Source organism: Nocardioides seonyuensis, assembly GCF_004683965.1.
In the GTDB taxonomy this organism is placed as follows: Bacteria; Actinomycetota; Actinomycetes; order Propionibacteriales; family Nocardioidaceae; genus Nocardioides; species Nocardioides seonyuensis.
In genome coordinates this window covers 340,889-566,458 of record NZ_CP038436.1, presented here as the reverse complement: position 1 = coordinate 566,458, position 225,570 = coordinate 340,889, and the positions used below count along the sequence as shown (strand labels likewise).

Genomic DNA, 225,570 nt, shown 5'->3' with positions numbered 1-225,570 from the left:
CAGCGGCCGTCATGACCCGACCCGTGACCACGCCGGGTCGAGGGTCGTCGTCAGCGCGGTCCGGGTCTCCAGCGAGTAGGCCGAGAAGCCGGAGGCCGCCGACAGGACGTGCAGCGACGTGACCCCGCCGTCGTCGCGCTGGACCAGGGCCAGGTCGTCGCGGCCGTCGCCGTCGTGGTCCCCGGTGACGGTGTCCCACCCGATGGGGTCGAGCGGCGGCGAGGCAGTCGTCGTACGCACGAGGAACGAGGAGAACCCGCTGACGGCGTCGAGGACGTGGAGCGCGGTGGTGCCGCCGGCGTCGCGGTCGACCACGTAGAGGTCGTCACGGCCGTTGCCGTCGACGTCGCCCGTGGTGACGTCCCAGTCGTCGGGGTCGAGGAGCGGCGCGGCGGTCTGGCCGACGAACAGCTCGGTCTGGAACCCGGTCGTCGCGTCGAGGATCCGGGCGGCGGTGGAGGCCAGCCCGTCCGAGCCCACCAGGTAGAGGTCGTCGCGACCGTTGGCGTCGAAGTCGCCGGTGAGCACCTCGACGGCGTCGAGGTCGAGGCCGCCTCCGACGATCGTGTCGTGGCTGAGGAAGCGCTGGAAGTCGGAGGAGCCGTCGAGCACCCTCACCGAGGCCACGCCGTCGCCTGCCTCGGTCACCGCGTAGAGGTCGGTGACGAGGTCGCCGTCGAAGTCACCGCTGGCGTAGTGCCACTCGCCAGGGGGCAGCGGGAGCGGGACCTGGGAGCGCAAGGACGCGTAGCCGGTCTCGGGGTCCGGAGCCTGGAGCTCGACGGTGCCGTCGGGGTTGCTCCGCGGGGACAGCAGCTCGGCGGGCCCGCCCGTGGGCTGGCGCCCGATCGCCTCGACCCGGACCCAGTCGACCAGCATGTCCGGCGCGGGAGCAGTGGTGCCGCAGGAGGGCTGCTGCTCCGGGGGGCAGTTGCGCTTGTGCTGGAGGCGCAGCAGCTCCGCCGCCACGGGGGAGTGGTCGGTGGACCAGGTCTGGCGGCCGTCGACGAAGAACCTGGTCGGCGCGGCCATGTGGGCGCCGGGGTCGCGCCCGGGCGCCATGTAGGTGAACTCCGCGGCGTACTCGCGCCAGCGGTCCATGCGGTGGGGGTACTTGTCCTCGCGGCACACCCGCTCACCCCGGGCCGGCTCGTAGCGCCAGTAGAACGCCAGCTGGACGCCGCACTCGCGGTGGTGGCCCCAGCTCTCGACGACGTCGATCTCGCCGATCCGGTCGTCGTCCACGCTGCGCATCCAGAACGCCGGGTGGGTCCCGGGGCGCCCGGGCATCCGGATGGACGCCGAGACGCGGTAGGTCATCCCGACCTCGTAGGGGATCGCCTGGAGCGACTCCAGGTTGCCCTCGGGAGCGAGCGCCACGACCGACCTCGAGCCGACGGTCCGCTGCGTGACCCGCTCCGGCGTCGAGGACGACACGTGCCGCCAGCGCTCGGTCACGGGGGTGTCGAAGTCGTCGTGGAAGACGTCGTACGGCATCGCGGTGCCGGGCGTCGTCGGGATCGGGGGGACCGGGACGGTCATCGACGCCGGGACCGAGACGCCCAGCTGCAACAGGACGCTCACCGAGATCGCGGTGACCAGCTCGCGGAGCGGGATCAGCGTCATCAGCAGCATGGCGTCCTTCCGGCGGTCGTCGGTCGGTGTCGGCTCGGGTGGAGCCTCGATTGAACTAGGACCGCACAAGTGTCGGCCAATCGCCGGCGGCCTCGTGCGCTGTTCCACTGATTCGGGTGGAGTCGCCGTGTCTCCCTAGACTCCACCCGTGGCTCTCACCATCGGCATCGTCGGTCTCCCCAACGCGGGCAAGTCGACCCTCTTCAACGCCCTGACCAAGAACGACGTGCTGGCGGCGAACTACCCGTTCGCCACGATCGAGCCCAACGTCGGCGTCGTGGGCGTGCCCGACGAGCGGCTGCCACGCCTCGCCGAGGTCTTCGGCTCGGCCAAGATCCTCCCCGCGACCGTCGAGTTCGTCGACATCGCCGGCATCGTCGCCGGGGCCTCGCAGGGCGAGGGCCTGGGCAACAAGTTCCTCAGCCACATCCGCGAGTCCGCGGCGATCTGCCAGGTCACGCGCGTCTTCCGTGACGAGGACGTCACCCACGTCGACGGCAAGGTCGACCCCGCCTCCGACATCGGCACCATCCAGACCGAGCTGGTCCTCGCCGACCTGCAGACGGTCGAGAAGGCCATCCCGCGGCTGGAGAAGGAGGCGCGGACCACCAAGTCCCTCGCCGCCAACCTCGACGCCGCGCGCGAGGCGCTGGCCGCCCTCGAGGCCGGCACCTCGATCATCGACACCAGCATCGACCGCTCACTGATCCGAGACCTGTCGCTGCTCACGGCCAAGCCGTTCATCTTCGTCTTCAACTGCGACGCCGACGAGCTCGCCGACGAGGCGCTCAAGGACAGGATGCGCGAGATCGTCGCCCCTGCCGAGGCGATCTTCCTCGATGCCAAGTTCGAGGCCGAGCTGGCCGAGATGGACGACGACGACATGGCCCACGAGATGCTCGCCGAGATGGGCATCACCGAGTCCGGCCTCGACCAGCTGGCCCGCGTCGGCTTCGACACCCTCGGCCTGCAGACCTACCTGACCGCCGGTCCCAAGGAGACGCGGGCCTGGACGATCAGGAAGGGCGCCACGGCTCCCGAGGCCGCCGGTGTCATCCACACCGACTTCCAGAAGGGCTTCATCAAGGCCGAGATCGTCTCTTTCGACGACCTGATGGCCGCCGGCTCCATGCTCAAGGCCAAGGAGGCCGGCAAGGTGCGCATGGAGGGCAAGGACTACGTCATGGCCGACGGCGACGTGGTGGAGTTCCGCTTCAACGTGTGAGGTGTGGAGCGGCGGCGCGTCCCGGCTGACCGCTACTGTCGCCGGATGACGACCGAGATCCCGGCGCCCCGACAGCGTCGGCTGCGGCTGTTCAACCTCGCGGCCGGCCTGCTCCACGCCGTCCAGGCGGTCGCGGTGGTCGTGCTGGCCACCGACTTCGCGCTCCCAGTCACGGCGAGCTACCTCGCGGGCCCGCCCGGCACGGCACCCCAGGAGCCGACGGTCGTCTTCGACCTGCCCACCGGAGCCGCCGTGGCGGCCTTCCTGGTGCTGTCCTCGCTGGCGCACCTCGTGGTGATCACCGTCTGGTGGCGGGGCTACGTCGGGGACCTGTCCCGGCGGATCAACCGGGCGCGCTGGGTGGAGTACTCCCTGTCCTCGTCGCTGATGATGGTGGTGATCGCCCAGCTCGTCGGGATCGCCGACATCACCGCGTTGCTGGCGATCGTGGGCGTGAACGCGTCGATGATCCTGTTCGGCTGGCTGCAGGAGAAGTACGAGGAGCCCGGCGGTGGCGGGTGGCTGCCGTTCTGGTTCGGGTGCATCGCGGGTGCCGTGCCCTGGATCGCCGTGGTCGTCTACGTGATCGCACCGCAGTCCCCGTCCGACGCCAGCCCGCCCGGGTTCGTCTACGCGATCGTCGTCTCGCTCTTCGTCTTCTTCAACATCTTCGCCCTCAACCAGTGGCTGCAGTACCGCGCGAAGGGCCGGTGGGCCGACTACCTGTTCGGCGAGACGATCTACATCGTGCTGAGCCTGGTGGCCAAGTCGTTGCTGGCCTGGCAGGTGTTCGGCGGCACACTCGCGGGTTAGCCGCTGGAGGGCCTTGAGACGCTACCGTGGGGGCATCAGGTCCGACCATCGACAGGAGGACCGTCATGGTTCGCATGGACCCCTGCACGACCGTGCTCCACGGGCACGAGCTCTCCTACCTCGACAGCGGCGAGGGTCCCGCTGTCCTCTTCATCCACGGCATCCTCGGCTCCCAGCGTCAGTGGGCCCATCTCGTGGACAAGATGGACGACGACCACCGCGTGGTGGTCCCCGACCTCTTCGGCCACGGTGACTCGGCCAAGCCCACGGGGGACTACTCGCTCAGCGCGCACGCGGCGACGATGCGGGACCTGCTCGACCACCTCGGCATCGAGCGCGTCACCCTCGTGGGGCACTCACTCGGCGGCGGCATCGCCATGCAGTTCTACTACCTCTTCCCCGAGCGGGTGGACCGTCTCGTGCTCGTCTCCAGCGGAGGCCTGGGACGCGAGGTCAGTCCCCTCCTGCGCTCCGCCACCCTGCCGGGGGCCGAGCAGGTGCTGAGCCTGGTGGCCTCCGGGCCGGTGCTCAGCCGTGTGGAGGCCCTGGGTCGCGGGTTGACCAAGGTGGGCTGGCGCCCCGGTGCCGACATCAGCGCCATCTGGCGAGGCTTCACCTCCCTGGGCGACCACGAGAGCCGGCGTGCCTTCCTGTCCACCACGCGGGCCGTCATCGACATCGGCGGCCAGAGCATCAGCGCCCACGACCACCTCGAGTCGGTCCTGCCCATCCCCGTCCTGATCGTGTGGGGATCGAAGGACCGGATGATCCCGGCCTGGCACGCACTCAAGGCGCAGCACTCGGTGCCCGAGTGCCAGGTCGAGCTCTTCGAGGGGGCTGGCCACTTCCCCCACCTCGAGGACCCCGACCGGTTCGCCACGGTGGTGCGGGACTTCATCTCCCACGGCCCGCGAGTGGACGAGGGGCCACCGCCGGCTGCCGCCGGCGCGTAACGCTCAGGCCCTGCGCAGCCGGGTCGCCACCTCCCGGCGCAGCACCTTGCCCATCGGGTTGGTCGGCAGCTCGTCCACGAAGACGACGCGGCGCGGCACCTTGTAGGGCGTGAGCCCCTGCCGGGTGTGATCCCGGAGCTCGTCAGGGTGCACAGGAACGCCCTCGACGAGGACGACCGCGGCGACCACCTCCTCGCCGCCGTCGGTGTGGGGAAGGCCGACCACCGCCACGTCCACGACGCCGGCATGTGTGCGCAGCACGGCCTCGACCTCGGACGGGTAGACGTTGAACCCGCCGGTGATGATGATCTCCTTGATCCGGTCCACGATCGTCAGGAAGCCGTCGGGCGACATGGTCACCACGTCCCCCGTGCGGAACCACCCGTCGTGGAAGGCGGCCGCGGTCTCCTCCGGCAGGCCGCGATAGCCGGAGAACACCTGGGGGCCGCGCACCAGCAGCTCGCCACGCTCCCCGAGGGGCACCTCGCGGTCGAGGTCCTCCGGGTCGGCGATGCGGATCTCCACGTCGGGGAAGGGCACGCCGATCGCGCCGGGGCGGCGCGCCTTGGTCATCGGGTTCCCGACGATCACCGGTGACGTCTCGGTCAGGCCGTAGCCCTCGACGAGAAGGCCACCCGTGGCGGCCTCCCAGCGCTCCACGAGTGGAGCAGGCAACGGCATCGCGCCCGACAGGGAGTAGCGGATGCCCTTGATCGAGACCTTGCGGCGCTCGGCCTCGTCGACGATGCGCTGGTACAACGGTGGCACCGCAGGCACGAAGCTCGGCACCTCCCGCCCGAGGGCGTCCATGATCAGCCCGATCTCGGGCTTGGGGAGCAGCACCAGCTTGGCGGCCAGGGCGACGCCCAGGAGGACGCTGACCGTGACGCCGTACGCGTGGAACAGGGGCAGTGCCACGAGGAAGGACTCCTCGCCCTCCCGCAGGCCCGGCACCCAGGCACGCCCCTGGACGACGTTGGCGACGAGGTTGCGGTGCAGCAGCGGCACGCCCTTGGGCACGCCGGTCGTGCCGGAGGTGTAGAGCAGCAGCGCGACATCGTCCTTGTCGGGACGGGGATGCGACTCGTCCACTGGGGCTGCGGCGGCCAGCTCGGACCACTGCAACACCTGGGGGGCGGGGGAGGTCAGCTGCTCCCGGGCGGCGCGCGCCTTCGGGATCGGCAGGCGCAGGGCGAGGCGCTTGCTCCAGGGCAGCCGGGTGGTCATGTCGACGGCGACCACGTGCTCGAGGGCCGAGCCGGCCTTCAGGCCCTCGATGACGGGCACGACCTTGTCCCACACGATCGCGACCCGGGCTCCGTGGTCGACGAAGGGGTGGCGCAGCTCCGCTGCGGTGTAGAGGGGGTTGTGCTCGACCACCGCCGCACCCAGGCGCAGCACCGCGAAGAAGGCGATCAGGTTCTGCGGGCAGTTCGGCATGACCAGGGCGACGTTGTCGCCGGGACCCACGCCCAGGGCCTGCAGGCCGCCTGCCACACGGCGGATCTCCTCGTCGACCTCGGCGTAGGTGGAGACGCGGCCCAGGAAGTCCAGCGCCGGCCGCTCGGAGTGGTGTTGCGCTGTGCCCTCCCACAGATCGAGAACTGTTGTGTCACCGTAGTGCAGGTGCAGCGGCACGTCGGGACCGTAGGAATCTGCCCACAGCGGCGGCTCGGTCGACACGGCGTCCTCATGCTCCTCGCCGCGTGAAGGGGATCGCGGCTGCTTCGATCGTATCGGGCACGCTAGGTTCGTGACCGAGGGCAGGAGGCCGTCGATGATCGAGCAGGTCAGGTTGCCTGACGGCACCGAAGCGTTCGTCCTGCCCCTGCAGCGCACGGACAAGGCGACGCTGGCCGCCGAGTTCGAGACGCTGGCGCCGGAGTCGCGCCGCCGCAGGTTCCTCGCCCCGGTGCTGCACCTGAGCGACTCGATGCTGGAGCACCTCGTCGACGACGTCGACGGCATCAACCACGTCGCGCTGGTCCTCAGCGTGGAGACGAGCCCGGGCGTCTACGAGCCGGTGGCCCTGGCGCGAATGGTGCGCTACGCCGACGACCCCCGTTCCGCGGACCTCGCCGTCACCGTCAAGGACGCGTGGCAGGGCCGTGGTGTCGCCACCACCCTGCTCGACGTGCTCATGCGCGAGCGGCCCCCCGGCGTCGAACGGATCGTCACCGAGGTCTTCCACGACAACCAGGCCTCCCTCAGGATGCTCCTGCGCCTGGGCGACGCGACCGTGGAGGACCAGGGCTCGGGAGTGAGCGAGATCGTCGTCGACCTGCCGCCCCCCGAGACCTCGAGACCACCGGTCCGCGAGGCTGAGGCCCGTCCCGCCGCGATGGCTGGTGCGTTGGCTCCCGCTGACGTGACGAGCCCGACCGGACCGTTGCACCACCACACACGCCGGCACGCCCTGCACACGCGCGACCAGGTCTGCGACTGGTTCCGCTGAGCCCACCGTGTGGCAGCATCACCAGATGCTTCGACTCACCGATTTCATCATCGACTGCCCCGAGCCGATGGAGCTGGCGGAGTTCTACTCAGCGGTGACCGGTCGCCCGGTCAAGGAGGGCAGCGACGACAGCTGGGCCGGCATCCAGTGCGGCGAGGTCGAGCTGGCATTCATCCGGGTGGACGACTACCGGGCGCCGCAGTGGCCCGGCAGCGAGCACCCCAAGCAGTTCCACCTCGACTTCGAGGTCGACGACGTCGAGGCCGAGCAGGACCGCGTCCTGGCACTGGGCGCGACCCTGCTGCAGGACTCCATCAGCTCCGACGGCTACGGCTGGCGGGTGTACGCCGACCCCATCGGCCACCCGTTCTGCCTCTGCCGGAACAAGGGTGTCACCTGGACCGACGACGGACCGGTCTGGCCCACGCGCGGGTAGGGCGCCCGGCCGGGGGCCAGTTCACCCTGCGGCCGCCCACGCCTCCGCGAGCCAACCGCGGACCTCCTCGTCGACCCCGCGGGGCCCACGCAGCTCGAGGTGGTGCATCCACGCACCCGGTGATGGGTGCACGACCTCCTTGAAGCGCTCGGAGTGGATCTCGTGGGGCAGCGCGAGCGAGAGCACGAGCGGCACGTCGCTGGCGACGTACTGTCCCGGACGCCAGACGTAGGCGAAGCCGCGGCGTCGTCGGAATGCCACCTGGCTCTTCGCGGTCCGGACCGACGCCTCTCCGATCTCGTCGACAGCCTGCTTCACCTCGCGGTAGATGGCGAGGGAGTCGGGGAATCCCCTCAGGAGGTCCTCGGGACCGGCAGGCTCCTGCATCCTCGGAGCGTAGGGCCTGGCGGCTCACGAAGGCCGCTACACATCCTGTCGCCCGACGGCTGGCGGGTAGTGCCCGGTGGGCAACGGGTGCTCGTGGCCGAGTGCGGCGAGGACGCTCGGCAGCATCGCCTTTGCCGTACGCCGGTAGCCCGCGCCAGAGGGGTGGAACCGGTCGACGGCGAACATGTCGTCGGGCTGGGTGATGAAGAACGGCCCCACCACCTCGGCGAGGGAGACCGCGTGCCCGCCGAGCCCGGTGACCAGGTCGAGCTGCGCGGCGGCCAGCTGACGGGAGCTCCTGCTCGCGAGGGCGCGAAGCGGTTGGGGCAGCGCGGGGAGCGCGCCCAGGTCCGGGCAGGTCCCGACGACGACCTCCGTGCCTGCGGCCAGCAGCGGCTCGAGCACCTCGCGCAGGTGCTGCACCGAGTCGGCCGTCCGCACCCGGTGCGTGACGTCGTTCCCGCCGACGACGACGACCGCGACGTCGGCCCGGTAGCCCGCAGGGAGCGACGCCAGCTGGGCGCGCACCATCGAGGTCTCCGAGCCGACGTGCGCGGCGCTGCGCAGCCGCACCGTCCGTCGGGTCTTCTTCGCCAGCCGCTTGGCGAGCTGGGCGCCCAGCGTCTCGTCCGGTGTGGCGGCGCCGAGGCCGGCGGCAATCGAGTCACCCAGCAGCAGCAGGTCGACCGGGTCGCCGTACTTCCTCTTGTAGACCTCGGCGGCCAAAGGTGCCCGCTCGCCCAACGGCTTGCCGATCACACCACGCACGGCGTGTGCCTGGCGGTGCAGCAGTCCGCCGAGCACGGCGACGAGGGCGGCCGTGGTGCCGACGAGCGCTGCGGAAGCGAGGAGGACCCGGGCGGCCGACCGTCTCAGGCTGTCGCTCACGCCGCGAGCGCGGTCCGGTTCCCGGGGAGCACCGCCGGGTAGTGCACGTCGATGAGCTCGTCCACGACCGTGGCCCAGGTGCGGTTCCGTACGGCGGCCGGGCCGGCCGCTCCCAGGGTGCGGCGCAGCTCGTGGTCACCGACCAGCCGGGCGACCGTGTCACGCAGCGAGCCCGGGGCTGCTGGGTCGTAGAGGAGGCCGGTGCGCCCGTGGTCGACCAGGTCCAGCGGCCCGCCTGCGGCGGGCGCCACGACAGGGACGCCGCTGGCCTGTGCCTCCTGGATCGTCTGGCAGAACGTCTCTGCCTGACCGGTGTGGACGAAGACGTCGAGGCTCGCGAAGACCTGGGCCAGGTCCTGTCCTCGCAGCATCCCGGTGAACTTCGCGGCGGGCAGCTGGCGCTCGAGCGAGGCGCGCGAGGGCCCGTCTCCCACCACGACGAGGCGGATCCCGCCCAGCGAGGCCAGCTCGGGGAGCCGGGCGACCTGCTTCTCGGGTGCCAACCGGCCGACGTACCCGACGGCCAGTGACCCCGGTTCGTGCCGCGTCCACCTCGCGTTGAGCTCGGGCACGCGTCGCTGCGGCCCGAAGAGGCCGAGCGCGACCCCGCGCCTCCACAGGTGGAGGTCTGTCACGCCGAGCCCCGCCAGCTGGTCCCGCGAGGCCGTCGAGGGCACCAGGGTGCGGTCCGCCCTGCGGTGGATGCGCCCGACCCACCGACCGACAGCGGCCTCCGCACGGACGCCGTACTGGCGCGCGAAGCCACCGATGTCGGTCTGGTAGACGGCCACCGCAGGGACTCCGAGCCTGCGTGAGGCGCGGAGTCCCACCGCGCCGAGCGCGATGGGCGAGGCGAGGTGGACGACGTCCGGACGGAAGTCCGCCAGCGCGCGCTCCACCGCCCGGTCCGGCAGCCCGACCGGGAAGGTGCGGTAGCCGGGCATGGCGACCGAGCGCACACGGACCACCGGCACGGACCGGTAGACGGCCAGCCCCGGCGCGGGTGCCACCAGCAGCACCTCGTGCCCGCGTTCGAGAAGTCGGTCCACGACGTGGCGCACCGAGTTCGTGACGCCGTTGACCTGCGGGAAGAACGACTCGGTCACGATCGCAACGCGCATGCCTCCACGCTCGCGGCGCCTCGTGAACGCCGGGTGACCGGTGCGCGCGTGTTCGCTGAACCGACGCGGTCGATCAGGATCCGCCCACGGGAGGCCTCGTCACGGGAGGGGACACCACGGGCACGGACGAGCCGCACGTCACATCGAAGTCGGGACGAAGGTCCCTAGGTTGCCTCTGCGCCCTGCACGAGATTGGCCGTGACCCGTGAAAAATGCTGCAGGGAAGGCGCGCGCATGGATGTCCTCGACATCGCTCGGTGGCAGTTCGGCATCATCACCGTCTACCACTTCCTCTTCGTCCCGCTGACGATCGGCCTGTCGGCGGTCATCGCGGGGTTCGAGACGGCATGGGTGCGCACCCGCAAGGAGGAGTACCTCCGCCTGACGAAGTTCTTCGGCAAGCTCTTCCTGATCAACTTCGCCCTCGGCGTGGTCACCGGGATCGTGCAGGAGTTCCAGTTCGGCATGAACTGGTCCGACTACTCCCGCTTCGTCGGTGACATCTTCGGTGCACCACTGGCGGTCGAGGGACTGCTCGCGTTCTTCCTGGAGTCGACGTTCCTGGGCCTGTGGATCTTCGGCTGGGACAAGCTTCCTCGCGGGCTGCACGCCGCCTGCATGTGGATCGTGCACCTCGGCACTCTCGCGTCGTCGTACTTCATCCTGGCGGCCAACTCGTGGATGCAGAACCCCGTCGGCTACGTCTTCAACCCCGAGACCGGGCGCGCCGAGCTGGTGGACTTCTGGGCGGTGATGTTCAACAAGGTCCAGCTGATCACCTTCCCGCACGTCATCGCCGCCGCCTACATGACCGCCGGCGCCTTCGTGCTCGGTGTCTCGGCCTACCTCTACATGAAGGACAAGCACGCCGACGACCGCCCGCTCTACCACCGGGCCATCCGCGTGGGCGCCGTCGTGACCTTGCTGGCCGGCCTCGCGGTCGCGTTCACCGGAGACATCCAGGGCAAGATCATGACCGAGGTCCAACCCATGAAGATGGCGGCCGCGGAAGGGCTGTACGAGTCCAGCGACGGCTGTGCCCCCTTCTCGGTCCTCACCGTCGGCACCCCCGACGGCAAGGAGGAGAAGTTCTCCGTCACGGTTCCCTGCTTGCTCTCGTTCCTCGCCACCGGCTCCACCGACGGCGCGGTCCAGGGGATCGACGAGCTGAAGGAGGAGTACGCCGAGAAGTACGGCTCCGACACTGTCACCAAGGCCGCCCGCGAGGGCGACTACGTCCCGGTCATCCCGGTGACCTACTGGTCCTTCCGCTTCATGATGGGGCTGGGCTTCTTCACCGCGGCCGGCGCCGCCCTGATCCTGTGGCTGACCCGGAAGAAGCGCGTCCCGAGCGTCAAGTGGGTCGGCATCCTCGGCATCAGCCTGCCCCTGGCCGCGACCTTCGCTAGCTCGTGGGGATGGATCTTCACGGAGATGGGTCGCCAGCCGTGGGTGGTGTTCGGCCTGATGACGACCGAGTCCGGAGTCTCTCCCGGCGTCAGCACCTTCGAGGCTGCGACCTCGTTGATCGTGCTCACGCTGCTCTACGCAGTGCTGGCGGTCATCGAGGTCGGGCTGCTCGTGAAGTACGTCAAGCGCGGTGCCGAGCCGTTCGAGGAGCCGCCGGACGTGCCGATCGGCGGCGCCGACGACGACGCCCCGCTCACCTTCGCCTACTGACCTGCCCACTGACCTGATCCCACTGATCCGACCCGGGACACGAGGAAACCGCCATGGAGCTCACCACCGTCTGGTTCGCGCTGATCGCCGTCCTGTGGATCGGCTACTTCTGCCTCGAGGGGTTCGACTTCGGCGTCGGCATGCTCCTGCCGGTGCTCGCCAAGAACGACACCGAGCGCCGCGTCATGTACAACACCGTCGGGCCGGTCTGGGACGGCAACGAGGTGTGGGTCCTGGTTGCCGGCGGTGCGACGTTCGCCGCCTTCCCCGAGTGGTACGCCACCTTGTTCAGCGGGTTCTACCTGCCGCTGCTGGCGATCCTGGTCGCTCTGATCGTCCGCAACCTCGCCTTCGAGTACCGCCACAAGCACGACGACGACACCTGGCGCAGGCGGTGGGACCTCGCCCTCATCGTGGGATCCGCCCTGCCGGCCCTGCTCTGGGGCGTCGCCTTCGCCAACATCGTCGCGGGGGTGCCCATCGACGCCGACAAGGAGTTCACGGGCAACCTCTTCACGCTCCTCAACCCGCTGGGCCTGCTGGGCGGGCTCGTCACCCTGACGCTGTTCGCGACGCACGGGGCGATGTTCGTCGCGTTGAAGACCGACGGCGACATCAGGCACCGTGCCCGGGACCTGGCGGTCAAGCTGGGCCTGGTCGCGGCAGTGCTCGCCGTGCTTTTCCTCGTGTCGATCCAGCTCAAGACCGGGTCCGTGGCCTCGGCGGTCGCCTTCGTCCTCGCGGCAGTCGCCCTCCTCGCCGGCGTTGCTGCCGCGCGTGCCGGTCACGAGGGGTGGGCCTTCGTCGGCACATTCCTCACCATCGCGCTCGCCGTGGCGGGGCTGTTCCTCGCCCTGTTCCCGGACGTGATGCCCTCGACCACGGACGCGGCGTACTCGCTCACCACGACCAACGCCGCCGCCACCGCCTACACGCTGAAGGTGATGACGTGGGTGGCGGTGGTCTTCACCCCGATCGTGCTCGGCTACCAGGCCTGGACCTACTGGGTCTTCCGCAAGCGCCTCGCTGTGCACCACATCCCCGCGCCGGCCACGGTGACGAGCACCGACGGCCCTTGAGCGCCACCAGAGCCGGACGCTGGAGATGAGACCACTCGACAGGAGCGTGCTGGGCCACCTGCTGCCGGCCCGGAGGTCCTTGGCGTGCGTCGTCGGCGCCGGCATCGGGACCGGGCTCCTGACCGTGGCGCAGGCCTTCGCCCTGGGCGCCCTCGTCGTCGCTGCAGTGAGCGAGCCCGACGGGCCAGCCTGGCACCGGCCCGCTGCCTGGCTCGTGCTGCTCGTGACCCTGCGGGTCGTGACGGCGTACGCCGGCCAGCTCGCCGCCGCCCGAGCCGCCTCGGTGGTCTCCAGCACCCTCCGCGACCGGCTGCTCGCGTCCGCGCGCACGCGGCACGACGTCGGTTCGCGCAGGGGCCTGACCTTGCTGGCCACCCGCGGCGTGACGAGCGTCGAGCCCTACGTGACGCGCTACCTGCCCGCCCTCGTCCCGGCAGTCGTCCTGCCCGTGGCGACGCTCGCTGCGATCTGGTGGCTGGACTGGCTCTCCGGACTGATCGTGCTGCTCACGATCCCCCTGGTCCCCGTGTTCGCAGCGCTGGTGGGCATGACCACCCGGGACCGTGCCGATCGTCAGTGGCGGACCATGGGGGCGCTGTCCGGCCACTTCCTCGACGTCGTGCGCGGCCTGCCCACCCTGGTCGCCCACCGTCGCGCTCTCGCCCAGGTCGAGACCATCCGGAGCGTCACCGACCGCTACCGGCGCGCGACCGTGGACACGCTCAAGCTGGCCTTCGCCTCGGCGACGGTCCTCGAGCTCATCGCGACGTTGTCGGTCGCCCTCGTCGCGGTGTGCGTCGGCCTGCGGCTCGCGGCCGGCACGGTCGACTTCCGGGACGCCCTCACCGTGCTGCTCCTGGCTCCCGAGGCCTACTGGCCACTGCGCCGGGTCGGCGCGGAGTTCCACTCCGCCGCGGAGGGGGCAGCCGCCCTGGCCGAGGCCGACGGCCTGCTGGACGGAGCCCGCCCGGAGGACCGCGACGGCGCGCGGCCGGCGGTCCGGGAAGTGCGCCTCGAGACGCTCGAGGTCGGCTTCGGCGGCACGCCGCTGATGGCTCCGCTCACGCTCGAGCTCCCCGAGCGGGGCCTGCTGGCCGTCACCGGTCCGTCGGGGTGCGGCAAGTCGACCCTCCTGGCAACCCTGCGCGGGGAGCTCCCGCCGGTGGCGGGATCGGTGACCGTGGGCGGCGTGCTGCTCGACGAGGTCGACGCCGACTGGTGGCGCAGCCACGTGGCATGGGCCCCGCAGCGACCGTGGCTCTTGGCGGGCACGGTTGCGGACAACGTCCGGCTGGGACGCCCGGGGGCCAGCGACGAGGAGGTGTGGGCCGCCCTCGACGAGGTCGGGCTCGAGAGTGTCGTGCGCGGCCTGCCCGGGGGCCTGGCCGCCGAGCTGGGCGACGACGGCGCGGGGCTCTCTGCCGGGCAGCGAGCGCGCGTCTCGCTCGCCAGGATCGTGGTCGCGCGACGTCCGGTGGTTCTCCTCGACGAGCCGAGCGCACACCTCGACGACGAGACCGAGGAGGTCATCCTCGACACGATGGCCCGCCTGGCTCGCACGAGCCTCGTCGTGGTCGTCGCCCACCGCCCCGCGGTCGTGCGCGCCGCCGACCGGGAGATCGCACTGAGCCCGCTGCCCGCCCCGGAGGCGGCTCCCGTCGCGACGGCCGCCGAGGTCGTCGTACCGCCGCGGGCGCTGGCGCCGGACGACGACGTGGAGGACCGCCTGCGCTGGGGGATGCGCACCGCCACGGTGCTGGGGGCGCTGTCGACGGCATCGGGGGTCGCGCTGACCGCCACCGCCGGGTGGCTCATCACCAGGGCCTCCGAGCAGCCGCCGGTGCTCTACCTCATGGTCGCGATCGTCGGGGTGCGGCTCTTCGGCCTGGCGCGTCCGGTGCTGCGCCACGCCGAGCGCGTCATCAGCCACGACGTGGTCCTCAGGGAGCTGGCCGAGCGGCGTACCCGGGTCTTCGCCGACCTGGTGCCGCTCGTGCCCGGCCGCCTGGGACCGCGACGCGGTGACCTCCTCACCCAGGTGGTCGACGACGTCGACGCCGTGCTGGACGACCGGCTGCGCGTGCGCCAGCCGCTGGTCACCTCCGTCCTGGTCGGACTCGGAGCCGTCGCGCTGGCCGCCTCCCTCGACGCCGGCGCGGGGGTGGTCGTCCTGCTCGTGGTGCTGACCGGCCCCCTGGCCTTCGTGCAGGTGCGTCGGCGGGGTGCTCGCAGCGAGCCCGAGCTGCTCGACCGCCGCGCCGCTCTCGGCACCCGCGTCGAGGACGTCGTCGCGGGGCTGCGCGAGCTCGAGCAGTGGCAGGCCGCCGATCGCGAGCTCGAGGTGGTGCGCGCCGAGTCCGACGGCCTGGCGCGCGCGGCCCTCCGGTCGGCCAGCGCGGTCGCGGCGGGTCACGCGCTGACCGGCTTGGCCGCGGGCCTGGGCGTGGTCGGGATCGCCGCCGCCGTCACGCCCGGCAGCACCTCGCCGGCGACCCTGTCGCTGCTCCTGCTGCTGCCGCTGGCACTCGACGACGTGCTGTCGCCGCTGGGCGACGCCGGAGCCCTCTCGGTCCGCAGCCGCGCCGCCCGGGATCGCCTCGCGCGCCTCGCCCGACTGACACCTGCTGTCGCCGACCCGGCCGCGCCCAGCCCCCGCCCGGCGTCGTACGACGTCGTCCTCGACGCAGTCACGGTGGGTTGGGACGAGCGGCCGGCGCTGCAGGCCCAGGACCTGCGGGTGCGCCCCGGCGAGCACGTGGGGATCGTCGGCCCGTCCGGGTCGGGGAAGTCCACACTGGCCGCGACGCTGATGCGCTTCCTCGACCCGTCCGCGGGTGCCTACGTCCTGGGCGGGACGGACGCGCGAGACCTCCTCCTCGACGACACGCGCACGATCGTCGGCCTGGTCGACGACGACCCCTACGTCTTCGCCTCCTCGGTGGTCGAGAACGTCCGCCTTGCCCGCCCTGCCGCCACCGACGCCGAGGTGGCGCGGGCATTGGCCGGAGCAGGGCTCGCCCGCTGGGTCGGCTCGCTCCCTCGTGGCCTCCACACCCATGTCGGCGCCGGCTCCCGGGAGGTGTCCGGCGGGGAGCGCGCACGCATCGGGCTGGCCCGGTCGCTCCTGGCCGAGAGCACCGTCCTGGTGCTCGACGAGCCGACCGCGCACCTCGATGCGAGCACGGCGCGACACGTCACCGGCGACCTCCTGGCTGCTGCCGCCGGGGCCGGGCGGTCGATCGTGTGGATCACCCACGGCACCATCGGCCTCGACGAGATGGACAGGGTCGTCCGGCTGTCGGCACCGGGCGCGACGAGCAGCACGACGGCGGAGCGGGTCCCGACGCCGGCCTGAGCGTGGCGAGTCTCGCGGGGCGACTACACCTCGTGGCGGGGGTGCGCCCAGATGGGAGTCTTGCGCCCGTGACCTCGCCCAAGCCCCTTCCGTCGCGCTCGCGTCGCGGCGACCCGCGGCACCGGGGACGCAGCGAGGCCCTGCTGCTGCGGCTCGGCCGCAGCGCCGCCCGCCGCAAGGGGCGCTACATCGCGGCGTGGCTCGTGCTGGTCACGCTCTGCCTCGGCACCAGCCTGGGCCTGTTCGGCAACGAGTCCCTCTTCGACCGGTTGGAATCGGGCGACCTCGAGGCGCCCGGCCAGGCGCAGACAGGTCGGGAGCTGTTGCGGGCCTCCGACGAGCGGGGCCTCACGGTGATGCTCCGGGTCGACGGCGCCGACGTCCTGGACCCCGCACTCGCCGACGCGGTCGGAGAAGTCGTCGAGCGGGTCGAGGGTGTCGAGGGCGTGGGCCGCGTCGACGCCCCGATGACGACGGAGGGGTGGCCGAGCGAGCCGAGCGCCCTGACGTTCGTCGCCGACAACGACCCTGCGAGCGGATCGTTCCTGATCGTCGCCAACACCGGCGGTGAGGTGGGCGGGCCCGTCCAGGACGCGGCGGTGGAGGAGCTGGAGCGCGCCGGCGAGGAGCTGCTGGCGCCGTACGCCGACGAGCTCAGCATCGGCGGCACCGGCCTGCTCATCGACGACATCATCGAGCAGATCGAGCACGACCTCACCAGGGGTGAGGGCATCGCGCTGCCCCTGTCGATGCTGTTGATGGTGGTCGTCTTCGGCGGGTTCGTGGCCGCAGGGATGCCCGTGCTCGGTGCCATCGCCGCCATCGCGGGCGGTCTGGCCATCCTGCTCGGCTTCTCCCACGTCATGTCGCTCGACGCGTCAGTGGTCAACATCGTGACCGTGATGGGGCTGGCCCTGTCCATCGACTACGGCCTCCTGCTGGTGAGCAGGTTCCGTGAGGAGCTCGCCCGGGTGGCGCCCGGCGTGCCTTCGCGCGACCTGGGTCGACGGCAGGTGGAGGAGGCCGTCGCAGGAGCGGTGGCGACAGCCGGGCGCACCGTGCTCTTCTCGGGGCTCATCGTCGGCATCTCGCTGTCCGGGCTGATGCTCTTCGAGTCGTCGGTAATGCGGGCGATCGGTGCAGCGGGCGTCTCGGTCGTGGTGGTGGCGATGGTCGTCGCGCTCACCCTGGTGCCCGCACTGTGCTCGCAGGGAGCCAAGCGGCTGGGTCGACGCCGCGGAGCCGAGGCCGCACCCGACGACGGCGTCTTCAGCAAGCTGGCCGCCGCCGGCCAGCGGCGACCGGGACTCACCACGCTGGCCAGCGTGGCGGTGCTGCTGTTCCTCGCCGTGCCGGTCCTCGACCTGCGTCTCAACACCTCGGGCGTCGAGCTGCTCCCCGTGGGGGCCGAGCAACGGGAGTTCTTCGAGGCCCTCGACGAGGACTTCCCGGCGCTGGCCACCCCCACAGTGACCGCCGTCGCCCAGGCCACGCCCGACCAGGTCGCCGGGTGGGTGGGCGAGATCGAGGAGCTCGACGGCGTCGTCCGGGTGGACCCGCCGCGTGACCTCGGCCCCCTTCCGAGCGGGGTCGAGGCGCCGGGAAGCGAGCCTGACGGGTCGACCCTCGTGTCGATCGCCATCCACACCGAGGACGGAGCGATGGCCGACGCCGCTCGGGAGGTGTCCACCACCCTGATGGAGGCCGACGCGGGCTTTCCCACCTGGGTCACCGGGCAGGCGGCATCCCTGCAGGACTTCACGGCAGCGGCGGCGGACCGGGCCCCGTGGGCCGTGCTGTGGATCGGCGGAGCGACGTTCGTGCTGCTCTTCCTGCTCACCGGCAGCGTGGTGATCCCGGTGAAGGCGCTGGTGCTCAACGCCGTCTCGCTCGGGGCCAGCCTCGGTGTCCTGGTGTGGGTGTTCCAGTACGGCAACCTCGAGTCGGTGCTGCGCTTCGAGTCCGCGGGCGGCATCGAGTCGGTGATCCCGCTGCTGGTGCTCGCGTTCGGCTTCGGGCTGTCCATGGACTACGAGGTGTTCCTGCTGGCGCGCATCATCGACCTGCACGAGCAGGGCTACGACGACAACACCGCCGTCCGGCTCGGGCTGCAGCGCTCGGGCCGCATCATCACCTCGGCGGCGCTGATCATGGTGATCGTGTTCGCGGGGTTCGCGGCCGGCGAGATGCTGGTGATCAAGCAGACCGGCCTGGCGCTGTCGGTCGCCGTGCTGATCGACGCGACCCTGGTGCGGATGGTGCTCGTCCCGGCCACGATGACGATGCTCGGCCACTGGAACTGGTGGGCGCCGCGATGGATGAAGCGAATCCACGCGAGGTACGGCGTGAGCGAGCACGCCTCGCCACTGGCCGTCGCCGACGGCAGCTGAGCGCCCAGGTCTCGCCTGTGCGGGCCGGTCCTGGGGTCCTGTGGTGAGGGGCGAGCGCAGGAATGGAGGTGAGTCGGCCTTCATGTCGAATTGGTTGTCCAGATCCTGGCGGTGGCCGGGTTTTCGGGGGTCCGATGTCGGTGGTCTCCGGTTGTATTGAGACATGACCTCCTCCACCACCCTCGCCGCCCCGGTGCCCGGGCGTCCGGTGCTGGACGGGCTCAGCAGCACCCAGCTGATGGCTCACGCGGGCGAGGTCGAGCAGCTCTCCCGCCAGGTCGAGGTGGCTCGCCTCGAGGTCGCGCTGGAGTGGGCGATCACCCATCCAGTGGTCGAGGCGTCGTCCTCGGTGCTCGAGACACCTGACCAACCGGGCGGTGCCGGCACGCCGGAGGTGGCCGCGTTCGCGACCGACACTCTCGCCGTGGCGATGGGGATCGCGCCCCTCGTCTCCTCCCGGCTGGTCGCGGACGCGCTCGACCTGTCGTTCCGGCTGCCCCTGTTGTGGGATCTCACTCGTGCGCTGAGGATCCCCGCCGCCCGGGCCCGCAGGGTTGCCGGCGCCACCCGCGACCTGTCCGCGGAGGGTGCCCGCTGGGTCGACCGTCAGGTCGCTGCGGCGTCCGGGCGAGTGTCCTCGGCTCAGCTCGACCGGATCGTCGCCCACGCCACCGCCCAGTTCGACCCCGATGCCCTCAAGACCCGTCAGGACCGGGCACGCGAGACCTGGGGAGTCGACCTGCACCACCCGACACCGGGTGACTTCGCCGGCACCTCCACGCTGACCGCCCGCGGCGACTCAATCGACCTGGCCCGGTTCCACGACGTCGTCAACGCCGAGGCCGACACCCTCGCCGCGCTCGGCGACACCGACACCCTCGGCCAGCGACAGGCCAAGGCCCTCGGCGTGATCGCCGCCCAGCAGGCCGCACTCGACCTCACCGACCTGATTGCCGGTCAGCAGTGTGACGACGTGCAGTCCGACGACCGTGTAGCAGTCCGGGCGAGGGCACTCGCCCGCTCCCAGGTGAAGGTCAAGCTGTTCCTCCACGCCTCACTGCCCGACCTGCTGACCCGCGGACACGACGACCTGGTCGGCACCGCCGACACCCTCGGCCCCGTCACCCTCGCCAAGGTCAAGGAGTGGGTCGGGCACTCCCGCGTCACGATCGTGCCCGTCCTGCACGTCGCCGCCGACGACACCTGGACCGTCGACCGGCACGACCCGCCACCCCGGATGGCCGAGACGGTCCGGCTGCGCGACGAGACGTGCGTCTTCCCGCGCTGTGGCCGCCACGCCAGGGGCTGCGACCTCGACCACATCACCCCCTACGACACCGGACCACCAGACACCGGACCGCCCACCGAGTCAGGCGGCACGACCGCCGCCAACCTCGCTCCACTGTGCCGACGCCACCACCGGGCCAAGACCTCCGGCGCCTGGACCTACCAACGCCTCGCACCCGGCACCTACTTGTGGACCGGCCCCGCCGACATCGCCACCCTCGTTACCCCCGACGACGTCATCGACCTCTGACCGCGTGGGTCCCCGCTGCGCGACTGGGCCTCTCGTCACCGTGCGGGAACGTCGTGTCCAAGCGATCTGACCGGATGCATGGGGAACTGCTCGTCCTTCATCGGAGCCAGATGAGTCACTCGCTCATCAGGTTCGAAAGTGGCGACGGGAGTACGCTCACCGCATGAGCCGGTTGGGTGGTGCTGCCGTGAGAGATTCCCGGCAGGCACTGTCCGTCATCGTTGGCGGGACCGGTGTGTTGGTGCTCCTCTCCCTGCTGACAACGTCGACGAGCGCAAGCGCACCGTCATCCGTAGCGCTGGCTGCCGTCGCAGTGACGATCGCTGCCCTTGCCCTGCCGAACCGGCTGCCGATGACACCGGTGAGTAGTCCACTTCGTTTGCTCCCCGACAGTTCGGATGAGGTGCCGGCGCTCCGGGCCGGGCACGTGACCGACTCACCCCGCCACCCTCTGCGCCCGCGCGCTCCTGGACTGGTCTGACCGTCGCGCTTGTTCGCGACCCGCGCTCAGACCACTCTCACCAACCCAGGAGTTCCGCATGTCGCTTCTCGATCCGTTCTCGCACGCGCTCGCCGCCGTTGTCGCCGCAGCCCAGGTCGGCTTGACCTCTCTCGGCGCCGACCCCACCGCCGGTATCACCTGGCTGCTCGCAATCGCCGCCGTCGTTGCCGCGGTCCGCGTCCTACTTCTCCCGCTCGTCATCCACGCCGTCCGCCTCGCGCACAGCTCCGCAGCGGCCCGTCCACAGCTGCAAGACTGACCAAGCGGTACCAGAACCGCAAGGACCCCGAGAGCGTGCGCCAGTTCATGGAGGAGCGGCGTCGCATCAGCGCTGAACATGGGGTGTCACGACTCGGCTGTCTGCCCACGCTCATCCAGTTGCCGATCTGGTTGTCGCTCTACCACCTGCTCGCGGACGTCGCTGGGGGCGCGTCCATAGGGGCGATGACTCCCGAGCTCGTCGCCTCACTGGGCGCGGCCACCCTTCTCGGCGTCCCTCTGGCCGAGCGCGGATATCTGGGTGGCGGAGCCACGCACCTCGCTGTGGTGGCTGGCATGGCGGCGACCGCGGCCGCACTCTCGTACGTCACGCAGAAGTACCTCGTCGCACCCAACACCTCGATCGAGGGGCTGCCGGAAGCCATGGCACGCGTCCAGCACCTCATGCCCGCACTCTCGGCGCTCGGACTGATCGTGGCGGGCGGCGTCGTACCCCTCGCTCTGCTTACCTACTGGGTCTGCAACTCCGCGTGGACGATGGGACAGTCAGCGGTCATCTCGCACTGGTTCCCCACGCCCGGCACCCCAGCGGCCAATCGAAACCACTGAAGCGATCGACACCGTCCTTGGTGGTGCGTTCGGCGCGGTAACCGGGGTCGCAGGAAACACCCAGTCAGAGCGTGAAGTGCCCCTCGGCCAGGCTGCGCAGCACACAGAACTCGTTGCCCTCGGGGTCGGCCAGGACCTGCCACGTCTCCTCGCCGGTCTGACCGACGTCGGCCCGGCTCGCGCCGAGGGCCAGCAGCCGGGCGACCTCCTCGTCCTGCGAGCGGTCAATGGGGGAGAGGTCGAGGTGCATCCTGTTCTTGACCGCCTTGTCCTCCTCGACCGACGCCAGGAACATCGTGGGCGGCACGGGTCCCGACCGCACGGCGTCGAGCAGCTCCTGGTCCTCGCGGCGCTCCGGGCCGAGCTCGACCAGTCCCGGCTCCCGGTGCAGGACGACCCAATCGAGGGCAGCGGTCCAGAAGTCGGCCAGGAGGTCGACGTCGTGGCAGTCCAGGGAGATCTCGGTCAGTCGTGAGGCCATGACCCGATCCAAGCCCACAACGTCATACGAATCGAGGGCCAGGGGCTCTCATTCGTATGACGTCCCGGGCCGGGTCAGGCCTCGGCGGCGTTCTTGATCGCCTCGAGCGTCCCGGCCATCCCGGCCAGCAGCGTCTCGGTGTAGACGTCCTGGCCGCCCATGAAACCGTCGGTGAGCTGGTGGGACAGCTCGGAGATCCCCTCGGGCGTCTCGCGGCGCTGCGTCAGCCTGGTCCCGGGACCGACCGGCTCGAGGGTGAAGGACCAGATGGCCCAGTTCTCCTCGATGCGGAAGGCGAGCACCTGCTCGGGCTCGAAGGCCACGACCTTGCCGTGGGTGGTCCACTCCAGCTCGCCGAGCACGTTGCGGTTGGTGAACTCGGTGCCTAGGGCGACCTCGTCGAAGCCGGCGCGCAGCCGCACCGAGGCGACTCCGTCGCTCCACTCGGGCATCCGGGTCACGTCGGAGACCAGCTCCCAGACCTTCGAGGGGGCGGCGGCGATCTCGACGGACTGCTCGAGCAGCGGGCGTACGGCGTTGAGGGGAGCGGCGTTGTCTTCCACGTCGCGCACCCTAGCGACACCTGCGCGGACCTACCGAACAGTCCGGGGGTCGATCGGCGGCACGGGCCCCCCGACTGTTCGGTAACCCGAAATGGCAGGCGTCACGCGTGCCGCCGCGCACGTCGTACGAAGAGCCGCGGCAGCACCAGCAGCGCCCCGAGCACGAGGGTGGCGACCACGACGAACGGCGCTGCGGTGCCCTGGTCGCTCGCGAGGCGCAGCAGCATGCCCCCGACCAGGGTGACCAGCCAGACGAGGGCTCCGGCACGTGGCGTGTCGACGGGGCGGCGGGCCACCAGCAGCGTCACCCAGCCGAGGAGCGTCCCGAGCAGGAACGGCCACGCCGTCTGCCACCAGCCGCCCAGGGAGAGCGAGTCGTAGTGGCTGAGCCGGCCGAGGACGGCGAAGAGCCCGACCAGGACGAGGTCGAGGAGGAGCCATGCGGGCCGTGCCATGGCAGCGAGCCTAGGCAGCCAGCTCGTCGTCGACCCACACCGGCCGGGCGGCGTACACCCCGGCCCAGGTGAACGGGATCGCCGTGAGCGCGAGCAGGGCCAGGATCAGCCGCCACCCGTCGGTGGCCTGGTGGATCAGGCCGACCACGACCGGGCCGACGGCGGCGAGGGCGTAGCCGACCGGTTGCACGAACCCGGACAGCCGGGCGGTCACCGACGCCTCTCGGGTGCGTGCGGTGAGGAGCGCGATCGAGGTCGGGAACGCCCACCCAGCGACCCCGAGGAGCAGCGCCCACAGCCACGGCATCGTCGCGGGCGCCACCAGCAGGCCGACGTAGCCGGCGAGCAGCAGTGCCCCGAACCCCAGCATCCACGCGGTGATCGCCTCCGAACGAGCGATCACCGTCGGCATCAGCAGGGCGCCCACGATCCCGGTGGCCGCGAGCACCGACAGGAGGAGACCGGCCGCGGACGGCGAGATCCCTGCGTCCCGGTAGATCTGCGGCAGCCAGCCGAACTGCACGTAGGCGTGCATGGACTGCACGCCGAAGAGCGCCGCCATGGCGACCGCGGTGGGGGAGGTGGTCATCCGGGCGCCGGGGACGGATGGCGTACGACGACCGCTCGGCGCGAGCGATCGCTCCCGGGACGCGAGCCACAGCCAGACCGGGAGGGCCGAGCAGGCCACCAGCCCCCACATGCCGAGCGACCATCGCCACCCCGCTCCGGTCGCCGCGACCGGTGCGGTGAAGGCGGAGCCGAGGGCGCCGCCGACGATGAGGCCGGTGCCGTAGAGGGTGGGCAGGAGCACGGTGTCCCTGGACGCGTGTGCCTTGATCCAGGCGGGCACCAGGACGTTCCCCAGCGCCATGCCCGCCAGTGCGACGACGCTCAGTGCCAGGAAGAGCCACGTCGAGCTCGTCACGGCACGGAGGCTGAGGCCGGCCACGGCCAGCACCAGGCCGAGCGCGATGCCGCCGGTGATGCCGGTCCGCTTCGCCAGGCCCACCGCCGAGAGCCCGACGACGCCGAAGGCGAGACCGGGCAGGCCGGTCAGGACGCCGGCCACGCCGGCGGTGGTGTCGAGCCCGGTGCGGATCTCCTCGAGCACCGTGCCGACGGAGGAGGCGCCGGGTCTCAGGTTGACCGAGACCAGGGCGACCGCGGCGATCGCGACGGCCCCACTGATCCTGCGCACCGACGAACCCTACGCGCGCAGGTAGGGTCACCGCCGTGTCCGGGTGGGGAAGAGCGATCGTGGTGGCGCTGGTGGCGACGCTGCTCGCCCTGCCGACACCCGCGCCGGCGCGGACGACGGACGACGTCCCGCACCCCGTCCTCAACGCCGACTTCCCCGACCCCTCGGTGGTCGCGACCGGCCACGGGCTCGTGGGCTACTCGACCGGCGACCGCGTGCCCCACGCGTGGTCGCCGGGCATGCGCTCCTGGACCCGCGGCGGAGCCGTGCTCACGCGACGTCCCGGCTGGGCGGTCGAGGGTGGCATCTGGGCGGTGGACGTCGCCCGCGCGGGCCGGCAGTGGCTCCTCTACTACGCAGTCCCGGTGGCAGGCATCGTCAAGCACGGACGCTGCATCGGGGTGGCGCGCAGCAGCTCGGCGCGAGGGCCGTTCCGCCCGGTCGGCAGGCGCCCCCTCGTCTGCCCCTCCTACGCCGACGCGCCGACGGCGCTCGACCCGTTGCTGCCTCGCGACCGCACCCTGCCCCGAGCCGGGGTCATCGACCCGAGCCTGTTCGTCGACGACGACGGATCGCGCTACCTGCTCTACAAGACAGACCGCATCCCGAGCTCCATCCGGGTGCTCCCCCTCTCGCAGGGCGGCACGCGGGCGGCCGGTCCGAGCCAGGAGATCATGCGCTCGGACGGCGTGATCGAGAACCCGGTCGTGGCGAGGCGGCCGGAGGGCTACGTGCTGCTGCTGTCCGAGGGCGACTGGACCAGGTGCAGCTACCGCACGGTCTGGTTCCGGTCCGGCAGCCTGCTCGACTGGAGCGTCCGCGTGGGCGGGGTGCTGCTGGACCGTCGTACGACCGGCCTGTGCGGTGCCGGGGGCGCCGACCTGGTGACCGGGGCAGACGGGGCGACCCAGGTCTTCCTGCACGGCTGGACCTGCTACGGCACCGACCGCCCCTGCCGCGGCGCGGCCAAGTGGGACCACCGGCGACGCGCCCGGGGGATGCGGGCGCTGTACGCCGCCCGGCTGGGCTGGCTGAGCGGCGTCCCGGTGGTCCAGAAGTGGTACCTACCGTAGGTACGTGAAAATCTATAGTCTGGCGCGATGAAGCTCGCGACCCGCGTCGGTGAAGAGTTCCGGTCGACCGTCAACTGGACGGTGGGCCACGGCCTGCCCGTCAAGCTCCTGGGCCGCGCGGCTGCGCACGGCGACCTCCAGGCCCAGATGATCCTCTCCGGCCGACAGGGCACCGACGTCCTCGACATCATCGAGCAGCTGCGCGCCTCCGGCCCGCTCTACCACTCCAGGATCGGCTACGTCGCGACCAGCCACGCCGCCGTGAAGGAGGTGCTCGTCAGCGAGGCGTTCCGCACCGGCTTCCCCACCAACGAAGGGCCCCTCGGTGGCATCGCGCGGTGGTCGGGGCCGCGTCACCTGCACCCGGTCGAGCCCCCCTCGCTGCTCGTCGTCGACCCCCCGGAGCACACCCGCTACCGCAAGCTCGTCACCAAGGTCTTCACCCGTCGCGCCGTCGAGAAGCTGCGTGAGCGCACCGAGATCGTCGCCTCCGACCTGCTCGACGCCATGGCTGCGCGGAGCGACTCGCCGGTCGATCTCGTCGAGGCCTACTGCAGCCGCCTCCCCGTCACGATCATCGCCGAGATCCTCGGCGTCCCCGAGAGCGAGCGCGGACGCGTCCTCGACTTCGGTGGCGCCGCCGCGCCCAGCCTCGACATGGGGCTGGGACTGCGCCAGTACCGCGAGGTCAACGCGGCCCTGAAGTCCTTCGACGCCTGGCTCGGCGACCACCTCGACGAGCTGCGCCGCAACCCGGGGGACAACCTCCTCAGCGAGCTGGTCCTGGCCAGCGACGAAGGCCAGGTCCTCAACAAGGAGGAGCTGCGCGCCACGGCCGGGCTCGTCCTGGCCGCCGGCTTCGAGACGACCGTCAACCTCCTCAGCAACGGCATCGCGCTCCTCCACGACCACCCCGACCAGCGAGCGCTCCTCGACGAGGACCCCAGCAGGTGGGCCACGGCCGTCGAGGAGGTCCTGCGGGTCGACCCGCCCGTCCTCCTGACGGGGCGCACCAGCCGCGAGGACACCACCATCGCCGGTGAGTCGATCGCGGCCGGGACGATGGTCACGACGGTGCTGGCTGGTGCCAACCGCGACCCCGAGGTCTTCACCGACCCGACGCGCTTCGACGTCACCCGCGCCAACGCGCGCGAGCACCTCTCCTTCTCCGCCGGGCGCCACCACTGCCTCGGCGCCGCGCTTGCGCGGATGGAGGGCGAGGTCGGCCTGCGCATGCTGTGGGAGCGGTTCCCCGACCTCCAGCTCCTGCCGGGCTCCAAGCGCCGCTCGACCCGCATCCTGCGTGGGTTCGAGGTGCAGCCCGCCCTCCTGAAGGCCTGAACCCCACCCCGACCTAGGCTCTGCACATGGGTTTCGAGTGGGACGACCACATCGCTCTGAGCCGTCGTGACGAGGGCAGCTTCGACGCCGACCTCGAGCAGGGGTGGACCGTCGGGGGCGGCGTCAACGGCGGCTACCTCCTGTCGGTGATCGGCAACGCCATCAGCCAGACGCTGCCGGGCAAGCCCGACCCGGTCTCGGTCAGCGCCCACTACCTGTCGGCGACGACGCCAGGGCCCGCCACGGTGTCCACGCGGGTGCTGCGCGAGGGAGGCCGGTTCGCGACGGTGGCTGCAGACCTCGCCCAAGGAGCAGGCACGCGCATCACCGCGCTGGCGACGTACGCCGACCTGTCGGCGCTGCCGGACGAGGTGTCCACCACGGCCGTTGAGCCAGACATCGCGCCGCGCGACCAGTGCGTCTCCAACGAGTTCGCACCGGCCGAGCTGCGCAAGGTCGCGCCGCTCATGGACCGCTTCGACCTCCTCTTCGACCCCACGTGCATCGGGTGGGCGGTCGGCGAACCCAGCCGACGTGGACTGCTCCAGGGATGGTTCCGCCTCAAGGACGGCCGCGACCCCGACCCGATCGAGCTGCTCATGGTCTGCGACGCGCTGCCGCCGGTGAGCATGGACTTCGGGGTGATGGGCTGGGCGCCGACCCTCGAGCTGACGGTGCACGTGCGCGCGGTGCCGGCCCCCGGCTGGGTGAAGGTCTCCCACCGCACGCGCAACATCGCCGGCGGCATGTTCGAGGAGGACTGCGAGGTCTGGGACTCCGCCGGGCGGCTCGTGGCGCAGAGCCGCCAGCTCGCCATGTGGCCCCGCGCCTGACCCCGTCGCGCCTGAGACCTCAGTCGAACCACGCGCGGTCCATCGCCACGATCCAGCGGCGACGAGGGTGCTCGGTCAGCGACCAGAGCCGGTCGGTGGACGGCCAGTAGGTGAGGTCCTCCGGGCCCATCGGCAGTGCCCAGCGTCGTACTCGCATGGACCCGGGCTGTCCCGAGCAGACCGTCCCCGGCATCCAGCGGCCGTGCGAGACGGTCACGTGGTGGCGCCCGCGCGCGACCGCCACGCCCTGCATCTGTCGTACGCCACCCTCGTCGAGGGCGAGCGGCCGGGAGAAGCCGTCGTCCCCGTGGTGGAGCTGCCACGTCGCGGGGTCGAGCTCGTAGCGCGCCAGTCGGGTGGTCGCCGTCGCGCCGAAGGCGTACTCACCGGCGACGAGTGCAGGCGGGTCGGTGCTGCGGTCCAGGGACATGAACGAGTAGCGCAGCTTCTGGTGCCCCTCGTCGGCGTAGGCCTGGTAGGTGAACCGCACGGGCAGGACGTAGTGGTGGCCGAAGGACGCGACCCGGTTGCCGTCGATGCCGATCTCGTCGGGCCGCTTGTCGTCGCCCGGGACCCGCATGATGTCGTCGACCTTGGCGGTGACGAAGCCGCGGGACGTGGCCGCGATGTGGAGCCACGGACCCGCCCACACGATGCCGCCGGCGTGGATGCTCATCGGCTTGAGGCGCAGCGTGCCTGTCTTGTCGAAGACCGGGACCACGAGCAGGACGTGGCGGTAGCGCAGCGTCTCCAGGTCGAGGAAGCTCACCCGCGAGCCGCGCTTCACGCCGTCCCTGCCGGTGGAGTACCACGTCGTGACGAGCACCCGGCGCCCGCCGACGACCTCGCTGTCGGAGGCGTCCGCGCTGGTGGAGATGCCCTGCGGGTACCACAGCTCGTCGCGCTGGTCGTAGGAGTCCCAGGTGTACGCCTCGCGCACCGCGCGCCCCAGCAGGCGCGGGACGACCCGGGCCCGACGAGCCGGGTACTTCAGGTCGCCTAGCAGCCCCTCGAGCCCCACGGTGTTGCCGAGCACCGCGGCCAGCGCCTCGATCTCGCGCACGTTCTCGTCGGTGCGCTGCAGGTGGACGCCCTCGACGTACGACATGCCTGCCACCCTAGGCACCCCTCCCCACCTTCACCCCCCTCGGCGACCTTCACCCCCCTCGCTCCCGATACTCCGTATCAAGACGCTCGTCGGACCGGGCGCGTCACGAGCCGTTTGATGGGGAGTACGCCGGCGCAGGAGGAGCGACAGCGGCAAAGCGCGCCGACTTCCGTCCACAGCGGGGTGCGGAGGCCGATGTCCACAGGCCACGGACGAGTACGACGCCGATGGGCGGTCGTAGGCGCTGGTCTCACGCCATGGACGAGCACAGATGGGCCTCATGGCAACCACGACCCCACGGACTCATCGCGCCGGTCGGCCTGGACCCGGCCGGGCGCCTCGGGCCCACCCGGAACCAGGCTCGTGGGCCGCGCTGGCGACAGACGTCGAGCGGGAGGTACGTCCCGGCGACCGCCGATGCCACAGCGGTCCACCAGCGCATCCTCGAGCAAGGAACGCGCATCCGGGACTGGGGAGCGGTGACGGGGTGGGCGGGGCTGCGATGGCGAGGTGCGCGGTTCTTCGAGGGAAGCACGTTCCCGGACGGGGAGGAGCTGCCCGTGCCGCTCGTGATCGGGTCTGCCTGCTTGCGTCCGGACGCAAGGGTGAGCATCAGCTCCGAGCAGCTGGCGCCCCGGGAACGAGAGCTGGTCGACGGCATCTGGGTCGCGACCGCCGAACGAGCGCTGTTCGACGAGGTACGACGGCATGGTCAGCACCGCCAGGCCGTGGTCGACATCGAGATGGCTGTCGCGGCCGGACTCCTCACGATGGTGCAGTTCCGGGACTACATCGCTGGTCGCCAGGCCTGGACAGGCGTCGGTCTGGCGCGCGAGGCGGCAGCCGTGGCCGGCCTCGGGTGTCGTACGCCGCAGGAGGTGCGGATGGCCCTGGTCTGGATCCTCGATGCCGGCCTCCCGCGTCCGATGTGCAATGCGCCGGTCTTCGACCTCGAGGGGCACCTGCTCGCCATCGTGGACCTGCTCGACGTGGAGGCGGAATGCGTCGGCGAGTACCAGGGTGCCGACCACAAGGACGGCGCTCACCACAGGCGCGACGTGGCGCGCGAACAGCGGCTCAGGGATGCCGGCCTCGAATGCTTCGAGGTCGTCGGCGGTGATCTCGCGGATCGGGACCTGGTCGTCGAGCGCATGCTCGCTGCGCGGCAGCGATCGGCCTTCCGGCCTCTCGCCGAGCGGCGGTGGACGCTCGAGCAGCCGAGCTGGTGGGCTGCCTGGGCTGCCGAGCGCGGACTCTGACACCACGCCCCCCCGATAGTCCATATCGAAAAGCTCGTCCGGGCGAGCCCTCCACGAGCCGTTTGATACGGAGTATCGGGAGAGGGGGCGGGGGAGAGGGGGCGGGGCGTCGGGGGTGGGCGGGGCGAGGGTGGGGCGGTGGACAATGGCCCCATGCGCGCGATCTTCTTCGACGAGGACGACGCCCTTGAAGTGGTGGCGCAGCTGCGTGCCCGCGGCTTCGGGGCCACCGTGATCCGTGAGCGCCTCTCGGGCGAGGACGACGACGAGGACCACCCGTGGGCCGTCGTGAGCGACGCGCCCGCCTTCATGCTCGAGCTGGTGGTCGACGAGCACGACGGCTGGCTCGACGAGGATGCCGAGCCTCGCCAGCCGTCGGCTCCGCTGGACCTCCCGGCCGGTCCCCGGCAGGTGAAGCGGCCCGAGACGCTCGGCGACTAGCCTTGCGCCCATGTCAGACCGCCGCCTGCTTCTCGTGCACGCCCACCCCGACGACGAGTCGATCAACAACGGCGCGACCATGGCGCGCTACGTCGACGAGGGCGCGAGCGTCACGCTGGTGACGTGCACCGCCGGGGAGATGGGCGAGGTGCTCGTGCCCGACCTGGCCCACCTGGCGTTCGAGGACAAGGGTGGCCTGGGGGAGCACCGTCGCGAGGAGCTGACCCGGGCGATGCGGGTCCTCGGTGTCACCGACCACCGTTTCCTGGGCGGCTTCGGCCGCTTCCACGATTCGGGGATGGCCTGGCACGAGGAGGGCCACGCCGTCGCTGCGGAGGAGATCCCCGACAACGCCTTCTGGAACGCCGACCTCACCGAGGCTGCCGACGAGCTGGTCAAGGTCATCCGCGAGGTCCGGCCGCAGGTCCTCGTCACCTACGACGAGTTCGGCGGCTACGGCCACCCCGACCACATCCAGGCGCACCGTGTCGCGATGTACGGCGCCCTCCTCGCCGCCGTGCCCTCCTACAAGCGTGACCTGGGCGAGCCCCACGACATCGCGAAGATCTACTGGACGGCGATGAGCGAGAGCCGGATGCGCGCCAGCCTCCGGGCCCTGCGCGAGGCCGGCGACACCGAGACGTTCGCCGGGATGGAGCCCGACGGAAAGCTGCCCCACTTCGTCACGCCCGACGAGCTCATCAGCGCCCGGGTCGACGGCAGAGACACGGTGCAGCGCAAGATGGACGCGCTGGCCGAGCACCGCACCCAGGTGCAGACCGACGGGCCGTTCTTCGCCGGCGCCGAGAGCGGCCACGCGTGGTGGGCCGAGGAGTTCTACCGCCTGGTCAGGGGCACGCCCGGGCCGGTCGACGACGAGGGGTTCGAGAGCGACCTGTTCGCCGGCCTGTGAGCATCCGGGTCGCTGCGTTCCTCGGCGCAGCCGTGGTTGGCTTCGGTTCGGGGGTCGCCGTGGTCGTCCTGCACCAGTCCTGGGTGTGGCTCGTCCTTGCCCTGGTCGCGGCCGTCGCAGCCATGGCCGCGCTCGGCCCCGGCTCAGCCCGGGTGGGCTTCGCGCTCGCCTGGGCGCTCGTCGTCCTCCGCGGGGCGCTCACGCGGCCGGAGGGTGACTACCTGGTGCCTGCCAACACCCGCGGATGGACGCTGCTGGCCGCCTCGCTCGCGCTCGTGCTGGCGGCGTTCGCCACGGCGCGACAGGGCGGCGGGGCGGACGGTGTCCAGGGGGAGCAACCCACCCCCACCTAGACTCGCGAGCGTGCCGAAGGACCCCTCCCGCCCCCGCCCGAGCGTCGACACGACCCCCGAGAAGGCCGGCGGGCGAGTCGTCGGCTGGCTGCTGCTGCTCCTGCTCGTCGTCTTCGGCGGCGCCTACGTGGCCGCCCACTACGCCGCCGGCGACAAGGTCCCGCGCGGCACGACCGTCTCCGGGGTGAAGATCGGCGGTCACCCCCAGGCCAGGGCCGCCCGGGCGCTGCAGGCCGGGCTCGCCGACCGCGTCAGCCGTCCCATCGAGACCACCGTCGACGGCAAGGCCACGACGGTCGATCCCGCGACGGCCGGCCTGTCGGTCGACTACGACGCCTCCGTGGCGGAGGCCGGTGGCGAGCGCAGCTGGGATCCGGTGCGCCTGTGGAACTACTTCACCGGCGGCGAGGAGCTGCAGGCGGAGGTCGAGGTCGACGAGGCCGCGTTCAACGCGCAGGTGGACGCGCTCGAGAAGCAGTACGGCACTCCCGCCCGCGACGGCGCCATCGGTTTCCAGGGCGCGCGGATCGTCCGGACCGAGGCGGTCGAGGGGCGTGCGCTCGACCCCGCCGACACCCTCGACGAGCTGCGGGACTCCTTCGTCGCCGAGGAGCCCGAGCCGGCCGAGCTCGAGCTCGTCAGCGAGGTGCCCGAGATCGATGCCGGTGACGTGCAGGAGGCCCTCGACGCGTTCGCGAGCCCGGCCATCGCCGCGCCCGTGGAGCTGCGCTTCAACAAGTCGAGCGTCAAGATCCCGCCGGCCGACTACACCTCGGCGCTCGCCCTGGAGCCGGTCGACGGCGAGCTCGTCCCCCAGCTGGACGCCAAGGCCCTGTCCGACGTCGTGGCGAGCAAGGTCACCAGCGGCGCCCCCGTCGATGCCACCGTGGCACTGGTCGACGGCAAGCCTCAGGTCGTCCCGGCCAAGCCGGGTGTCACCTTCGACCCGGCGCAGCTCGAGGCCGGCTTCCTCGAGGTGGTGGCCAGGCCGCAGGGCCAGCGCACCCTCGAGCTCGACGCCCGGGTCGCCAAGCCCGAGTTCACGACCAAGGACGCCAAAGACCTCAGGATCACCGAGCAGGTCTCGTCCTTCACGACCTACTACCCCCACGCCGACTACCGCAACGTCAACCTCGGGCGCGCGGCCGAGCTGATCGACGGCACCGTGCTCAAGCCGGGCGAGACCTTCTCGCTCAACGACACCGTCGGGGAGCGCACCGTCGCCAACGGCTTCACCAAGGGCTACATCATCAGCGACGGGATCCTCGTCCAGGACCTCGGCGGAGGTGTCTCGCAGATGGCGACCACCACCTTCAACGCGATGTTCTTCGCCGGCCTCGAGGACGTGGAGCACAAGCCCCACTCGTTCTACATCGACCGCTACCCGATCGGCCGCGAGGCCACGGTCGCCTGGGGGGCGGTCGACCTGAGGTTCAAGAACGACACCCCCTACGGCGTGCTGATCGACGCCAGCGTCACCCCCTCGACACCGTCGTCCTCCGGGGTGGTGACCGTGACGATGTACTCCACGAAGTGGTGGAACATCACCACCACGACCGGCAAGCGGCACAACTTCACCGAGGCCGAGGTGCGCCGGATCGACGGCCTGAAGTGCCACGCCAACGAGGGCTACGGCGGCTTCGACATCGACGTCAAGCGCTACTTCGAGCCGGTCGGCGAGAACACCGAGAACCGCGCTCCCGAGACCTTCAGCACCACCTACACGCCGTCCGACACCGTCATCTGCACCAACCCGAACGCCGTCGACGAGTAGGCGCCGAGGCCCTGACCGGTCAGCGGGGCACGAGGTAGCGGTTGGTGTGGTGGGTGACGAAGCCGTGACGCTCGTAGAGCGCGATGGCCGCCTCGTTGTCGGTCTCGACGTGCAGCAGCGCCGTGGTCGCGCCCAGGGACGCGCCCCAGTCGAGCAGCTCCGAGAGGACGGCGGTCGCCAGGCCGCGACGACGACGACCCGCGTCCACCACGACGGACTCGACCAGCAACCAGTCGCCGGAGAGCACGCCGCGACCGGTGGCGGCGCCGGCGTCGACGGACACGCTGAGGCTGCCGGACGCCTCGTCGGCCTCGGCCCGGACCTCCGGAGCCACGGCGCGCACCGACCGCAGGGCACGCGCGACCGACGCCAGCTGGGCGTGCGCGTCGCCGTCGCCCATCGGCTCGAAGCCCAGCGTCGCGAGCGTCCTCTCCACCTGCGACCCGCGCTCGACCTGGACGATCGGCGTCTGGTCGATCGCGTCGTAGAAGCGTCGTACGCCCCACGCGGCGTCGGCCCAGCCGATGCCGGGGTCGTGCATGGCGAGCGCGGAGTTGCCGCGGCGCCGGAGCCGGCCGCCGTGCGGGGGAGAGGCACGCAGCAGCCAGCGCCCGAGCGGCTCGGTGGTGATCGACCCCCACAGGGCCGCGACGTGCTGCTCGACCTCCTGCGCGGAGACCCGGGCGCGCACCGACGCGCGCGGTGGCACCGGCTTGCCGGTCACGATCTCGGCGAGAGGAATGGTCACCGGACCGTGGCCCTCGCGGTCGAGGGTGAGGGAGTCCTGGTCCCACGACGTGCACGTCCCGAGGACGTCGGTGGCGCGCCCGTCGGGGAGCAGGTGTCGTACGACGACCCGCTCGCCGACGACGTGCGGGCCGAGCCGATGCCTGCCCACAGTGTGGGGTTCTGGGGAATCGGACATGCCGGGATACTAGAGTGGCGGGGAAGCAATCATCCGCGTCCTCAGGAGGATCTGGTGACCTACGTCATCGCCCAGCCGTGCGTCGACCTCAAGGACCGCGCGTGCGTCGACGAGTGTCCGGTCGACTGCATCTACGAGGGCAAGCGGATGCTCTACATCCACCCCGACGAGTGCGTCGACTGTGGTGCCTGCGAGCCGGTCTGCCCCGTCGAGGCGATCTTCTACGAGGACGACACCCCTGAGGAGTGGAAGGGCTTCTACGACGCCAACGTCCACTTCTTCGACGACCTGGGCTCGCCCGGCGGCGCGGCCAAGATGGGTGTCATCGACAAGGACCACGAGCTCGTGGCGGCCCTGCCCCCGCAGGAGCACGACGAGTGACTCCGCCGGCGGTCTCCGACCGCCTGCCGGACTTCCCCTGGGACAAGCTCACGGCCTACGCCGCGACCGCGCGGGCCCACCCCGACGGCATCGTCGACCTGTCGGTGGGCACGCCGGTGGACCCGACGCCCGAGGTCGTCCAGGCCGCGCTGCGCGCGGCCGCCGACGCCCCCGGCTATCCCACGACGATCGGCCTGCCGGAGACGCGTCAGGCCGCGATCGACTGGCTGGAGCGGCGTTTCGGCGTCACGGGGCTCGACCTGGACGCGGTGCTGCCAGTGATCGGCTCCAAGGAGCTGATCGGCGCGATGCCCATGCACCTCGGCATCGGCGCCGGCGACCTGATCACCTACCCCGCGCTGGCCTACCCGACCTACGAGGTCGGCGCCGCCCTGTCGGGCGCCGAGGCGATGGCGACCGACTCGCTGACCAGCATCGGACCGCGCACCCCGCGGCTGATGTGGCTCAACAGCCCGTCCAACCCGACGGGCAGGGTGCTGCCGCTCGACCACCTCAAGAAGGTCGTCGACTGGTGCCGTGAGCGCGGCACGCTCCTGGTCTCCGACGAGTGCTACATCGAGATGGCGTGGGAGGGCGAGCAGCCGCTCAGCATCCTCCATCCCGATGTGTGCGGCGGCTCCCATGAAGGCCTGCTCGCGGTCCACTCCCTCTCCAAGCGCTCCAACCTCGCGGGCTACCGCTGCGCCTTCGTGGCCGGCGACCCGGCCCTGGTGGGCGAGCTGTTGGCCGTGCGCAAGAACCTCGGCCTGCAGATGCCGATGCCCCAGCAGCGGGCCATGGTGGCGGCCCTCGACGACGACGCGCACGTCGTCGCTCAGCACGCCCGCTACGCCGCTCGTCGCGCCAAGCTCAAGGAGGCGCTCGTCGGCGCCGGCTTCCGGATCGAGCACTCCGAGGCCTCGCTCTACCTGTGGAGCAGTCGGGACGAGGACTGCTGGAGGACCGTCGCAGATCTGTCCGAGCTCGGCATCCTGGTGGCGCCGGGCGCCTTCTACGGCCGGGCCGGCCACCAGCACGTCCGGGTGGCCTTCACGGCCACCGACGAGCGCGTCGACGCCGCTGTCGCGCGGCTCGCCACTCTCCGCTGAGCCGAGCTCACTGGTCTGGCTCGAAGACCTCCTCGAGGGTGGTCTCGAAGAGCTCTGCGATCCGGAAGGCGAGCGACAACCTGGGGTCGAAGTGACCCTTCTCGATCGAGATGATCGTCTGTCGAGAGACGCCGAGCCGCTCAGCGCACTCTCCTTGGGAGAGGCCGACCTCCTCGCGCAGCTCCTTGAGCCGGTTGTCCACCGCTCAGGCTTCCCTGCGCCGGATCAACGTCATCCGCAGCGCGGCGTCAGCCATTCCGAACAGCAGGGCCCACTCCATCCCGGGCGCCGGCAGGCCGAGGAGGCTGCAGACGGCGACGGTGATGCCGGTGAAGATGAAGAGGTCGAGCAACGTGGCGGCGTGGGCCCGCTGCATCCACTCGTGCTCCACCGAGTCCTCCGGGCGCTCAGGCCCTGCGGGTGCGACCAGCCAGGACTGGACCATCAGGGCGACCGGGATGCCGGTGGCCAGTGCGAAGGCGAGGAAGTCCGGCCACGCGAACCCCGCGGTGCGGCCGAACGAAGCGGCGACTCCGATCGCGGAACCCACGCCAGCACCTGCGGCGAGAGCGATGATCCAGCTGGTGGTGCGTCGCACGAGGGCCCCCTGTCGAAGAACTTTGACATGTCAAGGTAATCAGACAGTCGGGTGAGTGTCAAGCAACCTTGACAAGAGGGTCAGTCGGCCACGTCCACGTGCACGTGGTCGCGGTGCTCGAGGATCTTGCGGTCTCCGCGTGAGGACGAGGGGACGCGGTAGTCCGTCCACCCGTCGTCAGAGCGCGACCCGGCGTGCCAGATGCGGTCGTCGAAGATCACGGTGTTGATGGCCAGTCGGTCGGCCTGCGCGACGAGGTAGGACGCGATCGCCCACCCTCGCTGCTTGTTGACGTCGTTGATCGGGCGGAAGAACACGTCGATCGCGCGGCCCTCGTAGTGCGCCGACCCGGCCATGTGTCCCGAGGACACCCCACCCGGCTGGAAGCCGCCCAGGGACAGCGAGCCGAAGCGCGCCTCGAGGTCGGAGCGTACGACGCTGGCTCGTCGTACGAGTCCGGCCTCGTCGAGGCGGTCGGACGCCTCGTCGGCGTCACCGTCGGTCGTGCACCAGAAGGCTGCGCGGTGGTTGCCGGTGAGGGCGCTGGCGAGGACGCGCGCATCCTCCTCGTGCTCGGCGTAGGCGTCGGGGTAGGCGGAGCGCTGCACCTCCTGCGCGGCCTCTGTGATCTCGAGCTCTCGATAGTTCGGCACCTTGACCAGTGCGTCGTAGAAGGCGTTGGTCGAGTAGACCGGGTCGAGGATCTCCTCCTCCGTGCCCCAGCCCTGGGAGGGGCGCTGTTGGAAGAGTCCGAGCGAGTCGCGGTCGCCGTGCCCGATGTTGAGGACCTTGGACTCCTGGTAGGCAGTCGCCAGGGCGATCGTCGCTGCACGGGCGGGCAGGCCGCGCTGGATCGAGACGGCCGTGATGAGCGAGGCGTTCTCGGCCTGCTCGAGGCTTAGCTCGACGACGCGGCCGTCCACCTCGGCGGTGCAGCCGGTGGGGTCGAGCCACGAGGGACCGGCGCCGCGGTCGACGAGCAGGCCGGCGATCGCCACCGTCGCGAGGACGGCGAGCGCGACGACGACCGCCTTGCCGAGACGGGTCAGGCGGGTGTCGCGCGCCCCGCGAGGTGGTCCGGCCACGTGCTAGTTGGCGTGCAGGTCGGTGTTGAGGGCGATGCCCTCGCCCTTGCGGGCCACCGCCTCGATGGCGCCGCTGACCGAGTTGCGGCGGAAGAGGACGTTGCTGGCGCCGGACAGCTCGAGGGCCTTGACGACGGAGCCGTCCTCGAGGGTGACCTTGGTGCCGGCGGTGACGTAGCACCCGGCCTCGACGACGCAGTCGTCGCCGAGCGCGATCCCGATGCCGGCGTTGGCGCCGAGCAGGCACCGCTGGCCGATCGAGATGACCTCCTTGCCACCACCTGACAGCGTGCCCATGATCGAGGCGCCGCCGCCTATGTCGGAGCCGTCTCCGACGACGACGCCGGCGGAGATGCGCCCCTCGACCATGGAGGTTCCGAGGGTGCCGGCGTTGAAGTTGACGAAGCCCTCGTGCATCACGGTCGTGCCCTCCGCCAGGTGGGCCCCGAGCCGGACCCGGTCGGCGTCGGCGATCCGCACGCCGCTGGGCAGCACGTAGTCGACCATGCGGGGGAACTTGTCGACCCCGAACACGGTCACCTGCCGGCCGGTCGCGCGCAGCCGGGCCCGCGTCTCCTCGAAGCCCTCGACGGCACACGGACCCGCGTCGGTCCACACCACGTTGGTGAGGAGTCCGAAGACGCCGTCCATGTTGAGGGCGTGGGGCTGCACGAGGCGGCTGGAGAGGAGGTGCAGTCTCAGCCACATGTCGGGGGTGTCGGCCGGGGCGTCCTGCAGGTCGGCGATCTCGACCAGCCGCACCTCGCGACGCACGCCGCGCGCCTCGTCCTCGCCCTCCAGGGCGGTCAGCGACGCGGGTGCCTCGCCACTGGGGGTCCCCAGTGCGGGGGAGGGGAACCAGACGTCGAGGACGGTCCCGTCAGCGGTCAGGGTGGCGAGGCCATGGCCCCAGGCAGAGGTGCGCGCGTCGTCGGAGGTCACGTGGGTGGAGTCTACGGAGGTGGCGCCAAGCCCCGCGGGACCGACTGGTCAGCGGACCACGGAGTCCACCAGGCGCGGGCGACCCTTGCCGAGGAAGAAGATGCCCGGCCAGTTCTCGAATCCGAGGCTGGGGTTGCGGCGCAGCACCGAGGACTCGATGGAGAGCGTGCCGGTGCGGTCGTTGCTGACGAAGAAGATCGCTCCACCGCCCTCGCGCGCCCGGTTGTCCTCCATCCGGACGCGGTCGAGCTCGATCGTGAAGTCGTTGCCGTCGGCGTAGATCGCTCCACCGCTGCCGCCTCCGGGGCTGCCGGGGCGTGCCGGGTTGGCGCCCCGCCCGATCGCGCGGTTGCCGGTGAAGGTGGTGTCGACCACCCGCCACGAGACCCCGATGGACGACAGGGCGCCGCCGTTGCTGCAGACGCCGTCGACGAACTCGCTGCGCCGGACCACCACCGGGCGATCGCGGTGCTGGTCGAGGACTCGCACTGCGGCGCCGCCTGTGTCGGGTCCGGTGCGGGTGCAGCGGTTGTCGACGAACCGGGTGCCGACGATGCGCAACCGCCCGCCCCGCGCGTAGATCGCGCCGCCGCTGCCGTCCTCGAGGTCGCCCGAGGAGACCTTCCCGTCGCGCAGGGTGAGGTTCTTGACGACCAGCCTGGGTGTGGCCTGGTCGTTGCAGTGGCTGGTGGTCCACACGAGCGACCTGTCGCAGGTGTCCTGGCGCAGGATGCGGCGCTTGCCGGCACCGGACAGGGTGACCAGCCCGCCCCCGTCGATCACGACCCGGGTGCTGGTGTTGCGCACCTCGGCGGTGCGCCTCATCACGATCGTCACCGGGGCTGGCCCGCACGCGAAGCGGATCCTGCCCCCGCGTCGTACGGCACGCACGACGGCCGCGGACGTGCAGCTCGCGGCTGTCCCGTCGCCCACCACGACCGAGTCGTCGTCACGAGCCGGCGGCGGCCGCCAGTCCGGCGCCGAGGCCTCGACGGGGACGACGGCGGTGAGAAGGGCGAGCGACGCGCCGGTCGCCATCGCGATCGGGGATCGGCGCCACGGGAGGAGGGTCACCCGGCCAAGACAACCGCGTCGAGGCGTGTCGTACAAGGACGGGTCGGCCGTCCCAGCCGGGCGGCCAGCCGGGACGGCACACGTCTCAGCCCTGGCCCGCGCCGTCGGCGAGCGGCGAGTTGAAGCGGACCATGTTGCCCATCGGGTCTCGGAAGGCGCAGTCGCGGACGCCGTAGAACTGGTCGGCCGGCTCCTGCATGACCTCGGCACCGGACGCGCGGACGTGCTCGAAGAGCGCGTCGACGTCATCGACCTGGAAGACCAGGCTGTTCAGCAGGCCCTTGGCGAGAAGGTCCTTCATCGACTCGACGTCGTCGTCGCTCATCCAGTCGGCGCCCTGGCCGATCTGCTCGAGGCAGACCTCGAGCTCGGGCTGCGTCGGCGTGCTCAGCGTGACCCAGCGGAAGTCACCGTTGCGCACGTCCTTGTTGACGGTCATCCCGAGCACGTCGCGGTAGAAGGCCAACGAGGCGTCGGGGTCGGTGGTGCGGACGAAGGAGTTGATGAGGGTGAGTGACTTGGTTGCGTTCATGACGACCACGCTAGGAGTGCACGGGGTGGTCGTGCTTCTCCGATCCTGACCAGCTGTGGCCCCTCATCGGCGGCGGGGGCGGGTGGCCTGCTTGACGACGCAACCCGGGACGCCGGCCACCTCGTCGTGCGGGCGCGCCCGGTAGGCACTCGGTGTCTCGCCCACCAGCTCGGTGAAGCGCGAGCTGAATGAGCCGAGGGACGTGCACCCCACCTCCATGCACACGTCGGTGACCGACAGGTCGGTGTTGCGGAACAGCGCCATCGCCCGCTCGATCCGCCGCGTCATCAGGTGGTTGTACGGCGTCTCGCCGTAGGCCTGCTTGAACGAGCGCTGGAAGTGCCCGACCGACATGTGCGCCTCCCGGGCCAGCAGCGGTACGTCGAGCGGCTCGGCGTAGTCACGGTCCATCCGGTCGCGGGCCCGCCTGAGCCGGACGAGGTCGTCGCGGTCCACGTCACCCGCCTGTCTCGGTCACCAGCACGTCCCGGTCACTGGCCCGTCCGGCCGTCGAGCACCTCGCGCACCAGGTCGGCATGCCCGCAGTGGCGGGCGTACTCCTCGATCATGTGGACGACGAGGTCGCGCACCTCGGTGGGAGAGCCGTGCACCTCCACGAGCGTGTCGAGGTCGGTGCGGTCGAGCACCTCGCGGGCGTGAGCGACCTCGGCCTCCCACAGTCCCCACGCATCCGCGACGAGCGCCTCGTCGGGCTCGCCGGACCAGTTGAAGCCGGCGTCCTCGTCGTCGCCCTGGAAGAGCCTCGGCAGGTCGAGGTCGCCCACGATGACCCGGCGGAACCAGTGGTGCTCGACGCGCGCCATGTGGCGCACCAGGCCGAGCAGGGAGATGTTGGAGGGCGGGACGGAGCGGGTCCCGAGCTGCTCGGGGCCAAGACCGTCGCACTTGAGCCGGAGCGTCGTCCGGTAGTGCTCGAGGTAGTCCACCAGGCACTCGCGCTCGCCCCTGGTGGGGCCGCCCGACATCCGCGGGTCCTGGTCGGTGGGCAGCCACATGCCGTGATGGTTCATGCGCCCACCCTGTCGCAACGTCATGCATTCGGTCGACCCGTGACATCCATCCGTATGACGTCCCGGGGCGGGTCCGCGCTGGTACCTTCCCGCCATGCGCATGCGGGGAATCGTGATGTCGTTGGTGGCTGCTGCGGCGCTGGTCCCGGTCGGGGGCGCCCATGCCGAGCCGGTGGTCGTGGGTGCGGAGGGCGTCGCGTCGACGCACGACGTGGGCATGCCCGCCGTCGCCGTGCCGTGGCGCACCCTCGTCAAGGGGACCTTGACCACGAACACCCTGGACAACGTCTGGCGTGCGACGGCCACGCTCGGCGGGGCTGTGCCTCCCGGCGAGACCGTGGGGATCACGTGGACCCCGGGTCGCCAGTGGCCCGCCGGCTGCGAGCCGCTGCTGACCATCACCGAGCAGGCGGCCACGGTGGCGGCCGACAACACCGTTTCAATCGAGCGCTACATCGAGCCGGGCTACTTCCCGGAGACACCCGCCCCCGAGCCCACCTGCCTCAAGGTCCACATCTGGACCGGCAATACCGTCAGTGACCAGCTGGTCGGGTCGATGGCGCCCTACTCCCACCTCGCAGGTGCGGAGGCGCGGCCTGCGCACGTCGTCCGGGTCGCCGCGGGCCGCACCACCCCGGTGCTGGTGCGGGTCACCTCCCACGTGCGCGGGACGAGCGCGGTCTCCATCGCCGGGAGTGGGCCCGGGGTGCGGATGAAGGACCTCGCCGTGGGTCCGCTCGGTGCCAACCAGAGTCGTCCGGTGGTGGCCAGGATCTCCGCCCGCGGGGTCGCCGACACCGAGCTGGCCGTCACGGCCCGCGACGATCTCGGGAGCGACTCCTTCGACACGTCCTGGGAGGTCTTCGCCCGTCAGGTCGAGGCACAGCGTCCGCTGCCGGGCCGCTACGCCAACCGCGAGGGCACCCTCCGCTTCCGCGTGAGCGAGGACAACAACGTGGTGCGACTGAGGACGACCTCCGTGCTGTGCGAGGGCTCCAACGTCACGAAGGCGACCTACCCGGTGGAGATCCACCTGCCCAGGAACGGCGCGACCGCCCGGGTGGCCCAGCTCGGAGTGAAGTGGCTCGGTGCCGAGCTGATGACGGTCCGGAGCAACGTCGTGCGCGGGTCTTTCTTCTACGGCACCCCCTCGTGCTCCAGCTGGGAGACCTTCGTCGCCCGCCGCAAGGGCTGACCACCTCGGTCGAGGAGTCCGAACTGATTGGCACCGCGGCGAGCCGACGCCGTACGATCGTCACAGGCGTCCGAGCCGTCATCAGCGGCGAGCCTTCGGAAGAACGGGTACGGCGATCCGGCCGGCACCTCACTAGAACCGGACGGGTACGGCCCGACACAGCCGAGTTGAGTGGCTCCTGACCAGCGGACCAGGGGCAAGCGAGGTGGTACCGCGGTCTCCCGATCGTCCTCGTGGTTTCGAGACAGGACTTCGTCCTTCCTCAACCAACGAGAGAAGCGAGAGCCCCATGACTTACCCCAAGGTCACCCACACCGACGCCACGACCGTGCCGAGCGCGCCGAAGTTCCCCGCGCTCGAGGAGGCCGTGCTGGCCTACTGGGAGGACGACGACACCTTCCGCGCCAGCGTCGAGCAGCGCGACGCCGACCGTGACGGCGAGTTCGTCTTCTACGACGGCCCGCCCTTCGCCAACGGGCTGCCGCACTACGGCCACCTGCTGACCGGCTACGTCAAGGACCTGGTGCCGCGCTACCAGACGATGCGCGGCAAGCGCGTCGAGCGGCGCTTCGGCTGGGACACCCACGGCCTGCCGGCCGAGCTCGAGGCCATGCGCCAGCTCGGCCTCAAGACGACCGACGAGATCCACGACCTGGGCATCGAGAAGTTCAACGCCGCCTGCCGCGAGTCGGTGCTGAAGTACACCGGCGAGTGGCGTGACTACGTGACCCGCCAGGCGCGCTGGGTCGACTTCGACCACGACTACAAGACCATGAACCCCGAGTTCATGGAGTCGGTCATGTGGGCGTTCAAGCAGCTCCACGAGAAGGGCCTCGTCTACGAGGGCTTCCGGGTGCTGCCCTACTGCTGGAACGACGAGACCCCGCTCTCCAACCACGAGCTCCGCATGGACGACGACGTCTACAAGGTGCGCCAGGACCCCGCGGTCACCGTCGGCGTCCGCCTCGAGGACCGCGGCGACGACCTCGACGGCGCGCTCGCCCTGGTGTGGACGACCACGCCCTGGACGCTGCCCTCCAACCTCGCGGTCATGGTGGGGGAGGAGATCCCGTACGTCGTCGTGGAGGCCGCGGTGCCCGGCACCGACGCGACCGCCCGCTACCTGCTCGCCGAGCCGCGCGTGGCGTCGTACAAGAAGGAGCTCTACCCCGACAGCGACGAGCCGACGATCGTGGGTCGCTACACGGGTGCCGATCTGGTCGGGCGCGGCTACACCCCGCCGTTCTCCTACTACCTCGGCCACGACAACGCCTTCCGCCTGGTGCCCGCCGAGTTCGTCACCACCACCGACGGCACCGGGCTCGTGCACACCGCCGGCGCCTTCGGTGAGGACGACAAGGTCGTCACCGACCGCGAGGGCATCGAGCCGGTCATGCCGGTCGGCAAGGACGGCCGCTTCACCCACCCGGTCGGGGAGTACGAGGGGATGCTCGTCTTCGACGCCAACCTCCACATCATCGACCACCTCAAGGCCGCCACGCGTGGCGAGGCGGGTGGCTCGGTGACGCCGGGCACCGTCCTCCTGCGTCGCGAGACCTACGACCACTCCTACCCACACTGCTGGCGCTGCCGCGAGCCCCTGATCTACAAGGGCGTCTCGTCCTGGTTCGTCGAGGTGACGGCGGTCAAGGAGCGGCTGCTGGCCCTCAACGAGGACATCCGCTGGGTGCCCGACCACATCCAGCACGGCTCGTTCGGCAAGTGGCTGGAGAACGCTCGCGACTGGTCGATCACCCGCAACCGCTTCTGGGGCTCCCCGGTGCCGGTGTGGAAGTCCGACGACCCGGCGTACCCCCGGATCGACGTCTACGGGTCCTTCGAAGAGCTCGAGCGCGACTTCGGCCGGATCCCCGTCGACCCGTCCGACCCGACGGGCGCCCCCGACCTGCACCGGCCGTTCGTCGACGAGCTGACCCGGCCCAACCCTGACGACCCGACCGGGAAGTCCACGATGCGCCGGGTCACCGACGTGCTCGACGTGTGGTTCGACTCGGGCTCGATGAGCTTCGCCCAGGTGCACTACCCGTTCGAGAACGCCGACTGGTTCGACGGGCACTTCCCCGGCGACTTCATCGTCGAGTACATCGGCCAGACGCGCGGCTGGTTCTACACGATGCACGTGCTGGCGGGCGCGATCTTCGACAAGCCGGCCTTCTCCACCTGCGTGAGCCACGGGATCGTGCTGGGCAGCGACGGCCAGAAGATGTCGAAGTCGCTGCGCAACTACCCCGACGTGCGCGAGGTCTTCGACCGCGACGGTGCCGACGCGATGCGCTGGTTCCTCATGTCGAGCCCCATCCTGCGCGGCGGCAACCTGATCGTCACCGAGCAGGGCATCCGCGACTCGGTGCGCCAGGTCCTGATCCCGCTGTGGAACAGCTGGTACTTCTTCAGCCTCTACGCCAACGCCGCCGGCGACGGCGGGGGCCACGACGCCACGAGCGTCCTCGACCGCAGCGACGCGGTGTCGAACCCGATGGACCGCTACGTCCTGGCCAAGCTGCGCGACTACGTCTCGACGATGACCCACCAGCTCGACAACTACGAGGTCGCGAACGCCTGCGACTCGACACGGTCGTTCCTCGACGTGCTGACCAACTGGTACATCCGTCGCTCCCGCGACCGCTTCTGGAGCGAGGACACCGACGCCTTCGACACGCTCTACACCGTGCTCGAGTTGGTCTGCCGGGTCACCGCCCCGCTGATGCCGCTGACCACCGAGGAGGTCTGGCGCGGCCTGACCGGCGGCCGTTCGGTGCACCTGACCGACTGGCCCGACGCCGAGGCGCTTCCCGCCGACGACGCACTGGTGGCTGCGATGGACACCGTGCGCGAGGTCTGCTCGGCCGGCTCGGCGCTGCGCAAGGCCGCCAGCCTCCGGACCCGACTCCCGCTGGCCCGGCTGACCGTCGTCTCCGACACCGACCTCACCGGCTTCGAGTCGCTCGTCGCCGACGAGCTCAACGTCAAGGCCGTCGACCTGCTCGCCACCGACGCGCCCGAGGCGGCGTCGTACGGCGTCTCGCAGCGGTTGACCGTCAACGCGCGCGCCGCCGGCCCCCGCCTCGGCAAGGACGTCCAGACCGCCATCAAGGGCTCGAAGTCCGGCGACTGGTCCGTGGCCGACGACGGCACGGTCGTCGCCGGAGGCCTGGCCCTGGTCGAGGGCGAGTACACGCTGGAGACGGTGGCCGCGGGCAGCGACAGCGGCACCGCGACCGGGGTCCTGCCCGGCGGCGGTTTCGTCGTGCTCGACACCGTGGTCACGCCCGAGCTCGAGGCCGAGGGCACGGCCCGCGACCTCGTCCGCGCGGTGCAGCAGGCCCGCAAGGACGCCGGGCTCCAGGTCTCGGACCGGATCGCCCTCACGGTGACGGGGCCCGCCGACGTCCTGGCAGCCGCCCGCACGCACGAGCCGCTGGTCGTCGAGGAGACCTTGGCGACCACGGTGTCGTACGCCGACGGTGCCGAGGTGTCCGTGGAGGTCGCCCGCGCCTGACGCCGGCGTGACCTACCGGCGGACGCGGAGCGTCACGCTGCGCCTGTCCTGACCGGCCTTGTTGGTGGCCTTGACCGTGAGCTTGTAGCGGCCGGGCTTGAAGTGGCGCTTGCCGAGCTTGCGCTTGAGCTGCTTGCTGGTGAGCCGGAGCTTGCTCTGGCCGGCCTTCAGGCTCTTGCGCAGGACGACCTTCTGCCGGGCCTTCTTCCCCTTGGCGCCCTTGCGCTTGAGGGTGATCGTGACCTTGGCGGACTCGGTGAGTCTCACAATGACCTTGGTGCGGGTCCTGCCCTTCGATCCGTGGATCTCGATCTGCTTGGGCTTGAGCCGGAGGCCGGTGATCTCCGGCGCCACGGGCTCAGCTGGAGGAACGAAGATGACCGGCAGCCCGGTCACGATGACCTCACGCGAGGCGGTGGTGGTGTTCCCGGCGGCGTCGCTGAGCGTCACCGTCACCGTGTAGGTCCCGGCGGCCATCCAGGCATGGGTGACGGCGCTTCCGCTGGCGGTTGTCCCGTCGCCGAAGGACCAGGCCGTGCTGTCCACGGGCGACCACACGTCGTACGACGACACCGAGAGGTTCTCGACGTGGCTGGTCTTCGCGTTCGTCGGCGTCGTGAAGCTGGTGAGCACCGGCCCGGCCACGTCGAGCCCTCGTGCCTGGATGACGCTGTGGGTGCCGTCGCTGCGGTACCAGACCGTGGTGGCGTTGCCGGCCGAGTCGATGACGACCTGTGGGTCCCGGGCGTCCTGGCCGGGGGCCGACAGGTCGGTCGGGGCGGACCAGGCGCCACCGGCCGGGCGGCTGGCCGACTGGACGACCGTGTGGGTGCCGTCGCTGCGGTACCACACCGCGGTGGCGTTGCCGGCTGAGTCGACGACGACCCGTGGCTCCCGGGCGTCCTCGCCGGGGGCCGACAGGTTCGTCGGGACGGACCAGGTGCCACCGGCGGGACGGCTGGCGGCCTGCATGATGTAGTCGGTGCCGTCGCTGCGGTACCAGACCGCGGTGGCGTTGCCGGCCGTGTCGACGGCGACCTCAGGGTCCCAGGCACTTCCCCCGAGGGCGGTGAGGTCGGTGGGGGAGGACCACGTGCCGCCGGCGGGTCGGCTGACTGCCTGGACGAGGTAGTGCGAGCCGTTCCAGCGGTACCAGACCACGGTGACGCCGCCCTGGCCGTCGACAGCCAGGCGGGGGGTGTTGGCGGACTGGCCCGCGGCGGAGAGGTCAGCGGGTGCCGACCAGGAGCCGCCGGCGGGACGTACAGCCGACTGGATGACGTTGTGCACGCCGTTGTTGCGTCGCCACACGGCGGTGACGGTTCCTGCGGAGTCGATCACCAGGCGTGGACCGTAGGCGTTCTGGCCGGCGACGGACACGTCGGTGGGTGCCGGCCACACGCCGCCGACAGGTCGGGTGGCGGCCTGGATGACGGTGTGGGCGCCGTTGCTCCGGTACCACATCACGGTGGCGTTGCCCGCTGGGTCGACCGCGACCTGGGGCAGGTAGGCGTTCTGCCCGGCGGTGGAGACGTCGGTGCTGCCCGACCACGCGCCCGCGGTGCGGGTGGCGGTCTGGATGATGGTGTGGGTGCCGTTCGAGCGCTCCCACACGGCGACGGCGTTTCCGGACCCGTCGACTGCGACGTCGGCCGTGCGGGCGTCCTGCCCGGGGCTCGAGAGGGCGACGGGGTCGGACCAGGTGCCGCCGGCTGGTCGGTGGGCCGACCAGATGATGCTCTCGGCGCCGTCATCCTGCTGCCACACGGCAGTCGAGCTGCCCGACGCGTCGACGGCCACCTGCGGCAGGTAGGCCGCCTGCCCGGCGGCGGAGAGGTCGTCGACCACGCGCCATGTCGGCGCCGCCTGCGCGGGTGGCTGGGCGAGCAGGGCGGCCGCGAAGACCAGTGAGACGAGCACTGCGAGACTGCGGCGTGACCGGGCCATGACGACTCCCCCGTGAAGACGGCTGACCTGTCATTGGGTCAGACGCCGACCCCTCCGGCAAGACCGGTCCAGACCGGTGCGGCAGATCGGACCTCGGTCAGCGGCGCACGCGGAGCGTGGTGCTGCGACTGTCCTTGCCCGCATCGTTGACCGCTGTCACGGTGAGCGTGTAGCGGCCGGGCACGAAGCTGCGCTTGCCCAGCTTGCGCTTGAGCTGCTTGCTGGTGAGGCGGAGCTTGGAGCTGCCGGAGTCGAGGCTCTTGCGCAGGACGACCGCCGACCTGACCTTCTTGCCAGTGACGCCCTTGCGCTGGATGGTGAGGGTGACCCTGGCGTCCTCGGTGAGACGGAGGACGACCGCGGTGCGGGTCCTGCGCTTGGGCCCGTGGATCTCGATCTGCTTGGGCTTGAGCCGCAGGCCCGTGATCTCGGGCGCGGTCGCCGGTGGGTCGACCTGCGGCGGGGCGACCGGTGCCGGTGCCACGTCGATCGTGCGGGTGCGGGTGGTGGCGTTGCCCACCGCGTCGGTCAGGGTGACCGTCACCGTGCGCGTCCCGGGGTTGGCGTACGTGTGCGTCACCGAGGCACCCGAAGCGGTCTGACCGTCACCGAAGTCCCAGGCGACGTCGGTGATGCTGGACCACACGTCGCTGGCGGTGACCTCGAAGCCCAGCGGCTTTCCGGTGGTCCCGGAGGGGGGCGAGGTGAGAGCGGCGACCACCGGCCCGGCGGCGTCGAGACCACGGGCCTGGACGATCCAGCTGTTGCCGTCGAAGCGCGACCACACGGCTGTGACGTTGCCGGCAGGGTCGACTGCGATCTCCGGGTTGTGGGCCTCCCCGTTCTCGAGGAAGGGGATGCTGCTGGGTCCGTCTCCGGGTGCGGAGAGGTCGAGGGGTTCGGTCCAGGTGCCGCCGGCCGCCTGCGTGGCGGCCTGGATGCGCTCGGCGGTGCCGTCGGAGCGGGTCCAGATTGCCGTGGTGTTGCCGGCGCTGTCGCCGACCGCCTGGGGGTTGATCGCGTCCTGCCCGGGAGCCGAGAGGTCGACCCCGTCGGACCATGCCCCTCCGGCGGCGCGCCTGGCCCCCTTGACGATCCAGTTGTCGCCGTCGTGCTCCTGCCAGACGGCAGTGGTCGTGCCCTGTCCGTCGACGGCGACATCCGGGTTCGAGGTGTCCGCGCCCGGAGCCGACAGGGTCTCAGGGGCCGTCCACGGTCCCTGGGCGGGGCGGGTGGCGGACTGGACCACGTAGGCGCCGGAGAGCGCCAGCCAGATCGCAGTCACCTCGCCGGTACGGCCGACGACGACGCGGGGCTCGTAGACGTAGGACGAGGGGCCGGCGTCGGTGACGTCGACGGCCGAGGACCACGTACCCCCCGCAGGGCGGGTCGCGGCCTGGATCTTGGCTCCGCTGCCCGGGGCGTATCCACCACCGGAACCCTCACTGGTCGTCCAGACGACCGTGGCGTTGCCCGCCGGATCGAGCGCGAGCGAGGAGTTCGCGGAGGTGTTGCTGGGGGCAGACAGGTCGACCGGTGTCGTCCAGGCCCCGCCTGCTGGACGAGAGGCGGCCTGCACGACGAACCGGAAGGCGTCGTAACGCGACCAGGTCGCGGTGACGTTGCCCGCGGCGTCGACGGCGATCTGTGGGACGTCGATGCGGGAGTGGTCGAGGGTGAGGTCGGTGGCGAGATCGACCGGGGCGCTCCACACGCCGCCCGCGGGGCGGCCAGCAGCCTGTACGACGGTGCCCTCGCCTGCACGCGCGCGCCAGATGGCGGTGGCGTTGCCGGCCGCATCGACCACGACCTGGGGGTCGTAGCCGTTGGACGCGGTCGTCAGGTCCACCGGGGCGCTCCACGCCCCGCCGGCTTCACGGGTGGCTGCCTGCACGACGAACCCAGACCCGGTCGAGCGCGACCACACGGCGGTCGCGTTGCCCTCGGCGTCGACCGCGACGTCGGGCGCCTGCGCCGAACCGCCCACTGCGGACAGGTCGGCATACATGTTGGTCACCGGCTGCCAGGTCGGCTTGGCCCCGGCCGGGCCCACGACCAGCGCGACGCTCGTCAGACCCAGGACGACCAGCACCGCCAGGTGCCTGATGACTCGCTCCATGACAGATCCCCCGTCTGCACGGGCCCCCTGCCCGATGCGGACACATGGTGGCACAGGTCCCGGTCGACCGTTCGGAGCTGTCCGCGGGGGCGGACTGGTTGGATGGGGGCATGCAGCTCGACCTGGCAGCCGACGTCGTCACGCTCACCGAGCAGCTGGTCAACATCGAGTCGGTCAGTCACCACGAGCAGGTGCTCGCCGACGCCGTGGAGGCTGCCCTGCGCGAGCTGCCCCACCTCAGTGTCGTACGACGCGGGCACACCGTCGTCGCTCGCACCGACCTGGGCCGCGGCGAGCGGGTAGTCATCGCCGGCCACCTCGACACGGTGCCGGTCAACGACAACCTGCCCGCCCGGCGCGACGATTCGGCCGGGATCCTGCACGGCCTCGGCACCTGCGACATGAAGGGCGGTGACGCGGTCATCCTCAAGCTCGCCGCCGACCTGCCCGAGCCGAGCCGCGACCTGACCTTCGTGCTCTACGAGGCCGAGGAGGTCGAGTCGACCTTCAACGGCCTGCGCAAGCTCACCGAGTCCGACCCCGACCTCCTGCAGGCCGACTTCGCGATCCTGATGGAGCCGAGCAACGCCGGCGTGGAGGCGGGTTGCCAGGGCACCCTGCGCGCCGAGGTCCGCACGTCCGGCGAGCGCGCCCACAGCGCGCGCAGCTGGCAGGGCGTCAACGCGATCCATGCCGCGGCCGAGGTGCTCAACCGCCTCGCCGGCTACGAGCCTCGCCGCCCAGAGCTGGACGGCCTCACCTACCACGAGGGGCTCAACGCGGTGGGCATCCGCGGCGGCGTCGCCGGCAACGTGGTCCCCGACGAGTGCGTGGTCGAGGTCAACTTCCGCTTCGCGCCGGACCGCTCGACCGCCGAGGCCGAGGCGTTCGTCAGGGACTTCTTCGACGGGTTCGACGTGACGATCACCGACCTGGCGCCGGGCGCGATGCCAGGCCTGGACCGCCCGGCCGCCAAGGCGTTCGTGGAGTCGGTCGGCGGCGAGGTCAACCCGAAGTTCGGCTGGACCGACGTCGCCCAGTTCACCCAGCTGGGCATCCCGGCGGTCAACTACGGTCCGGGCGACCCGTTGTTCGCCCACAAGCAGGACGAGCACGTCCCGGTCGAGCACCTCACACGGTGCGAGCAGACCTTGAAGGAGTGGCTGGCGTGAAGGACAGGTTCAAGGGGCCGATCATTGAACGTCGCGGACAGGTCCACGACGGCAGCACCACCGACCAGCGCCTGCTCGACTCGCGCGGCGCGACCGACTGGGTCCACACCGATCCATGGCGGGTGATGCGGATCCAGGCGGAGTTCGTCGAGGGATTCGGCGCCCTCGCCGAGCTCGGGCCCGCCATCGCGGTCTTCGGCTCGGCCCGCACTGCCGTGGACAACCCGTTCTACGCGTTGGCGGAGGAGGTGGGCGCCAAGCTCGCGCGTGCCGGCTTCGCGGTCATCACCGGCGGCGGCCCCGGCGCGATGGAGGCCGCCAACAAGGGAGCGAGCGAGGCAGGGGGGGCCTCCATCGGGCTCGGGATCGAGCTGCCGTTCGAGGCCGGCCTCAACGCGTGGGTCGACAAGGGGATCAACTTCCGCTACTTCTTCGCCCGCAAGACCATGTTCGTGAAGTACTCGCAGGGGTTCGTCGTCCTGCCGGGTGGCGTCGGCACGCTCGACGAGCTCTTCGAGGCGCTCACCCTGGTGCAGACCCAGAAGGTCACCTCCTTCCCGATCGTGCTGCTCGGCAGCGCCTACTGGTCGGGCCTGATCGACTGGCTCCGCGACACCGTGCTCGCGCAGGGCAAGATCAGCCAGGACGACGTCGAGATGCTCCAGGTGACCGACGACGTCGACGAGGCCGTGGCGATCATGGTCGCGGCACGAGAGAACCGCTGGCCCACGCCGGCGCCCGAGCGACCGGAGTGATGCGCCCATGATGTGGTTCTTCGCGGTGCTCGTGGTGCTCGCCATGGGGGGAGTGGCAGTCATCGCCTCGGGACGCACCGGCGACCTGCCGCCGGTCTCGCACGACCGCCCGGACCTCGACCTCCCCCAGGGGACCCTCGTCGGCGCAGACCTGCGACGGGTGCGGTTCTCCCTGGCGGTCCGGGGCTACCGGGCCAGCGAGGTCGACGCCCTCCTCGACCGCCTGGCGTCCCAGCTGGACGCCCAGGCCGAGGAGAAGACTGATCCCGACGCCCGTGGCAAGGACGAGCTCCCCTAGGGCAGACTGCCCCGCGTGTCGAGCACAACAGTCGTCTGGATCGGCGTGGCCCTGGCCGCGCTGATCATCGTCCTCACCAGGCTGCGGCTGCGTGGCGACGCCGTCGCCGGACGCTTCCCCGTGAGCCCTGCCCTCGCCCTGGCCCATTTCGTCTCCGGCATCCTCGCGCTCGCGCTGTGGGCGGTGTACGTGGTCTCGTCCGAGGACTCCTTCCTCGGCGGAGCCCTCATGGGCATCGTCGCCATCGCGGCGTGGTGGGTCACGACCCTCTGCGGCCTGCTCATCCTGATGCGATGGCTGCCGGCGCGCGGCCGTCACGTGACGCGGGCTGTCACCGACTCCTGGAGCGACGGGGCCGGTCTCTCGATCCTGGCCCACGGCGGGATGCTGGTTCTCGTGCTGGGCTTCACCTGGGCCTACCTCACCGCGGCGGTCTGATGCGTCAGTCCGCCTGGCTCCTCGTCCTCCTCGTCTGCTGCTCGATGGGCGCGGCCGCCCTGGTCGGGCCGGTCTCGGCGGCGCCGGGCGGTCCGGCCACCTCGGCGACGCGCACGTCGTACGCCACCGAGCGCCCGGCGGTCGTGGAGAAGCGCATCCTCGGCCGCTCGGTCAAGGGTCGCCCCATCCACGCCTGGCGGCTCGGGGAGCCCGGCAAGCGCCGGGTGGTCCTGATCTCGACGATGCACGGCAACGAGCCCGCCACCCGCCTCATCCTGCAGTCACTGCGCGACGGCAGGCCGATTCGAGGCATCGACCTGTGGGTCGTGCCGCGCTACAACCCCGACGGCCTGGTGCGGCGCACCCGCCGCAACGCCCATGGGGTCGACCTCAACCGCAACTACCCCCACGACTGGGCCGACCTCGACGGCAGCTACGAGTCCGGCCCGCGGCCGGCCAGCGAGCCCGAGACGCGCGCGATGATGAAATTCCTGCGCCAGGTCCGCCCCCGACGGGTCGTCAGCTTCCACCAGCCGCTGTTCGGCGTCGACACCGACACCAAGGACCCGCACTTCGCACGCCGCCTGGCACGCGGCCTGCGACTCCCGACCACCACGCTCGATTGCGGCGGTCTGTGCCACGGCACGATGACCAGCTGGTTCAACGCCAACTTCCGTGGTTCGGCCCTGACCGTGGAGTACGGCGCCCGGCCGTCGCGTCACCGCATGTCGGTCGCCGCGCCCCGCCAGCTGCTCCGGGTGCTGGGCGCGCGCGTCGTACGACGCTGACCCTGACGCTGCGCCGTCGTACACCACCCTGGATGGCGGCATGTTGTCTGCCGCCACCCTCAGCGGCCCTCGAAGACCGGCTTCTCCTTCGCCACGAACGCGTCGACTGCTGCGCGGTGGTCGGCGCTGCCACCGGTGAGCGCCATCATGTCGGCCTCGAAGGCCAGCGCGTCCTCCAGCGAGCTCGCGGCCGAGTTGGTGACGGCCCGCCGGATCGCGCCGAACGCCACGGTCGGGCCCGCCGCCAGCCGGGTGGCGAGCTCGCCGACCGTCGCCTCGAAGTCAGCGGCCGGCACCACCTGGGTGGCGAGCCCCAGCTCGAGCGCCTCGGCCGCGGAGATCGTGCGCGGGAAGTAGAGCAGCTCCATGGCCTTGGCGCGGCCGACCAGGCGCGGGAGCGACCAGCTGGCGCCGGTGTCGCAGGAGAGCGCGACCCCGGCGAACGCGGTGTTGAAGCCCGCGGAGTCGACCAGGACGCGGAAGTCGGCGGCGAAGGCCAGGCTGGCCCCGGCGCCGGCGGCCACGCCGTTGACCGCCGCGACCACCGGCTTGGGCATGGTCGCGAGCGCGTGCACGATCGGGTTGTAGTGCCGGCCGACGGTGTCGGAGAGCGGGATGCTGGTGTCGCCCTTCAGTCCCTGGAGGTGCTCCTTGAGGTCCTGGCCCACGCAGAAGGCGCGCCCACTGCCGGTGAGCACCACGCACCTGGCCGAGTCGTCCTCGCCGACCTGCTGCACGGCCGCGAGCAGGGCCTCCTTGGTGCGCAGGTCGAGCCCGTTCATCGCGTCGGGGCGGTTGAGGGTGATCGTGGCGATGCCGTCGAGGACGCGCACCAGCACCGGGGCGTCGTCGGCGGTGTCATGCGTGGCTGTCGAGGTCATGGGAGCAGTCTGCCCGACCATCTCCGCAGGGCGAACCAGACCTGTGGTGCGGGTCACTCCCGGGATGGGGGATAATAAGGTCAGTACGACGCCGATCGAGGCGGCAGTGTCCACCGGGCCGCCTCGTTTGCATGCGAGAAGCCCCGGCCAGTCCCGGCCAGCCAAGTCAGGAAGAGGTGCGCCGATGGCCGCCATGAAGCCCCGCACGGGCGACGGACCGCTCGAAGTCACCAAGGAGGGTCGCGGCATCGTGATGCGCGTTCCGCTCGAGGGTGGTGGGCGACTGGTCGTGGAGCTCAACGCCGAGGAGGCCTCGGGGCTGGCTGACGCCCTCACGGGCGTCGTCGGGTGACCGTGGTCGACCCCGACCTCCTGCCCGCCCAGGTCTCGCCACCTGAGTTCGCCCTCACCGCCTCGCTCCCGCACCAGGTGGGCGGTGCTGCGGTGTGGGCCTTCCCGGTCCTGCCCGGCGACGACGGGTCCGTGCTGCTGGGTCCCGGCGCCGACGAGGCCGCGCAGGCCCTCGGGGTCGATCTCCTCGCCACGCTGGACGCCACCCGCGCGACCGGTGCCACGGCCGAGGTGACCGCGGTCCCGGTGGTGTCCGACCGCGTGTCACTCGTCCTCCTCGTCGGCGTCGGCGAGCAGCGGCCGGTCGACTTCCGGCGCGCCGGAGCAGCAGTCGCGCGTGCGACCAAGGACCGCCCCAGCGTCGTCTCGAGCATCCCGGCGATCGCGCCGGAGGGCGGTCTCACGGCCTTCGTCGTGGGGACCATGCTCGGGTCGTTCTCGTTCCACTGGCGCTCGACCGGACCCGAGGAGCGCCCCGTCGGGCGCGTCGTCCTCGCGGCCCTGGGCGACGACGAGGGCGTCGTCGACGACGAGCTCCGCCGGGCCATCGCCCTCGGTGGTGCCGGGTGGAGGGCACGTACGCTCGCGACCGTTCCCGCCAACGTGAAGAACCCGCCGTGGCTGGCCCAGCAGGCCGTCGAGATGGGTGAGGCCGCCGGCCTCGAGGTCACCGTCTGGGACGAGGAGCGCCTTGCTGCCGAGGGCTTCGGCGGCATCCTCGCGGTGGGATCCGGCTCCGCGACGCCTCCGCGCCTGATCCGAATGGACTACACCCCTCGGGGAGCCGATCGGCGCACGCCCACGGTCGTGCTCGTCGGCAAGGGCATCACCTTCGACACCGGCGGCCTCGACATCAAGCCCAGCGAGGGCATGCTCACCATGAAGCGCGACATGAGTGGCGGCGCTGCCGTGATCGCCGCGATGACCGCCCTGCGCGACGTCGACTGCCCGGTCCGGGTGGTCGGCCTGGTGCCGGCAGCGGAGAACTCGATCAGCGGTTCGGCCATGCGCCCCGGTGACGTGATCCGCCACTGGGGCGGGCGCACCTCCGAGGTCAACAACACCGACGCCGAGGGCCGCCTCGTCATGGCCGACGCGATGGCCTACGGCGTGTCCGAGCTCGCTCCTGCCGTGCTCGTGGACGTCGCGACTCTGACCGGGGCGATGAAGGTCGCCCTGGGCCAGTGGACGGGCGGCTACTTCGCCAACCACGAGGGTGTCGCGCAGCGCCTCGCCGACGCCTCCGCCGACTCCGGTGAGCTGCTGTGGCGGATGCCGCTCAGCGCCGACTACGAGGAGAAGCTCTCCTCCAAGGTCGCCGACGCCGACAACGCCGCAGGCGGCCCGGGCGCCATCACGGCGGCGCTCTTCCTCCGTCCCTTCGCCGGTGACGTCCCGTGGGGACACGTCGACTTCGCCTCCGCCGCCGAGGCTCCCGTCGATCGTCATGAGTGGACAGCGGGCCCGACCGGGTTCGGCGCACGACTGCTGCTGAGCTGGCTCGGCTCCGAGGACCCCCTGGAGGGAATCGCATGAACGGCCTGACCGTCCGCTGGTCGCTGGCAGAGGCTCCCGAGGGCGTCGACGAGGCACTGGCCAGCTACGTGGCCGAGACCAGCCATGCCCGCTTCACCGGCATGACCGGGCTGCGCTTCAAGACCTGGCGCTCGGTGCCGGGCGAGTGGTTCGAGGGCTGCTACGTCTTCGCCTCCGACGAGGCGCGCGCCGAGTTCGAGGAGGCCTTCCGCGAGACCGCGGCCGAGTCACCGGGGTCGCAGATCATCGGGTCGTCCCCGATCCTCATCGAACCGTGCGAGATCGTCGCGGTGGCCGAGGGATGGGACGGCTTCGAGGCCACACCCCGAGCCTGAGGCCCGGCCTCAGCCTTCGGGAGCCCACTCCTTCTTCGCTGCCAGCAGGCCGTCGCCGACCGGCAGCAGCACCGGCACGAGCGACTCGTGCGAGGAGACCTCGCGCCCGAGCTCGCGGATCGCGACCGTCTGCTCGTCGCGCTGCGAGGGGTCGGCGACCCGGTCGTGCCACAGCGCGTTGTCGAAGGCCACCACGCCGCCGGGACGCAGCAGGCGCATGGCCTCCTTCAGGTAGGCGGAGTACTCGCGCTTGTCCCCGTCGCAGAAGACCAGGTCGTAGTGGCCGTCGGTGAGGCGCGGCAGGACGTCCAGCCCGGCGCCGGCGATCGTACGGGCACGGTTGGCGGAGATCCCGGCCTCGGTGAAGGTCTCCTTGGCGAGGCGCTGGTGCTCGGCTTCGATGTCGACGGTGGTCAGCACGCCGTCGGAGCGCATGCCGCGCAGCAGCCAGAGGCCGGAGACGCCGGTGCCGGTGCCGATCTCGACCACGGCACGCGCGTCGAGGACGGAGGCGAGGAAGCGGAGGGCAGCGCCCACCCCTGAGCCGATCGGGACGACACCGACCTCCTCGGCGCGAGCGCGCGCGGCCTCGAGGATCTCGTCCTCGGCGACGAACTGCTCAGCGTGGGCCCAGCTCGCGGGCTTGATCGGAGCGGTGTGCTGTGGAGCGGGAATGGTGGCCTCCTGGGTCGGGCTCCCGCTGCGCGGGGCGGTGCGACTCTATCGCGGGAACACCGGTGAACCTTCGCACGTTGGGCACTGCGTACGACGCTCTCATCCCGCTCACAGCCTCCTCTCAGGAGGCTTCCCTAGCCTCGGAGGTCCCCTTGGGTGTCAGGTTCGGCCCTCAGGCGTCGAGGCAGGAGAAGCATGTGAGTGAAGTCGAGTCCTCGGTGCTGCCGACGTGGGACGAGATCGTCGAACGACACTCGGACCGCGTGTTCAGGCTCGCCTACCGCCTGACCGGCAACCGTGCCGACGCCGAGGACCTCACCCAGGAGGTCTTCGTGCGGGTGTTCCGGTCGCTCCACACCTACACCCCCGGCACCTTCGAGGGGTGGCTGCACCGGATCACGACCAACCTGTTCCTCGACGGCGCTCGGCGCAAGCAGCGCATCCGCTTCGACGCCCTCTCGGACGAGCGTGCCGCCCGCCTGACGAGTGCGACGCCGCCGCCCGACGCGGCCTACGTCGACCAGCGCTTCGACGACGACATCGAGCGTGCACTCGCCACCCTGCCTCCCGACTTCCGCGCCGCGGTCGTGCTGTGCGACGTGGAGGGACTGACCTACGAGGAGATCGCAGAGATCCTCGACGCCAAGCTCGGCACCGTCCGCTCGCGGATCCACCGCGGCCGCACGATGCTGCGCAAGGCGCTGGCCCACCGCGAGCCGAGCGAGGGACGCGCCCGCTACTCGGGTCCGTCGTACTCCCGCCGGGCGGAGGCCTGATGTCCCACCTCGGGTCTCGCGTCAGCGCGCTCCTCGACGGTCATCTGACTCCCGCCGAGGAGGAGCGCTGCTGGAGCCACGTGCACAGCTGTCACGCCTGCCGCGACCTCGTCGAGCGCGAGGGTTGGGTGAAGACCCGTCTGGCGCAGCTCTCCCTGGGCTCCTCCTGCGCCCCCGATCGGCTCAAGGACTCGCTGCTGGGGCACCAGGGGGCTCTCGCGGCACAGCCGTTCGCCACCGCGTCGAACGCTGCGGCCGCCTACCCCGCACGGTCTCGCCACCGAGGTCTCGTGGCGATCGGTGGCGGCGCCGCCGGAGCGTGCGTCGTCGGTGTGCTGGCGCTGGGCCTTGCCGGCTCGCCGCGAGTCGATCCGCGCCCGCCCGTGACCGACATCCCCGGACCGTCCGCGGTCACCCCGACGCCCCTGACCGAGCGTTTCTTGCTCGCTCGGGAGAAGATGGCCCGGTGAGCGAGGACCAGCGCCAACAGGACGAGCACTCCGGCGAGCCGCACGACCAGCCGGCTGACCGACCCGGCGACGAGCCGACCCAGCCGCTGAGCGGCCTGCCGTCGGGCGGCGGCTACTACGCACGCCCCCCGACCCGTCCGATTCCGACGCCGCCCCACCAGCCGGCCTACCCCGCCCCGGTTCCCTACGCGGGCTACGGCAGCTACCGGCCGCTCGGCCCGAGCGCCGCCCCCGACCAGCGCGGACTGCCCGGCGCCACGTGGGTGGCCCTGGCCGGGATCGCCCTGCTCGTCGGGCTGGTCGGCGGGTTGGTCGGTGCCGGTCTCGTCGACCTGGCCGACGGAACCGGTCGGGTGTCGCGTGGCCTCGAGGGGATCAGCACCCAGGAGGCGGCGCCGCTCGAGGTCGACAACGGCTCGGTCCCCGCGGTCGCCCAGGCGCTGCTGCCCAGCACCGTGCAGATCATCGCCGAGTACGACGGCAAGGCCGGCGGTGCGACCGGCTCCGGCTTCGTGCTCGACCGCGAGGGACACGTGGTCACCAACAACCACGTCGTCGCCTCGGCTGCCGACGAGGAGGGTCCGATCCTCGTCATCGACCACGCCGGCGTGCGCCACGAGGCCTCCGTGGTCGGCCGGAGCCCCGTCTACGACCTCGCGGTGCTGCTGGTCGACGGCATCGGCGATGCCGAGCCTGCCGCGCTCGGAGGGTCCCGGTCGCTCCGCGTCGGGGAGTCCGTGGTCGCCTTCGGCGCGCCGCTCGGTCTGAGCCAGACCGTGACCTCCGGCATCGTGAGCGCCCTGGACCGTCCCGTGACGACCTCGGGAGAGGCCGGTGACGAGTCGTCCTTCATCAACGCCGTGCAGACCGATGCAGCGATCAACCCCGGCAACTCGGGCGGTCCGCTGGTCAACCTCAGCGGTGAGGTCGTCGGGGTGAACTCCGCGATCGCCACCACGGGTGGGTTCGCGGCGAAGTCCGGCAACATCGGTGTCGGCTTCGCGATCCCGATCGAGCAGGTGCGCACCACCGTCGACCAGATCCTGCGCACCGGCAAGGCGGAGTACCCCGTGATCGGCGCCAAGGTCCGTACGGGTGGCGAGGGGGTCGAGGTGGGTGCCGAGATCACCGAGGTCATGCCTGACACCCCTGCGGCGCGTGCGGGCCTGAAGAAGGACGACATCGTGACCGCGGTCGACGACCAGCCGGTCACCGACGGCATCGCCCTGATCGTCGCCATCCGGACCCACCTCCCGGGCGAGGAGGTCGAGTTCACCGTCAGGCGCGGCGACGACGAGGAGACGTTCACCCTCACCCTGGACGGCGAGGTGGGCTGAGGCCCCGTCTCAGCTCGGGTCGGCGTCGGCGTCGACGAAGGGGTGCTGGTCGACGAACTGGCGTGTCTCGGCATACATCCGCTGGATGAACTCCTCGAGCTGCGGGCGCTCGACCCTCCACTGGCCGCGACCGCCGATCTTGATCGCGGGCAGGTCGCCTCGTCGCACGAGCGCGTAGACCTGGGCGCTCGACGTGTTGAGCACCTCGGCGACGTCGCTGAGGGTGAGGAACCTGGGTTCGACCATGCGCCCCATCGTGCCATCGCGCGACGTCGTCGACGGCACCGACGTCGCAGCCTGTGGACAAGCAGGTGTGGCAGGACCGCTTCGCCGCCATGATTGCCCCCGTGTCTCGGAACTCGCTCTCCACCGACGTGCCCTCCGCCACCCGCTCGAGGTCACCGGGCTGGCGAGATCCGCGGCTCTGGGCGGGTGTCGCCCTGGTGGCGGGCTCGGTCGTCGCAGGGTCGGCAGTCGTCGGCTCGGCCGACGAGTCCACCGCCGTGTGGGCCGCGGCGCGCGACCTGAGCCCGGGAGAGGTGCTCCACGCCGACGACCTGCGCGCGACGAGGGTCCGCTTCGGCGAGGACGACGACTCCGAGCGCTACCTCCCCGTCTCCGAGACCCTTCCCGCCGAGCTGACCCTGCTTCGCGGCGTCGGCGCCGGCGAGCTCGTGGCCGGTGCGGCCCTCGGCGACGCCTCCTCCGACACCGTGGCGGTCCCGGTGGCCGTCGGCCCCGAGCACGTCCCGCCGGGCGTGGGGGCCGGGTCGCGTGTGGACATCTGGGTGGTGGGCGAGGGTGCGCGCGGCGAGCCACGGGCCAAGGCGGTGCTGCACGACGTGGCGGTCCTCGCGGCTCCCAGCGCCGCCGAGTCGTTCGCAGCCTCGACGAGCCGCCAGGTCGTGCTCAGCGTCCCCCAGGACGACGAGGGCTCCTTGGCCACACTGCTCGCCGCCAGCGGCGAGGGGCTCGTGCGTGTGGTCGGGCGGCGCTGAGGTGATCTGCACACTTCTGCTCGCCGCGGGCGAGGGGTGGGAGTCCACGGCGCTCGCGATCCTCGAGCGGGCCCCCCAGGTGGCGGTCCTCAAGCGCTGCGTCGACGTCGACGACCTGATGGCCGCGGCGACCAGCGGCCAGGCAGACGTCGCGGTCGTCGCGCTCGATGCCCCCGGCCTGGATCCTTCGGTGGTCACCCACCTGCGCCGCCACGCGCTGCGTCCGGTAGCCGTCACGAACGGTCCTCCCGAGGACCTCGACGTGCGTGAGCGGGCCTCCCGGCTCGGCATCAGCACGGTCGTCGGCGCGGCCGACATGGCCGAGCTCGCGGAGCTGATCTCCAGGGCGGAGGGAGTCGACGACACCCGGGCAGGGGGGACGTCCGAGGCCGACCACGTCGTCGCCTCCGCTGACGAGGCGCACCGCGTGATCACGGTCTGGGGCCCCACCGGCGCTCCGGGGCGCACCACGGTGGCGGTCAACGTGGCCGCCGAGCTGGCCCATCGCGGAGCGCCCGTGCTCCTGGTGGACGCCGATCCCTACGGTGGCAGCGTCGCCCAGCAGCTGGGTGTCCTCGACGAGGTGTCCGGCCTGCTGTCAGCCGCGCGGCTCGCCGGATCAGGCCAGCTCGCCCAGCGGTGGGGCACGGTGTGCCGGGGGATCGATGAGCACCTGGCCGTCGTGACGGGCCTGCCTCGAGCGGACCGCTGGCGGGAGGTGCGCGGCCCGCACGTCGAGCAGCTGCTGGAGTCCGGCCGTGCACGTGGCCACGTCGTCGTGGACACGGGCTTCTCCCTGGAGGACGACCCCGGGTCCGAGTTCGGTGGTCGGCCCGCCCGCAACGCGATGACCCACGCCGCCCTCGACCTCGCCGACGAGGTCGTCGTGGTCGGGTCAGCCGACCCGGTCGGCCTGTCCAGGCTCGCCCGCGGGCTGGTGGACCTGCGGGAGCGCTCGCTGGCCGCTCCCACGAGGGTGGTCGTCAACCGGATGCGACCGAGCATCGGCTGGTCCGAGCGGGAGATCGCCGGGATGGTCGAGGGCTTCGCCCGGATCTCGGGGCTTCACTTCCTGGCCGAGGACCGGGCGGCGCTGGACCGCGCGCTGGTGACCGGTCGTGCGCTGGTCGACGGGGGTCGTAGCCCGGTTGCCGAGGCGATCGCAGGGCTGGTCGATGCCGTGTTCCCGGGGACGGTCCTCTCCCCACCGAAGCGGGCACCTGGACGATTCCTACGGTCCCGCTGAAGGTTCTTGTGCCAATCTTCTGAAAATTCAACGTTCTATCAGATCCCCTTTAGAATTGGTCAAGCACCCCTTCATAGGAGATCTCGTTGAGAAACCGTCGTACCCCCCTGACGCTGCTGACCGTCCTGCTGTTCGTCCTCGCCTCCACGGGCGTGGCCTCCGCCGCCAACATGAAGCGCGGCACCACCCAGGACGACGTGCTGCGCGGCAACAGCAAGGCCAACCGCATCCTGGCCATCGGCGGCAACGACGTCGTGAAGGGTCGCGGCGGGAATGACTACATCCTCGCGGGCCTCGGGGACGACCAGGCCTACGGTGACTCCGGCGACGACCGGATCGCCATGGCGTCTGGCCTCGACTGGGTCTCGGGCGGCAGTGGCAACGACACCATCGACGGCGGCCGCGACAACGACGTCCTCTACGGCGGCACCGACAACGACCACATCACCGGCGCCGACGGCGACGACCTCATCTACGGCGAGGACGGCAACGACTTCACCCTCAACGGCGGCGAGGGCAACGACCGGCTCTACGGCGGCGAGGGCACCGACAAGCTGCTCGGCCACGACGGTGACGACATCCTCGACGGTGGCAACGGCAGCGACTTTGCTCTCTCGGGCGGTCCGAGCAACGACCTCCTGATCGACGGTGCTGGCGACGAGCTCAAGATCAAGGGCGACGAGGGGGACGACACCGTCTTCCTCGGTCCCGGCCGCGACCGGGTCTTCACCGAGCAGGGCAACGACACCATCTACGTCTTCCCCGACGGCGAGCTCGACAAGATCCACTGCGACGACCCGACCCTGGGTGACGAGGGAACCGCTGACCGGGTGGTCTTCGTGGGCTACCGCGACGCCCACGACGTCGTGGACTACCGCGGGTCGTGCGAGATCGTCGAGATCAGCCCGGTCGCGCCGGCCGGCTGGCCCTACTGAGGCCCTGACCGCCTCGGTCAGGCGGCGAAGAGCAGGTAGAGCCCCCCGACGGTGAACCCCACCATCGCGAACAGCAGCGGGAGCTGCCCGGTGAGCTGGTGTCGCTGGGGGAGGAGCCTGACCGCGCGGTCATGGGCCGCAACGACGCCCAGCACGTGGCCGGTGACCACGGCGAGCACCTTGGTGACCGCCAGGAACGTCGGGTGCAGGGCGAGCCAGTAGCTCACCTGCATGTCGGCCGTGCCGAGGTAGTCGGCGCCCTCCTGCAGCGGGTCGCTCAGCTGGATCAGCGTCAGCTGACCCTGCTGGACGAAGTAGGTCAGGTAGTGGGCGACCATGTAGCCCACGATGATCGGCACCACCGAGTGTGCGAAGAGGTCGGGCAGCAGTCGCCGCTCGACCTCGGCCGAGACGCCGGTGGCCATCGTCGCAGCAGCGAGGACCACCGCGACGCCGCCGGTGAAGACCAGGAGCGCGAGGGTGTCCGGGAGGACCCGCCCGATGTCAGTGGACTGCACGAGCTGCAGCCACCAGGTCGACTCGCGGAACGAGTCGAAGGCGGTGCTGCCGAACAGGACACCGACCACGGCCACGAGCCCGGGGCGTACGGCGACCGTGTCGAGGTTGGCGAGCGGCGAGCGGATGACCAGCGTGTCGCCGCGGTGGCCCCACACCGAGAGCTTGCCGACGAGCGTGGAGTAGACCTCGAACGGGTCTGCATGGGCCAGGAAGGTGCCTCCGAACAGCGCGGAGCCGATGAGCATGATGCCGAGGTAGGCCGCGCACCACAGGCGCACCGGTCCGAGCTCGGTGGCGTGCGGATAGACCAGCTCGAACCAGACGAAGGCCAGCAGGGCGAGCGCCGCAGGCCAGTAGCCGAGGCGCTCGGGGTAGCGGAAGAGGCCCTGCTCGCCCTCGACACCCGACACCCGCGCGAAGAGCTTGCTGAGGGTCCTGGCCGGGCTCACGGCCTTGAAGAACGGTCCGAACAGGAGCGATGCGGGCACGATGCCGACCCACAGCAGCACGTAGAAGCTGCCGAAGAACGGGTTGATCAAGGTGTCCTGCCCGAACACCGCGGCCATGCCGACGTAGAGGAAGAACGCCATGCCGAGCGCTCGCAGCACGGCCTCGAAGGCGCGGCTCGACACCAGGGTGTCGAGCCATGCCGGCGCGGGACGACCGCTGGTCGCGGCGTCGTAGCGCGGGTTGCGCCAGGCCATGGCCAGCACGGTGAACGACACGACGAGGGCCGCGACGGCTCCCGCAATGGCCAGCTCCGAGGGGATCGGGAGGTCCTTGGCCCCTCCGAAGCCGTGCGCGAGGGCGGTGTCGGCGGGGGAGCGCCGCACTCAGCTCACCTGGAGCTGGAGGACGACCACGTCAGGCTCGTGCGACTCGACCTCGACGACCCCGGGCTGCTTGAAGGTGAGCTGGTGGGCGGAGATGCCCTTCTTGTAGGAGATCTCCTGCTCGGGCGTCGAGTGGACGTGGAGCTCACCGGCCTCGTCGGCCTCGATGGCGAGGGTGATCTCCTCGCCCAGCGGAACCTTGACGCGCTCACCGTTGGGGGTGATCTTGCCGCCCTGGCGGGTGATGGTGATGACGTTGCTGGGCAGCTCCTCCTCCGGCTCGGCGCTCTCCGTCTCGGTCGGCGTCTCGGACGGCTCGGGGGTGCTGGTCCGCTCGGTCGCCTCGCCGCTCGGCGTGTTGGGGTCGCTGCCGTCGTCGGTGCCGCACCCGGTCAGGGCCAGGGCGAGCACGAGGCCGAGCGGTGCGGTGCGGGCGAGCAGGCGACGGTGCATCAGGGTTCTCTCCTCGTTGTCCGGTGGGCACCCGGCCGTGCCGGCTGGGTACCTCTGCCAGAATCCCATGTTGAACAACCGTCTCGGCACCCGGGCCAGTCCTCGGGCACGGGCCTCACGCACACCGACGAAGGGCACACCACATGAGCGAGCGGCTGCGGCCGCGGGACCTGGCCATCCTCGCCACCGAGTCCCCCACGACGCCCATGCACAACGCCACCGTCGAGATCTTCGACCCCGGCGCCTCGGGGTTCGACTACGAGCGCCTCGTCGAGCTGATCGACGACCGGATCGCGTTCGTCCCCCGCTACCGCCAGAAGCTCCAGTGGGTGCCGGGCAAGCTCGCCAACCCCTCCTGGGTGGACGACCCGTCCTTCGACCTCGGCTACCACGTGCGTCGTTCGGCGCTACCGCGACCGGGCAGCATGGACCAGCTGCGCGACCTGGTCGCCCGCATCGCCTCACGGCCGCTCGACCGCAGCCGCCCGCTGTGGGAGTGCTACTTCGTCGAAGGTCTGGCCGAGGGCCGGGTGGCGCTGCTCACCAAGAGCCACCAGATCCTGGTCGACGGCCGCGAGACCGTGGACATCGGGCAGGTCCTGCTCGACACCACGCCCGACCGCGAGCTGCTCGGCCACGACGAGTGGCGGCCGACTCCGAGCCCGGGCCCGCTGGCCGTGGCCGCGCGTGCCCTGACCGAGACGCTCGCCAACCCGGCGACCCTCATCACGACGGCCCAGGCGACCGCCCAGTCCCTGGCGCGGCAGGCCGAGTCCGCCAGCGACCGGGTGTCCGAGGTTGCGGGCGCCCTCGCCGGTCGCGGGCCCGTCCACTCCACGCCGGTGCACCGGCGCCTCTCCCAGCAGCGCCGCTTCGTCGCCGTGCGCACCGACCTCGCCGACTACAACAAGATCCGCCAGGTCCACGGAGGCACCGTCAACGACGTCATCCTGGCCACCCTCACCGGAGCGCTGCGCGGCTGGCTGATGACGCGTTCGGAGTCCATGGCCGGGCTGCGCACCGTCAAGGCGATCGTGCCGATGTCGGTGATCGACGACGAGCTGGAGGCCACCTCCCTGGGCACCCAGATCACCGGCCACATGGTCCACCTGCCGATCCTCGAGCCGAGCCCGGTCGTGCGCCTCCACCAGGTCAGCTACGACCTCAAGGCTCACCGAGAGACCGGCCGCGCCGTCTCGGCTCGGCGCCTCTCGGGGATCGCCGGGTTCGCCCCGACGACCTTCCACGCCCTGGGCTCGCGGCTCGCCGTCGCGGAGCTGCGGCGCGGCTTCCACGTCTCGGTCACCAACGTGCCCGGCCCGCAGTTCCCGCTCTACGCCGGCTCGGCCCAGATGCTCGAGTCCTACCCCGTCCACCCGCTGCTGCCCGACCACCCGCTGGCCTTCGGGGTGACGTCCTACGACGGCGGCGTCTTCTGGGGCATCACGGCCGACCGCGACGCCGTACCCGACGCCGACGTGCTCGCGCAGACACTGCTCGAGGCCCTCGACGAGCTCAAGGACTCCGCCAGCGAGAGCCGTCCGCGCGCGCCGCGGGGTCGCAAGAAGGCGACCGCACCGAAGGACGTGAAGAAGCCGTGAGCATCCGCGTCTACAAGCCGGGCTCATGGATGAATCTCCGCGAGGTCGTCAGCGTCCAGCAGCAGGCAGGCGACGTGCTGGCTCCCGACTGGAACACCGACCGGCACCTCGTCTACACCGTCACCGAGGCACTGCGGTCGGCGCTTCCGGACCTCGACGACGAAGGCCTCGAGCACTACGCCATGACGGAGGCCGCACAGGCCTCGTTGCGGCTCTTCTACGACGAGGGCGAGCCCATGCGCAGGATCGTGATGGCGGTGGACGTCGACTCGGTGGAGCCGGTGCAGGACGGACTCTGCGAGGTCCACGCCGAGTTCTCCGTGCCCAACGACGTGGTGGCATGGCTGGTCGACACCGATGGCGCCGCGCCGGCAGTGAGCGACGTCGCCGGGTCACTCCCGCTGACCGGCACCGAGTCGACCGAGGACGTGGCCCGGATCGAGCGGGCCGTCGCGGCGTGTCTCGAGCACGACCTGGCCTACTACGCAGCCTCGGAGACCGACCTGGTGATGGAGCTGTCCTGAACGCTCCACCTGCCGCCTTTGAGAGCCAGATCACTCTCTGACACGATCGGCCCATGGACGCGATCACCTTCCCCCCGGCTCCCACCAACGAGCCCAACCTGACCTATGCGCCGGGCACCCCCGAGCGCGAGGCACTCGTGAGCGAGATCAACCGGCTCGAGCGCAAGCAGCACACCCTGCGCGCCCACATCAACGGTCGCAGGCGCAACGGCGGTGGCGCCGAGATGAAGGTCGTCCAGCCCCACGACCACCAGCACGTGCTCGGCACCTTCAAGAACTCCACGACCAAGGACGCCGAGGCGGCCATCAAGGCCGCCAAGGACGCTGCGCTCCCGTGGCAGCGGATGCCCTTCGACGAGAAGTGCGCGATCCTGCTCAAGGCCGCCGACCTGCTCGCCGGACCGTGGCGCCAGCGCCTCAACGCCGCCACCGTGCTCGGCCAGTCCAAGACCGCGTTCCAGGCCGAGATCGACGCGGCGTGCGAGCTCATCGACTTCTGGCGCTTCAACGTCCACTACGCCAAGCAGATCCACACCGAGCAGCCGATCGCCAACAGCCCGGGCATCTGGAACCGCACCGACCACCGCCCGCTCGAGGGGTTCGTCTACGCGATCACGCCGTTCAACTTCACCGCGATCGCCGGCAACCTGCCCACGGCGCCGGCGCTGATGGGCAACACCGTCATCTGGAAGCCCTCGCCCACCCAGCAGCTCGCCGCCTCGATGACGATGGAGCTGCTCGAGGAAGCCGGCATGCCCCCCGGCGTCATCAACATGCTCCCCGGCGACGGCCTCGACGTCTCCAGGGTGGCACTGGCCCACCCCGACCTCGCCGGGATCCACTTCACCGGCTCCACGCCGACCTTCCAGCACCTCTGGCGCACGGTCGGCGAGAACATCTCGACCTACCGCGCCTACCCGCGGATCGTGGGGGAGACCGGGGGCAAGGACTTCATCGTCGCTCACCCCTCCGCCGACCCCGACGTGCTGCGGGTGGCGATGATCCGCGGCGCGTTCGAGTTCCAGGGCCAGAAGTGCAGCGCAGCCTCCCGCGCCTACGTCGCCCGTTCCGTGTGGAACAAGATCAAGGACCAGCTGATCGCCGACACCGAGGCGCTCTCGATGGGCGACCCGACCGACCTGTCCCACTTCATGGGTGCGGTCATCGACGACCGCGCCTTCGCCAAGCACAAGAAGGCGATCGCTCGTGTGCGAGCCAACCGCCACCTCACCCTGCTCGCCGGGGGCCAGACCGACGACTCGGTCGGGTGGTTCGTGCGGCCCACGATCATCGAGTCCACCGACCCCACCGACCAGATGTTCTCCGACGAGTACTTCGGCCCCATCCTGGCGGTCCACGTCTACGACGACGACAGGTTCGAGAAGGTCGTCGCCCAGATGGAGTCGTTCGCGCCCTACGCCCTGACCGGCGCCATCATCGCCCAGGACCGCGAGGCGATCGCATGGGCGCGGCGCGAGCTGCGCTTCGCCGCGGGCAACTTCTACGTCAACGACAAGCCCACCGGCGCCGTCGTCGGCCAGCAACCCTTCGGCGGCGGTCGCGCCTCCGGCACCAACGACAAGGCCGGGGCCGCCTCCAACCTCCTGCGCTGGACCTCCCCACGTTCGATCAAGGAGACGTTCGTGCCGCCCACCGACCACCGCTACCCGCACATGGGCTGAGGCCCGGCCGGGACGTCATACGTCGGTGCACCCACCGGTCGACCGGCGTATGACGTCCTGCGTGGCGGTGGGAGGATGGCGGCATGATCCCGCTCCACATGGGAGCCCTGCACCCCGTCGAGCAGGCGCTGACCCTGTTCCTGGCGTTCGGGCCGTTCGTCCTGCTGGCCCTGGTCGTGTGGTGGCGTCGGTCCCATGACGACGCCGGGTCCTGACCCGTCCTAGGACAGCCAGGCCCTTCCGGTGGCCTGCTCCTTGTCGAGCGCCTTCTCCAGCATCCCGGCGATCAGGGCCTCGAGCTTGCCGCCGACGAGCGGGATCCGGACGGACACCTCGAGGTCGATGCGCTCGATGGTCGCACCGTCACGCTCGAGGAGCGTGGCCGTGCCGGTGATCTCACCGGGCTTGCCCGGGATGGTGACCTCGACGTCGGCGTGGTCGTCGGTGGTCCACGTCTCACGCTGGACGATCGAGATCTCGTCGCCCACGATCTTTGTCGCGACCGACGGCAGACCGTCGGCCGACTGGACCTGCTCGACGGTCACCACCCCGCCGTCGACACGGGCCGAGCCGCGCAGGACCCTCTGGTCCGCGAGCACTCGCTCGCGGAACGCCGGGTCGAACAGCATCGCCCTGACCTCGTCCGGCGAGGCGTCGTACACCAGCTCCTTGACCACACGCTTGCTCATGCCGGTCATCATGTCGGAGGGGCCTCCCGGCCGCCATGACCAGAGGTGACCGGCGAGTAGCCACCCGTGTTGGCTTCGTCACACGAGGGGTCCTAGGGTCGGGATCGTGGCAACGACGCTCGAGGACGACAAGGCTGAACACCTGGCCCAGACGATCCAGCTGGCCCACGAGCGAGGCGAGGGCGACGGTCCGCCACTCGAGACCGTCGAGTCGCTCCTCGGCGCCTACTTCCGCCACGTCGCCGCCGACGACGTCACCCTCCAGGCGCCAGAGGACCTCCTCGGCGCCCTGCAGTCCCACTACGCGCTGGCCGTCTCCCGTCCGCAGGGCACCGCGGCGGTGCGCGTGTCGACGCCCACCACCGGGACCGCCGGCTGGTCGGTCGGGGGCCGCTCCGTGGTGGAGGTCGTGACCGACGACATGCCGTTCCTCGTCGACTCGGTGACGATGGAGCTGCGCCGGCTGGGCCACACCGTGCACCACGTCGTCCACCCCCAGCTGCGGGTGGAGCGCGACGTGACCGGGGCGCTCAAGCACGTCACCGCCCTCGACGAGGGGGATCACGGTCGCGGCTCGAGCAGCGAAGGCCTCCAGACCCTGGCCGAGTCGTGGATGCACGTCGAGGTCGACCGGGTCGACGAGGACGAGGTCGCCGACGTCACCGACGCGATCCAGCGCATCCTGCGCGACGTGCGCGAGTCCGTCGAGGACTGGGAGAAGATGCACGCCCAGGTGCTCAGGGTCGTGGAGCAGATCACCGACGACCCGCCGCCGCTCGACGACGAGGAGCTCCGCCAGGGGCGCGAGTTCCTCGAGTGGCTGGCGGATGACCACTTCACCTTCCTCGGCTACCGGGAGTACCAGCTCGAGAGCGCCTCCGACGACCCCGACGACTGCGGCCTGCGCGCCGTTCCCGGTACCGGTCTCGGAATCCTGCGCTTCGACCAGGACCTGTCCGCCTCGTTCGGCAAGCTGCCACCTGTGGTGCGCCAGAAGGCGCGCGAGAAGACCCTGCTGGTCCTCGCCAAGGCCAACTCGCGGGCGACGGTCCACCGCCCGGCCTACCTCGACTACGTCGGGGTCAAGGTGTTCGAGGGCGGCGAGGTCGTGGGGGAGCGGCGCTTCCTCGGTCTCTTCTCCAGCGGTGCCTACACCGAGTCGATCAACCGGGTGCCGCTGCTGCGCGAGAAGGCCGCCGACGTGATGCGCCGCGCGGGCTTCGACCGGCGCAGCCACGCCGGCAAGGCGCTGATGGACACCCTGGAGAACTACCCGCGCGACGAGCTGTTCCACACCCCCACCGACGAGCTCGCCCCGGTGGTCCAGGGGGTGATGCACGCACGCGAGCGCCGCCAGCTGCGGATCTTCACGCGCCGCGACACCTACGGCCGCTACGTCTCGGTGCTCGTCTACCTGCCCAACGACCGATACTCCACCACCGTGCGCGAGCGGTTCACCGCGATCCTCAAGGAGCGCCTCCAGGGCGAGAGCATCGAGTACACCGCGCGCGTCAACGAGTCCTCGACAGCCAGCGTCCACTTCGTGGTGCACCCGCCCAAGGGCGAGCACGTCCCCGACGTCGACGTCGCGGCGCTCGAGCGCGCCTTCGCCGACGCCTCGCGCTCGTGGCGCGACGACCTGGTCAGCGCCGTCGTGGCGGACTACGGCGAGGAGGACGGGTCCCGGCTCGCGCGCGCCTGGGCCAACGCCTTCCCCGAGGCCTACAAGGAGGACTACGACGCCGCGAGGGCGTCCGCCGACCTCGGGCGGATCGAGGCGATCGAGGGCGCGGAGGGCATCGACCTGGCGCTCTTCGACCAGGACGAGCCCGGCCGTGGCGAGTCGCGCCTGAAGGTCTTCCGTGTCGGGTCGCCGCTCTCGTTGAGCGCGGTGCTGCCGATGCTCACCTCGATGGGCGTCGAGGTCATCGACGAGAGGCCCTACGAGCTCGAGGGGCTGTCCCGCGAGTCCTACATCTACGAGTTCGGCCTCCACCACACCGGTGACCTGGCCCAGGAGTCGAAGACCCTCTTCGCCGAGGCGCTGCGCGCGGTGTGGGACGGCTACAACGAGAGCGACGGCTTCAACCGGCTCGTCCTCGCCGCCGGGCTCAGCTGGCGTCAGGCCACGGTGCTGCGCGCCTACGCCAAGTACATGCGCCAGGGCAACTCACCCTTCGCGCTCGACTACATCCAGGGCGCCCTCCTCGAGAACGTCGAGCTGACCCGCCTCCTCGTCGGCCTCTTCGAGGCGTGCTTCGACCCCGGCCGCGACAACCTCCCCGCCGACGCGGAGGCACGGGTGGCGAGGATCGAGGCGATCGAGGAGAAGCTCACGAAGGCTCTCGACGACGTCGTCAGCCTCGACCACGACCGCATCCTGCGGTCCTACCTCACGCTCATCAATGCGACGCTGCGCACCAACTTCTTCCAGCGCGACCGCCAAGGCGAGCTCCACCCCTACATCTCGTTCAAGCTGGAGCCCTCGGCGATCCCGGACCTGCCCCAGCCGCGGCCGCGCTACGAGATCTTCGTCTACAGCCCCCGCGTCGAGGGGTCGCACCTGCGGTTCGGCGCGGTGGCCCGTGGTGGGCTGCGCTGGTCGGACCGTCGCGACGACTTCCGCACCGAGGTGCTGGGCCTGGTCAAGGCCCAGATGGTCAAGAACACCGTCATCGTGCCCGTCGGCGCGAAGGGCGCCTTCTTCGCCAAGCAGCTGCCCGACGCCAGCGACCGCGACGCGTGGCTCGCCGAGGGCATCGAGTGCTACAAGACGTTCATCTCGGGGCTGCTCGACGTCACCGACAACCTCGTCGAGGGTGAGACCGTGCCGCCCGAGGGTGTCGTACGCCACGACGGGGACGACAGCTATCTCGTCGTCGCCGCCGACAAGGGCACGGCCGCCTTCTCCGACATCGCCAACGGCGTTGCCAAGGACTACGGGTTCTGGCTGGGCGACGCGTTCGCCTCGGGCGGATCGGTCGGCTACGACCACAAGGGGATGGGCATCACCGCGCGAGGCGCGTGGGTCTCGGTGCAGCGCCACTTCCGCGAGATGGGCATCGACTGCCAGTCCGAGGAGTTCACCGCGGTCGGCATCGGCGACATGTCCGGTGACGTGTTCGGCAACGGCATGCTCTGCTCGGAGCACACCCGCCTGGTCGCGGCGTTCGACCACCGCGACATCTTCCTCGACCCCGACCCCGACGCCGCCACGTCCTACGCCGAGCGCAAGCGGCTCTTCGAGAAGCCGCGCTCTAGCTGGCAGGACTACGACACCTCGCTGATCTCCGAGGGTGGCGGCGTGTGGCCGCGGTCGGCGAAGTCGATCCCGGTCTCCGCCCAGGTGCGCAAGGTGCTCGGGCTCGGCGACGACGTCACCAAGCTGACGCCGGCCGAGCTGATGCGGGCCATCCTGCTCGCCCCCGTCGACCTGCTGTGGAACGGCGGCATCGGCACCTACGTGAAGTCCGCGGACGAGTCCCACGCAGACGCCGGCGACAAGGCCAACGACGCCATCCGGGTCGACGGCGAGGACCTCCGGGTCCGCTGCGTCGGAGAGGGCGGCAACCTCGGCTTCACCCAGCTCGGCCGCGTCGCCTACGCCCGCCAGGGGCGCGGCGGCGAGGGAGGGCGCATCAACACCGACTTCATCGACAACTCGGCCGGCGTCGACACCTCCGACCACGAGGTCAACATCAAGATCCTGCTCGACCGCGTCGTCGCCGCCGGCGACATGACGGGGGAGGAGCGCAACTCGCTGCTGGCCGAGATGACCGACGAGGTCGGCTCGCTCGTCCTGCGCGACAACTACGAGCAGAACCTCGCGCTGGCCAACGCGCTCGCCCACGCCCCCCAGCTGCTCCACGTCCACGAGGACTGGATGCGCGAGCTGGAGCGGCGTGGGGTCCTCAACCGAGAGCTCGAGGCACTGCCCACCTCCCGCGAGGTACGACGACGCCTCGACAACGGCCAGGGGCTCTCCGCACCGGAGCTCTCGGTGCTCCTCGCGTGGACCAAGATCGTGCTGGCCGACGAGCTGGTCACCTCCGACCTCCCCGACGACCCCTACCTGCGTGAGGACCTGCTGGCCTACTTCCCCTCGCGGATGAAGCCCGACCTCGAGGACGCCATGGCCGACCACCCGCTGCGTCGCGAGATCATCGTGACCCAGGTGGTCAACGACCTGGTCAACGGCGCCGGGATGACCTTCTGGACCCGACTGGCGGGCGAGACCGGCGCCACTGCCGCCGACCTGACGCGAGCCAACTTCGTGGCCCGGGAGATCTTCGGCTCCCTCCAGCTCCGTGAGCAGATCAAGGCGCTCGACAACCAGGTCCCGGCCGAGCGGCAGACACGGATGCGCATCGAGATGCGCACCCTGGTCGAGCGGGCCTCGCGCTGGCTGGTCACCAACCGGCGCCCACCCCTGAACTCCCAGGCCACGGTCGACTTCTTCCGCGAGCGCGTGCAGGACGTCATGGCCGCGCTGCCCGAGATCGCCACCGGCAAGGAGCACGAGGACTACCTGGCGCGGGCCAAGCGGCTCACCGACCAGGACGTCCCGGAGGACCTCGCCACGCGCGTCGCCGTACTGGCTCCTGCCTATGCCGCGCTCGGCATCGTGGAGACGGCCGACCGGCTCGGCCTCGACCCGATCGAGGTGGCGAGGGTGCACTTCACCCTCGGCGAGCGGCTCGGTCTTCCGGTCGTGGTCGACCGCATCTTCGCCCTGCCGCGCGATGACAGGTGGCACACGATGGCGCGCGCCGCGCTGCGCGACGACCTCTACGGCGTCCACCAGCAGCTCACCGCGGCAGTGCTCGAGTCCACCCCCGCCGATGCCGACGCCGCCGAGCGGGTGGCCGCCTGGGAGGAGTCCGACAGGGAGCTGGTGGGGCGCGCTGCGGACACGCTCCACGACATCTGCCGCGAGGACGCCGCCGACCTGGCGCGGTTGTCGGTGGGGTTGCGGGTGGTGCGCTCGCTGCTGGGCTGAGCCGCCCTCCTAGGCTGCCGCCGTGAGCCTGCTGATCCAGACACCGCGCGCCCGTGTGGCGCGTCTCGCCCGGCGGTTGACCGGTGCCCCGAGCCCGCTGGACGGGCGGACCGTCCTGGTGACGGGTGCCTCGTCCGGCATCGGTGAGGCGACTGCCCTGGCGGTCGCCCGGCGGGGCGCTCACGTGCTGCTGGTGGCCCGTCGCGCCGACGAGCTCGAGCGGGTGCGGGCCGAGATCGAGGCCGCGGGCGGTGTTGCGTCGTCGTACGTCGTCGACCTCACCGACGGCGACGCCATCGACGCGCTCGTCGAGCAGGTGCTGGCCGAGCACGGAGCGGTGGACTACCTGGTCAACAACGCGGGCCGCTCGATCCGGCGGTCGCTGGCGCTGTCCCACGACCGGTTCCACGACTTCGAGCGCACGATGGCGATCAACTACTTCGGGCCGGTGCGCCTGACGATGGGGCTGCTGCCCGCGATGCGTGACCAGCGCTTCGGCCACGTCGTCAACATCGTCACCTGGGGCAACCAGCTCAAGGCGCCGAAGTTCGCGCCCTACATCGCCTCCAAGAGCGCGCTCGACGTCTTCGGCCGGATCCTCGGCCGTGAGGAGTTCCACCACAACATCACGTGCACCAACATGCGCGTGGCCTTGGTGGCGACGCCGATGATCGGCCCCACCGAGGCCTACGCCGACCGTCGGGCGGAGTCGCCCGAGGCGTGCGCGGAGCGGGTGGTGCGTGCGCTCGAGGACCGGCCCATCACCGTCAACGGGGTGGTCGGCTCGGTCGGCGAGGTGCTCAACCTCGTCGCGCCGCGGCTCTCGGACCTCGTGATGGCCGAGATGGCGCGGCGGGTGCCCGACTCGGCTGCCGCGCGTGGTGAGGGCCCCCGCGCCTGACTCCCGCGCCTGACCCCCGCGCACCCGAAACACTCTCGGGATAGTCCGTATCAATTGGGTCCTTGCGGACGCCTCCTGAGGAGCTTCTTGATATGGACTATCGGGCAGGAGCCTGTGGACGCGCGGGCGGGAGACCCTGGGGTCAGAGAAACCGTGCGGCGGGGAGACCTAGCTGGCCTTCTTGGCCGGCGTCTTCTTCGCAGCGGCCTTCTTGGCGGTCTTCTTCGCAGCCGTCTTCTTGGCGGGTGCCTTCTTCGCCGCAGACTTCTTCGTGGCGGTCTTCTTGGCCGCGGTCTTCTTCGCCGGTGCCTTCTCGGCGGGCTCGTCCTCGGACTCCTCGGACTCCTCGCCCCGCGCCGACTTGGCTGCCGCCACGGACTTCTGAAGGGCGGCCAGGAGGTCGACCACCTCGCCGCCGGTCTTGGTCGACTTCTCGGTGCGCTTGACCTCGCCGCCCTCGATCTTCGACTTCACCAACGCCTCGACGGCTCCGGCGTAGTCGTCCTCGAACTCGGAGGGGTCGAAGTCGCCGGCGAGGGTCTCGACCAGCATGTTGGCCATCTTGACCTCGGCGTCCTTGGCCTCGCCGACGTCGACGGAGAAGTCGGGGGTGCGGACCTCGTCGGGCCACATCATGGTCTGGAGGACGATCACGTCGTCCTTGACCCGCAGCACCGCGATGCTCGTGCGCTGCCGCAGGGCGACGGTGACCACGGCCATCCGATCGGCGTCCTTGAGGGCCTGGCGCAGCAGGGCGTAGGGCTTGGCGCCGGCGCCCTCGGGCTCCAGGTAGTAGGACTTCTCGAAGAGCAGCGGGTCGATCTGCTCGCGCGGCACGAACTTCTCGACAGCGATCTCGCGCGAGGATGTCGAGGGCAGCTCGGCGAGGTCGTCGTCGCTGAGGATGACCATCTCGCCGTCCTCGGTCTCGTAGCCCTTGGCGATGTCGGCATAGGCGACCTCCTCCCCGTCGAGGGAGCAGACGCGCTGGTACTTGATGCGGCCGCCGTCCTTGGCGTGCACCTGACGGAAGGACACGTCATGGCTCTCGGTGGCGGCGTAGAGCTTCACAGGCACGCTCACGAGGCCGAAGGAGACGGCACCCTTCCAGATTGCTCGCATGGGGTAAGCATGTCCCATGCGCCCCATGCTCGCCACCCGCGGCGACCGGCTCCCGACCTCTCCGGAGTGGCTGCACGAGGTGAAGTGGGACGGCATCCGGCTGCTCGTCGACTCCACTCCCGAGCGCGGGCTGCGGCTGTGGAGCCGCAACGAGAACGACGTCACCGCGGGCTATCCCGAGCTCGCCGGCTTCGGTGCCGGCCGCGACCTGCTGGTCGACGCCGAGGTGGTCGCCTTCCGCGACGGCATCCCGACCTTCGCCGCGCTCGCCGAGCGCATGCACGTGCGCAACCAGCGCCGCCTGGAGGTGCTGGCCCGCGACAACCCCGTGACGCTGCTGGTCTTCGACGTGCTGCGCCTCGACGGCCGCGACCTCACCGGGCTGCCGCTGGAGGAGCGTCGCGAGATCCTCGAGGGCCTCGAGCTGGCCGACGTCCACTGGCAGGTGCCGGCGGCCTACGACGACGGCGAGATGCTGATGCAGGCCACCGAGCAGCAGGGCCTCGAGGGTGTGGTGAGCAAGCGCCGCTCGTCGCGTTATGAGTACGGCGCCCGCTCGCGGCACTGGCTGAAGTTCCCCCACCGGCGGCGCACCTCGTGGGTGGTGGGCGGCTGGCGGCCCGAGACGGGCTCGCGCGGGCGACTGGGCGCCGTACTCGTCGGGCTGCCGTCGGCGGACGGCCTGGTCTTCATGGGCCGGGTGGGCTCCGGTATCGCGGGCCGCAACGGACAGGCGCTGCTGGAGCTGCTGGCGCCGCTGGCACGCACGACGACACCCTTCGTCGCCGGCATGCCGAAGGTCGACGCCGTCGGCAGCCACTGGGTTGAGCCGAGCATCGTCGTGGACGTGGAGTCGCTCGGCTTCTCCGGTCAGGGGCGGCTGCGTCAACCGGCGTTCATCGGGGTACGACACGACCTCGCCCCCGACGACCTCGTCGAGGACCCGGCCGAGGAGGACGCGGAGTGAGCGAGATGCAGGTCGAGGTCGAGGGACGCACCCTGACCATCAGCAACCTCGACAAGGTGCTCTACCCGGCGACGGGCACGACCAAGGGCGAGGTGCTGCACTACTACGCCCAGGTGGCGCCGGTGCTGCTGCCGCACCTCGCCGACCGCGCGGTGACGCGGATCCGGTGGCCGCACGGGGTGCAGGGCAACAGCTTCTTCGAGAAGAACACCCCCGCAGGCACTCCCTCGTGGGTGCGCACCCACGAGGTGCCGACCACGGGGTCGCGGTCCGGCAAGGGCGAGGGCACGATCAGGTTCCCGATCTGCGACGACCTCGCGACGCTGACCTGGCTGGCCAACCTCGCCGCCCTCGAGCTCCACGTCCACCAGTGGCAGGTCGACGAGGACGGCACCCCGCGCAACCCCGACCGGCTCGTCATCGACCTCGACCCGGGGGAGCCCGCCGGCCTGCACGAGTGTGCGCGCGTCGCGCTGCTGGTGCGCAACGCCCTTGCTGAAAGAAACGTTGCTTGCACGCCGGTGACCAGCGGCAGCAAGGGCCTCCACCTCTATGCCCCGCTGCCCGGCGAGCTCGACAGCGACGGCACGACCGCCCTGGCGAAGGAGGTCGCCGAGGGCCTGCAGAAGGCCCACCCCGACCTGGTGACCGCGGCCATGACGAAGGCCAAGCGGCCGGGCAAGGTGTTCCTCGACTGGTCGCAGAACTCCGGCTCCAAGACGACCATCTCGCCGTACTCGTTGCGTGGTCGTGAGCGACCGATGGTCGCCACCCCGATCACCTGGGACGAGGTCGAGGAGGGCGCCGAGGACGAGCTTGCCCTGGAGCAGTTCGACTTCGAGGACGTGCTGGCGCGGGTCGAGGAGCACGGCGACCTCTTCGAGGCCTGAGGGTCCGGTGGCGGGCCGAGTCCGCTCGTGACTCCTGGCCGGTGCGCTCGTTGACCTCAGAACAGGATCGGAGGAGCAACGTGCAGGCTTCGCGGGACTCTGTCTCAGCGGCCATGCTGTGCGTCGGCGTGGTGGCCCTGGTGTGCGCGTTCGCGGTGTCTCCGCTGACCCAGGACACCTCCCTGGACGAGGCCTTCCGTGTCCGGCCGGACTTCTCCGCACGCCTGTTCACCTCGGCGCTCATGTTCGGGTGTGCGTCAGCAGGCATGGCCAGCGGGTCGGTGGTGCTGTGGCGCCTGCTCCCGCCGCGGAAGACCTGGTCGCGGGTGGCGGTGACGGCCTACGCCCTCGGCACCCTGGGCCTGGGCTTGTACGGCGGGGCGCTCGTCTACGCCCACTCCCTCCTCGACCCCTCCGGGGTGCTGCACGTCGAGCAGGTGCAGGCGCTCCGCGAGGAGCTGTGGCTGCGGATCCTCCTGGTCGGATGGCTGTTCTTCTTCCTGAGCGGCCTGGTCATGCTGGCGGTCGGGATGCTCCGCAACCCACGGGTGCCGCGGTGGGTGCCGTCGGCCATACTCGCGTTCGTCGCCAGCCAGTTCATCCCGCTGCCGGGCGGGCACGCCACGTCGGTGGCGCAGTTCGTGGTGCTGGCGGTTGCGCTGGCGCACGCCGCAGCGCTGGCTCATGGCAGCGCGACCGGGCGTGACCCCGAGCTCGCCCGGGTGTGGCCCACGGGTCGTCGGCGGGTCGTCGCGGTCGCGCCCGTGGGGCTCGACCCTGGCGGCACACGACAAGGGAATCGCCAGCACTGATGTCGTCCGCCGCCAGGGTGGACGACTCAACACTGGGTGAAGGTTGTCCACAGATCGTCTGGACACTCTGGTTCGAGGCGCTCGTGCGCCGATAGCGTCTGGCCCGGAACTTCTCGGGACCAGGGGGACACACCCATGACGCTGACGCGTCCCTACACGCACGACCACTCACACGCCCAGCTCGTCGAGCAGCTGGACGCGCAGGTGCGCGAGGGCGTGCGTCGCGAGGGAGTCGACCCGCAGCTCGTGCCCGCTGCCGTACGACGCATCGCCGAGGACGTCGTCGGCGAGCATGACGACCTGAGTCTCACCGGCGCCGTCGCGCCGATCGCCGACCCCACCGCGATGGTCGGCGAGCTCGTGGCCCGCATCTCGGGCTTCGGAGCCCTGCAGCAGTTCCTGGACGACCCTGAGGTCGAGGAGATCTGGATCAACGACCCGAGCCGTGTGTTCGTGGCCCGGCGAGGTCGTCACGAGCTGACCAACCTCGTGCTCGACGCGGCGCAGGTGCAGGAGATGGTCGAGCGGATGCTCAAGACCAGCGGCCGGCGCATCGACATCAGTCAGCCATTCGTCGACGCGATGCTGCCGGAGGGCCACCGCCTGCACGTGGTGCTCGAAGGCATCTCGCGCGGGTTCAGCGCAGTCAACATCCGCAAGTTCGTCCTGCGCGCCCATCGGCTGGTCGACCTCGTCGCACTGGGCAGCCTCACCCCTCAGGCAGCTGCCTTCCTCGACGCCTCGGTCCGAGCGGGGCTCAACATCCTGGTCGCAGGCGGCACGCAGGCGGGCAAGACCACCATGCTCAACTGCCTTGCCGCTGCTGTCCCGGGCGGTGAGCGCGTGGTGAGCGCGGAGGAGGTCTTCGAGCTGCGTTTCGCCCACCCTGACTGGGTGCCGATGCAGACGCGTCAGGCGGGTCTCGAGGGGACTGGCGAGATCCCGCTCCGGGTCCTGGTGAAGGAATCTCTTCGCATGCGGCCCAGCCGGATCATCGTCGGGGAGGTGAGAGCCGAGGAGTGCCTCGACCTGCTGCTCGCCCTCAACTCGGGGCTGCCGGGGATGTGCACGCTCCACGCCAACAGCGCGCGGGAGGCGCTCGTCAAGATGTGCACGCTTCCCCTTCTCGCTGGGGAGAACATCTCGGCACGGTTCGTCGTCCCCACGGTTGCCAGCTCGGTCGACCTCGTCGTCCACCTGGCGCTCGGCCACGACGGCTCCCGCCGAGTCAACGAGATCGTGGCCGTGCCAGGACGGGTCGAGTCCGACGTCATCGAGGTCGAGCCGATCTTCCAGCGTGTCGGTCAGGACCTGCGTCGTGCCTCAGGAACGGTTTCGAGGCCGGAGCGTTTCGAGCGCGTCGGCATCGACGTCCGCGAGCTCCTCGCGGACAGGGATGAGTGATGGGCGCGCTGATCGGCCTGGCGACGGGCCTGGGACTGACCCTGATCTGGTCGGCATTCGCTCTCCCGCGACGACCGCGCGACTCGTCGCGGCGACGTCCGGGGAGCCAGCTGCTCGCGCGTGCGGGCCTGTCGGACGTCACGCCCAACGGCCTGGTCCTGCTGTGCGCGGCCCTGGCGTTGGTCACGTTCGTGGTGATCCAGGCCGTCTCCCACACGTTGCCGGTCGCCGTCGTCTTCGCCGCCATGGCCGGCTACCTGCCCGTCTCCGTGCTGCGTGCGCGGGCAGCCCGACGTCAGCGCGACTTCATCGAGGTGTGGCCGGACGCCGTCGACAACCTCGCGAGCGCGGTCAGAGCGGGCCTCTCGCTTCCCGACGCCGTGGCGGCGCTGGGCGTCAGCGGGCCCGAGGTGCTGCGCGGGCCCTTCCAGCGCTTCGCCATGGACTACCAGGTCACTGGTCGGTTCGGCGACTCGCTCGACCTCCTCAAGGAGCGCCTCGCCGACCCCGTGGGTGATCGTGTCGTCGAGGGTCTGCGAGTGGCTCGCGAGGTCGGCGGCGGGGACCTGGGGCGACTCCTTCGCAACCTCTCGGGCTTCCTGCGCGACGACGCGCGGACCCGTTCCGAGCTCGAGTCCCGGCAGTCGTGGACCATCAACGGTGCCCGACTGGCGGTGGGTGCACCGTGGGCGGTGCTGCTCCTCATGTCGTTCCAGACCACGGTGATCCAGCGCTATGCCTCACCCGCCGGCGTCGTCGTCCTCGGCCTCGGCGCCGGCCTGTGCGTCACCGCCTACAGGTTGATGATGCGCATCGGGCGGCTCCCGGCCGAGCGGCGGATCCTGGCATGAGCTCGTCTCTGTGGGGCGGCCTCCTCGCCGGAACCGCCACGGTCGGTGCCCTGCTCGTCGTGTCTCGTGTGCTCACGCTGCGCAGGCCGGTGCTGGCGCAGCGGGTTCTTCCCTACGTGCGCGACCTCCCTCGAGTGGGCGCCACCGGAGCCTCGCCGGCGGCCTCGTCCTCGCCCACCGCAGCGGCTGCGGGCATCTTCGGTCCGTCACTGCGCGCAGCGGCAGACCTCGTCGAGCGCGTCCTGGGCGGCAGCGCATCGGTCCGTCGTCGACTCGAGCGTGCCGGGCTGGACACCACGCTGCACGAGTTCCGCATCTCTCAGGTGCTGTGGGGGCTGGGTGCCTTCGGCATCATGGCCGCCATCCAGCTCGTGCGAGCCCTGGGTGGTGCGGGAGCGCCCGTCGCCGCGGTCCTGTCGTGCCTGGTCGCCTTCGCGGCTGGGGTGTTCTTCCGCGAGCAGCAGCTCGGGGCATCGGTGAAGAAGCGCGAGCGCGAGATCCTGGTCGAGTTCCCGACGATCGCCGAGCTGCTCGCCTTGGCGGTCGCCGCCGGAGAGAGCCCGGTGGCGGCCCTCGACCGCGTCGTACGACGCAGCCACGGCGAGCTCTCGGCAGACCTGGCCCGGGTGCTCGCCCGCATCCGCACCGGTGAGCCGGTGGCCCGGGCGTTCGACGCGCTCGCCTCCACGACCGGCCTGCCACTGGTCGCCCGGTTCGCGACCGGGATCGCGGTGGCGATGGAGCGCGGGACGCCGCTGGCGGACGTGCTGCACGCGCAGGCGGCGGACGTCCGTGAAGCCGGCCGCCGCGAGCTCATCGAGTCTGCCGCCCGCAAGGAGGTCCTGATGATGGCGCCCGTCGTCTTCCTCGTGCTGCCCGTGACGATCCTCTTCGCGTTCTTCCCCGGCGTCATCGGGTTGCGCCTCGTCACGCCTTGACGTTCCACCAGCTCTCCACCTGACCCCACCACACAGAAGGAATGCCATGTGCAATGCGATCTTGGGGCTGCTGCTCCTCCACTTGACTTCCCTCGGCCGCGTCGAGGTGCCCGGGCGGCAGCGCGACGAGCGGGGTGATGTGCCGGGCTGGGTGATGGTCACCGTGATGTCGGCGGCGGTCGTGGCGGCCTTGCTCCCGTTCATCCAGGACGAGCTGCGCGACATGCTCGGCGCGGCCTTCGACATGGTTCGGGGGTGACCGTTGCGCCCGCCCCGCGCCCGGGGTGAGCGTGGCTCGGCAGTGGTCGACTTCGTCCTCGTGATGATGCTGCTGCTGCCCTTGGTGCTCGGGATCCTCCAGCTGGCGTTGGTGCTCCACGTCCGCAACACCCTCGCTGCCGCTGCGGGGGAGGGCGCCCGTTTCGCCGCCGTGGCGGGCTCGTCCGCCGCGATGGGAGAGGCCAAGACACGCGAGCTGATCGCCGGTGCCCTCTCCGAGCGCTTCACCCAGCAGGTCGACGTGCGAGCGTCGCCGGTCGGTGGCGCGGCCGGCTTCGAAGCGGTCGTGGTCGCGGACGTGCCGATCCTGGGCATCGGTGGGCCGAGGATCGAGCTGCGCCTGACTGGGCATGCCGTCGCGGAGCAGCAGTGACCCGCCGCCGCCGCGACGATCGCGGCAGTGCGCTGGTCGAGTTCACCTGGCTGGCGGTACTCCTGCTGGTGCCGCTGGTGTGGATCGTCATCTCGGTCTTCCAAGTGCAGCAGGGGGCCTTCGCAGTGAGTGCCGCGGCAAGAGCGGCGGGACGCGCCTACGCGCTCGCACCCGACGACGCTGTCGGTCGTGAGCGGGCTCGGCTTGCTGCGCAGCAGGTGCTGGCCGACCAGGGTGCGGCCGGTCAGACCGCCTCGGTGGACGTCTCGTGCGAGACACCTGACCCTGGCAACTGCCTGGTCGGCACCTCGGTGATCACCGTGCGGGTCCGCTCCAGCGTCACGCTTCCCCTGGCCCCGGAGATCCTCGGCGAGGGTGCTGCCACGTTCGCGCTCGACGCCACCCACACAGTCCCCTACGGACAGTACGTCGAGAGCTCCACCGCCGAGCAACAGCCCGACGCGAGCCGCCGATGAGAGTCCGCGACGAGGCCGGGCAGGTGACGGTACTGATCATCGGCTTCGCCACCATCCTGCTGATGGCGATCGTGGTCGTCATCGACGCCTCGGCCGCCTACCTGCAGCGGCAGGGTCTCGACAGCCTTGCGGACGGCGCAGCGTTGTACGGCGCCGACCTCGGCGCTGACGGCATCTACGAGCACGGTGTCGGTGCCGAGCGACTCATGCCGGAGGAAGAAGCGGTCCGGGCGGCGGTCGCCGACTACCTGGTCCGCACGCGCGCCCAGCAGCGCTACCCCGGCATCGACGTCAGCGTCGTGGTGCACGAGGCGGACCGCTCGGTCACCGTCGCGCTCGAGGCACCGCTCGACCTGCCCCTGCAGATCCCTGGGTCCCCGGCCCAGCCCATCGTCGCGGCGAGCAGCACCGCGTCGGTCACCGTGATGCCCTGATCCCAACTGCCGTCGCGGATGCGAGGGGGGCTCGGTCCTGCGCTGACATCGCCGCGACAGCGGCCCCTTCCAGCTGATGTCGGGGATTGTCCTGTTCTCCGGTCTTCCGGGACGGATGTTGCGAGGATGATCGGCAACGACGCGATGTGGAGACAGACAGATGTTCGAACGAGTCAGCGCGCCTGTCGCCGCGGCCTCATTGGCGATTGTCGTCGTGGCGTCGGCAGGCACCGGCGCCGTGGCACAGCGACTCATCGATTCCCAAGATGTTGCCGACAACTCCCTCCGCGGCAAGGACATCAAGAACGGCACCATCACGTCCAAGGACGTGAAGGACGGTTCCATCAGGGTCGCCGACTTCGGGGACGTCCTCCCTGTGGGAGCGAACGGGCTCCCTGGTCCAGCCGGGGTCGCCGGACCGCCGGGTGAGATCGGTCCTCGAGGCCCGCAGGGCGAGCACGGAGAACCTGGGCCGCAGGGCCTGCCAGGCGCACAAGGAGTACAGGGCGAGCAGGGTGTACCGGGTCCCCACGGCGAGCAGGGCGAGCAGGGCGCGCGAGGCATACAGGGCGTACAGGGCGAGCACGGCGTACCGGGTCCCCAGGGCGAGCAGGGCGTACCGGGTCCCCAGGGCGAGGTCGGCCCCGCCGGCAAGGACGGCACGAATGCCCTGGTCGGCCTCCGGGTGGTCAGTGCCGTGGGGAACGGCGCCGCGGGAGCAATCAGCGTGGTGAGCTGCGCCGACGACGAAGTCCTCATCGGCGGCGGGGCCGAGATCATCATGGCCGGCAACGGAGCCGCGCTCTCTGTGAACGGCCCGCAGGATGCGCGCAGCTGGGGCGCCAAGATCGGCACCCTGCCTGACGGAAGACAGGGCCAGGGCAACCTCAAGATCACCGCGTACTGCATCCCGTCCTGACGAGACGTCGACGAACCCCTCAAGCCCCCGCGTGGCTGACCGGCCCGACCATGGGCGTCGCCCTACAGTGAGGGCGGGGATGCCGAGCGGCGGAAAGAAATCTCGGGGATTGCCGCAACTTTTCTCGTGACCGCTGCATCTCCCTGTCGAACGACGCGCACCACCGTGGAGCGCGTAGCACTCGATCCGATTGGGGAACACCATGTCTCGCACCAGCATCGCGGCTGTCGCACTCATCGCCCTCGCGCCGGTGGCGGCCCTGGCCACCCCCGCCACGGCGGTCGCCTCCGCAGACGCACCGCACGCCCGCAAGGCCGCGGCCAAGTTCAAGGTCATCGCCAAGGTCAACATGACCGAGGCCGTCGCCGGCGAGGACAAGATCAAGGTCAAGGGCCGGGTCAAGCCCAACGCCCGTGGCGAGAAGATCGTCCTCCAGCAGCGCCTCGACGGCAACAAGAAGTGGGCCAAGACCGACACCGCGAAGATCAAGAAGAACGGCACCTTCGTGCTCAAGGACAAGCCCAGCCGTGGGGGCGAGCGCGAGTACCGCGTCCTCAAGCCGGGCGACGACGGCATCAAGAAGGGCTACAGCAAGCCGATGTCGGTGACCGTCTGGGCCTGGGAGAAGCTCGGCTACATGCCGTCCGGAGCCAAGAACGCCGTCACGGTCAACAGCGGCTACATCGCCACCGAGTACTACTACCCGACGATCCAGACCGAGACCGCCGGCACGCCCGGGTTCATCGAGTACACCCTCGGCAAGAAGTGCACGACGCTGCGCGGCACCTACGCGCTGCTCGACACCTCGGCGACCGGGTCCACCGGCACCATCGCGGTCAGCACCGACGGCGCCGTCCGCTCGACCTACAACCTCGCCGTGGGCACCATCGCCGCTGACGAGGAGCTGTCGGTGACCGACGTGTTCCGCCTCCGCTTCGACTTCGCGTCGAGCGCCGCTCCGGCCGCCGCCATCCCGGCGATCGCCGACGCCGAGGTCCTCTGCAGCTGACACCCGCTCCACCACCGCACACGCCCGGCCGGGTCCACCCGGCCGGGCGTGTGCTGTTTCACGGCCCATCATCGTCCGCGACAAGAGGCGTGCCGAACCCCTAGCCTTCGAGAGGGTCGTCCAGCGGAGGTGATCGATCGTGGCCGAGCCTGCGGCGTGGATCGCTCGGGTGCCGCCCGCGCTGCTTCGTGTGCGCCTGCTGCCTGCCGGGATCGCGACGGCCGTCGTGCTCGGCTGCCTGTCCATGACGCCGTCCCTGCTCCCGCGGTCGGGGCTGTTCCAGGGGATCGTCACCGGCGTGGCCATGGCCCTGGGGTACGGCATCGGCGTGCTCGTCGCCTGGGGCTGGCGCGGCCTCCGCGACCGTGAGCGCGAGCCCTGGCCCTGGTGGGCGCGCTGGGGGCTGGCGGTCGGCGGCCCCGCGGCCCTCATGGTCAGCCTGGTCCTGGGCGTGCGGTGGCAGGACACCGCCCACCGGCTCGCGGGGACCGACCCCGAGCCGGTGTCGTACCTGTTGCTCAGCCCCGTCGCCGCGCTCCTCGTCGCCGCTCTCCTCATCGCGCTGGCCCGCGGCATCCGCTGGTCGACCCGCCGGGTGGTGGGACTTCTGGAGCGCCGGCTCAAGCCGTCGGCCGCGAGGGTCCTGGGCGTCGTGGCCGTCGCGTTCGTGGCGTGGACCCTGCTCACCGGGGTCGCGGCCGATGCCGGCCTGCGGGCCCTCGACGCGTCGTTCGCCCTGGCCGACCAGGACACCCCGGCCGGTGTCGAGCGTCCCACCACATCGCTGCGGTCGGGCAGCGAGGAGTCGCTGGTGCCGTGGGACTCGCTGGGGCGGGAGGGCCGGACCTTCGTGGGGCGAGGGCCGGACGCCGAGGAGATCGAGGAGCTCACCGACCGCCCGGCGGTGGAGCCGATCCGCGCCTTCGCCGGGCTCGACAGCGCCGCCGACGCCGAGGAGCGGGCTGCACTGGCCGTCGACGACCTCGAGCGCGCGGGCGGCTTCGACCGCGGGCACCTCCTCGTGGTCACCACGACCGGCACCGGCTGGGTCGAGCCCAGCGCCGCGAGCGGGTTTGAGTACGTCACCGGCGGCGACTCCGCGATCGTCGGCATGCAGTACTCCCACCTCGCCTCGTGGCTGTCCTTCCTCGTCGACGCGGGCCGGGCGAGGGAGGCGGGCCGCGAGCTCTTCGACGCCGTCTACGAGCGCTGGTCCGCCCTGCCGAGCGACGACCGTCCCGAGCTCTACGTGTTCGGGGAGAGCCTGGGCTCGTTCGGCGCGGAGGAGGCCTTCAGCGGCGAGTACGACCTGAAGAACCGCACCTCCGGGGCGCTGCTGGTCGGTCCGCCCAACTTCAACCCGCTCTACCGCAGCTTCATCGACGACCGGGACGCGGGATCCCGGGAGATCGAGCCGGTCTACCGCCAGGGCCGGATCATCCGGTTCACCACCCGCGCCGAGCGTCCCCAGCCGGAGGACCAGCCATGGCCGGACAGCAGGGTGCTCTACCTCCAGCACGCGTCGGACCCCGTCACCTGGTGGAGCCCCGACCTGCTCCTGGAGCGCCCCGACTGGCTCGAGGAGGCGCGCGGCGACGACGTGCCCGACGCCATGCGGTGGATGCCGCTGGTCACCTTCCTCCAGGTGTCCGCCGACCTCGCCGGGGCCTTCTCGACCCAGCCTGCGCACGGCCACAACTTCTCCGGCGAGCACGCCGCCGCCTGGGTCAACGTGCTCCAGCCCGACGACTGGGCCCCGGAGGTCACCGAACGACTGCGCCAGGAGCTCGCCCGCCACCCTTGAGCAGTCGGTGCTCTGCGCGGGGCGCGATGGCGCTCGGGCGTGCCGGGGGCCGTAGGCTTGCTCCTCGTGGCAGGCATTGAGTTCGACACCGAGATCCGACAGCTGCGAGCGACCATGAAGACCATCGGCCAGGTCCTCGACCTCGACCGGATGCGCACCGAGGTCGCCGACCTCGGCGAGCAGGTCGCCGCGCCCGACCTCTGGGACGACCAGGCCAACGCGACCCGGGTGACCGGCCGCCTCTCCGCGCTGCAGGGCGAGCTCGACCGCTTCACCGGCCTGGAGTCCCGCATCGAGGACCTCGCGCTCATGGTCGAGATGGGCCAGGAGGAGGGCGACGCCGAGACGCTCGCCGACTCCGAGCGAGAGCTCACCCGCATCAAGAAGTCCGTCGAGTCGCTCGAGATCCGCACGCTCCTGTCGGGAGAGTACGACGAGCGCGACGCCATCGTGAGCATCCGCTCGGGCGCCGGCGGGGTCGACGCGGCCGACTTCGCCGAGATGCTCATGCGGATGTACACGCGCTGGGCCGAGCAGCACAAGTACGGCGTCGAGGTCTATGACGTCTCCTACGCCGAGGAGGCCGGCATCAAGTCGGCCGAGTTCGCCATCAGGGCGCCCTACGCCTACGGCACCCTGTCGGTCGAGTCCGGGACCCACCGCCTGGTGCGGATCAGCCCCTTCGACAACCAGGGCCGGCGCCAGACGTCCTTCGCGGCCGTCGAGGTCATCCCGGTGCTCGAGCAGACCGACGAGATCGAGATCGACGAGAACGACATCCGCACCGACGTCTACCGCTCCGGCGGACCTGGCGGCCAGTCGGTCAACACCACCGACTCCGCCGTACGACTGACGCACATCCCGACCGGGACGGTCGTCTCCTGTCAGAACGAGAAGTCCCAGCTGCAGAACAAGGCCTCCGCCATGGTGGTGCTCAAGGCCAAGCTCCTCGCGCTCAAGAAGGCGGAGGAGGCCGCGCTGAAGAAGGACCTCAAGGGCGACGTCGCCGCGAGCTGGGGCGACCAGATGCGCAACTACGTGCTCAACCCCTACCAGGTGGTCAAGGACCTGCGCACCGGCCACGAGTCCGGCAACCCCGCCGCGGTGTTCGACGGGGCGCTCGACGACTTCATGGAGGCCGGCATCCGCTGGCGCCGCGGTGCGGAGAAGGCAGACGCCTGATCAGCGCTTCTCGGCGTCGCCTCCCACGGCCAGAGTGTCGTGGAGGAGCGAGGCGATGGCCTGCACCGCAGGCTCCGGCGCGTCGGGCTCGCCGATCGCGACCCACGCGAGGGTGGCGCCGCGCTGGGCGAGCACGAAGGTGCCCTCCGCCGACGACGCGGACAGCGTCCGGTCGCCGCGCAACGTGCCGGTGGTGACGGCCCACGCGGCCCGCTGGCAGGAGGCGAGCGTGTCGGCAACCTCGTCCACCGACGCGCGGGCTGCGTCCTCGGTCTCCAGGCCTGCTTGGGAGGTGGTGAAGCCCAAGCGGGCGCTCGACGCCGACCCCCAGGACTGAGCGCTGAGGGGGAAGGTCGCGGTGCACGGCAGCTCGGAGCTGGTGGTGACCCGGGCCGGCCATCCACCCGTTGCCCGTGCCACGGCGGCGCGGGTGAGGGGGGTGTAGTACGGCACGACGTCGCTGGACGAGGCTGAGTCGCCCGACCCCTCCTCGACCCGCGTCATGGAGGACTCGAAGCTGATGTCCGCGTCCATCGCGCGGTCCAGCAGCTCCGCGACACGTTCCTGCACCTCTGCTGGTGCGGCATCAGGGGCGACGACGGCGAGCATCGCGATCCGGGGACCGTCGAAGGCCAACCACACGTCGGCTGCCGGTTTCGACGACCCGTCGGGAACGTGGAGATGGCGGGCCTCGGTGGACCCGACGGTGGAGACGTCGGGGACGACTCCGCACGCATCCTCGAGCGCACTGGGGGCGTACATGTCGATCACCGTCGCCGCGTCCGCGGCGGTGCGGAACTCCCCGAACGTCACGAATGCCGCAGACCTGCCTGTCTCCGAGACCAGGACCACGTCTCCGAAGCGGCGGGGCGTGACGTTGGTTCCCGCGCCCCGCAGCTGGTCGAGGCACGCCGCCTGCCCGAACGCGACCTCCTCCATGGAGTCGCCCTTGGTCGCCTCGTGCCAGGGCCCTGTCCACCCGTCGGTGGCGTCGCTGAAGGCGGCGCCGGTGAAGACGGCCCCGTCGCCGGTCGTGGCCACGTCGCGGCGCTCGTCGTTGCTCGTTCCTCCCGTGAGCTGGGGGAGCGCCACCGCGGCGACGACGACGGCGACCGCCGCGCCGACCGCAGCGAGCGTCGTACGACGCCGGCGCCGGACGGTCGCGACGGCGGCAGACGCTCCCGGCGCGCCCGGTCGGGCGCCGAGGTCGCGGGCAAGGGAGTCGAAGGCCTCGTCGAGGTCGAGGTCGCGGGCGTGGCTCTCAGGCATGCGTGGGTGCTCCGTTCTGGCTGGGGTCGGCGAGGATCTCGCCGAGCGCGGCGCGGCCGCGGGAGAGACGCGCCTTGACGGTGCCGCTGGGGCACTTCTCGAGGCGGGCGACCTCCTCGACCGGGAAGTCCGCGAGGTGGTGGAGGACGATCGCGCGGCGCTGGGCCTCGGGGAGCTGGCGCAGGGCGGTGATCAGCAGCGCAGAGGTCTCGCTCGGGCCGTCGACCTCGATCACGTGGCGGTGGCGCTGCTGCCAGGACCTGGCCGCCCGGCTCCGCCTCCACCTGCTCACGGCCAGGCGTGTCGCCACCTGGCGCACCCACGCGCCCGGCTCGTCGTACCGCGCGATCTGGGACCAGCGCGCCCATGCCCGCGTGTAGGCCTCCTGGGCCAGCTCCTCGGCCACGCCGATCTCGCCGGTCATGGCGTAGGTGCACGCCAGGGTGCGCGGCCACGTCGCGTCGTAGAACTGCGCGAACTCCTGCTCGGGCGCTGGCCCCATGGATCGTCCCCGTCTTCCCTGTGACGCCCTGTGCGGCGCCTACGAGATCAACACGCCGGAGGCTAGTGCCCGGTTGCATCGCAGGATGAGAATCTCTGTCCCGCGCGTGGGGGACGGTCGCCGTACCCCCCTCGCGTAACCTCGACGCGTGATTCGTTTCGAGAAGGTCACCAAGACCTATCCCGGCCACCCCAACCCCGCGCTCGACCGCGTCTCGGTCGACATCGAGAAGGGCGAGTTCGTCTTCCTCGTGGGGTCCTCGGGGTCCGGCAAGTCGACCTTCCTGCGGCTGGTGCTGCGCGAGTACCGTCCCACCAGCGGCCGCGTCTACGTCGCCGGCAAGGAGATCGACCGGCTGGCCAGCTGGAAGGTGCCGCGACTGCGCCGCGACATCGGCACGGTCTTCCAGGACTTCCGCCTGCTCCCCAACAAGACCGTCAGCGAGAACGTCGCCTTCGCCCTGCAGGTGCTCGGCAAGTCCCGCAAGGAGATCAACCAGCTGGTCCCCGAGACGCTCGAGCTGGTGGGCCTGACCGGCAAGGGCGACCGGATGCCCGACGAGCTCTCCGGCGGCGAGCAGCAGCGCGTCGCCGTCGCGCGCGCCTTCGTCAACCGGCCGATGATCCTGATCGCCGACGAGCCCACGGGAAACCTCGACCCCAACACCTCGGTCGGCATCATGAAGCTGCTCGACCGCATCAACCGCACCGGCACGACCGTCGTGATGGCGACCCACGACGCCGGGATCGTCGACCAGATGCGCAAGCGCGTCATCGAGCTGGACCACGGCCACGTCATCCGCGACCAGGCGCAGGGCGTCTACGGCGTCCAGAACTAGCCACCACAGACCTCCGACCCGACCTCTTCGACCGGGAGCCCCTCCTTCATGCAGCTTCGTTATGTCTTCTCCGAGCTCGGCCAGGGCCTGCGTCGCAACCTGACGATGCACCTGGCCGTGGTGCTGACCCTGTTCGTCTCGCTGACGCTGGTCGGTGTGGGCGTGATGTTCAACCAGCAGGCCGCCAAGGCTGCCGAGCAGTGGGGCAACGAGCTCCAGATCACCGTCTACCTGTGCCGCTCCAACGACCCGACCCCGGTGTGCCCCAACGATGTGACGGACGCGCAGAAGGCCGAGATCGCGACGGTGGTGGAGGAGAACCCCGAGGTGGCGACCTACCGCTTCGAGTCCAGCCAGCAGGCCCTCGACAAGGCTCGTGAGCTCTACGGTGCCGAGCTCTTCGCCGGCGACAACCCGGCGATCACCGTCGACGACATGCCGCAGAGCATCTGGATCACCCTGGAGGACCCCGAGAAGTACGAAGGCATCACCAGCGCGGTCCAGGGCCTCGACGGGGTCGCGAAGGTGCGCGACATGCGCGACCAGATCGCGCCCATCCTGTGGATGATGAAGGCGATGCAGTCGGTGGCGCTCGGCACGGCCGCCTTCCTGGTCTTCGCCGCCCTCCTCCTGGTGGCCAACACGATCCGGCTGGCGGCGTTCGCGCGGCGCAAGGAGATCGGCATCATGCGGTGGATCGGCGCCTCGACGCTCTACATCGCGCTGCCGTTCCTCCTCGAGGCGCTGGTCACCGCGATCGTGGGCGTGCTGCTCGCCGGGGGGACCCTGGCGGGCTTCGTCTACTTCGGGATCGAGCGGCTCTCGGCCAACCAGCTGAAGTTCATTCCCTGGATCGGCTGGTCGGAGTTCTGGATGGCCTTCGCCTCCGTGGCGGTGCTCGGGCCGCTGCTCACGTTGCTTCCGACACTCGTACTGACACGCAAATACCTCAAAGTGTGATCTCGGGGGGTTAGCGTCATCGTGTCCCGTCCCAGGGACACCACTTCCCCGAACACATGAAGGCAGCACGGTGCGTCTCTTCCCCCGTACCGCCCGCCGCCGCCTGGCCGCAGCATCCTTTGCCGTGGTCATGGCCGTGGGCGCCACCTCAGCCCCCCAGACCTCAGCGACCGCCGGGGTGTCCGCTGCCGACGACCTCAAGAACAAGCAGCGCCACGTGCAGAAGAAGCTCAAGGGCGCCGAGACCGACCTCGACCACTCCAGCGCGGCGCTGAGCAAGGCCACGAGCCGGCTCGAGGCCGCACGCACCCAGCTCACCGCCGCCCAGGCCGAGCTCGCCACTGCACGGGGCAAGCTCGAGGTGGCAGAGGAGAAGGACGCCGCCATGCAGGCGGCCCTCGCCGAGGCAGAGGCCGAGCTGGCTGCCGCCGAGGCCGAGCTCGAGGCCGGCCGCGTCGCCCGCGACGAGCAGCGCCAGCACGTCGCCTCCATGGTGGCCGACATGTACTCCGAGGGAGATCCCGAGCTCCTCGCATTCTCCTCCCTGGTCAACGCCGACACCACCGAGGACCTCACCCGCCAGGAGGGCGTCCGTGACGTGGTCGTGGGCCAGGAGGTGCGGGCGTACGACGAGCTGAAGGCCACCGAGGTGCTGCTCGAGGTCCGCGAGCGCCAGGTGACCGAGGCCCGCGACGTCGTCGCCGTCCAGCGCAAGGCCGCGGCCGAGCAGCTGGCCCTGCGGCAGCAGCTGGAGGCCGAGAAGGAGGCCGCGCGCACGACCGTCGCCGGCCTCGTGAGCGAGCGCTCCGCCGCCCAGCGCGAGGCCCGCAAGGCGCGTGCGGCCGACGCCGCCAAGCTCCGCGTGCTCCAGAGGCAGGACGCCAAGATCAAGGAGATGCTGCGCCGCCGTGCCCTCGCCGCGCTGCGCCGTGCCCGGGCCCGCGCCGCCCGTGCCAACGCCCGTGCCGGAGCCGACGCGCCCAGCGGGGGCACCCTGAGCTGGCCGGTCAGCACCTACGTCACCTCGCCGTTCGGCTACCGCGACCACCCGATCTACCACTACTGGGGCCTCCACGACGGCGTCGACTTCGGCGGCGGCTGTGGCGTCCCGATGCGCGCGTCCGCCGACGGTCGCGTGGTGGCGTCCTACTGGAGCGCGGTCTACGGCCAGCGCCTCGTCGTCGACTACGGCGTCCAGCGCGGGGTCAGCCTGGCCGCGATCTACAACCACGCCAGCCGCTACACCGTCGGCGTCGGCGCGCAGGTCTCGCGCGGCGAGGTCGTGGGCTACACCGGCGACACCGGCTGGTCGACGGCCTGCCACCTGCACTACACGGTGCTGGCCAACGGTCGCCCGGTCGACCCGATGAACTGGTTCTGAGTCATACCGTCGCTGGTTGAGGAGGTCGCGCAGCGACCGTCTCGAAACCCGCCGAATCCGGTTGGACATCGACTGAGAGAATGGCCGGATGCCGAAGGAGCAAGGCCAGAAGATGGTCGCGCAGAACAAGAAGGCGCGCCACGACTACCACATCGAGGACACCTGGGAGGCCGGGCTCGTCCTGATGGGGACCGAGGTCAAGTCGCTGCGGATGGGGCGCGCCTCGTTGATGGACGGCTTCGCCGAGGTGGACAACGGCGAGGTGTGGCTGCTGGGCGTCCACATCCCCGAATACACCCAGGGCACCTGGACCAACCACTCCGCGCGACGCCGCCGCAAGCTCCTGCTCAACCGCTCCGAGATCGCCAAGATCGAGCGCAAGATCACCGACAAGGGCTACACCATCGTGCCGCTCGCGCTCTACTTCAAGGACGGCCGCGCCAAGGTCGAGATCGGGCTGGCGCGAGGCAAGAAGGCCTACGACAAGCGCCACTCGCTGGCCGAGCGCCAGGCCAACCGGGAGAAGGAGCAGGCCGTCCAGCGCCGGCTCAAGGGCTACCAGGACTAGGGGCGGGCCGCGGATGACACCCACCGCGTGGGCGGCACGGATCGGGCTGCCCGGCCTGGTCGACCTGCACACCCACTTCCTTCCCCCACAGGTGATGGCCAAGGTGCGGGCCCAGTTCGACTCGGCGGGCCCGCTCATCGGGCGGGAGTGGCCGCTGCACTACCGCGACGCGGACGAGGCGCTCGCCGAGACCCTGCGCTCGTTCGGGGTGCTGCGCTGGACCGCCCTGCCCTACGCCCACAGGCCCGGGATGGCTGACTGGCTCAACGACTGGGCGGCCGGATACGCCGAGCGCACACCCGAGGCACTCGTGTGCGGCACCTTCTACCCCGAGACCGAGGCGACGTCGTACGTCACGGAGCGCCTGGAGTCGGTGCAGGTCTGGAAGGTGCACGTCCAGGTCGGCGGCTTCGACGTACGCCACCCGCTCCTCGACGACGCCTGGGGAGCGCTGGCCGAGGCGGGGACGCCGGTCGTGCTCCACGCGGGCAGTGGCCCGGTGCCCACGCCGCTCACCGGCCCCGGCCCGGTCGCCGAGCTGCTGCAGCGCCACCCGCGGCTGCGACTGGTGATCGCCCACGCCGGTGCCCCGGAGTACGCCGACTTCCTCGCCCTCGCCGAGGACCACGAGCGGGTCGCGCTCGACACGACGATGGCGTTCACCGACTTCTTCGAGGAGATGGGGGGCCGCTACCCCGCCGAGCTGCTGCCCCGGCTCCGCGACCTCGGGCTGGGCGGAAAGGTCTTCCTCGGCTCCGACTTCCCCAACATCCCCTACCCCTACGTCCACCAGCTCGAGGCGCTGGAGCGGCTGGACCTGGGGGAGCAGTGGCTGCGGGCGGTCTGCCACGACAACGCGACAGACCTGCTTTCATGAGCCGTGGACATCTGGACCTTGGTGCGCGAGGACAGGCTCGCGCTCGCTGACCTCCTGGAGGGGCTGACCCCGGAGCAGTGGTCGACCGACAGCCTGTGCTCGGCGTGGACGGTCAAGGACGTGGCGGCCCATGTGGCGCCGACGGTCGGCGGGGGACTCCTGCAATTCCTCGTCGTGCTGGCGGGTGCGGGGTTCAACCCCCACAAGGCAAGCGAGCGGATCGTGCGGGACAGCGGACATGTCCCGATGGCGGCGATCGTGGCCGACCTGCGCGACCACGCCGACCAGCAGAAGGCGCCACCCGGCCTCGGCACCGCATCCCAGCTCGCCGACGTCCTCGTGCACACCCTCGACGTCGCCGTGCCTCTCGGTCTCCCCGTCGACCGCCCCGCCGAGCACTGGCAGCAGGCGCTCACGTGGCTGGTCGGCCCCCAGGCGCGACGAGGCTTCGTCGGCCCGGACCTCCCGGAGGTCACCCTCGTCGCCCAGGACGTCGAGTGGACCCACGGGCAGGGGCCGCGGGTGCAGGGGAGCGCAGCCGCGCTGGCGCTGGCCCTCTGCGGACGGTCCGCGCTCCTCGACGACCTCTCAGGTCCAGGTGCCGAAGCGCTCGCCCAGTGGGTGCGCGGACCACAGGGCGGCGAGCAGCCGTTGGAGTAGCGGCGTCCGGACCACCTGCCCGTCTGTAGCGTGTCGGCCATGGACTCCGGGACTGCCGTCGACATCCTGCTCGTCGTCGGGTTCATCCTGATGGGCGGAGTCTTCGCGGCCACCGAGATGGCGCTGGTGTCGCTGCGCTCCGGCCAGGTCGAGCGGCTCTCGGTGGAGGGAGGGCGCGGCACGGCCGTCGCGAGCCTGGCCCGCGACCCCAACCGGTTCCTCTCCGCCGTCCAGATCGGCGTGACGGTCGCCGGGTTCTTCTCCGCCGCGTTCGGTGCCTCCACGCTCGCGCCGTCCTTTGCGCCCACCTTCGAGCGGCTCGGCGTGCCCGGCCCCGACACGGTCTCGCTGGTCGTGACCACGCTGGTGGTGTCCTACCTGTCCCTGGTGCTGGGTGAGCTCGTCCCCAAGCGGCTGGCGCTGCAGCGGTCGGTGGGCGTGGCACGACTCTTCGCCCCGCCGCTGGGCAAGTTCGCGACGTTCATGACCCCGGTGATCTGGCTGCTCTCGCTCTCGACCAACGCGCTGGTCCGTCTGCTCGGCGGCAACCCCGACGAGTCGGGTGACGACGTGGACGAGGCCGAGCTGCGCGTGATGATCGCCGGCCACGAGGACATCCCGATGGAGGAGCGCGCCATCGTCGACGACGTGTTCGAGGCCGGCGACCGCCTGCTCGTCGAGGTGATGACCCCGCGCACCGACGTCGCGTTCCTCGACGACGACCTCACCCTGGCGCAGGCCGTCGAGACGATCACGACGCTTCCGTTCACGCGCTACCCGGTGACAGGTCGCGACTTCGACAACATCCTGGGCTACGTCCACCTGCGCGACCTCCTCGGCCACGCCGACGACCACGAGGGCAGGGTCCGGGACATCGTGCGCGACCTGGTCGTGCTGCCCGGCACCAACCGAGTGCTCGGCTCGCTCAACGCCCTGCGTCACCGCGGCGCCCACCTGGCCCTCGTCATCGACGAGTACGGCGGCACCGACGGCATCGTCACGCTCGAGGACCTCATCGAGGAGCTCGTCGGGGACATCCAGGACGAGTACGACCAGGACGCGGCGCTGGCCGCGGCCGGCGACCCGGCCACCGTCGAGGCGGGGCTCACCCTGGAGGAGTTCGGCGAGCGCACGGGCCTGGAGCTCGAGGACGGTGCCTACGAGACCGTCGCGGGATACCTGCTCCAGCGCCTGGCCCGCATGGGCGAGGTCGGAGACCAGGTCGTCGTGGGCGACCACACCCTCGAGGTGGCCGAGGTGGACGGCCACCGCATCACTCGGGTGCGGGTGCACGCTCCCTCGGAGCCAGCCGACGGAGAGTCAGGGGAATAGCGTTCGCCCGCTGTCGGTTGGACCACGTAGACTCACCGTGTTGAAAATTTCAGAGGGGCTGATCGGTTTCGACTTGGGACGTTAGTTCCAGAAGAAGCGGGTCGAGAAGCCAGCGTCATCTCGTAAACGATCGCTGGAAAACCATAGTTGCCAACTCAAACCGCAACGACTTCGCTCTCGCTGCCTGAGCAGTGATCGAAGGGTCTGACCGGGCACCCGTCCTCGTCCCGGACCCAGGCCTCATCTAGAGGACTTGCTGCTCACTTTCTGTCAGGAGGGGTGAGCGGGACTTCATCCTGACTGGGCCTGTCGGCGACGCGTCTGTGCGAGCGCCGGGGCCGAGAAAAGCGACATCACAGACTGCACCCGGAGAATGTCTGGTTCGACGCTCGAGGACCGGGGTTCGATTCCCCGCAGCTCCACTTGGGCGCAGCCCTCATGAGCCAGAGCCGTCCCGACCAGTCGGGACGGCTCTCGTGCTTGGACTGTCGCAGGGCTCCGGGTTCATTACCCAACTCGGGCGAAGACGGCCGCGTCAGCCGCGAGGAGTCTGGGAGTCCCCACCCGAGAAGGCCCCCGCGATGATCGGACCCCCGCATCGACGACGTCGGACGTGCTGGCCCGCCGCGGGTGAGGGCGGACGCACGCCCTCGACCCCCAGGGCGAGACCATGAGCCGCGAGCCTCTGCCCGCGATCGAGACTCCGCGTGAGCCTGTGACCACGACGTACCACGGTGAGGACGTCACCGAGGACTACCGATGGCTGGAGGAGCACTCCGAACGCACCCGAGAGTGGACGGCTGCGCAGGACTCTCGCGCGCGCACCCATCTCGAGTCGCTGCCCATCCACGAGCACGTCCGCAGCCGGGTCGAGCAGGTCCTGAAGGCCGAGTCGACGACGTACGCCCGGTTGACGCGTGGAGGCTCGTCGTACTTCGCCCTCAAGACCCAGCCACCACTCCAGCAACCTCTGCTCGTGACGCTGGCGACGCTCGACGACCTCGACGGCGAGCGGGTCGTGGTCGACCCCAATGCGCTCGACCAGTCGGGCGCCACCACGATCGACTGGTACGTCGCCTCCCCTGACGGTGCCCACGTCGCCGTGTCACTGTCATCGAACGGCACGGAGGACGGCACGCTCCACGTCTACCGTTCGGCCACCGGCCAGCTGTGCGACACCGCGATACCTCACGTCAACAGCGGTACCGCCGGTGGCTCGCTCGCATGGCGGCACGACGCGCAGGGGTTCTGGTACACCCGGCATCCTGCGCCCGGCACCGTGCCCGACGAGGACCTCGGGTTCGACCAGGACGTGTGGTTCCACCGTCTCGGAAGCAACCCCAGCGACGACGAACGCGACCTCTCGGGGGTGTTCGCGGACAGCAGGATCACGGAGAACTTCCTCTCGTCCTCGGCCGACGGGCAGTGGGTGATGGACCATGCCCAGAAGGGCGACGGGGGAGAGTGGCAGCTCTTCGCGCGCCGCCAGGTCGAGGGCTCCCGGTGGCGGCTGGTGGCTGACATCGAGGACAGGTGCATCCGCGCCGTGTTCGGGGGCGCGTCGCTGTTCCTGCTGTCGCTGAAGGACGCACCCCACGGACAGGTGCTGCGAATGGACCTGGGCGACGACGAGGGTGTCGGCGATGCGCGCGTCGTCGTACCGACGGGCCCGGTCACGATCGAGGAGATCGCCGCCACCACCGGGCGGCTGTGGGTGGTCGACATCGTCGGTGGACCGTCGGCGATCAGGTGCTTCGACCACGACGGCACCGCCCTGCCCGAGGTCGACTTGCCGCCGACCTGCTCAGTGGAGTCCATGACCGGACTGGGCTCCGATCAGGCCGGCTGGGCGGTGGAGACGTTCGTCTCCCCGCGGCGCTGGTGGGTGCAGGGCGACCTCGACCCCGAGCCGCGCCCTACCGCTCTGGACACCGTCACGCCGGTGCACTTCACCGACATCGAGGTCGAGCGGGTCTTCGCCACGTCCAGGGACGGGACGCGGGTCCCGATCAACCTGCTCTCGAGGAAGGGCACACCGCGGGACGGCACGGCGCCCACGGTCCTGTACGGGTACGGCGGATACGCCATCTCGCTCAAGCCGTGGTTCGATCCGTCCTGGCTGCCATGGCTCGAGCAGGGGTGTGTCCTGGCGATAGCGAACATCCGAGGCGGTGGCGAGTACGGCCAGGAGTGGCACCACGCAGGCCGGCTCGCCACCAAGCAGAACTGCTTCGACGACTTCATCGCCTGCGCCGACCACCTCGTCGAGACCCGGGTGACGACCCGCGACCGGCTGGGCCTGTTGGGCGGCTCCAACGGCGGCCTCCTGGTGGGAGCGGTGCTCACCCAGCGACCCGACCTGGCGGCCGCAGTGGTCTGCGCGGTGCCGGTGCTCGACGCCCTGCGCAGCGAGCTCAGTGCCAACGGCGCCTTCAACGTGACCGAGTTCGGCAGCGTGAGCGACCCCGCGATGTTCAGGGCGCTGCGCGCGTACTCGCCCTACCACAACGTCGAGGACGGCACGCCTTACCCGGCTGTGCTGTTCACCGCGGGCGAGTTCGACCCGCGCGTGCCTCCCCACGACGCGAAGAAGATGACTGCTCGACTCCAGGAGGCGACGTCGTCAGACCAGCCCATCCTGCTGCGGATGGAACACGGAGGTCACGGCATCGGGCAGTCACTGGACCAGCAGGTCGGCGAGGTCGCCGCCTACCTCACCTTCCTGTTCGACCGTTTGGGCGCGACCTACCGTGCCTGACTCGTGTGCGCTCAGCGGGGCAGCGAGGAGCGCCAGTCGTGCTCGCCGACCTCCGGGAGGTACTCCACCCCGGTGGGTGTGTGCTCGAGCAGGATGACAGCCGCGTCGTCGCTCAGCTCCCCACGGTGGACGTGGGAGCGCACGGCCGCGAGCGCGTGGTCCAGGACCTCCTCGATCGGACCGCGCGCCAGCAGGGGCGCGAGCTCACGGAGGTCCAGGAAGGCGCCGTGGGAGTCGCGGGCTTCGCTCAATCCGTCGGTGTAGAGCAGCAGCCGGTCCCCGGGCTGCCACTCGAAGGGATGGCTGCGGTAGTGGTCACCGAGACCGAGCGGCAGGTCGGGCACGGTGAGGAGGAACTCCGAGGTTCCGTCCGGGCGCACCAGCAGCGGGGACGGATGCCCGGCGCACACCAGCCGGGGACGGGTGACGTCGGTCGTGTCGAGCAGCAGCGCGGTGACGAACTCCTCGTCGTCGAAGAACCCGGTGAGGTAGTCGTTCATGTCCTCCACGACCTCTTCGAGGTCTGGGTGGATGCCGGCGGCCTGACGGAAGGCGCGGATGACGCGCGCGGACTGCTCGACGGCCGCGAGGCCCTTCCCGCGCACGTCGCCGATGAGGAAGCGGGTGTGGGTGCGGGAGTGGTAGCAGTCGTAGAGGTCGCCGCCGATGACCGCGTCCTCGGTTGCGGACTCGTAGCGGTAGGCGATGTCGGTGCGGCGCGCGTGTGCGGGCAGGACGGGCAGGACGGCACGCTGCGCCACCTCCGCGAGCGTGGTGAGCCTTCTGATGCGGTCCTCGCGGTGAATGCGCACCGCGGCCACCAGCACTGCGGACCCGCTCACCAGGAACACCTCGACGAGCCTGACCACGTGCTGGGCGAAGTCCGGCTCGTCGTTCCACGGGTGGGCGAGAACGGCGATCGCGAACACGAGGACGGCGAACGCGGCCGTTCGTGCTGGTGGAAGCACGGAGCACGCGATCAACGGCGAGAGCGGGTACAGGGGAACCAACGAGATGTGGGGGGTGGTGAGGTCGAAACCCACCAGGACCAGCAGCGTCACGCTGGCAACAGCTGCCGTGGCGGTGCCTACGTTGGTCTTCACACCGCTCGTACCTTTCGCCTGTCGCGACGCAAGGGCAGCTCACGAGAATCCAGCCCATACGCTAACCGAGGAGCCGCCGGTGGACACGGGTTTCCTCGGATCGCCCGCGTCCATTCCATGGCCCCCGTCTGCAACCCCGGCTTCTCCGAGCCCTGGTGGGTACCAGCAGGTCTCCGGCGGGAGCTGCTCCCCGTGCACCCTTCGAGAGGTGAGTCAGGTTGAAGATCTTGGTGACCGGCGCGACGGGATACGTCGGCGGGCGGCTCGTGCCACGACTGCTGGAGCACGGCCACACGGTGCGCACGACGACGACCGGCAACCCCGACCGTGAGTCCCCCTGGTGGGGCGACCGGGTCGAGACTTTCGTCATGGACGTGCTCGACCCCGAGCAGGTTGCTGAAGCCTGCGAGGGCATCGACGCGGTGTACTACCTGATCCACGGCATGGGCGGGGACGACTTCGCCCGGACCGACCGCCAGGCGGCCCACAACCTCGCCGACGCGGTGCGCGCCCAAGGGGTCGACCGGGTCGTCTACCTGTCCGGCATCGTCCCCGACGCCGGCGACGACCAGCTGTCCGAGCACATCACCTCCCGGCGCGAGGTCGAGCAGATCCTGAGCGAGTCACCGGCCACCGTGGTGGTCCTTCGTGCCGCGGTCCTCCTGGGCAGCGGCTCGACGTCGTTCGAGATCATCCGGCAGGTGAGCGAGCGCATGCCGGTGCACACAGTCCCCACCTGGATGGACTCCCTGGTGCAGCCGATCGCCGTCGTCGACGCGCTCGAGGCCCTGGTCGGTGCACTCGACTACTCCGGCCCTTCGCGCCACTTCGACGTGGGTGGACCCGACCGGCTCCGCTACGGCGCGCTGCTCGACGCCTACACCTCACATGTCGGACTGCAGCGTCCCACGGTCGACGTACCTCTCCTGCCGACCGCACTCGTCGGGACCCTGGTGGGGAGCCTCACCGACGTCCCCCGCCCCACGGTCGAGGCACTCGTGGAGAGCCTGCGCCATGACATGGTCGCAGCGGACGACGACTTCCTGGCGCTGTTGCCGACCGGGCACCGCCTGGTGGGGCTCGACGAGGCGTTCCGCCGCGCCCTGGCCCCGCGTACGACGAGCCCGCACGAGGCCGACCCGATGGGGCCGTTGCCGCAGGACCCGGCGTGGGCGGACGGGGGCGACGAGCGACCCGCCCTGGCCAAGGTGGTCGACGCCGTGAAGGACGCGCTGCCCTCGACGTGAGCGCCTCTAGGTGACGTCGCTGCGGCGCTCGAGCAGCACGGTGTCGCGCCAGACGCCGTCGAGCTGGGCGATGCGGGTGCGTACGGCGAGGGTGCGGTAGCCGGCGGAGTGGTGCAGCGCCAGGCTCGCCCTGTTCTCGGGGAAGATGGACGTCTGCAGGGTCCACATGCCCGCCTTGTCGGCCTCGGTGACCTGGGTGAACAGCAACGCCTTGCCGACGCCGCGTCCGCGAGCCCGTTCGGCGACGTAGACCGACGTCTCGCCAACGCCTGCGTAGCACTCGCGCGCGGACACGGGCACCACCGCAGTCCACCCGACGACCTCGCCGTCGAGCTCGGCCACCCAGGCCAGGTCGGGAAGCCACCGCTTCGACAGCTCGTCGGCGGTGGGCACGGTGGTCTCGAACGTGGCGTTGCGGGTGGCCAGTCCTTCGGCGTAGATGGCGAGCACGGCGTCCATGTCTGCCGGATCGACCGGGCGGGTGGCGACGTCGGCGGGCAGGTCCTCGGGGCAGCACGGCGGGGAGGACAAGGTGCCCATGACGACGTCGGCGGCGTGGGGAAGCCCGGTGCAGCAGGCCGCGTTGACCGAGACCATGCTCGACGTCCCGATCTTGTCGACCGCGACGAAGCCGACCTTCCGGAGCAGCTCGACGTGGTGCGAACAGGTGGACTGACTGATGCCCAGGGCGGCGGCCAGGTCGCCGACGCGCATGGCCGAGGTCGGCGAGGTCGACAAGGTGTGGAGGAGTCGCACCCGAGTGGGGTCGGCCAGGACCGCGAACCACTCGGCGTAGTTCTCCGCGTCGGTCCTGTCCAGGGCGGTCGTCGAGCTCATGGCCGAAGAATACCTTGCCTTCATCGACATCGGTCGATACAGTTCCTTCATCGACAACCGTCGATAGATGGATCGAAGCCTGAGGAGACAGTCATGCAGCACCCCGTGGTCATCATCGGAGCCGGGCCCATCGGGTTGGCCGCCGCTGCCAACGCCGCCGAGCGCGGGATGGACTTCGTGGTCCTCGAGGCCGGGGCGGGTGCCGGCTCGAGCGTGGGGGAGTGGGCGCACGTGCGGCTGTTCTCGTCGTGGTCCGAGCTCGTCGACCCCGCTGCCCGGCGCCTCCTGGACGCGGCCGGCACGTGGGCCGCACCCGACGACGGCGCCTACCCCACCGGCGGGGAGTGGCGCTCGGCCTACCTCCAGCCGCTGGCCGACGTGCTGGGCGGGGTCGAGGGTGGATCGGTCCGCTACCACAGCCGCGTGGTCGGTGTGGGCCGCGCCGGCCGGGACCTGATGGTCGACTCCGGCCGCGAGGGTGACCCGTTCGCCGTACACGTCGAGGGCCCCGACGGTGCCGAGCGGCTGCTCGCCAGCGCCGTGGTCGACGCCTCCGGCACCTGGACCCGGCCCAACCCGCTGGGCGCCGACGGCTACCCGGCCCTGGGCGAGAGGGAGAACGCCACGCGCATCACCTACGGCATCCCCGACCTCGCCGACCCGGCGGTCGCCGCTCGCTACGCCGGCAAGCACGTGGCCGTCGCCGGCAAGGGCGCCTCCGCGCAGGGAGTGCTCGTCGGGCTCGCCAGGCTGGGGAGGTCCGAACCCCGCACGCGGGTCTCGTGGCTGCTGCGCCGACCGTCCGTCGGCGACGCCTTCGGCGGCGGTGACAACGACCAGCTCGAGCAGCGCGGCAAGCTCGGCCAAGACGCCAAGGCAGCCGCCTCGAGCGGGCTCGTGACCGACGTGACCCAGTTCCGCACCGAGTCCGTCACCGCACAGGTGGACGGCCGCCTGATGATCACCTCGACCAACGGCCGGCAGGTGGTCGACGTCGACGAGGTCATCGTGGTCACCGGCTTCCGGCCCGACTTCGAGTTCCTCTCCGAGGTGCGCCTCGACCTCGACCCCGCCCTCGGCGCGGCCCGCGTCCTGGCCGACCAGATCCACCCCGACCACCACAGCTGTGGTGACGTGGCCCCCCACGGCTACAAGGAGCTGACCCAGCCGGAGGGCAACCTCTTCCTCGTCGGCATGAAGTCCTACGGTCGGGCGCCGTCGTTCCTGGCCATGACCGGCTACGAGCAGGTCCGCTCCGTCATGGCCGCCCTGGACGGCGACCTCGAGGCCGCGGGACGCGTCGAGCTGGTTCTCCCCGAGACCGGGGTGTGCAACGGCGCCGGTGCGTTCGACGATGCCGACGCCCTGGCGGTGGTGGGTGCTGGTGGTGGCTGCTGCGGTACGACGACCGCGGAGCCCGAGCTGATCACCCTCGGTCGCCCCGGGCAGTGACCGGGACGGCGACGCACAGCCCACGCGCGGAGCCCGGCGCTCTCGATGCTGCCGGGCTGCGGCGCGTCGTCACCGTGCTCAGCACCGTCCAGATCGTCTCCTGGGGGGTCCTGTACTACGCGTTCGCGGCGCTCCAGTCGTCGATCGCCAGCGACACCGGCTGGTCGAGCGTCGCGATCACCGGAGCGTTCTCGCTGGCCCAGCTCGTCTCGGGCGGGGTCGGGATCTGGGTCGGGGGGCACCTCGACGTCCACGGGCCCCGCCGCGTCATGACTGCTGCCTCGCTGCTGGCGGTTCCCGGCGTGCTCGGCGTGGCACTGGCCCCGAACCTGGTGGTGTTCTACCTCGGCTGGGTGGTCACCGGGGCAGCGATGGCCGGCACGCTCTATCCACCTGCGTTCGCCGCGCTCACGCGGTGGGGAGGCGCGCGACGTGTGCGTGCACTCACGACGCTGACGCTCGTCGCCGGACTCGCCAGCACCGTGTTCGCACCCCTGGCTGTCGCCCTCGACGACGCCCTGGGGTGGCGGCAGGCCTACCTCGTGCTCCTGACCGGTCTGGCGATCGTCACCGTGCCGCTGCACTGGTGGGGCCTCGACCATCCCTGGGGCCCGGTGCGTCACGCGGATGGCGGCGAGCACGTGGCGTCGTACGCCAGGTTGTCGGCAGCCGCCGTCGCACGCAGCGGCCCGTTCATGCTCCTGACCGCGGCCAGCGCGCTGACGGCCCTCTCGGTGTTCGCCGTCGTGATCAATCTGGTGCCGATGCTGGTCGAGCAGGGCCTGAGCAGGAACCTCGCCGCCTGGGCCCTCGGGCTCGGGGGAGCCGGGCAGGTCCTGGGGCGCCTGGGATACGCACGCTTCGCTGCTGCCACGTCCGTGACCGCCCGAGGAGTGGTGGTGCTGGCCGGGGTCGCGCTCGCCACTGCGGCTCTCGCCCTTGCGCCGCCTTCTGCGGGCCTGCTCATCGCGCTCAGCATGCTGCTGGGCCTCGCCCGCGGGATCTACACGCTCGTCCAGGCCACCGCGGTGACCGACCGCTGGGGCCCGGCCTCCTACGGTGCCCTGAACGGTCTCCTCACGGCGCCTGCACTGGTCGCCGCAGCGTCGGCGCCGTTCGCCGGGGCACTGCTGGCCCACCTGCTCGGCTCCTACGCCGCGGCGTTCATGGTCTTCGCCGCGCTGGCGGGCGTGGCGGCCGTGCTGATGGCGTACGCCACCCCGCGGCGGGAACCGTCACCTTCTCTGCGGTGACTTGCCGACAGTGGAGCCTGAGGCCGCTAGGTCCGGCCAGCGGCTCCACTGTCGCCGGGCTCAGCGTTGCGCCAGCACCGACGGCGGAAGCTCGATGTCGGGATTGAGCTCGACGAGCAGGTCCCGGACCCGGCCGTCGAGGTCGGCGATGATCTCGCGGACCGTGTCCTCGTCCTGTCCGCCCGGGTCGGCGACCGGCCAGTCGACGTACTTCACGCCGGGGACGTAGGGGCACTCCTCGCCGCAGCCCAGGGTGATCGCCATGGTGCTGGCCGCGACGGTCTCGCGGGTCAGCAGCGTGGGCTGCTCCGCGGAGGTGTCGAGACCGAGCTGCTCCAGGACGGCGGCGACCTCGGGATGGATGTGGTCGCCGGGCTGGGTGCCGGCCGAGAGGGCGATGACGCGTCCGCCGGCGTAGTGCTCGGCCAGGACGCGACTGATCACCGAGCGACCGCCGTTGCGGACGCAGGCGAAGACGACCTGAGGGGGTGTCGAGCTGGTGGTGGTCATCGGGTCGCTCCTGGAGTGGTGGTGTGGTCGGTGGGGGTGGTGCGCTCGTGGAAGAACCTGCGTGCCCAGAGGCTGACGTAGACCAGCGCGATCAGGGCGGGGACCTCGATGAGCGGGCCGACGACACCGGCGAGGGCCTGGCCGGAGGTGACGCCGAAGACGCCGATGGCCACGGCGATGGCGAGCTCGAAGTTGTTGCCGGCCGCCGTGAACGACACGGCCGTCGCGCGCTGGTAGTCGAAGCCGAGCGCCTTGGTGAGCAGCATCGAGCCACCCCACATCAGCGCGAAGTAGGCCAGCAGGGGAATGGCGATGCGGGCGACGTCGAGCGGCTTGCTGGTGATGGTGTCGCCCTGCAGCGCGAAGAGCAGGACGATGGTGAACAGCAGGCCGTAGAGCGCGGTCGGCCCGATCCTCGGCAGGAACGTCGACTCGTACCACTCGCGGCCCTTCGCCCGCTCGCCGAGCGTGCGGGTGAGGTAGCCGGCCAGCAACGGGATGCCCAGGAAGACCAGCACCGACTTCGCGATGCTCCACACCGACACGTCCAGCGCGGACTGGTCGAGGCCCAGCCAGCCCGGGAGGAGCTCGAGGTAGAAGTAGCCGAGGAAGGCGAACGCCAGGATCTGGAACACCGCGTTGATGGCGACGAGGATCGCGGCGGCTTCCCGGTCGCCGCAGGCGAGGTCGTTCCAGATGAGCACCATGGCGATGCAGCGGGCCAGGCCGACGATGATGAGGCCGGTGCGGTACTCCGGCAGGTCGGGCAGCAGCAGCCACGCCAAGGCGAACATCAGCGCCGGCCCGAGCACCCAGTTGAGGACGATCGAGGTGACGAGCATCCGGCCGTCGCTGGTGACGTGGCCCAACTCGTCGTACCGCACCTTCGCGAGGACGGGGTACATCATGATCAGCAGCCCGATCGCGATGGGCAGGGAGACCGACCCGACCTCGACGGCGGCGAGCGCGTCGTCGAGGCCCTCGACCAGGCGGCCCAGCAGCAGGCCGACGACCATGGCGACCCCGATCCACACCGGCAGGAAGCGATCGAGGGTGGAGAGGCGCTGCAGGACCGGGTCGGTGGACGCGCCCGAGGCGTTCTCGTGCACGGTGTCGCTCACGAGGGGGCCCCTTCCAGGGTCTTCGGGCTGGGTGCGGTGAAGAGGCTGCCGAGCGCGGCCATCGCCTCGGGGCGGGCGATGTAGTAGACCCAGGTGCCGCGCCTCTCGCGCTCCAGGAGACCGGCCTCGTGCAGGACCTTGAGGTGGTGGCTGATCGTGGGCTGGGAGAGGTCGAAGTGCGGGAGCAGGTCGCACACGCAGGCCTCGCCGCCCTCGTGGGACAGCACCAGCGACAGCAGCCGCAGGCGGGCGGGGTCGGCGATCGCCTTCAGCATGGGTACGACACCGTGGGCCTGCTCGGCGCTGATCGGCTCGCGGGCCAGTGGCACACAGCACGCCAATCCGTCGACCAGGGCGAGCAGGTCGGGACCTGCAGAGGACTTCGACATATCTCTATGTTGACAGATGTCGATGTCTTCGGCGAGCGGGGGTCAGTGGCTAGGCAACGACCCGCGGCGAGCAGATTCACCTGCGCGGAGGGCGGCCCGGGGAGCCGGGGGAGGCGTCCCCGGGCCGCGGGTGTGCCCGGGTGGGGGGAACCCGGGCGGTCTGGGGGTCAGTCGTGGGCGAAGGTGATGTCAGGCAGGACCTTCCTCAGCCAGGCCGGGCTGTACCACGCGGCGCGCCCGGTGAGGCGGAGCATCACGGGCAGGAGCACCAGGCGGACGAGGAAGGCGTCGAGCAGGACCGCGATGCCGAGGACGACACCCATCTCCTTGGGCGGGATGGGGCCGGACAGGGCGAAGGTGAAGAAGACCGCGACCATCACGGCACCGGCGGCGAAGATCACCCGTCCGGAGTGGGCCAGCGAGCCGACCATCGCATCCTTGGGGTCACCGGAGCGCTCGAAGTGCTCCTTCGCCGAGGCCAGCAGGAAGACCGTGTAGTCCATCGCGATGGCGAAGATCATCGCGAAGAAGAACACCGGTGCCCACGCATCCAGGAAGCCCTGGGACTCGAAGCCGAGCAGGTCGGCGCCGTACCCCTCCTGGAAGATGAGGCGGGCGACGCCGAACGCCGCCGCCGTCGACAGCAGGCTGGCGAGGGTGCCCAGCAGTGAGATCAGCGGAGCCTGCAGTGCCACGAGCAGCAGCAGGAAGCCGAGCACCAGGACCACGCCGATGACCAACGGCGTCGACTCGTCGAGCTGGGTCTTCAGGTCGAGGTTCTCCACCGCGGCGCCGCCCACGAGGGTGGAGTCGGGGAGGTCGGCACGGAGCCGGTCCACGGTGTCGCCGAGGGAGGGGTCGGAGGGGTCGACCGTCGGCACGGCCTGGACGAGCACGTAGCCCGAGTCGTCACCGGCGGGCATCGGTGACATGGCGCCGGAGATGCCGTCGTCCTCGGCGAGCACGGCACTGGTGGTGTCGGCGTCCGCCTTCTTGGCGACGATCTGCAGGGTGCCGGGTGCACCCTCGTCGAAGGACTCCTGGACACGGTCGTAGCCGACGCGTGCAGAGGCGTCCTCGGGAAGCACCTTGATCGAGGGCATGGCGGTCTGCAGGCCGAGGATCGGGGCGGCAAGGGCCAGGAGCACGACCAGCGAGGCGAGGCCCCAGGCGACGGGGCGCTTCCACAGGCGCTCGCCCCAGGCGGCGAACCTCGGAGAGCGGTGCTCGCCGGAGTGCGACCAGGGCAGCGCGCCCTTGTTGATGCGGTCGTCGAGCTTGAACAGCACGAGCGGCAGCAGCGTCAGGGTCGCGGCGAGCACGAAGACGACCGAGAGCATGATGCCGCCGGCCATGGACCGGAAGGACGGGGACGGCACGAGCATCACCGCGGAGAGCGAGATGAGCACGGTCAGCCCGGAGAGCAGGACGGCCTTGCCGGCGGTGTCCATGGTCTGGGAGACGGCCCACCGGCGGTGAGCGAGGTCTCGCACGGGGTCCTCGGAGCGGCGCGCGGCACGAGCGGCGCGGTAGCGGACGACGACGAAGAGCGCGTAGTCGATACCCAGGGCGAGGGCGAACATCATGGCGAAGTTCATCGCCCAGATGGAGACCGGGACGAGCTCGTTGATCAGCACCAGCGACCCCGCGGACGCGACCAGGCCGGCCAGGGTGAGGATCAGGGGCAGCCCGGCGGCCACGAGCGCGCCGAAGGCCAGCACGAGGATCGCCAGGGTGACCGGCCATGACATGAATTCCGACTTCAGCATCGCGTCGAGGTTGGCCTCGTTGAAGTCGCTCCACAGCAGGGACGACCCGGTCGGGTTGACCTCGACGGACCCGGTGGAGAGGTCCTGGAGCTCGCCCTTGATGCCGGTGGCGACCCGGACCATCTCGTTGGTGTCTGCTCCGGCGCCGGCGAGGATGATCGCGGTGTCGCCGTCCTGCGACAGCGTGGCACCGGGCATGGGCTGGAGGACGTCGGCGATGCGCGGCTCGTCCTCGAGCACGCGCGTGACCTCGGCGAGCACCTGCTTGCCCTCGCCCTCGGTGACGGGACCGTCCGCAGACTGGACCACGACCTGGATGGCGGAGGAGGCGTTGCCCCCGAAGTGCTCCCGGGCCAGCTCGCGCGCCTCGACGGACTCCGAGCCGTTCGCCTGCCAGCCGGCGCCGGAGAGGTTGTGCTCGACCTGGGGGGCGAACGCGCCGAGGCCGACGATCGCCAGCAACCACACGACGGTGACCAGCTTGACGTGCTCGGTGACCCAGACGCCCAGGCGACCCAGCGGTCCGGGGGTGTGGGCGACGTGGTGCCCCGTGTCGTCGGGCGGCGTGGGCGCCGTCGGGGGCGGGAAGGCAGCGGTCGTGCTCATGGATGTCCGTTCTGTGGGCATGCGGAAGTTCCGCGGGTGTGATGGGCGGGAGAGAGGGGGAGTCAGACGAGGGCTGGAAGGGCTCGGGCGGCGGTGTAGACCGCGACGGCCAGGACGAGGGCGGTGAAGGCCAGCTGGAGCCGGCTGGTGTCGATCGGGTCGGCGAGTCGAGCACCGGCCACGGCCATCAGGGCGGAGACGGCTGTCAGGGCGAGGACCGGTCCCCAGTCCGGGCTCGAGCCCGACCCGGCGCGTACGACGAGCGCCGCGGCGCTGGTGATGGTGATGACCACCAGTGACGTGCCGGCGGCGTACTGCATCGGAAGCGCCAGCGCCAGCAGCAGGGCCGGTACGACGAGGAAGCCGCCGCCGACGCCGAGGAACCCGGTGAGCAGGCCGACAGCCGTGGCCGTCAGGAGCACCTTGAGGGCCCGTGGGCAGTTGCAGGCGAACGTGGGGCTGAAGGTGATGATGGGGTCGTCCAGCGCGGGACGCGCACCCGTCGGTTCGACGTCACGGTCGCGACCGAGCTGGCGCCAGGCCATCAGAGCGCCGACGAGGAGCATCAGGATCGCGAAGGCGGCCAGCAGGACGTCGTCGTCCACGTGTGCCGCAGCCTTCGCGCCGATCGCGGCGCCGCCGATCGCGACGGCACCAAACGCAACCCCGCGTCCGAGCAGCACGTTGCCCGCCCGGTGGGCAGTCGCCGCGCCGATCAGCGAGGTCACCCCGACCACCACCAGGGAGCCGGTGGTGGCCTGGGTCGCGGTCTGGCCCAGGAGATAGACCAGGACCGGGACCGCGAGGATGGATCCACCGCCGCCGAGCGCACCCAGCGAGAGGCCGATGAGCGCGCCGGCGGCGACGGCGAGGACGAGTGTCATCTCAGGCGCTCGAGCCGTTCTCGTCGCCGGGGCTCACCAGGTGCAGCCCCACCTTCTCCGCGTTCTCGAAGGAGTCGTCGACCGCCACGGGCGTGCGGCCGGCCGCATCGAGGAACGAGGCGGCCACGGAGGCGCGGTAGCCGCCGGCGCAGTGCACCCACACCTCGCCGGCCGGCACCTCTGCCACGCGGCGGGGGAGCTCGTGGATGGGGATGTTGACCGCACCGGCAACGGCGCTCTTGTCGTACTCGTCGGCACGCCGGACGTCGAGGACCACCACCTCGCGGTGGTGACGAACGTCGGCCAGGTCGGCGAACGTCGCGGTCGGGAAGGACGACAGCTCGCCGTCGGTCCAGTCCTGGGGACCGCCGGTGGCCTGGGCGGCCGGTCGGTCGATGCCGATGCGGACCAGCTCGCGCTGTGCCTGGGCGACGTCCTCGGGGGTCTCGCCGAGCAGGGTGACCGGTGTTCCCCAGTCGATGAGCCAGCCGAGGTAGGTGGCGAAGCCGCCGTCGAGACCGAAGTTGAAGGTGCCCGGTGCGTGGCCTGCGGCGAAGGCTGTGCGGTTGCGCAGGTCGACCACCCACTCACCGGCCTCGATCCGGCGGCGCAGCTCGTCGGCATCGGCGGCCGAGACCGGGGACAGGTCGGCGGCGCCGGGTCCGGCCGCGTTGGCCGGGCCCATGTGGGCGTAGTAGGCGGGCCATGCCCCCAGCCCGTCGAGGAGCTCCCGGACGTAGGTCTCCTCGTCCTGGGTCAGCACCGGGTTGGACTTCTTCTCCTGGCCGATCGTGGACTCGGTGGCGTCTGACTGGGTCGCCGAGCAGAACGAGCCGAAGCCATGGGTGGGGAAGACGCCGGCCTCGTCGGGCAGCTGCTCGGCGAGCTTGTGCGCGGACGCGTGCTGGTGGCGGACCAGGGCGTCGGTGTGCTCCTCGCCCAGCAGGTCGGGACGACCGGTGGCGCCGAAGAGCAGCGACCCGCCGGTGAAGACGGCGTACGGCTCGTCGCCGGTCGGGCCGGTCGTGGCGAGCGCGTAGGAGAGGTGGGTGAAGGTGTGACCGGGCGTGGCGATGGCCCGGACCTTCATCCGGTCACCGACGGCGACCGTCTCGCCGTCGGCGATGGGAGTCCGGTCGAACGACACGTCGTCCGCGCCGTTCACGTGATAGGCCGCGCCGGTGTGCTGCGCCAGGGCCAGTCCACCCGTGACGTAGTCGTTGTGGATGTGTGTCTCGAAGACGTCGAGCAGTCGGACGCGGTGCTCCTCGAGCAGCGCCAGGACGCGGTCGATGTCGCGCTGGGGGTCGACCACGAAGGCGACGTCGCCGTCATGGACCAGGTAGCTGCGGTCACCCAGGGAGGGCGTCTCGATCGGGATGATGGTCAGGTCGTCGGTCATGGTGCCCCCAGTCGTGGAGCGGGTGGTCGGGCTGTCGGACGTCATCGGCTGGTGGGGGCGCCGGTCTCGACGGGTCGGCCGGAGCGTGCCCAGGCCGCGGTGCCGCCGGCCACCGAGTAGGCGTCGTACCCACTGGCGACCAGCAGGTCGGTCATGGCGGCGCTGCGGTTGCCGCTCGCGCACACGACGTAGACCGGACGGGTCCGCTCGATCTCTGCAAGCCGGGACGGCAGCTGGCCCATCGGCACCAGCTGCGCGCCGGGCACGTGGCCGGCGACGTACTCGCCCGGCTCCCGGACATCGATCACGGTCGCCTGCTGCTCAGCCGCCTCGGCCAGCCGCGCGACGTCGATCTCGGGGGTGGACCTGCTCATGAATCCTGGACCTTCCTGGGGACTGCGGGTGAAAAGTCGGCACCCGATACCTCACCGGGTATTCGACGAGTCACAACCTAGACACCCCCGGGGGTATTCCTCAAGTCGGCGCAGGTCCCGTCGGGGCAGGCCCGGTGGAATACCGCCGGGGGTATGCTGGTTGTGCTGGCAGGCCCCAAGTGAGGAGCCGTTCCCACACCCATGGAGGAGAGCCGGATGGCAACCATCGACCTCGGTGCCGAGAACTTCGAGAGCACCGTCACCAGCAACGACATCGTCTTCGTCGACTTCTGGGCCTCCTGGTGCGGCCCGTGCCGGATGTTCGCGCCGGTCTACGAGAAGGCGTCCGAGGCCCACCCGGACATCGTCTTCGGCAAGGTGGACACGGAGGCCGAGCAGACTCTGGCCTCTGCTGCGCACATCAGCTCGATCCCGACCCTGATGGCGTTCAAGGGTGGCACCATGGTGTTCTCCCAGCCCGGCGCGCTTCCCGCCCCGGCGTTGGACCAGGTCATCGCCGCCGTGCGGGACCTCGACGTCGAGGCCGCCCTGGCCGAGCAGAGCAGGAGGAGCGCCTGATGAGCGACTACACCATCTCCACCACGCTGACCCAGCCGTACGACGACGCCGTCGAGGCGGTCCGGACGGCGCTCGGTGAGCAGGGGTTCGGCATCCTCACCGAGATCGACCTGAAGGCCACCCTGAAGGCCAAGCTCGACGTCGATGTTGCGCCGCAGGTCATCCTGGGTGCCTGCCGGCCGGCGCTGGCCTACGAGGCGCTCACCGCCGAGCCGTCCATCGCCGCGGTCCTGCCGTGCAACGTCGTCGTACGAGCGGTGGACGACACCACCACGGTCGTGGAGGCGTTCGACCCCGACGCCATGATGGGTCTTGCCGACAACGAGGCGCTGCACGCCGTCGCCGCCGACGCCAAGCAGCGGATCACTGCTGCACTCGCGTCTCTTGACGCCAACGAGGGAGACAACTGATGGAGCTGGACCCGAACGAGATGACCCCGGTCATCAACCGCATCAAGCGTGCCCGAGGCCAGCTCGACGGTGTGCTGCGCATGCTCGAGGACGGGCGCGACTGCGAGGACGTCGTCACCCAGCTCGCCGCCGTCTCGCGAGCCCTTGACCGGGCCGGCTTCGCCATCGTCGCGACCGGGCTCCAGCAGTGCCTGAGCAACGGTGACGACATGGACAGCGTCGACGTGAAGAAGATGGAGAAGCTCTTCCTCTCCCTCGCCTGACGACCAGCAAGGTCGCACACATGGACTGGCTCGCCGAATGAGTTCGCGCTCCAACTTGAATTGTTCAAGTAAAGGCGAGATGGTGGTTGCATGGACGCTGAGGTGCTGCTGCGAGAGAGCGGCCTTCGCGTGACGCAACCGCGCCTGGCGGTGCTGCGCGCGGTCGGCCAGGCCCCGCACGCCGACACGGCCACGGTCCTCAACGCGGTGCGCCGAGACCTCGTGAGCGTCTCCCACCAGGCGGTCTACAACGTCCTCGACGCCCTCACGGCTGCCGGCCTGGTCCGAAGGATCCAGCCTGCAGGCTCCCTGGCGCGCTACGAGCTGCGCCGCGGGGACAACCACCACCACGTGGTGTGCCGCTCCTGCGGTGCCGTCGCCGACGTCGACTGCGCCGTGGGCCACGTCCCCTGCCTGACCGCCTCCGACGACGCCGGCTTCGTGATCGACGAGGCCGAGGTCACCTACTGGGGCACCTGCCCCGCGTGCGCCGAGCCATCCCGGCCGAGCGCCTGATCCACCCAGCTCGAGTCCATCCCGTCCGAATCAGCCCGACCCAGCCGGAAGGAACACCATGACCGACCAGGACCACCCCGAGAGCCCGCAGGGCCTTGACCGCAAGGCGGAGGCCGGCTGCCCCGTCATGCACGACTCGGTCACCGCCGAGGGGAGCGAGAGCGAGAACCCCGCGATCGACTCGCCCACGCCGCAGACGGGCGGGCGCCCCCGGTCCAACAAGGACTGGTGGCCCGACATGCTCGACCTCAACGTGCTCCACGTCCACCCGCCGGCCGGCAACCCGCTGGGCACCGACTACAACTACCGCGAGGCCTTCGCCGAGCTCGACGTGGAGGCGCTCAAGCGCGACCTGGTCGAGACGATGCGCACCTCCCAGGACTGGTGGCCCGCCGACTTCGGGCACTACGGCGGCCTCATGGTCCGGATGAGCTGGCATGCCGCGGGCACCTACCGCGTCTTCGACGGCCGTGGCGGTGCCGGCGACGGCGGCCAGCGCTTCGCGCCCCTCAACTCATGGCCCGACAACGCCAACCTCGACAAGGCCCGCCGACTCCTGTGGCCGGTGAAGAAGAAGTACGGCCAGAAGATCTCGTGGGCCGACCTGATCGTCCTTGCCGGCACCGTGGCGATGGAGGACATGGGCTTCGAGAACTTCGGCTTCGCGTTCGGTCGCGAGGACGTCTGGGAGCCCGAGGAGATCTTCTGGGGTCCCGAGGACGCCTGGCTCGGCGACGAGCGCTACGCCGAGGGTGAGGAGCGCCAGCTCTCCGACCCGCTCGGCGCGGTCCAGATGGGGCTGATCTACGTCAACCCTGAGGGCCCGGCCGGCAACCCCGACCCGGTGGCCTCCGCGCGCGACATCCGCGAGACGTTCGCCCGGATGGCGATGAACGACGAGGAGACCGTCGCCCTCATCGCCGGCGGCCACACCTTCGGCAAGACCCACGGCAACGGCGACCCCGACCTGATCGGCCCGGAGCCCGAGGGCGCCCCGATCGAGAACCAGGGCCTGGGCTGGATCAGCAGCCACGGCACCGGCAAGGCCGGCGACACGATCACCTCGGGTCTCGAGGTCACCTGGACCTACCACCCGACCCGCTGGGACAACGAGTTCTTCCACATCCTCTACGCCTACGACTGGGAGCTCATGGAGTCCCCGGCCGGTGCCAAGCAGTGGCGTCCCAAGAACGGCGCCGGCTCCGACATGGTGCCCGGTGCCCACGAGGGCGACCCGCGCCGCGAGCCCCGCATGCTCACCTCCGACCTCGCGCTCCGCATGGACCCCGAGTACGACAAGATCTCGCGGCGCTTCAAGGAGAACCCCGAGGAGTTCCGCCTCGCCTTCGCCAAGGCCTGGTACAAGCTGCTCCACCGCGACATGGGCCCCGTCGGCCCCCACATGCTCGGCCCCTGGGTGCCCGAGCCGCAGATCTGGCAGGACCCCGTCCCGGCGGTCGACCACGAGCTGGTCGACGAGTCCGACATCGCCACGCTGAAGGACTCCCTCCTCGAGGCGCTCTCGGTGCCCGAGCTGGTGCGTACGGCGTGGGCGTCGGCGGCGAGCTTCCGTCGTACCGACAAGCGCGGCGGCGCCAACGGCGCCCGTATCCGCCTCGAGCCCATGCGCAGCTGGGCGGTCAACGAGCCCGACAGGCTCGCCGCGGCTCTCGAGGCCATCGAGCGGGTGCAGCGTGAGTTCAACGACGGGCAGTCCGGCGGGAAGCGGGTCTCCCTCGCCGACCTGATCGTCCTCGGCGGGAACGCCGCGGTCGAGAAGGCTGCGCGGGACGCCGGGGTCGAGGTCACCGTCCCGTTCACCCCGGGTCGCACCGATGCCACCCAGGAGCAGACCGAGGTCGAGTCGGTGCGCTACCTCGAGCCGCGCGCCGACGGCTTCCGCAACTACGTCCGCCCAGGCGAGAAGATGCGTCCCGAGACGCTCTTGGTCGACCGCGCCTACATGCTCGGACTCACGGCGCCCGAGATGACCGTCCTGGTCGGCGGCATGCGGGCCCTGGGTGGCAACGTGGGCGACACGGCCCATGGCGTGCTCACCGATCGCCCCGGGCAGCTGACGAACGACTTCTTCGTCAACCTGCTCTCTCCCGGCACGACCTGGAGGACCGCGCAGGAGGGCGAGCACGTCTACGACATCACCGACACGGCCAGCGGTGAGAAGAGGTGGACGGCCACGGCCGTCGACCTCGTCTTCGGCTCCAACTCCCAGCTGCGGGCCCTGTCCGAGGTCTACGCGAGCGACGACGCGCACGAGAAGTTCGTGAACGACTTCGCCGCGGCGTGGGCGAAGGTCATGGACAACGACCGCTTCGACCTGCGCTGAGGCCTAGCCTCGAGCGCATGACCGACGCGTCCTCGCCCCAGCTCGACGACGCCGATCCCACGGGGTTCCTGGGATCGGACGACATCATCCAGGCCGACCACCCGGCCGTCGTCGAGCTGGGGCGAGAGCTCCGTGGCCGAACAGGTTCGCCCGAGGAGCTCGCCGAGGCGGCGTTCACCTGGGTGCGTGACGAGGTCGACCACTCGTTCGACGCCCAGGACCGGCGCGTCACGCTGACCGCGTCCGAGGTGCTCGAGCACCGCGTGGGGCTGTGCTACGCCAAGTCCCACCTGCTCACTGCGCTGCTGCGCTCCCAGGGAGTGCCGACCGCCCTGTGCTACCAGCTGCTCGACGACGGCAGCGACGGCCTGGTCGTCCACGGGCTCGTGGCGGTGCACCTGCGCGGTGCGTGGCACCGCCTGGACCCTCGTGGCAACAAGGAAGGTGTCGATGCGCAGTTCTCGCTCGGTGACGAGCGGCTGGCCTGGAGCGTCGACCCCGAGCGTGGTGAGCGCGACTTCCCGACCCTGTACGCCGCTCCCGCGCCCTGCGTCGTTGAGGCGCTGCGCGGTGCCGAGGACATGCTCGACCTCTACGAGGGCGGCCTTCCGTCGTCGCTGCCCGACGTGCCGACACCCAGCGCCGTCTGAGCTCGAGGGCCCTGACTCTGGCGGCATCCGACATGGATTCGTCGCCGGCCGATGTCGTGTGCCGCCACCTTGGGGGTGACGCCGGAGCCACCAGACCACCCGATTCACGTCGTCTCCGTTCGGGTCCGACTCATGACACGGCGCCGGGGTGGTACAGCACTCAGGACCCCCAGACGAGGAGAACCCCGATGTTCCACAACGCTCGCCGTACCGCCGCCGTCGCCGTCACCGCCGTGATCGGCTCACCGCTTGCCCTCGCCGCCCCGGCGCCCGCCCTGGCAGACGTGGAGCGGCAGCGCGACTTCCGCGTCGCCGAGGCGAGGGTCGACTTCTCCGTGGAGAAGGAAGACGGCCGCTTCAAGGTCGAGGTCGACATCGACGAGGCGCTGCAGGGCACCAGGTGGCGCGTCACCCTCAGGCACGACGGCGAGCGCTTCCTGCAGACCGTCCGCACAGCCGACGACGACGGCGACGTCGAGATCGACCGCTCGCGGCGGGACACCCGCGGTGGTGACCGCTTCACCGTGACGGTGAAGAAGATCGCCGGGCCCGGCAAGTCGCGCACGCTCCGGATGCGCTGAGCCGGATGCGCTGAGTCGTCACGCCTTCACGGCGTGTCCCGGGCGTTGCGTCGGCGGGTCTCCCACGCACGCTTGGCGGCCCGGCTGCGTCGGCGGTGCTGGCGCTCTGCCTCCTCCTGCGCGCGCTCGGCGGCTCGCTGCGCGCGACGTACGACGTTCTCGGCGCGTCGCCGCTCTGCCTCGACGACGGCGGCAGAGCGGACCGGCCACACGTAGGGAAGGTCGTCCGGGACGTCGGTGAACTGGCTGCGGTAGTGGTCGGGGTCCTTGCGCAGCAGAGCGGAGCGGTGGCTGCGGTGCAGGTCCTCGTCGCCGAGCCACGGCGGCAGTGCGTCGGCGGAAGCCAGCTCGTCCTGGCTGCGCACCCGGTCCACACCTGCGGCAGCCAGGTCGGTGGCGATCGTGGCGGCACAGGTGTCGCCGAACCCCATCTCGGTCCACACCTCGCAGCACACGAAGCCGTAGCGCCCGAGAGCCTCCTCGAAGCCCTTCCACATCAAGGTGGCGGGGTGGTTTGCCCAGCCGTAGCCCGGCACCGTCAGCGCGCGCACGACCTGGATGGTCTCCACGCGCTGCTTGCCCAGACGCTTGGGGTCGAGCGCGCGTGCCGAGCGCTCGAAGTCGGCGTAGGGGAGGAACGTCTGCACCGTGCGACGGTATCCACGACGACGGAGGCTATACCGCACGATGCTGTGGACTGTTGCATTGGTGTGTGAGACACAGTAATGTGTGGGCATGGCAACCGCCGAGGACATCATCAGGACCCACCTGCAGGAGCTGCGTCGCGGCACCGTGGTGGTGGCCAGCCTGATCGCGCTGCGCGAGCCCGGCTACGGCTATGGCCTGCTCCAGCAGATGGCCGAGCACCGGTTCCCGGTGGACGCCAACACGCTCTACCCGCTGCTGAGGCGCCTCGAGGACCAGGGGCTGCTCACCAGCGAGTGGAACACCGAGGAGAGCCGGCCGCGCAAGGTCTACCGGACCAGTGCGAAGGGCGAGCAGGTGCTGCACCTGCTCCTTGAAGACATGCGAGCCGTGCAGGACTCGTTCACCAGCCTCATGGGGGAGGAAGCATGACAACCACATCGACCACCACGCTCACCGAGCGCTACGTCCAGGCCATGCTGCGCGAGGTGCCGGAGGATCGCCGTGCCGACCTGGGTGACGAGCTCCGCAGCACCATCGACGACATGATCGAGGGCCGTGTCGCTGCCGGCGAGCCGGCCGACGAGGCCGAGCGCGCGACACTCACCGAGCTGGGTGATCCGGCAGCGCTCGCCTCGCGATACACCGGTGCGCGGCTCCACCTGATCGGTCCTCGGTTCTTCCTGACGTGGAAGAGGCTCACCCTCCAGCTCCTCACCTGGGTTCCCGCGGTGGTCGCCACGGTGGTCGCCGCGATCCGGGTGCTCGACCACCACGAGAGCACCGTCGGTCAGGTGATCGTCGACGCCGGTGGAGCGGCCATCACGACCGCCGTGCAGATCGCCTTCTGGACGACCCTGGTCTTCGCCGTCCTCGAGCGTGTCGATGCCGACGAGCCGACCCCGTGGACGCCGGACGACCTTCCCGAGGGTGTCGGTGAGAGAGACCCGAGCTTCGTCGACACGGTCGGCTCGATCGCATGGAACCTCGTCGTCGCAGCCGCGCTGGTCATCCAGCACTTCCGTTCCTGGGTCGAGGGGCCTGACGGTGACGACGTGGCCATCCTCGATCCCGACCTGTGGTCAGGCTGGCTGCCGTTCCTGCTCCTCACCATCGCTGCCTTCGTCGCTCTCGAGGTGTGGAAGTACCGCCGCGGCTGGACCGCTGGCGTTGCCGCGGGGACCGTCGTGACATCGGTCGCCTTCTCCGCGCCGGTCGCGTGGCTGGCGATGGAGGACCGGCTGATCAACCCCACCTTCGTCGACGTGGTCGACCTGGGCAGCGCCGGTCAGGACCGCCTCGCCCTGGCGATCGCCGTGGGTGCCGCCCTGGTGGCGGTGTGGGAGAGCGCCGAGGCGGTCGTCAAGTGGTGGCGGACGCACCAGGGCCCGAGCTGAGATGACAGGCAGACTGGACCGATGACCGGTTGCGTCTTCTGCTCCATCGTCGCGGGCGAGGTCGACGCCGAGGTCGTGCTCGAGACCGACCACGTCCTCGGGTTCCTGGACACCCGACCGGTCTTCAAGGGACACACGCTGCTCGTCCCGCGTGAGCACGTGGAGACCCTGCCCGACCTGCCGGCGTTCCTGCGCGACCCGTTCCTGGAGGCGGGCCAGCGGCTGGCGACGGCGATGACGACGGCCCTGGGCTCCCAGGGTTCGTTCGTGGCGATGAACAACGTCGTCAGCCAGTCGGTGCCCCACCTGCACCTCCACGTCGTACCCCGCACGAAGGGCGACGGGTTGCGCGGCTTCTTCTGGCCGCGGACGCGCTACGAGGACGGTGAGGCGGGGGAGTACGCCGGCCGCTTGCGCTCGGCGGTCGGCGCCGACCAGGCGTAGGGTCGTCGCCGCAACGAGCTGCCGGTCGCCCACGCCGCCACGGCGAGGGACAGGGCCCCGATCACGACTCCGCCGAGCACGTCGACGAAGAAGTGCCAGCCGAGGTAGACCGTCGACAGCACCGTCAGGCCGGCGAAGACCCAGGCGGAGACGCGGATCCAGGCCGGGAGCCGGATGATCTCGAGGAACAGGCACAGCGTCACCGTGATCGCGACGTGCAGGGAGGCGAACGCCGCGATGGTCTGGACGGCCTGGGTGGCGGACGGGTCGGCGAGGACCTCGACCCGGTCCTCGAGGAGCCACTCCTGGATCGTCGTGTTGAAGGTGCGGGGGAGGTCGTCGAAGTCGCCGGGAGCCGAGTAGATCGGACCCAGCGACGGGAAGGCGTAGTAGACGGCCGCCCCGAAGAGCCAGTTCATCGACACGGCGGTGACGAACCAGGCCCCGGTGCGGGAGAACCGCGTCCACACGAGGGCGATGGCCAGCGTCGCCGGCACCAGCCCGATCCACAGCACGTAGACCACGGTCAGGACCTGTGCCGCCAGACCCGTGCCCAGCACGTGGTGGAGCACGGTCGCGGGGTCGTTGCCCAGCCAGAGCAGGCGGTCGAGCCGGGCGAGCTCGGTGTCCCAGAGCCGGTCGTTGACGAACGGCACGTAGTTCTTCAGGTTGCGGAACGCGACGTAGGAGGCGTACCACGCCACCAGGCCGCTGACCGTGAACCACACCTGGTCGCGGTGCCACCGGTCACGGACGACGGTGCGCAACGCCGTCAGGCCACCGACCTCCTCCCGTCGGAGCAGCACCACCCAGCGGATCACGACGTCGAGCGCGACGGCCGCGGCGACGATGAGGGGGAGTCGGACCCACGTCGGCACTGACACGCCGTCGGGGTCGCGCACCGGGAGGTCGTAGGCCCACGCGATGAGCAGCATCGCGAACGTCATCACCACGGCGACGACGGTCGCAGCTCGGAACCCCCCGCGAAGCATGCGTTCACGGTAGCGGCTCGCACCCGGGGTCCGGAACAGGGAAAACCCTGAGGTGCGACTAGCCTGCGACGAGTCACGCCCCCCCCAACGCAGGCGCCTGGACACAGGCAGCCGAGAAGGAGTCATCCCCATGGGCCGCTACGACGGAAGAGTCGCAGTCATCACCGGAGCCGCGCGCGGCATCGGTTTCGGTACGGCGCAGCGCTTCGCCGCGGAGGGCGCGTCGGTCGCCATCCTCGACCTCGACGAGGGGGCTGCCCAGGAGGCGGCCGGCCGGATCGAGCTGCAGGGCGACGCGAAGGCGATCGGCGTCGGCTGCGACGTCGCCGACTCGGCTGCGGCGGAGGCGGCCGTGCAGCGTGTGGTGGACGAGCTCGGCGGCATCCACGTCCTGGTCAACAACGCCGGGATCACCCGCGACAACCTCCTCTTCAAGATGACCGAGGACGACTGGGACATGGTCATGAACGTCCACCTCAAGGGCGCGTTCAACATGACCAAGGCCGCCCAGAAGCGCTTCGTCGAGCAGAAGTACGGCAAGATCCTCAACCTCTCCAGCGTCTCCGCGCTCGGCAACCGCGGCCAGGCCAACTACTCCGCGGCCAAGATGGGGATCCAGGGCTTCACCCGCACGCTCGGCATCGAGCTCGGCCCCTTCGGCATCAACGCCAACGCCATCGCCCCGGGCTTCATCGCCACCGAGATGACCGACGCCACGGCGGCGCGCCTCAAGATGGACGTCGAGGAGTTCCGCAAGCTGAACGCCGACCACAACCCGGTGCGCCGCGTCGGCTTCCCCGAGGACATCGCCGCTGCTGCGGCCTTCCTCTGCAGCGACGAGGCCTCCTACATCACCGGGCAGACGCTGTACGTCGACGGCGGGGCCAAGCTCGGCTGATCGGCTCCGAAATCCTGCGGCACTGGGTGCCGGCACGTAATCTGGGCGCGCCTTCCCCGTTCGGGGAGGGCGCGCCCGCACACTTCTGGGTGTCGACTCCCCACTTCCCCGTGCTTGATCGGAGCTCTCGTTGCGCCACCGTCTCCGCCCGTCCTCTGCCGGGCGCTCCTCCGCCCGACGACCGGCCAGGGCCGCCGCCGTCGCCCTGGTCGCCGCCTCGCTGCTCCTCGCCGGGTGCAGCGGCAGCGACGAGCCCGCCGAGCCGTCGTCGGACTCCGAGCCCACCGCGGAGGCCACCGAGGAGCCGCCGGAGCCGTCCTACTGGCCGCTGACCGGTCTCGAGCGCAAGGGCAAGGCCCCGCAGCACCCGGTGATCGTGACCAAGGTCGACAACACCTCCTCGAGCGCCCCGCAGGTCGGTCTCGGCTCGGCCGACATGGTCGTGGAGGAGCTCGTCGAGGGCGGCATGACCCGTCTGGCGGCGTTCTACTACTCCAAGCTGCCGAGCAACATCGGCCCCGTCCGGTCGATGCGCGCCAGCGACATCGGGATCGTCCCCGAGGACGCCACGGTCGTGACCAGCGGTGCCGCCCAGATCACGCTCAACCGCATCAATGCCGCAAAGATCCCCTACGTCACCGAGGGTGCTCCCGGCGTCTACCGGGAGTCCAGCCGCTCGGCCCCCTACAACCTCTTCGCGCGTCTGGACGAGATCGCCAAGAAGGCGCGCACCGGTGAGGAGCCCAGGCCCTACCTCGACTTCGGCACCGCCGAGGACCTGCCGCGCGGCAAGAAGGCGCGGTCGCTGGTCGCCAGCTTCGGTGGTCACGCCACGTCGTGGAGCTACGCCGGCGGCAAGTACGTCAACACGAACTCCTACGCCGCGGAGGGTGACCAGTTCCCGGCGACGTCGGTCCTCGTGCTGCGGGTGCCGGTGGGCGACGCGGGCTACCGCGACCCCGCGGGCTACCCCGTTCCGGAGACCAAGCTCGAGGGCAAGGGAGAGGCGATCCTGTTCCACGGCGGCCGGATGATCCGGGGGACGTGGAGCAAGGACGGACTGCGCGGGGCGATCGAGCTCTCCACCAGGTCGGGGGAGCTGAAGGTCCCCGCGGGCCGCGTCTGGATCGAGCTGGTCCCGGCCCGGACCGGCAACCTCACCTGGGCCAAGTAGGCCCTACGCCTGCGCCTCCGGCGTGGCGCTGGGCAGGGCCGCGCCCTGCTCGGCCAGGGCCTGGAGACCGCTCAGCAGGAACATGATCGCGGTCTCCACGCGCGCCGCGGCGGCACCCGGCTCGTCGCTCTGCGCGACCGATCCGCCCGCGGCAGACAGCGCTCCGAAGAAGATCTGCGTGAAGGTCTCGACCATCGCCTCGTCGACGTCCCAGGCGCCGACGTGGAGGACTGTGCGCACGATCTCGACGACGTTGGCGTAGGTGGAGCGCTCCTCCTGCTCGCGGAACCGCTCGTAGCCCAGCACCGACGGGCCGTCCTGGATCACCACCCGCCGGTAGGACGGCTGCTGGACGATGCCGAGGAAGGTGCGCAGCCCCGCGACCGCCATGGCCCAAGGGTCGTCCTTCGCGGCGGTGGTGGCCTCGTGGATGGCTGTGCTGCACCGGCTGTCGATGCGCTCGAAGACGGCCTCGAACACTGCCTGCTTGCCGCTGAAGTGGTGGTAGAGCGCGCCCTTGGTCACGTCGGCACCCGCCACGATGGCATCGAGCGAGGTGGCGGCGTAGCCGTGCGTGGTGAAGAGCTCCTCGGCCACGTCGACGAGGGCCTGCTTGGTCGAGTCGGAGTACTGCTGCCGGCGGCCCGACCCCTTGGACACCTTCACCTTGGGCACCTTGGGGATGAGCTTCGACGCCGAGGACCTGGTCACCGACGACACCTTAGTGACCTGTGACGCGAACGTGTGGTGCGGTTCACGCCGGAACCTGCTTGTGTGCCATTGCAGAGTCGGCATACTAGGGGTACGTACTCACGGTATGGAACCGAAGGAGTAACACCATGACTTGGAAGAACCACCACCGCCGCGGCGAGGTCCTGCGTGAGGTCATCCGCACCGCCGACGAGCGCCGTGACGGCATCCTCCCGATGGACGTCCCGGGCGTGAATGAGACCTTCTCCGACGAGCTGACCCTGCTCGGCTCCCTCCAGCTCCGCTGGCACACCAGCCTCTCCGGCCGCATCGACCAGGCACTCGCCGAGGAGCCCGTCGACCTCGAGTCGGCAGTCGTCTCCGCCTGGCAGGCCACGGCCGACGCGCTCCCCGGCGTGCGCCGCGTCCTCGACCACTACACAGCCTCGCCCACCTCGCCGGAGATGGCGGCCGTCATGGCGCGTGCCACCGGCAAGGAGCACGCCATGATCGCCCTGATGGCCGGACGGTCGGGCCAGGACGACACCGCGGCGGCCGCACGCATCGGCGAGGCGATCGCCCTGCGTGCCCGGACGTCGTACCCCACGGTCGGAGCCTCGCGGCACGACCACGCGCCCACCCTGGTGGAGCGTCTCAAGGCGGTGCTTGCCGCCTGACCGCCCTCACGGGCCCCTGATCAGGGCGACCCCCAGACCGACGCCGAACGCGGTTTCCGATAGCTGCGATCTCCCTCCCTCCCACAGTGCGTCGGCCGGGGGTCGTCTTGCGCGTTCCTGCTGCAGAATGGGCGCATGAGCGAGTCAGGGAACGTCGGCCCCGGCACCCTGCTGGTCGCGACTCCTGCGCTGCGCGACCCCAACTTCTCCGAGACCGTGGTCATGCTGCTCGACGCAGACGACGAGGGGGCCCTGGGCGTCATCCTCAACCGCCCCAGCGCCGTGCTCGTCGCCGACGTGCTGGAGCCGTGGAGCGGGGTCGTCGACCGCCCCGAGGTGCTGTTCCGTGGAGGACCGGTGGGCCTCGACGGGGCGTTGGCCGTGGGTCTGCTGCGCGACCTCGAGGACGTCCCGCTGGGCTGGCGCGGGGTGACCGGCCGGCTGGGCATCCTCGACCTCGACACCCCCATCGAGCTGGTGGAGGGCTCCCTCGCCCGACTGCGCGTCTTCGCCGGCTATGCCGGTTGGGGCGCCCAGCAGCTGCGCGACGAGATCGCCGAGGGCAGCTGGTACGTCGTCTCGGGCACCGACGCGGATGCCTTCGTCGGCGACACCGACACGCTGCGTCGTGACGTGCTCCGGCGCCAGCCGGGGACCCTCGCCTGGCACGCGACCCGGCCCGTCGACCCTGATCTGAACTGACCCAGCGAGTAGGCTGGCCCATCATGAGCACGATTGGTTTCTCTCCCGGCAGCCAGACCGTCAAGGAACGCCAGACGGTGCCGACCGACGAGGGTGACCACGAGCGCTTCTCGCACTACGTGCCCAAGGACAAGCTCACCGAGGCGATGGTGATGGGCACCCCCGTGGTGGCCCTCTGCGGCAAGGTCTGGGTCCCGAGCAGGGCGCCGGAGAAGTACCCCACGTGCCCGGAGTGCAAGGAGATCTGGGAGTCGATGGGAGCGGGCGGCTCCGGCGACGGATCCGGTTCAGGCGGCCCCGGCGGCTCGGGCTCCGGCGAGTGACCGGGCGGCCCGACGCGCCGCTGCCTCCCGCGTGGCCCGACAGGGCGGCGTGGGGCACGGCGCCCTCGCTGCGCGCCTGGCAGCAGGCAGCGGTGGAGCAGTACGCCGCCGCGCAGCCGCGCGACTTCCTCGCCGTCGCCACGCCCGGCGCCGGCAAGACGACCTTCGCCCTGACGGTCGCCGCCGACCTCCTGAGCCGCCGTGTCGTCGACCGCATCACCGTGGTCGCGCCGACCGAGCACCTCAAGACCCAGTGGGCCGAGGCCGCCGCCAGGGCGGGGATCCCGATCGACCCGACCTACGCCGCCGGCAAGGGCCGGACGTCGGGCGACTACGTCGGCATCGCGGTGACCTATGCCGGGGTCGCGGTCAACCCGCTTGCCATGCGCATCCGCACCGAGCGCTTCAAGACCCTGGTCATCCTCGACGAGATCCACCACGCGGGTGACGCACTCTCGTGGGGTGACGGGGTCAAGGAGGCGTTCGACCCCGCGACCCGGCGACTGGCCCTGACCGGCACGCCGTTCAGGTCCGACATCAACCCGATCCCCTTCGTCACCTACGCGCCGGGGGAGGACGGCATCCCCCGCTCGGTCGCCGACTTCACCTATGGCTACGCCCACGCCCTCAGCGACCACGTGGTGCGCCCGGTCCTGTTCATGGCCTACTCCGGTGAGATGCAGTGGCGCACCCGCGCCGGCGACGAGGTCGCCGCCCGGCTTGGCGAGCCGCTGACCAAGGACATGCACGCCCAGGCGCTGCGCACCGCCCTCGACCCCGCCGGCTCCTGGATCCCTGCGGTCCTCCAGGCGGCCGACAAGCGGCTCTCCGAGGTACGACGACACGTCCCCGACGCCGGCGGCATGGTGATCGCCTCCGACCAGGACTCCGCCCGCGCCTACGCCGCGCTGCTGCGCAAGATCTCCGGCGAGGCACCGACCGTCGTCCTCTCTGACGAGAAGGGCGCGTCGAAGAAGATCGAGACGTTCACCTCCTCCGACAAGCGCTGGCTCGTCGCCGTACGCATGGTCTCCGAGGGCGTCGACGTGCCCCGGCTGGCGGTCGGTGTGTGGGCCACGACCACGTCGACCCCCCTGTTCTTCGCCCAGGCCGTCGGCCGCTTCGTGCGGGCGCGTTCCCGCGGTGAGACCGCCTCGGTCTTCCTGCCGTCGGTGCCCCACCTCTTGGAGTTCGCCTCCGACATGGAGGCCCAGCGCGATCACGTGCTCGGGCGGCGGGTCACCGACGAGTCCGACATCTTCGCCGCCGAGAACGACCTGCTGGCCCAGGCGCAGGCGGGGGAGTCGGCCTCGGCGGAGCTGGAGATGTCGTGGGAGGCGCTGGGGTCGACGGCGTCCTTCGACCACGTGCTCTACGACGGCGCCCAGTTCGGACACTCCGGCGAGGTCCTCGCCGGCTCCGAGGAGGAGATGGACTTCCTCGGCATCCCCGGCCTCCTCGAGCCCGACCAGGTGCGCGAGCTCCTGCACTCCCGCCAGACCGAGCGCGCGAGCAAGCAGCGGGCCAGCGCGGCCGGCAAGGACGGCGCCGACTCCGTGGAGGCGTTGACCACCCACCAGCAGCTCGGCGTGCTGCGTCGTGAGCTCAACGGCCTCGTCGCGGCCTGGCACCACCGCACCGGACAGGCGCACGGCATCACCCACGCGGCGCTCCGCAAGGAGTGCGGCGGGCCACCTGCTGCGGTGGCCAGCGCCGAGCAGCTGCATGCCCGCATCGACCGGATCCGCGAGTGGGCGATGCGCCAGACCTCCTGATCCGCCTAGATTGTCGGGGTGGCTGCCGAGACCTCCCAGACCCTGGACCGCGGGCTGCGCGTGCTCAGGGTGCTGTCGGAGTGCACCGAGGGACTCACCGTCACCGAGCTCGCAGCCAAGCTCGCGGTCAACCGGACCGTGGCCTACCGGCTGGTGAGCACCCTCGAGCAGCACGCCCTGGTGCGCCGGGACGCACGGGGTCGGCTGTTCCTGGGACTGGGGATCCTCCACCTGGCCAGTGCGGTGCAGCCGGTGCTGCGCGACCTCGCCGTCCCCGTCCTGAGGTCCCTGGCCGAGGCCATCGGGTCGACCGCCCACCTCACGGTCGCCGACGGCGACGAGGCGTTGGCGCTGGCAGTCGTGGAGCCCACGTGGACGGACTTCCACGTCTCCTACCGCGTCGGCTCCCGACATCCCCTCACCCAGGGCGCTGCTGGCAAGGCGATCACGCTCACCGACCCGGCCGGCCCCGCGTTCGCCGTGACGAGCGGAGAGCTCCAGTCAGGGGCCCACGGGCTTGCCGCTCCCGTGCGAGGAGTCGAGGGCCTCGCCGCCAGCGTCGGGGTCGTCACCCTCGACGGCGCCATCGACGAGAGCGTCGTGGCGCCGCGGGTGATCGCCGCGGCGCAGCAGATCGCCGAGCGACTTCGGTAGTTCGGGGGTTGACAGCCACCCTGGCGATGGAGTGACTTGGGGCTAGTCAGCTCACCCCTCCGAAGGAGCATCTCCATGAGGAACCTCACCTGGCGTGGCGCGGTGGTGGCACTCGCGAGCGCCGCCCTGATCGTCACCCCTGCCGCACCCTCGAGCGCCATTGTCGGGGGAGCACCCGACGCGGGCGAGCACCCCTACGTCGGCCAGCTGCTGTTCTACGTCCCCAACGCCGTCGACTCGCGGTTCGACGACCCGGGCGGGTGGTTCAACTGCACGGGCACGCTCATCGACTCCACCACTGTCGTGACGGCGGGCCACTGCACCTACGACGTCGGGCTCGACGGCGTCGCGCCGGAGGACCCGCTGTTCGGTGGCAACGACATCTGGTTCTCCGTGGAGGAGGCCCCCGACTACGACATCCTCGACCCGAGCTCCACCTACGTCCCCGACGGCAACGCCGAGCGCTACGCCGACTGGTCCGCCGCCCTCGACGCCAGCCCGACCTGGCACGAGACCGAGGTGGTCTACACGCACCCCGACTACGTCGACGCGCAGTTCCTGCTGCACGACCTCGGCGTGTTCAAGCTGAGCGAGCCGATCGTCCTCGACGAGTACGGCTCGCTGCCCAGCGAGGGCTACCTCGACCAGTACGACGGCCGGGACCGCCAGCGCGGCCTCTTCGAGTCGGTCGGCTACGGGCTGGAGAAGAGCGGTCCGAAGACCGCCTTCGGAGGCGACACCCGGCGCAAGGCCGACCGCCGGCTGGTGAGCATCAGGGGCGCCTACGGCTACCGCGACATCGCCGTGATGTTCTCCCACCGCGGCAGCGGCACCACCGGTGGCACCTGCTTCGGCGACTCCGGCGGACCGACGTTCGACATCACGACGCCCGAGATCGAGGCGCAGAACATCATCGTCGCGGTGACGTCGTTCGGCATGAACTACAACTGCAACGCCAGCGGCAGCTACCGGATCGACCAGGAGGACGACCTGTCCTTCCTCATGGACCCGGCGGGGTCCTACGACTCCTGACCGACGACCAACCTCCTGCCCTAACGCTGTAACGCCGGGTTAGAGGCTGTTGTGCCCCCCTTGCAACGGGGGTACTACAGCCCTCAACCCGGCGTTACAGCGGCGGCTCGGGCCAGGGGCAGCACCCGGTGGGGGACCTGGGCGGCGAGGGCGATGACCGTCGTGGAGCGCTCGATCCCCGGATCGGCGAGCACCTGGTCGATGACCCGCTGCAGGTCGGCGTTGGACCGCGCCACCACGCGCGCCCACATGTCGCCGGCACCGGTGATCGTGTGGGCCTCGAGCACCTCAGGGATCTGGGCGAGGTGGTCGGCCACGGTCTCGTGGCCGGCGCCCTGGCGGATCTCGAGGGTCAGGAACGCCGTCACGGGGTAGCCCAGCGCCGTCGGGTCGAGCTCTGGCCCCCAGCCGGTCACGATCCCGGCGGCGGTGAGCCGGTCGAGCCTGGCCTGGACGGTCCCACGCGCCACACCCAGCCGGCGCGAGGCCTCCAGCACCCCGATCCTGGGCTCCCGGGAGAAGAGATCGAGCAGATTGCTGTCCAGCTGGTCCATCCGACGGCGTCTCCTTGGGCAACTTGTCCAGTGCTTCGTCGTACTGTTGCACACCTTGCTGCTCGCTCGACAGAGTTCGGGGCATGACTGACTCCACCGCTGCTGGTTCCACCTTGACCGTGCTCACCCACGAGGAGGAGCAGGCCGGGCTGAGCCTCGACCAGCTCAAGCAGCTCGTCGGGCTGGTGGAGTACGACGGCTCGGCCGACCCGTTCCCCGTGGTCGCCCAGGACGCGGTCTGCTTCGTGGTCGGCAACGCCACGCAGACTGCGACCTTCTACCAGCTGGCGCTGGGCATGGAGCTGGTCGCCTACCGCGGCCCCGAGACCGGCCACCGCGAGAGCAAGTCCTACGTGCTGAAGTCCGGGTCGGCCCGCTTCGTCTTCACCGGGGGAGTGACTCCCGACAGCCCGGTGCTCGACCACCACCGCAAGCACGGCGACGGCGTCGTGGACCTGGCCATCGAGGTGACCGACGTCGACAAGTGCATCGAGCACGCTCGTGCGCAGGGTGCGACGGTCCTGGTCGAGCCGCACGACGAGTCCGACGAGCACGGGACCGTGCGCATCGCGGCCATCGCGACCTATGGCGAGACCCGTCACACCCTCGTCGACCGGTCGCGGTACGACGGCCCCTACCTGCCCGGATTCGTCGAGCGGCAGACGACCGTCGCTCGCGTCGAGGGGCACCCCAAGCGGCTCTTCCAGGCCATCGACCACTGCGTCGGCAACGTCGAGCTCGGCCGGATGGACGAGTGGGTGGAGTTCTACAACAAGGTCCTCGGCTTCACCAACATGGCCGAGTTCATCGGTGACGACATCGCCACCGACTACTCCGCGCTCATGTCGAAGGTCGTCGCCAGCGGCAACCACCGGGTGAAGTTCCCGCTCAACGAGCCGGCGATCGCGAAGAAGAAGTCGCAGATCGACGAGTACCTCGAGTTCTACGACGGCGCCGGCTGCCAGCACATCGCGCTGGCCACCAACGACATCCTGCGCAGCGTCGACATCCTGCGCGACAACGGCATCGAGTTCCTCGAGACCCCCGACTCCTACTACGACGACCCCGAGCTGCGTGCTCGCATCGGCGACGTGCGGGTGCCCATCGAGGAGCTGAAGAAGCGCAAGATCCTGGTCGACCGCGACGAGGACGGCTACCTCCTGCAGATCTTCACCAAGCCGATGGGCGACCGACCGACGGTCTTCTACGAGTTCATCGAGCGCCACGGCTCGCTCGGCTTCGGCAAGGGCAACTTCAAGGCCCTCTTCGAGGCGATCGAGCGGGAGCAGGACGCGCGCGGCAACCTCTGACCGCACCTCCCCTCCCTGGCCCCTCCCTCGCCCCTCCCGATAGTCCGCATCAGGAAGCTCCTCGGGCCGGCGTGTCCACGAGCTTTTTGATACGGACTATCTCGGTGGGCTGGGGGTCCTCGCCTGCTCGGCGGAGTGCGTCCGGGAGGAGGAGGGGTCAGTGGGCGAGCAGGCCCACGCCCAGCACGCCCATGAAGACGGCGATGCCCGAGTCGAGGACCCGCCAGGCAGACGGCCGCGCGAAGAGGCCGCGCAGCAGGCGGGCGCCGTACCCCAGGCCGAAGAACCACATCGTGCTCGCGAGGACGGTCCCGGCGAAGAACCACCAGCGGTCCTCGCCGAAGCTGTTGGCCACCGTGCCGAGCATGAGGACGGCGTCCAGGTAGAAGTGCGGGTTGAGCCAGGTGAGCGCCAGGGTCAGCAATACGGCGCGGCCCGGCGTCAGCGTCGCGCCGGCACCCGCGTCGAGCGCGGTGGGGCGCCAGGCGCGCATCGCGGCGTGGATCCCGAAGGCGATCAGGTAGATGCCTCCGACGACCTGCGCGACCGGGAGCAGCGAGGGCCACCGCTCGAGCACGACACCGAGGCCCGCGACCCCGGCTGAGATCGCGACCACGTCGGAGACCAGGCACGTCAGCACGATCGGCAGCACCTGTTCGCCTCGGATCCCCTGGCGCAGCAGGAAGGCGTTCTGGGCGCCGATGGCGACGATGAGGGCAAGCCCGGTCAGCATGCCGGCGAGGGTGACGTTCCACATGAGGACAACGCTAGGTTCGCAACGAGCAACAATCCAGCGAACTATTTTCGTGAATCATTAGAATCTCTCAGTATGAAAGACGTCACCCAGCTCGACCCGGTCGCCCTCCGCACTCTCGCCACCTCCGTGCGCCTCGGAACCTTCGAGGCGGCCGCGCGCGAGCTGCACGTCACCCCGTCGGCGGTGAGCCAGCGGATCAAGGCCCTCGAAGCCCGGGTCGGCCGCGTCCTGCTCCACCGGGTCAAGCCGCTCGAGCCCACCGAGGCGGGCCACGTCCTGGTGCGACTGGCCGCCCAGACGGAGCTCCTGGAGCGGGAGGCCGTGAGCGAGCTGGTGGAGGACGAGCCCGACTCGACGTCCTACACCTCGATCCCGCTGGCGGTGAACTCCGACGTGCTCTACGGCTGGCTCGTCGACGCACTGGTCGCCGTGCAGGACCAGCACCGCGTGGTGTTCGAGGTGATCCGCGACGACCAGAGTCGTACGGCGGCCCGGCTGCGCCGCGGCGAGGTCATGGCCGCGATCACCTCAGAGCCCAAGCCGGTGCCGGGCTGCCGGGTCGTCAGGCTCGGCCGGCTGCGCTACACCGCGGTCACCACGCCCGAGTTCCACGACCGGCACTTCGCCGACGGCGTCAACGCCACCAGCCTGGCCGCCGCGCGGATGGTCGCCTTCGACCGGGCCGACACCCTCCAGCACGACTTCGTGCGGCGGGTCACCCGCAAGCACCTGGCGCCCCCGACGACCTACATCCCTTCGGTGCGCGAGTTCGACTCCGCCGTACGGCGCGGCATGGGGTGGGGGATGCTCATGGCCCACGAGGCCGAGGCGGACCTGGCGGCCGGGCGTCTGGTCGAGCTGGTGCCCGGGCGTCGCAACGACGTGGCGCTCTTCTGGCAGCACTGGCGGCTCGGGTCCGCGGCGATGGCCGACCTCACCGACGCGGTCGTGCGTGCCGCGCAGGAGTGGCTCAGCGCCTGATCACGGCAGGGGCCGCGTCAGAGCACCTTGGAGAGGAACGCCTGGGTGCGCTCGTGCTGCGGGTTGGCCAGCACCTCGTTGGGGTCACCCTCCTCGACGATGACGCCGCCGTCCATGAAGACCAGGTTGTCACCGACCTCGCGGGCGAACCCCATCTCGTGGGTCACGACCATCATCGTCATGCCCTCGCTGGCGAGGTCCTTCATGACCTCCAGGACGTCGCCGACGAGCTCGGGGTCGAGGGCGGAGGTCGGCTCGTCGAAGAGCATCAGGTCGGGATCCATCGACAAGGCGCGCGCGATCGCGACGCGTTGCTGCTGACCGCCGGAGAGGTGAGCGGGATAGGCCGACTCCTTCTCGGAGAGCCCGACCTTCTCCAGGTTGCGCCGGGCGACCTCGATCGCCTCCTCCTTCTTGCGGCCCTTCACCTTCTGCTGGGCGATGGTGAGGTTGCGCAGCACCGTCATGTGCGGGAAGAGGTTGAAGGACTGGAACACCATGCCGATGCGGGCCCGGAGCTTGTCGACGTCGGCGTCGGGGTCGGTGATCTCGTCGCCCTCGATCAGGATCTTGCCGCTGGTCGGCGTCTCCAGCAGGTTGACGCAGCGCAGGAGGGTCGACTTGCCCGAGCCCGACGGCCCGATGACGCAGACGACCTGGCCGTTGGCGACGTGGAAGTCGATGCCCTTGAGCACCTCGTTGTCGCCGAAGTACTTGTGGAGCTGCTGCACGTCGATCGCGGCAGCGCTGCGGCTGGTGTCGGTGGGGGTCGTGGTCATCAGCGTGCCCTCTCGGCGCGGGACTCCATGCGTCGTACGACGATCGACAGCGGGATGGTGATCATCAGGTAGCAGACGGAGATGACCACCAGAGGTGTCATCGACTTCTCCTGGTTCAGCGCCGCGCGGCCGAACGAGGTGAGCTCGATCGTGGACGAGGTGTATCCCAGCACGTAGACCAGGGAGGAGTCCTTGGTCAGCAGGATCAGCTCGTTGGTGAGCGGCGGCAGGATGATGCGGAACGCCTGCGGGATCACGATCGAGATCATGGCCCGGGTCGGAGACATGCCGAGCGATCGCGCGGCCTCCATCTGCCCCTTCGGGACGGCCTGGATCCCGGCGCGGATGGTCTCGGCCATGTAGGCGCCCCCGACGAGGCCGAGCGCCACCGTCGCCACCCCGAGCGTGCCGCCGGGGATGGCACGGCCGGGGAAGGCGATGGCGATGCCGACGCTGAGGGCGATGAACACCACCAGCGCCGGCAGCCCACGGAAGAACTCGATGAAGGCCGTGGCCATCCACCGGTAGGGGCCGACCGGGGAGAGCCGCATCAGCGCGAGCACCAGCCCCAGCCCCAGCCCGAAGGCGAACCCGGAGGCGGTGTAGAGGACGGTGTTCTTCAGGGCTGTGGTGATCACCTCGGGGAACATCGCCGCGGCGATGTCCAGGTCGGCGAAGTCCTCAGCCAGGGTCTTCCAGTCAGCCGCCAGGGCGATGACGATCGCCAGGAGCACCAGGATGCCGTACTGGATCCCCCGGGACACCTGCGCGCGCTTGCGCGGGCTCATGGCCATGACGGCCTCCTGTCAGACGAGAAGGTCGGTCAGCCGAGGTTGGTGGGCACTTCCAGGGACGGGAAGTACTTCGTGAACAGCTCCTCGTAGGTGCCGTCCTCAATCGCGTCCGCGAGGGCCTGGTTGACGGCGTCGAGAAGCTCGGCGCCCTCGCCCTGGGCGACACCGAAGCCGTACTGCTCACCGGTGTCGAATTCCACCGTCATCTCGGTGTCGGGGTTCTCCTCGGCGTAGCCGATCAGGACGGTGTTGTCATTGATGCCAGCGTCGACACCGCCGTTCTTGACGGCCTGGAGCAGCAGCGCCAGGTCCTCGAAGACCTTCAGCTCCACGCCCTCGGGGGCGTTCTCCTCGGCGTACTGCTGACCGGTGGTGCCGATCTGGACGCCGAGCGTCTTGCCCTCCAGCGACTCCAGCGAGTCGTAGCCGGAACCCTTCTTGGTCAGCAGCGCCTGCGTCGCGTTGAAGTAGGGGTCGGAGAAGTCGATGACCTCGTCGCGCGCCTCGGTGATGGTCATCCCGGCGGCCGCGATGTCGCACTGGCCGGTCGACATGGCCTGACCGGTCTCGATCGTCTCGAACGGGGTGTTGACGATGGTCTGCTCGAGGCCGAGGTCCTCGGCGACAAGGTCCATCAGGTCGACGTCGAAGCCGACGGTCTCGCCACCCTCCTCGTACTGGAAGGGCTCGTAGGGGAGGTGGGTGCACACGGTGAGCTTCTCGTCGGTGACCACCTCGACCCCTGACTCGGTCTCGGTCTTGTCGCTGTCGGTGGCGCAGCCGGCGGCGGTGAGGGCAAGGGCGGCGACGCTGAAGGCAGTCGCAAGCTTTCGAGTGTCCATGCCCAGCACCGTAGTCCCCTGCGGCCCCCCACGCGCGCCTCACCCGCCCCGAAGCGGAACCCTTGTCACAATCGTGACCATGCCGACCTACGTGGCCTTCCTCCGGGCGATAAACCTCGGGGCGAAGCGGAAGTTCCCCAAGGACGCCATCAAGCGGGCCACCGAGGCGGCCGGCGGCCGCGACGTCGAGACCTACATCAACACCGGCAACGTGCGCCTCACCCACACGGCGCGCTCGGTCGCGCGGGTCGCGGCGCTGCTCGAGTCGTCGTACCTCGCGGAGACGGGGTTCGAGGTGCCCACGATCGTGTTCACGGCCGCCGAGGCGGCCGCGCTCGCGGACGCGGGTGAGGAGCTCAACGGGGAGCACGCACCGGCCGGCCAGCACTACGTCACGCTCTTCGCAACGCCACCGGATCCCGCCGCGATCGAGGCCGTGCACGCCCTGGACTTCCCGGGCGAGCGCTGCGTCGTGGTGGACCGCGCGGCGCACGTCCTCCTCGACGGCGGCATCCAGGCCAACAAGGTCATGAACACCCGCGAGTTCAAGGCGCTGGGCCGAGGGACCGCCCGCACCCTCAACGTCCTGCGCACCGTGTCGCAGAAGTGGTGCTGAGCGCACCGAGTGGGCACTCGGAGGCGGCCTGAGGCCCGAATCTGGTCTCCAAGTGCCCACTCGAGGCAGCGCTCTCCACAGGTCGGCTCTGTCCAGGTGTGAGGAGACCCGGCGGCGGACAGGCTGCCCGGGTGGACGAGGTCCGGTTGACGAGGCGCGGCGAACGCGTAGGCGCACAGTGGCTGCCCGTCACCCGGGGAGCGCGACGCCATGCCGATGCCGAGGACGCCTTCGTGGCCGAGCTCCTCGCCTGGCAGGAAGTCCTGCCGGCGGCTGCGCGGTTCACCCACCTCACCGCAGCGAGGCTTCGGGGCTGGTGGCTGCCTCCGCTGCCCGCAGGCCTGCCCGTGTTCGTCTCGACCGAGCTCGGCAGCAGGGTCCGCCGTGCCGGGCTGCGCGCGATCCGCCGACGGGAGCTGGCGCCGGCCAGGAAGGTCGCAGGCGTCCGGGTGGATCCGCCTGCGGCGATCCTGGCCGCCTGTGCCGCGGACCTCGGCGTGCTCGACCTCACGTGCCTCATCGATGCTGCGAGACGCGAGGGCGAGGTGACGGTCTCCGAGCTGGTGGCAGCCGCCCAGCCCGGCTCCCGGGGCCGGTCGCGACTGCTCCTCGCCACCGCGCGGTCCCATTGGAAGGCAGACTCCATCTACGAGGTGCTGCTGCGCGAGCTCCACCGCAGTGTGGGCGTCGAGGTCGAACCCCAGCACGTGGTGCTCGACGACCAGGGGGGCTTCGTGGCGAAGGGCGACCTGAGGCTGGTCGGCACCCGACACCTGCCCGAGTACGACGGCGGCGACCACCTCGAGCGGCGGCAGCAACGCAAGGACCGCAAACGGGACATCCGCATCGCCGACGCAGGGTGGAGGCGGCGCGGCTACACCAGGGACGACGTGCTCCACCAGGGCGTCTCGATCCTCCGTGACGCGGACGCGGCCCTGGGGCGCGACCACGATCCCTCGCGGATCTGTGCCTGGCACGCGCTGCTGCGTGAGTCCACGTTCACGCCCTCGGGGCTGGCTCGGCTGGAGCGGCGCCTCGGCGTCGAAAGAAGTGGGCACTCGGAGGCGTCCTGAGTCCAGAAGTCGGTCTCCGACTGCCCACTCGATGTCGACTCCGGCGATCAGGACCGCACGCTCCCTGTGCCACGATGTGGTCGTGTCCTCCGCAAGCCCGGTCGAGGTCGAGCCGACCCTGACGCCCGACGAGATCACGTTCCTCGCCAAGCCGTGGGTGACGATCGTGTGGGACGACCCCGTCAACCTGATGTCCTACGTCTCGTTCGTCTTCCAGAAGTACTTCGGCTACAGCAAGCAGAAGTCCGAGAAGCTGATGATGGAGGTTCACACCGAGGGCAGGGCCGTCGTGTCGACCGGCACCCGCGAGGAGATGGAGCGCGACGTCCAGGCCATGCACGAGTACGGCCTGTGGGCCACGATGGAGAAGTCATCGTGAGGGAGGGGGCCACGTGAACGGCTTCGAGCGCCATCAGCGCAGTGGCAGGGTGATCGCGGCGTTCTCGGGCTTCGAGGCCGACCTGCTCCGGTCGCTCGCCTCCCAGATGGTGGAGCTGCTCCGCAACGAGCGCGCGGTTCCCTCGTCCGCCCAGGACCCGTTCGAGGCCATGATGTCGGACTTCTCGGGGCCCTCGACGATCCCGGAGGACCCGGTCCTGGCCAGGCTGTTCCCGACCGCCTACCTCGACGACGACGAGTCGGCGGCTGACTTCCGGCGCTTCACCGAGAGCACGCTGCGCGACGGCAAGGCCGCGGCCGCGAGCGACATCATCGAGACGCTCGAGGAGGCCGGGCTGCCGGCGGAGCTCACCGAGGACGGCCTCATGATCGACGTCGAGCTCGAGGAGCCCCAGGCGATGACCTGGATGCGCGCCTTCACCGACATCCGGCTCGCCCTGGCCACCAGGCTCGGCGTCGAGGCCGGCGACGAGGAGTTCTGGGAGGCCCTCCCCGACGAGGACCCCCGCGCCCAGGCCCACGACATCTACGACTGGGTCGGCTGGCTCCAGGAGAGCCTCGTCGAGGCACTCAGCGCATGAGGCCGGAGGACTACCGCACACAGCCCGACGACCGGTTCAAGCTGACGGACGAGGCCCGGCGAGCCGTGCGTGCGATGGCACAGAGCGGGGACCGCGCCGGCTGGGTCTCTCCGCTGCGCTACAACCTCTCGGTCAGCCACGGCCACCGCTTCGTGTGGTTCCGCGTGGCCAAGGTCGCGAGCCGCACGATCCGTCACCACTTCACCACCCACGACGTCACGCTCGACGTGGACCACGCGATGCGGGTTCGATACCCCACAGACCTGTTCGCCGACTACTTCAGGTTCGCGTTCGTGCGCGACCCCCTCGCACGCTTCGTCTCGGCATGGCAGGACAAGGTGGTCAACGCCAACTACTACCGCTTCGACGACGCCGACCACGCCCGCATGCAGCGGATCGAGGAGTTCGCGTCGTGGGTCGCCGGGCAGGACCTCGCTGCAGTGCCCGGCACCGACCAGCACCTCGCCCTGCAGAGCCGCCTCATCGACCTGAACCACGTCGACTTCGTGGGTCGCCTGGAGACGTTCGCGACCGACTTCGCCGAGGTGTGCGAGCGGATCGGCGCGCCGGCCGGGCCGGCAGAGGCCCGCAACCAGACCGGATCGGGGGGTGCATCCGGCCGTCAGGTCTCGGACGAGCTCCGTGGCCTCGTCGCGACGATGTACCGCCGCGACTACCAGATCTTCGGCTACTGAGGCGCCACGCAGGAAGACGTCCGTCGAGACCGTCCACATGGTGGCGTCGGACTCCCCGGCCGCAGTGCTTGCCTAGGCTCGATCCGTGCTGACCATCGAGCGGGCGACCTACGACGCCATCGTCGCGCACGCCATGCGCGACCATCCTGACGAGGCCTGTGGTGTCGTCGCCGGCCCTGCCGGCAGCGACCGCCCCGAGCGGTTCATCCCGATGGTCAACGCCGCCGGCAGCCCCACGTTCTACGAGTTCGACTCGCTCGAGCTGCTGCAGCTCTACAAGGACATGGACGATCGCGACGAGGAGCCGGTGGTGGTCTACCACTCTCACACCGCGACCGAGGCCTACCCGAGTCGCACCGACATCGGCCTCGCCAGCGAGCCGGGGGCACACTACGTGCTAGTGAGCACCCGTGAGGCGTTCGACGAGGCGGGCGGGAATATCGACGGCCCGATCGAGTTCAGGTCCTACAGAATCGTCGACGGCAAGGTGACCGAGGAAGACGTCACGGTCGTCGACCAGCTCCCCGTCCACGAAGCCCCCCACTCATGAGGAGTGCCGCCTGATGGCCATCGAGGTCCGCATCCCCACCATCCTCCGCACCTACACCGACGGCGCGAAGGTGGTCGAGGCGTCCGGCGACTCGCTGTCCGCGTTGATCGACGACCTCGAGGCGAGTCACCCCGGCATCAAGGACCGCCTCATCGAGCAGGGTGACCTGCGGCGTTTCGTCAACGTCTACGTCAACGACGAGGACGTGCGCTTCATCGGCGGCCTCGAGGCCGGGCTCTCCGACGGCGACCACGTCGTCGTGCTCCCCGCTGTCGCCGGAGGCTGAGCCGGCGTGCGCTTCGACAACCTGCTGGCCTCGGTCGGCGGCACCCCTCTGGTGGGCCTGCCCAGGTTGTCACCGGGCACGCAGCCCGACGGGACCCAGGTGCGGATCTGGGCGAAGCTCGAAGACCGCAACCCCACCGGGTCCATCAAGGACCGACCGGCCCTCCAGATGGTCGAGGACGCCGAGCGCGACGGGCGTCTGCGCCCAGGGTGCACGATCCTCGAGCCGACCTCGGGCAACACCGGGATCTCGCTGGCGATGGCCGCCAAGCTCAAGGGCTACCGCATCGTGTGCGTGATGCCCGAGAACACCTCCGAGGAGCGCCGCCAGCTGCTGCGGATGTGGGGTGCGGAGATCGTCTCCTCGCCCGCGGCGGGCGGCTCCAACGAGGCGGTGAGGGTTGCCAAGGGCATCGCCGCGGAGCACCCCGACTGGGTGATGCTCTACCAGTACGGCAACGACGCCAACGCCCTCGCCCACGAGGTCGGGACCGGCCCCGAGCTGCTGGCCGACCTCCCGGAGATCACCCACTTCGTCGCCGGCCTCGGCACCACCGGCACCCTGATGGGTGTCTCGCGCTTCTTCCGCGCCGCGAAGCCCGACGTGCGCATCGTCGCTGCCGAGCCGCGGTACGGCGAGCTGGTCTACGGCCTGCGCAACCTCGACGAGGGCTTCGTCCCCGAGCTGTACGACGCCTCGCTCATCGACTCCCGCTTCTCGGTCGGCCCGCGTGACGCGGTGCGGCGGGTGCGTGAGCTGCTCGAGCTCGAGGGCATCTTCGCCGGCATCTCCACCGGCGCGATCCTGCACGCGGCGCTCGGTCAGGCCGCCAAGGCCGTGAAGGCGGGCGAGTCGGCCGACATCGCCTTCGTGGTGTGCGACGGCGGGTGGAAGTACCTCTCCACCGGAGCCTACGAAGGCACCGTCGACGAGGCGGAAGACCGCCTCGACGGTCAGCTCTGGGCCTGACCGTTGGCCTAGAGTCGACAGCATGCTCCGTGCTGTGATGACCTGCCTGCTCGTCGTGCTGGCTGCGCCCACCGTCGCGCACGCGGCCGAGCCCTCGCCCCGGTCCGATGCTGTCGCCCGACCCCCGCTGGTCATGACACAGGCGCCTGCCGTCGAGGGAGCTGCCCGGCAGGGCAAGGTGCTGCGCGCGCACCCAGGTCGCTGGACGCCGACCCGTGAGGAGACGCGCTACCGGTGGCTGCGCGACGGCGAGCCGGTCCGCGGCGCCCGCGAGCGCCGCTACCGGCTCGGTCCCCTCGACGTCGGGGCCCGCCTGAGGGTCGAGGTGCGGGTGCGTGCCGAGGGGCACGTCTGGACGATCGCACGCTCGAGGCCCACGCGCAGGATCGAGCACGCCACCGGGGTGCGCCGCCGGGTGACCTACTCGGTGGCGACGAGGGGGGCGATCACCACGAGCGTCGCGGAGTTCCGCCGACTGGCGCAGGAGACGTTCGAGGACGCCCGGGGGTGGCGCGCAGGAGGGGTGCAGTTCCGCCGGGTGGCCCGAGGCGGTCACTTCACCCTGGTCCTGGCCGCCGCCTCGACGGTGCCGTCGTTCTCGTCGACGTGCTCCTCGACATGGTCGTGCCGTGTCGGGCGCTACGTGATCATCAACCAGGAGCGCTGGAAGCACGCCTCCCCGGCGTGGAACGGCGCACGCCGGTCCCTTCGCGACTACCGCCACATGGTCGTCAACCACGAGACCGGGCACTGGCTCGGCCGCGGGCACGTGGGCTGCCCGCCCGGCGGTGGGCCGGCCCCCGTGATGATGCAGCAGTCCAAGGGCACCGGCGCGTGCCGCTTCAACCCGTGGCCGCTCCCGTGGGAGTCGGGCTCACGGCGCTGATCAACGGACCCGGATCCGGGCTCCAACCATGTCTGCGACCCGGACGTCGCCGTTCCAGGCCGCTCGCAGCATCGCCTTGCCCCGCGAACCGGGGCGGGCGCCGGGGAGCGCCGAGACCATCATGCGCACCCGAGCGGTCCGTCCCGGTGCCAGGCGGACCGCCCGGCCGCGCGAGCCGCTGAGCCGGGAGGGGTCCCCGCCGCCGACGGCGTAACGGACTCGGAGCGGCCCCGACGAACGTCCGTGCAGCCTGAGGGTGATCGGGTGGGTGCCGGTGTTGGTCAGCTGTGCGACGTAGGCACGAGTCGTGCCGCGCCGGAGCCTGGAGGAGAGCAGCTGTCCCGCTCCGCGAGCGTCCACCACGCCGGTGCCGAGGAACCGGCCCTTCCCTCCCTGGCGGATGCGGGCGTCGAGGCGCTGGTCGCTGGCGCCGATGCTCACGACTGCCCCACGCGGGGATCCGACCGCGACGTCGCCCGAGGCGCTATCGAGACGCACCAGGACGGACTCCGTCCCTTCGCCTGCCTCGTCGGCGAGGATGCGGACCGGCACGTGTCCGGTGGTCTGCCCGGGCGGGAACGACACGCGGCCCGCCTCGGCCACGAAGTCGGTGCCCGCGGTCGCCGTACCCGCGGCCACCGTGTAGTCGACCGTCACCGTCTCGTCCTGGACCCACTGCAGCTGGACCGGGACCCAGGCGGTGCGCTCCCGCTCACGGGTGCGTACCTGCGTGACACCCAGGCGCGCCTCGTTGCGACTCATCCAGCGGGCCCGCTGGGTGAGCCAGCTGCGCAGGAAGGAGACCTCATCGGCCCGGGTCGATCCGTGGTGGGTCCACTCGAGGTCGCCGGAGGCGTGCCAGAGCTGCCAGTCGACCGCGGCCGAGGCGTCGAGTGCCGTCGAGGCCGACTCGATCTGGGCGATCACGGCTTCGACCCTGGGTCGCAGCCACGCCCAGCGGTTCTTCACCTTGGTGGAGAACGCCGGGTCCTCGAACATCCGGGCGATCCAGTGCTTGCCCACGCGGGTCTGCCACACGTCGGGCGGGCCGTAGGCCTGCCAGCGGGTGCCGGCGCTGAGGTCGAAGTCCCAGACGGGCCCGAACACGAACTTCTTGCCCGGGATCCAGCTGAAGTTGACGCTGGACTGGAAGTTGGAGTCCTGGTTGGCGAAGAGCTCCTCGACGAGGTACCAGTCGATCAGCTTGCGGACGTTGATGTGCGCCGCGTAGCCGCGCGTGGGGTGGGCGAACCGGGGTCCGTAGAGCACCTTCTCGAAGGCCGTGACGGCTCGCCGGACCTGGCGACGCTGGCCCTTGGTGATCTCGTCGGGGTCCTTGAACGCGACGGGGGTTCCCTGCGAGGTGCGGAACCCGGGCTCGTCGTCACGGAGGTAGCGCTGGTTGATCTCGAGCAGGTAGCTGTCGTCCGGGAGGTCGACGCGACCGGTGCCCTGCTCGACCTGCTCGGTCAGCATGTAGAGGCCCTGGGACTGGCCGTTCAGCACCACGTCCACGAAGCGGAACTGCGGGGTCCACGCCAACCGTGTCTGCGCGGCGATCGCGAACGCTGCAGCCGTGCGCAGCGAGCTGCGGTCGCCGTAGCCGGCCAGGAGGACCCACTCGTCGTGGGGGACGGTGCCCACCAGGGCGGCGTCCTCCTCGAGCTTGAGCTTGTAGGGCTTCTTGGCCCAGCCCCAGGTGGAGTTTCCGCGCCCACGGACCTCGGTCACGTGGGTGACGCCGTCGAGAGTCACGGAGCCGGGGACGTAGTCCTCGCGCCCGATGGGCAGGCCCCCGGTGTCGATGGCGAGCTGGACGGGTGGAGCCGGGGGCCAGCCGACCGGGTCGGACGAGGAGGTGGCAGCGGCCGGGGCCACGGAGCTGGCCGGGAGCAGCGCAGCGGTGGTCGCAGCCAGGGTCAGGGCGAGTGCCGTGGAAAGTCGCCGGATCATGATGCCCCCATATTCCGCGCGCCCGTGCGCGCACCGCGGCGACTGTACGACATCAGGGTCGCTGGGCGCTGACCTCGTTCACGTCGAGGTCGAGCGCCGCGTTGTGCTCGCTGCCCGGGATCGCTGGGAGGTCGAGGAAGTCGAGGGCGAGGTTCGCCAGGGCGCCGTTGCGCACAGGCTGGAGGTCGTCGTCGTAGCTGGTCCGACGGGTGCCGGGGTCGGCGTAGTCGGGGTTGAGGTCGTAGAGGTCGGCTCCGGGCGCGACACCCGGGCCACGCACCATGAACGGCACCCTGTAGTTGACCAGGCGGGCCTTCGCGGAGTGGCTCTTGCCGAGGCCCCCGTGATCGGCGGTCAGGATCACCGCCACGCTCCCCGCGAGGGTGGGATCGGACATCACGGTGTCGATCAGCTCGCCGACGAGGACGTCCACCTGCCGTACGGCCCGCATGTAGGGGCGCGACATGAACCCCTTGGCGTGCCCGGCTGCGTCGGGCAGTCCGATGTGGAGGAACCTGAGCGCACGCTCGGAGCCCTCGAGGTCACGCATCGTCGCACGCACGAGCCGCCGCGCGTCGAGGCTGATCTTCGTCCTGTCGATGCTGTCGCCCCACGACCGCTCCCACAGCGAGAACTTGGTCTTGTTGGCGAAGAGGGCGGTCGAGCCGCCGGCGTCATGGACGACGTCGAAGACGGAGTCGACCGGTCGCCGAGCGGCGGCCTGCACCGTGCGGGGGCGTCGACGGTCGTCGTTCCACGTGACGCCGTGCCCGCCGGTCGCCTGCTCGACGCGGCGCCCGGTCACCATGCCGGTGTGGTTGGGCAGGGTGATGGTCAGCTCACGCTCGGTGCGGGCGTTGAGGGTGTAGGCACCCGCGTCCATGAACGCGTGCAGGTGGGGTGTGCCCTCACGACCCAGGCGACCCAGTGCCGTGGGGTTCAGCCCGTCGACGGAGATGGCGAGCACTGATGTCACCACGTCGTCGGCCGAGTCGCGCTCGACGCGCTCCGCCGGCGCTCCGCCGGTCGTGGACACCTCGGCGGCCGTGGGTGCGAGCAGGGTGGAGCCGGGCGCGGCGACGGCGGCCAGGGCGGTGAGGGCGGTCAGGGCGACACGGGTTCGGGACAGCACCCAGCGAGGATAGTCGGGGCAGTCGAACCGCGGGCGCGGAAGTGTGACCTGATTGACGTGCCCGCGCACGTGCCACCCGGGCCCGCAGCGCTTAGCCTTGCTGACCGTGCCTGCCATGACGCCCGACGCCCCCATCGGGATCTTCGACTCCGGATTCGGTGGGCTGACGGTCGCGCGCTCGGTCATCGACCAGCTGCCGCACGAGTCGGTGCTCTACCTCGGCGACACTGCCCGCCAGCCCTACGGGCCCAAGCCGATCAGCGAGGTGCGCGAGTACGCCCTGGAGTGCCTCGACCACCTCTACGCGCAAGGCGTCAAGGCCCTGGTCATCGCCTGCAACTCGGCCAGTGCCGCGATGCTGCGGGATGCTCGCGAGCGCTACGACGTGCCCGTGGTCGAGGTGATCCTGCCGGCCGCGCGCAGGGCGGTCTCGGCGACCCGCTCCGGCAAGGTCGGTGTGATCTGCACCCGAGCCACCGCTGAGTCGATGGCCTACGAGGACGCCTTCGCCGCCGCGCCCCACCTCGAGCTCCACATCGCTGCGTGCCCCCGGTTCGTGGACTTCGTCGAGCAGGGCATGACCGGCGGCGACGAGCTCCTCGACGTGGCGCACGACTACCTCGATCCGCTCGTCTCCGCCGGCGTCGACACGCTGATCCTGGGGTGCACCCACTACCCGCTGCTGACCGGTGTCATCTCCTACGTCATGGGTGACGACGTCACGATGGTCAGCTCGGCCGAGGAGTGCGCCAAGGACGTCTACAAGCTGCTCGCCGCGACCGGACTGATGCGTCCCGACGGGGAGCCGAGCTACCTCTTCTCGACCACCGGCAGCCCCGACGACTTCGCGACGATCGGACGCCGCTTCCTCGGCTCCGAGCTGCTCGGCGCCTCCCAGCTCGCGTGGGGCCAGTTCGCCGGGGGGCTCCGATGAGGCTCACCGTCATCGGGTGCTCGGGCTCCTTCCCGGGTCCGGACTCGGCGGCCAGCTGCTACCTCGTCGAGCACGAGACCGTCTCCGAGGCGGGGGAGCGCCGCACGTGGCGCCTCCTGCTCGACCTCGGCAACGGCGCGCTCGGCGCACTGCAGCGGCACGTCGACCCGTTCACGATCGACGCGGTGTTCCTCAGCCACCTCCACGCCGACCACTGCCTCGACCTCTGCGGCTACTACGTCATGCGCAAGTACCACCCCAGCGGCGCGCAGCCACGCATCCCGGTGCACGGCCCTGCCGACTCGGCCAGGCGCCTCGCGAAGGCCTACGACCTCGACGAGGACCCGGGCATGAACGAGGAGTTCGACTTCATCGAGTACGACGCTGCTCCCGTCACCGTGGGCCCGTTCACCGTCACCCCGACGAAGGTCGTCCATCCGATCCCTGCCTATGCGCTGCGGGTCGAGGCCGGTGGCCGCGCGATCGCCTACACCGGAGACACCGCCGCGTGTGCCGCCGTCGTCGAGTCCGCGCGGGGGGCCGACCTGCTGCTGGCGGAGGCGGCGTTCCGCGAGGGCGACGAAAATCCGCCGGGCATCCACCTCACCGGTCGCGAGGCCGGGGAGGCCGCACGCGAGGCCGGGGTCGGCCGGCTGGTCCTCACGCACATTCCTGCGTGGTACGACCCCGAGCTCCAGCGTGAGCACGCGGCCCGGGTGTGGGACGGCCCTCTCGACGTCGCCGTCGCCGGCGCAACATACGACGTCTGAGTCCCACTGGGCGTCCCTCCACCCCCGTTGCTGGAGGCCGGGCGTCCTCGGCGGTGGTTGAGGAAGGACGAAGTCCTGTCTCGAGACCCCGCATGCTGGGTGGTTGAGGAAGGACGAAGTCCTGTCTCGAAACCCCACCCCCTCGGTGGTTGAGGAAGGACGAAGTCCTGTCTCGAAACCCCGCACGCTCGCTGGTTGAGGAAGGACGGAGTCCTGTCTCGAAACCTCTGTGGAATAGGGGGTTCTCGGGCCTTCAGTGTCAGTGGTGACTGGTTGACTTGTCCTCATGACCAGCATCCAGCAGGACTCCGATCTCGAGGTCGTGGACCTCGCGGACGCGAGCGTGCGTGGCCTGCTGGAGCAGGCGGCCGAGTGCGAGGCGGTGCTGCGCGAGGCAGCGGTTCACCAGCTGCGGATCGCCTACGAATGGGCAATCGCACACCCGGTCGTCGACGCGGCCGAGACTCCTCATGGGCCTGCCCTGCCGTCGGTGTTGGAGACCCCGGAGACGCTGGGCGGCCGAGGAACGCCCGCGGTGGCGGCGTTCACCGCCGAGCCGTTGGCGGTCGCCTGCGGCATCGCACCCACTGCTGCGACGGCGCTGATGGCTGATGCGCTGGACCTCCACCACCGACTCCCGGTGCTGTGGCACCAGACCCAAGCCGGCTTCGTGCCTGCGTGGAAGGCCCGCCGGGTCGCGGTCCGCACCCGAGACCTGTCCCTCGACGCTGCCCTGTGGGTGGACCGGCAGACTGCCGGCCGGGTCGGATCCCTGGGGTTCGCAGCCCTGGACCGGCTGATCGCCGAGGCTGCCGCCCGCGTCGACGGCGAGCCCCTGGCCGAGAAGGAGAAACGTGCGCGGTCGCAGTGGGACGTCCGGCTCAAGCACCGCGACCCGAGTCAGGGCGGCGCCACCTCAGAGATCCACGCGATCGGCGACACCCTCGACCTGACCCGGTTCCACGACATCGTCTGCGCCGAAGCAGAAGCACTCGGTTCCCTCGGTGACGACGACACCTTCGAGGTCCGCAAGGCCAAGGCCCTCGGTGTGATCGCCGACGCCCAGGCTCGTCTGGACCTCACCAGTCTCCTCAGAGGCGACACGACCCCGGATGAGCGCACCGAGGTGCGCCGTCGACTCATCGAGCGACGTGATGCGAAGGTCCGGCTCTACCTCCACGCCTCCCTCGCCGACGTCGTCGCCGGCACGTCCGGTGCAATCGGCACCGTCGAAGGGCTCGGCCCGGTCACCCTGGCCCAGATCAAGGACTGGGCCGGCCGCTCCCGCCTCACCATCCAGCCGGTGCTCCACGTCGCCTCCGAGGACACCTGGTCCGTCGACCGCCACGACCCGCCCCCGCGGATGTCAGAGCAGGTCGTTCTCCAAGACTCGACCTGCGTCTTCCCGTGGTGCCCCCACCCGTCACGAAGGGCGGACCTCGACCACATCGAGCCCTACGAGGACCCCGACGAAGGCGGACCACCGGGCCAGACGAGACCTGACAATCTTGCGCCGCTGTGTCGAAGACACCACCGCGCCAAGACAGCAGGCGGCTGGAGCTACCGACGCACCGCACCCGGCACCTACCTCTGGACCGGACCCGCCGCCCTCACCGCCCTCGTCACCGTCAGCGGCACGATCACCCTGCCCCCTACTGCGTGACCCCCGATCCCACCCGTGTCGGGTCGCCCCTGCCACTGCGTGCGTCCCCTGGACAGCACGAGTAGGGCGGTCGTGATGCGGGCGCGTCGTACCCGAGTCACCTGACAGGTCAGCGGCGCGATGCTCTCGCGGGTCGGCGCGATCCTTGATCGCGCCCACCTCCTCACGAGCTCTCTTCAGCTCGCCTGGCTCACCGCACTGGGCGCACGTGCCCAGGAGAACGAGCCAGGCCAGCGCGCGGGTCAGCCGAGCACAGCGCGTACGGCGTCTCGTGTGCGGTCGACCACGGAGGCGATCGGGCCGAGGGCCGCATTCGTGATCAGCGACTCCCCGGCGCGCGGGTGCGGATGGGTGGGGGCAATCGCCTCGGCGGCGCGCACCGCCTTGGCCATGAGCTCGAGCGACTGCTCGTCGTTGCTGCTGCGGAGCAGCGGGAACTCCTCGAGCTCTTCGTGCTCGGCATGAGCCAGCACTGCGCTCCGAAGGGTGGCGAGCTTCGCGTCGAAGCCCGCATCGCTCACGTCCATCCCGTCAAGGTCGGCCAGCATCTCCTTGGCCTCGTGCTCCTCCGCCAGCAGGGAGTCCACGACGGCGTTGCCGTCGGCCATCCGCGCCCTCGGGTGCGTGACCATCTCCTCGGCGGTCTCGTGCACCGCCAGCAGGCGGCGGAGCTCGTCGAAGAGGACCTGCTTGGACTCGGTCGTGGAGGCGCCCGAGACGTCGTCGAAGAGGCCGCGGATCCGCTGGTGCTGGTCGCGGAGCAGGCTGATGACGTCCTTCTCGGCTGCGTCGGTCACGGATCGTCCCTTTCGTGGGTCATGGTGGGTTCGACACCTGCCGTACCCACTGGGCCGGAGCGCACGCCCGATCCAGGCGGCGGCATGGGCATCGTCACGCCGCCCGAGGATGGCGGGCGTGCCCCGCCGATCCGGTCAGACGAGCCCAGCGTCGTGCACGCACATCGCGATCTGCACCCGGTTGGTCGCAGCGAGCTTGTCGAAGAGCCTCGAGACGTGGGCCTTGACGGTGGGCACCGACAGGTGGAGCTCGCGGGCGATCTCGGCGTTGCTCAGTCCGCGACCGACGCAGACGGCCACTTCCCGCTCCCGTGCGGTGAGCAGGCCCACCCGGAGCGACGCCTTCGCGGCCCGCTCGTCAGGAGCGCGGCGGCGGACCTGGTCGAGGATGGTCCGGGTGACGCCGGGGGAGAGCATGGCCTCGCCGTCAGCGACGCGACGCACCGCGTCGACGATGTCCGAGGGCTCGGTGTCCTTGAGCAGGAAGCCGTCGGCGCCTGCGGCGACCGCGGCGACGACGTAGTCGTCGGCGTCGAAGGTCGTCAGCACGATGACCCGCGGCGGGTCCTCGCGCGCGTGGAGCTGCCGCGTCGCCTCCAGCCCGCTCATCGTGGGCATCCGGATGTCCATCAGCACCACGTCCGGGCCCAGGAGCTCGACCTGTTGGAGCCCTTCGGCACCGTCACCGGCCTCGCCGACGACCTCGAGGTCCGGCTGGCCGCCGAGCATGAGGGTGAGGGCCGAGCGCACGAGTGGGTCGTCGTCGACGATCAGGACCCGTGTCGTCATGTCGTCCACGGTATCCACGCCCTCAGGACGAACCATTGACCCTCCACGCCGTGCGCGAGCCGCCCGCCGCGCAGCTCGACGCGCTCGGCCAGGCCCACCAGGCCGAGGCCGGCTCCCGGCGTGCCGCTGCCGGTGAAGCCCAGCGGGTTGGCGATCTCCAGGTTGAGGCCCTCGTCGGGGCCGCCGTCGACCGTGACGTGGAGGGCTGCTCCCGGGGCGTGCTTGTGCGCGTTGGTGATGCCCTCCTGGACGATGCGGTAGAGCGCGCGGCCGACGCCGCCGGGCACCGGCTCGACCGATGTGTCTATGCGGTCGTCGTACGTGATGTTGACACCCTCCTGGCGCGCCCTCTCGACGAGCTGGGCGATGTCTGCGTGGGTCGGCTGCGGCGCCTCGACCAGGGCCCCCGTGGTGTGGTCGCGCAGGACGCCGAGCACCCCGCGCAGCTCGTGGATGGCCTCGTTGGCCTTCCCCTGGATGTCCTTGAGCCCGCTGCGCAGCTGCTCGGCCGCGAGGTCGTCGCGGAAGGCGAGCGCGCCGGCCTGCATCGACACCTGGGTGATGCGGTGCGCAAGGACGTCGTGCATCTCGCGGGCGATGCGCTCCCGCTCGACGCTGCGCGCCTGGGCCAGCCGGAGGTCTCGCTCTGACTCGGCACGCACGGCACGCTGGTGGAGCGTCCAGATGAGCTCCCGGCGTGAGCCGAGGTACATGCCCCAGCCCATCATCGCGGAGTTCACCACGAGGTTGATCACGACCGAGACCCACGGCGGCATGTGCAGCTCGAAGGGCGCCGTGAACGTGTAGGTCGTCGCCGCGACGAAGTTGACGACCCCGACCAGGACGATGGGGCCGGCTCGACGCTGCGTCGCCACCGAGACGGCGGCGAGCGTCGCGGGGCCGGCCGCGATGCCGGACAGGGCGCTCATCGCGGCGATGCCGAGGGCGATCGGCACGGGGGCCGCCCGCCGCCAGAGCACCAGGACGTAGGCCACCACCCCGAGGACGATCTCGGTCCAGAACAGGCCCCGGTGGGACGTCCACTCGGCCTCGACGGCCGTGGACCAGGCGAAGACGGAGATGACCATGCACACGGCGAGCCGCCAGGCCTGGCCGCGCCAGGTCAGCGGCGGCCGTGAGGCGTCGCTGACCTGGTCCATGCGCGCAAGGCTAGGTGGTGCCAGCCGTCCCCTACTTAGGTAGGGGACCGGGCGAGTCCTCGGACCGATGCGCGGCCCGGAGTCGGGGTGGGAGCCTGTCGGCATGATCCGGGTAGAGGGCCTCACCAAGAGGTACGGCGACTTCACCGCCGTCGACGACGTGTCCTTCCACTGTCGCCCCGGACGAGTCACCGGGTTCCTCGGACCCAACGGCGCGGGCAAGACCACGACCATGCGGGTCATGGCGGGACTCACCCCCGCCACCGGGGGCACCGCCACGATCGGCGGCCACGCCTACCGAGACATCCCCAACCCGGGCCGTCACGTGGGGGTGCTGCTCGACGCCTCGGCACAGCACGCCGGGCGCACGGGTCGGGAGGTGCTGGCCCTCGGTGCCAAGCTGATGGGCCTGCCGATGTCGCGCGTCGACGAGATGTTGGAGATGGTGAGCCTCTCCGAGGTCGAGGCGAAGCGCCGGATCCGCAACTACTCGCTCGGCATGCGCCAGCGCCTCGGCATCGCCCACGCGCTGCTCGGCGACCCGGCCGTCCTCATCCTCGACGAGCCCGCCAACGGCCTCGACCCGGCCGGGATCAGGTGGATGCGCGGGCTCCTCAAGGACTACGCCGACCGCGGCGGCACCGTCCTGCTCTCCAGCCACCTCCTCAACGAGGTCGAGCTGATCGCCGACGAGATGATCCTCATCGGACGCGGGCGCATCGTCGCCCAGGGAGACAAGAAGTCCCTGCTCGCCGGCACCGCCCACGGCACCTTCGTCACCGCGACCGACAGCAGCTCGCTGGCCCACGCGCTCGAGGCGGCCGGCCACACCGTCGTACCAGCCGGTGACGGCCTGCGGGTCGAGGCCGAGCCCGTCCAGGTCGGCCAGGTGGCTGCGGAGAAGCAGATCGTCCTCGTCGACCTGCGGCCCGCCGGCGGCGGTCTGGAGACCCTCTTCCTCGAGCTCACCGCCGATACGCAGCGCGACGGCGCCCCGGCCGTGGGCGCGCCCGCAGAAGGAGCGCAGGCATGAGCACCACCACGGCTTCTCCCGCGATCGACGTCTCGCGCACCCAGCCCACCCCGTTCGGCAGGCTCGTCGCGGTCGAGCTCCGCAAGATGCGCGACACGAGGTCGGGATTCTGGCTGCTGCTGACGACCGCCGGGCTCCTGGTGCTGGCCGCCGGCATCACCCTGCTCGTGGTCGCGCTGAACGACGAGGTCGAGGTCACCGCCGGCAACATCGCCCAGATCCTCACCATCCCGCTGAGCCTGTTGCTCCCCGTGCTCGCCATCACCTCGGTGACGAGCGAGTGGAGCCAGCGCACCGGCCTGGTGACCTTCGCCCTCGAGCCTCACCGCATGCGGGTGATGGCCAGCAAGCTGGTCACCGTGGTGGCGCTGGCGGTCGCGACGATCGCGGTGGCGTTCCTCCTCGGGGCCATCACCAACGTGGTGGCCGGAGCGCTCAGCGGCAACGGGGCGGACTGGACGATCGACTCGAGCAGCCTCGCCTGGACCCTGGTCTCACAGGTGCTGTTCTTCCTCATGGCCTTCGGCTTCGGCATGGTCCTGCTCAGCACGCCAGCAGCGATCGCGATCTACTACGTCGTCGCGCTGCTCCTGCCCTTCATGGTCTACGGCCCGATCTACGCCATCTTCAGCTGGGGCGAGGACGTCGTGCCGTGGCTGGACCTCGGCTTCGCGATGACCCCGCTGACCGACGGCTCCACCGACATCGAGGGCAAGGTCTACGCGCAGGTGGCGGTGACCGTTCTCCTCTGGGTCGTGCTGCCGCTGGCCCTCGGCTGGAACCGCGTACGCCGCACAGAGCTCAAGTAGCTCCCCAGATCTGGCCCACCGCGGGGGAGTGGGCCACCACAGCCGGGCTCGGTCGTTCACGGGGGACGACCGGGTCCGGCTTGCGTCGTCTGCGGGAAGAGGCGTCGGGACGCCCCGTTAGGGTCTGGCCCATGAACGCCACCCCCACTGCACGCGCTGACGGCCGCACCGACGACCAGCTCCGACCGATCACGATCACCCGCCACTGGCTCGACCACGCGGCGGGTTCGGTGCTGGTGGAGTTCGGCGGCACCAAGGTCCTCTGCGCGGCGTCCGCCAGCGAGGGTGTGCCGCGGTGGCGCAAGGGCTCGGGCCTGGGCTGGGTGACTGCGGAGTACGCCATGCTCCCGGCCGCCACCAACACCCGCTCGGACCGCGAGTCCGTCAAGGGACGCATCGGCGGTCGCACCCACGAGATCTCGCGCCTGATCGGCCGCTCACTGAGGGCCGTGATCGACTACCGCGCCCTCGGCGAGAACACCATCGTGCTCGACTGCGACGTCCTGCAGGCCGACGGTGGCACGCGCACCGCCGCGATCACGGGCGCCTACGTCGCTCTCGCCGACGCCGTCGCCCACCTTCGCGACAAGGGAGCGCTCACCGGCGATCCGCTGACGGGCTCGGTCGCGGCCGTCTCCGTGGGGATCATCGACGGGGTGCCGCGCCTCGACCTCCCCTACGTCGAGGACGTCCGCGCCGAGACCGACATGAACGTCGTGATGACCGGCGACGGCAAGTTCGTCGAGGTTCAGGGCACTGCGGAGGGTGCTGCGTTCGACCGCGCCGAGCTCGACGCCCTGCTGGCACTGGCCGAGAAGGGCTGCGCCGACCTGACCCGCCTCCAGCAGGAGGCGCTCGCCGGATGAGGGTCTTCCTCGCCTCCCGCAACGCCAAGAAGCTGGCCGAGATGCAGCGCATCCTGGCCGAGCACCTCCCCGACGTGGAGGTCGTCGGCCTCGATGACGTCGCGGCCTACGACGAGCCGGTGGAGGACCAGCCGACGTTCGAGGGCAACGCGCTGCTCAAGGCCCGTGCCGGGGCGCGAGTCACCGGGCTGCTCTCGATCGCCGACGACAGCGGCCTGTGCGTGGATGCCCTCAACGGCATGCCCGGCGTGCTGTCTGCCCGGTGGTCGGGGAGCTCCAAGGCAGTCGAGGGCGGGCGGGACGCCCGCAACAACGAGCTGTTGCTCGACCAGCTGCACGACGTGCCCGACGACCGGCGCAGCGCCCACTTCGCCTGCGCGGTCGCCATGGTCCATCCCGACGGTCGCGAGCTCGTGGTGCACGGGCGGATGGACGGCCGGATCATCCGCGAGCAGCGAGGCACTGGCGGGTTCGGCTACGACGTCGTGTTCGTCGCCGACGAGCACTCCGCCGAGGGGCTCACCTCCGCCGAGCTCGATCCGGCAGAGAAGGACCTGATCTCCCACCGGGGCCGGGCCCTGCGCGAGCTGGCGCCGCAGGTGGCGGCCTTTCTCAGCTGAGGGCCGACTCCACCCTCGGTGCATCGGAGGCGACGCGACGCGAGACCCAGCTTCCCCAGAGGGCGGCGAAGATGAACATGATGATCGAGTAGACCGCGGCAGGTACCGAGATCTCCACGCTGTCGAGCACCTCGATCGCGACGTAGATCGCCAGCGTGCCGTTGTGCACGCCGATCTCCATGGACGAGGCGATCGCCTGCGGCCCCGAGACGCCCAGTGCTCGCGGGACGAAGAACCCGAGGACCAGGCTCGTGGCGCAGAAGATCGCGGTGACTGCGCCGACGTCACCGATGTAGTCGACCACGTTGTCACGCTCCGACAGCAGGATGCCGAGCACCATGATCGCGAGGATCACGGCCGACCCGATGCGCACCGGCTTGTCCATCCGCTCGGCGAAGGCGTGGTTGCGAGCGTTGACCAGCATGCCCAGCCCCACCGGGAGCAGGATCAGGGCGAACACCTTCACGACCTCGACCAGAGGCATCGACACGTCGTCCTGACGGTCGTAGTAGGCGATGGCGAAGCCCGTGATGAGGGGGAGCGTCACGATGGCGATCACCGTGTTGATGGCGGTCAGGGTGATGTTCAGGGCGACGTCACCACGGAACAGGTGGCTGAAGAGGTTGGCGGTGGTGCCCCCCGGAGACGCCGCGAGCAGCAGCATCCCGATGCCCAGCAGCGCCGGCAGGTCGAACGCCACGACGAGGCCGAAGCAGATGAGTGGAAGCAGGAGGATCTGGCAGCCCAGGGCGATCGACACCGCCTTGGGCTGACGCCCCACCCGCCGGAAGTCCCCGACGGTCAGGTCGAGGCCGAGGCCGAACATGATGATGGCCAGGGCGACCGGCAGGCCGATGGTGGTGAGCGCTGAGTCCATGGGCGCTGACCCTAGTGGTCTGTGTCACATCGTGGGCGCACATGCGCCGAGTCGTCGTACCGGTGCCGAAGGCGGGAGTCGAACCCGCACGCCCCTGGGGGCACAGAAACCTAAATCCTGCGTGTCTGCCTGTTCCACCACTCCGGCTCCGCCCCACCTGTGTGGGAGGGGTCAGTTCAGTCGAGACCGAGGTCCCGGCGCAACTTCGCCACGTGCCCGGTCGCCTTCACGTTGTACTGGGCGACCTCGACCTTTCCGTCCTCGTCGACGACGAAGGTGGAGCGGATGACCCCCTCGACCTCCTTGCCGTAGAGCTTCTTCGTGCCGTAGGCGCCGTAGGCCTTGTGGACCTCGAGTGACTCGTCCGACAGCAGGGTGAGGGTCAGTGCGTCACGCTCGCGGAACTTCGCCAGCTTGGCCGGCTTGTCCTTGGAGATGCCGAGGACCTCGTAGCCGGCGCCGCGCAGGGAGTCGAGGGACTCGGTGAAGTCGCAGGCCTGCTTGGTGCAGCCGGGCGTCATCGCGGCTGGGTAGAAGTAGACGATCACCCTCCGCCCGCGCAGGTCGGCCAAGGACACCTCCTCGCCGGTGTCGGACGTCAGGGTGAACTCGGGTGCGGCATCGCCGGGGGAGAGTCGCTGGCTCACGGGGCCTCCTTGTTGCAAGTCAGTTGCAATTAACTACGCTTGGCATCATGCACGTTCCTGATGGCTTCCTCGACGCCCCCACGTCCGTGGCGACGGGAGTGGTGGCAGCGGCCGGGATCGCGGTCGCGCTCAGGGGCGCGCGCCGCGAACTCGACGACCGTACCGCCCCCATGGCCGGCCTCGTCGCCACCTTCGTCTTCGCCGGTCAGATGATCAACTTCCCCGTCGGCGCCGGGACCAGCGGCCACTTGATGGGCGGTGCGTTGGCGGCGATCCTGGTCGGGCCCTGGTCAGCCGTCCTGGCCATCAGTGTGGTGCTCCTGGTGCAGGCCCTGTTCATGGCAGACGGTGGCATCACGGCGCTCGGCACGAACATCACGCTGATGGCACTGGTGGGTGTCGTCGTGGGCTGGTTCGTCTTCGCCGCCGTACGACACCTGCTGCCGCGACGTCTCTCGTCGGTCCCGCCGGCGGCCGCGGTCGCCGGCCTCGCGAGCGTGCTCGCGACCGCCGTCGTGTTCTCCGGGCTCTTCGCGGTCGGCGGCACCGCGCCGATCGACGCAGGCACGGTGCTGACCGCGATGGTGGGCTGGCACACGATCATCGGGCTGGGTGAGGGCGTGATCACGGCGCTGGTCGTCGGCAGCGTCGTGGCCACCCGCCCTGATCTCGTGCACGGCGCCAGGCACGTCCTCGCGGAGCGCCGGCTGGAGATCCGCACGACCGTTCGTGAAGGAGGGGCCGCGTGAGTCGTCGTACGTTCTATGCGGTTGCCGTCCTCGTCGTGCTGCTGCTGGCGGGCGGTGCGAGCTACTACGCCAGCGCCCGCCCCGACGGGCTCGAGCACGTGGCCGAACAGACTGGCTTCCTCGACAGCGCCGACGAGTCCAAGGTCGACAGCCCACTGCCGGACTACACGACGCCGGGCGTCGACAACGACCGGCTCAGCGGCGGACTCGCGGGCGTAGCCGGTGTCGTGGTGGTCGGCGTCCTCGGCGGTGGTCTCTTCTGGCTGCTGCGCCGTCGCTCCGACGACGAGAAGGTCGATTCCTGATGGGTGCCGGCCACGGCCATCGGCTCCACTTCCACGGGCACAGCCCCGTCCACCGCGCACCCGCCCACCTCAAGCTGGTGGCGCTCGTCGTCTTCATGCTTGTCGTGGTCGCGACCCCTCGTCAGGCCTACGCCGTGTTCGCGGTGGAGGCCCTCGTGCTGCTGGGTGTGGTCGCGGTCTCCCGGGTCCCGCCGACCTATCTCGCGAAGCGGATGGTCATCGAGGTGCCGTTCGCCGTCTTCGCCGTGCTCGTGCCCTTCGTGGCGACGGGTCCCCGCACGACCGTGCTGGGGATCTCGGTCTCCGAGCCCGGGCTGGTCGCGGCGATCGCCCTGCTCCTCAAGGGCACGATCGGGGTGCTCGCCTCCCTGACGCTGGCCGCCACGACGGAGGCGCCCGACGTGCTCAAGGGCCTGCAGCGGTTGCGGATGCCCGATCAGATCGTGCAGATCATGTCCTTCATGATCCGCTACCTCGACGTGGTGACTGCCGAGCTCGGACGCATGATGGTCGCCATGCGATCGCGTGGGTGCGAGCCACGCTCGCCGAGGCACTGGCCGACCCTGGCGCGCGCGATGGGAGCCCTGTTCATCCGCTCCTACGAGCGTGGCGAACGGGTCCACCTCGCCATGCTGTCGCGCGGCTACACAGGTCGGCTGCCATGACGACGCCCGTGCTGGACGTGCGTGGACTGGCCTTCGCCTACCCCGACGGCCACCAGGCGCTCTACGGCGTCGACCTCCACGTTCACGCCGGCGAGCGGGTCGCGCTGCTCGGGCCCAACGGGGCCGGCAAGACCACGCTGGTCCACCACCTGAACGGAATCCTCGGCGCCGGCTCGGGCGGACAGGGTGCGGGCAGCGTGGCCGTGAGCGGCCTTCCCGTGGAGAAGAAGAACCTGCGCGAGATCCGCCGTCGTGTCGGCATCGTCTTCCAGGACCCCGACGACCAGCTCTTCCTCGGCACGGTGCGCGAGGACGTCGCCTTCGGCCCCGCCAACCTGGGCATGCGCGGAGCCGCGCTCGACCGGCGGGTCGAGGAGGCGCTGGCCAAGGTCGGCATGGGGGAGTACGTCGACCGTCCGCCGCACCACCTCTCCTACGGGCAGCGCCGCCGGGTCGCGGTGGCGACGGTGCTGGCGATGGAGCCCGAGATCCTCGTCCTCGACGAGCCGAGCTCCAACCTCGACCCGGCCAGCCGGCGCGAGCTCGCCGACATCCTGCGCGGGCTCGACGTCACGCTCCTGATGGTCACCCACGACCTGCCCTACGCGCTCGAGCTGTGTCCGCGCGCGGTCGTCCTCAGCGAGGGCAGCGTCGTGGCCGACGCGCCGACGTACGACGTCCTCACCGACGAGGCGCTGATGCGCGCGCACCGGCTCGAGCTGCCCTGGGGGTTCGACCCGCGCCGGATTGGTAGCCTTCCCGGGTGACCAAGGAACTGAGCGCCCTCGAGCGCGAGATCGAGGACACCCGGCAGCGGCTGGCCAGCACGATCGACCAGCTCGCCCACCGCGCCCACCCCAAGACCATCGTGAGCCGCGAGGTCGCGGAGGTGAAGTCCCACTTCGTCGACACCCGCACCGGAGCCCCGCGCACCGACAACATCCTCAAGGTCGTCGGCGGAGTCGTGGGTGTGGTCGTGCTGTTCGTGGTCGTGCGCAAGGTCGCCGGCTGACCCATGCCCGGTGCCTCGGGCAACGCCCCGATCAAGATGCTCCACGACCGGCTGCTGGTCGAGGTCGACCAGGAGGCCGGCGAGCGCCGCTCGGCAGGAGGCATCGTCATCCCGGCGACTGCGGCGATGGGCGCGCGTCGTCTCGCGTGGTCCCGCGTCATCGCCGTCGGGCCGCACGCCCGCGCCGTCGAGGTCGGCGACCGCGTGCTGTTCGATCCCGAGGAGAAGGCCGAGGTCGAGGTGCAGGGCGAGGTCTACGTCGTCATGCGCGAGCGTGACGTCCACGCGGTCGCGGCCGAGCGCCTGGACGCCGGCTCGACCGGTCTTTACCTCTGAGGGGCGTCGCCCGCGGCTATCGCCCCGAAAGCCGGGTACGGCTAGGTAGACAAGAATCGAAAGGGGTAGATCGTGGCACTCATCTTGTGGATCCTTGCCGTCATCCTCGTGGTGTCCGGCATCGTCTCGCTCGTGCGAGGACAAGTCCTGTGGGGCGTGGTCCTGATCATCGTCGGCCTGCTCGTCGGGCCGGGTGGCGTCAGCATCTTCACCTGATCAGACAACGCAGGAGGCCGGTCCGACTCGGACCGGCCTTCTGCATCTGTACGCCGTGTGGTACCGCTCGCGTGCGGCGGTTCAGTCGTCCCCAGCGCCGTACAACCGCAGCAGGGTGGTGCGCAGTGCGGCTCGGGCCTGCTCCCGTGTCAGCTCGCCGCGGCTCTCCTGCTCGTGGGCGGCATGGCCGAGTGCGACGGTGGCCGCGCTGAGCCACGCCGCGGGCAGGTCGGTGGTGAACTCCCCGGCGTCCTGCCCCCGGCGCACGATGGCGGCCAACGGATCGACGACGGGCCGGTGCACCTCGGCCGAGTCCGCACTGCTCTGCCCTTCCGTCGCGGTCGCGGCGACGCGCGTCCACGCGCTGGGCATGCGGGAGAACACGTCGAGGTAGCGGACCAGCGCGTCGCGGGCGGTGCCCTGCTCGAGTCGCGCATCCCGGATCAGGCCGGCGGCCTCACCCGTGATGTGGTGGACGACCGCGTCGAGCAGACCGGAGCGGGAACCGAAGTGGGCGTAGAGGGTCTGCCTGCTCAGCCCTGCGGTCGTCGCGACCCGGGCGAGGTCGGCGTCCGGATCATCCGCAAGCACGTGGATCGCAGCGTGGATCAACGCCGTCCGGCTCCGTAGCGCGTCCGAGCGGGGTCGGCGCCTGGACGGGGCTAAGTCTGACACGGTTGTCAGGGTAACAACTCACCCCTAGCGTCAGGGCCGTGACGACGACACACGCTGACCCTGCTGCCTTCATCCAGAAGTTCTTCACCGACTTCACCACCACCGCGCTGGACCCCCAGGCCGATCCGGCCAGTGTGGTGGACCGCTTCCACACCGTGGATGTGCTGGAGATCGCCGATGGCGTGACCATCGACCGCGACCGGCTCATCGCCCACCTGGGACCGATCCGCAAGAACCTCGAGGACTTCACGGTCGAGGTGCACGAGGCCGTCGCAGTGGGCGACCGGGTGGCCGCCCGGTTCACCATCCACGCGGTGATGCGAGACCGACGCGTCGAGACCGAGGTGGGGTTCTTCGGGCAGTTCGCCCCCGATGGGCGGCTGCGCCGCTCGCACCAGGTGACCCGGGTCGTGCCGGGGTGAACGAGGCACGCGTGGGCCGACGACATGGTCGGCTGACACTCACTCAGACAACGCAGAAGGCCGGTCCGAATCGGACCGGCCTTCTGCATCTGTACGCCATCAGGGACTCGAACCCCGAACCCGCTGATTAAGAGTCAGCTGCTCTGCCAATTGAGCTAATGGCGCGCGCGGTGAAGCGAGGAAAACACTACCAGCGGCACACAGACGCGCGAAATCGAGATCAGAGGTCGGCCAGCGCCGCCTGGGCCGCGTTGTGCCCGGCGATGCCCGACACCGCGCCGCCGCGTCGGGCACCGGAGCCGCAGAGCAGCACGGCGTCGTGGTCGGTCTGCACACCCCACTGCTGGGCGGGCGTGTCGAGCCTGGCGCGGTTGGGTGCCCAGGGCCAGTCGAGGTCGCCGTGGAAGATGTGGCCGCCCGGCATCGCCAGGTCGCGCTCGATGTCCTGGGGGACCTTCGCCTCCAGACAGGGGTGCCCCTCGTCGTCGCGGGCGAGGCAGTCGGCGAGCGGCTCGGCGAGCACGGCGTCGATCGACCTGAGCGCACGGGCGATGGCTCGGTCACGGGCCGGGTGGTTGCGCTCGAAGAGCCCCGCCGGCGTGTGCACCCCGAAGTAGGTGAGGGTGTGGGCCGAGCCCGCGCGGTCACCGAGGATGCTGGGATCGGTGAGGCTGTGGCAGTAGACCTCGCCCGGCATCGGGTCGGGCACCGAACCTGACGCAGCAGCGTCGTACGCCGCCTGCAGCTGGCTGTAGTCCTCGGAGAGGTGCAGGGTCCCCGCGAAGGCGACCTCCGGGTCGACGCCCGACTTCAGGCGGGGGAGACGGTCGAGGAGGAAGTTGATCTTGAGCTGGGACCCCTCGGGCTTGGTGCCGCCGTCCTCGCCGTCACCGAGGAGGATCCGCAGCACCCACGGCGCCACGCCGGAGAGCACGCGGCGGGCGGTGGCGGACCGGCTGCGGTAGCCGTCGTGCCAGGTGACCTCGGCACCGTCGGCTCCGGGCGAGATGGCGCTGACGCCGGCGTTGGTGAGGATCTCGGCGCCCGCCGCGGCCGCGGCTCGCGCGAGCGCATCCGTCACCGCGCCCATGCCGCCGATGGGCACCCGCCACTCGCCGGTGCCGTTGCCGATGAGGTGGTAGAGGAAGCAGCGGTTCTGGACCAGGGACGGGTCGTCGAGCGCGGCGAACGTGCCGATCAAGGCGTCCGTGGCGACCACCCCGCGCACGGTGTCGTCGCGAAAGCGCGACTCGATGGCGCGTCCCAGGGGGTGCGTCACCACGTCGTCCCAGATGCGCGCGTCGACCCGGCTGCGTACGTCGCGCTCGAGGGGGAGGGGCTGCAGGAGCGTCGGTGCGACGACTTGTGCGAGGTCGGCGACCTCGCCGTAGAAGGCACGCCAGGCGTCGTACTCGTCGTCGCTGCCGGTGAGCTCACGGAAGGACGCCCGGGTCGCCTCGCCCTCCGGACGCTCCACCAGGAGCCCGCCCTCACGGCCCTCCCGCGACCAGGGGGTGTACGACGCCGTGGTGCGGGAGGCGAGGCGCACGTCGAGGTCGAGGTCGCGCATCAGCTCCTCGGGCATCAGGCTGACGAGGTAGGAGTAGCGCGAGAGACGCGCCGGGTGGCCGCTGAAGGGCTCCACCGACACCGCTGCCCCACCGGTGTGCCCGAGCCGCTCGAGCACCAGGACGCTCAGGCCCGCGCGGGCGAGGTAGGCCGCCGAGACGAGGCCGTTGTGCCCGCCACCGACGACCACGACGTCATAGCTGCTGCGCTGTGGGTCCATCGTCCCAACCTATGCCGCCGGTGCCCCGAACGCCGCGATCCCCGGCGCGTCCGTACGATCGAGTGCGACCAAGGAGGCCGCCCATGCGCAGCAGCACCAGGACTGGGACCAGAGCCCTCGGCACCCTCGCACTCACCCTGGCGCTCGCCGCCGGTCTCACCGCGTGCGGCGACGACGAGGGCGGAGGGGTCGGCGCCAGCGAGGTCAGCACGACCGAGCACAACGACGCCGACGTGGCCTTCGCCAGCGACATGATCCAGCACCATGCCCAGGCACTCTCGATGGTCGACCTGACTCTCGACCGACCCCTCGACCCCGAGGTCCAGGCCCTGGCCGAGGACGTCCGGGCCGCTCAGGGCCCTGAGATCGAGACGATGGCCGACTGGCTCACCGAGTGGGGTGAGGACGTCCCGGAGACGATGCGCGACCACGACAACGCCGGGCACGACATGGACGACATGTCGGACAACATGGACGGCCTCGACCACGGCGACATGCCGGGCATGATGACCGCCGAGGAGATGGATGCGCTCGAGAACGCCTCCGACGAGGAGTTCCAGGACATGTGGCTGGAGATGATGGTCGAGCACCACGAGGGTGCCGTCGAGATGGCGGAGACCGAGCGCGAGGACGGGCAGTTCAAGGACGCAGTCGACCTGGCGGGTCAGGTCGTCGAGACGCAGAGCCGCGAGATCGAGACGATGCAGGGGCTGCTGGGTTCCTGACTGTTTCGGTCGTCCGGAACGTGCGCGCGACCGAGATGCTCGCACAGCAGTCGAGCCCCTGGCCGCATCGCTGCGGCCAGGGGCTCGATCTGTCTGGGGTGAGTAACGGGACTTGAACCCGCGACATCCGCGACCACAACGCGGCGCTCTACCAGCTGAGCTATACCCACCATGTCGGCTCACGACGAGCGTGAGGACGACGAGAAGTGTAGGGCACTCAGAGCCCGGACTCCTCATCGGCAGGGGTGTCGGCGACCAGTCCGGTCAAGGAGCCGGCGTGCCGGGCGGCGATCTCCTTGGCGGTGGCGCTGTCGGGCCCGGGAGGCGGCAGGAAGACCGCCTCGCGGTAGTAGCGAAGCTCCTCGATGCTCTCCTGGATGTCGGCGAGCGCCCGGTGGTTGCCACGCTTGGCGGGAGCCGAGAAGTAGGCGCGCGGGAACCAGCGGCGGGAGAGCTCCTTGATCGAGGAGACGTCGACGATGCGGTAGTGGAGGAACGACTCGAGGGCCTGCATGTCACGAGCGAGGAAGGCCCGATCGGTGGCCACGGTGTTGCCGGCCAGGGGCGGTCGGCTCCCGTCAGGACAGTGCTCCTTGATGTAGGAAAGCACCTGGTCCTCGGCGTCGGCGAGCGTCGTGCCGGAGTCGAGCGCCGCCAGGAGGCCGGACGTCTCGTGCATGCTGCGGACGAACTCGACCATCTGGTCGAGCGCCTCGGCGGGAGGCTTGACGATGACGTCCACGCCCTCGCCCAGGACGTTGAGGTCGAAGTCGGTGACCAGCGCCGCCACCTCGATCAGGGCGTCGGCCCGCAGGTCGAGACCGGTCATCTCGCAGTCGATCCACACAAGTCTGTCGTTCACGAGCGACCACCCTACCCAGACCCTCCGACGGCGCGACCTCTCAGCGACCGCTCAGCCTCGCCTCCTAGGCTGGACGCCGTGAAGGACTGGATCGGACTCCTCGCGCGTCTGGTGACGGGCGGTGTGTGGCTGGTCGCCGGCGCCCTGAAGCTGCCCGACCCTGCCAGCAGCGTGCGTGCCGTGCGCGCCTACGACCTCCTGCCCGAGGCGATCGTGCCGACCGTGGGCCACCTGCTGCCCGTCGTCGAGGTCGTCATCGGGCTGTGCCTGGTCGTCGGCCTCCTGGTCCGGCCGATGTCCGTCCTCTCCGCCCTGCTGTTCGTCGCGTTCATCGTCGGTATCGCCTCGGCGTGGGCGCGAGGCCTCCAGATCGACTGCGGCTGCTTCGGCGGTGGCGGCTACGACGCCGACGCCACGTCGAAGTACCCCTGGGAGATCGCCCGGGACGTGGGACTTCTGGCCCTGTCGCTGTGGCTGGTCGTCCGACCACGATCCCGGTGGGCCCTCGACTCCCTGCTCTTCGGCCCGCGCGAAGACATCGCGACAGACCCACGCCCGACCGACGCAGACTCGACCGATCCCGACTCGAACGACGCAGACACAGGCCCCGTCCTGACACATGCCGAGAGGAACCACGATGGCCCGGAACACTCCTGAGAAGCGCGAGCAGCGCCGACAGCGTGCCGCGGAGGCACTCAAGGAGCGGCAGGCTGCGGAGCGGCGTCGCAAGATGCTCACGATCGGCGGGGTGGTCGCGGCCCTGGTCGCGATCGTCGCGATCATCTTCGGCATCACCCAGGCGATGGACACCACGGGCGAGACGCCGGACAACGTGCCGTCCGTGGCGGAGGACCCGGCCGCCGACGCCGAGGGCGACGCCGTCCCGGGCAAGCTCGACGGCTACGGCATCCTGGTCGGCGACCCCGAGGCGGCCCGCACCGTGACGATCTACGAGGACCTCCAGTGCCCCGCCTGCGCCAACCTCGAGGCCGAGCTCGGCGACGAGATCTCCGAGGCCATCGATGCGGGCGAGATCCAGGTGGACTACCGGCTCCTCTCGTTCCTCGACCGCGCCTCGACCAACGACTACTCCTCCCGCGCGCTGAACGCCCTGCTGGTCGTCCTCGACACGGCGGGCATCGACGCGTTCCGTGCCTTCCACGACGACCTCTACGCCAACCAGCCGGCCGAGGGCGGCCCCGGTTTCGATGACGACGAGCTCATCGAGCGTGCGGTCGAGGCGGGTGCCGAGGAGTCCGAGATCCGCGCAGACATCGAGGACAAGGTCTACGAGCAGTGGATCAAGAACGCCACCGACCAGATGTCCAAGGACGGCGTCAACAGCACGCCGACGATCCGTATCGACGGTGAGGACGCCGACCCCCAGCAGCTCGCGGAGCTGCTGCAGCAGTAGGGATTGGCCCGGCACGCGGGAGCGCTGCCAGACTCGGGCGGATGAGCCTGAGTGACTTCATCGCCGGCCTGCCGAAGGCCGAGCTCCACGTGCACCACGTGGGCTCGGCCTCGCCGCGGATCGTCCAGGAGCTCGCGCAGCGCCACCCGGCAGCCGGGGTCCCCACCGAGGCCGAGGCGCTGCGGCGGTTCTTCGAGTTCCGCGACTTCGCGCACTTCATCGAGGTCTACCTCTCGGTGGTCGACCTCGTGCGCACTCCCGAGGACGTGCGGATGCTGACCTACGAGGTCGCCCGCGAGATGGCCCAGGGGCAGGCGCTGCGCTATGCGGAGCTCACCTGCACTCCCTACACCTCTGTCCTGCGCGGCATCCCGATCCAGGCCTACACCGAGGCGATCGAGGACGCCCGGGTCTCGGCCGAACGCGATTTCGGGTTGGTGCTGCGGTGGATCTACGACATCCCGGGCGAGAGCGGGATCGCCGCGGCCGATGCGACCCTCGACTACGCGCTCAACCACCGGCCCGAGGCGCTGGTCGGCTTCGGCCTCGGAGGGCCCGAGATCGGTGTGCCCCGGCCCCAGTTCCAGTCACACTTCGAGGCGGCCCGCGCGTCCGGCCTGCACTCGGTGCCCCACGCCGGCGAGACGACTGACGCAGGCACGGTGTGGGACGCCGTACGCCTCCTCGGGGCCGAGCGCATCGGTCACGGCTGCTCGGCCGCCGACGACCCCGAGCTGCTCGACCACCTGGCCGACCAGGGCATCGTGCTGGAGGTGTGCCCGACCTCCAACCTCGCCACCGGTGCCGTCGACACGATCGAGGAGCACCCGCTCCGGACGTTCGTGGAGGCCGGCGTGACGGTGACGATCAACTCCGACGACCCGCCGATGTTCGCGACGTCGCTCAACCACGACTACGAGGTCGCGGCGGGGCTGCTCGACCTCGACGAGGCGGGAGTCGCGGGGTTGGCGCGCACCGCGGTGCGGGCCTCCTTCGCGCCTGCTGACGTCAAGACGCGCATCCTGGCCGAGATCGATGACTACTGTGCTGATCAGGCGGGCGCGTCGAGCTGAGCCAGCTCGTCGTCGTCGAGCTCCACCTCGGCGGCGACCAGCGCCGACTCCAGCTGGTCCAGGCTGCTCACGCCGACGATGGGCCTGAGCTGCGGGCGCCGGTGCAGCAGCCACGCCAGGACGACCTGACCTCGGCTCAGCCCTCGCCGGTCCGCGACCTCGGCGAGCGCGGCGAGCCGGTCGCTCGTGCCGCTGTGCTGGTAGGCCCGCGGGAACGGCCGGTCGCCGCGGTCGTAGGCGCCGCCGAGCAGCGGGCTGTAGGCCCAGACCTCCACCTTGGGGTGCACCGTCGCGTAGTCCAGCGTCTCGTCGGTCACCCACCCGAAGCGGTGGTCCTTGCCCTCCACGCGCGCGCCCGGACGCGGTGCGATGTAGGACGTCGACAGCTGCACGGCGCTGAACGGCTCGAGGCCCCGGGCCAGCGCGTGTGCACGGGCGCGCTCGAGGAGCCAGGTCGGGTGGTTGGAGAGGCCCAGGCGGCGTACGACGCCCTGGCTCACCAGGGCGCCCATCGCGTCGACCGTCTCGCCGATCGGGGTGTCCCGGTCCTCGCCGTGGGCCCAGTAGATGTCGAGCACGTCGACGCCGAGCCGCTCGCGACTGCGCTGCGCCTCGCGTCGTACGACGTCCGGGGCCAGGCCCTCGAGCCCGCCGGTGTCGAGCGGCTCCACGCCGACCTTGGTCGAGAGCACCAGTCGGTCCCGGATGCCCGGGTTGAGCCAGAGCCACTCTCCGATCGTGGCCTCGCTCTGGCCGCCGTGGCCGGAGGGGTGGGCCCAGAACGCGTAGCAGTTGGCCGTGTCGATCGTGGTGCCGCCCGCCGAGACGAAGCGGTCGAGAAGGGCGTAGGACGTGTCGCGGTCGGTACGCGTGCCGAGGTACATCGCGCCGAGGACGAGGTCGCTGATCACGGCCACGACGCTAGCGCGCGTGGGCCGAGGCGCCTCACGGACGCCCCATCCGTCACAGCCCGCGGCGTGTCGCGCGGGACACGCCGGAGCCGGGAAATCGGCCGGAAGATTGTGGTCGCGACCTCTTGTGTCGCGGGTCACACGCGGGATACAACTGTCCTGTCGGAAGGGCTTCGGCCCCGAAGACGCCGGAACCCCAGCAACTCATACTTGCTGGGGTTCCACCTATTTGTGCCCACGTGCACCGGAAGTGTTCGGCCCCGCTACCTCATACGTGGCGGGGCCTGTGAAGATCCTGACCTGCTGAGGTGGCCCGCGTCTGGACGCTGTGCGGCGTGTCGGTGAACGACTCGGCGGGCGTGCGAGTTCTCGGGCTGACGCGGGCACTGGGATACTGAGCGCATCAAGCCTCCGTAGCTCAGCTGGATAGAGCAGCGGCCTTCTAATCCGCGGGTCACAGGTTCGAATCCTGTCGGGGGCGCCAACCGTCTGCTCAGGTCAGGCCGCGGGGGTGAGGACCTCGGTGTCCTCGCGCCACGCCTCGCCGGTGCGGTCGGCGTCGTAGACGTCGGTCGCCAGGATGCCCTCGCGACGCGCGACCAGGGTGGGGACGAGCGCCTGGCCGGCCACGTTGGTGGCGGTGCGGCCCATGTCGAGGATCGGGTCGATCGCGAGCAGCAGCCCCACACCCTCCAGGGGCAGCCCGAGGGTCGACAGCGTGAGGGTCAGCATGACTGTCGCGCCGGTCACCCCGGCGGTGGCGGCCGAGCCGATCACGGACACAAAGGCGATGAGCACGTAGTCGGTGACCGAGAGGTCGACCCCGAAGAACTGGGCGACGAAGATCGCCGAGATGGCGGGGTAGATCGAGGCGCAGCCGTCCATCTTGGTCGTGGCGCCGAGGGGCACCGCGAACGAGGCGTAGGCACGGGGCACCCCCAGGTTGCGCTCGGTGACCGTCTGGGTGACGGGCATGGTGCCGATCGAGGACCGCGACACGAACGCCAGCGAGATGGCCGGCCAGGCGCCGGTGAAGAACTGGCGGACCGAGAGCCCGTTGGCGCAGCAGCACCGGGTAGACCACGAACATCACCAGTGCCAGGCCGAGGTAGATCGCGGCGGCGAAGGTGCCGAGCGAGCCGAGCGCGTCCCAGCCGTAGCTCGCCACCGCCTTGCCGAGCAGGCCGACGGTCGCGATCGGTGCGAGCAGGATGATCCACCAGAGGACCTTCTGGACCACGGCCAGTGCCGAGCGCACGAGGGCCAGGAACGGGTCGGCGGCCTCGCCCACCTTCAGGGCTGCGATGCCGACGGCGATCGCCACGACCAGGATCTGCAGCACGTTGAACGAAAGCCCGACCGAGCCGTCGCTCGCGGTGCTCGCCTCGAGCCCCAGCATGTTGGCGGGCACCAGGCCGGTCAGGAAGTCGAGCCACGAGCCGGTGCTGTCGGGTGCCGCAGCAGCTTCGGCCGACACGCTGGTGTGGTTGCCCGGCTGGATCACCAGGCCCAGGACGATGCCGATCGCCACAGCGATCAAGGCGGTCCCGGCGAACCACGCCAGGGTCTTCCACGCCAGGCGTGCCGCTCCTGTCACCTCGCGGAGGTTGGCGATGGAGGCCACGATGGCCAGGAAGACCAGCGGGGGGACCACGGTCTTCAACAGCGTCACGAAGATGCTGCCGACAGTGGTGAGGGTCTCGGTCAGCCAGTTGGGGTCGACCTCGCCGGTGGCGGCGTCGACACCGTCGGCACCCATGGTGCGCGCGACGAGGCCCAGCAGGACGCCGAGCACCAGGCCGATCAGGACCTGGACGCCGAAGGAAGGGAGCCGGCGACGCGTGCGCGGCTCGGTGGGCGTGCCGGTGGAGGGGGAGCTGCTCAAGGGATGAGCCTTTCGGGGAGTGTCTGGGAACGGACGGTCTCTGGAGTCAGGGACTCACCGTCAGCAGCACGACGCCCGGAGGCGCTTGAGGTCGACGACGAGGCGACGCGTCAGCAAGTCGCCCTCTGTAGTCGGTCGGCACACCACGCCTGGCCCAACCACACGGTGGTCGGGGTCATTCCGGGACCGCTCGCTGCCGGGTGTGACGGTTGCCACGGCTCTCCCGGGTGGTGTGTGGTGGGGGCATGCCGCGCATCGGATTCCACGCCTCGCACGAGCAGATCGCCCCCGACCAGCTCCTCGGCCACGTGCAGCACGCCGAGCGCGCAGGCTTCGACATGGCCATGTGCTCGGACCACCTCAGTCCCTGGAGCAGCCGCCAGGGTCATTCGGGCTACACGTGGGCGTGGCTGGGGGCCGCCCTGGCCACCACCTCGCTCGAGATCGGCTGCGTCAGCGCCCCCGGCCAGCGCTACCACCCAGCGGTGGTGGCGCAGAAGATCGCCACGCTGGGCGTGATGTTCCCGGGCCGGTTCTGGACCGCTCTGGGCAGTGGCGAGGCGTCGAACGAGCACGTCACCATGGATCGCTGGCCCGCCAAGGAGGAGCGCACCCGGCGGTTGGAGGAGTGCGTGCAGGTGATCCGGCGTCTCCTCGCTGGCGAGGAGGTGACCCACGACGGACTCGTCAGGGTCGACCGCGCCCGCGTCTGGGACCGGCCGGAGGTGATGCCGGCGCTGATGGGTCCGGCGGTGAGCGTCGAGTCCGCGGGACGGGTTGCGGCCTGGGCCGACGGCCTGGTGACGGTCAACCAGCCGGCCGACACATTGCGCGAGGTCATCTCGGCCTACCGCGCCGCGGGCGGGCAGGGACCGGTCGCCCTCCAGCTGCACCTCTCGTGGGCGCCGACGAGCGCCGAGGCCGACGAGATCGCCTTCGACCAGTGGCGCACCAACGTCTTCACCGGCGGGGTGCCGTGGGACGTGGAGACCCCCGCAGCCTTCGACGCGATGGGTGAGCACGTGACCATGGACTCCGTGCGTGGCAGCGTCCGGATCTCGCACGAGCCCGCGCAGCACGTCGAGTGGATCTCGGAGTACGCCGAGCTGGGGTTCGACGACATCTACCTGCACCACGTGGGCCAGGAGCAGACGGGGTTCATCGACACCTTCGCCGAGCACGTGCTGCCGACGTTCGCGTCCTCGAGCGAGAGGGTCCAGGCATGAGGATCACCGACACCAGCGACGTGTGGTGGAAGAGCGCGGTCGTCTACTGCCTCGACATCGAGACCTACTACGACCGGAACGGTGACGGGACCGGCGACCTCGCCGGGTTGGCCGAGCGCATCGACTACCTGGCCGAGCTCGGTGTCACCTGTCTGTGGCTGATGCCGTTCTACTCCAGCCCTGACCGTGACGACGGCTACGACATCACCGACCTGTACGGCGTCGACCGGCGCCTCGGCAACCACGGCCAGCTGGTCGAGGTCCTGCGCACCGCCCACGACCGCGGCATGAACGTCATCGCCGACCTCGTCATCAACCACACCTCCGACAGGCACCCGTGGTTCAAGGAGTCCCGGCGGAGCAAGGACAACCCGTGCCGCGACTACTACGTCTGGCGCGACACCGAGCCGCCGGACACCTCCGACCTCGTCGTCTTCCCGGACAAGGAGGACTCCATCTGGGAGCTCGACGACAAGACGGGGGAGTGGTACCTCCACCACTTCTACAAGCACCAGCCCGACCTCAACCTCGCGAACCCCGCGGTCGTCGACGAGATCCTCCGTGTCGTCGGGTTCTGGCTGCAGCTGGGGTTCGACGGCTTCCGCGTCGACGGCATCCCCTTCCTCGAGCAGACCGCCAAGGCTGTCGACGACCCGGCCCTGGTCGTCGACCCGCACGTCCTGATGCGCAAGCTGCGCGGCTTCCTCAACCGACGCGCCGGCCACGCGATGATGCTCGGCGAGGTCAACCTCCCGCACTCCCAGCAGCGCGCCTTCTTCGGAGGGGACGCCGGTGACGAGCTGCAGATGCAGTTCGACTTCATCGGCATGCAGGCCACCTACCTGTCCCTGGCCCGCGAGGACGCCCGCCCGCTGGTCAAGGCCCTGCGCGCCCGACCCCGCATCCACCCCAACTGCCAGTGGGCGACGTTCCTTCGCAACCACGACGAGCTGACGCTCGACAAGCTCAGCGACAAGGAGCGCCAGGAGGTCTTCGAAGCGTTCGGTCCCGAGCCGGAGATGCAGCTCTTCGGTCGCGGCCTCAAACGGCGCGTCCCCCCGATGATGGGTGGCGACCCCCGTCGGGTCCGGATGGCCTACAGCCTGCTGTTCTCGCTGCCCGGGACGCCCACCCTCTACTACGGCGAGGAGATCGGCATGGGCGAGGACCTTGCGGCCGAGGGGCGGATGGCCGTCCGCACGCCGATGCAGTGGACCTCCGGCCGGAACGGCGGCTTCTCCGACGCCGCTGCCCGCAAGCTGATCCAGCCGCCCGTGGGCGACGGCTACGGCCCGGAGCACGTCAACGTCGCCGACCAGCGCCGCGACCCCGACTCCATGTGGAGCTTCATGCGCACGCTCATCGGCACCTATCGCATGTGCCCCGAGCTTGGCTGGGGTGAGTTCACCGTCATCGACCAGCCGCACCGCCAGGTGCTGGCCCACCGCTGCGACCTGGACGACGTGGCGGTGGTCGCCGTGCACAACCTGGGCGCCGACGCCGTCGTGGTCGACCTCGCCGTCGACGGGCTCGACGACTCCACCGAGCTCGTGGACCTCTTCTCCCAGGAGGAGGTCCACACCGACGACGGGACGATCCAGGTCAGCCTCGAGGGCTACGGCTACCGCTGGCTGCGGCTACGGCCCGAGGGTGGTCTCCACCTGCCCTGACGCGGTCGCGCTCCGATGCGCCGCCCGGGACAGAGTCGGGACAGTGCGCGGATGTCGTCGGGACACCGGGCGTTCGAGGCTGGTGCTGTCAGATCGACCACCTCCGCAAAGGACATCCCATGACCGTGCACCAGCACACCGGCACCACCCTCACATCCGCCCTGCCGACCACTCCGACGCCAGACGCGCCTCGTCGCCCCAGCGGCCTGCGCCGCGGGGTGCTCGTCGCAGGGGGCGTCTTCGGGTGCCTCGTCCCGTCGGTGTGGACCCTCAACTTCCTGCGCATGCTCGCCACCGGTGACCTGGCGGAGCACCGGTTCCACCAGCTGACGGGTCAGGGCTTGCTGCTCACCGCACTGTGGCTCGGAGCCCTCGTTCCCATGCTCGTCGCGGCATGGCGCGGGTACCGCCCCGGAACCGCCTCCGCGTTGCTGCACCTCTCGTTCTTCGGCATCGGAACCGCCTGCGCGGTCGCCGCGCCCCAGGGTGGCTCCCGTGAGCTGATGGTGCTCATCCTGGTCACCGGCTCGGTGGTCTGGCTGGCGCTGCCGCGACGTGCTCGTCTCCGGGTGCCGGTCGACGTCGCCCCGGTGGCACTGACGGCCGCCCTGCTCGCTGGCGCCGTCGTGGCGCCGTACGCCGTCGACCAGATCGGGCTCCAGCACGACGCCACGGGCATGCACGCAGACAACCCGCACTACTTCGACATGGCGTGGCTCACCTTGACCCTCGCCGTCGCCGGGCTCCTGGGAGCACTGCTGCCGACCGCACGACAGCTCCTGGCCGTGGCCGGCGGTGGCCTCGCGCTGACCGGCGTCGCGATGCTCGCCCTCTCCGAGGGCGTGCTGAACGGTGTGCTGTTCACCGGTGTCGGGATGCTGCTGATGGTTGCGTGGCGGCTGGGCGCGATGGTGCCTGGTGGCCGAGCGATCGCGGAGATCCGCCCCAGTGGTCAGACTCTGTGACTAGCCTTCCGCCCATGCCAACGAGGGTCGCCGCGCCAGGTCTCGCGGCGGCCCTCGCCGCGGCGTGCGTGGCTGCATGCCTGCTTGCGGTCGTGCTGGTGAGCAACGGCAACGCATGGAGCTCGACCGGAGTGCGTGACCTACCCGTCGACGTCGTCATCGGGATCACGTTCCCGTTGTGCGCGTTGCTCGTGCTGGCCGGTGCCGCGCCGGTGTGCACCGTTGCGGTGCTGCTGCTGGGCTCGGGGACGGCCGCCGCCGCGGCCGCGCTCGGCACGGCCGTCGCGGCGGTCGCGGACGGAGCCTCTGCCGGGGTCTCGTTCGCGGTGCAGCTCCAGGGGTTCATCTGGGTCCCGGCGTTCCTACCGATCGTCACCGTGGTCCCGCTCGTCTTCCCGGACGGCAGGCTGCCCAGCCCCCGGTGGAGGCCGGTGCTCGTCGCCGCCGTGGTCGGCATCGTCGCCATGACGGTGGGCACGGCGCTGCACCCCACCCCCTTCGTCGGCGCCACGACACTCGAGAAGCCGGTCACCTCGGCTGCGGTGGCCGGCCCGTTCTTCGTCGTGGGCGCAGTCCTCTCGATGGTCTCGATGGCGCTGGCGCTCACCTCGCTGGTGCTGCGGTGGCGACGTGCCTCGGGGCTCGTACGCCGACAGCTCACCGTCCTGCTCGGCGCGGTTGCCCTGCTCGCCGTGGACGTCGTCGTCACCTCTTTCCTGGCCTGGCCGCTCTCGACGGTCGTGCAGGCTGTCGCGGTCGCCCTGCTGCCGCTCGCGATCACCCTGGCCATCACGCGCCACCGGCTCTACGACCTCGACACCACCCTGCGGAGGGCCATCACGGGCGTCACGCTCGCCGGGTGCCTCGCGGGCCTCTACCTCACCCTCTTCGCGCTCCTGGGTGCGGTGCTGCCCGCCGGCGGAGCCACGGCGAGCGTCGTCGCCGCGGGCCTCACCGGGCTCGCCCTGCAGCCGTTGGCGAGCCGCCTGGGCCGTGCCGTCGACGGTTGGTTCTACGGCGACCGTGCCCAGCCCCAGGTGGTGCTGGCCAGTCTCGCGGAGCGCCTCCGCGGGGCAACGACCCCCGACGAGGTCACCGAGGCGGTGCGCGCCACCGTCGCGGAGCACCTGCGGCTCGGCTCGGCGAGCGCCGACCTTCTTGTCGGCCCGCACGAGGTCGACGACGTCGAAGCCGGCCACGAGGTGCTGCCGCTGCACCACCGCGGTGAGCTGGTCGGGCGCCTGGTCGTGTCCCCCCGGCCGGGTGAGCGAGGGCTGGACCAGCAGGACCGTGAGGTGCTCGAGGTGGTCGCGCTCCAGGCCGCCCCCGCTGTGGCCGCCGTACGACTCGCTGCCCGGCTGCAGCGCAGCCGTGAGCTCCTGGTGTCCGCTCGCGAGGAGGAGCGCCGACGTCTGCGCAGCGACCTCCACGACGGCGTGGGCGCCGCCCTGGCCGGTGCTCGCCTCCAGCTCGAGTCGGCCCAGGACCGAGTGGACGACCAGGTGGCGGGAAGGATGCTGGCGGCCGCCGTGTCGGCGGTGAGCGAGGCCGTCGACGGCGTACGCCACGCCACCGACGACCTGCGACCGCCAGCCCTCGACGAGCTCGGTCTCGCCCGGTGCCTGAACCTGCTCTGCGAGCGCATGTCGACGCCCGACGTGAGGGTGCGAGGCGACGTCGGACCACTTCCCGCACTGGGAGCGGCCGTCGAGGTCGCGTGCTACCGCATCGCCGCCGAGGCGCTGACCAACGCCAGGCGTCACGCTCGTGCCAGTCGGGTGGAGCTGTGCGTGCAGGCGAGCCCCGAGGCCATCCGGCTGCGGGTCGCCGATGACGGGCAGGGGATGCCGGCAACGACGCGGTCGGGGGCCCTCGGGGTCGAGTCGATGCGGCTGCGGGCCGAGGAGGTCGGCGGAATGCTCGAGATCGATTCCGGCGATCACGGCACCACCGTGGAGGCGGAGCTGCCCATCATGGAGGTGACGTGAGCATTCGTGTCGTGGTGGTCGACGACCACCCGCTCTTCAGGGACGGCGTGCACACCGCGCTGGGCGCCGATGACGACCTCGAGGTCGTGGGCGAGGCCGAGGATGTCGCGTCGGCGATCTCCGTGACCGCGGAGCTGGCGCCCGACGTCGTGCTCATGGACCTCAACCTCCCGGACGGGTCGGGCATCGAGGCCGTCCGCGAGCTCTCCGCCCGACACCCCGAGGTGCGGGTGCTGGTGATGACCATGTCGACCGACGACGATGCCGTGGTGGCCGCGATGAGGGCGGGCGCTCGAGGATTCGTCGTCAAGGGAGCGGGTCGACGTGACCTGGTCGAGTCCGTGCGCGCCGTCGCGTCGGGCGGGGCGGTGTTCAGCCCGGTGGTGGCCGATCGCCTGGCGGGCTACTTCACCGGACTGGCGGCCGTCCCTGGCCGAGAGGCATTCCCGCAGCTCACCGAGCGCGAGCGGGAGGTGCTCGAGCTGCTGGCCCGGGGGCTGGACAACCGCGGCATCGCACGTGCCCTGTTCCTCTCCGACAAGACCGTGCGCAACCACGTCTCCAACACACTCGCCAAGCTGGAGGTGTCAAGCCGCTCGGAGGCGGTGATGCGGGCGCGCAACGCGGGCCTCGGAGGCGTGGACTGAAGCCTGGGCGTCAGCGCTCCAGGAGCACGATCACCTCGTAGTGACTCGTGTGCGGGAACATGTCGAGCACTCGGCCCTGGACCACCCGCAAGGACGGCATCAGGGCGAGGTCGCGGGCCAGTGACTCGGCGTTGCACGAGGAGTAGACGACGTGCTCCACGCCCGAGGACTCCAGCCACCCGGCGAGGTCCGGACCGATGCCGCGACGGGGTGGGTTGACCACGACCACGTCGGGCGGGTCCTGGCTGCGCAGGGCGTAGGACGTCGCGTCGCCGGCCACGAAACGGGCGTCGATCCCGGCCTCGGCCGCCGACCGACGTGCGGCCTCGATCGCGTCCGCGCTGACCTCGACGCCGAGCACGTCGCGGCCGGGACCGGCCAGGTGCAGGGCGAAGCCACCGACGCCGCAGTAGAGGTCCCAGATCCTGAGCAACGATGCGTCATGCGCTCCCGAACCCATGGGTGCGGATTCGTATGACGCAAGCGATGCGAGCCACTCGCGCGCCTGCGTGTAGAGCGCCTCGGCGATCTCGGTGTTGGTCTGGAAGAACGCCCGCGGTCCCAGGTGCAGCGTGAGCCCGGTGCCCAGGCGCATCGGCAGCGTCGTGTCGCCGGACGCTGCATGCAGGACGATCTCGCGCTCGCCCTCGAGCACCGCCTTGTGCTCGGGCTGGATGTTCAGGGTCACCACGCGCAGGGCCGGCAGCGCCGCGAGCAGGGCGGGCAGTCTGGACCGCACCTTGGCCTCCAGGGCCGTGGAGCGCAGCACCAGCCGCAGCATCAGCTCGCGGTCGGGGGACTCGGTGAGGAGCACGTGCTTGAACTCACCGCGGCGGGCGCGGACGTCGTACGGCGCCAGCTCGGCATCGGCGAGCCAGGACCCGATCGCGTCGAGTGCGCGGACGAGCCCGGGGGAGTGCAGGCCGCAGTCACGCAGGTCGATGCCTGTCAGCTCACTGTCGAGGATGCCCAGGGTGGGAGCCGTCGGCGTTCCCCCGACCACCATCTTGGCCTTGTTGCGGAAGCCCGCCTCGGGGCCCGCCACGGTCGGCAGCCACACGGGGGAGTCGACGAGGCCGCGGACGTGCGCCTCCTTGTCGAGGAGCTGTCGGGCCCGCGGGACCTCGAGGAGGGTGCACGAGCGGCAGCGGAGCGCGTCGTAGTGGCGGCACTCAAGCACCGAGGTGTCGGCCCATCCACTCCTCCACGTCGGCGGACGTGCGCGGCAGCGAGTCAGAGAGGTTCCGGGAGCCGTCGGCGGTGACGAGGATGTCGTCCTCGATGCGGATGCCGATGCCGCGGAGCTCCTCGGGGACGAGCAGGTCGTCCTCCTGGAAGTAGAGGCCGGGCTCCACGGTCAGGACCATCCCCTCGGCCAGGTCGCCCTTGGGGTAGAGGTCGACCGACGTGCGCGCACAGTCGTGGACGTCCATGCCGAGCATGTGGGACGTGCCGTGGAGGGTCCAGCGGGCATAGACCTTGGACTCGGGGTCGAGGGCCTCCTCCACCGATCCCGGGAGCAGTCCGAGGTCGCCGAGTCCGTGTGCGAGAACCTCCATGGCCGCGTGGTGGGCAGCAAGGAACGGCACCCCGGGGCGCACAGCGTCGATCCCCGCCTGCTGGGCGTTGAGGACGAGGTCGTAGAGGTCGCGCTGGAGAGGCGTGAAGCGACCGTCGACGGGAAGCGTGCGGGTGACGTCGGCGGTGTAGAGGTTGCGACCCTCGACGCCCATGTCGAGGAGCACGAGCTTGCCGGGCTCGATGCCGCCGGTGTTGTCGATCCAGTGCAGCGTCGTCGCGTGCGACCCACCGGCGCAGATCGAGTCGTAGCCGATGTCGTTGCCCATCGCGCGTGCCCGGCGGAAGAAGGTGCCCTCGATCCATCGCTCGCCGAACTCGAGGACGCGCTCCCACTCGCGCACGGAGTCCTCGAAGCCCAAGGTGGTGATGTCGCAGGCCTCCTGCAGCTCTTCGACCTCCCACTCGTCCTTGACCAGCCTGAGCTCGTCGGCCACGCGGGCGAGGTCCTCGTCGGTGGTGATGTCGCGAGTCTTGCGGTGGTCGTCGAACGACGGAAGGTCCTTGACGTGTCGAACCTCGATGCCGAGGGAGTCACCGATCTCACGTGCTGACGGACGGCGGCCGGCCCACAGCTCGCCGTACTGCCGGTCGCGGAAGAACTCGTCGGTGTCGCGCTCGGAGCGCGGCCGTGCGTAGAGGACAGCGCCGTCGACACCGTCTGACCCGGGCTCGATCACGAGCACCGCGTCGCTGGTCTGGTTGCCGGAGAAGTAGGTGTGGGCGGTGTCGGGCCGGAACCGGTAGTCGGTGTCGTTGGACCGCACCTTGAAGGTGCCGGCCGGGAGGACGAGCCGCTCGTCGGGGAACGCCTCGGCCAGCTTCTGGCGGCGGGCAGCGGCGTGCTCGGCCACCGGGTGGCGCGGCACGTCGAGCTCGCGATCGCCCCACCCCTCGCGCATGAACGCGGCGTAGGCGGCCGGCACGGCGGGGTCGTGGGACTCGGTCTTGAGGTCGGCGCCGGTCTCGGACGTTGCCTCGGTCGTGATGTCGGAGGAGGTGTTCTCGGTCACGCGCCCACTGTACGTGGCGCATGCCTCGCGGTGACGGCTCCGTTAGGCTGCCGACCATGCTCGGACACCGCCGTGACAGCGTGGCCTTCACGGTCGTGGTCTCCGTGCTCGTCCTGCTGGGCGCCCTGCTGATCGCGCTCGTGGTCGCTCTCTCGGGCGCACCGAGCACATTGGCCCTGGCCGCTCTCCTCGCCGCAGTCCCGGTGGGACCCGTCGTCGGCTGCCTGATGTGGCTCGACCGCTACGAGCCCGAGCCCCGCTCGCTCCTCGTCGCCGGACTGCTCTGGGGCGCGTTCGTCGCCACGGCCGCCGCGCTGGTCTTCCAGGGGATCGGGCTCGTCGGCGGCGCCTCGGACCGCGACGCGCTCGAGTGGCTCGCGCCGGCCACCGAGGAGGTCACCAAGGGAGCGTTCCTCGTCCTGCTCCTGTGGTGGCGGCGCCACGAGCTCGACGGCGTCCTCGACGGCATCGTCTACGCCGGCATGGTCGGCATCGGCTTCGCCTTCACCGAGAACATCCTCTACCTGGCTGCGGCCTACGACGGCACCGACGGTCTCGGCCCCGGCGGCACCACCGCACTGGCCGGTGTGTTCATCATGCGCTGCCTCGTCAGCCCGTTCGCGCACCCGTTGTTCACCGCGTTCATCGGCATCGGGGTCGGGCTCGCGATCTCCTCCAAGCCGCCGGTGGTGCGTGTGCTCGCCCCCGTCGCCGGCCTTGTCGTGGCGGTCCTGCTCCACGCAGCCTGGAACTCCGCGACCCTCAACGGGACCGAGCACTTCTTCGCCGTCTACGGCACGCTCATGTTCCCCGTCTTCCTCGCGGTCGTCGCCTTCGCGATCTACCGCCACCGCTCGGAGCGTGGCCTGCTTGCCGAGGCGCTCGCCGACGCCGCCGCCCGCGGACTCCTTCCCGAGACCGACATCGCCTGGCTCGTCGACCTCCGCGCCCGTCGGCACGCGCGGGCCTGGGCACGACGCCAGGGCGGGACGCCGGCCGAGCGCGCGATGCGCGAGTACCAGGCGGCCGCCATCGAGCTCGGCTACCTCCACCACCGCTACCTGCGCGGCACCGCCCCCCGTGACTTCTCCGCCCGTGGCCACGACCACGTCGTACAGCTGCAGTCCATCCGTCCCTACATCTCCTTTCCCGGACAGGTGGTGCCGACCAGATGAGCCCAGACGAGACCCTCCCGGAGGCCCGCGGCGAGCGCGACGGCGGCAGCACGCGCATGCTGACCGCCCTGGTCCAGCTGCGCAGCGCCCTCCAGGAGGCGCACCTGCCGCTGGAGCTGCCGCAGGCCGAGGAGCAGCGGGCGGCACGTCTGGAGATGGTCGACCAGCTCGAGGACTACGTCATCCCCAGGCTGATGACGATCGACGCGCCGCTGCTCGCCGTGGTCGGCGGCTCCACCGGCGCTGGCAAGTCCACCCTGGTCAACTCGATCGTGGGCAGCCGCGTCACGACTCCCGGCGTTCTGCGCCCCACCACCCGGTCGCCCGTGCTCGTGCACCACCCTGATGACGAGCGCTGGTTCAAGCAGGACAGGCTGCTGCCCGAGCTCGAGCGCGTCGAGCGCGCGACCGACGACCCCGAGGCACTCCAGCTGGTGGCGTCCGAGGCGGTCCCCCAGGGGCTGGCCATCCTCGACGCCCCCGACATCGACTCCGTCGAGGAGCGCAACCGCACCCTCGCCGCCCAGCTGCTGGCGGCCGCCGACCTGTGGCTGTTCGTCACCTCTGCGGCGCGCTACGCCGACCAGGTGCCCTGGGACTTCCTCCGCAAGGCGGCCGAGCGGTCGGCGGCCGTGGCGATCGTGCTCGACCGCACCCCGCCGGATGCGGTGGAGACGGTGTCGACGCACCTGGCCCGGATGCTCGCGAGCCGCGGCCTGAAGGACTCGCCGCTGTTCACCGTCACCGAAGGCACCGTCTCCGAGGAGGGGCTCCTGTCCGCGCCGGCGGTCGCCGAGATCCGATCCTGGCTGCGGGCGCTCGCCGAGGACTCCGATGCCCGGTCGGCGGTGGTGAAGCAGACGCTGGAGGGTGCGATCCGCACCCTCACCCGGCGGACCCACACCGTCGCGGACGCGGCCACCGAGCAGGTCGACGCCGTACGCCGCCTGCGCGAGGACGCCAACACCGCCTACGACAAGGCCGCGGCTGCCATCACCGAGGCGTCCGCCGACGGCACCCTGCTGCGCGGTGAGGTGCTCGCCCGCTGGCAGGAGTTCGTCGGGACCGGAGAGCTGCTGCGCTCGCTCGAGACCCGGGTCGGCTGGCTGAGGGACCGTGTCGTCAACGTCATCAAGGGCAAGTCCCAGCAGGCCGAGCGCGTCACGGTCGCGGTCGAGTCCGGGCTCGAGACGCTGATCCTCGAGCACGCCGAGGCGGCTGCCGAGCGCGCCGAGGGGTCGTGGCGATCCACCGCAGCCGGCCAGATCCTGCTCAAGGACGCGGGCGAGGACCTCGGCAGGGCCTCGCGTGACTTCCGGCGCCGCGCCGAGCGTGCTGTCCGCGACTGGCAGTCCGACGTGCTCGAGATGGTCCGCACGGAGGGCGCCGACAAGCGCTCGACGGCGCGGTTCCTCGCGTTCGGCGTCAACGGGCTCTCCGTCGCCCTGATGGTCGTGGTGTTCGCCCACACCGCCGGAGTCACCGGCGCGGAGGCCGGCATCGCCGGCGGGTCCGCCGTCCTGGGCCAGAAGCTCCTCGAGGCGGTGTTCGGGGACCAGGCGGTGCGCTCGCTGGCCGAGCGCGCGCGACGCGACCTGGAGGTCAAGGTCAGCGAGCTCCTCGAGGGCGAGCGTCGTCGCTACACCGACCTGCTCGACAGCCTCGAGGTCGTCCCCGAGGTGCCCGAGCGGCTGAGATCGGCATCTCGTCGGGTGGACGACCTGCGGTTCGAATCGGCACGAAAGGGCACAGAGTCATCTCCTGACCCTGCTGCCCCCTAGGCTTGGGGCGCACAGCACAACATTCGAAACCGCGCTGAGGGAGACCATGACGTCACTGCTCGAAGGGGCCAAGAAGCTGGTCGCCAGGAGCTCTGACATCGGGGCTCGCGTGACGGGCCTGGAGCAGGCCGCCGACGCAGCCCGCGGTCGGGTGGACGACGCGGTCGTCGACGACGCCGTCGCCATCTCCGCACGCGCGGCGAGCCGGCTCAAGCTCTCCGCCGAGCACACGGTGGTGGCGCTGGCGGGTGCGACCGGTTCCGGCAAGTCCTCCACGTTCAACGCCCTGACCGAGCTCGAGCTCTCCGCGGTCGGCGTGCGCCGGCCGACCACCTCGTGGGCCACCGCCTGCGTGTGGGGCCGCGAGGGTGCCGAGGAGCTCCTCGAGTGGCTCGGCATCCCCGCCCGTCACCAGGTCACCCGTGACTCCATGCTGTCGACCGGCAAGGAGGACGAGGCACTCCGGGGCGTCGTGCTCCTCGACCTGCCCGACCACGACTCGACCGAGGTCTCCCACCACCTCGAGGTGGAGCGACTGGTCAGGCTCGCCGACATGCTGGTGTGGGTGCTCGACCCGCAGAAGTACGCCGACGCGGCGATCCACGACCGCTTCCTCAAGCCCCTCGCCGGTCACCAGGACGTGATGCTGGTGGTGCTCAACCACATCGACTCGGTGCCCGAGGAGCGCCGCGACGGCATGGTCGCCGACGTACGCCGCCTGCTCGCGGCCGACGGCCTCGACTCGGTGCCGGTCATGGCCATCAGTGCCCGCAACGGCTGGGGGATCGACGAGCTCCGGGCCCACATCGCCAAGAGGGTCGCGGCCAAGAAGACCACCCGGGCGCGGCTCGAGGCCGACGTCCGCACCGCCGCCGAACGGCTGCGGGAGGCCTCCGGCGCCGCCGCCCCGCCGAAGCTCTCGAAGGAGCGCATCGCGGCGTTGGACGACGCCTTCGCCGAGGCCGCCGGCGTGCCCACGGTCGTCAAGGCGGTCGAGGACTCCACCCGGCTCCGCGCCAACCGCGCGACGGGCTGGCCGGTGACCGCGTGGTTCTCGCGGTTCAAGCCCGACCCCCTCAAACGGCTCCACCTCGACCTCGGCGCGGCCGGCAAGCAGATGACCAGCGCCGCACGGACCTCGGTCCCCAAGGCGACGGGCGTCCAGCAGGCGCGCGTCGACACCGAGGTGCGCGCACTGGCCGACCAGGTGACGCAAGGCATGACCCCGGCCTGGTCCACGGCCGTCCGTGCAGCTTCGGTCTCACGACTTCCCGACCTCGGCGACCGCCTCGACAAGGCCGTCGGCTCGACCGACCTCGGCGCCGATCGGATCCCGGTGTGGGCCCACCTGGTGCGTGTCCTTCAGTGGGCGCTCATCATCGCCGCCGTGGTGGGCGGTCTCTGGCTCGCACTCCTGGCGTTCGGCGCCTATGCCCGCCTGCCCGAGCCCCCGACGCCGGAGCTGTGGGGCTTCCCGGTCCCGACCCTGCTGCTCCTCGGCGGCATCCTCCTGGGGGTGGTGCTCGCGCTCGTCTGCCGGGTCCTCGTCTCGCTCACGGCCCGCTCGCGTGCCCGGGCCGCCGACAAGCGGCTTCGCGACGGCATCTCCGAGGTTTCGGCCGAGCTCGTCGTCGAGCCCATCCGGGGCGAGCTGGCGGCCTACGAGCAGGTTCGCAGCGGTCTGGCGACGGCACTGGGCTGAGCCTCGAGCCGCAGGCCACTCGCAGCCCACAGGACTCCGAGCCAGCCCACTCTCCACAGGTTCGGTACGACTTCGTGGTCGCTGGGGCTCCTCCCGTCCAGCCTTGGTGCCGGACGGATCGCCCGTCCGCAGATGGAGGAGGAGCTCACCATGAACGAGACCCAGATCACCTTCGCCGGTCGCGTCGGCGGCGACATCACCTTGCGCGAAGTGTCCGGTGACAGGCACGTCGCATCGTTCCGGGTGGCGACCCAACCCCGTCGGCTGCGGGACGGCGAGTGGACCTCCGGCCCGACCACCTGGCACACGGTCAAAGCCTGGAACAAGCTGGCCCTGCACGTCGCCGAGTCGCTCCACTCCGGTGACCCGGTCCTGGTCCACGGCCGGCTCAGCGTCGATGTCTGGGAGCGCGACGGCACCTCGATGACGTCGTACGAGGTCGTCGCCACCGCAGTCGGGCACGACCTGAGCCACGGCACGTCGGCGTTCGCCAAGCACGTGCGCCACGAGTCGGCCGGGGCGCAGGAGTCCCCACAGATCCGCTCGACTGCGACGCTGGCTCCGGCCGCAGGGCCGGACACGACCCAGGCGGCCTGACCGACGTGCTCGCGGCGGGACGCGATTGTCGGCGACGGCTCCGCGCACCGTAGGCTCGGCCGCATGGCTGACTACGTCTTCACGCTGCGCAACGTGCGCAAGGCCCACGGTGACAAGGTCGTCCTCGACAACGTCACCCTGTCGTTCCTGCACGGCGCCAAGATCGGTGTCGTCGGACCCAACGGCACGGGCAAGTCCTCCCTCCTGAAGATCATGGCGGGTCTCGACCACGCCAACAACGGCGACGCGATCCTCGACCCCGACGCCACCGTCGGGATGCTCCAGCAGGAGCCGCCCCTCTCCGAGGGGAAGACGGTGCTCGAGAACGTCGAGGAGGCCGTGGGCGAGATCAAGGCGAAGATGAAGCGCCTCGAGGACGCCTACATGGAGATGGGCGAGCCCGACGCAGACCAGGACGCCCTCATGCAGGAGACGGGCGACCTCCAGACCGAGCTCGACAACGCCAACGCGTGGGACCTCGACAGCCGCCTCGACCAGGCGATGGACGCGCTGCGCTGCCCTCCGCCGGACGTCCTGGTCGACAACCTCTCCGGGGGCGAGCGACGCCGCGTGGCGCTGTGCAAGCTCCTGCTGCAGCAGCCCGACCTGCTCCTCCTCGACGAGCCCACCAACCACCTCGACGCCGAGTCGGTCCAGTGGCTCGAGGGGCACCTCGCGAGCTACCCGGGCGCCGTCCTGGCCGTGACCCACGACCGTTACTTCCTCGACAACGTCGCGCAGTGGATCCTCGAGCTCGACCGTGGCAAGGCCCACCCCTACGAGGGCAACTACTCCACCTACCTGGAGACCAAGAAGGACCGCCTCAAGATCGAGGGCCAGAAGGACGCCAAGCGCGCCAAGATGCTCGAGCGGGAGCTCGAGTGGGTGCGCTCCAACGCCAAGGCCCGCCAGACCAAGAGCAAGTCCCGTCTGGCGCGCTACGAGGAGATGGCGGCCGAGGCCGACCGGATGCGCAAGATCGACACCTCCGAGATCAACATCCCCGCGGGGCCCCGGCTCGGTGACATCGTGCTCGAGGCGGAGAAGCTCGGCAAGGGCTTCGAGGGCCGCACCCTCATGCACGACGTCACCTTCAAGCTGCCGCGTGCCGGCATCGTCGGCGTGATCGGTCCCAACGGCGTCGGCAAGACCACGCTCTTCCGGATGATCACCGGCCAGGAGGAGCCCGACGAGGGCGAGCTCAAGGTCGGGCAGACCGTCAAGATCTCCTACGTCGACCAGAGCCGCGGCGGGATCGACCCCAACAAGAACGTCTGGGAGGTCGTCTCCGACGGGCTCGACTTCATCAAGGTCGCCAACTTCGAGATGAACAGCCGGGCCTACGTCGCGTCCTTCGGGTTCAAGGGCCCGGACCAGCAGAAGAAGGCCGGCGTGCTGTCAGGCGGTGAGCGCAACCGCCTCAACCTGGCGCTGACGCTGAAGATGGGCGGCAACATGTTGTTGCTCGACGAGCCCACCAACGACCTCGACGTGGAGACCTTGTCCTCGCTCGAGGACGCGCTGCTCGACTTCCCCGGCTGCGCCGTGGTCACCTCCCACGACCGGTGGTTCCTCGACCGCGTCGCGACCCACATCCTCGCGTGGGAGGGCGACGACGAGGACCCCGCCAAGTGGTTCTGGTTCGAGGGCAACTTCGCGGCCTACGAGGAGAACAAGATCGAGCGCCTCGGTGCCGAGGCGGCGCGTCCGCACCGCGTGACGCATCGCCGCCTCACGCGCGACTGACCTGCTCCTGCCCCCCCACATGGGTGAAGGCTCGGGTGAGGTGGTCGCGCATGCGCTCCTCGTCGAAGGCAGGCACCTGCTCGGCCCAGGCCGCCACGACGAGGTCGGCGTGGGTCCTCAGGCGCTGGCGCAGGTCGGGGGGAGCGGTCCTGCTGAGCCGTGCCGCGAGGTCGACGACCGCACGGACGACGTGCGGCTGAGCCACCGCGTGGGCGCGGATGTCGTCGAAGACCTCGTCCACCACGGTCTGCCCGTCGGGCAGGCACAGGGCCAGTCGAAGGTCGCCGGCGTCGTCGCAGCGGCCGGCCAGCGGAGCCGGATGCTCGGTGAGGATCTGCAGCGGTCTGGCGATCTCGGCGAGCACGTTGCGAGCCGTGTAGGGGTCGTTGGTCCCCGGGGAGAGAGCGCGTACGGCGATCTCGGTGAGCTGCTGGACCGCGAAGAGCACGTCCTGTGCAGGCGTGCGGGTCTCGCCGCGACTGAGCGCGGAGAGGACGCCCTCCACCAATGACTCCGAGGAGGTCCCACGGATCTCGGCGACCGGCTCCCCCGGGAGCAGGTGCGTTCCTGGGGCGGCAAGCATGCGGATCGCCACGCCGTGGCGTTCGGCCAGCGCCACCAGCGCACCCTCGTCGAGCAGGGTGACCGAGCCCGAGTCACGCGCCACGACGAGGCTGCTCGGCTCAGGCAGGTGGTCCAGGTCGACCACGCAATGTCCTCGAGCTCCCTCGGACGGAGGACCGTAGTAGCGGTTGACGACCGACTCGCACTCGCGACGGACGCGGGCGACGAGGTAGCTGATCTGGATCGACTCGGCGATGTGGTGCAGGAAGTAGACGAGGGCCGCGACGTTGACCAGGGCGAGGACCAGTGAGCCGTAGACGCTGAAGTAGGGGACGAAGGCCTCGGTGCCCAGGCTCTCGTCCTGGCTGGTGACCGATCGCAGCACGATCATGCAGTAGGTGAACGTCCCGACGAAGATCCCGAGCGTTGCCTGGTTGCGCCGGTCGGTCATGAAGTTCCGCACCAGGCGCGGGCCGTAGGTCGAGCTCGCCGTGGCGATCACCGAGATCGTGATCGAGAAGGTCGTGCCGGCGACGGCCAGGACGGCGCCGCCCACGGCCCCCAGCATGGCCCGGGACCCGTCGACCCCCAGGAGCAGGGTGTCCGGGACCACTCCCGCCGAGCCGTCCACCCAGCGGTCGACGGCGAGCGCGGCCTGGGCCAGCACGATGCTGCCCACGACCGTCAGGGCGGGGATCAGCCAGAACGCCTCGCGCGATCGGGCGGCAACCTCGCGCACGTGCGGCCCGGCTCCCGTCATGGGTGGCGGATCTCGCTCTCGGGGTGCCGCGTCACGAGGTGGTCCGCGACGGCGTCGAAGACGCGGCCGAGGGCGGCGAAGTCGTCGGGGTCGACGAGGTCGACGAGATTGCGGCGCACGCTCTCGACGTGGCACGGCGCGGCCTGCTCCAGCAGCTCCAGGCCCTTCTGCGTCAGCTCGGCCACCACGCCCCGCCCGTCGTCGGGGCTGGCGTTGCGGACGACGTAGCCGGCCTTCTCCATGCGCGCGACGGTGTGGGTCACCCGGCTCCTGGAGTGGGCCAGTGCATCGGCCAGCTGTGCCATTCGCATCCGGTGCTCGGGTCGCTCGGAGAGGCGCACGAGCACTTCGTACTCGGTGAGCGAGATGCCGAACTCACGCTCGAGATCCTCGTCCAGCCGGTCGAGCAGCAGCGTCATGCCCATCATGAGGGCGCGCCAGGACTGCTGCTGGTCGGCGTTCAGCCAGCGTGGCGCGACGTCACCCGTCATGGGGCGAGATCACACCCGCTCGAGGATCATCGCCATGCCCTGTCCGCCGCCGACGCACATGGTGATCAGGCCGGTGGACTTGTCGTGCCAGTCGAGGCTGTTGAGCATGGTGGCCTGGAGACGGGCACCCGTCATCCCGAACGGGTGGCCGACGGCGATGGCGCCGCCGTTGACGTTGAGGCGGTCGATGTCGATGCCGAGGTCCTGGTAGGACGGCACGACCTGCGCCGCGAACGCCTCGTTGATCTCGACCAGGTCGATGTCGCCGATGCTCATGCCGGCGAAGCGCAGGGCGTTCTGGGTCGCCTCGACCGGGCCCAGGCCCATGATCTCGGGGGAGAGGGCGGAGACGCCGGTGGAGACGATGCGGGCGAGCGGGGTGAGGCCCAGCTCCTTGGCCTTGGTGTCGGACATGACGACGACGGCGGCAGCGCCGTCGTTGAGCGCGCAGCAGTTGCCGGCGGTGACGACCCCGTCGGGACGGAAGACCGGCTTCAGCTCGGCGAGAGCGTCGTAGGTCACCCCGGCACGGGGCCCGTCGTCAGCGCTCACGACCGTGCCGTCGGGCGTAGTGACGGGGGTGATCTCGCGGGCCCAGAAGCCGTCGTTGATGGCCTTCTCGGCGAGGTTCTGGGAGCGGGCGCCGAACTCGTCGAGCTCCTGGCGGCCCAGGCCGCGCAGGCGGGCGACGTTCTCGGCCGTCTGACCCATGGAGATGTAGATGTCCGGGAGGTTGCCGTCCTCGCGGGGGTCGTGCCAGTCCTGGCCGCCCTGGGCCAGCTCGTCGGTGCGCTGCTCCGCCTCGGCGAACAGCGGGTTGCGGGTGTCGGGGAGGTGGTCAGAGGTCCCCTTGGCGAAGCGGGAGACCGTCTCGACGCCGGCGGAGATGAAGACGTCGCCCTCCCCGGCCTTGATGGCGTGGAAGGCCATGCGGGTGGACTGCACCGAGGAGGAGCAGTAGCGCGTGATGGTCGTGCCGGGGATCTCGTGACCGAGGAGCGTCGTGACGACGCGCGCCATGTTGTTGCCGGACTCGCCGCCGGGGAGGCCGCAGCCGAGGATCAGGTCCTCGACGGTGGCGGGGTCGAGGGCCGGGACCTTGTCCAGGGCCGCCTGCACGGCGAGAACCGTCAGGTCGTCGGGGCGGAAGTCCTTCAGCGACCCCTTGTTGGCGCGGCCGATGGGGGTGCGCGCAGCGGAAACGATCACGGCCTCGGGCATGAGGGCTCCTCGACGGGTTGGTGAGTGTCGCCAGTCACCCTAACGCGCCTCGTCGAGGGGGCTGAGCAGCTGGTCCACGCTCTCGCGCACGAAGCCCTGGCGTCGCTCGGGATGCTTGAGGAGGGCTGCCACGAGCACCCCGTCGAGGGCCGCCACCAGGGTCTCGGCGGAGGGGGCGGGGGCGACGCCCGGTGGCTCGGTACGTCGAGCCGCCAGGACGCGGTCGACGGCGGCGACCAGATCGCCCCGCCAGACCAGGAACCGACTGGCGAGCTCCTCGTCCCTGGTTGCGGCCACGGTGAGCTCCAGCCGCGCCCGCAGGAGGTCGGGATCCTCGAGCCAGGAGTCGAACAGGCGCGCCGTGGCGGAGACCACTCGGCCGCTGTCAGGGCCTCCCGCGGTGAGCTGGTCGCTCAGCTCCCGGACGTCGCCCGCCAGCTGTCGGGCGACGAAGTCGGCGAGAGCACCTCGCAGGGAGTCGCTGCTGCGGAAGTAGGCGGAGGTGCTGCCCTCGGCCAGGCCGGCCTCCCGGTCGACAGCTCGGTGGGTGAGCCCCCGCAGGCCAGCGCGTGCGAGCACCGAGGTGGCCGCCTCGAGGATCTCGCGGCGCCGCGGCGTCAGGTCATCGCTCACGGCGCGCTCCGGGGTGACGGAGGACACGGTACGAAACCGGCCAAGGCGATCGAAGGCACATGATCGGAGCGTATTCTTCTACATACGTAGAAACCTCTAGAAGGGACTGATCATGGAGATGATCGACACCACCGCCCTGAACGTGCTGCTCGGCTTCCAAGCCCTGGCTGCCCTGGTCGGCCTCCTCCTCGTCGCCGTCGTCCTCGCCAAGGTGCTCCCCGTCACCCGTCGCGAGCGCCTGGCCCGCCGGGAGTCCATCCCCACCTACTACGGCCGCCTGCACTTCACGGCCTGACCGTCCCCACGGCTCGTCGCCGGCACCGTCTGAGACCATCGGGCCGTGCGTCACGTCTACGAGTGCCCGGTGCGATGGGCCGACCTCGACCTCCTCGGGCACGTCAACAACGTGACCTACGTCGACTACCTCCAGGAGGCGCGGGTCGACCTGTTCCGCACCCACGCCCCTGACGCCCGGGCGGACGACCTCGCCGAGGGCGTCGTGGTCGTACGGCACGAGGTCACCTACGTCTCGTCGCTCACCTTCCGGTTCGAGCCGGTCCTGGTGGAGTGCTGGGTGACCGAGATCCGCAGGGCGAGCTTCACGATGGCCTACGAGATCTACGACGAGGACGAGGCCGGCGAGCGGACGGTCTACCTGCGGGCCCGTACCGTCCTGACGCCCTTCGTCTTCGCGCACGAGCGACCTCGTCGGCTGCGCCCGGACGAGGTGTCGGCCCTCGAGAACCTCCTGGAGCCCGACGAGCCGGTCCGCTCCGCGACGTGGAGCGAGCCCGTCGAGATCGACGGCGGCGACTATCCAGTCCACGTCCGCTTCTCCGACGTGGACGTCTACGGCCACGTCAACAACGTGAAGTACTTCGAGTACTTCCAGGAGGCCCGCATCCGGCTCCTGACCGCACTCGGCCGGGAGGACGGTTCGGGCGGCATGCACCTCGTGGTCGCGCAGACCGACGTCGACTACAAGGTCCCCATCCTGTTCCGCGCGCAGCCCTACCTCTGCCGGACATGGGTCTCCCACGTCGGTCGGACCTCGGCCGTCTTCGAATCGGTGATGTACGACGACGACCGGGTGCTCGCCCGCGCCAGGGTCGTGCTCGTGTGCATCGACACCGCGACCGGTCGACCCACCCGCGTGCCGGACCAGTTCCGCCTGGACGCCTGACCCTTCCGGCCCCGAGGGCTACTCGGCCGTGTTGACCATGAACTGTGCGGCGTGCGTGACGTAGTCCCAGAAGCGGGCGTCCTGCTCCGGAGTGAGCTCCACGGAGTCGAGGCCCTCACGGAAGTGGACCAGCCACCGCTGCGCGGAAGCGGGGGTGACGGCGAACGGAGCGTGCCTCATGCGCAGCCGTGGATGGCCGCGGGTGTCTGAGTAGGTGGTGGGGCCACCCCAGTACTGGATCAGGAAGAGGGCGAACCGATCCTCAGCCGGAGCCAGGTCGGCCTCGGGGTACATCGGGCGCAGCACCTCGTCCTCGGCCACGCCGGCGTAGAAACGGTGCACGATCGCGCGGATCGTCTCCTCGCCGCCGATCTCGTCGTAGAAGGTGCTCACGCGCCCATTGTGCAAGGGGCCGGGTCAGGCCTCCTCGCCGGTCTGCTCGGCGACGGCGGCCGCGGGCGTGGTCACGATGCGCGTCGGGTGTGGGATGGAGATCTCCTCGTGGTCGAAGCGTGCCTTGATCCGCTCGCGCAGGGCGCGCGCCACGGCCCACTGCTCCATCGGAGCGGTCTTGAGCGTGACGCGCACGACGACCCCCTCGTAGGCCAGGGACTCCACGCCCCACACCTCGGGCTCCTCGATCACCAGGCCCTCGAACTCGGGGTCCTCCCACACGGAGTGGGCCACCTCCTCGAGGACGCGTCGTACGTGCACGAGGTCCTCGCCGTAGTCCACCGTCACGTCCAGCACGGTGCGCGCCCAGTTCTGGCTCATGTTGCCGACGCGGATGATCTCGCCGTTGCGGACGTACCACACGGTGCCGTTGACGTCGCGCAGCCGTGTCACGCGCAGGCTGACCGCCTCGACGGTCCCGGACGCCTCACCCAGGTCGACCACGTCGCCCACGCCGTACTGGTCCTCGAAGATCATGAAGATGCCGGAGAGGAAGTCCTTGACCAGGCTCTGGGCGCCGAAGCCGAGCGCCACCCCGAGGATGCCCGCGCTCGCGAGGATCGGCCCGATGTCGGCGCCGACCTCGCTGAGCATCATGGTGACGACGACCGCGAAGACGACTCCCGAGATGATGCTCTTGAGCAGCGACCCCATGGTCTGGGCCCGCTGGATGCGCCGGGTGGCACCGGCCGTCTCGGTGCGGGAGATGCGCTCCCCGACCTTCCCGCCCAGCACCACTCGACCGAGGCGGTCGGGCAGCACGCCGACCTCTGCACGGCGGACCAGGCGGTCGATGAGCCGGTGGAGGAGCCAGCGGCCGACCAGGCCGAGCAGGAGCAGCCCGATCAGGACGAGGGGGGTGCCGACGAGCCAGTCCACCAGTCGCGCGGTCGAACGGTCGTCGGTCAGGTCGTAGGCCCACCGGCAGAACAGCTCGTCCTCACCACAGGGGGTGCTCAGCGACAGGTCGGCCAGGGGAGTCGAGGCCAGGGAGGGCATGGCGGCCAGTATGGCGAACGGTGACCACGAACCAAGGACGGCCCGTCGCCCGCTCCGCAGCACGAGGGCGATATCGTGGGCCCGTGACCACGCACGACACGTCTTCGACCGTCTTCCGCCGCACCCGCCGCGCCCTCACGGCGCTCGGCGTGCCGAGCCTCGCCGTCGCGTCCGTCGTCATGGCGCCCACGGTCGCTCGGGCGGACGTGCCCGAGGGGTGGAGCGACCCCGACCCCGTCGACAAGCTCGACGCGCTGCTGCTCCTGGCCGGCGGACCGCTCCTGCTGTTCGTGCTGATCTGCCTGGCCGTCTTCCTTCCTGCCATGATCCGTGGTGAGCGGCTGCTGCCCGACCACAGCCGCCCGGACGCCCAGTGGCTCGGTGGGCCGCACCAGGGAGCTGCCGAGCTCCCCGCCCCGGACGACGCGAAGTCCCAGGCGGGTGGAGCAAGTGGCAGTTGGTGAGGTCCTCACCGACGGCGACCGGGCGGCTCTAGACAGGGCCATCCGGCGTGCCGAGCAGCTGAGCCGCTTCGAGTTCTCCGTCTACGTCGGGCCGGTGGAGGGCGACTCCCCGCGAACGTTCGCGACCCGGCTCCACAACCGGCTGGTGGCGCCGGCGCGCAGCGTGCTGATCCTGGTCGACCCGCAGCGGCGGGTCACCGAGGTCGTGACCGGGCGAGAGGTGCGGACCCTCCTGACGGACGCGGAGGTGGAGCTCGCGGTGCTGGACATGCAGGGCGAGTTCGCGACCGGCGACCTCGCCGCAGGCCTGGCCCGCGGCATCTCGCTGCTGGCCCAGCACGCCCGCTGACCACCGCCAGCGGGCGTCCCGGCGACTCTCAGGCGTCGCCCGCCCCGGCGTCGCACTCCTGTGCCGCCAGTGCCCGCAGGATCTCAGCTCGCGCCTCCTCGACGTAGCGCACGGCACCCTTGGGTGCCGAGGTGCTCGCCAGCCACTCGTCGATCCTCGCCACGGCGGCCTCGGAGCCCAACGGGCGCGGGAAGCCGTACTCGAGCACGGTCGAGCCCTTGTGGAAGCCGAGGGTGTCGATCGCGGTCTCGGCAGCCTCGAGGAACTTGTCCAGGTAGGGCTCGAGGACGTCCTCCTGACCGGCGCGGAAGATGGAGAGCACCATCTCGCGAGCGGTCTCGTTGGGGGTCGCCGGGTCCAGGATCGCGGCCCACCCGGCGGACTTCGCCTCGGCGGTGGGCTGGGCCACCCGTGCCGCGGCTGCCCGCTCCTGGCCGCTGATCGTCTTGTCGCGCTCGAGCTCGGCGTCGATGTCTTGGTCGGTCAGACGACCCGCGCGTGCCAGGGCCACGATGAGGTTCCACCGCAGGTCCTGGTCGACGGCGAGGCCCTCGATCTGGACGGACCCGTCGAGGACCGCGGCGACCTCGCTGACGGCCTCCTGCGAGGTCGCGGCCGCCGCGTAGGCCTGCGCGAACGTGAGCTGGTGGTCGCTCCCGGGCTCGGCCGCCATCAACAGCTCGCGCAGGCCCGCCTCCCAGCGAGCCTTGAGCGCGTCGCGGGAGGCCGGGTCGGAGTAGTAGTTGACGGCGAGCGCCGTGGACGCCGGGATGCGCGTGACGCCCCAGGAGTCGGTCTCCTGGCCGATGTTGGCGAGGACGAGGTCGACCCACTCGCGCGCGGGCATCTCGCCGTCACGCGTCATGTCCCAGGTGGACCCCCAGACGAGCGCACGCGCCAGCGAGTCGTCGAGCTGGGAGAGACCCTCGATGGCGGTCGCGCGTGAGCGGTCGTCGAGCCGGATCTTGGCGAAGGCGTGGTCCTCGTCGTTGAGGAGCAGGAGTGCGGGCTGCTCGATCCCGACCAGTGCGGGGACCTCGGTGCTCGCACCCTCGACGTCCACCTCGAGGTAGTCACGCCGCACGAGACGCCCGTCCACGTCGTCGTACAGCCCGATGCCGAGGCGGTGGCGACGCAGCGTGGGCCACTGCGGGTGGGCGCCCTGCTGGACCGTGAACGAGGAGTACCTGCCGTCGCTGTCGAGGTCGAACGAGGGGGTCAGCGTGTTGACGCCCGCCGTCTGCAGCCACTCGTGCGCCCACCCCTGGAGCTCTCGGCCCGAGGACTTCTCCAGGGCCGCGAGGAGGTCCTTGAACTCGGGGTTGGAGTACTCGAAGTCCTTGAAGTACTGGCGCAGGCCGGCGAGGAACGGGTCCAGGCCCACCCACGCGACGAGCTGCTTGAGCACCGAGGCGCCCTTGGCGTAGGTGATCATGTCGAAGTTGACCTCGACCGCGTGCAGGTCGACGTTGTCGGCCGCGATCGGGTGAGTGGAGGGCAGCTGGTCGGCGCGGTAGCCGGTCTGCTTGCGGGCGTTGGCGAAGCCGGTCCAGGCGTCGGTGAAGTCGGTCGCCTCGGCCTCGCACCAGTAGCAGGCCCACTCGGCGAAGGACTCGTTGAGCCACAGGTCGTCCCACCACCTCATGGTCACGAGGTTGCCGAACCACATGTGAGCCATCTCGTGGGTGATCACGGAGGTGCGGAACTCGAAGAAGGAACGCGGCTGCCTGCTGCGGGGGAGGTACTCGTCGCGGAAGGTCACGCAGCCGGCGTTCTCCATCGCGCCCATGTTGTACTCCGGCACGAAGAGCTGGTCGTACTTGCCGAAGGGGTAGGGGTAGTCGAACTCGCGCTCGAAGAACTCGAAGCTCTGCTTGGTCGTGCGCGCGAGGTCGTCGGTGTCCATGTGCTCCTTGAGCGACTGGCGGCAGTAGAACCCGAGCGGGATGTCGCCGTGCTTGCCGGAGTAGGTGTCGAACTCGGCGTGGTACTCACCGGCGACGATCGCGGTGATGTAGGTGGACATCCGCTTGGTCTGGGGGAACCGCCAGATCGACGTTCCGGGGCCGACCTCCTCGGGCTCCGGCGTCGCGGCGTTGGAGACGACCGCCCAGCTCGACGGGGCGACGACGTTGAAGGTGAAGACCGACTTGAGGTCGGGCTGCTCGAAGGTCGTGAAGACCCGGCGTGCGTCCGGCACCTCGAACTGGCTGTAGAGGTAGACGCGGTCGTCGGCAGGGTCGACGAAGCGGTGGAGGCCTTCGCCGGTGTTGGTGTAGCGGCAGTCGGCCCGCACCACGAGCGTGTTGACGGCCTGGAGGTCGTCGAGCGCGATCCTGCTGTCGGCGTAGGCGGTGGCGGGATCGAGGCTGCGCCCGTTGAGGGTGATCTCGTGCACCGTCGCGTCGACCAGGTCTGCGAAGGTGGAGGAGCCCGGCTCCCTGCACGTGAACTCGAGGGTCGTCGTCGAGCCGAAGGTGTCGGTCGAACCGGATCCTGAGCCGTCGGTGAGGTCGAGGTCGATGGTGTACGACGTGACGTCCAGGAGGGCGGCGCGGGTGGCGGCCTCGTCCCGGGTGAGGTTGGTTCCAGGCATGTGGAGCATCCAACCACTGGACGTGTCCTGCTTCACAACACGGGCCACTAGCAGATTTTGTAACTGAACGTCACACAATCGTTGACACAGTGGCTCGGATCACGGCAGTTTGTCTCCAACAATTCCGTTTGTCTCCGGGAGGGACGACATGTCTAACACTCGCAATCTGGTGCGCGGTCTCGCGACCGTCACCGCTGGCCTTGCCCTGGCGATTCCGTTCGCGGCATCTCCGGCTCAGGCCGAGCCCATCAGCTTCAACGTCGACGCGACGGCCACGTTCAAGACCGCCAAGACGACCGTGGCGCTGCCCACCGGCACGCTCAACGCCGACGTCAACAGGGCCACCGGCAAGCTCACCGGCAACCTCACGCTGCCCAACGCGTCCAAGCGGATCAGCTTCAGCAGCATCCCGCTCGCCGACGTGACGGTGGCCTTCCACCAGGCCGCTCCCGTCACGGGCACCTTCGACACCGTCGCGGGCAAGGCCAGCACCAAGGCCTCGTTCAACGTCCAGGTCGTGGGGATCCGCCCGGCGTTCGCACCCCAGCTCAACCTGGTCAAGGGCGCCTGCACGACCAAGGCGCCCACGACGGTGAGCCTGTCCGGGCCCATCAACCTCGGTGGCGTCAGCTCGTTCAGCGGCGGCTTCGACCTCGCGGACTTCGCCAACTGCGGCAACAAGCTGGTCGACAAGGCCATCAGCGCCGCGCTCTCCGGATCCGGCAACACCATGACGGCCCAGCTCAGCTGATCGTCCCAGCATGACCCGACTGCGGGGTGCCCCGGCTCACCCCGGGCACCCCGCAGTTCGCATCGAACATGACCTCTTGGTCAAATCTTGTAACTGATCGTCACACAATCGTTGACACCGGTCCCACTCGGGCGGCACCGTGTCCTTCGACACATCAACTTGTCCGGGAGGGACACCCATATGTCACACACTCGCAAGCTGGTTCGCAGCCTCGCGACCGTCACCGCTGGTCTGGCGCTGACGGCCCCGTTCGCTGCTGCGCCCGCGCAGGCCGACCCGATCATTCCCATGGAGTGGGACGTCGAGGCCACCACCACGATCAAGAAGCTCAACAAGGAGGTCCACCTCTCGCCCGGCACGCTGTCGGCCGAGCTGGACCTCGCCACCGGTCAGCTGACCGGTCACCTCGACATCCCGCAGACGACCACGCGCCTCGACATCGGCAGCCTGCCGCTGGCCGACGTCACCATCGAGATGCACGAGACCGCTCCGGTCACCGGCACGCTCAACTACACGACGGGCTTCGCAGACACCACGGCCACGTTCAACGTGCAGATCAAGGCGATCCGCCCGACCTTCCTGCCCTTCGTCAACCTGGTGAGCGGCTCCTGCACGACCGTGACGCCTGCCACGGCGCACATGGCCGGCAACATCAACCTGGGTGGCGTCACCAACTTCAACACCACCTACACCCTGCCCAAGTTCGCCAACTGCGGGCTGCTGACCACCTCGGTCATCAACCTCGCGATGTCGGGCACGGGCAACGGCCTCAACGTGGACCTCCACGAGCCCAGCTGATCCACGCACCATCGGTCCACAGGGCGGTCCCGGCACCTCGCCGGGGCCGCCCTGCGGCGTGTCCCGGGCATGAGTGAGGAGCCCTGCCCGGATGGGGCATGACTAGATTGGTCGCCATGAGCACCAAGGCCGACTTCTGGTTCGATCCCCTCTGTCCCTTCGCCTGGATCACCTCGCGCTGGATCCTCGAGGTCGAGCAGCAGCGCGACATCGAGGTCACCTGGCACGTCATGTCGCTGGCCTACCTCAACAAGGACCGTGACATCCCCGAGGACTACCGCACGCTCCTGGAGCCGGCCTGGGGCCCGGTGCGCGTCCTGGTCAAGGCGGAGCAGGAGCACGGCAACGAGGTGCTGCTCCCGCTCTACACCGCGATGGGCAACCGGATCCACCCCGGGGGCCGCTCGCTCGGTGAGGAGGCCCGCGCCATCGTCGCGGAGGCCCTCGAGGAGGCGGGACTGCCCGCCCACCTGGTCGAGGCGATGGACGATGCGTCCCTCGACGAGGCCGTCGCGCGCAGCCACCACGCCGGGATGGACGCCGTCGGTGACGACGTGGGCACCCCGACCATCCACATCGAGGGCGCCGCCTTCTTCGGTCCGGTCCTCTCCAAGATCCCCCGCGGCCAGGATGCCCTGGACCTCTGGGACGGCGCCGTCGCCGTGGCGAAGTTCCCCTACTTCTACGAGCTCAAGCGCTCGCGGACCGGAGAGCTCGACTTCTCCTGAGGCTCACTAGGATCGCGGCATGACACGAGTCCTCTCCGCAGTCGCCTGGCCCTATGCCAACGGGCCGCGCCACATCGGCCACGTGGCCGGTTTCGGCGTTCCCTCCGACGTCTTCAGTCGCTACATGCGGATGGCCGGTCACGACGTGCTGATGGTGAGCGGGTCCGACGAGCACGGCACGCCGATCCTGGTGCTCGCGGACAAGGCGGGCGTGACCGCCAAGGAGTTCGTCAACACCAACCACGAGGTCATCGCGCGCGAGCTGGCCGACCTCGGGTGTTCTTACGACCTCTACACCCGGACCACCACCGGCAACCACTACGGCGTGGTGCAGGCACTCTTCCGCCAGTGCCGGGCGAACGGCTACTTCGTCAGTCGCGCCCAGAAGGTCGCACTGGAGCCTGCCACCGGCCGCACCCTGCCCGACCGCTACATCGAGGGCACCTGCCCGATCTGCAAGTACGCCGAGGCGCGCGGCGACCAGTGCGACAACTGCGGCAACCAGCTCGACCCGGTCGACCTCATCGACCCCCGGTCCAAGGTCACCGGCGCCACCCCGGAGTTCGTGGAGACCGAGCACTGGTTCCTCGACCTTCCTGCCCTTGCCGACGCGCTGAAGGTATGGCTCGACGACCGAGAGGCCCAGGGAGAGTGGAGGCCGAACGTCATCAGGTTCTCCCAGAACATCCTCAAGGAGATCCGGCCGCGGGCGATGACCCGCGACATCGACTGGGGTATCCCCGTCCCGGGCTGGGAGGACCAGCCGACCAAGCGGTTCTACGTCTGGTTCGACGCCGTGATCGGCTACCTGTCCGCGTCCATCGAGTGGGCCCGGCGGCAGGCGGAGACGACCGGCGCCAGCCCTGACCGGTGGCGCGAGTGGTGGAACGACCCCGAGGCGCTGTCCTACTACTTCATGGGCAAGGACAACATCGTCTTCCACTCCCAGATCTGGCCGGCCGAGCTGTTGGCGTACAACGGGTCGGGTGCCAAGGGTGGCGAGCCCGGTGACTACGGCGTGCTGAACCTGCCGACCGAGGTCGTCTCCAGCGAGTTCCTGACGATGGGCGACCAGCAGTTCTCCTCCTCCCGCGGGCACGTCCTCTACGTCCGCGACGTGCTGGAGCGCTACGGGCCCGACCCGTTGCGCTACTTCATCTGTGCCGCGGGTCCCGAGACCTCCGACGCCGCGTTCACGTGGGCCGACTTCGTCACGCGCAACAACTCCGAGCTGGTGGCGGGCTGGGGCAACCTCGTCAACCGGACCGCGACGATGATCGCGAAGAGCTTCGGCGAGATCCCTCCGTGCGGCGCCCTCGAACCGATCGACGAGGGGGTCCTCTCGACCGTCCGCGACGGCTTCCGCACGGTCGGGGACCTCCTCGGGCGACACCGCCTGCGCGCCGCGGTGGCGGAGGCGATGCGGATCGTGGGCGAGGTCAACCGCTACGTCACGGCGACGGAGCCCTACAAGATGAAGGACGAGTCCCAGCGTGAACGGCTCGCGACCGTCCTGCACGTGGCGGCCCAGTGCGTGAGCGACTGCAACACCCTGCTCGCGCCGTTCCTGCCGCACGCCGCCAACAAGGTCCATGCCGTGCTCGGCGGCGAGGGGCAGCTGCAGCCCATGCCGCACATCGAGCAGGTCGAGGAGCTCGATCCCGACAACGGTGCCGGTCTCACGTCCTACCCCGTCATCACGGGCGACTACAGCGCGACGCCCCGCTGGGAGTCACGGCCGCTCGTCGTCGGCACGCCGGTCGCCAGGCCGACGCCGGTCTTCACCAAGCTCGACCCCGCCGTCGTGGAGGAGGAGCTCGCCCGGGTGGCAGGGTGAGGGCATGTGCCACTACTGCGGCTGCCGACAGATCCCGCTGATCCGGGACTACATCGCCGAGCACGACCTCGTGGTCGACCTCGGCGGTCGGGCCGTCCGGGCGCTGGGCCACGGGCAGATCGAGGAGGCCACCGGTCTGGTCGCCCGGATGCGCGAGGAGCTTCGCAAGCACTGGCAGGGCGAGGAGAACGGCGTCTTCACGGTCATGGCTGCCCAGGACCCGATGTACGCCGACTACGTGGCGCCGCTGGTCAGCGAGCACCGCGAGCTGGAGCAGTTCCTCGCGACGATCGACCTGGACAGCGAGGAGCACCGGGTCCGCCTCCAGAGGGAGATGGACGACCTCGCCGAGCACATCACGCGCGAGGAGGACGGCCTCTTCCCCGCGACGCTGGTGTCCTTGTCCGGACCGGAGTGGGACCTCGCGATGGCGGCATGGCACGAGGCGCACCCGGGGGAGTCGCTCATCGCCGACTGATCCTCGCGGAGGTCCGCGGCACGGGGTCGGCGGTACCTGCCAGACTGGCGCCATGCGCGTTCACCTGGGCTCTGACCACGCCGGCCTCGACCTCAAGGACCACCTGACCGATTGGCTCGTGGAGCACGGCTACGAGGTCGTCGACCACGGTCCCTTCGTCTACGACGCCCTCGACGACTACCCCGTGTTCTGCCTGCGTGCCGCCGAAGGTGTCGCGGCCGACCGGTCTGAAGGCCTGGACTCCCTCGGTGTGGTCATCGGCGGGTCGGGCAACGGCGAGCAGATGGCCGCGAACAAGGTGCACGGGATCAGGTGCGCGCTCGTGTGGTCGGAGGAGACCGCTGTCCTGGCCCGGGAGCACAACGACGCCAACGTCGTCTCCGTCGGCGGCCGGATGCACTCCCTGGAGGAGATGACGCGCTTCGTCGAGGTGTTCCTCTCCACCGAGTTCCCCGGCGACGAGCGCCACGTGCGCCGCATCGGCCAGCTGACCACCTACGACGAGACCCACGAGCTGCCGCCGCTGCCGGAGTCGGCGCTGCGCGGCCGCGACTCCTCGCCCGGCGGGCCGGATGCCTGAGGGGCACACCCTCAGGCGACTCGCCGACGACCTCCACGCTGCCTTCGCCGGGAGGGTGGTGCTGGTCTCGAGCCCACAGGGGAGGTTCTCGGCCGACGCTGCGACGCTGGACCGCACGACGTTCGTCGGTGCGGAGTCCGCGGGCAAGCACCTCTTCGCAGAGTTCGAGGATGAGCGCTTCGTCCACGTGCACCTCGGCCTGATCGGGTCGTTCGAGGTGCACGCCGGGGTGGACGCGGTGCCCGCTCCGGTGGGCCAGGTGCGGCTGCGGCTGGTGGCAGCCACCGAGGCCGGGAGCGGGGGAGCGGCCACGACGTCGTACGCCGACCTGCGCGGCGCCACCCAGTGCGAGCTGGTCGGTCCCGCACGACGCGAGGAGATCCTGGCGCGCCTCGGGCCCGACCCGTTGCGAGCTGACGCAGACCCCGACCGCGCCTGGCGCCGGATCCGGACCAGCCACCGTCCGATCGGCGACCTTCTCATGGACCAGGCCGTGCTGGCCGGGGTCGGCAACGTCTACCGCGCCGAGGTGCTGTTCCGGCATCGCATCCATCCCCTGCGCCCCGGCAGGTCGCTGAGGGTCGGCCAGTGGGAGGCCATGTGGACCGACCTCGTGGAGCTGATGGCGGAGGGGGTCGTGAGCGGGCGGATCGACACCGTGCGCCCCGAGCACACGCCCGACGCCATGGGGCGAGCGCCACGCGTCGACGACCACGGCGGTGAGGTCTACGTCTACCGGCGCACGGGGCAGGAGTGCCTGGTGTGCAACGCCAAGGTGCGCACCGACGTGCTGAACGGCCGAAACACGTTCTGGTGCCCGCGCTGTCAGCCTCCCTTTCGGTCGCGAGCAGCCGTACAGTCTTCCCACACCACATCGGCACGAGCGCGAGGACTGCGGACATGAGCGCTTCTCGAGCGAGGCCGGTGCCGGCAGGCCTGGGTCAGCGCCTCGACCTCGGTCTGAGGCGCCTGGTGCCCCGGGGAACCCGCGCACTGACCGTGCTGGTGCTCGTCACCGTGCTGATCGGCCTGGCGGTGTGGCGCCTGCCCGACTACACACCCCTGGTCACCTTCATCGTGCCGCTCGGCGTGTCCAGCCTCATCCTGCGTCCCCGCCAGCTGTCGTGGTTCGTGGTGTTCGTGCTGTTCGTGCTGGCGCTCGTGGTCCCGACCCAACCGGATCTCACCATCCGCATCGGGGTGAGCGTCACGGTGATGTTCGGCTTCGGGCTGATGATCCTGCTGTCCTCCTTCCGGCGCACCGAGCTGGGCGTCGGCGGTCTGCAGGGCGAGTCGATGTTCGTCGACCTCCGCGACCGCATCCTTCGCCAGGGCGGCATCCCCGAGCTGCCGCCGGAGTGGTACGCCGCCAGCGAGCTGAGGTCGGCGGGAGGCACCCCGTTCGCCGGTGACTTCGTGGTCGCGGCGCGGCTGGGCGATCGGCTCGAGGTCGCCGTGGTCGACGTGTCCGGCAAGGGCGCCGGAGCCGGCACCCGTGCCCTGCTGCTCTCCGGGGCCATCGGAGGCCTGCTCAGCGCGCTGCCGGCAGAGGAGTTCCTCGAGGCCGCCAACACCTTCCTGCTGCGTCAGGACTGGGACGAGGGCTTCGCCACGGCCATCCACCTCTCCCTCGACCTCCGGACGGGCCGCTACGACCTGCGCAGCGCCGGGCACCCGCCCGCCGCGCTGCGTGAGGCCGGGTCAGGCAGGTGGCGGGTGATCGAGACCGAGGGACCGGTGCTCGGCCTCGTCGAGGGGGCGACGTACGACGCAGTCTCCGGGCTCATGCGCCACGGTGACGCGATGCTCCTCTACACCGACGGCATGGTCGAGACGCGCACCCGTGACATCGCCCTGGGCATCGACAAGATGCTCGGCCAGGCGGAGCGGCTGCTCCGTGGCGAGTTCGAGGGGGGCGCCCAGCGCCTGATCGAGTCCATCGGGTCGCGCAACGACGACCGGGCCCTGCTGCTGGTGAACCGGCGCTGACCGCCGCGTGCCGCCGCTGGTGGCTCGGTTGTGGGCAGCGGCGCCGGGTGTGGCACGATGACACCCGGTTTGGAGCGGTCGACGACCGCTCCGGTGCCGCGCGGATGTAGCTCAATGGTAGAGCCCCAGTCTTCCAAACTGGCTACGCGGGTTCGATTCCCGTCATCCGCTCCAAGCAGGCCGGTGCTACCTCGAGGTCGAGGCGGGACCGACCGACTTGGCGGGGCGTAGCGTAGTGGCTAGCGCGCCTGCTTTGGGAGCAGGAGACCGCAGGTTCGAGTCCTGTCGCCCCGACCGAATTGCAAGCTGACCGCAGTACCAGTTCTGGGCCAGTGCGCCGGCTCGCCGTCGCACGTCCGCCCGTCACCAGACAAGAAGGAGAACACCTGTGAAGAGCGCCGTCGAGAACTTGACCCCGACGCGGGCCAAGCTCACTGTCGAGGTGCCCTTCGAGGAGCTCAAGCCGAGCCTCGACGCGGCCTACCAGAAGATCGCCCAGCAGATCAACGTCCCCGGCTTCCGTCGCGGCAAGGTGCCACCGGCGGTCATCGACCGCCAGGTCGGTCGCGGACCGGTGCTGGACGAGGCCGTCAACGCGGTCGTCCCCCAGCAGTACATGGCCGCTCTCGCCGAGCACGACCTCGAGCCGATCGCACAGCCCGAGATCGAGGTGACCAAGTTCGAGGACAACGAGACCCTCGAGTTCACCGCCGAGGTCGACGTCAAGCCCGACTTCGAGGTTCCCGACTACGACGGCCTGGAGGCCGAGGTCGAGGACGTCGAGGTCACCGACGCCGACGTCGAGGAGCAGGTCCAGGCGCTGCGTGAGCGCTTCGGCACGCTCGTCCCGGTCGAGCGCGCCGCCGCCGAGGGTGACTTCGTGACCATGAGCCTCACCGCTGCCCAGGACGGCGAGCCCGTCGAGGGCGGCGAGGTGTCCGACATGTCCTACCGGGTCGGCCGCGGCGGGATGATCGAAGGCCTCGACGAGGCGCTGGTCGGCCTGTCCGCAGGGGAGGAGAAGTCCTTCGACTCCGAGCTGGTCGGCGGAGACCTGGTCGGCACCCCCGTCCAGGTGACGGTCACCGTCAGTGCCGTCCAGGAGCAGCAGCTCCCCGACTTCGACGACGAGTTCGCCCAGCTGGCCTCTGAGTTCGACACGGCCGAGGAGCTCACCGCCGACGTCCGCGAGCGACTGGGCCGCGGCAAGCGCCTGGAGCAGGCCGCTGCGGCGCGCGACGCCGTGCTGGAGGCGCTCCTGGAGAAGGTCTCGATCCCGCTGCCCGAGACGATGGTGACCGACGAGCTCAACGCCCGTCGTCAGAACGTCGAGCAGCAGCTCGCCTACGCCGGCCTGACCATGGAGAAGTACCTCGAGGACGAGGGGCAGACCTCCGAGGAGTTCGAGGCCGACCTCGAGCGCCGGGTCCGTGACGCCGTGGCTGCGCAGTTCGTGCTCGACAAGATCGCCAAGAAGGAGGAGTTCGGCATCGACCAGGCCGAGCTCTCCGAGCACCTCGTGCGGCGTGCCCAGCAGTCGGGCCAGGACCCGCAGGAGTTCGCCAACCACATGTTCGAGCACAACCACATCCCCGAGCTCGTCCAGGAGATCCTGCGCGGCAAGGCGCTGGCCACCGTCGTGGAGTCGGCGACGGTCAAGGACGCCTCGGGCAACGTCGTGGACCTGAAGAACCTCCGCCCCGACGGCACCGTCGGCGAGCCTGTCGCCGAGGAGTCCACCGAGGAGACCGCCGGGGCCTGATCCCGCGAGCCCACCCACGGCGCCCCGTCACCCGCACCCGCGGCGTGCACGGGGCGTCGTCACGTTTCCGGCCCTCGCGTTTCCGGGCCGTCAACGGCAACGCGCCCGGGCGCGTGAATCCGCTGTGGGCGAACAGGGGTCGATATGCCGTGGAACCGTCAGTCCTTCGGGCTATCGTCGCCAGCGTGAACCAGAACTCCAGTCCAGCACCTTCGCAGATGAACGGCGGCGGGGGGAGCTACGGCCTCGACGACCACATCTACCAGCGGTTGCTCCGTGAGCGGATCATCTTCCTCGGCTCCGAGGTCCGCGACCAGAACGCCAACGCGATCTGCGCCCAGCTCCTTCTGCTCTCGGCGGAGGACCCAGAGGCAGACATCTTCCTGCACATCAACTCCCCGGGTGGGTCCGTCGACGCCGGCATGGCGATCTACGACACGATGAACTACATCCCCAACGACGTCGCGACCGTGGGCATGGGCCTGGCCGCGTCGATGGGGCAGTTCCTCCTGTGCGCGGGCACCAAGGGCAAGCGCTACGCCCTGCCGCACGCGCGCATCATGATGCACCAGCCGTCCTCCGGCATGGGTGGTTCGGCCTCCGACATCAAGATCCAGGCGCAGCAGTCGCTCCACATCAAGAAGGTGCTGCTCGACCTGATCGCCGAGCACACGGGTCAGAGTGTCGAGCAGGTCATCGCCGACGCCGACCGTGACCGCTGGTTCACCGCCGACCAGGCGGTGGAGTACGGCCTCGTCGACAAGGTCGTCACCAACGCCCGCGAGGCCGCCGACGAGGGCCGCCCGGCCCGTGCCAACTCCGCTGACAAGGACTGACGCGATGAACTACTACATCCCCCAGTGGGAGGAGCGGACGTCCTACGGAGTCCGCCGCATCGACCCCTACACCAAGCTCTTCGAAGAGCGCATCATCTTCCTCGGCACCCCGATCAGCGACGACGTCGCCAACGCGGTGATGGCCCAGCTGTTGAGCCTGGAGTCGATGAACCCCGACCAGGACATCAGCATCTACATCAACTCTCCCGGGGGCTCGTTCACCGCCCTCACGGCGATCTACGACACGATGCGGTTCATCAAGCCCGACGTCCAGACGGTGTGCCTGGGGCAGGCTGCCTCGGCGGCGGCGATCCTGCTTGCGGCCGGGTCCAAGGGCAAGCGCCTGGCCCTCCCCAACAGTCGGATCCTGATCCACCAGCCCTACACCGAGGGCACGTTCGGCCAGACCTCCGACATCGAGATCCAGGCCAACGAGATCCTGCGGATGCGCGAGCTCCTGGAGACGATGATCTCCGAGCACAGCGGCAAGGACATCGAGCAGGTCAGTGCCGACATCGAGCGCGACAAGATCCTCACCGCCGAGCAGGCGGTCGACTACGGCTTGATCGACGCCATCCTGGAGTCGCGCAAGGCGTTGCCGGCGCTCGCCTGAGCCCCCACACCACACCATGGCGCCCCAAGCTTCGTGTCCGGCCCCCAAAAGGGGCCGGCGCGGGGTACCGTCGCCGAAGCTTGGAACGTCGGAGACCTCATCCGGCGTGAGACTGGAGGACACGACTCGTGGCACGTATCGGTGACGGCGGAGACCTGCTGAAGTGCAACTTCTGCGGCAAGAGCCAGAAGCAGGTCAAGAAGCTCATCGCAGGACCCAACGTCTACATCTGCGACGAGTGCATCGAGCTGTGCAACGAGATCATCGAGGAAGAGCTGGCCGAGGGCAGTGAGGTCAGCCTCGAGGAGCTCCCCAAGCCTCGCGAGATCTTCGAGTTCCTCAACTCCTACGTGATCGGTCAGGAGCTCGCCAAGAAGTCCCTGGCCGTCGCGGTCTACAACCACTACAAGCGGGTCCAGGCGGGCGTCCAGCCGTTGGGTGCCAAGCACAACAAGGACGAGGTCGTCGAGGTCGCCAAGTCCAACATCCTCGTGATCGGCCCGACCGGGTGCGGCAAGACGTATCTGGCCCAGACCCTGGCGCGGATGCTCAACGTGCCCTTCGCGATCGCTGACGCCACGGCGTTGACCGAGGCGGGCTACGTCGGTGAGGACGTCGAGAACATCCTCCTCAAGCTCATCCAGGCTGCCGACTACGACGTCAAGAAGGCCGAGACCGGGATCATCTACATCGACGAGATCGACAAGGTGGCCCGCAAGTCGGAGAACCCCTCGATCACGCGCGACGTCTCGGGAGAGGGTGTGCAGCAGGCCCTGCTCAAGATGCTCGAGGGCACCACCGCCTCGGTGCCTCCGCAGGGTGGGCGCAAGCACCCCCACCAGGAGTTCATCCAGATCGACACGACCAACATCCTCTTCATCGTGGGCGGGGCCTTCGCCGGCCTCGAGCAGATCGTCGAGCAACGGGTGGGCAAGAAGTCGCTGGGCTTCACCGCCGCGGTGCGGGGGGAGGCCGATCGCGACGCCGACGACCTGATGGCACAGGTCCGTCCCGAGGACCTCACCAAGTTCGGCCTGATTCCCGAGTTCATCGGCCGCCTGCCGCTCATCGCGAGCGTCAACAAGCTCGACAACGAGGCGCTGGTGCAGATCCTCACCGAGCCGCGCAACGCCCTGGTCAAGCAGTACCAGAAGCTCTTCGAGCTCGACGGCGTCGAGCTGGAGTTCACCGAGGACGCGATCAACGCCATCGCCGGGAAGGCCCTGGAGCGCGGCACCGGCGCCCGCGGGCTGCGCGCCATCATCGAGGAGGTCCTCCTCCACGTGATGTACGAAGTCCCCTCGCGCGTCGACGTGGCCAAGGTCGTCGTGACCCGTGAGGTCGTCGAGGACGACGTGGCTCCGACGATGATTCCGCGTGAGTCCGAGGCAAAGAAGAAGAAGTCCGCCTGAGCAGGTAGGATCCAGTGGTCTAGTCCACCGGATTCCCGACATGTTGCTCGTGGCAACTGCGTCATGGTTCCCGGAGCCGGTCGTCTCACAGGTGTGGGGTCACGTGAAGGGTTCGAATCGTTGAGTGCAGAGCACAAGCGTCCGCTGTACGCGTTCGGTGCGGTGACGGCACTGTGCACGTTCCTGCTGTTGAGCGCGATCGTGCGCGGCGACGCCCTGAGCGTCGCCTTCCACTCACCGGTGCCCATCTCCGCGCAGGCCGACGTGGCGCCGGCTGCGACGGCCGCTGCCGCTCCGGTCACCGCCGTGCCGTCCTCAGCGGTCGAGCTGCCCACGGAGCTGACTCCGCAGCCGATCTCCCGCGAGGCGGCACGCAAGAGCGCGACCGCAGGTTTCAGCGACACTCGCGGGACGAGCGCCGGCGACGCCGGTGACCTCTCCTCGACCACGCTCCTGGAGACCGAGGTCCCCGAAGCGTCGACCTCCGGCAGGTCCCAGGAGAAGGCGCAGCACAAGGTCGAGCAGGCCGCGACCAAGGCCACCCGCAAGGCCGAGCAGGCTGCTGCCAAGGCCCAGCGTGCCGCTGACCGCGCCGCCGCCAAGGTCCAGCGTGAGGCCGACAGGGCCGCCGCCAAGGTCCAGCGTGAGGCCGAGAAGGCCGCCGCCAAGGCTCAGCGCGCAACCGAGAAGGCCGCCGCCAAGGCTCAGCGTGCGACCGAGCGCGCCGAGGAGAAGGCACAGCGGGCCGCCGAGAAGGCGCTGAGCCTTCCCGAGCAGGCCGCGTCACCTGCCCAGGGTCACCCCGGGCTGGGTGCGGGCAAGGCCGCGGAGCACTCCCACAAGCACTGAGGCGCGCTTCCCGCTCCTCACCAGCGCCTCAGGTCACTCCTCGACCGGCGCGAGCTCAGCTGCCACGGTGAGCTCGTTGGCGGAGTCGTCAGGAGTGAAGACCATGTCCCCGACGACGTTGCCGACAGCCCGGAGGTCGTCCGCCGCCTGCGCGGCAGCCTCGACCAGCGCAGTCGGGCCGGACACCTCGACCCGGGCCAGCGGAGCCTTCATCTTCGCCTTGGCCTGGGACTTGGCACCGCGGATGCCGGTCAGCGCCGCGGCGACTGCGTCGACGACCCTGGAGTCAGCGGCAGCGGCAGAGCCGAGGTCGGCTGCGACGGGCCAGGACGACCGGTGGATCGATCCCTCCTGCCACCACGACCAGACCTCCTCGGTCGCGTAGGGCAGGAACGGTGCGAGCAGGCGCAGCTGCACGTGCAGCGCGATGGCCAGGGTGGCCCTGGCCGAGTCGGTCCCGGCGCCACCCTCGGTGTCGTACGCCCGCTCCTTGACCAGCTCGAGATAGTCGTCGCAGAACTCCCAGAAGAACCTCTCGGTGACCTCGAGCGCGCCGGTGTAGTCGTAGGCGTCGAACGCCTCGGTTGCCTGCCGGACCACCGTGGCGAGCCGCCCCAGGAGCGCGCAGTCGACGGGTGCGCTCACCAGGCTGGGTGCGAGCTCGGTCGCGCCGACGTTGCCGAGGACGAACTTGGACGCGTTGAGGACCTTGAGGGCCAGGCGTCGGCCGACCTTCATCTGGGTCTCGTCGAACGGGGAGTCGAGGCCCGAGCGGGCGATGGCCGCACGCCATCGCACGGCGTCGGCGCCGTACTTGTCCAGGATCTCGGTGGGGACGACGACGTTGCCCTTGGACTTCGACATCTTCTTGCGGTCGGGATCGACGATGAAGCCGGAGATCATCGCGTGCGACCACGGGGCCACGTGGTTCTCGAAGTGTGCGCGCACCACGCGGCTGAACAGCCAGGTGCGGATGATGTCGTGGGCGTGGGTGCACAGGTCCATGGGGAAGACCCGGTCGAACAGGTCGTCGTCGGTCAGCCAGCCGCCGGCGATGTGGGGCGTCAGGGACGAGGTCGCCCAGGTGTCCATCACGTCGGGGTCGCCGATGAAGCCCCCGGGCTTGCCGCGCTGGTCCTCGTCGTAACCGCGAGGAGCCTGGGTGGACGGGTCGACGGGGAGCTCGGCCTCGCTCGGCATGAGCGGGTGGGCGTAGTCGGGCTCGCCGTCGTCGTCGAGGGGGTACCAGACGGGGAACGGGATGCCGAAGAAGCGCTGGCGGGAGATCAGCCAGTCACCGTTGAGCCCGCCGACCCAGTTGTCGTAGCGGTGCTTCATGTGGGACGGGAGCCACTGGATCTCGGCCGCCCGGTCGAGCATCTCGTTGCGGAGGTCGGCATTCCGACCGCCGTTCGTGATGTACCACTGGCGCGTCGAGACGATCTCGAGCGGCTTGTCGCCCTTCTCGTAGAAGTTGGCCATGCGCTGCGTCGGGGTGGGCTCGCCGTCGAGGTCGCCGGACTGACGCAGCAGCGCGACCATCGCCTCGCGCGCGCTGAACGTGGTCTTGCCGGCCAGCTCCTCGTAGGCACTCGATGCGGCGTCGCCGGCGAGCCAGTCGGGCGTCTCGCGCAGCATCCGGCCGTCCCGGCCCACGAGGGTGCGCACGGGCAGCGCCAGCTCGCGCCACCACATGACGTCGGTCAGGTCACCGAACGTGCAGCACATCGCGATGCCGGCGCCCTTGTCGGGCTCGGCAGCGGGGTGGGGGAGGACCGGGATCTCGACCCCGAAGACCGGGGAGGTGACGGTCGTGCCGAAGAGCGGCTGGTAGCGCTCGTCGTCGGGATGGGCGATGAGCGCCACCACCGACGGGATCAGCTCGGGGCGCGTGGTCTCGATGTGCACCGGCTTGCCGTCGGCGCGGTGGAACGCGACCCGGTGGTAGTGACCGGGGTAGTCGCGGGCCTCGAGCTCGGCCTGGGCAACGGCGGTCTGGAACGTGACGTCCCACAGCGTCGGTGCCTCTGACAGGTAGGCCTCGCCGCGGGCGAAGTTGCGCAGGAACGCGGTCTGGCTGACCTTCTGGGCCGCGGGCCCGATGGTCGTGTAGGTCTCCTGCCAGTCGACCGAGAGGCCCAACCGTCGCCAGAGTGCCTCGAAGACCTGCTCGTCCTCCTCTACGAGCTGCTCGCACAGCTCGACGAAGTTGGGACGGCTGATCGGCACCTGCTTCTTGGGGTCCGGCTTCTCGGGCGGGGTGAAGTCGGGCTCGTAGGGGAGCGAGGGGTCGCAGCGGACGCCGTAGTAGTTCTGGACGCGGCGCTCGGTCGGGAGGCCGTTGTCGTCCCAGCCCATCGGGTAGAAGACGCTCTTGCCGGTCATTCGCTGGTAGCGCGCGATGAGGTCGGGGTGGGTGTAGGAGAAGACGTGGCCCACGTGCAGGCTCCCGCTCACCGTCGGCGGCGGGGTGTCGATGGAGTAGACGTTCTCGCGCGGCTGCGTGCGGTCGAAGCGATAGGTGTCGTCGGCCTGCCACTGCGCCGACCACTTCTCCTCGAGGCCCTCCAACGCGGCACGGTCCGGTACGACGACGGCACGCTGGTCGGTGCTCGCGGTCGTGTCCGGCTCTGGCTGCGTGGGGGTCTGGGTCATGGGGCTGAGTCTATTGACGGCTCAGCGGGCGGTGAAAACGAGTTCCGGACGTGGGCAGCCGTGGCTAGCGTTCGTGCATGCCGCCGGAGCCCGACCTCGAGTTCTTCTACCACCCGCGACCCTTCCTCGACGCCGCTGCCGATCTGCTCACTGCCGAGCCGGTGCTCGGGTCGGTGATCGCCAGCGTCACCGCCCGGACCGCGCGCGAGCTCGAGGACGGGCACGACTCCTGGGCGGACGTCGCGGCTCCCTTCGACCGCTGGTGGGTCGTGGTCCGCGACGGCGATGGCGCGGCGGTGAGCGCGGCGATGCGGACCGCGCCGTTCCCTCCGTATCCCTCCTTCTCGCTGCCCATGGACGACGCAGCCGCTCGCGCGCTCGCGGCCGCCCTCCACGGCCGCGGCGAGCTCCTGGGAGGCGCCAACGGCGCGTCGCCCGGCGCCCGGGTGCTCGCCGAGGAGACCGCGCGGCTGGCCGGGGGTCGACTGGACCAGGCCATGCGTACCCGGCTGTGGGAGGCCAGGTCGGTCAAGGTCCCCCTGGCGCCCGAGGGTCGGCTGAGGTGGGCGACCGAGGCCGACGCGCCGCTCGTGCTCGCCTGGTTCACTGCCTTCCACGTGGAGGCCGACGAGCAGGCCGGACGCGAGCCGGATGCCGGCTCCGGCGAGCACAACACCCTCGACAGCGTCCTGGTCCGCATCCGCGAGGGCGCGGAGTGGCTCTGGGAGCTGCCCGGGGGCGAGGTCGCCCACCTGTGCGGTGCCAGCCTGCCGTCGTACGGCGTCTCACGCATCGGCCCCGTCTTCACGCCCAAGGAGCACCGCGGTCGCGGTATCGCGTCGTACGTCGTCGGCGAGCTGACGATGCGGGGCCTGGATGCGGGGATCCGGATGTGCCTCTTCACCGACCGGGACAACCCGACGTCGAACAAGATCTACGAGGCGCTGGGCTACCGCCCGTTCGCCGACATGGTCGAGAATGTCGTACGCACGCCGCAGCCCTAGACTCGGCCGTGAGATGACTGCCCCTGATGAAGATGGCCCGCAAGCCCGCCCCGCCGAGACGTTCGCCGAGGTCGAGGACGCGCTCCTGTCCCGCTGGCCCGAGACGAGGCTGGAACCAAGCCTGGAACGCATCCAGGCGTTCACCGAGCTGCTCGGCGAGCCGCAGCGCAACTTCCGCGTCATCCACCTGACCGGCACCAACGGCAAGACCTCGACCAGCCGCATGATCGAGACGCTGCTGCGCGCGCTCGACCTGCGCACCGGCCGCTTCACCAGCCCGCACCTGGAGCGGATGAGCGAGCGCATCGTGATCGACGGTGAGCCTCTCGACGACGAGGCGTTCGTGCGCGCCTTCAACGAGGTGGCGGCCTACACACACCTGGTCGACGCCGAGCAGGACCATCCGCTCAGCTTCTTCGAGACGATCGTCGGCATGGCCTATGCCGCGTTCGCCGACGCTCCCGTCGACGTGGCGGTCGTGGAGGTCGGGATGGGTGGTGGCTGGGACGCCACCAACGTCGCCGACGCCGACGTGGCCGTCGTGCTGCCTGTCTCGATGGACCATGCCCAGTACCTCGGCGACGACGCCGCCACCATCGCCCGTGAGAAGGCCGGCGTCATCAAGCCCGGCTCGGTCGCGGTGCTCGCGCAGCAGAGCGCCGAGGTGGCGCCGGTGCTGCTCGACCGGGTGGTCGAGGTGGGGGCGACCGCTGCTCGCGAGGGCATGGAGTTCGGAGTTCTCTCGCGCAGTCCGGCGGTGGGCGGTCAGGTGGTGTCGCTGAAGGGCCTGCGCGCCACCTATGACGAGGTGTTCCTGCCGCTGTACGGCGCCCACCAGGCGCAGAACGCCGCCGTCGCCCTCGCGGCGGTCGAGTCGTTCACCGGTGGGGAGCCGTTGGACGACGCGCTCGTGCGTGCCGCCTTCGCCGAGGTCACCTCGCCGGGAAGGCTGGAGATCATCCGGCGCAGCCCGACGATCCTGCTGGACGCGGCACACAACCCCCACGGCGCCGAGGCACTCGGCGAGGCGCTCGAGGACTCCTTCTCGTTCGCGCCGCTCATCGGGGTCCTCGGTGTCATGGCCGACAAGGACCACGAAGGGCTGCTGGCGGCGCTCGAGCCGCACCTGTCCCACGTCGTCTGCACGCAGAACTCCACGGACCGCTCGCTGTCGGCGGCAGCGCTGGGCGCGACGGCCGTCGAGGTCTTCGGCGAGGACCGGGTCGCGATCGTGCCCGACCTGGCCGAGGCGATCGACCGGGCGGCCACCCTGGCCGAGGCGGGCGAGCTCATCGAGGCGTCCATCGGTGCCGGTGCCGTGCTGGTCACCGGGTCGGTGGTCACGGTCGGAGAGGCACGCGCCATGCTCAAGGGCAGGCGATGACCGAGGAGACCACGCGGCCCCCCGAGCGCTCACCGCGCCGTGGCATGTGTGCGGCAGTCCTGTTCCTGGAGGCGATCACGCTGGGGCTCACCACCCCGGTGATGATCTCCGTCGCGGGGGTCGACACGGGCACGGCGCTCACGGTCGGGCTCGGCCTGACGCTGCTGTGCGTTCTTCTCGCAGGGATGCTGCGCGCCGAGTGGGCCTACCTCGTCGGCTACGCAGTGCAGGCTGTGGCGATCGCCCTGGGCCTGGTGGTGCCGATGATGTTCTTCCTGGGGGTCGTGTTCGCCGCCCTCTGGACCGGTGCCGACCTGCTCGGCCGCAAGATCGAGCGAGAGCGCGCCGCTGCCTGGGCGGCGTGGGAGGCGGAGCAGGGCTCTCGCTAGGCTGCGGGCCATGAGCCAGCCCTCCATCGAGCGCACCCTCGTCCTCGTCAAGCCCGACGGCGTCCGCCGTGGACTCACCGGCGAGGTCCTGCGCCGGATCGAGGCCAAGGGTTACCGCTTCGTCGCCCTCGAGCTGCGCGAGGCGACCGCTGACTTGCTGGCCGACCACTACGCCGAGCATGCCGGCAAGCCGTTCTACGACGCGCTGGTGGAGTTCATGCTCTCCGGTCCGGTCGCGGCGATGGTGCTCGAGGGGGAGCGCTGCATCGAGGGGTTCCGGTCGTTGGCCGGTGCCACCGACCCGACCGTCGCGGCGCCAGGCACCATCCGAGGCGACCTCGGTCGCGACTGGGGCGGGAGCGTCCAGCAGAACATCGTGCACGGGTCGGACTCGCCCGAGTCCGCGGCGCGCGAGATCAAGATCTGGTTCGCCGCGCTCGACGCGTGACCGGCCCGCCGTACGCCGGATCAGGCCTTGCGGCCACCGCCGAGCAGGCCACCGAGCAGGTCACCGAGGACTCCACCCACGCCTGATCCCCCCGAGGTCGAGGGGCCGCCGGTGCCCTGTGCTGCACCGCCGAGGATCGAGCCGAGGATCGATCCGAGCGCGCCACCTCCGCTGCCGCCCTTCGCGCCCATCTGCTTGGCGAGGTAGGAGAGCACGATGGGGGCGAGGATCGGGATGAGCTTCCGCACGAGGCTGCTCGACACCCCTGTCGAGCCCAGCTGCTGGACGACCTGGTCCTCCTGGGCGCCGAAGATGTGGTGGGCGATCTTCTGACCGTCGGCGACGTCGACATCGGCCAGGTCGACGGGCGGGGTGGCCACGTCGTCGTCGTGCTGGGCCACCGCCTCGGAGAGCGAGGCCTCGCCGCCGGGATCCTGCGCGTTGGCCTCGAGGCCACCCAGGAGCGCCGGCAGGGTGACGCCGACGGCCCGGCGCACGGCCTCAGGGTCCTCGCCGAGCTGCTGGGCGATCTGGTCGATGGGAAGGGTTGCGGCGAGCTCGTCGATGTCGGCCATCTCTGCAACCTAGCCGCCGCGTGTCCTCCGCGGAACAGCCGACGCCGCTACCTAACCTGAGCGAGGACGTCGGGGAAGCTCTTCGGGGTCCCTTCCCCAGACCTGACCCAGGCACCCAGCGAGGCAGCGCATGGCAACCAGCGTGATCGGCCGTGACATGGCCGTCGACCTCGGCACCGCCAACACCCTCGTCTACGTGCGCGGCAAGGGCGTCGTGCTCGACGAGCCGTCGGTGGTCGCGATGAACTCCACGACCGGCGAGGTGCTCGCGGTGGGGCACGAGGCCAAGCGGATGATCGGCCGCACTCCCGACAACATCACCGCCATCCGCCCGCTCAAGGACGGCGTGATCGCCGACTTCGAGGCGACCGAGCAGATGCTGCGATTCTTCATCCACCAGGTCCACCGACGCCGCTACCTCGCCAAGCCGAGGATGGTCATCTGCGTGCCCTCGGGCATCACCGCCGTGGAGCAGCGCGCGGTCAAGGAGGCCGGTTACCAAGCAGGAGCCCGTCGCGTCTACATCGTCGAGGAGCCCATGGCGGCCGCGATCGGCGCCGGACTGCCGGTGCACGAAGCGACCGGCAACATGGTGGTCGACGTCGGCGGAGGCACCACCGAGGTCGCGGTGATCAGTCTCGGCGGCATCGTCACGAGCATGTCCGTGCGCACGGCGGGTGACGACCTCGACCAGGCGATCATCGCCTGGATGAAGAAGGAGTACTCCCTGATGCTTGGGGAGCGGACCGCCGAGGAGATGAAGATGACCCTCGGCTCGGCCTTCCCCCTGCCGACCGAGCCCGACGCCGAGATCCGCGGTCGCGACATGGTCTCCGGGCTGCCTCGCACCGTGGTGGTCTCGAGCGCCGAGCTCCGCCAGGCGCTCGAGGAGCCGCTGCACAACATCGTCGACGCGGTGCGCAGCACCCTCGACCAGACTCCGCCCGAGCTCGCCGGCGACATCATGGACCGCGGCATCGTCCTCACCGGGGGTGGCGCGCTGCTCCGCGGCCTCGACGAGCGGCTGCGTCACGAGACCGGCATGCCCGTCCACGTCGCCGAGGATCCCCTCTCGTCGGTGGCCCTCGGCGCAGGCAGGTGCGTCGAGGAGTTCGAAGCACTCCAGCAGGTCCTCGTCTCCGACCCCCGGCGGTTCTGATGGGTGGCGTCTGATGCGTGCGTTCGGGGGGCAGGAGGGGCGCGAGCGTCGCTGGCGTGGGCTCGACCGCCTCGAGTCCCGCAACCGCTCGCCGCGCTCCCTGCTCGTCGCCCTGGTGCTGGCCAGCGTCACGCTGGTGACGCTCGACGTGTCCACCGGCGACGACTCGCCCCTGGAGCCGGTGCGCGCCGTCGTCGGTGAGGCGTTCGGCCCGATCGAGTCCGCGACGGCGTCCGCGGTCCGCCCCTTCACCGCCGTGCCCGGCTGGTTCCGCAGCAAGGACGACCTCTCCGAGGAGGTCGCCCAGCTCACTGCCGCCAATGCCGACCTCCGGGGTCAGGTGGAGAGCTCGGGCGTGGACCGCAACCGCCTCCAGCAGTACGACGGACTCACCCGCGCCGCCGAGGACCTCGGCCGGGCGCTCGTCCCGGCCCGTGTGGTCGCCTACGGGCCACGCCAGTCCGGCAGCTTCACCGTCACCATCGACGCCGGCTCCCAGGCGGGCATCGGCCCCGACCTCACGGTGCTCAACAACGACGGCCTCGTCGGCCGGGTCCTGCGGGTCACCCGGACGACAGCGACCGTGCTGCTGATCGCCGACCCCGACTCCACCGTGGGCGGTCGCGTCGGTTCCAGCATGGAGATCGGGTTCGTCACCGGCAGCGGGTCCTTCTCCGACGACTCCGGCCTGGACCTGCGACTCCTCGACGACACGGTCGTCCCGGCCAAGGACGACGTGGTCGTCACCTGGGGCAGCTCGGGCGGTCCCTACGAACCGGGTGTCCCGATCGGGCGCGTCACCGACGTCTTCAGCAGCCTGCGCGAGGCCACCCAACGGGCGGTGGTCGAGCCGTTCGTCGACTTCTCCGCCCTCGACGTGGTCGGCGTCGTCGTACCCTCCGGCACCTCCAGCGACCGTGCGGTCGTCGAGGCCGACGGGAGCCTGAGATGAGTGCGGTCAGGTGGGTGGTCGCGCTTGCGGCCGTCGTCGTCGCGCTGGTCCTGCAGGTCTCGGTCTTCCCGCACCTGGCCTGGCACGGCATCGTCCCCAACCTGTGCCTGCTCGTCGTGGTCGCGGCGGCCCTGAGCGTCGATGCTCCATTCGCGCTGCTGCTCGCGTTCACCGCGGGGGTGGCGCTCGACCTGGCGCCACCGGCTGACCACGTGGCGGGGCGGTGGGCGCTCGCCCTGACCCTGGCGGCGTTCCTCGCTGCCCGCGTCCGCCAGGACGTGAAGCCTTCCTCGCTGGCCGTGGTCGGCACCGTCGCGGCCGCCTCGTTCGTGGCCACGTCGGTCTTCGCGCTCAGCGGCGTGCTGATCGGTGACGCGTCGTTCTCCGTCGGCGGGCTGCTGGAGGTCGTGCTGGTCGCGGTGGTGTGGGACGTCCTCCTCACGCCGTTCGCGCTCCCGCCGCTGATGCGGCTCTTCGAGCGGTCCAGCCCGCAGTGGGTGGCGACGTGACGCGTGGGGCCCAGCGCAGCACGCTGCGCCTGGTGGTGATCCAGGCGCTGGTCTTCGCGCTGTTCACGACGCTGTTCGTGAGGCTCTACTACCTCCAGGTCATCGGGGGTGAGACCTACCAGGCGCAGGCTGCCGACCAGTCCGTGCGAGACGTCGTCGTACAACCCCAGCGCGGCCTGATCGTCGACGACCAGGGCCGCCCTCTCGTCTCCAACCGCACCTCGTGGGTCATCTCGCTCGACCGCTTCGTGCTCGACAAGCTGGGGGAGAAGCAGCGCGAGGAGCTCGTCCGCCGGGTCTCGGTCGTCGTCGGGAAGCCGGCCGACGACATCGAGGCACGCCTGGTCACCTGCGGCCACGAGGGCAGCGTCCGCGACACGTGCTGGAACGGCTCGCCCTACCAGCCGGTCCCGGTCGCCGTCGACACCGGCAAGGACGTCGCGCTCCGGATCCTCGAGCAGCCGGAGGACTACCCCGGTGTCGTGGCCGACCAGCAGACCGTCCGCGACTATCCCCGCCCGTTCGGCGTCAACCTGGCCCACGTCCTCGGCTACCTCAGCCCCATCACCGAGGACGAGTACGACGCCGCCAAGGAGGTCGACGACCAGTCCCTCAACGGGGCGTCCTCGGTGGGTCGTGCCGGCGTCGAGAAGCAGTACGACCAGTGGCTGCGAGGCCTGCCGGGCTACCGACGTGTGGCGGTGGACTCGATGGGCCGGGTGCTCGGTGACGACTCGGTGGTCGAGAGCACGCCCGGGGACACCGTGGTGACCTCGATCGACGCCAAGGTCCAGGCCGTGGTCGAGCGCCAGCTCGCCGCCCGGATCAAGGCCCAGCGCGCCGAGATGGACCCCGTCACGGGGCGACGCTACGAGGCCGACTCCGGGGCCGCCGTGGTCCTCGAGGCCAGGACAGGGCGCGTCGTCGCGATGGCCAGCCAACCGACCTATGACCCCGGCGTGTGGGTCGGCGGCATCTCCGACAAGCAGCTCGACCACCTCTACTCCGAGAAGGCCGGGACACCGCTTCTCTCGCGTGCGACGCAGGGGCAGTTTGCGCCCGGGTCGACGTGGAAGCCCTTCATGACGGCGGGGGCGCTCACCAACGGCTACTCGATGGACACCTCGATCCCGTGCCCGTCCAGCTTCCAGGTCGGCAACCGACCCTTCAAGAACTACGAGTCCGGCACCTACGGCAACATCGGCTTCGCCAAGGCGCTCGAGGTCTCCTGCAACACCTTCTTCTACCGGATCGGCTACGACTACTGGCAACGCTTCGGCACCGACGTGGCCGACGTCGACGCTCGCGACCCCCTCGTCGAGGAGGCCAAGGAGTTCGGGTTCGGCTCCCGCACCGGGATCGACCTGCCGGGCGAGGCGCCGGGGCGGATCGCCGACCGCCGGTGGAAGCGCGCCTACTTCGAGTCCCAGAAGGACTACTACTGCAAGATCGCCGACAAGCCGCAGACGCGGGCGACCAGCGACTTCGTCTACAAGTTCGCCCGGGAGTTCTGCCTCGAGGGCTATGCCTACCGGGCCGGCGACGCGGTCAACTTCAGCATCGGCCAGGGCGACACCATCGTCACCCCGCTCCAGCTCGCCCGCGCGTACGCCGCGCTGGGCAACGGGGGCATCCTGTGGGCGCCGACGGTCGCCAAGGCCATCGTCAGCCCCGAGGGCAAGGTGCTGCGACGGATCGCGCCGCGCAAGTCGGGCAAGGTCAAGGTCCCGGCGAAGTACCTCGACTACATCGACGAAGCCCTCAAGAACGTCACCCGCCAGGGCACGATGGCCTGGAAGATGGGCGGCTTCCCTCTCGACGACGTGGTCATCCGCTCCAAGACCGGGTCGGCCGAGGTCTACGGCAAGCAGACCACCGGCTGGGTCGCCTCCTACTCCGACGACTACGTCGTGGTGATGATGATCAGCCAGGGCGGCACCGGCTCGGGCTCGACCGGCGACGGCATCCGCGCGATCTGGGAGGCGCTGTACGGCGTGGAGGGCGAGAAGGTCGTGCCCGCGCGTGCGGCGATCCCCGGCACGCGTCCCCCGCGGCAGCTGCCGACCTTCCTCGACGACGGGTCGATCCTGCCGCCGGTCGCGCGGAGGCGCCGATGAGCACCACCGCACACGGCACGAGCGTCCGGATGGGCTGGCGTGCACCCGGGCTCGACTGGCTCCTCATGCTTGCCGCGTTCGCCCTGGTCCTCCTCGGCACCCTGCTCGTGTGGTCGGCCACCTCCACCCGCGTCGACCTGACCGGCGGCGACCCGGCGGCCTACCTGCGCAAGCAGCTGGTCAACGTGGCCATCGGCCTGGTCCTGATGGTCCTGGTCCTCGCGACCGACCACCGGTGGGTGCGCATCCTGGCGCCACTGGCCTACCTCGCGAGCGTCGTGGGGCTGGTGCTCGTGCTCGTCGCGGGCTCCACGATCAACGGCTCCCGCTCGTGGCTGCAGCTGGGTGGGATGTCGATCCAGCCGTCCGAGTTCGCCAAGCTCGCCGTGGTCATCGGCATGGCCCTGCTCGTGGCCGAGCGGGCCGAGGGGCGACGGGGTCGCGGCGTCGGCACGCTGGAGGTCCTCGGGATGCTCGCGATCGCGGCCGTCCCCGCCGCCTTGATCCTCCTCCAGCCCGACCTGGGCACGATGCTGGTGCTGTCCGCGACCGTCTTCGGCGTCCTCGCCGTCGCCGGGGCCGGCCGGGCCTGGCTGGCGGGCCTCACGATCGCCGGAGTCGGTGCCGCCGTGGTCGCCGTGCTGCTCGGAGTCCTGGAGGACTACCAGGTCGACCGCTTCCTGGCGTTCACCAACCCCGGGCTCGACCCGCGCGGCGCCGGCTACAACACCGAGCAGGCGCGGATCGCCGTCGGCAACGGTGGGCTGTTCGGCCAGGGCCTCTTCGACGGCTCCCAGACGCGGTCGGGGTTCGTCCCCGAGCAGCACACCGACTTCATCTTCACCGTCGCCGGCGAGGAGCTCGGCCTGGTCGGTGCCGGCCTGGTCATCCTGCTGCTGGGAGTGCTGATCTGGCGTGCCCTCGTCGTCGCGGTCGAGGCTCGCGACGTCTTCGGCAGGGTGGCCGCCGCCGGGATCGCCTGTTGGTGGGGCTTCCAGGCCTTTCAGAACATCGGCATGTGCCTGGGCATCATGCCCGTGACCGGTGTGCCCCTGCCCTTCGTGTCGTACGGCGGCAGCTCGCTGTTCGCGGGCATGCTCGCCCTGGGCCTGCTCCAGAACATCGCCCTGCGGTCCGGCGCGCCGGGTCCCAGGCGGGGTGTGGTCGACGCGACCCGAGTCCTCGTCCGGCGCTGAGCCGGCGGCGTACTAGCCTGACCCGGACAACGAGGACGCGCAGGTGTGAGGAGATGTCGTGGTGGGCGAGGACGGACGTGCTGCCGGAGACCAGGTCGAGCGGTGGGAGGCCGAGGTCATGGAGGCACGTCACCAGGTGCTCACCCAGCGTGACCACATCATCGGCACCGAGGCGCAGGTGGCCCGGCTGACCAGCGACAACAAGCGGCTGCTGAGGGAGGCCAACCGCGCTCGCAAGATGCTGTCCAACGTGCGCCGCAAGCTCCAGGAGGAGCGGGCAATCACCCGGGAGCTGCGCCAGCGGCTGGCCCGGGTCACCGCAGAGCTCGAGGCCGCCCAGCGGCAGCCGGCCCTCGGTCGTCGTGTCGCCCGCAAGGTCCTCGGGGGCGGGCGGTGAGCAAGGCCCCGCTCTTCTCGATCGTCACTCCCGTCTACGAACCACCTCTCGACGTCCTGGGCGACACCATCGCCTCGGTGCTGGCTCAGGAGCATGCGGAGTGGGAGTGGCTGCTGGTCGACGACTGCTCGCCCTCGCAGGCCGTGCGCGACCTGATCCGCGAGCACTCCGCCCGCGACCCCCGCATCAGGCTCATCGAGCGCGAGACCAACGGGCACATCGTCGCGGCGTCCAACGACGGGATCGAGGCAGCCACCGGCGAGTTCATCGTCCTGCTCGACCACGATGACCTGCTCACCCCGGACGCCCTGGCAGCCAACGCCCGCATGATCGAGGCCCACGACGACGTCGACTACCTCTACTCCGACGAGGACAAGATCGACGACGAGGGCCGGCTCTACGACGAGTTCCGCAAGCCCGACTGGTCGCCCGAACGTCTGCGCGGCCAGATGTACACCTCCCACCTCTCGGTGATGCGCACCGATGTCGTGCGCCGGGTCGGCGCCTTCCGTGAGGGCTATGACGGGTCCCAGGACCACGACCTCGCCCTGAGGGTCGGCGAGGTCGCCCGCCGCGTCGTCCACATCCCACGGGTCCTCTACCACTGGCGCGCCGTGGAGGGGTCGGCGTCGGCCGACATCAATGCCAAGCCCTACGCCACCATCGCGGGGGCCAAGGCCGTGCAGAGCCACCTCGACCGGCTGGGCATCGAGGCCGAGGTGGGCCAGGGCCCCGTCCCCGGCCACTACCGGGTGCACCGCCGTCTCGACCCGGCCGTGCGGGTGTCGGTCGTCATCCCCACGATCGGGCAGTCAGCGCTCATCTGGGGCACCCGCCGGGTGATGGTGGTCGAGGCCGTCCGGTCGCTGCTCGAGCACACCGGCCACGACAACCTCGAGATCGTCATCGTCCACGACGTTCCGACGCCTCCGGAGGTGCTCGACGAGCTGCGCGAGGTCGCCGGCGACAAGCTGGTGCTCGAGCGGTTCGCGAAGCCGTTCAACTACAGCGAGAAGATGAACGTCGGGTGCCTGCGGGCCACCGGCGACCGGCTGGTCTTCCTCAACGACGACGTCGAGGTGATCTCCGACGGCTGGATCGAGCAGCTGGTGGCGCCGCTGGACGAGCCTGACGTGGGCATGACCGGCGCCCGTCTCTACTTCAGTGACACCACCGTCCAGCACGCTGGCCACGTCTACGCCTGGGGTCACTACCACCACCCGTTCCGCGAGCTGCCGCGCGAGTCCTACGGCCCCTTCGGCGCGCTCATCATCAACCGCGAGACCAGCGGCGTGACTGCCGCCTGCGCCGCCATGCGGCGCGACACCTTCCTCGAGGTGGGCGGGTTCGCCGAGGGTCTGCCGGTCAACTTCAACGACGTGGACCTCTGCTACAAGGTGCGTCGCCAGGGCCTGCGCATCGTCTACGTCGCGGCCGTCGAGCTCTTCCACTTCGAGTCCCGCACCCGCGAGGGGTCGGTGCACGACTGGGAGCGCAACATCGTGCGCGGTCGCTGGGGGTTCCCCGAGGCCGACCCCTTCGTCGACGTCCCGAGGAAGCGTCGCAGGCGCAAGGTCCGCAACAACGACGACGAGTACCCCGGTGGCAGGGAACCGCTCACGAGCGACCCCGTGGAGACGGGCAGGAACGCCCGCAAGGCGGCCGGACGGGGCCGCGCGACGTAGGCTGGTTCCTCGCCCAGACGCCTGCGCGTCGCCCCGATCACTGCGAGGTGCCAACTCCCGTGTCCACTGCCTCGGTCTTCCCTCGGCTCGAGCCCAAGCTGCCGACGGTCCAGAAGCCGATCCAGTACGTCGGCGGCGAGCTCAACTCGGTCGTCAAGGAGTGGGACTGCGCGCCGGACGGCGAGACCGTGCGCTGGGCCCTGATGTACCCCGACGCCTACGAGGTCGGCCTGCCCAACCAGGGCGTGCAGATCCTCTACGAGGTGCTCAACGAGCGTGACTGGATCATCGCCGAGCGCACCTACGCGGTGTGGCGCGACATGGAGGACGTCATGCGCGCCGGCGACGCCGAGGGTCCGATCCCGCAGTTCACCGTCGACAGCCACCGCCCGGTGGGGGCCTTCGACCTGTTCGGGATCAGCTTCTCCACCGAGCTCGGCTACACCAACATGCTCAACGCCCTCGACCTGGCCGGCATCCCGCTCCACGCCGCCGACCGCGGGGAGGACCACCCGGTCGTCATCGCCGGTGGTCACGCGGCTTTCAACCCCGAGCCGATCGCCGACTTCATCGACGCCGCCGTCCTGGGTGACGGGGAGGAGGTCGTGCTCGCGATCTCCGAGGTGGTGCGTGAGTGGAAGGACCAGGGCCGTCCCGGTGGGCGTGAGGAGCTGCTGCGCCGGCTCGCCGTCACCGGCAACATCTACGTCCCCCGCTTCTACGACGTGACCTACGCCGCCGACGGAACCATCGAGGCGGTCACCCCCAACCGACCGGGCATCCCGTTCCGCGTGCGCAAGCACACCCTGATGGACCTCGACCAGTGGCCCTACCCGGCCAACCCGCTCGTGCCGCTCGCCGAGACCGTGCACGAGCGCTTCTCGGTGGAGATCTTCCGTGGCTGCACGCGCGGCTGCCGCTTCTGCCAGGCCGGCATGATCACGCGCCCGGTGCGGGAGCGCTCGATCAAGACGATCGGCGACATGGTCGAGAACGGCATCCGCAAGACCGGCTTCGAGGAGGTCGGCCTGCTCTCGCTCTCCAGCGCCGACCACACCGAGATCGGCGACGTCGCGAAGGGGCTGGCCGACCGCTACGAGGGCTCCAACGTCTCGCTGAGCCTGCCCAGCACCCGTGTCGACGCCTTCAACATCACCCTCGCCAACGAGTTCTCGCGCAACGGCCGCCGCTCCGGGCTCACCTTCGCCCCGGAGGGCGGCAGCGAACGCATGCGCAAGGTCATCAACAAGATGGTGACCGAGGAAGACCTCATCCGCACGGTCGCGACGGCCTACTCCCACGGCTGGCGTCAGGTGAAGCTCTACTTCATGGTGGGCCTTCCCACGGAGACCGACGAGGACGTGCTGCAGATCGCCGACCTCGCCAAGGCGGTCATCGCCAAGGGCCGAGAGGTCTCCGGCCGCAACGACATCCGCTGCACGGTGTCGATCGGCGGCTTCGTGCCGAAGCCCCACACGCCGTTCCAGTGGGCCGCCCAGCTCGACGTCGAGACGACCGACGACCGGCTCAAGCAGCTGCGCGACGTCGTGCGTGACGACAAGCGCTACGGCCGGGCGATCGGGTTCCGCTACCACGACGGCAAGCCCGGCATCGTCGAGGGACTGCTGTCCCGCGGCGACCGCCGGGTCGGTCGCATCCTCGAGGAGGTGTGGCGCGACGGCGGCAGGTTCGACGGCTGGAGCGAGCACTTCTCCTACGAGCGGTGGATGGAAGGCGCCGAGCGTGCCCTGGCCGGCACCGGCGTCGACGTCGACTGGTTCACCACCCGTCAGCGGGAGTACGACGAGGTGCTGCCCTGGGACCACCTCGACTCCGGCCTCGACAAGGACTGGCTGTGGGGCGACTGGGAGGATGCGCTCGCGGCCGCCGACGGCGCTGACATCGAGATCGAGGACTGCCGCTGGACGCCGTGCTACGACTGTGGCGTGTGTCCCGAGATGGGCACCGAGATCCAGGTCGGCCCGACCGGTCAGCAGCTCCTCCCGCTCTCCGTCGTCTGAACTCCCGAGTCGGCGCGAACCATCGCCGAGTCGGCGCCAACCACCGCCGAGTCGGCGCCAACCATCGCCGAGTCGGCGTGAACCGACCGTCGAGTCGGCGTGAACCGACCGTCGAGTCGGCGTGAACACGCCGTCGAGTAGGCGTGGCCATGACGTCCCCGTCGGATGATCGGGCAACCCGGCCCAGGTAGCGCCGACTCGGCGAGGGGTTGACGCCGACTCGGCGAGGGGTTGACGCCGACTCGGCGAGGTTTGGCGCCGACTCGGCGAGGTTTGGCGCCGACTCGGGAGCAGGTACGAGGTGCTGCCGGCCGGTGTCGGGCGGAGGTCGCCCGATAGGGTGCCGCGCATGAACGGCTCCTCACCCGAACCGCCCCGCACCAGCGCCCAGGACACCCAGTCAGAGGCCTATGCAGACCGCCTGCGCAACCTGAGCGGGGCTCGGTGGAAGCAGGTGCTCGACGTCCAGCGGCCCTACCGTTGGAACCTTCGCCGCCAAGGTCTCGGACGGACCCTCGACGTCGGGTGCGGCATCGGCCGCAACCTGCTCAACCTGAGCGCTGACTCGGTCGGGGTCGACCACAACGCCGAGTCGATCGCGGAGTGCCGGGCCCGTGGTCTGGTTGCCTACACGTCCGAGGAGTGGCAGTCGACGCCGGAGGTCGCGGTGCCGGAGTCGTTCGACGGCATGCTCCTGGCGCACGTGATCGAGCACGTCATGCCGGAGCACTGGGAGGAGCTCGTCTCGGCGTACCTGCCCTATCTGCGACCCGGCGGCACGGTCATGATGATCTGCCCCCAGGAGAAGGGCTACACGACCGACAGCACGCACGTGCACTTCACCGACGGCACTCAGCTGGCAGACCTTGCCACACGGGTCGGCCTGGTCATCGAGAAGAACTACAGCTTCCCCTTCCCGCGGTTCGCGGGCCGGTTCTTCCCCTACAACGAGTTCTGCCTGGTCGCACGCAAGCCGGCCTGACTCACGGGCCCTTCCTCGAGGCCGGCGTCAACGCGAGAGGACGTGGCGTAGCACGATGACCACGCCGCGCCCCGACCGCTGCAACGCTGCGGACGGAAGCAGTGACAGCGCGTGCATCCGGGACACCCACCTGCGACGGGCGACCGAGCCGGCGCGTCGCCACCCCCGGGACTCCAGCCGGCCGGCGATCTCCCGGTAGAAGCGCCGCTCGTCCGCGAAGCGGCTGCCCTGGAGCGAGCTGATCGAGGACGCGCTGTCGTCGTGGCGCCGGTAGCAGAAGGTCACCTCCTCGCGGAGGACCAGCTGGGCGCCGTCGAGGACCATGTCGAGGATGAAGGCGAGGTCCAAGATGATGGGGAGGTCGGGCCGGAACGAGTGACGCGCCACGGCTGCTCCATCGAAGGCCAACGACGGCCAGTACAGCCAGTTTCCGCGGAGCAGGCTCGCTGCGAGCTCCTCGCCCGAGAGGACCACCGGCCTGGGTCCTGACGGTGTCAGCCATGCCTTGACGCGCTCGGCCAGCCCCGAGCTGGGGCGGTCCTCACCGTCGATGACGCGCACCCCGGGCTGGATGATGGTGGCGTCCGGATGCTCGGCCCTCGCCCGGCGCAGCTCGGCGACGTAGTCCGGGAGAAGGAGGTCATCGGACCCGAGGAAGACCACCAGGTCGCCGTCGGCCAGCGTCCGACAGCGCTCGAAGTTGCCGCTCACCCCGAGGTTCTCGGGGTTGCGCAGGTAGCTGATCCGGCTGTCGGGGTGCGCGGAGTACGTCATCTCAGCGCGCGTGTCGGGATAGTGGTCGTCGACGATCGTCAGGCGCCAGCCAAGGTCGCTCTGTGCAAGCACGCTGTCCACCGCGCGGTCCAGCAACGCCGGATCTCCCCAGTAGGGGAGCACGACGTGCACCAGCGTCACGGCTGGTCGACCTCGTCGTCTCGGTCGCCGTTGCCGGGGTGGTCGGTGTCGGACTGCAGCCTGAGCAGGGCCACCTCCTCGGCGAGCGTCCTGGTGCGTTCCTCCAGCCGACCCAGCTCGTAGCTGTGCTGGAGCGACATCGCCAGCAGCACCAGGGACCCGAGGAAGAACAGGAGGTTGACCGGGAGCACCACGCCCAGCGCGTCGGCCAGGGCGGCAACGGCGCCCGGAGCGAGGGAGGTCACCAGGGCTCCGACAGCGATGAGGAACCAGATGAGTGCGTACTTCTCCCGGAGCCGGTGGCGCCTGAGCATCTCGAAGAGGGTGACGATGATGATGAGGGAGGCGACTGCACCCAGCACGGTGGCGTTGGTCATGACGGCTCGCTCACGCTGTCGGGGATCTTCTCGTGGAAGCCTTCGTCGAACGTCGCCGGCCACCTGCGGACGAGGGCGAGGCACAGGGCGACCACCGCCCTGCCCAAGAAGATCGCGGCCTTGAACGGGGAGGCGCTGGGACGACCGCCGGCGCGCGGGCGCATGGTCACCGGCACCTGGGTGATG

Annotated in this window: 229 protein-coding genes, 6 tRNA genes, 1 other RNA gene and 1 pseudogene (1 of these 237 running past the window's edge); 161 read left to right on the top strand and 76 right to left on the bottom strand. The window is 70.5% G+C overall.

Annotation, left to right across the window (positions count from 1 at the left end; translation table 11 throughout):
* Positions 1-9: 9 nt before the first annotated feature.
* Positions 10-1,635 carry a glycoside hydrolase family 16 protein gene (locus EXE58_RS02800; RefSeq protein ID WP_135266474.1) on the bottom strand — a complete coding sequence of 542 codons (1,626 nt, stop codon included), beginning with the start codon at positions 1,633-1,635 and terminating at the stop codon, positions 10-12.
* Between the two features lie 148 nt (positions 1,636-1,783).
* Between EXE58_RS02800 and ychF the strand changes: the two genes are divergently transcribed.
* The 3 genes from ychF (at position 1,784) to EXE58_RS02785 (ending at position 4,626) form a co-directional block, all read left to right on the top strand.
* Complete coding sequence (gene ychF / locus EXE58_RS02795; RefSeq protein WP_135266473.1) at positions 1,784-2,860, top strand: redox-regulated ATPase YchF; 1,077 nt, start codon at positions 1,784-1,786, stop codon at positions 2,858-2,860.
* Between the two features lie 45 nt (positions 2,861-2,905).
* Entirely contained in the window at positions 2,906-3,673 is a 768-nt protein-coding gene (heR, locus tag EXE58_RS02790) for a heliorhodopsin HeR (protein WP_135266472.1), read from the top strand.
* 65 nt (positions 3,674-3,738) lie between these two features.
* Positions 3,739-4,626, top strand: a complete 888-nt coding sequence (locus EXE58_RS02785) for an alpha/beta fold hydrolase (protein WP_208544107.1) — start codon at positions 3,739-3,741, stop codon at positions 4,624-4,626.
* Between the two features lie 3 nt (positions 4,627-4,629).
* Here the strand turns inward: EXE58_RS02785 and EXE58_RS02780 are convergent, their stop codons facing one another.
* Positions 4,630-6,309: a long-chain-fatty-acid--CoA ligase gene (locus EXE58_RS02780; RefSeq protein ID WP_244242395.1), complete on the bottom strand. Its 1,680-nt coding sequence runs from the start codon at positions 6,307-6,309 to the stop codon at positions 4,630-4,632.
* Between the two features lie 94 nt (positions 6,310-6,403).
* Between EXE58_RS02780 and EXE58_RS02775 the strand changes: the two genes are divergently transcribed.
* Both EXE58_RS02775 and EXE58_RS02770 read left to right on the top strand, forming a co-directional pair.
* Positions 6,404-7,081 (top strand): GNAT family N-acetyltransferase, encoded by a 678-nt coding sequence (locus EXE58_RS02775; protein WP_135266470.1) that lies wholly within the window; start codon positions 6,404-6,406, stop codon positions 7,079-7,081.
* Positions 7,082-7,106: 25 nt separating this feature from the next.
* Positions 7,107-7,517: a VOC family protein gene (locus EXE58_RS02770; RefSeq protein WP_135266469.1), complete on the top strand. Its 411-nt coding sequence runs from the start codon at positions 7,107-7,109 to the stop codon at positions 7,515-7,517.
* A 21-nt stretch (positions 7,518-7,538) separates the two neighbouring features.
* On the opposite strand, the gene EXE58_RS02765 is transcribed toward EXE58_RS02770, so the two are convergent.
* From EXE58_RS02765 to EXE58_RS02755, 3 genes are read right to left on the bottom strand one after another with little or no spacing between them, the layout of a single operon-like run.
* Entirely contained in the window at positions 7,539-7,904 is a 366-nt protein-coding gene (locus tag EXE58_RS02765; protein WP_135266468.1) for a DUF5655 domain-containing protein, read from the bottom strand.
* Between the two features lie 36 nt (positions 7,905-7,940).
* Entirely contained in the window at positions 7,941-8,792 is an 852-nt protein-coding gene (locus tag EXE58_RS02760; protein ID WP_244242394.1) for an SGNH/GDSL hydrolase family protein, read from the bottom strand.
* Positions 8,789-9,913 (bottom strand): glycosyltransferase family 4 protein, encoded by a 1,125-nt coding sequence (locus EXE58_RS02755; protein WP_135266467.1) that lies wholly within the window; start codon positions 9,911-9,913, stop codon positions 8,789-8,791. Before EXE58_RS02755 ends, EXE58_RS02760 begins: the two co-directional genes overlap by 4 nt.
* A gap of 234 nt (positions 9,914-10,147) precedes the next feature.
* Here EXE58_RS02755 and EXE58_RS02750 point away from each other — a divergent pair, with 234 nt between their 5' ends.
* From EXE58_RS02750 to EXE58_RS19905, 7 genes are all read left to right on the top strand, one after another.
* On the top strand, positions 10,148-11,593 hold the full coding sequence (locus tag EXE58_RS02750) for a cytochrome ubiquinol oxidase subunit I (protein WP_135266466.1): 1,446 nt from the start codon (positions 10,148-10,150) through the stop codon (positions 11,591-11,593).
* Positions 11,594-11,646: 53 nt separating this feature from the next.
* Positions 11,647-12,672, top strand: a complete 1,026-nt coding sequence (cydB, locus tag EXE58_RS02745; RefSeq protein ID WP_135266465.1) for a cytochrome d ubiquinol oxidase subunit II — start codon at positions 11,647-11,649, stop codon at positions 12,670-12,672.
* 25 nt (positions 12,673-12,697) lie between these two features.
* A complete protein-coding gene (gene cydD, locus EXE58_RS02740; RefSeq protein WP_135266464.1) occupies positions 12,698-16,027 on the top strand; it encodes a thiol reductant ABC exporter subunit CydD in 3,330 nt (1,109 codons plus the stop codon).
* 68 nt (positions 16,028-16,095) lie between these two features.
* Entirely contained in the window at positions 16,096-18,417 is a 2,322-nt protein-coding gene (locus EXE58_RS02735) for an MMPL family transporter (protein WP_208544106.1), read from the top strand.
* A gap of 163 nt (positions 18,418-18,580) precedes the next feature.
* Entirely contained in the window at positions 18,581-19,954 is a 1,374-nt protein-coding gene (locus EXE58_RS19915) for an HNH endonuclease signature motif containing protein (RefSeq protein WP_135266463.1), read from the top strand.
* Positions 19,955-20,493: 539 nt separating this feature from the next.
* Positions 20,494-20,715: a hypothetical protein gene (locus tag EXE58_RS19910; protein ID WP_244242393.1), complete on the top strand. Its 222-nt coding sequence runs from the start codon at positions 20,494-20,496 to the stop codon at positions 20,713-20,715.
* Positions 20,716-20,750: 35 nt separating this feature from the next.
* On the top strand, positions 20,751-21,284 hold the full coding sequence (locus EXE58_RS19905; RefSeq protein WP_244242392.1) for a YidC/Oxa1 family membrane protein insertase: 534 nt from the start codon (positions 20,751-20,753) through the stop codon (positions 21,282-21,284).
* A 64-nt stretch (positions 21,285-21,348) separates the two neighbouring features.
* Here EXE58_RS19905 and EXE58_RS02720 read toward each other — a convergent pair whose 3' ends face one another.
* The 4 genes from EXE58_RS02720 to EXE58_RS02705 all read right to left on the bottom strand — a co-directional run bounded on the left by EXE58_RS02720 (position 21,349) and on the right by EXE58_RS02705 (position 23,981).
* A complete protein-coding gene (locus EXE58_RS02720) occupies positions 21,349-21,765 on the bottom strand; it encodes a VOC family protein (RefSeq protein ID WP_135266461.1) in 417 nt (138 codons plus the stop codon).
* A gap of 74 nt (positions 21,766-21,839) precedes the next feature.
* Positions 21,840-22,328, bottom strand: coding sequence for an SRPBCC family protein (locus EXE58_RS02715; protein WP_135266460.1), 489 nt, complete (start codon positions 22,326-22,328; stop codon positions 21,840-21,842).
* Between the two features lie 101 nt (positions 22,329-22,429).
* Positions 22,430-22,783: a DUF3054 domain-containing protein gene (locus EXE58_RS02710; RefSeq protein ID WP_135266459.1), complete on the bottom strand. Its 354-nt coding sequence runs from the start codon at positions 22,781-22,783 to the stop codon at positions 22,430-22,432.
* Positions 22,784-22,793: 10 nt separating this feature from the next.
* On the bottom strand, positions 22,794-23,981 hold the full coding sequence (locus EXE58_RS02705) for an MFS transporter (RefSeq protein WP_135266458.1): 1,188 nt from the start codon (positions 23,979-23,981) through the stop codon (positions 22,794-22,796).
* 35 nt (positions 23,982-24,016) lie between these two features.
* Here EXE58_RS02705 and EXE58_RS02700 point away from each other — a divergent pair, with 35 nt between their 5' ends.
* From EXE58_RS02700 to EXE58_RS02690, 3 genes are read left to right on the top strand one after another with little or no spacing between them, the layout of a single operon-like run.
* Positions 24,017-25,054 carry a family 43 glycosylhydrolase gene (locus tag EXE58_RS02700; RefSeq protein ID WP_135266457.1) on the top strand — a complete coding sequence of 346 codons (1,038 nt, stop codon included), beginning with the start codon at positions 24,017-24,019 and terminating at the stop codon, positions 25,052-25,054.
* Positions 25,055-25,081: 27 nt separating this feature from the next.
* A complete protein-coding gene (locus tag EXE58_RS02695; RefSeq protein ID WP_135266456.1) occupies positions 25,082-26,395 on the top strand; it encodes a cytochrome P450 in 1,314 nt (437 codons plus the stop codon).
* A gap of 26 nt (positions 26,396-26,421) precedes the next feature.
* Positions 26,422-27,228, top strand: coding sequence for a thioesterase family protein (locus tag EXE58_RS02690; RefSeq protein ID WP_135266455.1), 807 nt, complete (start codon positions 26,422-26,424; stop codon positions 27,226-27,228).
* Between the two features lie 19 nt (positions 27,229-27,247).
* On the opposite strand, the gene EXE58_RS02685 is transcribed toward EXE58_RS02690, so the two are convergent.
* The gene (locus tag EXE58_RS02685; protein ID WP_135266454.1) at positions 27,248-28,336 is read right to left on the bottom strand and encodes a hypothetical protein; all 1,089 of its coding nucleotides are present in this window, start codon (positions 28,334-28,336) and stop codon (positions 27,248-27,250) included.
* Between the two features lie 257 nt (positions 28,337-28,593).
* On the opposite strand from EXE58_RS02685, the gene EXE58_RS02680 reads away from it, so the two are divergent.
* From EXE58_RS02680 to EXE58_RS02660, 5 genes are all read left to right on the top strand, one after another.
* Positions 28,594-29,595 (top strand): hypothetical protein, encoded by a 1,002-nt coding sequence (locus tag EXE58_RS02680; RefSeq protein WP_135266453.1) that lies wholly within the window; start codon positions 28,594-28,596, stop codon positions 29,593-29,595.
* Between the two features lie 153 nt (positions 29,596-29,748).
* Positions 29,749-30,036 carry a hypothetical protein gene (locus EXE58_RS02675; protein ID WP_135266452.1) on the top strand — a complete coding sequence of 96 codons (288 nt, stop codon included), beginning with the start codon at positions 29,749-29,751 and terminating at the stop codon, positions 30,034-30,036.
* A gap of 10 nt (positions 30,037-30,046) precedes the next feature.
* Positions 30,047-30,949 (top strand): N-acetyl-1-D-myo-inositol-2-amino-2-deoxy-alpha-D-glucopyranoside deacetylase, encoded by a 903-nt coding sequence (gene mshB / locus EXE58_RS02670; protein ID WP_135266451.1) that lies wholly within the window; start codon positions 30,047-30,049, stop codon positions 30,947-30,949.
* Positions 30,946-31,302, top strand: a complete 357-nt coding sequence (locus tag EXE58_RS02665; RefSeq protein ID WP_135266450.1) for a hypothetical protein — start codon at positions 30,946-30,948, stop codon at positions 31,300-31,302. Before mshB ends, EXE58_RS02665 begins: the two co-directional genes overlap by 4 nt.
* Before the next feature lie 10 nt (positions 31,303-31,312).
* Entirely contained in the window at positions 31,313-33,076 is a 1,764-nt protein-coding gene (locus EXE58_RS02660) for a VanW family protein (protein ID WP_135266449.1), read from the top strand.
* Positions 33,077-33,095: 19 nt separating this feature from the next.
* Here the strand turns inward: EXE58_RS02660 and EXE58_RS02655 are convergent, their stop codons facing one another.
* A complete protein-coding gene (locus EXE58_RS02655; protein ID WP_135266448.1) occupies positions 33,096-34,001 on the bottom strand; it encodes a GNAT family N-acetyltransferase in 906 nt (301 codons plus the stop codon).
* A 54-nt stretch (positions 34,002-34,055) separates the two neighbouring features.
* On the opposite strand from EXE58_RS02655, the gene fdxA reads away from it, so the two are divergent.
* Both fdxA and dapC read left to right on the top strand, forming a co-directional pair.
* On the top strand, positions 34,056-34,382 hold the full coding sequence (gene fdxA / locus EXE58_RS19630; RefSeq protein WP_135266447.1) for a ferredoxin: 327 nt from the start codon (positions 34,056-34,058) through the stop codon (positions 34,380-34,382).
* Positions 34,379-35,491 carry a succinyldiaminopimelate transaminase gene (gene dapC / locus EXE58_RS02645; protein WP_135266446.1) on the top strand — a complete coding sequence of 371 codons (1,113 nt, stop codon included), beginning with the start codon at positions 34,379-34,381 and terminating at the stop codon, positions 35,489-35,491. Before fdxA ends, dapC begins: the two co-directional genes overlap by 4 nt.
* Positions 35,492-35,498: 7 nt before the next feature.
* Here dapC and EXE58_RS02640 read toward each other — a convergent pair whose 3' ends face one another.
* The 8 genes from EXE58_RS02640 to EXE58_RS02605 all read right to left on the bottom strand — a co-directional run bounded on the left by EXE58_RS02640 (position 35,499) and on the right by EXE58_RS02605 (position 40,753).
* On the bottom strand, positions 35,499-35,693 hold the full coding sequence (locus EXE58_RS02640; RefSeq protein WP_135266445.1) for a helix-turn-helix transcriptional regulator: 195 nt from the start codon (positions 35,691-35,693) through the stop codon (positions 35,499-35,501).
* A 3-nt stretch (positions 35,694-35,696) separates the two neighbouring features.
* Positions 35,697-36,089, bottom strand: a complete 393-nt coding sequence (locus EXE58_RS02635; protein WP_135266444.1) for a hypothetical protein — start codon at positions 36,087-36,089, stop codon at positions 35,697-35,699.
* Between the two features lie 80 nt (positions 36,090-36,169).
* Entirely contained in the window at positions 36,170-37,174 is a 1,005-nt protein-coding gene (locus EXE58_RS02630; protein WP_244242391.1) for a VldE C-terminal domain-containing protein, read from the bottom strand.
* A 3-nt stretch (positions 37,175-37,177) separates the two neighbouring features.
* Positions 37,178-38,116, bottom strand: a complete 939-nt coding sequence (gene dapD / locus EXE58_RS02625) for a 2,3,4,5-tetrahydropyridine-2,6-dicarboxylate N-succinyltransferase (RefSeq protein WP_135266443.1) — start codon at positions 38,114-38,116, stop codon at positions 37,178-37,180.
* Positions 38,117-38,164: 48 nt separating this feature from the next.
* Positions 38,165-39,190, bottom strand: coding sequence for a hypothetical protein (locus EXE58_RS02620; protein WP_208544105.1), 1,026 nt, complete (start codon positions 39,188-39,190; stop codon positions 38,165-38,167).
* Positions 39,191-39,275: 85 nt separating this feature from the next.
* Entirely contained in the window at positions 39,276-39,722 is a 447-nt protein-coding gene (locus EXE58_RS02615) for a VOC family protein (protein ID WP_135266442.1), read from the bottom strand.
* A gap of 63 nt (positions 39,723-39,785) precedes the next feature.
* The gene (locus EXE58_RS02610) at positions 39,786-40,178 is read right to left on the bottom strand and encodes a helix-turn-helix transcriptional regulator (RefSeq protein ID WP_135266441.1); all 393 of its coding nucleotides are present in this window, start codon (positions 40,176-40,178) and stop codon (positions 39,786-39,788) included.
* Between the two features lie 35 nt (positions 40,179-40,213).
* On the bottom strand, positions 40,214-40,753 hold the full coding sequence (locus EXE58_RS02605; RefSeq protein ID WP_208544104.1) for a DinB family protein: 540 nt from the start codon (positions 40,751-40,753) through the stop codon (positions 40,214-40,216).
* A gap of 94 nt (positions 40,754-40,847) precedes the next feature.
* Here EXE58_RS02605 and EXE58_RS02600 point away from each other — a divergent pair, with 94 nt between their 5' ends.
* Complete coding sequence (locus EXE58_RS02600; RefSeq protein ID WP_135266440.1) at positions 40,848-41,948, top strand: hypothetical protein; 1,101 nt, start codon at positions 40,848-40,850, stop codon at positions 41,946-41,948.
* 289 nt (positions 41,949-42,237) lie between these two features.
* Positions 42,238-45,468, top strand: a complete 3,231-nt coding sequence (gene ileS, locus EXE58_RS02595) for an isoleucine--tRNA ligase (RefSeq protein WP_135266439.1) — start codon at positions 42,238-42,240, stop codon at positions 45,466-45,468.
* Positions 45,469-45,480: 12 nt separating this feature from the next.
* Here the strand turns inward: ileS and EXE58_RS02590 are convergent, their stop codons facing one another.
* Positions 45,481-47,415 (bottom strand): PKD domain-containing protein, encoded by a 1,935-nt coding sequence (locus EXE58_RS02590; RefSeq protein ID WP_135266438.1) that lies wholly within the window; start codon positions 47,413-47,415, stop codon positions 45,481-45,483.
* A gap of 97 nt (positions 47,416-47,512) precedes the next feature.
* Positions 47,513-49,534, bottom strand: a complete 2,022-nt coding sequence (locus EXE58_RS02585) for a PKD domain-containing protein (protein ID WP_135266437.1) — start codon at positions 49,532-49,534, stop codon at positions 47,513-47,515.
* Positions 49,535-49,644: 110 nt separating this feature from the next.
* On the opposite strand from EXE58_RS02585, the gene dapE reads away from it, so the two are divergent.
* The 5 genes from dapE to EXE58_RS02560 are packed head-to-tail and all read left to right on the top strand — an operon-like array spanning position 49,645 to position 52,985.
* Positions 49,645-50,706 carry a succinyl-diaminopimelate desuccinylase gene (gene dapE / locus EXE58_RS02580; RefSeq protein ID WP_135266436.1) on the top strand — a complete coding sequence of 354 codons (1,062 nt, stop codon included), beginning with the start codon at positions 49,645-49,647 and terminating at the stop codon, positions 50,704-50,706.
* Entirely contained in the window at positions 50,703-51,461 is a 759-nt protein-coding gene (locus tag EXE58_RS02575) for an LOG family protein (protein ID WP_244242390.1), read from the top strand. Before dapE ends, EXE58_RS02575 begins: the two co-directional genes overlap by 4 nt.
* Before the next feature lie 7 nt (positions 51,462-51,468).
* Positions 51,469-51,759, top strand: coding sequence for a DivIVA domain-containing protein (locus EXE58_RS02570; RefSeq protein WP_244242389.1), 291 nt, complete (start codon positions 51,469-51,471; stop codon positions 51,757-51,759).
* 15 nt (positions 51,760-51,774) lie between these two features.
* Positions 51,775-52,197, top strand: coding sequence for a hypothetical protein (locus EXE58_RS02565; protein ID WP_135266434.1), 423 nt, complete (start codon positions 51,775-51,777; stop codon positions 52,195-52,197).
* On the top strand, positions 52,197-52,985 hold the full coding sequence (locus EXE58_RS02560) for a M14 family zinc carboxypeptidase (protein WP_135266433.1): 789 nt from the start codon (positions 52,197-52,199) through the stop codon (positions 52,983-52,985). The genes EXE58_RS02565 and EXE58_RS02560 overlap by 1 nt, the downstream gene beginning before the upstream one ends.
* 59 nt (positions 52,986-53,044) lie before the next feature.
* Here EXE58_RS02560 and EXE58_RS02555 read toward each other — a convergent pair whose 3' ends face one another.
* Positions 53,045-53,866, bottom strand: coding sequence for an enoyl-CoA hydratase/isomerase family protein (locus EXE58_RS02555; RefSeq protein WP_135266432.1), 822 nt, complete (start codon positions 53,864-53,866; stop codon positions 53,045-53,047).
* Between the two features lie 184 nt (positions 53,867-54,050).
* Between EXE58_RS02555 and EXE58_RS19625 the strand changes: the two genes are divergently transcribed.
* Genes EXE58_RS19625 through EXE58_RS02540 form a run of 3 tightly spaced genes read left to right on the top strand, consistent with a single transcriptional unit; the run spans position 54,051 to position 56,088 of the window.
* Positions 54,051-54,218, top strand: a complete 168-nt coding sequence (locus EXE58_RS19625) for a DUF3117 domain-containing protein (protein WP_208544103.1) — start codon at positions 54,051-54,053, stop codon at positions 54,216-54,218.
* Positions 54,215-55,753, top strand: coding sequence for a leucyl aminopeptidase family protein (locus tag EXE58_RS02545; protein ID WP_135266430.1), 1,539 nt, complete (start codon positions 54,215-54,217; stop codon positions 55,751-55,753). The genes EXE58_RS19625 and EXE58_RS02545 overlap by 4 nt, the downstream gene beginning before the upstream one ends.
* On the top strand, positions 55,750-56,088 hold the full coding sequence (locus tag EXE58_RS02540) for a hypothetical protein (protein WP_135266429.1): 339 nt from the start codon (positions 55,750-55,752) through the stop codon (positions 56,086-56,088). Before EXE58_RS02545 ends, EXE58_RS02540 begins: the two co-directional genes overlap by 4 nt.
* 9 nt (positions 56,089-56,097) lie before the next feature.
* Here the strand turns inward: EXE58_RS02540 and EXE58_RS02535 are convergent, their stop codons facing one another.
* Positions 56,098-56,685 (bottom strand): O-methyltransferase, encoded by a 588-nt coding sequence (locus EXE58_RS02535; RefSeq protein ID WP_425271676.1) that lies wholly within the window; start codon positions 56,683-56,685, stop codon positions 56,098-56,100.
* A 275-nt stretch (positions 56,686-56,960) separates the two neighbouring features.
* Between EXE58_RS02535 and sigE the strand changes: the two genes are divergently transcribed.
* Genes sigE through EXE58_RS02520 form a run of 3 tightly spaced genes read left to right on the top strand, consistent with a single transcriptional unit; the run spans position 56,961 to position 59,346 of the window.
* Positions 56,961-57,539 (top strand): RNA polymerase sigma factor SigE, encoded by a 579-nt coding sequence (sigE, locus tag EXE58_RS02530; protein WP_244242388.1) that lies wholly within the window; start codon positions 56,961-56,963, stop codon positions 57,537-57,539.
* A complete protein-coding gene (locus EXE58_RS02525; RefSeq protein ID WP_135266426.1) occupies positions 57,539-58,009 on the top strand; it encodes an anti-sigma factor in 471 nt (156 codons plus the stop codon). Before sigE ends, EXE58_RS02525 begins: the two co-directional genes overlap by 1 nt.
* Entirely contained in the window at positions 58,006-59,346 is a 1,341-nt protein-coding gene (locus tag EXE58_RS02520) for a S1C family serine protease (RefSeq protein ID WP_135266425.1), read from the top strand. Before EXE58_RS02525 ends, EXE58_RS02520 begins: the two co-directional genes overlap by 4 nt.
* 9 nt (positions 59,347-59,355) lie before the next feature.
* Here the strand turns inward: EXE58_RS02520 and EXE58_RS02515 are convergent, their stop codons facing one another.
* Complete coding sequence (locus EXE58_RS02515; protein WP_135266424.1) at positions 59,356-59,592, bottom strand: helix-turn-helix domain-containing protein; 237 nt, start codon at positions 59,590-59,592, stop codon at positions 59,356-59,358.
* A gap of 101 nt (positions 59,593-59,693) precedes the next feature.
* Between EXE58_RS02515 and EXE58_RS02510 the strand changes: the two genes are divergently transcribed.
* The 3 genes from EXE58_RS02510 to EXE58_RS02500 all read left to right on the top strand — a co-directional run bounded on the left by EXE58_RS02510 (position 59,694) and on the right by EXE58_RS02500 (position 62,525).
* Positions 59,694-60,344: a CpaB family protein gene (locus EXE58_RS02510; protein ID WP_135266423.1), complete on the top strand. Its 651-nt coding sequence runs from the start codon at positions 59,694-59,696 to the stop codon at positions 60,342-60,344.
* Between the two features lies 1 nt (position 60,345).
* On the top strand, positions 60,346-61,590 hold the full coding sequence (locus tag EXE58_RS02505; protein WP_135266422.1) for a CpaE/TadZ family protein: 1,245 nt from the start codon (positions 60,346-60,348) through the stop codon (positions 61,588-61,590).
* 86 nt (positions 61,591-61,676) lie between these two features.
* Positions 61,677-62,525, top strand: coding sequence for a calcium-binding protein (locus EXE58_RS02500; protein ID WP_135266421.1), 849 nt, complete (start codon positions 61,677-61,679; stop codon positions 62,523-62,525).
* Between the two features lie 17 nt (positions 62,526-62,542).
* Here the strand turns inward: EXE58_RS02500 and EXE58_RS02495 are convergent, their stop codons facing one another.
* Entirely contained in the window at positions 62,543-63,877 is a 1,335-nt protein-coding gene (locus tag EXE58_RS02495) for a hypothetical protein (protein ID WP_135266420.1), read from the bottom strand.
* On the bottom strand, positions 63,878-64,330 hold the full coding sequence (locus EXE58_RS02490) for a hypothetical protein (RefSeq protein WP_135266419.1): 453 nt from the start codon (positions 64,328-64,330) through the stop codon (positions 63,878-63,880).
* A gap of 143 nt (positions 64,331-64,473) precedes the next feature.
* On the opposite strand from EXE58_RS02490, the gene EXE58_RS02485 reads away from it, so the two are divergent.
* The 4 genes from EXE58_RS02485 (at position 64,474) to EXE58_RS20250 (ending at position 68,352) form a co-directional block, all read left to right on the top strand.
* The gene (locus EXE58_RS02485; protein ID WP_135266418.1) at positions 64,474-65,931 is read left to right on the top strand and encodes a WS/DGAT/MGAT family O-acyltransferase; all 1,458 of its coding nucleotides are present in this window, start codon (positions 64,474-64,476) and stop codon (positions 65,929-65,931) included.
* Entirely contained in the window at positions 65,928-66,455 is a 528-nt protein-coding gene (locus EXE58_RS02480; protein WP_135266417.1) for a DUF6912 family protein, read from the top strand. Before EXE58_RS02485 ends, EXE58_RS02480 begins: the two co-directional genes overlap by 4 nt.
* 53 nt (positions 66,456-66,508) lie before the next feature.
* A complete protein-coding gene (gene pruA / locus EXE58_RS02475) occupies positions 66,509-68,137 on the top strand; it encodes an L-glutamate gamma-semialdehyde dehydrogenase (protein WP_135266416.1) in 1,629 nt (542 codons plus the stop codon).
* Positions 68,138-68,220: 83 nt separating this feature from the next.
* Positions 68,221-68,352 (top strand): hypothetical protein, encoded by a 132-nt coding sequence (locus tag EXE58_RS20250; protein WP_279638256.1) that lies wholly within the window; start codon positions 68,221-68,223, stop codon positions 68,350-68,352.
* A 6-nt stretch (positions 68,353-68,358) separates the two neighbouring features.
* Here EXE58_RS20250 and EXE58_RS02470 read toward each other — a convergent pair whose 3' ends face one another.
* Entirely contained in the window at positions 68,359-68,826 is a 468-nt protein-coding gene (locus tag EXE58_RS02470) for a DUF2505 domain-containing protein (protein WP_167288634.1), read from the bottom strand.
* Between the two features lie 106 nt (positions 68,827-68,932).
* Here EXE58_RS02470 and EXE58_RS02465 point away from each other — a divergent pair, with 106 nt between their 5' ends.
* Together EXE58_RS02465 and EXE58_RS02460 are read left to right on the top strand one after the other, a co-directional pair.
* Complete coding sequence (locus tag EXE58_RS02465) at positions 68,933-73,825, top strand: NAD-glutamate dehydrogenase (RefSeq protein ID WP_135266414.1); 4,893 nt, start codon at positions 68,933-68,935, stop codon at positions 73,823-73,825.
* Positions 73,826-73,847: 22 nt separating this feature from the next.
* Entirely contained in the window at positions 73,848-74,726 is an 879-nt protein-coding gene (locus tag EXE58_RS02460; RefSeq protein ID WP_135266413.1) for an SDR family NAD(P)-dependent oxidoreductase, read from the top strand.
* A 168-nt stretch (positions 74,727-74,894) separates the two neighbouring features.
* On the opposite strand, the gene ku is transcribed toward EXE58_RS02460, so the two are convergent.
* Positions 74,895-75,848: a non-homologous end joining protein Ku gene (gene ku, locus EXE58_RS02455; protein WP_135266412.1), complete on the bottom strand. Its 954-nt coding sequence runs from the start codon at positions 75,846-75,848 to the stop codon at positions 74,895-74,897.
* Between the two features lie 16 nt (positions 75,849-75,864).
* On the opposite strand from ku, the gene ligD (EXE58_RS02450) reads away from it, so the two are divergent.
* The 14 genes from ligD (EXE58_RS02450) (at position 75,865) to prfB (ending at position 88,186) form a co-directional block, all read left to right on the top strand.
* Complete coding sequence (gene ligD / locus EXE58_RS02450; RefSeq protein ID WP_135266411.1) at positions 75,865-76,815, top strand: non-homologous end-joining DNA ligase; 951 nt, start codon at positions 75,865-75,867, stop codon at positions 76,813-76,815.
* 5 nt (positions 76,816-76,820) lie between these two features.
* Positions 76,821-77,705 carry a non-homologous end-joining DNA ligase gene (gene ligD, locus EXE58_RS02445; RefSeq protein ID WP_135269382.1) on the top strand — a complete coding sequence of 295 codons (885 nt, stop codon included), beginning with the start codon at positions 76,821-76,823 and terminating at the stop codon, positions 77,703-77,705.
* An 80-nt stretch (positions 77,706-77,785) separates the two neighbouring features.
* Positions 77,786-78,517, top strand: coding sequence for a hypothetical protein (locus EXE58_RS02440; RefSeq protein WP_135266410.1), 732 nt, complete (start codon positions 77,786-77,788; stop codon positions 78,515-78,517).
* Positions 78,518-78,652: 135 nt separating this feature from the next.
* On the top strand, positions 78,653-79,921 hold the full coding sequence (locus EXE58_RS02435) for a TadA family conjugal transfer-associated ATPase (protein ID WP_135266409.1): 1,269 nt from the start codon (positions 78,653-78,655) through the stop codon (positions 79,919-79,921).
* Positions 79,921-80,772, top strand: coding sequence for a type II secretion system F family protein (locus EXE58_RS02430; protein ID WP_135266408.1), 852 nt, complete (start codon positions 79,921-79,923; stop codon positions 80,770-80,772). The genes EXE58_RS02435 and EXE58_RS02430 overlap by 1 nt, the downstream gene beginning before the upstream one ends.
* The gene (locus EXE58_RS02425; protein WP_135266407.1) at positions 80,769-81,710 is read left to right on the top strand and encodes a type II secretion system F family protein; all 942 of its coding nucleotides are present in this window, start codon (positions 80,769-80,771) and stop codon (positions 81,708-81,710) included. The genes EXE58_RS02430 and EXE58_RS02425 overlap by 4 nt, the downstream gene beginning before the upstream one ends.
* Positions 81,711-81,756: 46 nt before the next feature.
* Positions 81,757-81,969, top strand: coding sequence for a hypothetical protein (locus EXE58_RS02420; protein ID WP_244242387.1), 213 nt, complete (start codon positions 81,757-81,759; stop codon positions 81,967-81,969).
* Between the two features lie 3 nt (positions 81,970-81,972).
* Complete coding sequence (locus EXE58_RS02415) at positions 81,973-82,362, top strand: TadE/TadG family type IV pilus assembly protein (RefSeq protein WP_244242386.1); 390 nt, start codon at positions 81,973-81,975, stop codon at positions 82,360-82,362.
* On the top strand, positions 82,359-82,838 hold the full coding sequence (locus tag EXE58_RS02410) for a hypothetical protein (RefSeq protein WP_135266406.1): 480 nt from the start codon (positions 82,359-82,361) through the stop codon (positions 82,836-82,838). Before EXE58_RS02415 ends, EXE58_RS02410 begins: the two co-directional genes overlap by 4 nt.
* A 23-nt stretch (positions 82,839-82,861) precedes the next feature.
* Entirely contained in the window at positions 82,862-83,272 is a 411-nt protein-coding gene (locus tag EXE58_RS02405; protein WP_244242385.1) for a pilus assembly protein TadG-related protein, read from the top strand.
* 238 nt (positions 83,273-83,510) lie between these two features.
* Positions 83,511-84,191 carry a collagen-like domain-containing protein gene (locus EXE58_RS02400; protein ID WP_167288632.1) on the top strand — a complete coding sequence of 227 codons (681 nt, stop codon included), beginning with the start codon at positions 83,511-83,513 and terminating at the stop codon, positions 84,189-84,191.
* A 202-nt stretch (positions 84,192-84,393) separates the two neighbouring features.
* Positions 84,394-85,200, top strand: coding sequence for a DUF4369 domain-containing protein (locus EXE58_RS02395; RefSeq protein ID WP_135266403.1), 807 nt, complete (start codon positions 84,394-84,396; stop codon positions 85,198-85,200).
* Between the two features lie 139 nt (positions 85,201-85,339).
* Positions 85,340-87,004 carry an alpha/beta hydrolase gene (locus tag EXE58_RS02390; RefSeq protein WP_135266402.1) on the top strand — a complete coding sequence of 555 codons (1,665 nt, stop codon included), beginning with the start codon at positions 85,340-85,342 and terminating at the stop codon, positions 87,002-87,004.
* Positions 87,005-87,070: 66 nt separating this feature from the next.
* Entirely contained in the window at positions 87,071-88,186 is a 1,116-nt protein-coding gene (prfB, locus tag EXE58_RS02385) for a peptide chain release factor 2 (RefSeq protein WP_135266401.1), read from the top strand.
* Here the strand turns inward: prfB and EXE58_RS02380 are convergent, their stop codons facing one another.
* Together EXE58_RS02380 and EXE58_RS02375 are read right to left on the bottom strand one after the other, a co-directional pair.
* Positions 88,187-89,455: a hypothetical protein gene (locus EXE58_RS02380; protein WP_135266400.1), complete on the bottom strand. Its 1,269-nt coding sequence runs from the start codon at positions 89,453-89,455 to the stop codon at positions 88,187-88,189.
* Positions 89,448-89,957, bottom strand: a complete 510-nt coding sequence (locus EXE58_RS02375; RefSeq protein WP_135266399.1) for a SigE family RNA polymerase sigma factor — start codon at positions 89,955-89,957, stop codon at positions 89,448-89,450. Before EXE58_RS02375 ends, EXE58_RS02380 begins: the two co-directional genes overlap by 8 nt.
* Positions 89,958-90,105: 148 nt before the next feature.
* Here EXE58_RS02375 and ftsE point away from each other — a divergent pair, with 148 nt between their 5' ends.
* From ftsE to EXE58_RS02330, 9 genes are all read left to right on the top strand, one after another.
* A complete protein-coding gene (ftsE, locus tag EXE58_RS02370) occupies positions 90,106-90,795 on the top strand; it encodes a cell division ATP-binding protein FtsE (RefSeq protein ID WP_135266398.1) in 690 nt (229 codons plus the stop codon).
* Between the two features lie 48 nt (positions 90,796-90,843).
* On the top strand, positions 90,844-91,755 hold the full coding sequence (gene ftsX / locus EXE58_RS02365) for a permease-like cell division protein FtsX (RefSeq protein ID WP_135266397.1): 912 nt from the start codon (positions 90,844-90,846) through the stop codon (positions 91,753-91,755).
* Positions 91,756-91,825: 70 nt separating this feature from the next.
* Positions 91,826-93,136 carry a M23 family metallopeptidase gene (locus EXE58_RS02360; RefSeq protein WP_135266396.1) on the top strand — a complete coding sequence of 437 codons (1,311 nt, stop codon included), beginning with the start codon at positions 91,826-91,828 and terminating at the stop codon, positions 93,134-93,136.
* 88 nt (positions 93,137-93,224) lie between these two features.
* Positions 93,225-93,704 (top strand): SsrA-binding protein SmpB, encoded by a 480-nt coding sequence (gene smpB / locus EXE58_RS02355; RefSeq protein ID WP_135266395.1) that lies wholly within the window; start codon positions 93,225-93,227, stop codon positions 93,702-93,704.
* Positions 93,705-93,717: 13 nt separating this feature from the next.
* Positions 93,718-94,581: an amidohydrolase family protein gene (locus tag EXE58_RS02350; protein ID WP_135266394.1), complete on the top strand. Its 864-nt coding sequence runs from the start codon at positions 93,718-93,720 to the stop codon at positions 94,579-94,581.
* A gap of 3 nt (positions 94,582-94,584) precedes the next feature.
* Positions 94,585-95,241 (top strand): maleylpyruvate isomerase family mycothiol-dependent enzyme, encoded by a 657-nt coding sequence (locus EXE58_RS02345; RefSeq protein WP_135266393.1) that lies wholly within the window; start codon positions 94,585-94,587, stop codon positions 95,239-95,241.
* A gap of 39 nt (positions 95,242-95,280) precedes the next feature.
* Positions 95,281-96,573, top strand: coding sequence for a hemolysin family protein (locus EXE58_RS02340; protein WP_135266392.1), 1,293 nt, complete (start codon positions 95,281-95,283; stop codon positions 96,571-96,573).
* Positions 96,574-96,627: 54 nt separating this feature from the next.
* Positions 96,628-96,998, top strand: a transfer-messenger RNA (tmRNA) gene (gene ssrA, locus EXE58_RS02335).
* A gap of 245 nt (positions 96,999-97,243) precedes the next feature.
* A complete protein-coding gene (locus EXE58_RS02330; RefSeq protein ID WP_135266391.1) occupies positions 97,244-99,331 on the top strand; it encodes a prolyl oligopeptidase family serine peptidase in 2,088 nt (695 codons plus the stop codon).
* Between the two features lie 11 nt (positions 99,332-99,342).
* Here EXE58_RS02330 and EXE58_RS02325 read toward each other — a convergent pair whose 3' ends face one another.
* Entirely contained in the window at positions 99,343-100,434 is a 1,092-nt protein-coding gene (locus EXE58_RS02325; RefSeq protein ID WP_135266390.1) for a PP2C family protein-serine/threonine phosphatase, read from the bottom strand.
* 218 nt (positions 100,435-100,652) lie between these two features.
* On the opposite strand from EXE58_RS02325, the gene EXE58_RS02320 reads away from it, so the two are divergent.
* The gene (locus EXE58_RS02320) at positions 100,653-101,681 is read left to right on the top strand and encodes an NAD(P)H-binding protein (RefSeq protein ID WP_208544102.1); all 1,029 of its coding nucleotides are present in this window, start codon (positions 100,653-100,655) and stop codon (positions 101,679-101,681) included.
* Between the two features lie 6 nt (positions 101,682-101,687).
* On the opposite strand, the gene EXE58_RS02315 is transcribed toward EXE58_RS02320, so the two are convergent.
* On the bottom strand, positions 101,688-102,518 hold the full coding sequence (locus EXE58_RS02315; protein WP_244242384.1) for a helix-turn-helix domain-containing GNAT family N-acetyltransferase: 831 nt from the start codon (positions 102,516-102,518) through the stop codon (positions 101,688-101,690).
* A gap of 93 nt (positions 102,519-102,611) precedes the next feature.
* Here EXE58_RS02315 and EXE58_RS02310 point away from each other — a divergent pair, with 93 nt between their 5' ends.
* Both EXE58_RS02310 and EXE58_RS02305 read left to right on the top strand, forming a co-directional pair.
* Complete coding sequence (locus tag EXE58_RS02310) at positions 102,612-103,970, top strand: FAD-dependent oxidoreductase (protein ID WP_135266389.1); 1,359 nt, start codon at positions 102,612-102,614, stop codon at positions 103,968-103,970.
* Positions 103,967-105,223 carry an MFS transporter gene (locus EXE58_RS02305; RefSeq protein ID WP_135266388.1) on the top strand — a complete coding sequence of 419 codons (1,257 nt, stop codon included), beginning with the start codon at positions 103,967-103,969 and terminating at the stop codon, positions 105,221-105,223. The genes EXE58_RS02310 and EXE58_RS02305 overlap by 4 nt, the downstream gene beginning before the upstream one ends.
* A gap of 60 nt (positions 105,224-105,283) precedes the next feature.
* On the opposite strand, the gene EXE58_RS02300 is transcribed toward EXE58_RS02305, so the two are convergent.
* The 7 genes from EXE58_RS02300 to EXE58_RS02270 all read right to left on the bottom strand — a co-directional run bounded on the left by EXE58_RS02300 (position 105,284) and on the right by EXE58_RS02270 (position 112,278).
* Positions 105,284-105,733, bottom strand: coding sequence for an arsenate-mycothiol transferase ArsC (locus EXE58_RS02300; RefSeq protein WP_135266387.1), 450 nt, complete (start codon positions 105,731-105,733; stop codon positions 105,284-105,286).
* Entirely contained in the window at positions 105,730-106,854 is a 1,125-nt protein-coding gene (gene arsB, locus EXE58_RS02295; RefSeq protein ID WP_244242383.1) for an ACR3 family arsenite efflux transporter, read from the bottom strand. Before arsB ends, EXE58_RS02300 begins: the two co-directional genes overlap by 4 nt.
* Complete coding sequence (locus EXE58_RS02290) at positions 106,851-107,243, bottom strand: ArsR/SmtB family transcription factor (protein ID WP_135266386.1); 393 nt, start codon at positions 107,241-107,243, stop codon at positions 106,851-106,853. Before EXE58_RS02290 ends, arsB begins: the two co-directional genes overlap by 4 nt.
* Positions 107,244-107,410: 167 nt before the next feature.
* Positions 107,411-109,618 (bottom strand): MMPL family transporter, encoded by a 2,208-nt coding sequence (locus tag EXE58_RS02285; protein ID WP_135266385.1) that lies wholly within the window; start codon positions 109,616-109,618, stop codon positions 107,411-107,413.
* A gap of 62 nt (positions 109,619-109,680) precedes the next feature.
* Positions 109,681-110,502 (bottom strand): sulfite exporter TauE/SafE family protein, encoded by an 822-nt coding sequence (locus tag EXE58_RS02280; protein ID WP_135266384.1) that lies wholly within the window; start codon positions 110,500-110,502, stop codon positions 109,681-109,683.
* 1 nt (position 110,503) lies between these two features.
* Positions 110,504-111,904, bottom strand: a complete 1,401-nt coding sequence (locus EXE58_RS02275; RefSeq protein ID WP_167288630.1) for an MBL fold metallo-hydrolase — start codon at positions 111,902-111,904, stop codon at positions 110,504-110,506.
* Between the two features lie 41 nt (positions 111,905-111,945).
* Entirely contained in the window at positions 111,946-112,278 is a 333-nt protein-coding gene (locus EXE58_RS02270) for a rhodanese-like domain-containing protein (RefSeq protein WP_135266382.1), read from the bottom strand.
* Between the two features lie 216 nt (positions 112,279-112,494).
* On the opposite strand from EXE58_RS02270, the gene trxA reads away from it, so the two are divergent.
* The 7 genes from trxA to EXE58_RS02235 all read left to right on the top strand — a co-directional run bounded on the left by trxA (position 112,495) and on the right by EXE58_RS02235 (position 117,621).
* A complete protein-coding gene (gene trxA, locus EXE58_RS02265; RefSeq protein WP_135266381.1) occupies positions 112,495-112,857 on the top strand; it encodes a thioredoxin in 363 nt (120 codons plus the stop codon).
* Positions 112,857-113,267: a DUF302 domain-containing protein gene (locus tag EXE58_RS02260; protein WP_135266380.1), complete on the top strand. Its 411-nt coding sequence runs from the start codon at positions 112,857-112,859 to the stop codon at positions 113,265-113,267. Before trxA ends, EXE58_RS02260 begins: the two co-directional genes overlap by 1 nt.
* Positions 113,267-113,530 (top strand): metal-sensitive transcriptional regulator, encoded by a 264-nt coding sequence (locus tag EXE58_RS02255; protein ID WP_135266379.1) that lies wholly within the window; start codon positions 113,267-113,269, stop codon positions 113,528-113,530. Before EXE58_RS02260 ends, EXE58_RS02255 begins: the two co-directional genes overlap by 1 nt.
* A 90-nt stretch (positions 113,531-113,620) precedes the next feature.
* Positions 113,621-114,046 (top strand): Fur family transcriptional regulator, encoded by a 426-nt coding sequence (locus tag EXE58_RS02250; protein WP_135266378.1) that lies wholly within the window; start codon positions 113,621-113,623, stop codon positions 114,044-114,046.
* 58 nt (positions 114,047-114,104) lie between these two features.
* Positions 114,105-116,390, top strand: a complete 2,286-nt coding sequence (katG, locus tag EXE58_RS02245) for a catalase/peroxidase HPI (RefSeq protein WP_135266377.1) — start codon at positions 114,105-114,107, stop codon at positions 116,388-116,390.
* Positions 116,391-116,407: 17 nt separating this feature from the next.
* Entirely contained in the window at positions 116,408-117,040 is a 633-nt protein-coding gene (locus EXE58_RS02240) for a transglutaminase-like domain-containing protein (RefSeq protein ID WP_135266376.1), read from the top strand.
* Between the two features lie 188 nt (positions 117,041-117,228).
* A complete protein-coding gene (locus EXE58_RS02235; RefSeq protein WP_135266375.1) occupies positions 117,229-117,621 on the top strand; it encodes a hypothetical protein in 393 nt (130 codons plus the stop codon).
* A gap of 26 nt (positions 117,622-117,647) precedes the next feature.
* Here EXE58_RS02235 and EXE58_RS02230 read toward each other — a convergent pair whose 3' ends face one another.
* Positions 117,648-118,268 carry an MSMEG_6728 family protein gene (locus tag EXE58_RS02230; RefSeq protein ID WP_208544101.1) on the bottom strand — a complete coding sequence of 207 codons (621 nt, stop codon included), beginning with the start codon at positions 118,266-118,268 and terminating at the stop codon, positions 117,648-117,650.
* An 88-nt stretch (positions 118,269-118,356) separates the two neighbouring features.
* Between EXE58_RS02230 and EXE58_RS02225 the strand changes: the two genes are divergently transcribed.
* The 3 genes from EXE58_RS02225 to EXE58_RS02215 are packed head-to-tail and all read left to right on the top strand — an operon-like array spanning position 118,357 to position 120,107.
* Positions 118,357-118,698 (top strand): PadR family transcriptional regulator, encoded by a 342-nt coding sequence (locus EXE58_RS02225; RefSeq protein WP_135266374.1) that lies wholly within the window; start codon positions 118,357-118,359, stop codon positions 118,696-118,698.
* Positions 118,695-119,663, top strand: coding sequence for a permease prefix domain 1-containing protein (locus EXE58_RS02220; RefSeq protein WP_135266373.1), 969 nt, complete (start codon positions 118,695-118,697; stop codon positions 119,661-119,663). The genes EXE58_RS02225 and EXE58_RS02220 overlap by 4 nt, the downstream gene beginning before the upstream one ends.
* Positions 119,664-119,684: 21 nt before the next feature.
* Entirely contained in the window at positions 119,685-120,107 is a 423-nt protein-coding gene (locus EXE58_RS02215; protein WP_135266372.1) for an HIT family protein, read from the top strand.
* On the opposite strand, the gene EXE58_RS02210 is transcribed toward EXE58_RS02215, so the two are convergent.
* Positions 120,038-121,099 (bottom strand): phosphatase PAP2 family protein, encoded by a 1,062-nt coding sequence (locus EXE58_RS02210; protein ID WP_167288629.1) that lies wholly within the window; start codon positions 121,097-121,099, stop codon positions 120,038-120,040. The two genes, EXE58_RS02215 and EXE58_RS02210, sit on opposite strands and share 70 nt — an antisense overlap.
* 130 nt (positions 121,100-121,229) lie before the next feature.
* Between EXE58_RS02210 and EXE58_RS02205 the strand changes: the two genes are divergently transcribed.
* Entirely contained in the window at positions 121,230-121,997 is a 768-nt protein-coding gene (locus tag EXE58_RS02205; protein ID WP_135266370.1) for an SDR family NAD(P)-dependent oxidoreductase, read from the top strand.
* A 130-nt stretch (positions 121,998-122,127) separates the two neighbouring features.
* Complete coding sequence (locus EXE58_RS02200) at positions 122,128-123,171, top strand: DUF3048 domain-containing protein (RefSeq protein ID WP_135266369.1); 1,044 nt, start codon at positions 122,128-122,130, stop codon at positions 123,169-123,171.
* 3 nt (positions 123,172-123,174) lie between these two features.
* Here the strand turns inward: EXE58_RS02200 and EXE58_RS02195 are convergent, their stop codons facing one another.
* Entirely contained in the window at positions 123,175-123,882 is a 708-nt protein-coding gene (locus EXE58_RS02195; RefSeq protein ID WP_135266368.1) for a TetR/AcrR family transcriptional regulator, read from the bottom strand.
* A 128-nt stretch (positions 123,883-124,010) separates the two neighbouring features.
* Between EXE58_RS02195 and EXE58_RS02190 the strand changes: the two genes are divergently transcribed.
* The 6 genes from EXE58_RS02190 to EXE58_RS02165 all read left to right on the top strand — a co-directional run bounded on the left by EXE58_RS02190 (position 124,011) and on the right by EXE58_RS02165 (position 129,024).
* Positions 124,011-124,538: a hypothetical protein gene (locus EXE58_RS02190; RefSeq protein ID WP_135266367.1), complete on the top strand. Its 528-nt coding sequence runs from the start codon at positions 124,011-124,013 to the stop codon at positions 124,536-124,538.
* Positions 124,539-124,673: 135 nt separating this feature from the next.
* Complete coding sequence (locus EXE58_RS02185) at positions 124,674-125,240, top strand: YqgE/AlgH family protein (protein WP_135266366.1); 567 nt, start codon at positions 124,674-124,676, stop codon at positions 125,238-125,240.
* A 23-nt stretch (positions 125,241-125,263) separates the two neighbouring features.
* Positions 125,264-125,563 (top strand): DUF3039 domain-containing protein, encoded by a 300-nt coding sequence (locus EXE58_RS02180; protein ID WP_135266365.1) that lies wholly within the window; start codon positions 125,264-125,266, stop codon positions 125,561-125,563.
* Positions 125,560-127,338: a DEAD/DEAH box helicase gene (locus tag EXE58_RS02175; protein ID WP_135266364.1), complete on the top strand. Its 1,779-nt coding sequence runs from the start codon at positions 125,560-125,562 to the stop codon at positions 127,336-127,338. Before EXE58_RS02180 ends, EXE58_RS02175 begins: the two co-directional genes overlap by 4 nt.
* Positions 127,339-127,356: 18 nt before the next feature.
* Positions 127,357-127,992 (top strand): IclR family transcriptional regulator, encoded by a 636-nt coding sequence (locus EXE58_RS02170; protein ID WP_135266363.1) that lies wholly within the window; start codon positions 127,357-127,359, stop codon positions 127,990-127,992.
* A 75-nt stretch (positions 127,993-128,067) separates the two neighbouring features.
* A complete protein-coding gene (locus tag EXE58_RS02165; protein WP_135266362.1) occupies positions 128,068-129,024 on the top strand; it encodes a trypsin-like serine protease in 957 nt (318 codons plus the stop codon).
* A gap of 83 nt (positions 129,025-129,107) precedes the next feature.
* On the opposite strand, the gene EXE58_RS02160 is transcribed toward EXE58_RS02165, so the two are convergent.
* A complete protein-coding gene (locus EXE58_RS02160) occupies positions 129,108-129,578 on the bottom strand; it encodes an Lrp/AsnC family transcriptional regulator (protein ID WP_135266361.1) in 471 nt (156 codons plus the stop codon).
* Between the two features lie 83 nt (positions 129,579-129,661).
* Here EXE58_RS02160 and hppD point away from each other — a divergent pair, with 83 nt between their 5' ends.
* A complete protein-coding gene (gene hppD, locus EXE58_RS02155; protein WP_135266360.1) occupies positions 129,662-130,888 on the top strand; it encodes a 4-hydroxyphenylpyruvate dioxygenase in 1,227 nt (408 codons plus the stop codon).
* A 157-nt stretch (positions 130,889-131,045) separates the two neighbouring features.
* Here the strand turns inward: hppD and EXE58_RS02150 are convergent, their stop codons facing one another.
* On the bottom strand, positions 131,046-131,645 hold the full coding sequence (locus EXE58_RS02150) for a LysE/ArgO family amino acid transporter (RefSeq protein WP_135266359.1): 600 nt from the start codon (positions 131,643-131,645) through the stop codon (positions 131,046-131,048).
* Positions 131,646-131,717: 72 nt separating this feature from the next.
* On the opposite strand from EXE58_RS02150, the gene EXE58_RS02145 reads away from it, so the two are divergent.
* The gene (locus EXE58_RS02145; RefSeq protein WP_135266358.1) at positions 131,718-132,626 is read left to right on the top strand and encodes a LysR family transcriptional regulator ArgP; all 909 of its coding nucleotides are present in this window, start codon (positions 131,718-131,720) and stop codon (positions 132,624-132,626) included.
* A 17-nt stretch (positions 132,627-132,643) separates the two neighbouring features.
* On the opposite strand, the gene EXE58_RS02140 is transcribed toward EXE58_RS02145, so the two are convergent.
* Genes EXE58_RS02140 through EXE58_RS02130 form a run of 3 tightly spaced genes read right to left on the bottom strand, consistent with a single transcriptional unit; the run spans position 132,644 to position 135,041 of the window.
* The gene (locus tag EXE58_RS02140; RefSeq protein WP_135266357.1) at positions 132,644-133,405 is read right to left on the bottom strand and encodes an amino acid ABC transporter ATP-binding protein; all 762 of its coding nucleotides are present in this window, start codon (positions 133,403-133,405) and stop codon (positions 132,644-132,646) included.
* Positions 133,405-134,199, bottom strand: coding sequence for an amino acid ABC transporter permease (locus EXE58_RS02135; RefSeq protein ID WP_208544100.1), 795 nt, complete (start codon positions 134,197-134,199; stop codon positions 133,405-133,407). The genes EXE58_RS02140 and EXE58_RS02135 overlap by 1 nt, the downstream gene beginning before the upstream one ends.
* A 29-nt stretch (positions 134,200-134,228) precedes the next feature.
* Positions 134,229-135,041 (bottom strand): basic amino acid ABC transporter substrate-binding protein, encoded by an 813-nt coding sequence (locus EXE58_RS02130; RefSeq protein ID WP_135266356.1) that lies wholly within the window; start codon positions 135,039-135,041, stop codon positions 134,229-134,231.
* Between the two features lie 79 nt (positions 135,042-135,120).
* Here EXE58_RS02130 and EXE58_RS02125 point away from each other — a divergent pair, with 79 nt between their 5' ends.
* The 9 genes from EXE58_RS02125 (at position 135,121) to EXE58_RS02085 (ending at position 141,096) form a co-directional block, all read left to right on the top strand.
* Positions 135,121-135,657, top strand: coding sequence for a DUF1697 domain-containing protein (locus EXE58_RS02125; RefSeq protein ID WP_135266355.1), 537 nt, complete (start codon positions 135,121-135,123; stop codon positions 135,655-135,657).
* Positions 135,658-135,788: 131 nt separating this feature from the next.
* Entirely contained in the window at positions 135,789-136,730 is a 942-nt protein-coding gene (locus tag EXE58_RS02120) for a hypothetical protein (RefSeq protein ID WP_135266354.1), read from the top strand.
* 82 nt (positions 136,731-136,812) lie between these two features.
* Complete coding sequence (gene clpS / locus EXE58_RS02115) at positions 136,813-137,109, top strand: ATP-dependent Clp protease adapter ClpS (protein ID WP_341869529.1); 297 nt, start codon at positions 136,813-136,815, stop codon at positions 137,107-137,109.
* Between the two features lie 13 nt (positions 137,110-137,122).
* On the top strand, positions 137,123-137,710 hold the full coding sequence (locus EXE58_RS02110; RefSeq protein ID WP_135266352.1) for a DUF2017 domain-containing protein: 588 nt from the start codon (positions 137,123-137,125) through the stop codon (positions 137,708-137,710).
* Entirely contained in the window at positions 137,707-138,405 is a 699-nt protein-coding gene (locus tag EXE58_RS02105) for a sulfotransferase family protein (RefSeq protein WP_135266351.1), read from the top strand. The genes EXE58_RS02110 and EXE58_RS02105 overlap by 4 nt, the downstream gene beginning before the upstream one ends.
* A gap of 85 nt (positions 138,406-138,490) precedes the next feature.
* A complete protein-coding gene (locus tag EXE58_RS02100; protein WP_135266350.1) occupies positions 138,491-138,955 on the top strand; it encodes a M67 family metallopeptidase in 465 nt (154 codons plus the stop codon).
* A 13-nt stretch (positions 138,956-138,968) separates the two neighbouring features.
* Entirely contained in the window at positions 138,969-139,241 is a 273-nt protein-coding gene (locus EXE58_RS02095) for a MoaD/ThiS family protein (protein ID WP_135266349.1), read from the top strand.
* Between the two features lie 6 nt (positions 139,242-139,247).
* Positions 139,248-140,210, top strand: coding sequence for a PLP-dependent cysteine synthase family protein (locus tag EXE58_RS02090; RefSeq protein ID WP_135266348.1), 963 nt, complete (start codon positions 139,248-139,250; stop codon positions 140,208-140,210).
* A 22-nt stretch (positions 140,211-140,232) separates the two neighbouring features.
* Positions 140,233-141,096, top strand: a complete 864-nt coding sequence (locus EXE58_RS02085) for a DUF3152 domain-containing protein (protein ID WP_135266347.1) — start codon at positions 140,233-140,235, stop codon at positions 141,094-141,096.
* Here the strand turns inward: EXE58_RS02085 and EXE58_RS02080 are convergent, their stop codons facing one another.
* A complete protein-coding gene (locus EXE58_RS02080; RefSeq protein WP_135266346.1) occupies positions 141,097-143,049 on the bottom strand; it encodes a CotH kinase family protein in 1,953 nt (650 codons plus the stop codon).
* Between the two features lie 52 nt (positions 143,050-143,101).
* A complete protein-coding gene (locus tag EXE58_RS02075; protein ID WP_135266345.1) occupies positions 143,102-144,181 on the bottom strand; it encodes an alkaline phosphatase family protein in 1,080 nt (359 codons plus the stop codon).
* 115 nt (positions 144,182-144,296) lie between these two features.
* Between EXE58_RS02075 and murI the strand changes: the two genes are divergently transcribed.
* The 3 genes from murI (at position 144,297) to EXE58_RS02060 (ending at position 147,548) form a co-directional block, all read left to right on the top strand.
* Positions 144,297-145,115, top strand: a complete 819-nt coding sequence (gene murI / locus EXE58_RS02070; RefSeq protein WP_135269375.1) for a glutamate racemase — start codon at positions 144,297-144,299, stop codon at positions 145,113-145,115.
* Complete coding sequence (locus EXE58_RS02065) at positions 145,112-145,885, top strand: MBL fold metallo-hydrolase (RefSeq protein ID WP_135266344.1); 774 nt, start codon at positions 145,112-145,114, stop codon at positions 145,883-145,885. Before murI ends, EXE58_RS02065 begins: the two co-directional genes overlap by 4 nt.
* Before the next feature lie 286 nt (positions 145,886-146,171).
* Entirely contained in the window at positions 146,172-147,548 is a 1,377-nt protein-coding gene (locus tag EXE58_RS02060) for an HNH endonuclease signature motif containing protein (protein ID WP_135266343.1), read from the top strand.
* Positions 147,549-147,790: 242 nt separating this feature from the next.
* Here the strand turns inward: EXE58_RS02060 and EXE58_RS02055 are convergent, their stop codons facing one another.
* The 3 genes from EXE58_RS02055 to EXE58_RS02045 all read right to left on the bottom strand — a co-directional run bounded on the left by EXE58_RS02055 (position 147,791) and on the right by EXE58_RS02045 (position 150,294).
* Positions 147,791-148,345 (bottom strand): hemerythrin domain-containing protein, encoded by a 555-nt coding sequence (locus EXE58_RS02055; protein WP_135266342.1) that lies wholly within the window; start codon positions 148,343-148,345, stop codon positions 147,791-147,793.
* A gap of 135 nt (positions 148,346-148,480) precedes the next feature.
* Positions 148,481-149,134 (bottom strand): response regulator, encoded by a 654-nt coding sequence (locus EXE58_RS02050; RefSeq protein ID WP_135266341.1) that lies wholly within the window; start codon positions 149,132-149,134, stop codon positions 148,481-148,483.
* On the bottom strand, positions 149,131-150,294 hold the full coding sequence (locus tag EXE58_RS02045; protein WP_167288627.1) for a sensor histidine kinase: 1,164 nt from the start codon (positions 150,292-150,294) through the stop codon (positions 149,131-149,133). Before EXE58_RS02045 ends, EXE58_RS02050 begins: the two co-directional genes overlap by 4 nt.
* Positions 150,295-150,397: 103 nt before the next feature.
* Between EXE58_RS02045 and EXE58_RS02040 the strand changes: the two genes are divergently transcribed.
* From EXE58_RS02040 to rdgB, 4 genes are all read left to right on the top strand, one after another.
* Positions 150,398-151,327, top strand: a complete 930-nt coding sequence (locus EXE58_RS02040; protein WP_135266339.1) for an ABC transporter ATP-binding protein — start codon at positions 150,398-150,400, stop codon at positions 151,325-151,327.
* Entirely contained in the window at positions 151,324-152,136 is an 813-nt protein-coding gene (locus EXE58_RS02035) for an ABC transporter permease (RefSeq protein ID WP_135266338.1), read from the top strand. The genes EXE58_RS02040 and EXE58_RS02035 overlap by 4 nt, the downstream gene beginning before the upstream one ends.
* A gap of 131 nt (positions 152,137-152,267) precedes the next feature.
* The gene (rph, locus tag EXE58_RS02030) at positions 152,268-153,002 is read left to right on the top strand and encodes a ribonuclease PH (protein ID WP_135266337.1); all 735 of its coding nucleotides are present in this window, start codon (positions 152,268-152,270) and stop codon (positions 153,000-153,002) included.
* A complete protein-coding gene (gene rdgB / locus EXE58_RS02025) occupies positions 152,999-153,622 on the top strand; it encodes an RdgB/HAM1 family non-canonical purine NTP pyrophosphatase (RefSeq protein ID WP_135266336.1) in 624 nt (207 codons plus the stop codon). Before rph ends, rdgB begins: the two co-directional genes overlap by 4 nt.
* Here rdgB and EXE58_RS02020 read toward each other — a convergent pair.
* From EXE58_RS02020 to bcp, 3 genes are all read right to left on the bottom strand, one after another.
* Entirely contained in the window at positions 153,615-154,499 is an 885-nt protein-coding gene (locus tag EXE58_RS02020; protein WP_135266335.1) for a bile acid:sodium symporter family protein, read from the bottom strand. The two genes, rdgB and EXE58_RS02020, sit on opposite strands and share 8 nt — an antisense overlap.
* Before the next feature lie 63 nt (positions 154,500-154,562).
* Positions 154,563-154,646 (bottom strand) — tRNA-Leu (locus tag EXE58_RS02015).
* Positions 154,647-154,675: 29 nt separating this feature from the next.
* Complete coding sequence (bcp, locus tag EXE58_RS02010; protein WP_135266334.1) at positions 154,676-155,146, bottom strand: thioredoxin-dependent thiol peroxidase; 471 nt, start codon at positions 155,144-155,146, stop codon at positions 154,676-154,678.
* 47 nt (positions 155,147-155,193) lie between these two features.
* Here bcp and EXE58_RS02005 point away from each other — a divergent pair, with 47 nt between their 5' ends.
* From EXE58_RS02005 to EXE58_RS19380, 7 genes are all read left to right on the top strand, one after another.
* Entirely contained in the window at positions 155,194-155,895 is a 702-nt protein-coding gene (locus tag EXE58_RS02005; protein WP_135266333.1) for an energy-coupling factor ABC transporter permease, read from the top strand.
* Positions 155,892-156,200 carry a PDGLE domain-containing protein gene (locus EXE58_RS02000; protein ID WP_135266332.1) on the top strand — a complete coding sequence of 103 codons (309 nt, stop codon included), beginning with the start codon at positions 155,892-155,894 and terminating at the stop codon, positions 156,198-156,200. Before EXE58_RS02005 ends, EXE58_RS02000 begins: the two co-directional genes overlap by 4 nt.
* Positions 156,200-156,865, top strand: a complete 666-nt coding sequence (gene cbiQ / locus EXE58_RS01995) for a cobalt ECF transporter T component CbiQ (RefSeq protein WP_135266331.1) — start codon at positions 156,200-156,202, stop codon at positions 156,863-156,865. The genes EXE58_RS02000 and cbiQ overlap by 1 nt, the downstream gene beginning before the upstream one ends.
* Positions 156,862-157,632 carry an energy-coupling factor ABC transporter ATP-binding protein gene (locus EXE58_RS01990; protein ID WP_135266330.1) on the top strand — a complete coding sequence of 257 codons (771 nt, stop codon included), beginning with the start codon at positions 156,862-156,864 and terminating at the stop codon, positions 157,630-157,632. The genes cbiQ and EXE58_RS01990 overlap by 4 nt, the downstream gene beginning before the upstream one ends.
* Positions 157,629-157,877 (top strand): DUF3618 domain-containing protein, encoded by a 249-nt coding sequence (locus tag EXE58_RS01985; RefSeq protein WP_135266329.1) that lies wholly within the window; start codon positions 157,629-157,631, stop codon positions 157,875-157,877. The genes EXE58_RS01990 and EXE58_RS01985 overlap by 4 nt, the downstream gene beginning before the upstream one ends.
* A gap of 3 nt (positions 157,878-157,880) precedes the next feature.
* Entirely contained in the window at positions 157,881-158,213 is a 333-nt protein-coding gene (locus EXE58_RS01980) for a GroES family chaperonin (RefSeq protein ID WP_135266328.1), read from the top strand.
* A 72-nt stretch (positions 158,214-158,285) separates the two neighbouring features.
* Positions 158,286-158,429, top strand: a complete 144-nt coding sequence (locus EXE58_RS19380; RefSeq protein ID WP_167288626.1) for a GPGG-motif small membrane protein — start codon at positions 158,286-158,288, stop codon at positions 158,427-158,429.
* A gap of 81 nt (positions 158,430-158,510) precedes the next feature.
* Here EXE58_RS19380 and EXE58_RS01975 read toward each other — a convergent pair whose 3' ends face one another.
* Positions 158,511-159,104: a TetR/AcrR family transcriptional regulator gene (locus EXE58_RS01975; RefSeq protein ID WP_167288625.1), complete on the bottom strand. Its 594-nt coding sequence runs from the start codon at positions 159,102-159,104 to the stop codon at positions 158,511-158,513.
* Positions 159,105-159,142: 38 nt separating this feature from the next.
* Here EXE58_RS01975 and EXE58_RS01970 point away from each other — a divergent pair, with 38 nt between their 5' ends.
* Positions 159,143-159,526, top strand: a complete 384-nt coding sequence (locus EXE58_RS01970) for a nuclear transport factor 2 family protein (RefSeq protein ID WP_135266326.1) — start codon at positions 159,143-159,145, stop codon at positions 159,524-159,526.
* A gap of 92 nt (positions 159,527-159,618) precedes the next feature.
* Here EXE58_RS01970 and EXE58_RS01965 read toward each other — a convergent pair.
* A tRNA-Lys gene (locus EXE58_RS01965) sits at positions 159,619-159,691 on the bottom strand.
* 55 nt (positions 159,692-159,746) lie between these two features.
* Complete coding sequence (locus EXE58_RS01960; protein WP_135266325.1) at positions 159,747-161,315, bottom strand: phytoene desaturase family protein; 1,569 nt, start codon at positions 161,313-161,315, stop codon at positions 159,747-159,749.
* 83 nt (positions 161,316-161,398) lie between these two features.
* On the opposite strand from EXE58_RS01960, the gene EXE58_RS01955 reads away from it, so the two are divergent.
* On the top strand, positions 161,399-162,040 hold the full coding sequence (locus tag EXE58_RS01955; RefSeq protein ID WP_135266324.1) for a DUF305 domain-containing protein: 642 nt from the start codon (positions 161,399-161,401) through the stop codon (positions 162,038-162,040).
* A gap of 94 nt (positions 162,041-162,134) precedes the next feature.
* Here the strand turns inward: EXE58_RS01955 and EXE58_RS01950 are convergent.
* Both EXE58_RS01950 and orn read right to left on the bottom strand, forming a co-directional pair.
* A tRNA-His gene (locus EXE58_RS01950) sits at positions 162,135-162,210 on the bottom strand.
* A 47-nt stretch (positions 162,211-162,257) separates the two neighbouring features.
* Positions 162,258-162,902 carry an oligoribonuclease gene (orn, locus tag EXE58_RS01945; protein WP_135266323.1) on the bottom strand — a complete coding sequence of 215 codons (645 nt, stop codon included), beginning with the start codon at positions 162,900-162,902 and terminating at the stop codon, positions 162,258-162,260.
* 78 nt (positions 162,903-162,980) lie between these two features.
* On the opposite strand from orn, the gene EXE58_RS01940 reads away from it, so the two are divergent.
* Genes EXE58_RS01940 through EXE58_RS01930 form a run of 3 tightly spaced genes read left to right on the top strand, consistent with a single transcriptional unit; the run spans position 162,981 to position 165,389 of the window.
* Positions 162,981-163,559 (top strand): MauE/DoxX family redox-associated membrane protein, encoded by a 579-nt coding sequence (locus EXE58_RS01940; RefSeq protein WP_244242382.1) that lies wholly within the window; start codon positions 162,981-162,983, stop codon positions 163,557-163,559.
* Positions 163,540-164,316: a DsbA family protein gene (locus tag EXE58_RS01935; protein ID WP_167288624.1), complete on the top strand. Its 777-nt coding sequence runs from the start codon at positions 163,540-163,542 to the stop codon at positions 164,314-164,316. The genes EXE58_RS01940 and EXE58_RS01935 overlap by 20 nt, the downstream gene beginning before the upstream one ends.
* A gap of 41 nt (positions 164,317-164,357) precedes the next feature.
* Positions 164,358-165,389 carry an adenosine deaminase gene (locus tag EXE58_RS01930; protein WP_135266321.1) on the top strand — a complete coding sequence of 344 codons (1,032 nt, stop codon included), beginning with the start codon at positions 164,358-164,360 and terminating at the stop codon, positions 165,387-165,389.
* Here EXE58_RS01930 and EXE58_RS01925 read toward each other — a convergent pair.
* Entirely contained in the window at positions 165,368-166,300 is a 933-nt protein-coding gene (locus EXE58_RS01925; protein WP_244242381.1) for an aldo/keto reductase, read from the bottom strand. The two genes, EXE58_RS01930 and EXE58_RS01925, sit on opposite strands and share 22 nt — an antisense overlap.
* A gap of 407 nt (positions 166,301-166,707) precedes the next feature.
* Here EXE58_RS01925 and EXE58_RS01920 point away from each other — a divergent pair.
* Positions 166,708-166,784: transfer RNA gene (locus EXE58_RS01920), tRNA-Arg, on the top strand.
* Positions 166,785-166,798: 14 nt separating this feature from the next.
* Here the strand turns inward: EXE58_RS01920 and EXE58_RS01915 are convergent.
* Positions 166,799-168,059 (bottom strand): annotated as a pseudogene (locus EXE58_RS01915) (dicarboxylate/amino acid:cation symporter).
* Positions 168,060-168,430: 371 nt separating this feature from the next.
* Between EXE58_RS01915 and EXE58_RS01910 the strand changes: the two are divergent.
* From EXE58_RS01910 to EXE58_RS01890, 5 genes are all read left to right on the top strand, one after another.
* A complete protein-coding gene (locus EXE58_RS01910) occupies positions 168,431-169,411 on the top strand; it encodes a TIGR03885 family FMN-dependent LLM class oxidoreductase (RefSeq protein ID WP_135266320.1) in 981 nt (326 codons plus the stop codon).
* Positions 169,408-171,081: an alpha-amylase family protein gene (locus EXE58_RS01905; RefSeq protein WP_135266319.1), complete on the top strand. Its 1,674-nt coding sequence runs from the start codon at positions 169,408-169,410 to the stop codon at positions 171,079-171,081. Before EXE58_RS01910 ends, EXE58_RS01905 begins: the two co-directional genes overlap by 4 nt.
* Positions 171,082-171,200: 119 nt before the next feature.
* Entirely contained in the window at positions 171,201-172,046 is an 846-nt protein-coding gene (locus EXE58_RS01900) for a hypothetical protein (protein ID WP_135266318.1), read from the top strand.
* Positions 172,047-172,060: 14 nt separating this feature from the next.
* Positions 172,061-174,034, top strand: coding sequence for a histidine kinase (locus tag EXE58_RS01895; protein ID WP_135266317.1), 1,974 nt, complete (start codon positions 172,061-172,063; stop codon positions 174,032-174,034).
* Complete coding sequence (locus tag EXE58_RS01890) at positions 174,031-174,681, top strand: response regulator (protein WP_244242380.1); 651 nt, start codon at positions 174,031-174,033, stop codon at positions 174,679-174,681. The genes EXE58_RS01895 and EXE58_RS01890 overlap by 4 nt, the downstream gene beginning before the upstream one ends.
* A 10-nt stretch (positions 174,682-174,691) precedes the next feature.
* On the opposite strand, the gene EXE58_RS01885 is transcribed toward EXE58_RS01890, so the two are convergent.
* Positions 174,692-175,861 (bottom strand): methyltransferase domain-containing protein, encoded by a 1,170-nt coding sequence (locus EXE58_RS01885; protein WP_135266316.1) that lies wholly within the window; start codon positions 175,859-175,861, stop codon positions 174,692-174,694.
* Positions 175,854-177,272: an aminopeptidase P family protein gene (locus EXE58_RS01880; protein WP_244242379.1), complete on the bottom strand. Its 1,419-nt coding sequence runs from the start codon at positions 177,270-177,272 to the stop codon at positions 175,854-175,856. The genes EXE58_RS01885 and EXE58_RS01880 overlap by 8 nt, the downstream gene beginning before the upstream one ends.
* A 56-nt stretch (positions 177,273-177,328) precedes the next feature.
* On the opposite strand from EXE58_RS01880, the gene EXE58_RS01875 reads away from it, so the two are divergent.
* From EXE58_RS01875 to ettA, 5 genes are all read left to right on the top strand, one after another.
* Positions 177,329-178,447, top strand: coding sequence for a PrsW family intramembrane metalloprotease (locus EXE58_RS01875; RefSeq protein WP_135266315.1), 1,119 nt, complete (start codon positions 177,329-177,331; stop codon positions 178,445-178,447).
* Positions 178,444-180,228 (top strand): dynamin family protein, encoded by a 1,785-nt coding sequence (locus EXE58_RS01870; RefSeq protein ID WP_244242378.1) that lies wholly within the window; start codon positions 178,444-178,446, stop codon positions 180,226-180,228. The genes EXE58_RS01875 and EXE58_RS01870 overlap by 4 nt, the downstream gene beginning before the upstream one ends.
* A 46-nt stretch (positions 180,229-180,274) precedes the next feature.
* Positions 180,275-181,930, top strand: a complete 1,656-nt coding sequence (locus EXE58_RS01865) for a YfjP family GTPase (RefSeq protein ID WP_135266314.1) — start codon at positions 180,275-180,277, stop codon at positions 181,928-181,930.
* A gap of 150 nt (positions 181,931-182,080) precedes the next feature.
* Entirely contained in the window at positions 182,081-182,527 is a 447-nt protein-coding gene (locus EXE58_RS01860; protein WP_167288622.1) for a single-stranded DNA-binding protein, read from the top strand.
* 63 nt (positions 182,528-182,590) lie between these two features.
* A complete protein-coding gene (ettA, locus tag EXE58_RS01855; RefSeq protein ID WP_135266312.1) occupies positions 182,591-184,273 on the top strand; it encodes an energy-dependent translational throttle protein EttA in 1,683 nt (560 codons plus the stop codon).
* On the opposite strand, the gene EXE58_RS01850 is transcribed toward ettA, so the two are convergent.
* The 4 genes from EXE58_RS01850 to EXE58_RS01835 are packed head-to-tail and all read right to left on the bottom strand — an operon-like array spanning position 184,260 to position 187,942.
* Entirely contained in the window at positions 184,260-185,597 is a 1,338-nt protein-coding gene (locus EXE58_RS01850; RefSeq protein WP_135266311.1) for a DUF2254 domain-containing protein, read from the bottom strand. The genes ettA and EXE58_RS01850 overlap by 14 nt on opposite strands.
* Positions 185,594-186,088, bottom strand: coding sequence for a MarR family winged helix-turn-helix transcriptional regulator (locus EXE58_RS01845; RefSeq protein ID WP_135266310.1), 495 nt, complete (start codon positions 186,086-186,088; stop codon positions 185,594-185,596). The genes EXE58_RS01850 and EXE58_RS01845 overlap by 4 nt, the downstream gene beginning before the upstream one ends.
* 9 nt (positions 186,089-186,097) lie before the next feature.
* On the bottom strand, positions 186,098-187,309 hold the full coding sequence (locus tag EXE58_RS01840; protein WP_135266309.1) for an acetyl-CoA C-acetyltransferase: 1,212 nt from the start codon (positions 187,307-187,309) through the stop codon (positions 186,098-186,100).
* A gap of 39 nt (positions 187,310-187,348) precedes the next feature.
* Positions 187,349-187,942, bottom strand: coding sequence for a TetR/AcrR family transcriptional regulator (locus EXE58_RS01835; protein WP_167288620.1), 594 nt, complete (start codon positions 187,940-187,942; stop codon positions 187,349-187,351).
* A 112-nt stretch (positions 187,943-188,054) separates the two neighbouring features.
* On the opposite strand from EXE58_RS01835, the gene EXE58_RS01830 reads away from it, so the two are divergent.
* Positions 188,055-188,237, top strand: coding sequence for a hypothetical protein (locus EXE58_RS01830; RefSeq protein ID WP_135266307.1), 183 nt, complete (start codon positions 188,055-188,057; stop codon positions 188,235-188,237).
* Positions 188,238-188,282: 45 nt separating this feature from the next.
* Positions 188,283-189,125 (top strand): acyl-CoA thioesterase, encoded by an 843-nt coding sequence (locus EXE58_RS01825; RefSeq protein ID WP_135266306.1) that lies wholly within the window; start codon positions 188,283-188,285, stop codon positions 189,123-189,125.
* Positions 189,126-189,143: 18 nt separating this feature from the next.
* On the opposite strand, the gene EXE58_RS01820 is transcribed toward EXE58_RS01825, so the two are convergent.
* Both EXE58_RS01820 and EXE58_RS01815 read right to left on the bottom strand, forming a co-directional pair.
* Complete coding sequence (locus EXE58_RS01820; protein WP_135266305.1) at positions 189,144-189,518, bottom strand: globin; 375 nt, start codon at positions 189,516-189,518, stop codon at positions 189,144-189,146.
* Between the two features lie 24 nt (positions 189,519-189,542).
* Positions 189,543-190,577, bottom strand: a complete 1,035-nt coding sequence (locus EXE58_RS01815) for a mechanosensitive ion channel family protein (protein WP_135266304.1) — start codon at positions 190,575-190,577, stop codon at positions 189,543-189,545.
* 83 nt (positions 190,578-190,660) lie between these two features.
* On the opposite strand from EXE58_RS01815, the gene EXE58_RS19375 reads away from it, so the two are divergent.
* The gene (locus EXE58_RS19375; RefSeq protein WP_167288618.1) at positions 190,661-191,041 is read left to right on the top strand and encodes a hypothetical protein; all 381 of its coding nucleotides are present in this window, start codon (positions 190,661-190,663) and stop codon (positions 191,039-191,041) included.
* Positions 191,028-191,390 carry a DUF5130 family protein gene (locus EXE58_RS01810; protein ID WP_167288615.1) on the top strand — a complete coding sequence of 121 codons (363 nt, stop codon included), beginning with the start codon at positions 191,028-191,030 and terminating at the stop codon, positions 191,388-191,390. Before EXE58_RS19375 ends, EXE58_RS01810 begins: the two co-directional genes overlap by 14 nt.
* A 28-nt stretch (positions 191,391-191,418) precedes the next feature.
* Here EXE58_RS01810 and pepN read toward each other — a convergent pair whose 3' ends face one another.
* Positions 191,419-193,986, bottom strand: coding sequence for an aminopeptidase N (pepN, locus tag EXE58_RS01805; protein WP_135266302.1), 2,568 nt, complete (start codon positions 193,984-193,986; stop codon positions 191,419-191,421).
* A 148-nt stretch (positions 193,987-194,134) separates the two neighbouring features.
* Here pepN and EXE58_RS01800 point away from each other — a divergent pair, with 148 nt between their 5' ends.
* The 15 genes from EXE58_RS01800 (at position 194,135) to EXE58_RS01730 (ending at position 206,619) form a co-directional block, all read left to right on the top strand.
* Positions 194,135-194,737, top strand: a complete 603-nt coding sequence (locus EXE58_RS01800) for a hypothetical protein (protein ID WP_135266301.1) — start codon at positions 194,135-194,137, stop codon at positions 194,735-194,737.
* Positions 194,738-194,917: 180 nt separating this feature from the next.
* Positions 194,918-195,535 (top strand): hypothetical protein, encoded by a 618-nt coding sequence (locus EXE58_RS01795; RefSeq protein WP_135266300.1) that lies wholly within the window; start codon positions 194,918-194,920, stop codon positions 195,533-195,535.
* A gap of 116 nt (positions 195,536-195,651) precedes the next feature.
* A complete protein-coding gene (locus EXE58_RS01790; RefSeq protein WP_244242377.1) occupies positions 195,652-196,263 on the top strand; it encodes a mycothiol-dependent nitroreductase Rv2466c family protein in 612 nt (203 codons plus the stop codon).
* Between the two features lie 19 nt (positions 196,264-196,282).
* The gene (metG, locus tag EXE58_RS01785) at positions 196,283-198,100 is read left to right on the top strand and encodes a methionine--tRNA ligase (RefSeq protein WP_135266298.1); all 1,818 of its coding nucleotides are present in this window, start codon (positions 196,283-196,285) and stop codon (positions 198,098-198,100) included.
* A gap of 4 nt (positions 198,101-198,104) precedes the next feature.
* A complete protein-coding gene (locus EXE58_RS01780) occupies positions 198,105-198,578 on the top strand; it encodes a hemerythrin domain-containing protein (RefSeq protein WP_135266297.1) in 474 nt (157 codons plus the stop codon).
* Between the two features lie 52 nt (positions 198,579-198,630).
* On the top strand, positions 198,631-199,158 hold the full coding sequence (locus tag EXE58_RS01775; protein WP_135266296.1) for a ribose-5-phosphate isomerase: 528 nt from the start codon (positions 198,631-198,633) through the stop codon (positions 199,156-199,158).
* Entirely contained in the window at positions 199,151-200,062 is a 912-nt protein-coding gene (locus tag EXE58_RS01770; RefSeq protein ID WP_135266295.1) for an Fpg/Nei family DNA glycosylase, read from the top strand. The genes EXE58_RS01775 and EXE58_RS01770 overlap by 8 nt, the downstream gene beginning before the upstream one ends.
* Positions 200,059-201,147, top strand: coding sequence for a PP2C family protein-serine/threonine phosphatase (locus EXE58_RS01765; RefSeq protein WP_135266294.1), 1,089 nt, complete (start codon positions 200,059-200,061; stop codon positions 201,145-201,147). Before EXE58_RS01770 ends, EXE58_RS01765 begins: the two co-directional genes overlap by 4 nt.
* 100 nt (positions 201,148-201,247) lie before the next feature.
* Positions 201,248-201,321 (top strand) — tRNA-Gly (locus EXE58_RS01760).
* Positions 201,322-201,368: 47 nt separating this feature from the next.
* A tRNA-Pro gene (locus EXE58_RS01755) sits at positions 201,369-201,441 on the top strand.
* 94 nt (positions 201,442-201,535) lie between these two features.
* Positions 201,536-202,909: a trigger factor gene (tig, locus tag EXE58_RS01750; RefSeq protein WP_135266293.1), complete on the top strand. Its 1,374-nt coding sequence runs from the start codon at positions 201,536-201,538 to the stop codon at positions 202,907-202,909.
* Positions 202,910-203,127: 218 nt separating this feature from the next.
* Positions 203,128-203,745, top strand: a complete 618-nt coding sequence (locus EXE58_RS01745) for an ATP-dependent Clp protease proteolytic subunit (RefSeq protein WP_208544205.1) — start codon at positions 203,128-203,130, stop codon at positions 203,743-203,745.
* A 4-nt stretch (positions 203,746-203,749) separates the two neighbouring features.
* Positions 203,750-204,358 carry an ATP-dependent Clp protease proteolytic subunit gene (locus EXE58_RS01740; protein ID WP_135266291.1) on the top strand — a complete coding sequence of 203 codons (609 nt, stop codon included), beginning with the start codon at positions 203,750-203,752 and terminating at the stop codon, positions 204,356-204,358.
* A 128-nt stretch (positions 204,359-204,486) separates the two neighbouring features.
* On the top strand, positions 204,487-205,770 hold the full coding sequence (clpX, locus tag EXE58_RS01735; protein WP_135266290.1) for an ATP-dependent Clp protease ATP-binding subunit ClpX: 1,284 nt from the start codon (positions 204,487-204,489) through the stop codon (positions 205,768-205,770).
* Between the two features lie 120 nt (positions 205,771-205,890).
* Positions 205,891-206,619 carry a hypothetical protein gene (locus EXE58_RS01730; RefSeq protein WP_135266289.1) on the top strand — a complete coding sequence of 243 codons (729 nt, stop codon included), beginning with the start codon at positions 205,891-205,893 and terminating at the stop codon, positions 206,617-206,619.
* 33 nt (positions 206,620-206,652) lie between these two features.
* Here EXE58_RS01730 and valS read toward each other — a convergent pair whose 3' ends face one another.
* Complete coding sequence (valS, locus tag EXE58_RS01725) at positions 206,653-209,274, bottom strand: valine--tRNA ligase (RefSeq protein ID WP_135266288.1); 2,622 nt, start codon at positions 209,272-209,274, stop codon at positions 206,653-206,655.
* 77 nt (positions 209,275-209,351) lie between these two features.
* Between valS and EXE58_RS01720 the strand changes: the two genes are divergently transcribed.
* From EXE58_RS01720 to ndk, 4 genes are read left to right on the top strand one after another with little or no spacing between them, the layout of a single operon-like run.
* Entirely contained in the window at positions 209,352-210,278 is a 927-nt protein-coding gene (locus tag EXE58_RS01720; protein WP_135266287.1) for a GNAT family N-acetyltransferase, read from the top strand.
* 13 nt (positions 210,279-210,291) lie between these two features.
* Positions 210,292-211,662 carry a bifunctional folylpolyglutamate synthase/dihydrofolate synthase gene (locus tag EXE58_RS01715; protein WP_167288565.1) on the top strand — a complete coding sequence of 457 codons (1,371 nt, stop codon included), beginning with the start codon at positions 210,292-210,294 and terminating at the stop codon, positions 211,660-211,662.
* Positions 211,659-212,051, top strand: a complete 393-nt coding sequence (locus EXE58_RS01710; RefSeq protein ID WP_244242376.1) for a DUF4233 domain-containing protein — start codon at positions 211,659-211,661, stop codon at positions 212,049-212,051. The genes EXE58_RS01715 and EXE58_RS01710 overlap by 4 nt, the downstream gene beginning before the upstream one ends.
* Before the next feature lie 10 nt (positions 212,052-212,061).
* Positions 212,062-212,499: a nucleoside-diphosphate kinase gene (gene ndk, locus EXE58_RS01705; protein ID WP_135266285.1), complete on the top strand. Its 438-nt coding sequence runs from the start codon at positions 212,062-212,064 to the stop codon at positions 212,497-212,499.
* A gap of 20 nt (positions 212,500-212,519) precedes the next feature.
* On the opposite strand, the gene EXE58_RS01700 is transcribed toward ndk, so the two are convergent.
* Positions 212,520-213,074 carry a DUF937 domain-containing protein gene (locus tag EXE58_RS01700; RefSeq protein ID WP_135266284.1) on the bottom strand — a complete coding sequence of 185 codons (555 nt, stop codon included), beginning with the start codon at positions 213,072-213,074 and terminating at the stop codon, positions 212,520-212,522.
* A 130-nt stretch (positions 213,075-213,204) separates the two neighbouring features.
* Between EXE58_RS01700 and EXE58_RS01695 the strand changes: the two genes are divergently transcribed.
* The 9 genes from EXE58_RS01695 to EXE58_RS01655 all read left to right on the top strand — a co-directional run bounded on the left by EXE58_RS01695 (position 213,205) and on the right by EXE58_RS01655 (position 224,092).
* Entirely contained in the window at positions 213,205-214,233 is a 1,029-nt protein-coding gene (locus tag EXE58_RS01695) for a rod shape-determining protein (RefSeq protein WP_135266283.1), read from the top strand.
* Between the two features lie 13 nt (positions 214,234-214,246).
* Complete coding sequence (mreC, locus tag EXE58_RS01690; RefSeq protein ID WP_135266282.1) at positions 214,247-215,185, top strand: rod shape-determining protein MreC; 939 nt, start codon at positions 214,247-214,249, stop codon at positions 215,183-215,185.
* Positions 215,182-215,694, top strand: a complete 513-nt coding sequence (mreD, locus tag EXE58_RS01685) for a rod shape-determining protein MreD (RefSeq protein WP_135266281.1) — start codon at positions 215,182-215,184, stop codon at positions 215,692-215,694. Before mreC ends, mreD begins: the two co-directional genes overlap by 4 nt.
* On the top strand, positions 215,691-217,811 hold the full coding sequence (gene mrdA, locus EXE58_RS01680; protein ID WP_135266280.1) for a penicillin-binding protein 2: 2,121 nt from the start codon (positions 215,691-215,693) through the stop codon (positions 217,809-217,811). The genes mreD and mrdA overlap by 4 nt, the downstream gene beginning before the upstream one ends.
* A complete protein-coding gene (gene rodA, locus EXE58_RS01675) occupies positions 217,808-219,007 on the top strand; it encodes a rod shape-determining protein RodA (protein ID WP_135266279.1) in 1,200 nt (399 codons plus the stop codon). Before mrdA ends, rodA begins: the two co-directional genes overlap by 4 nt.
* 61 nt (positions 219,008-219,068) lie before the next feature.
* A complete protein-coding gene (locus tag EXE58_RS01670) occupies positions 219,069-219,404 on the top strand; it encodes a hypothetical protein (RefSeq protein ID WP_135266278.1) in 336 nt (111 codons plus the stop codon).
* Entirely contained in the window at positions 219,401-221,089 is a 1,689-nt protein-coding gene (locus EXE58_RS01665; protein ID WP_135266277.1) for a glycosyltransferase family 2 protein, read from the top strand. The genes EXE58_RS01670 and EXE58_RS01665 overlap by 4 nt, the downstream gene beginning before the upstream one ends.
* Before the next feature lie 59 nt (positions 221,090-221,148).
* A complete protein-coding gene (locus EXE58_RS01660; protein ID WP_135266276.1) occupies positions 221,149-223,110 on the top strand; it encodes a TIGR03960 family B12-binding radical SAM protein in 1,962 nt (653 codons plus the stop codon).
* A gap of 349 nt (positions 223,111-223,459) precedes the next feature.
* Positions 223,460-224,092 carry a class I SAM-dependent methyltransferase gene (locus tag EXE58_RS01655; RefSeq protein ID WP_135266275.1) on the top strand — a complete coding sequence of 211 codons (633 nt, stop codon included), beginning with the start codon at positions 223,460-223,462 and terminating at the stop codon, positions 224,090-224,092.
* A gap of 27 nt (positions 224,093-224,119) precedes the next feature.
* On the opposite strand, the gene EXE58_RS01650 is transcribed toward EXE58_RS01655, so the two are convergent.
* The 3 genes in view from EXE58_RS01650 to EXE58_RS01640 are tightly spaced (each overlapping or abutting the next) and all read right to left on the bottom strand, a layout consistent with a single transcriptional unit that may run on beyond the window.
* A complete protein-coding gene (locus EXE58_RS01650) occupies positions 224,120-225,007 on the bottom strand; it encodes a glycosyltransferase family 2 protein (RefSeq protein ID WP_208544099.1) in 888 nt (295 codons plus the stop codon).
* A complete protein-coding gene (locus EXE58_RS01645; RefSeq protein WP_135266274.1) occupies positions 225,004-225,384 on the bottom strand; it encodes a DUF2304 domain-containing protein in 381 nt (126 codons plus the stop codon). Before EXE58_RS01645 ends, EXE58_RS01650 begins: the two co-directional genes overlap by 4 nt.
* Positions 225,381-225,570 carry the 3' end of a glycosyltransferase family 2 protein gene (locus EXE58_RS01640; RefSeq protein ID WP_244242375.1) on the bottom strand. It continues 587 nt past the right edge of the window, so 190 of the gene's 777 nt are visible here — the last part of the coding sequence; its start codon lies beyond the right edge, outside the window — the gene reads right to left on this strand; the stop codon is at positions 225,381-225,383. Before EXE58_RS01640 ends, EXE58_RS01645 begins: the two co-directional genes overlap by 4 nt.

Coding starts and splice junctions, on each gene's coding strand:
- mreD (WP_135266281.1), top strand. CDS start 215,182: ATGAGTGCGGTCAGGTGGGTGGTCGCGCTTGCGGCCGTCGTCGTCGCG.
- EXE58_RS01960 (WP_135266325.1), bottom strand. CDS start 161,315: ATGGACCCACAGCGCAGCAGCTATGACGTCGTGGTCGTCGGTGGCGGG.
- EXE58_RS01845 (WP_135266310.1), bottom strand. CDS start 186,088: ATGACGGGTGACGTCGCGCCACGCTGGCTGAACGCCGACCAGCAGCAG.
- EXE58_RS02655 (WP_135266448.1), bottom strand. CDS start 34,001: ATGTCCGATTCCCCAGAACCCCACACTGTGGGCAGGCATCGGCTCGGC.
- ku (WP_135266412.1), bottom strand. CDS start 75,848: ATGCGAGCAATCTGGAAGGGTGCCGTCTCCTTCGGCCTCGTGAGCGTG.
- EXE58_RS01850 (WP_135266311.1), bottom strand. CDS start 185,597: ATGACGGGAGCCGGGCCGCACGTGCGCGAGGTTGCCGCCCGATCGCGC.
- EXE58_RS01900 (WP_135266318.1), top strand. CDS start 171,201: ATGACCGTGCACCAGCACACCGGCACCACCCTCACATCCGCCCTGCCG.
- EXE58_RS02690 (WP_135266455.1), top strand. CDS start 26,422: ATGGGTTTCGAGTGGGACGACCACATCGCTCTGAGCCGTCGTGACGAG.
- EXE58_RS02040 (WP_135266339.1), top strand. CDS start 150,398: ATGATCCGGGTAGAGGGCCTCACCAAGAGGTACGGCGACTTCACCGCC.
- EXE58_RS01865 (WP_135266314.1), top strand. CDS start 180,275: ATGACGTCACTGCTCGAAGGGGCCAAGAAGCTGGTCGCCAGGAGCTCT.
- EXE58_RS02525 (WP_135266426.1), top strand. CDS start 57,539: ATGTCCCACCTCGGGTCTCGCGTCAGCGCGCTCCTCGACGGTCATCTG.
- EXE58_RS01990 (WP_135266330.1), top strand. CDS start 156,862: ATGACGACGCCCGTGCTGGACGTGCGTGGACTGGCCTTCGCCTACCCC.
- EXE58_RS02420 (WP_244242387.1), top strand. CDS start 81,757: ATGTGCAATGCGATCTTGGGGCTGCTGCTCCTCCACTTGACTTCCCTC.
- EXE58_RS02280 (WP_135266384.1), bottom strand. CDS start 110,502: ATGACACTCGTCCTCGCCGTCGCCGCCGGCGCGCTCATCGGCCTCTCG.
- EXE58_RS02080 (WP_135266346.1), bottom strand. CDS start 143,049: ATGATCCGGCGACTTTCCACGGCACTCGCCCTGACCCTGGCTGCGACC.
- ligD (WP_135269382.1), top strand. CDS start 76,821: ATGCAGGTCGAGGTCGAGGGACGCACCCTGACCATCAGCAACCTCGAC.
- EXE58_RS02065 (WP_135266344.1), top strand. CDS start 145,112: ATGAGGCTCACCGTCATCGGGTGCTCGGGCTCCTTCCCGGGTCCGGAC.
- EXE58_RS02050 (WP_135266341.1), bottom strand. CDS start 149,134: ATGACGACACGGGTCCTGATCGTCGACGACGACCCACTCGTGCGCTCG.
- EXE58_RS02800 (WP_135266474.1), bottom strand. CDS start 1,635: ATGCTGCTGATGACGCTGATCCCGCTCCGCGAGCTGGTCACCGCGATC.
- EXE58_RS02235 (WP_135266375.1), top strand. CDS start 117,229: ATGTTCCACAACGCTCGCCGTACCGCCGCCGTCGCCGTCACCGCCGTG.
- EXE58_RS02755 (WP_135266467.1), bottom strand. CDS start 9,913: ATGCGCGTTGCGATCGTGACCGAGTCGTTCTTCCCGCAGGTCAACGGC.
- EXE58_RS02425 (WP_135266407.1), top strand. CDS start 80,769: ATGAGCTCGTCTCTGTGGGGCGGCCTCCTCGCCGGAACCGCCACGGTC.
- EXE58_RS02590 (WP_135266438.1), bottom strand. CDS start 47,415: ATGGCCCGGTCACGCCGCAGTCTCGCAGTGCTCGTCTCACTGGTCTTC.
- metG (WP_135266298.1), top strand. CDS start 196,283: ATGACACGAGTCCTCTCCGCAGTCGCCTGGCCCTATGCCAACGGGCCG.
- rdgB (WP_135266336.1), top strand. CDS start 152,999: ATGAGGGTCTTCCTCGCCTCCCGCAACGCCAAGAAGCTGGCCGAGATG.
- EXE58_RS02310 (WP_135266389.1), top strand. CDS start 102,612: ATGCAGCACCCCGTGGTCATCATCGGAGCCGGGCCCATCGGGTTGGCC.
- dapE (WP_135266436.1), top strand. CDS start 49,645: ATGCAGCTCGACCTGGCAGCCGACGTCGTCACGCTCACCGAGCAGCTG.
- EXE58_RS02300 (WP_135266387.1), bottom strand. CDS start 105,733: ATGACCACCACCAGCTCGACACCCCCTCAGGTCGTCTTCGCCTGCGTC.
- EXE58_RS02140 (WP_135266357.1), bottom strand. CDS start 133,405: ATGACCACGACCCCCACCGACACCAGCCGCAGCGCTGCCGCGATCGAC.
- EXE58_RS01980 (WP_135266328.1), top strand. CDS start 157,881: ATGCCCGGTGCCTCGGGCAACGCCCCGATCAAGATGCTCCACGACCGG.
- EXE58_RS02275 (WP_167288630.1), bottom strand. CDS start 111,904: ATGACCGACGACCTGACCATCATCCCGATCGAGACGCCCTCCCTGGGT.
- EXE58_RS02085 (WP_135266347.1), top strand. CDS start 140,233: ATGCTCCGTGCTGTGATGACCTGCCTGCTCGTCGTGCTGGCTGCGCCC.
- EXE58_RS02270 (WP_135266382.1), bottom strand. CDS start 112,278: ATGAGCAGGTCCACCCCCGAGATCGACGTCGCGCGGCTGGCCGAGGCG.
- EXE58_RS02240 (WP_135266376.1), top strand. CDS start 116,408: ATGACCGACGCGTCCTCGCCCCAGCTCGACGACGCCGATCCCACGGGG.
- smpB (WP_135266395.1), top strand. CDS start 93,225: ATGCCGAAGGAGCAAGGCCAGAAGATGGTCGCGCAGAACAAGAAGGCG.
- rph (WP_135266337.1), top strand. CDS start 152,268: ATGAACGCCACCCCCACTGCACGCGCTGACGGCCGCACCGACGACCAG.
- pepN (WP_135266302.1), bottom strand. CDS start 193,986: ATGCCTGGAACCAACCTCACCCGGGACGAGGCCGCCACCCGCGCCGCC.
- hppD (WP_135266360.1), top strand. CDS start 129,662: ATGACTGACTCCACCGCTGCTGGTTCCACCTTGACCGTGCTCACCCAC.
- EXE58_RS02210 (WP_167288629.1), bottom strand. CDS start 121,099: ATGCTTCGCGGGGGGTTCCGAGCTGCGACCGTCGTCGCCGTGGTGATG.
- EXE58_RS02250 (WP_135266378.1), top strand. CDS start 113,621: ATGGACGCTGAGGTGCTGCTGCGAGAGAGCGGCCTTCGCGTGACGCAA.
- EXE58_RS02435 (WP_135266409.1), top strand. CDS start 78,653: ATGACGCTGACGCGTCCCTACACGCACGACCACTCACACGCCCAGCTC.
- EXE58_RS02765 (WP_135266468.1), bottom strand. CDS start 7,904: ATGCAGGAGCCTGCCGGTCCCGAGGACCTCCTGAGGGGATTCCCCGAC.
- EXE58_RS02260 (WP_135266380.1), top strand. CDS start 112,857: ATGAGCGACTACACCATCTCCACCACGCTGACCCAGCCGTACGACGAC.
- EXE58_RS02775 (WP_135266470.1), top strand. CDS start 6,404: ATGATCGAGCAGGTCAGGTTGCCTGACGGCACCGAAGCGTTCGTCCTG.
- EXE58_RS01800 (WP_135266301.1), top strand. CDS start 194,135: ATGTCTAACACTCGCAATCTGGTGCGCGGTCTCGCGACCGTCACCGCT.
- trxA (WP_135266381.1), top strand. CDS start 112,495: ATGGCAACCATCGACCTCGGTGCCGAGAACTTCGAGAGCACCGTCACC.
- EXE58_RS01815 (WP_135266304.1), bottom strand. CDS start 190,577: ATGCCCTCCCTGGCCTCGACTCCCCTGGCCGACCTGTCGCTGAGCACC.
- ndk (WP_135266285.1), top strand. CDS start 212,062: ATGAGCCAGCCCTCCATCGAGCGCACCCTCGTCCTCGTCAAGCCCGAC.
- EXE58_RS01740 (WP_135266291.1), top strand. CDS start 203,750: ATGAACTACTACATCCCCCAGTGGGAGGAGCGGACGTCCTACGGAGTC.
- EXE58_RS01745 (WP_208544205.1), top strand. CDS start 203,128: ATGAACGGCGGCGGGGGGAGCTACGGCCTCGACGACCACATCTACCAG.
- EXE58_RS02105 (WP_135266351.1), top strand. CDS start 137,707: ATGAGGCCGGAGGACTACCGCACACAGCCCGACGACCGGTTCAAGCTG.
- EXE58_RS01955 (WP_135266324.1), top strand. CDS start 161,399: ATGCGCAGCAGCACCAGGACTGGGACCAGAGCCCTCGGCACCCTCGCA.
- EXE58_RS01935 (WP_167288624.1), top strand. CDS start 163,540: ATGGCCCGGAACACTCCTGAGAAGCGCGAGCAGCGCCGACAGCGTGCC.
- katG (WP_135266377.1), top strand. CDS start 114,105: ATGACCGACCAGGACCACCCCGAGAGCCCGCAGGGCCTTGACCGCAAG.
- EXE58_RS01860 (WP_167288622.1), top strand. CDS start 182,081: ATGAACGAGACCCAGATCACCTTCGCCGGTCGCGTCGGCGGCGACATC.
- EXE58_RS02095 (WP_135266349.1), top strand. CDS start 138,969: ATGGCCATCGAGGTCCGCATCCCCACCATCCTCCGCACCTACACCGAC.
- EXE58_RS02160 (WP_135266361.1), bottom strand. CDS start 129,578: ATGGACCAGCTGGACAGCAATCTGCTCGATCTCTTCTCCCGGGAGCCC.
- EXE58_RS02190 (WP_135266367.1), top strand. CDS start 124,011: ATGACTTGGAAGAACCACCACCGCCGCGGCGAGGTCCTGCGTGAGGTC.
- EXE58_RS02380 (WP_135266400.1), bottom strand. CDS start 89,455: ATGCCTGAGAGCCACGCCCGCGACCTCGACCTCGACGAGGCCTTCGAC.
- EXE58_RS02785 (WP_208544107.1), top strand. CDS start 3,739: ATGGTTCGCATGGACCCCTGCACGACCGTGCTCCACGGGCACGAGCTC.
- EXE58_RS02430 (WP_135266408.1), top strand. CDS start 79,921: ATGGGCGCGCTGATCGGCCTGGCGACGGGCCTGGGACTGACCCTGATC.
- EXE58_RS02330 (WP_135266391.1), top strand. CDS start 97,244: ATGAGCCGCGAGCCTCTGCCCGCGATCGAGACTCCGCGTGAGCCTGTG.
- EXE58_RS02145 (WP_135266358.1), top strand. CDS start 131,718: ATGAAAGACGTCACCCAGCTCGACCCGGTCGCCCTCCGCACTCTCGCC.
- EXE58_RS02005 (WP_135266333.1), top strand. CDS start 155,194: ATGCACGTTCCTGATGGCTTCCTCGACGCCCCCACGTCCGTGGCGACG.
- EXE58_RS02395 (WP_135266403.1), top strand. CDS start 84,394: ATGTCTCGCACCAGCATCGCGGCTGTCGCACTCATCGCCCTCGCGCCG.
- EXE58_RS02135 (WP_208544100.1), bottom strand. CDS start 134,199: ATGGCCATGAGCCCGCGCAAGCGCGCGCAGGTGTCCCGGGGGATCCAG.
- rodA (WP_135266279.1), top strand. CDS start 217,808: ATGAGCACCACCGCACACGGCACGAGCGTCCGGATGGGCTGGCGTGCA.
- EXE58_RS02375 (WP_135266399.1), bottom strand. CDS start 89,957: ATGGGGCCAGCGCCCGAGCAGGAGTTCGCGCAGTTCTACGACGCGACG.
- EXE58_RS02515 (WP_135266424.1), bottom strand. CDS start 59,592: ATGGTCGAACCCAGGTTCCTCACCCTCAGCGACGTCGCCGAGGTGCTC.
- pruA (WP_135266416.1), top strand. CDS start 66,509: ATGGACGCGATCACCTTCCCCCCGGCTCCCACCAACGAGCCCAACCTG.
- EXE58_RS02125 (WP_135266355.1), top strand. CDS start 135,121: ATGCCGACCTACGTGGCCTTCCTCCGGGCGATAAACCTCGGGGCGAAG.
- EXE58_RS02315 (WP_244242384.1), bottom strand. CDS start 102,518: ATGAGCTCGACGACCGCCCTGGACAGGACCGACGCGGAGAACTACGCC.
- EXE58_RS01790 (WP_244242377.1), top strand. CDS start 195,652: ATGAGCACCAAGGCCGACTTCTGGTTCGATCCCCTCTGTCCCTTCGCC.
- ligD (WP_135266411.1), top strand. CDS start 75,865: ATGCGCCCCATGCTCGCCACCCGCGGCGACCGGCTCCCGACCTCTCCG.
- EXE58_RS01710 (WP_244242376.1), top strand. CDS start 211,659: ATGACCGAGGAGACCACGCGGCCCCCCGAGCGCTCACCGCGCCGTGGC.
- EXE58_RS01775 (WP_135266296.1), top strand. CDS start 198,631: ATGCGCGTTCACCTGGGCTCTGACCACGCCGGCCTCGACCTCAAGGAC.
- EXE58_RS20250 (WP_279638256.1), top strand. CDS start 68,221: ATGATCCCGCTCCACATGGGAGCCCTGCACCCCGTCGAGCAGGCGCTG.
- EXE58_RS02285 (WP_135266385.1), bottom strand. CDS start 109,618: ATGAGCACGACCGCTGCCTTCCCGCCCCCGACGGCGCCCACGCCGCCC.
- EXE58_RS01780 (WP_135266297.1), top strand. CDS start 198,105: ATGTGCCACTACTGCGGCTGCCGACAGATCCCGCTGATCCGGGACTAC.
- EXE58_RS02615 (WP_135266442.1), bottom strand. CDS start 39,722: ATGAACGCAACCAAGTCACTCACCCTCATCAACTCCTTCGTCCGCACC.
- EXE58_RS02180 (WP_135266365.1), top strand. CDS start 125,264: ATGAGCACGATTGGTTTCTCTCCCGGCAGCCAGACCGTCAAGGAACGC.
- EXE58_RS02205 (WP_135266370.1), top strand. CDS start 121,230: ATGGGCCGCTACGACGGAAGAGTCGCAGTCATCACCGGAGCCGCGCGC.
- EXE58_RS02720 (WP_135266461.1), bottom strand. CDS start 21,765: ATGGCCTCACGACTGACCGAGATCTCCCTGGACTGCCACGACGTCGAC.
- EXE58_RS01910 (WP_135266320.1), top strand. CDS start 168,431: ATGCCGCGCATCGGATTCCACGCCTCGCACGAGCAGATCGCCCCCGAC.
- EXE58_RS01715 (WP_167288565.1), top strand. CDS start 210,292: ATGACTGCCCCTGATGAAGATGGCCCGCAAGCCCGCCCCGCCGAGACG.
- cydB (WP_135266465.1), top strand. CDS start 11,647: ATGGAGCTCACCACCGTCTGGTTCGCGCTGATCGCCGTCCTGTGGATC.
- EXE58_RS02750 (WP_135266466.1), top strand. CDS start 10,148: ATGGATGTCCTCGACATCGCTCGGTGGCAGTTCGGCATCATCACCGTC.
- EXE58_RS02130 (WP_135266356.1), bottom strand. CDS start 135,041: ATGGACACTCGAAAGCTTGCGACTGCCTTCAGCGTCGCCGCCCTTGCC.
- EXE58_RS02340 (WP_135266392.1), top strand. CDS start 95,281: ATGGACTCCGGGACTGCCGTCGACATCCTGCTCGTCGTCGGGTTCATC.
- EXE58_RS01930 (WP_135266321.1), top strand. CDS start 164,358: ATGAGCCTGAGTGACTTCATCGCCGGCCTGCCGAAGGCCGAGCTCCAC.
- murI (WP_135269375.1), top strand. CDS start 144,297: ATGACGCCCGACGCCCCCATCGGGATCTTCGACTCCGGATTCGGTGGG.
- EXE58_RS19625 (WP_208544103.1), top strand. CDS start 54,051: ATGGCCGCCATGAAGCCCCGCACGGGCGACGGACCGCTCGAAGTCACC.
- EXE58_RS01720 (WP_135266287.1), top strand. CDS start 209,352: ATGCCGCCGGAGCCCGACCTCGAGTTCTTCTACCACCCGCGACCCTTC.
- EXE58_RS01905 (WP_135266319.1), top strand. CDS start 169,408: ATGAGGATCACCGACACCAGCGACGTGTGGTGGAAGAGCGCGGTCGTC.
- EXE58_RS02150 (WP_135266359.1), bottom strand. CDS start 131,645: ATGTGGAACGTCACCCTCGCCGGCATGCTGACCGGGCTTGCCCTCATC.
- EXE58_RS02350 (WP_135266394.1), top strand. CDS start 93,718: ATGACACCCACCGCGTGGGCGGCACGGATCGGGCTGCCCGGCCTGGTC.
- EXE58_RS02770 (WP_135266469.1), top strand. CDS start 7,107: ATGCTTCGACTCACCGATTTCATCATCGACTGCCCCGAGCCGATGGAG.
- EXE58_RS02225 (WP_135266374.1), top strand. CDS start 118,357: ATGGCAACCGCCGAGGACATCATCAGGACCCACCTGCAGGAGCTGCGT.
- EXE58_RS02020 (WP_135266335.1), bottom strand. CDS start 154,499: ATGGACTCAGCGCTCACCACCATCGGCCTGCCGGTCGCCCTGGCCATC.
- mshB (WP_135266451.1), top strand. CDS start 30,047: ATGTCAGACCGCCGCCTGCTTCTCGTGCACGCCCACCCCGACGACGAG.
- EXE58_RS01655 (WP_135266275.1), top strand. CDS start 223,460: ATGAACGGCTCCTCACCCGAACCGCCCCGCACCAGCGCCCAGGACACC.
- EXE58_RS01830 (WP_135266307.1), top strand. CDS start 188,055: ATGGAGATGATCGACACCACCGCCCTGAACGTGCTGCTCGGCTTCCAA.
- EXE58_RS01765 (WP_135266294.1), top strand. CDS start 200,059: ATGAGCGCTTCTCGAGCGAGGCCGGTGCCGGCAGGCCTGGGTCAGCGC.
- EXE58_RS01770 (WP_135266295.1), top strand. CDS start 199,151: ATGCCTGAGGGGCACACCCTCAGGCGACTCGCCGACGACCTCCACGCT.
- mreC (WP_135266282.1), top strand. CDS start 214,247: ATGCGTGCGTTCGGGGGGCAGGAGGGGCGCGAGCGTCGCTGGCGTGGG.
- EXE58_RS02185 (WP_135266366.1), top strand. CDS start 124,674: ATGAGCGAGTCAGGGAACGTCGGCCCCGGCACCCTGCTGGTCGCGACT.
- EXE58_RS02290 (WP_135266386.1), bottom strand. CDS start 107,243: ATGTCGAAGTCCTCTGCAGGTCCCGACCTGCTCGCCCTGGTCGACGGA.
- EXE58_RS02060 (WP_135266343.1), top strand. CDS start 146,172: ATGACCAGCATCCAGCAGGACTCCGATCTCGAGGTCGTGGACCTCGCG.
- EXE58_RS02600 (WP_135266440.1), top strand. CDS start 40,848: ATGCGCATGCGGGGAATCGTGATGTCGTTGGTGGCTGCTGCGGCGCTG.
- EXE58_RS02490 (WP_135266419.1), bottom strand. CDS start 64,330: ATGCACCGTCGCCTGCTCGCCCGCACCGCACCGCTCGGCCTCGTGCTC.
- EXE58_RS01870 (WP_244242378.1), top strand. CDS start 178,444: ATGAGCCCAGACGAGACCCTCCCGGAGGCCCGCGGCGAGCGCGACGGC.
- EXE58_RS02485 (WP_135266418.1), top strand. CDS start 64,474: ATGAGCGAGCGGCTGCGGCCGCGGGACCTGGCCATCCTCGCCACCGAG.
- EXE58_RS02560 (WP_135266433.1), top strand. CDS start 52,197: ATGCGTCAGTCCGCCTGGCTCCTCGTCCTCCTCGTCTGCTGCTCGATG.
- EXE58_RS01645 (WP_135266274.1), bottom strand. CDS start 225,384: ATGACCAACGCCACCGTGCTGGGTGCAGTCGCCTCCCTCATCATCATC.
- heR (WP_135266472.1), top strand. CDS start 2,906: ATGACGACCGAGATCCCGGCGCCCCGACAGCGTCGGCTGCGGCTGTTC.
- EXE58_RS02585 (WP_135266437.1), bottom strand. CDS start 49,534: ATGGAGCGAGTCATCAGGCACCTGGCGGTGCTGGTCGTCCTGGGTCTG.
- EXE58_RS01840 (WP_135266309.1), bottom strand. CDS start 187,309: ATGCCCGAGGCCGTGATCGTTTCCGCTGCGCGCACCCCCATCGGCCGC.
- EXE58_RS19915 (WP_135266463.1), top strand. CDS start 18,581: ATGACCTCCTCCACCACCCTCGCCGCCCCGGTGCCCGGGCGTCCGGTG.
- EXE58_RS02220 (WP_135266373.1), top strand. CDS start 118,695: ATGACAACCACATCGACCACCACGCTCACCGAGCGCTACGTCCAGGCC.
- EXE58_RS02035 (WP_135266338.1), top strand. CDS start 151,324: ATGAGCACCACCACGGCTTCTCCCGCGATCGACGTCTCGCGCACCCAG.
- EXE58_RS02605 (WP_208544104.1), bottom strand. CDS start 40,753: ATGAACCATCACGGCATGTGGCTGCCCACCGACCAGGACCCGCGGATG.
- EXE58_RS02680 (WP_135266453.1), top strand. CDS start 28,594: ATGGACGAGCACAGATGGGCCTCATGGCAACCACGACCCCACGGACTC.
- EXE58_RS02695 (WP_135266456.1), top strand. CDS start 25,082: ATGAAGCTCGCGACCCGCGTCGGTGAAGAGTTCCGGTCGACCGTCAAC.
- EXE58_RS02675 (WP_135266452.1), top strand. CDS start 29,749: ATGCGCGCGATCTTCTTCGACGAGGACGACGCCCTTGAAGTGGTGGCG.
- EXE58_RS02555 (WP_135266432.1), bottom strand. CDS start 53,866: ATGACCTCGACAGCCACGCATGACACCGCCGACGACGCCCCGGTGCTG.
- EXE58_RS19910 (WP_244242393.1), top strand. CDS start 20,494: ATGTCGCTTCTCGATCCGTTCTCGCACGCGCTCGCCGCCGTTGTCGCC.
- EXE58_RS02685 (WP_135266454.1), bottom strand. CDS start 28,336: ATGTCGTACGTCGAGGGCGTCCACCTGCAGCGCACCGACGAGAACGTG.
- EXE58_RS01700 (WP_135266284.1), bottom strand. CDS start 213,074: ATGGCCGACATCGACGAGCTCGCCGCAACCCTTCCCATCGACCAGATC.
- EXE58_RS01875 (WP_135266315.1), top strand. CDS start 177,329: ATGCTCGGACACCGCCGTGACAGCGTGGCCTTCACGGTCGTGGTCTCC.
- ettA (WP_135266312.1), top strand. CDS start 182,591: ATGGCTGACTACGTCTTCACGCTGCGCAACGTGCGCAAGGCCCACGGT.
- EXE58_RS02470 (WP_167288634.1), bottom strand. CDS start 68,826: ATGAGCAAGCGTGTGGTCAAGGAGCTGGTGTACGACGCCTCGCCGGAC.
- EXE58_RS01795 (WP_135266300.1), top strand. CDS start 194,918: ATGTCACACACTCGCAAGCTGGTTCGCAGCCTCGCGACCGTCACCGCT.
- EXE58_RS02215 (WP_135266372.1), top strand. CDS start 119,685: ATGACCGGTTGCGTCTTCTGCTCCATCGTCGCGGGCGAGGTCGACGCC.
- EXE58_RS02710 (WP_135266459.1), bottom strand. CDS start 22,783: ATGGCACGGCCCGCATGGCTCCTCCTCGACCTCGTCCTGGTCGGGCTC.
- cbiQ (WP_135266331.1), top strand. CDS start 156,200: ATGGGTGCCGGCCACGGCCATCGGCTCCACTTCCACGGGCACAGCCCC.
- EXE58_RS02045 (WP_167288627.1), bottom strand. CDS start 150,294: ATGGACCAGGTCAGCGACGCCTCACGGCCGCCGCTGACCTGGCGCGGC.
- EXE58_RS02165 (WP_135266362.1), top strand. CDS start 128,068: ATGAGGAACCTCACCTGGCGTGGCGCGGTGGTGGCACTCGCGAGCGCC.
- EXE58_RS01895 (WP_135266317.1), top strand. CDS start 172,061: ATGCCAACGAGGGTCGCCGCGCCAGGTCTCGCGGCGGCCCTCGCCGCG.
- EXE58_RS02540 (WP_135266429.1), top strand. CDS start 55,750: ATGAACGGCCTGACCGTCCGCTGGTCGCTGGCAGAGGCTCCCGAGGGC.
- ftsX (WP_135266397.1), top strand. CDS start 90,844: ATGCAGCTTCGTTATGTCTTCTCCGAGCTCGGCCAGGGCCTGCGTCGC.
- valS (WP_135266288.1), bottom strand. CDS start 209,274: ATGACCCAGACCCCCACGCAGCCAGAGCCGGACACGACCGCGAGCACC.
- cydD (WP_135266464.1), top strand. CDS start 12,698: ATGAGACCACTCGACAGGAGCGTGCTGGGCCACCTGCTGCCGGCCCGG.
- EXE58_RS02570 (WP_244242389.1), top strand. CDS start 51,469: ATGATGTGGTTCTTCGCGGTGCTCGTGGTGCTCGCCATGGGGGGAGTG.
- EXE58_RS01695 (WP_135266283.1), top strand. CDS start 213,205: ATGGCAACCAGCGTGATCGGCCGTGACATGGCCGTCGACCTCGGCACC.
- ileS (WP_135266439.1), top strand. CDS start 42,238: ATGACTTACCCCAAGGTCACCCACACCGACGCCACGACCGTGCCGAGC.
- EXE58_RS02255 (WP_135266379.1), top strand. CDS start 113,267: ATGGAGCTGGACCCGAACGAGATGACCCCGGTCATCAACCGCATCAAG.